At 62.3% G+C, this 227,405-nt stretch carries 220 protein-coding genes, 4 tRNA genes, 1 pseudogene and 3 riboswitches (2 of these 228 cut by a window edge); of the genes and pseudogenes, 112 read left to right on the top strand and 113 right to left on the bottom strand.

Annotated features, from left to right (window positions below; translation table 11 throughout):
- A protein-coding gene (locus tag AC2ETI_RS08510; RefSeq protein WP_020970523.1) for a hypothetical protein crosses the window boundary here: on the top strand, nucleotides 1–120 show its 3' portion. 108 nt of this gene lie to the left of the window's left edge; 120 of the gene's 228 nt are visible here — the last part of the coding sequence; its start codon lies off the left edge, out of view; its stop codon occupies nucleotides 118–120.
- A 94-nt stretch (nucleotides 121–214) separates the two neighbouring features.
- Here AC2ETI_RS08510 and AC2ETI_RS08505 read toward each other — a convergent pair whose 3' ends face one another.
- Nucleotides 215–631: a DUF7144 family membrane protein gene (locus tag AC2ETI_RS08505; RefSeq protein ID WP_003940106.1), complete on the bottom strand. Its 417-nt coding sequence runs from the start codon at nucleotides 629–631 to the stop codon at nucleotides 215–217.
- 147 nt (nucleotides 632–778) lie between these two features.
- On the opposite strand from AC2ETI_RS08505, the gene AC2ETI_RS08500 reads away from it, so the two are divergent.
- Nucleotides 779–1,411, top strand: coding sequence for an alpha-ketoglutarate-dependent dioxygenase AlkB (locus AC2ETI_RS08500; protein WP_029256052.1), 633 nt, complete (start codon nucleotides 779–781; stop codon nucleotides 1,409–1,411).
- On the opposite strand, the gene AC2ETI_RS08495 is transcribed toward AC2ETI_RS08500, so the two are convergent.
- Both AC2ETI_RS08495 and AC2ETI_RS08490 read right to left on the bottom strand, forming a co-directional pair.
- Nucleotides 1,404–2,942: an AMP-binding protein gene (locus AC2ETI_RS08495; protein ID WP_021332179.1), complete on the bottom strand. Its 1,539-nt coding sequence runs from the start codon at nucleotides 2,940–2,942 to the stop codon at nucleotides 1,404–1,406. The genes AC2ETI_RS08500 and AC2ETI_RS08495 overlap by 8 nt on opposite strands.
- Nucleotides 2,939–3,766 carry a crotonase/enoyl-CoA hydratase family protein gene (locus tag AC2ETI_RS08490; RefSeq protein WP_019744984.1) on the bottom strand — a complete coding sequence of 276 codons (828 nt, stop codon included), beginning with the start codon at nucleotides 3,764–3,766 and terminating at the stop codon, nucleotides 2,939–2,941. Before AC2ETI_RS08490 ends, AC2ETI_RS08495 begins: the two co-directional genes overlap by 4 nt.
- Before the next feature lie 105 nt (nucleotides 3,767–3,871).
- Between AC2ETI_RS08490 and AC2ETI_RS08485 the strand changes: the two genes are divergently transcribed.
- Entirely contained in the window at nucleotides 3,872–4,645 is a 774-nt protein-coding gene (locus tag AC2ETI_RS08485; protein WP_019744985.1) for a hypothetical protein, read from the top strand.
- Nucleotides 4,646–4,667: 22 nt separating this feature from the next.
- Here the strand turns inward: AC2ETI_RS08485 and AC2ETI_RS08480 are convergent, their stop codons facing one another.
- Nucleotides 4,668–5,360, bottom strand: a complete 693-nt coding sequence (locus AC2ETI_RS08480) for an SDR family NAD(P)-dependent oxidoreductase (RefSeq protein WP_153212011.1) — start codon at nucleotides 5,358–5,360, stop codon at nucleotides 4,668–4,670.
- A 134-nt stretch (nucleotides 5,361–5,494) separates the two neighbouring features.
- On the opposite strand from AC2ETI_RS08480, the gene AC2ETI_RS08475 reads away from it, so the two are divergent.
- The 8 genes from AC2ETI_RS08475 to AC2ETI_RS08440 all read left to right on the top strand — a co-directional run bounded on the left by AC2ETI_RS08475 (nucleotide 5,495) and on the right by AC2ETI_RS08440 (nucleotide 15,309).
- Entirely contained in the window at nucleotides 5,495–6,412 is a 918-nt protein-coding gene (locus AC2ETI_RS08475; RefSeq protein ID WP_047889918.1) for a LysR family transcriptional regulator, read from the top strand.
- 139 nt (nucleotides 6,413–6,551) lie between these two features.
- Nucleotides 6,552–7,928 carry an MFS transporter gene (locus AC2ETI_RS08470; protein ID WP_021345319.1) on the top strand — a complete coding sequence of 459 codons (1,377 nt, stop codon included), beginning with the start codon at nucleotides 6,552–6,554 and terminating at the stop codon, nucleotides 7,926–7,928.
- 63 nt (nucleotides 7,929–7,991) lie between these two features.
- Nucleotides 7,992–8,873, top strand: a complete 882-nt coding sequence (locus AC2ETI_RS08465) for a shikimate dehydrogenase (RefSeq protein WP_428690885.1) — start codon at nucleotides 7,992–7,994, stop codon at nucleotides 8,871–8,873.
- A 44-nt stretch (nucleotides 8,874–8,917) separates the two neighbouring features.
- The gene (locus tag AC2ETI_RS08460) at nucleotides 8,918–10,870 is read left to right on the top strand and encodes an NADH:flavin oxidoreductase (RefSeq protein ID WP_483633782.1); all 1,953 of its coding nucleotides are present in this window, start codon (nucleotides 8,918–8,920) and stop codon (nucleotides 10,868–10,870) included.
- On the top strand, nucleotides 10,867–11,691 hold the full coding sequence (locus AC2ETI_RS08455; RefSeq protein ID WP_021332175.1) for an aldo/keto reductase: 825 nt from the start codon (nucleotides 10,867–10,869) through the stop codon (nucleotides 11,689–11,691). Before AC2ETI_RS08460 ends, AC2ETI_RS08455 begins: the two co-directional genes overlap by 4 nt.
- The gene (locus AC2ETI_RS08450) at nucleotides 11,691–12,785 is read left to right on the top strand and encodes a Gfo/Idh/MocA family protein (RefSeq protein ID WP_483633781.1); all 1,095 of its coding nucleotides are present in this window, start codon (nucleotides 11,691–11,693) and stop codon (nucleotides 12,783–12,785) included. The genes AC2ETI_RS08455 and AC2ETI_RS08450 overlap by 1 nt, the downstream gene beginning before the upstream one ends.
- Complete coding sequence (locus tag AC2ETI_RS08445) at nucleotides 12,782–14,509, top strand: FAD-dependent oxidoreductase (RefSeq protein WP_483633780.1); 1,728 nt, start codon at nucleotides 12,782–12,784, stop codon at nucleotides 14,507–14,509. Before AC2ETI_RS08450 ends, AC2ETI_RS08445 begins: the two co-directional genes overlap by 4 nt.
- On the top strand, nucleotides 14,506–15,309 hold the full coding sequence (locus AC2ETI_RS08440; RefSeq protein ID WP_483633779.1) for a sugar phosphate isomerase/epimerase family protein: 804 nt from the start codon (nucleotides 14,506–14,508) through the stop codon (nucleotides 15,307–15,309). The genes AC2ETI_RS08445 and AC2ETI_RS08440 overlap by 4 nt, the downstream gene beginning before the upstream one ends.
- A gap of 54 nt (nucleotides 15,310–15,363) precedes the next feature.
- On the opposite strand, the gene AC2ETI_RS08435 is transcribed toward AC2ETI_RS08440, so the two are convergent.
- A complete protein-coding gene (locus AC2ETI_RS08435; RefSeq protein WP_483633778.1) occupies nucleotides 15,364–16,452 on the bottom strand; it encodes a 3-deoxy-7-phosphoheptulonate synthase in 1,089 nt (362 codons plus the stop codon).
- A gap of 373 nt (nucleotides 16,453–16,825) precedes the next feature.
- Between AC2ETI_RS08435 and AC2ETI_RS08430 the strand changes: the two genes are divergently transcribed.
- The gene (locus tag AC2ETI_RS08430; protein WP_483633777.1) at nucleotides 16,826–17,875 is read left to right on the top strand and encodes an ABC transporter substrate-binding protein; all 1,050 of its coding nucleotides are present in this window, start codon (nucleotides 16,826–16,828) and stop codon (nucleotides 17,873–17,875) included.
- A gap of 58 nt (nucleotides 17,876–17,933) precedes the next feature.
- Here AC2ETI_RS08430 and AC2ETI_RS08425 read toward each other — a convergent pair whose 3' ends face one another.
- Genes AC2ETI_RS08425 through AC2ETI_RS08415 form a run of 3 tightly spaced genes read right to left on the bottom strand, consistent with a single transcriptional unit; the run spans nucleotide 17,934 to nucleotide 21,018 of the window.
- Nucleotides 17,934–19,034 carry a DNA alkylation repair protein gene (locus AC2ETI_RS08425; protein WP_259117000.1) on the bottom strand — a complete coding sequence of 367 codons (1,101 nt, stop codon included), beginning with the start codon at nucleotides 19,032–19,034 and terminating at the stop codon, nucleotides 17,934–17,936.
- A complete protein-coding gene (locus AC2ETI_RS08420; protein WP_020908852.1) occupies nucleotides 19,034–19,351 on the bottom strand; it encodes a nuclear transport factor 2 family protein in 318 nt (105 codons plus the stop codon). Before AC2ETI_RS08420 ends, AC2ETI_RS08425 begins: the two co-directional genes overlap by 1 nt.
- On the bottom strand, nucleotides 19,348–21,018 hold the full coding sequence (locus AC2ETI_RS08415; RefSeq protein ID WP_279217707.1) for a PucR family transcriptional regulator: 1,671 nt from the start codon (nucleotides 21,016–21,018) through the stop codon (nucleotides 19,348–19,350). The genes AC2ETI_RS08420 and AC2ETI_RS08415 overlap by 4 nt, the downstream gene beginning before the upstream one ends.
- Before the next feature lie 195 nt (nucleotides 21,019–21,213).
- Here AC2ETI_RS08415 and pruA point away from each other — a divergent pair, with 195 nt between their 5' ends.
- Both pruA and AC2ETI_RS08405 read left to right on the top strand, forming a co-directional pair.
- A complete protein-coding gene (gene pruA / locus AC2ETI_RS08410; protein WP_021345333.1) occupies nucleotides 21,214–22,875 on the top strand; it encodes an L-glutamate gamma-semialdehyde dehydrogenase in 1,662 nt (553 codons plus the stop codon).
- Nucleotides 22,875–23,840, top strand: a complete 966-nt coding sequence (locus tag AC2ETI_RS08405; RefSeq protein ID WP_019745000.1) for a proline dehydrogenase family protein — start codon at nucleotides 22,875–22,877, stop codon at nucleotides 23,838–23,840. Before pruA ends, AC2ETI_RS08405 begins: the two co-directional genes overlap by 1 nt.
- Here the strand turns inward: AC2ETI_RS08405 and AC2ETI_RS08400 are convergent.
- Together AC2ETI_RS08400 and AC2ETI_RS08395 are read right to left on the bottom strand one after the other, a co-directional pair.
- A complete protein-coding gene (locus AC2ETI_RS08400) occupies nucleotides 23,837–25,135 on the bottom strand; it encodes an NtaA/DmoA family FMN-dependent monooxygenase (RefSeq protein WP_308371103.1) in 1,299 nt (432 codons plus the stop codon). The two genes, AC2ETI_RS08405 and AC2ETI_RS08400, sit on opposite strands and share 4 nt — an antisense overlap.
- 113 nt (nucleotides 25,136–25,248) lie before the next feature.
- The gene (locus AC2ETI_RS08395; protein ID WP_483633776.1) at nucleotides 25,249–25,794 is read right to left on the bottom strand and encodes a CGNR zinc finger domain-containing protein; all 546 of its coding nucleotides are present in this window, start codon (nucleotides 25,792–25,794) and stop codon (nucleotides 25,249–25,251) included.
- Between the two features lie 68 nt (nucleotides 25,795–25,862).
- Between AC2ETI_RS08395 and AC2ETI_RS08390 the strand changes: the two genes are divergently transcribed.
- The 7 genes from AC2ETI_RS08390 to metE all read left to right on the top strand — a co-directional run bounded on the left by AC2ETI_RS08390 (nucleotide 25,863) and on the right by metE (nucleotide 33,745).
- Nucleotides 25,863–26,810: an EamA family transporter gene (locus AC2ETI_RS08390; RefSeq protein ID WP_019745003.1), complete on the top strand. Its 948-nt coding sequence runs from the start codon at nucleotides 25,863–25,865 to the stop codon at nucleotides 26,808–26,810.
- A 45-nt stretch (nucleotides 26,811–26,855) separates the two neighbouring features.
- A complete protein-coding gene (locus AC2ETI_RS08385; RefSeq protein ID WP_019745004.1) occupies nucleotides 26,856–27,812 on the top strand; it encodes an ABC transporter ATP-binding protein in 957 nt (318 codons plus the stop codon).
- Complete coding sequence (locus AC2ETI_RS08380; RefSeq protein WP_019745005.1) at nucleotides 27,812–28,606, top strand: ABC transporter permease; 795 nt, start codon at nucleotides 27,812–27,814, stop codon at nucleotides 28,604–28,606. The genes AC2ETI_RS08385 and AC2ETI_RS08380 overlap by 1 nt, the downstream gene beginning before the upstream one ends.
- Nucleotides 28,607–29,731, top strand: a complete 1,125-nt coding sequence (locus AC2ETI_RS08375; protein WP_021332163.1) for a sensor histidine kinase — start codon at nucleotides 28,607–28,609, stop codon at nucleotides 29,729–29,731.
- Nucleotides 29,728–30,357: a response regulator transcription factor gene (locus AC2ETI_RS08370; RefSeq protein ID WP_019745007.1), complete on the top strand. Its 630-nt coding sequence runs from the start codon at nucleotides 29,728–29,730 to the stop codon at nucleotides 30,355–30,357. Before AC2ETI_RS08375 ends, AC2ETI_RS08370 begins: the two co-directional genes overlap by 4 nt.
- 220 nt (nucleotides 30,358–30,577) lie before the next feature.
- Complete coding sequence (locus tag AC2ETI_RS08365; RefSeq protein ID WP_019745008.1) at nucleotides 30,578–31,015, top strand: helix-turn-helix domain-containing protein; 438 nt, start codon at nucleotides 30,578–30,580, stop codon at nucleotides 31,013–31,015.
- Nucleotides 31,016–31,112: 97 nt separating this feature from the next.
- Nucleotides 31,113–31,321, top strand: a riboswitch (cobalamin riboswitch).
- 159 nt (nucleotides 31,322–31,480) lie between these two features.
- Entirely contained in the window at nucleotides 31,481–33,745 is a 2,265-nt protein-coding gene (gene metE / locus AC2ETI_RS08360) for a 5-methyltetrahydropteroyltriglutamate--homocysteine S-methyltransferase (protein ID WP_113683353.1), read from the top strand.
- A gap of 58 nt (nucleotides 33,746–33,803) precedes the next feature.
- Here metE and AC2ETI_RS08355 read toward each other — a convergent pair whose 3' ends face one another.
- Nucleotides 33,804–35,402 (bottom strand): ABC transporter substrate-binding protein, encoded by a 1,599-nt coding sequence (locus AC2ETI_RS08355; RefSeq protein WP_020908860.1) that lies wholly within the window; start codon nucleotides 35,400–35,402, stop codon nucleotides 33,804–33,806.
- A gap of 174 nt (nucleotides 35,403–35,576) precedes the next feature.
- The gene (locus tag AC2ETI_RS08350; RefSeq protein ID WP_113683316.1) at nucleotides 35,577–36,191 is read right to left on the bottom strand and encodes a TetR/AcrR family transcriptional regulator; all 615 of its coding nucleotides are present in this window, start codon (nucleotides 36,189–36,191) and stop codon (nucleotides 35,577–35,579) included.
- 104 nt (nucleotides 36,192–36,295) lie between these two features.
- Between AC2ETI_RS08350 and AC2ETI_RS08345 the strand changes: the two genes are divergently transcribed.
- The 5 genes from AC2ETI_RS08345 to AC2ETI_RS08325 all read left to right on the top strand — a co-directional run bounded on the left by AC2ETI_RS08345 (nucleotide 36,296) and on the right by AC2ETI_RS08325 (nucleotide 42,278).
- Complete coding sequence (locus AC2ETI_RS08345) at nucleotides 36,296–36,847, top strand: MarR family winged helix-turn-helix transcriptional regulator (protein ID WP_019745012.1); 552 nt, start codon at nucleotides 36,296–36,298, stop codon at nucleotides 36,845–36,847.
- 109 nt (nucleotides 36,848–36,956) lie between these two features.
- Nucleotides 36,957–38,156 (top strand): homogentisate 1,2-dioxygenase, encoded by a 1,200-nt coding sequence (locus AC2ETI_RS08340; protein WP_113683317.1) that lies wholly within the window; start codon nucleotides 36,957–36,959, stop codon nucleotides 38,154–38,156.
- Nucleotides 38,153–39,022, top strand: coding sequence for a hypothetical protein (locus tag AC2ETI_RS08335; RefSeq protein WP_019745014.1), 870 nt, complete (start codon nucleotides 38,153–38,155; stop codon nucleotides 39,020–39,022). The genes AC2ETI_RS08340 and AC2ETI_RS08335 overlap by 4 nt, the downstream gene beginning before the upstream one ends.
- Nucleotides 39,019–40,209 (top strand): fumarylacetoacetase, encoded by a 1,191-nt coding sequence (fahA, locus tag AC2ETI_RS08330; protein WP_113683318.1) that lies wholly within the window; start codon nucleotides 39,019–39,021, stop codon nucleotides 40,207–40,209. The genes AC2ETI_RS08335 and fahA overlap by 4 nt, the downstream gene beginning before the upstream one ends.
- A gap of 78 nt (nucleotides 40,210–40,287) precedes the next feature.
- Nucleotides 40,288–40,381: riboswitch (SAM riboswitch) on the top strand.
- Nucleotides 40,382–40,385: 4 nt separating this feature from the next.
- Entirely contained in the window at nucleotides 40,386–42,278 is a 1,893-nt protein-coding gene (locus AC2ETI_RS08325; RefSeq protein WP_230090991.1) for an FAD/NAD(P)-binding protein, read from the top strand.
- Nucleotides 42,279–42,330: 52 nt separating this feature from the next.
- On the opposite strand, the gene AC2ETI_RS08320 is transcribed toward AC2ETI_RS08325, so the two are convergent.
- From AC2ETI_RS08320 to AC2ETI_RS08305, 4 genes are all read right to left on the bottom strand, one after another.
- Nucleotides 42,331–44,754 (bottom strand): ATP-dependent Clp protease ATP-binding subunit, encoded by a 2,424-nt coding sequence (locus AC2ETI_RS08320; RefSeq protein ID WP_029256076.1) that lies wholly within the window; start codon nucleotides 44,752–44,754, stop codon nucleotides 42,331–42,333.
- Between the two features lie 114 nt (nucleotides 44,755–44,868).
- Entirely contained in the window at nucleotides 44,869–45,384 is a 516-nt protein-coding gene (locus AC2ETI_RS08315) for an Rv2253 family sensor-like surface protein (RefSeq protein WP_019745018.1), read from the bottom strand.
- Nucleotides 45,385–45,396: 12 nt separating this feature from the next.
- A complete protein-coding gene (locus AC2ETI_RS08310) occupies nucleotides 45,397–46,596 on the bottom strand; it encodes an MFS transporter (protein WP_322742110.1) in 1,200 nt (399 codons plus the stop codon).
- Complete coding sequence (locus tag AC2ETI_RS08305) at nucleotides 46,593–47,495, bottom strand: NAD(P)-dependent oxidoreductase (protein WP_113683321.1); 903 nt, start codon at nucleotides 47,493–47,495, stop codon at nucleotides 46,593–46,595. Before AC2ETI_RS08305 ends, AC2ETI_RS08310 begins: the two co-directional genes overlap by 4 nt.
- A 102-nt stretch (nucleotides 47,496–47,597) precedes the next feature.
- On the opposite strand from AC2ETI_RS08305, the gene AC2ETI_RS08300 reads away from it, so the two are divergent.
- Nucleotides 47,598–48,182: a CGNR zinc finger domain-containing protein gene (locus AC2ETI_RS08300; RefSeq protein ID WP_153211744.1), complete on the top strand. Its 585-nt coding sequence runs from the start codon at nucleotides 47,598–47,600 to the stop codon at nucleotides 48,180–48,182.
- Here the strand turns inward: AC2ETI_RS08300 and AC2ETI_RS08295 are convergent.
- On the bottom strand, nucleotides 48,179–48,808 hold the full coding sequence (locus AC2ETI_RS08295; protein ID WP_019745022.1) for a TMEM175 family protein: 630 nt from the start codon (nucleotides 48,806–48,808) through the stop codon (nucleotides 48,179–48,181). The genes AC2ETI_RS08300 and AC2ETI_RS08295 overlap by 4 nt on opposite strands.
- 216 nt (nucleotides 48,809–49,024) lie before the next feature.
- On the opposite strand from AC2ETI_RS08295, the gene AC2ETI_RS08290 reads away from it, so the two are divergent.
- From AC2ETI_RS08290 to AC2ETI_RS08280, 3 genes are all read left to right on the top strand, one after another.
- The gene (locus tag AC2ETI_RS08290) at nucleotides 49,025–50,275 is read left to right on the top strand and encodes an MFS transporter (RefSeq protein ID WP_019745023.1); all 1,251 of its coding nucleotides are present in this window, start codon (nucleotides 49,025–49,027) and stop codon (nucleotides 50,273–50,275) included.
- Between the two features lie 16 nt (nucleotides 50,276–50,291).
- Nucleotides 50,292–51,956 (top strand): amidohydrolase, encoded by a 1,665-nt coding sequence (locus tag AC2ETI_RS08285; protein ID WP_133726969.1) that lies wholly within the window; start codon nucleotides 50,292–50,294, stop codon nucleotides 51,954–51,956.
- A 97-nt stretch (nucleotides 51,957–52,053) separates the two neighbouring features.
- Entirely contained in the window at nucleotides 52,054–52,713 is a 660-nt protein-coding gene (locus AC2ETI_RS08280) for an LppP/LprE family lipoprotein (RefSeq protein ID WP_483633775.1), read from the top strand.
- Nucleotides 52,714–52,807: 94 nt separating this feature from the next.
- Here the strand turns inward: AC2ETI_RS08280 and AC2ETI_RS08275 are convergent, their stop codons facing one another.
- Nucleotides 52,808–56,263 (bottom strand): indolepyruvate ferredoxin oxidoreductase family protein, encoded by a 3,456-nt coding sequence (locus AC2ETI_RS08275; protein WP_483633774.1) that lies wholly within the window; start codon nucleotides 56,261–56,263, stop codon nucleotides 52,808–52,810.
- A 321-nt stretch (nucleotides 56,264–56,584) separates the two neighbouring features.
- Here AC2ETI_RS08275 and AC2ETI_RS08270 point away from each other — a divergent pair, with 321 nt between their 5' ends.
- On the top strand, nucleotides 56,585–57,340 hold the full coding sequence (locus AC2ETI_RS08270) for a MerR family transcriptional regulator (protein ID WP_019745027.1): 756 nt from the start codon (nucleotides 56,585–56,587) through the stop codon (nucleotides 57,338–57,340).
- A gap of 6 nt (nucleotides 57,341–57,346) precedes the next feature.
- Here the strand turns inward: AC2ETI_RS08270 and AC2ETI_RS08265 are convergent, their stop codons facing one another.
- Nucleotides 57,347–59,866: a helix-turn-helix transcriptional regulator gene (locus tag AC2ETI_RS08265; RefSeq protein ID WP_483633773.1), complete on the bottom strand. Its 2,520-nt coding sequence runs from the start codon at nucleotides 59,864–59,866 to the stop codon at nucleotides 57,347–57,349.
- Between the two features lie 364 nt (nucleotides 59,867–60,230).
- Here AC2ETI_RS08265 and AC2ETI_RS08260 point away from each other — a divergent pair, with 364 nt between their 5' ends.
- Both AC2ETI_RS08260 and AC2ETI_RS08255 read left to right on the top strand, forming a co-directional pair.
- The gene (locus AC2ETI_RS08260; RefSeq protein WP_483633846.1) at nucleotides 60,231–61,232 is read left to right on the top strand and encodes a helix-turn-helix domain-containing protein; all 1,002 of its coding nucleotides are present in this window, start codon (nucleotides 60,231–60,233) and stop codon (nucleotides 61,230–61,232) included.
- Nucleotides 61,233–61,282: 50 nt separating this feature from the next.
- Nucleotides 61,283–61,717, top strand: coding sequence for a hypothetical protein (locus tag AC2ETI_RS08255; protein ID WP_256063166.1), 435 nt, complete (start codon nucleotides 61,283–61,285; stop codon nucleotides 61,715–61,717).
- Between the two features lie 319 nt (nucleotides 61,718–62,036).
- Here the strand turns inward: AC2ETI_RS08255 and AC2ETI_RS08250 are convergent, their stop codons facing one another.
- Nucleotides 62,037–62,939, bottom strand: coding sequence for a hypothetical protein (locus AC2ETI_RS08250; RefSeq protein WP_019745033.1), 903 nt, complete (start codon nucleotides 62,937–62,939; stop codon nucleotides 62,037–62,039).
- A gap of 151 nt (nucleotides 62,940–63,090) precedes the next feature.
- Nucleotides 63,091–64,503, bottom strand: coding sequence for a Si-specific NAD(P)(+) transhydrogenase (sthA, locus tag AC2ETI_RS08245; protein ID WP_007733953.1), 1,413 nt, complete (start codon nucleotides 64,501–64,503; stop codon nucleotides 63,091–63,093).
- Nucleotides 64,504–64,974: 471 nt separating this feature from the next.
- On the opposite strand from sthA, the gene AC2ETI_RS08240 reads away from it, so the two are divergent.
- The 6 genes from AC2ETI_RS08240 to AC2ETI_RS08215 all read left to right on the top strand — a co-directional run bounded on the left by AC2ETI_RS08240 (nucleotide 64,975) and on the right by AC2ETI_RS08215 (nucleotide 71,281).
- The gene (locus tag AC2ETI_RS08240; RefSeq protein ID WP_483633772.1) at nucleotides 64,975–66,525 is read left to right on the top strand and encodes a condensation domain-containing protein; all 1,551 of its coding nucleotides are present in this window, start codon (nucleotides 64,975–64,977) and stop codon (nucleotides 66,523–66,525) included.
- The gene (locus tag AC2ETI_RS08235) at nucleotides 66,458–67,930 is read left to right on the top strand and encodes a condensation domain-containing protein (RefSeq protein ID WP_483633771.1); all 1,473 of its coding nucleotides are present in this window, start codon (nucleotides 66,458–66,460) and stop codon (nucleotides 67,928–67,930) included. The genes AC2ETI_RS08240 and AC2ETI_RS08235 overlap by 68 nt, the downstream gene beginning before the upstream one ends.
- Nucleotides 67,930–69,312, top strand: a complete 1,383-nt coding sequence (locus AC2ETI_RS08230) for a condensation domain-containing protein (RefSeq protein WP_070385606.1) — start codon at nucleotides 67,930–67,932, stop codon at nucleotides 69,310–69,312. Before AC2ETI_RS08235 ends, AC2ETI_RS08230 begins: the two co-directional genes overlap by 1 nt.
- A 78-nt stretch (nucleotides 69,313–69,390) precedes the next feature.
- Complete coding sequence (locus AC2ETI_RS08225) at nucleotides 69,391–69,852, top strand: MarR family winged helix-turn-helix transcriptional regulator (protein WP_003940568.1); 462 nt, start codon at nucleotides 69,391–69,393, stop codon at nucleotides 69,850–69,852.
- Nucleotides 69,849–70,277, top strand: coding sequence for an organic hydroperoxide resistance protein (locus AC2ETI_RS08220; protein WP_483633770.1), 429 nt, complete (start codon nucleotides 69,849–69,851; stop codon nucleotides 70,275–70,277). The genes AC2ETI_RS08225 and AC2ETI_RS08220 overlap by 4 nt, the downstream gene beginning before the upstream one ends.
- Nucleotides 70,274–71,281, top strand: coding sequence for an NADP-dependent oxidoreductase (locus tag AC2ETI_RS08215; RefSeq protein WP_195790530.1), 1,008 nt, complete (start codon nucleotides 70,274–70,276; stop codon nucleotides 71,279–71,281). Before AC2ETI_RS08220 ends, AC2ETI_RS08215 begins: the two co-directional genes overlap by 4 nt.
- A gap of 78 nt (nucleotides 71,282–71,359) precedes the next feature.
- On the opposite strand, the gene AC2ETI_RS08210 is transcribed toward AC2ETI_RS08215, so the two are convergent.
- From AC2ETI_RS08210 to AC2ETI_RS08195, 4 genes are all read right to left on the bottom strand, one after another.
- On the bottom strand, nucleotides 71,360–72,235 hold the full coding sequence (locus AC2ETI_RS08210) for an oxidoreductase (RefSeq protein ID WP_020970568.1): 876 nt from the start codon (nucleotides 72,233–72,235) through the stop codon (nucleotides 71,360–71,362).
- A 51-nt stretch (nucleotides 72,236–72,286) separates the two neighbouring features.
- Entirely contained in the window at nucleotides 72,287–73,243 is a 957-nt protein-coding gene (gene yidC / locus AC2ETI_RS08205) for a membrane protein insertase YidC (protein ID WP_020908879.1), read from the bottom strand.
- A 113-nt stretch (nucleotides 73,244–73,356) separates the two neighbouring features.
- Complete coding sequence (locus tag AC2ETI_RS08200) at nucleotides 73,357–73,662, bottom strand: DUF6412 domain-containing protein (RefSeq protein WP_029256089.1); 306 nt, start codon at nucleotides 73,660–73,662, stop codon at nucleotides 73,357–73,359.
- Between the two features lie 34 nt (nucleotides 73,663–73,696).
- On the bottom strand, nucleotides 73,697–74,593 hold the full coding sequence (locus AC2ETI_RS08195; protein ID WP_020908881.1) for a LysR family transcriptional regulator: 897 nt from the start codon (nucleotides 74,591–74,593) through the stop codon (nucleotides 73,697–73,699).
- A 203-nt stretch (nucleotides 74,594–74,796) separates the two neighbouring features.
- On the opposite strand from AC2ETI_RS08195, the gene AC2ETI_RS08190 reads away from it, so the two are divergent.
- The gene (locus AC2ETI_RS08190) at nucleotides 74,797–76,263 is read left to right on the top strand and encodes an MFS transporter (protein WP_254664900.1); all 1,467 of its coding nucleotides are present in this window, start codon (nucleotides 74,797–74,799) and stop codon (nucleotides 76,261–76,263) included.
- Here the strand turns inward: AC2ETI_RS08190 and AC2ETI_RS08185 are convergent.
- The 4 genes and pseudogenes from AC2ETI_RS08185 to AC2ETI_RS08170 all read right to left on the bottom strand — a co-directional run bounded on the left by AC2ETI_RS08185 (nucleotide 76,202) and on the right by AC2ETI_RS08170 (nucleotide 79,509).
- On the bottom strand, nucleotides 76,202–76,609 hold the full coding sequence (locus tag AC2ETI_RS08185) for an alpha/beta fold hydrolase (protein WP_483633769.1): 408 nt from the start codon (nucleotides 76,607–76,609) through the stop codon (nucleotides 76,202–76,204). The two genes, AC2ETI_RS08190 and AC2ETI_RS08185, sit on opposite strands and share 62 nt — an antisense overlap.
- Before the next feature lie 185 nt (nucleotides 76,610–76,794).
- A pseudogene (locus AC2ETI_RS08180) lies at nucleotides 76,795–77,088 on the bottom strand (ATP-binding protein); the annotation flags it as partial.
- Between the two features lie 88 nt (nucleotides 77,089–77,176).
- The gene (locus tag AC2ETI_RS08175) at nucleotides 77,177–78,214 is read right to left on the bottom strand and encodes a helix-turn-helix transcriptional regulator (RefSeq protein WP_483633768.1); all 1,038 of its coding nucleotides are present in this window, start codon (nucleotides 78,212–78,214) and stop codon (nucleotides 77,177–77,179) included.
- A complete protein-coding gene (locus AC2ETI_RS08170; protein WP_483633767.1) occupies nucleotides 78,181–79,509 on the bottom strand; it encodes an ATP-binding protein in 1,329 nt (442 codons plus the stop codon). Before AC2ETI_RS08170 ends, AC2ETI_RS08175 begins: the two co-directional genes overlap by 34 nt.
- A gap of 196 nt (nucleotides 79,510–79,705) precedes the next feature.
- Between AC2ETI_RS08170 and AC2ETI_RS08165 the strand changes: the two genes are divergently transcribed.
- From AC2ETI_RS08165 to AC2ETI_RS08155, 3 genes are all read left to right on the top strand, one after another.
- Nucleotides 79,706–80,431, top strand: coding sequence for a GntR family transcriptional regulator (locus AC2ETI_RS08165; RefSeq protein ID WP_020908886.1), 726 nt, complete (start codon nucleotides 79,706–79,708; stop codon nucleotides 80,429–80,431).
- Nucleotides 80,432–80,538: 107 nt separating this feature from the next.
- A complete protein-coding gene (locus AC2ETI_RS08160) occupies nucleotides 80,539–82,113 on the top strand; it encodes an NCS1 family nucleobase:cation symporter-1 (RefSeq protein ID WP_483633766.1) in 1,575 nt (524 codons plus the stop codon).
- 5 nt (nucleotides 82,114–82,118) lie between these two features.
- A complete protein-coding gene (locus tag AC2ETI_RS08155; protein ID WP_019745045.1) occupies nucleotides 82,119–82,847 on the top strand; it encodes an aspartate/glutamate racemase family protein in 729 nt (242 codons plus the stop codon).
- Here the strand turns inward: AC2ETI_RS08155 and AC2ETI_RS08150 are convergent.
- The gene (locus tag AC2ETI_RS08150; RefSeq protein ID WP_029256097.1) at nucleotides 82,814–83,989 is read right to left on the bottom strand and encodes an MFS transporter; all 1,176 of its coding nucleotides are present in this window, start codon (nucleotides 83,987–83,989) and stop codon (nucleotides 82,814–82,816) included. The genes AC2ETI_RS08155 and AC2ETI_RS08150 overlap by 34 nt on opposite strands.
- 99 nt (nucleotides 83,990–84,088) lie before the next feature.
- Nucleotides 84,089–84,400 carry an ArsR/SmtB family transcription factor gene (locus tag AC2ETI_RS08145; RefSeq protein WP_021345375.1) on the bottom strand — a complete coding sequence of 104 codons (312 nt, stop codon included), beginning with the start codon at nucleotides 84,398–84,400 and terminating at the stop codon, nucleotides 84,089–84,091.
- 339 nt (nucleotides 84,401–84,739) lie between these two features.
- Between AC2ETI_RS08145 and AC2ETI_RS08140 the strand changes: the two genes are divergently transcribed.
- Nucleotides 84,740–85,990, top strand: coding sequence for an MCE family protein (locus AC2ETI_RS08140; RefSeq protein ID WP_483633765.1), 1,251 nt, complete (start codon nucleotides 84,740–84,742; stop codon nucleotides 85,988–85,990).
- An 82-nt stretch (nucleotides 85,991–86,072) separates the two neighbouring features.
- The gene (locus tag AC2ETI_RS08135) at nucleotides 86,073–86,825 is read left to right on the top strand and encodes a class I SAM-dependent methyltransferase (protein ID WP_029256099.1); all 753 of its coding nucleotides are present in this window, start codon (nucleotides 86,073–86,075) and stop codon (nucleotides 86,823–86,825) included.
- A gap of 7 nt (nucleotides 86,826–86,832) precedes the next feature.
- Here the strand turns inward: AC2ETI_RS08135 and puuE are convergent, their stop codons facing one another.
- From puuE to AC2ETI_RS08115, 4 genes are all read right to left on the bottom strand, one after another.
- Complete coding sequence (gene puuE, locus AC2ETI_RS08130; protein WP_020908892.1) at nucleotides 86,833–87,762, bottom strand: allantoinase PuuE; 930 nt, start codon at nucleotides 87,760–87,762, stop codon at nucleotides 86,833–86,835.
- A gap of 16 nt (nucleotides 87,763–87,778) precedes the next feature.
- Complete coding sequence (alc, locus tag AC2ETI_RS08125) at nucleotides 87,779–88,765, bottom strand: allantoicase (protein ID WP_020970582.1); 987 nt, start codon at nucleotides 88,763–88,765, stop codon at nucleotides 87,779–87,781.
- A 3-nt stretch (nucleotides 88,766–88,768) separates the two neighbouring features.
- Nucleotides 88,769–90,013 carry a DUF6986 family protein gene (locus AC2ETI_RS08120; RefSeq protein WP_483633764.1) on the bottom strand — a complete coding sequence of 415 codons (1,245 nt, stop codon included), beginning with the start codon at nucleotides 90,011–90,013 and terminating at the stop codon, nucleotides 88,769–88,771.
- Nucleotides 90,014–90,075: 62 nt separating this feature from the next.
- Complete coding sequence (locus AC2ETI_RS08115; RefSeq protein ID WP_483633763.1) at nucleotides 90,076–92,103, bottom strand: CocE/NonD family hydrolase; 2,028 nt, start codon at nucleotides 92,101–92,103, stop codon at nucleotides 90,076–90,078.
- 140 nt (nucleotides 92,104–92,243) lie between these two features.
- Between AC2ETI_RS08115 and AC2ETI_RS08110 the strand changes: the two genes are divergently transcribed.
- From AC2ETI_RS08110 to AC2ETI_RS08100, 3 genes are all read left to right on the top strand, one after another.
- Nucleotides 92,244–93,167 carry a pseudouridine synthase gene (locus tag AC2ETI_RS08110; RefSeq protein WP_483633762.1) on the top strand — a complete coding sequence of 308 codons (924 nt, stop codon included), beginning with the start codon at nucleotides 92,244–92,246 and terminating at the stop codon, nucleotides 93,165–93,167.
- 75 nt (nucleotides 93,168–93,242) lie between these two features.
- Entirely contained in the window at nucleotides 93,243–94,778 is a 1,536-nt protein-coding gene (locus tag AC2ETI_RS08105) for a CYTH and CHAD domain-containing protein (protein WP_336503594.1), read from the top strand.
- Between the two features lie 48 nt (nucleotides 94,779–94,826).
- Nucleotides 94,827–95,717: a universal stress protein gene (locus AC2ETI_RS08100; RefSeq protein WP_042952793.1), complete on the top strand. Its 891-nt coding sequence runs from the start codon at nucleotides 94,827–94,829 to the stop codon at nucleotides 95,715–95,717.
- Nucleotides 95,718–95,771: 54 nt separating this feature from the next.
- Here the strand turns inward: AC2ETI_RS08100 and AC2ETI_RS08095 are convergent, their stop codons facing one another.
- Entirely contained in the window at nucleotides 95,772–96,512 is a 741-nt protein-coding gene (locus AC2ETI_RS08095; RefSeq protein ID WP_019745057.1) for a VIT1/CCC1 transporter family protein, read from the bottom strand.
- 104 nt (nucleotides 96,513–96,616) lie between these two features.
- Between AC2ETI_RS08095 and AC2ETI_RS08090 the strand changes: the two genes are divergently transcribed.
- On the top strand, nucleotides 96,617–97,402 hold the full coding sequence (locus AC2ETI_RS08090; RefSeq protein ID WP_182262454.1) for an SDR family NAD(P)-dependent oxidoreductase: 786 nt from the start codon (nucleotides 96,617–96,619) through the stop codon (nucleotides 97,400–97,402).
- A gap of 3 nt (nucleotides 97,403–97,405) precedes the next feature.
- Here the strand turns inward: AC2ETI_RS08090 and AC2ETI_RS08085 are convergent, their stop codons facing one another.
- The 10 genes from AC2ETI_RS08085 to AC2ETI_RS08040 form a co-directional block, all read right to left on the bottom strand.
- Nucleotides 97,406–98,038 (bottom strand): TetR family transcriptional regulator, encoded by a 633-nt coding sequence (locus AC2ETI_RS08085; protein ID WP_019745059.1) that lies wholly within the window; start codon nucleotides 98,036–98,038, stop codon nucleotides 97,406–97,408.
- A gap of 114 nt (nucleotides 98,039–98,152) precedes the next feature.
- Nucleotides 98,153–99,529: a putative lipid II flippase FtsW gene (ftsW, locus tag AC2ETI_RS08080; protein WP_020908900.1), complete on the bottom strand. Its 1,377-nt coding sequence runs from the start codon at nucleotides 99,527–99,529 to the stop codon at nucleotides 98,153–98,155.
- A gap of 224 nt (nucleotides 99,530–99,753) precedes the next feature.
- Complete coding sequence (locus AC2ETI_RS08075) at nucleotides 99,754–101,115, bottom strand: MFS transporter (RefSeq protein ID WP_483633845.1); 1,362 nt, start codon at nucleotides 101,113–101,115, stop codon at nucleotides 99,754–99,756.
- 69 nt (nucleotides 101,116–101,184) lie between these two features.
- A complete protein-coding gene (locus AC2ETI_RS08070; protein ID WP_483633761.1) occupies nucleotides 101,185–102,579 on the bottom strand; it encodes an NtaA/DmoA family FMN-dependent monooxygenase in 1,395 nt (464 codons plus the stop codon).
- 29 nt (nucleotides 102,580–102,608) lie between these two features.
- Complete coding sequence (locus AC2ETI_RS08065) at nucleotides 102,609–103,688, bottom strand: LLM class flavin-dependent oxidoreductase (protein ID WP_483633760.1); 1,080 nt, start codon at nucleotides 103,686–103,688, stop codon at nucleotides 102,609–102,611.
- A 4-nt stretch (nucleotides 103,689–103,692) separates the two neighbouring features.
- Nucleotides 103,693–103,788, bottom strand: a riboswitch (SAM riboswitch).
- 179 nt (nucleotides 103,789–103,967) lie between these two features.
- Nucleotides 103,968–105,596 carry an ABC transporter substrate-binding protein gene (locus AC2ETI_RS08060; RefSeq protein ID WP_483633759.1) on the bottom strand — a complete coding sequence of 543 codons (1,629 nt, stop codon included), beginning with the start codon at nucleotides 105,594–105,596 and terminating at the stop codon, nucleotides 103,968–103,970.
- Nucleotides 105,597–105,837: 241 nt separating this feature from the next.
- Nucleotides 105,838–105,914, bottom strand: a tRNA-Phe gene (locus AC2ETI_RS08055).
- A 70-nt stretch (nucleotides 105,915–105,984) separates the two neighbouring features.
- A tRNA-Asp gene (locus AC2ETI_RS08050) sits at nucleotides 105,985–106,058 on the bottom strand.
- A gap of 135 nt (nucleotides 106,059–106,193) precedes the next feature.
- A tRNA-Glu gene (locus AC2ETI_RS08045) sits at nucleotides 106,194–106,266 on the bottom strand.
- 111 nt (nucleotides 106,267–106,377) lie between these two features.
- On the bottom strand, nucleotides 106,378–107,031 hold the full coding sequence (locus AC2ETI_RS08040) for a TetR family transcriptional regulator (RefSeq protein ID WP_019745065.1): 654 nt from the start codon (nucleotides 107,029–107,031) through the stop codon (nucleotides 106,378–106,380).
- 405 nt (nucleotides 107,032–107,436) lie between these two features.
- On the opposite strand from AC2ETI_RS08040, the gene AC2ETI_RS08035 reads away from it, so the two are divergent.
- From AC2ETI_RS08035 to AC2ETI_RS08025, 3 genes are all read left to right on the top strand, one after another.
- Nucleotides 107,437–107,934 (top strand): MarR family winged helix-turn-helix transcriptional regulator, encoded by a 498-nt coding sequence (locus tag AC2ETI_RS08035; RefSeq protein WP_046379130.1) that lies wholly within the window; start codon nucleotides 107,437–107,439, stop codon nucleotides 107,932–107,934.
- Nucleotides 107,931–109,322, top strand: coding sequence for an MFS transporter (locus AC2ETI_RS08030; protein WP_069145692.1), 1,392 nt, complete (start codon nucleotides 107,931–107,933; stop codon nucleotides 109,320–109,322). The genes AC2ETI_RS08035 and AC2ETI_RS08030 overlap by 4 nt, the downstream gene beginning before the upstream one ends.
- A 12-nt stretch (nucleotides 109,323–109,334) precedes the next feature.
- Nucleotides 109,335–109,407: transfer RNA gene (locus tag AC2ETI_RS08025), tRNA-Lys, on the top strand.
- Between the two features lie 88 nt (nucleotides 109,408–109,495).
- On the opposite strand, the gene AC2ETI_RS08020 is transcribed toward AC2ETI_RS08025, so the two are convergent.
- The gene (locus AC2ETI_RS08020; protein WP_134999847.1) at nucleotides 109,496–110,347 is read right to left on the bottom strand and encodes an alpha/beta fold hydrolase; all 852 of its coding nucleotides are present in this window, start codon (nucleotides 110,345–110,347) and stop codon (nucleotides 109,496–109,498) included.
- 62 nt (nucleotides 110,348–110,409) lie between these two features.
- Nucleotides 110,410–110,676, bottom strand: a complete 267-nt coding sequence (locus tag AC2ETI_RS08015; protein WP_134771706.1) for a hypothetical protein — start codon at nucleotides 110,674–110,676, stop codon at nucleotides 110,410–110,412.
- A gap of 425 nt (nucleotides 110,677–111,101) precedes the next feature.
- Here AC2ETI_RS08015 and AC2ETI_RS08010 point away from each other — a divergent pair, with 425 nt between their 5' ends.
- Together AC2ETI_RS08010 and AC2ETI_RS08005 are read left to right on the top strand one after the other, a co-directional pair.
- A complete protein-coding gene (locus tag AC2ETI_RS08010; protein WP_046379179.1) occupies nucleotides 111,102–111,773 on the top strand; it encodes a hypothetical protein in 672 nt (223 codons plus the stop codon).
- Nucleotides 111,773–112,966 carry a PrsW family intramembrane metalloprotease gene (locus AC2ETI_RS08005; protein ID WP_019745070.1) on the top strand — a complete coding sequence of 398 codons (1,194 nt, stop codon included), beginning with the start codon at nucleotides 111,773–111,775 and terminating at the stop codon, nucleotides 112,964–112,966. Before AC2ETI_RS08010 ends, AC2ETI_RS08005 begins: the two co-directional genes overlap by 1 nt.
- Nucleotides 112,967–113,060: 94 nt before the next feature.
- Here the strand turns inward: AC2ETI_RS08005 and AC2ETI_RS08000 are convergent, their stop codons facing one another.
- On the bottom strand, nucleotides 113,061–113,603 hold the full coding sequence (locus AC2ETI_RS08000; protein WP_029256113.1) for a TetR/AcrR family transcriptional regulator: 543 nt from the start codon (nucleotides 113,601–113,603) through the stop codon (nucleotides 113,061–113,063).
- Nucleotides 113,604–113,723: 120 nt separating this feature from the next.
- Here AC2ETI_RS08000 and AC2ETI_RS07995 point away from each other — a divergent pair, with 120 nt between their 5' ends.
- The 3 genes from AC2ETI_RS07995 to AC2ETI_RS07985 all read left to right on the top strand — a co-directional run bounded on the left by AC2ETI_RS07995 (nucleotide 113,724) and on the right by AC2ETI_RS07985 (nucleotide 116,599).
- Nucleotides 113,724–114,197, top strand: a complete 474-nt coding sequence (locus AC2ETI_RS07995; RefSeq protein ID WP_019745072.1) for a DUF4334 domain-containing protein — start codon at nucleotides 113,724–113,726, stop codon at nucleotides 114,195–114,197.
- A 29-nt stretch (nucleotides 114,198–114,226) separates the two neighbouring features.
- Nucleotides 114,227–115,315, top strand: a complete 1,089-nt coding sequence (locus AC2ETI_RS07990) for an NAD(P)-dependent alcohol dehydrogenase (RefSeq protein ID WP_483633844.1) — start codon at nucleotides 114,227–114,229, stop codon at nucleotides 115,313–115,315.
- Between the two features lie 84 nt (nucleotides 115,316–115,399).
- Nucleotides 115,400–116,599 (top strand): low temperature requirement protein A, encoded by a 1,200-nt coding sequence (locus AC2ETI_RS07985; protein WP_483633758.1) that lies wholly within the window; start codon nucleotides 115,400–115,402, stop codon nucleotides 116,597–116,599.
- Nucleotide 116,600: 1 nt separating this feature from the next.
- Here AC2ETI_RS07985 and AC2ETI_RS07980 read toward each other — a convergent pair whose 3' ends face one another.
- Nucleotides 116,601–117,185, bottom strand: coding sequence for a hypothetical protein (locus AC2ETI_RS07980; protein WP_020908915.1), 585 nt, complete (start codon nucleotides 117,183–117,185; stop codon nucleotides 116,601–116,603).
- Between the two features lie 45 nt (nucleotides 117,186–117,230).
- On the bottom strand, nucleotides 117,231–117,608 hold the full coding sequence (locus tag AC2ETI_RS07975) for an MmcQ/YjbR family DNA-binding protein (protein WP_007733864.1): 378 nt from the start codon (nucleotides 117,606–117,608) through the stop codon (nucleotides 117,231–117,233).
- Nucleotides 117,609–117,707: 99 nt separating this feature from the next.
- Here AC2ETI_RS07975 and AC2ETI_RS07970 point away from each other — a divergent pair, with 99 nt between their 5' ends.
- Together AC2ETI_RS07970 and AC2ETI_RS07965 are read left to right on the top strand one after the other, a co-directional pair.
- The gene (locus AC2ETI_RS07970) at nucleotides 117,708–118,154 is read left to right on the top strand and encodes a hypothetical protein (protein WP_020970602.1); all 447 of its coding nucleotides are present in this window, start codon (nucleotides 117,708–117,710) and stop codon (nucleotides 118,152–118,154) included.
- 99 nt (nucleotides 118,155–118,253) lie between these two features.
- Nucleotides 118,254–118,844 (top strand): DUF937 domain-containing protein, encoded by a 591-nt coding sequence (locus AC2ETI_RS07965; protein ID WP_483633757.1) that lies wholly within the window; start codon nucleotides 118,254–118,256, stop codon nucleotides 118,842–118,844.
- 55 nt (nucleotides 118,845–118,899) lie between these two features.
- On the opposite strand, the gene AC2ETI_RS07960 is transcribed toward AC2ETI_RS07965, so the two are convergent.
- The gene (locus AC2ETI_RS07960; protein WP_069145687.1) at nucleotides 118,900–120,117 is read right to left on the bottom strand and encodes an MFS transporter; all 1,218 of its coding nucleotides are present in this window, start codon (nucleotides 120,115–120,117) and stop codon (nucleotides 118,900–118,902) included.
- Nucleotides 120,118–120,231: 114 nt separating this feature from the next.
- Between AC2ETI_RS07960 and AC2ETI_RS07955 the strand changes: the two genes are divergently transcribed.
- The 5 genes from AC2ETI_RS07955 (at nucleotide 120,232) to phoU (ending at nucleotide 126,371) form a co-directional block, all read left to right on the top strand.
- Nucleotides 120,232–121,107: a LysR family transcriptional regulator gene (locus tag AC2ETI_RS07955; protein ID WP_021332119.1), complete on the top strand. Its 876-nt coding sequence runs from the start codon at nucleotides 120,232–120,234 to the stop codon at nucleotides 121,105–121,107.
- A gap of 131 nt (nucleotides 121,108–121,238) precedes the next feature.
- Nucleotides 121,239–122,198, top strand: a complete 960-nt coding sequence (locus AC2ETI_RS07950) for an acyl-ACP desaturase (RefSeq protein WP_003940492.1) — start codon at nucleotides 121,239–121,241, stop codon at nucleotides 122,196–122,198.
- Nucleotides 122,199–122,279: 81 nt separating this feature from the next.
- Nucleotides 122,280–123,422 (top strand): tRNA dihydrouridine synthase DusB, encoded by a 1,143-nt coding sequence (dusB, locus tag AC2ETI_RS07945; RefSeq protein WP_003939756.1) that lies wholly within the window; start codon nucleotides 122,280–122,282, stop codon nucleotides 123,420–123,422.
- A gap of 150 nt (nucleotides 123,423–123,572) precedes the next feature.
- Nucleotides 123,573–125,603, top strand: coding sequence for an LCP family protein (locus AC2ETI_RS07940; RefSeq protein WP_069145685.1), 2,031 nt, complete (start codon nucleotides 123,573–123,575; stop codon nucleotides 125,601–125,603).
- A gap of 72 nt (nucleotides 125,604–125,675) precedes the next feature.
- Entirely contained in the window at nucleotides 125,676–126,371 is a 696-nt protein-coding gene (gene phoU / locus AC2ETI_RS07935) for a phosphate signaling complex protein PhoU (RefSeq protein ID WP_003940130.1), read from the top strand.
- A gap of 58 nt (nucleotides 126,372–126,429) precedes the next feature.
- Here the strand turns inward: phoU and AC2ETI_RS07930 are convergent, their stop codons facing one another.
- The 13 genes from AC2ETI_RS07930 to AC2ETI_RS07870 form a co-directional block, all read right to left on the bottom strand.
- Complete coding sequence (locus tag AC2ETI_RS07930; protein ID WP_483633756.1) at nucleotides 126,430–127,176, bottom strand: SDR family oxidoreductase; 747 nt, start codon at nucleotides 127,174–127,176, stop codon at nucleotides 126,430–126,432.
- Nucleotides 127,177–127,266: 90 nt separating this feature from the next.
- Entirely contained in the window at nucleotides 127,267–128,004 is a 738-nt protein-coding gene (locus tag AC2ETI_RS07925) for an urease accessory protein UreD (protein ID WP_020970608.1), read from the bottom strand.
- Nucleotides 128,004–128,747, bottom strand: a complete 744-nt coding sequence (ureG, locus tag AC2ETI_RS07920; RefSeq protein WP_483633755.1) for an urease accessory protein UreG — start codon at nucleotides 128,745–128,747, stop codon at nucleotides 128,004–128,006. Before ureG ends, AC2ETI_RS07925 begins: the two co-directional genes overlap by 1 nt.
- The gene (locus tag AC2ETI_RS07915) at nucleotides 128,740–129,429 is read right to left on the bottom strand and encodes an urease accessory protein UreF (protein WP_205906751.1); all 690 of its coding nucleotides are present in this window, start codon (nucleotides 129,427–129,429) and stop codon (nucleotides 128,740–128,742) included. The genes ureG and AC2ETI_RS07915 overlap by 8 nt, the downstream gene beginning before the upstream one ends.
- Nucleotides 129,430–129,433: 4 nt before the next feature.
- Nucleotides 129,434–131,143 carry an urease subunit alpha gene (locus AC2ETI_RS07910; RefSeq protein WP_019745084.1) on the bottom strand — a complete coding sequence of 570 codons (1,710 nt, stop codon included), beginning with the start codon at nucleotides 131,141–131,143 and terminating at the stop codon, nucleotides 129,434–129,436.
- Nucleotides 131,140–131,610, bottom strand: coding sequence for an urease subunit beta (gene ureB, locus AC2ETI_RS07905; RefSeq protein WP_007733849.1), 471 nt, complete (start codon nucleotides 131,608–131,610; stop codon nucleotides 131,140–131,142). Before ureB ends, AC2ETI_RS07910 begins: the two co-directional genes overlap by 4 nt.
- Complete coding sequence (gene ureA, locus AC2ETI_RS07900) at nucleotides 131,607–131,909, bottom strand: urease subunit gamma (RefSeq protein WP_003939800.1); 303 nt, start codon at nucleotides 131,907–131,909, stop codon at nucleotides 131,607–131,609. Before ureA ends, ureB begins: the two co-directional genes overlap by 4 nt.
- Before the next feature lie 281 nt (nucleotides 131,910–132,190).
- The gene (pstB, locus tag AC2ETI_RS07895; protein WP_019745087.1) at nucleotides 132,191–132,967 is read right to left on the bottom strand and encodes a phosphate ABC transporter ATP-binding protein PstB; all 777 of its coding nucleotides are present in this window, start codon (nucleotides 132,965–132,967) and stop codon (nucleotides 132,191–132,193) included.
- A gap of 58 nt (nucleotides 132,968–133,025) precedes the next feature.
- The gene (gene pstA / locus AC2ETI_RS07890) at nucleotides 133,026–133,934 is read right to left on the bottom strand and encodes a phosphate ABC transporter permease PstA (protein WP_003940100.1); all 909 of its coding nucleotides are present in this window, start codon (nucleotides 133,932–133,934) and stop codon (nucleotides 133,026–133,028) included.
- Nucleotides 133,935–133,937: 3 nt separating this feature from the next.
- A complete protein-coding gene (gene pstC / locus AC2ETI_RS07885; RefSeq protein ID WP_007733846.1) occupies nucleotides 133,938–135,029 on the bottom strand; it encodes a phosphate ABC transporter permease subunit PstC in 1,092 nt (363 codons plus the stop codon).
- A gap of 62 nt (nucleotides 135,030–135,091) precedes the next feature.
- Nucleotides 135,092–136,210 carry a phosphate ABC transporter substrate-binding protein PstS gene (gene pstS / locus AC2ETI_RS07880; RefSeq protein WP_019745088.1) on the bottom strand — a complete coding sequence of 373 codons (1,119 nt, stop codon included), beginning with the start codon at nucleotides 136,208–136,210 and terminating at the stop codon, nucleotides 135,092–135,094.
- 193 nt (nucleotides 136,211–136,403) lie between these two features.
- On the bottom strand, nucleotides 136,404–137,303 hold the full coding sequence (gene mshD / locus AC2ETI_RS07875; protein WP_483633754.1) for a mycothiol synthase: 900 nt from the start codon (nucleotides 137,301–137,303) through the stop codon (nucleotides 136,404–136,406).
- Nucleotide 137,304: 1 nt separating this feature from the next.
- Nucleotides 137,305–138,057, bottom strand: a complete 753-nt coding sequence (locus AC2ETI_RS07870) for a winged helix-turn-helix transcriptional regulator (protein ID WP_003939728.1) — start codon at nucleotides 138,055–138,057, stop codon at nucleotides 137,305–137,307.
- A gap of 141 nt (nucleotides 138,058–138,198) precedes the next feature.
- Here AC2ETI_RS07870 and AC2ETI_RS07865 point away from each other — a divergent pair, with 141 nt between their 5' ends.
- The 8 genes from AC2ETI_RS07865 (at nucleotide 138,199) to AC2ETI_RS07830 (ending at nucleotide 143,446) form a co-directional block, all read left to right on the top strand.
- Nucleotides 138,199–138,978 (top strand): LmeA family phospholipid-binding protein, encoded by a 780-nt coding sequence (locus tag AC2ETI_RS07865; protein WP_003939847.1) that lies wholly within the window; start codon nucleotides 138,199–138,201, stop codon nucleotides 138,976–138,978.
- A complete protein-coding gene (locus tag AC2ETI_RS07860) occupies nucleotides 138,975–139,451 on the top strand; it encodes a thioredoxin family protein (protein WP_020970612.1) in 477 nt (158 codons plus the stop codon). The genes AC2ETI_RS07865 and AC2ETI_RS07860 overlap by 4 nt, the downstream gene beginning before the upstream one ends.
- A gap of 10 nt (nucleotides 139,452–139,461) precedes the next feature.
- A complete protein-coding gene (locus tag AC2ETI_RS07855; RefSeq protein ID WP_350318872.1) occupies nucleotides 139,462–139,548 on the top strand; it encodes a putative leader peptide in 87 nt (28 codons plus the stop codon).
- A gap of 129 nt (nucleotides 139,549–139,677) precedes the next feature.
- Nucleotides 139,678–140,148: a DUF4395 domain-containing protein gene (locus AC2ETI_RS07850; protein ID WP_020970613.1), complete on the top strand. Its 471-nt coding sequence runs from the start codon at nucleotides 139,678–139,680 to the stop codon at nucleotides 140,146–140,148.
- 74 nt (nucleotides 140,149–140,222) lie between these two features.
- Nucleotides 140,223–141,056 (top strand): sulfurtransferase, encoded by an 834-nt coding sequence (locus AC2ETI_RS07845; protein WP_020908929.1) that lies wholly within the window; start codon nucleotides 140,223–140,225, stop codon nucleotides 141,054–141,056.
- Between the two features lie 2 nt (nucleotides 141,057–141,058).
- The gene (locus AC2ETI_RS07840; protein ID WP_003939797.1) at nucleotides 141,059–141,364 is read left to right on the top strand and encodes a DUF1416 domain-containing protein; all 306 of its coding nucleotides are present in this window, start codon (nucleotides 141,059–141,061) and stop codon (nucleotides 141,362–141,364) included.
- Between the two features lie 291 nt (nucleotides 141,365–141,655).
- A complete protein-coding gene (locus AC2ETI_RS07835) occupies nucleotides 141,656–142,261 on the top strand; it encodes a heme-binding beta-barrel domain-containing protein (RefSeq protein ID WP_175470324.1) in 606 nt (201 codons plus the stop codon).
- A gap of 144 nt (nucleotides 142,262–142,405) precedes the next feature.
- Complete coding sequence (locus tag AC2ETI_RS07830) at nucleotides 142,406–143,446, top strand: type IV toxin-antitoxin system AbiEi family antitoxin domain-containing protein (protein ID WP_080909533.1); 1,041 nt, start codon at nucleotides 142,406–142,408, stop codon at nucleotides 143,444–143,446.
- Nucleotides 143,447–143,679: 233 nt separating this feature from the next.
- On the opposite strand, the gene cydC is transcribed toward AC2ETI_RS07830, so the two are convergent.
- The 5 genes from cydC to AC2ETI_RS07805 all read right to left on the bottom strand — a co-directional run bounded on the left by cydC (nucleotide 143,680) and on the right by AC2ETI_RS07805 (nucleotide 150,675).
- Complete coding sequence (gene cydC, locus AC2ETI_RS07825) at nucleotides 143,680–145,368, bottom strand: thiol reductant ABC exporter subunit CydC (RefSeq protein ID WP_483633753.1); 1,689 nt, start codon at nucleotides 145,366–145,368, stop codon at nucleotides 143,680–143,682.
- Complete coding sequence (gene cydD, locus AC2ETI_RS07820) at nucleotides 145,358–147,046, bottom strand: thiol reductant ABC exporter subunit CydD (RefSeq protein ID WP_483633752.1); 1,689 nt, start codon at nucleotides 147,044–147,046, stop codon at nucleotides 145,358–145,360. Before cydD ends, cydC begins: the two co-directional genes overlap by 11 nt.
- 58 nt (nucleotides 147,047–147,104) lie before the next feature.
- Nucleotides 147,105–148,148, bottom strand: a complete 1,044-nt coding sequence (gene cydB / locus AC2ETI_RS07815; protein ID WP_021332107.1) for a cytochrome d ubiquinol oxidase subunit II — start codon at nucleotides 148,146–148,148, stop codon at nucleotides 147,105–147,107.
- 9 nt (nucleotides 148,149–148,157) lie between these two features.
- Entirely contained in the window at nucleotides 148,158–149,657 is a 1,500-nt protein-coding gene (locus AC2ETI_RS07810) for a cytochrome ubiquinol oxidase subunit I (protein ID WP_020970618.1), read from the bottom strand.
- A gap of 154 nt (nucleotides 149,658–149,811) precedes the next feature.
- Complete coding sequence (locus tag AC2ETI_RS07805) at nucleotides 149,812–150,675, bottom strand: aminodeoxychorismate lyase (protein ID WP_019745097.1); 864 nt, start codon at nucleotides 150,673–150,675, stop codon at nucleotides 149,812–149,814.
- A gap of 79 nt (nucleotides 150,676–150,754) precedes the next feature.
- On the opposite strand from AC2ETI_RS07805, the gene ygfZ reads away from it, so the two are divergent.
- The 4 genes from ygfZ (at nucleotide 150,755) to AC2ETI_RS07785 (ending at nucleotide 153,897) form a co-directional block, all read left to right on the top strand.
- Complete coding sequence (gene ygfZ / locus AC2ETI_RS07800; protein WP_029256128.1) at nucleotides 150,755–151,876, top strand: CAF17-like 4Fe-4S cluster assembly/insertion protein YgfZ; 1,122 nt, start codon at nucleotides 150,755–150,757, stop codon at nucleotides 151,874–151,876.
- Complete coding sequence (locus AC2ETI_RS07795; protein ID WP_019745099.1) at nucleotides 151,873–152,541, top strand: MOSC domain-containing protein; 669 nt, start codon at nucleotides 151,873–151,875, stop codon at nucleotides 152,539–152,541. The genes ygfZ and AC2ETI_RS07795 overlap by 4 nt, the downstream gene beginning before the upstream one ends.
- Nucleotides 152,538–153,491 carry an asparaginase gene (locus tag AC2ETI_RS07790; RefSeq protein WP_003940365.1) on the top strand — a complete coding sequence of 318 codons (954 nt, stop codon included), beginning with the start codon at nucleotides 152,538–152,540 and terminating at the stop codon, nucleotides 153,489–153,491. Before AC2ETI_RS07795 ends, AC2ETI_RS07790 begins: the two co-directional genes overlap by 4 nt.
- A gap of 202 nt (nucleotides 153,492–153,693) precedes the next feature.
- Nucleotides 153,694–153,897 carry a DUF3073 domain-containing protein gene (locus tag AC2ETI_RS07785; RefSeq protein ID WP_003940337.1) on the top strand — a complete coding sequence of 68 codons (204 nt, stop codon included), beginning with the start codon at nucleotides 153,694–153,696 and terminating at the stop codon, nucleotides 153,895–153,897.
- A gap of 150 nt (nucleotides 153,898–154,047) precedes the next feature.
- Here the strand turns inward: AC2ETI_RS07785 and purM are convergent, their stop codons facing one another.
- The 9 genes from purM to purL all read right to left on the bottom strand — a co-directional run bounded on the left by purM (nucleotide 154,048) and on the right by purL (nucleotide 164,353).
- The gene (gene purM / locus AC2ETI_RS07780; RefSeq protein WP_003940225.1) at nucleotides 154,048–155,127 is read right to left on the bottom strand and encodes a phosphoribosylformylglycinamidine cyclo-ligase; all 1,080 of its coding nucleotides are present in this window, start codon (nucleotides 155,125–155,127) and stop codon (nucleotides 154,048–154,050) included.
- Between the two features lie 207 nt (nucleotides 155,128–155,334).
- Entirely contained in the window at nucleotides 155,335–156,081 is a 747-nt protein-coding gene (locus AC2ETI_RS07775) for an AIM24 family protein (protein WP_019745100.1), read from the bottom strand.
- Nucleotides 156,082–156,094: 13 nt separating this feature from the next.
- Entirely contained in the window at nucleotides 156,095–156,772 is a 678-nt protein-coding gene (locus AC2ETI_RS07770) for an AIM24 family protein (RefSeq protein ID WP_003939918.1), read from the bottom strand.
- 3 nt (nucleotides 156,773–156,775) lie between these two features.
- Complete coding sequence (locus AC2ETI_RS07765; protein ID WP_020970622.1) at nucleotides 156,776–157,384, bottom strand: AIM24 family protein; 609 nt, start codon at nucleotides 157,382–157,384, stop codon at nucleotides 156,776–156,778.
- 146 nt (nucleotides 157,385–157,530) lie between these two features.
- Nucleotides 157,531–159,108, bottom strand: coding sequence for an amidophosphoribosyltransferase (gene purF / locus AC2ETI_RS07760; protein WP_003940541.1), 1,578 nt, complete (start codon nucleotides 159,106–159,108; stop codon nucleotides 157,531–157,533).
- Between the two features lie 126 nt (nucleotides 159,109–159,234).
- Nucleotides 159,235–159,624, bottom strand: coding sequence for a sterol carrier family protein (locus AC2ETI_RS07755; protein ID WP_483633751.1), 390 nt, complete (start codon nucleotides 159,622–159,624; stop codon nucleotides 159,235–159,237).
- A complete protein-coding gene (locus AC2ETI_RS07750; protein WP_019745102.1) occupies nucleotides 159,624–160,280 on the bottom strand; it encodes a CPBP family intramembrane glutamic endopeptidase in 657 nt (218 codons plus the stop codon). The genes AC2ETI_RS07755 and AC2ETI_RS07750 overlap by 1 nt, the downstream gene beginning before the upstream one ends.
- Nucleotides 160,277–162,061, bottom strand: coding sequence for an alpha/beta hydrolase (locus AC2ETI_RS07745; RefSeq protein WP_019745103.1), 1,785 nt, complete (start codon nucleotides 162,059–162,061; stop codon nucleotides 160,277–160,279). Before AC2ETI_RS07745 ends, AC2ETI_RS07750 begins: the two co-directional genes overlap by 4 nt.
- A gap of 3 nt (nucleotides 162,062–162,064) precedes the next feature.
- Nucleotides 162,065–164,353, bottom strand: coding sequence for a phosphoribosylformylglycinamidine synthase subunit PurL (gene purL / locus AC2ETI_RS07740; RefSeq protein WP_019745104.1), 2,289 nt, complete (start codon nucleotides 164,351–164,353; stop codon nucleotides 162,065–162,067).
- 250 nt (nucleotides 164,354–164,603) lie between these two features.
- Between purL and AC2ETI_RS07735 the strand changes: the two genes are divergently transcribed.
- Nucleotides 164,604–165,581, top strand: a complete 978-nt coding sequence (locus tag AC2ETI_RS07735; RefSeq protein ID WP_336503608.1) for a Dyp-type peroxidase — start codon at nucleotides 164,604–164,606, stop codon at nucleotides 165,579–165,581.
- 11 nt (nucleotides 165,582–165,592) lie between these two features.
- On the opposite strand, the gene AC2ETI_RS07730 is transcribed toward AC2ETI_RS07735, so the two are convergent.
- Nucleotides 165,593–166,885 carry a M18 family aminopeptidase gene (locus tag AC2ETI_RS07730; RefSeq protein ID WP_029256132.1) on the bottom strand — a complete coding sequence of 431 codons (1,293 nt, stop codon included), beginning with the start codon at nucleotides 166,883–166,885 and terminating at the stop codon, nucleotides 165,593–165,595.
- 88 nt (nucleotides 166,886–166,973) lie between these two features.
- Nucleotides 166,974–167,327 carry a VOC family protein gene (locus tag AC2ETI_RS07725; RefSeq protein WP_020970627.1) on the bottom strand — a complete coding sequence of 118 codons (354 nt, stop codon included), beginning with the start codon at nucleotides 167,325–167,327 and terminating at the stop codon, nucleotides 166,974–166,976.
- 67 nt (nucleotides 167,328–167,394) lie between these two features.
- Between AC2ETI_RS07725 and AC2ETI_RS07720 the strand changes: the two genes are divergently transcribed.
- The gene (locus AC2ETI_RS07720) at nucleotides 167,395–168,000 is read left to right on the top strand and encodes a hypothetical protein (RefSeq protein ID WP_483633750.1); all 606 of its coding nucleotides are present in this window, start codon (nucleotides 167,395–167,397) and stop codon (nucleotides 167,998–168,000) included.
- 12 nt (nucleotides 168,001–168,012) lie between these two features.
- On the opposite strand, the gene AC2ETI_RS07715 is transcribed toward AC2ETI_RS07720, so the two are convergent.
- The 3 genes from AC2ETI_RS07715 to AC2ETI_RS07705 all read right to left on the bottom strand — a co-directional run bounded on the left by AC2ETI_RS07715 (nucleotide 168,013) and on the right by AC2ETI_RS07705 (nucleotide 171,358).
- Nucleotides 168,013–168,609, bottom strand: coding sequence for a CatB-related O-acetyltransferase (locus AC2ETI_RS07715; protein WP_070385775.1), 597 nt, complete (start codon nucleotides 168,607–168,609; stop codon nucleotides 168,013–168,015).
- Between the two features lie 126 nt (nucleotides 168,610–168,735).
- The gene (locus tag AC2ETI_RS07710) at nucleotides 168,736–169,965 is read right to left on the bottom strand and encodes an acyl-CoA dehydrogenase family protein (RefSeq protein WP_007733810.1); all 1,230 of its coding nucleotides are present in this window, start codon (nucleotides 169,963–169,965) and stop codon (nucleotides 168,736–168,738) included.
- Between the two features lie 91 nt (nucleotides 169,966–170,056).
- Nucleotides 170,057–171,358 (bottom strand): alpha/beta hydrolase, encoded by a 1,302-nt coding sequence (locus tag AC2ETI_RS07705; RefSeq protein WP_483633749.1) that lies wholly within the window; start codon nucleotides 171,356–171,358, stop codon nucleotides 170,057–170,059.
- A gap of 86 nt (nucleotides 171,359–171,444) precedes the next feature.
- Here AC2ETI_RS07705 and AC2ETI_RS07700 point away from each other — a divergent pair, with 86 nt between their 5' ends.
- Nucleotides 171,445–172,056, top strand: a complete 612-nt coding sequence (locus tag AC2ETI_RS07700) for a phosphoribosylanthranilate isomerase (RefSeq protein WP_336503613.1) — start codon at nucleotides 171,445–171,447, stop codon at nucleotides 172,054–172,056.
- Here the strand turns inward: AC2ETI_RS07700 and AC2ETI_RS07695 are convergent.
- A complete protein-coding gene (locus tag AC2ETI_RS07695) occupies nucleotides 172,044–172,970 on the bottom strand; it encodes a hypothetical protein (protein ID WP_483633748.1) in 927 nt (308 codons plus the stop codon). The genes AC2ETI_RS07700 and AC2ETI_RS07695 overlap by 13 nt on opposite strands.
- 213 nt (nucleotides 172,971–173,183) lie before the next feature.
- Between AC2ETI_RS07695 and AC2ETI_RS07690 the strand changes: the two genes are divergently transcribed.
- A complete protein-coding gene (locus AC2ETI_RS07690; protein WP_483633747.1) occupies nucleotides 173,184–173,957 on the top strand; it encodes an SDR family oxidoreductase in 774 nt (257 codons plus the stop codon).
- 32 nt (nucleotides 173,958–173,989) lie between these two features.
- On the opposite strand, the gene AC2ETI_RS07685 is transcribed toward AC2ETI_RS07690, so the two are convergent.
- Both AC2ETI_RS07685 and AC2ETI_RS07680 read right to left on the bottom strand, forming a co-directional pair.
- Nucleotides 173,990–174,421 carry a nuclear transport factor 2 family protein gene (locus AC2ETI_RS07685; protein WP_113682483.1) on the bottom strand — a complete coding sequence of 144 codons (432 nt, stop codon included), beginning with the start codon at nucleotides 174,419–174,421 and terminating at the stop codon, nucleotides 173,990–173,992.
- A complete protein-coding gene (locus AC2ETI_RS07680; protein WP_019745115.1) occupies nucleotides 174,418–175,341 on the bottom strand; it encodes an alpha/beta fold hydrolase in 924 nt (307 codons plus the stop codon). The genes AC2ETI_RS07685 and AC2ETI_RS07680 overlap by 4 nt, the downstream gene beginning before the upstream one ends.
- A 111-nt stretch (nucleotides 175,342–175,452) precedes the next feature.
- Here AC2ETI_RS07680 and AC2ETI_RS07675 point away from each other — a divergent pair, with 111 nt between their 5' ends.
- A complete protein-coding gene (locus AC2ETI_RS07675) occupies nucleotides 175,453–176,454 on the top strand; it encodes an NADP-dependent oxidoreductase (protein WP_483633746.1) in 1,002 nt (333 codons plus the stop codon).
- A gap of 55 nt (nucleotides 176,455–176,509) precedes the next feature.
- Here the strand turns inward: AC2ETI_RS07675 and AC2ETI_RS07670 are convergent, their stop codons facing one another.
- Complete coding sequence (locus tag AC2ETI_RS07670) at nucleotides 176,510–177,658, bottom strand: CaiB/BaiF CoA transferase family protein (RefSeq protein WP_020908949.1); 1,149 nt, start codon at nucleotides 177,656–177,658, stop codon at nucleotides 176,510–176,512.
- Entirely contained in the window at nucleotides 177,655–178,827 is a 1,173-nt protein-coding gene (locus tag AC2ETI_RS07665) for an acyl-CoA dehydrogenase family protein (protein WP_046380332.1), read from the bottom strand. The genes AC2ETI_RS07670 and AC2ETI_RS07665 overlap by 4 nt, the downstream gene beginning before the upstream one ends.
- Before the next feature lie 170 nt (nucleotides 178,828–178,997).
- On the opposite strand from AC2ETI_RS07665, the gene AC2ETI_RS07660 reads away from it, so the two are divergent.
- Nucleotides 178,998–180,068: a LacI family DNA-binding transcriptional regulator gene (locus AC2ETI_RS07660; protein WP_283308335.1), complete on the top strand. Its 1,071-nt coding sequence runs from the start codon at nucleotides 178,998–179,000 to the stop codon at nucleotides 180,066–180,068.
- Nucleotides 180,069–180,072: 4 nt separating this feature from the next.
- Here the strand turns inward: AC2ETI_RS07660 and AC2ETI_RS07655 are convergent, their stop codons facing one another.
- From AC2ETI_RS07655 to AC2ETI_RS07645, 3 genes are read right to left on the bottom strand one after another with little or no spacing between them, the layout of a single operon-like run.
- Nucleotides 180,073–180,624 (bottom strand): SRPBCC family protein, encoded by a 552-nt coding sequence (locus AC2ETI_RS07655; protein ID WP_020970638.1) that lies wholly within the window; start codon nucleotides 180,622–180,624, stop codon nucleotides 180,073–180,075.
- A gap of 50 nt (nucleotides 180,625–180,674) precedes the next feature.
- Complete coding sequence (locus AC2ETI_RS07650; RefSeq protein ID WP_483633745.1) at nucleotides 180,675–181,322, bottom strand: alpha/beta hydrolase family protein; 648 nt, start codon at nucleotides 181,320–181,322, stop codon at nucleotides 180,675–180,677.
- The gene (locus AC2ETI_RS07645) at nucleotides 181,319–182,083 is read right to left on the bottom strand and encodes an MBL fold metallo-hydrolase (RefSeq protein WP_428690920.1); all 765 of its coding nucleotides are present in this window, start codon (nucleotides 182,081–182,083) and stop codon (nucleotides 181,319–181,321) included. Before AC2ETI_RS07645 ends, AC2ETI_RS07650 begins: the two co-directional genes overlap by 4 nt.
- Nucleotides 182,084–182,102: 19 nt before the next feature.
- Here AC2ETI_RS07645 and AC2ETI_RS07640 point away from each other — a divergent pair, with 19 nt between their 5' ends.
- A complete protein-coding gene (locus AC2ETI_RS07640; RefSeq protein WP_483633744.1) occupies nucleotides 182,103–183,227 on the top strand; it encodes an alpha/beta hydrolase in 1,125 nt (374 codons plus the stop codon).
- Here AC2ETI_RS07640 and AC2ETI_RS07635 read toward each other — a convergent pair.
- Entirely contained in the window at nucleotides 183,163–183,753 is a 591-nt protein-coding gene (locus AC2ETI_RS07635; RefSeq protein ID WP_019745124.1) for a TetR/AcrR family transcriptional regulator, read from the bottom strand. The two genes, AC2ETI_RS07640 and AC2ETI_RS07635, sit on opposite strands and share 65 nt — an antisense overlap.
- A gap of 129 nt (nucleotides 183,754–183,882) precedes the next feature.
- Between AC2ETI_RS07635 and AC2ETI_RS07630 the strand changes: the two genes are divergently transcribed.
- From AC2ETI_RS07630 to AC2ETI_RS07605, 6 genes are all read left to right on the top strand, one after another.
- A complete protein-coding gene (locus AC2ETI_RS07630) occupies nucleotides 183,883–184,878 on the top strand; it encodes a patatin-like phospholipase family protein (protein ID WP_047889620.1) in 996 nt (331 codons plus the stop codon).
- A 13-nt stretch (nucleotides 184,879–184,891) separates the two neighbouring features.
- On the top strand, nucleotides 184,892–186,433 hold the full coding sequence (locus tag AC2ETI_RS07625) for a flavin-containing monooxygenase (RefSeq protein WP_483633743.1): 1,542 nt from the start codon (nucleotides 184,892–184,894) through the stop codon (nucleotides 186,431–186,433).
- Complete coding sequence (locus AC2ETI_RS07620; protein WP_483633742.1) at nucleotides 186,430–187,308, top strand: SDR family oxidoreductase; 879 nt, start codon at nucleotides 186,430–186,432, stop codon at nucleotides 187,306–187,308. The genes AC2ETI_RS07625 and AC2ETI_RS07620 overlap by 4 nt, the downstream gene beginning before the upstream one ends.
- Nucleotides 187,309–187,327: 19 nt before the next feature.
- Entirely contained in the window at nucleotides 187,328–187,846 is a 519-nt protein-coding gene (locus tag AC2ETI_RS07615) for a GNAT family N-acetyltransferase (protein WP_020908958.1), read from the top strand.
- Nucleotides 187,847–187,936: 90 nt separating this feature from the next.
- Complete coding sequence (locus AC2ETI_RS07610; RefSeq protein WP_020970646.1) at nucleotides 187,937–188,347, top strand: hypothetical protein; 411 nt, start codon at nucleotides 187,937–187,939, stop codon at nucleotides 188,345–188,347.
- Nucleotides 188,347–188,535, top strand: coding sequence for a helix-turn-helix transcriptional regulator (locus tag AC2ETI_RS07605; protein WP_019745129.1), 189 nt, complete (start codon nucleotides 188,347–188,349; stop codon nucleotides 188,533–188,535). Before AC2ETI_RS07610 ends, AC2ETI_RS07605 begins: the two co-directional genes overlap by 1 nt.
- A gap of 23 nt (nucleotides 188,536–188,558) precedes the next feature.
- On the opposite strand, the gene AC2ETI_RS07600 is transcribed toward AC2ETI_RS07605, so the two are convergent.
- From AC2ETI_RS07600 to AC2ETI_RS07580, 5 genes are all read right to left on the bottom strand, one after another.
- Nucleotides 188,559–188,786, bottom strand: coding sequence for a hypothetical protein (locus tag AC2ETI_RS07600; protein WP_021345436.1), 228 nt, complete (start codon nucleotides 188,784–188,786; stop codon nucleotides 188,559–188,561).
- Between the two features lie 81 nt (nucleotides 188,787–188,867).
- The gene (locus tag AC2ETI_RS07595) at nucleotides 188,868–189,695 is read right to left on the bottom strand and encodes an ABC transporter ATP-binding protein (RefSeq protein ID WP_019745131.1); all 828 of its coding nucleotides are present in this window, start codon (nucleotides 189,693–189,695) and stop codon (nucleotides 188,868–188,870) included.
- A complete protein-coding gene (locus AC2ETI_RS07590; RefSeq protein ID WP_483633741.1) occupies nucleotides 189,679–190,794 on the bottom strand; it encodes a taurine ABC transporter substrate-binding protein in 1,116 nt (371 codons plus the stop codon). The genes AC2ETI_RS07595 and AC2ETI_RS07590 overlap by 17 nt, the downstream gene beginning before the upstream one ends.
- Nucleotides 190,791–191,648 carry an ABC transporter permease gene (locus AC2ETI_RS07585; RefSeq protein ID WP_483633740.1) on the bottom strand — a complete coding sequence of 286 codons (858 nt, stop codon included), beginning with the start codon at nucleotides 191,646–191,648 and terminating at the stop codon, nucleotides 190,791–190,793. Before AC2ETI_RS07585 ends, AC2ETI_RS07590 begins: the two co-directional genes overlap by 4 nt.
- A gap of 244 nt (nucleotides 191,649–191,892) precedes the next feature.
- Nucleotides 191,893–192,804 (bottom strand): class I SAM-dependent methyltransferase, encoded by a 912-nt coding sequence (locus AC2ETI_RS07580; RefSeq protein WP_037136748.1) that lies wholly within the window; start codon nucleotides 192,802–192,804, stop codon nucleotides 191,893–191,895.
- Nucleotides 192,805–192,892: 88 nt separating this feature from the next.
- On the opposite strand from AC2ETI_RS07580, the gene AC2ETI_RS07575 reads away from it, so the two are divergent.
- The 4 genes from AC2ETI_RS07575 to AC2ETI_RS07560 all read left to right on the top strand — a co-directional run bounded on the left by AC2ETI_RS07575 (nucleotide 192,893) and on the right by AC2ETI_RS07560 (nucleotide 196,283).
- Nucleotides 192,893–193,738, top strand: coding sequence for an LLM class F420-dependent oxidoreductase (locus tag AC2ETI_RS07575; protein WP_020908963.1), 846 nt, complete (start codon nucleotides 192,893–192,895; stop codon nucleotides 193,736–193,738).
- 105 nt (nucleotides 193,739–193,843) lie between these two features.
- Nucleotides 193,844–194,416 carry a flavin reductase gene (locus tag AC2ETI_RS07570; RefSeq protein ID WP_021332083.1) on the top strand — a complete coding sequence of 191 codons (573 nt, stop codon included), beginning with the start codon at nucleotides 193,844–193,846 and terminating at the stop codon, nucleotides 194,414–194,416.
- The gene (locus tag AC2ETI_RS07565) at nucleotides 194,409–195,035 is read left to right on the top strand and encodes a superoxide dismutase (protein ID WP_042952832.1); all 627 of its coding nucleotides are present in this window, start codon (nucleotides 194,409–194,411) and stop codon (nucleotides 195,033–195,035) included. Before AC2ETI_RS07570 ends, AC2ETI_RS07565 begins: the two co-directional genes overlap by 8 nt.
- Nucleotides 195,036–195,191: 156 nt before the next feature.
- Nucleotides 195,192–196,283, top strand: a complete 1,092-nt coding sequence (locus AC2ETI_RS07560; RefSeq protein ID WP_400819005.1) for an alpha/beta fold hydrolase — start codon at nucleotides 195,192–195,194, stop codon at nucleotides 196,281–196,283.
- A gap of 1 nt (nucleotide 196,284) precedes the next feature.
- On the opposite strand, the gene AC2ETI_RS07555 is transcribed toward AC2ETI_RS07560, so the two are convergent.
- A complete protein-coding gene (locus AC2ETI_RS07555; RefSeq protein WP_019745139.1) occupies nucleotides 196,285–197,550 on the bottom strand; it encodes a vWA domain-containing protein in 1,266 nt (421 codons plus the stop codon).
- A gap of 175 nt (nucleotides 197,551–197,725) precedes the next feature.
- Between AC2ETI_RS07555 and AC2ETI_RS07550 the strand changes: the two genes are divergently transcribed.
- A complete protein-coding gene (locus AC2ETI_RS07550; protein WP_400819002.1) occupies nucleotides 197,726–198,688 on the top strand; it encodes a GGDEF domain-containing protein in 963 nt (320 codons plus the stop codon).
- 88 nt (nucleotides 198,689–198,776) lie between these two features.
- Here AC2ETI_RS07550 and AC2ETI_RS07545 read toward each other — a convergent pair whose 3' ends face one another.
- Complete coding sequence (locus AC2ETI_RS07545; protein ID WP_400818999.1) at nucleotides 198,777–200,078, bottom strand: HNH endonuclease signature motif containing protein; 1,302 nt, start codon at nucleotides 200,076–200,078, stop codon at nucleotides 198,777–198,779.
- Between the two features lie 158 nt (nucleotides 200,079–200,236).
- Between AC2ETI_RS07545 and AC2ETI_RS07540 the strand changes: the two genes are divergently transcribed.
- The 5 genes from AC2ETI_RS07540 (at nucleotide 200,237) to AC2ETI_RS07520 (ending at nucleotide 203,314) form a co-directional block, all read left to right on the top strand.
- Entirely contained in the window at nucleotides 200,237–200,740 is a 504-nt protein-coding gene (locus AC2ETI_RS07540) for a MarR family winged helix-turn-helix transcriptional regulator (protein ID WP_400818996.1), read from the top strand.
- Nucleotides 200,741–200,751: 11 nt separating this feature from the next.
- The gene (locus AC2ETI_RS07535; RefSeq protein ID WP_021332078.1) at nucleotides 200,752–201,810 is read left to right on the top strand and encodes an LLM class flavin-dependent oxidoreductase; all 1,059 of its coding nucleotides are present in this window, start codon (nucleotides 200,752–200,754) and stop codon (nucleotides 201,808–201,810) included.
- 8 nt (nucleotides 201,811–201,818) lie between these two features.
- Nucleotides 201,819–202,385, top strand: a complete 567-nt coding sequence (msuE, locus tag AC2ETI_RS07530) for an FMN reductase (protein ID WP_400818993.1) — start codon at nucleotides 201,819–201,821, stop codon at nucleotides 202,383–202,385.
- A complete protein-coding gene (locus AC2ETI_RS07525; protein ID WP_020970656.1) occupies nucleotides 202,382–202,909 on the top strand; it encodes a hemerythrin domain-containing protein in 528 nt (175 codons plus the stop codon). The genes msuE and AC2ETI_RS07525 overlap by 4 nt, the downstream gene beginning before the upstream one ends.
- A 72-nt stretch (nucleotides 202,910–202,981) precedes the next feature.
- On the top strand, nucleotides 202,982–203,314 hold the full coding sequence (locus tag AC2ETI_RS07520) for a CD225/dispanin family protein (protein WP_003940071.1): 333 nt from the start codon (nucleotides 202,982–202,984) through the stop codon (nucleotides 203,312–203,314).
- A gap of 61 nt (nucleotides 203,315–203,375) precedes the next feature.
- Here AC2ETI_RS07520 and AC2ETI_RS07515 read toward each other — a convergent pair whose 3' ends face one another.
- Nucleotides 203,376–204,530, bottom strand: a complete 1,155-nt coding sequence (locus AC2ETI_RS07515) for an alpha/beta hydrolase (RefSeq protein ID WP_483633739.1) — start codon at nucleotides 204,528–204,530, stop codon at nucleotides 203,376–203,378.
- Nucleotides 204,531–204,568: 38 nt separating this feature from the next.
- Between AC2ETI_RS07515 and AC2ETI_RS07510 the strand changes: the two genes are divergently transcribed.
- The 3 genes from AC2ETI_RS07510 to AC2ETI_RS07500 all read left to right on the top strand — a co-directional run bounded on the left by AC2ETI_RS07510 (nucleotide 204,569) and on the right by AC2ETI_RS07500 (nucleotide 207,620).
- Entirely contained in the window at nucleotides 204,569–205,027 is a 459-nt protein-coding gene (locus AC2ETI_RS07510; protein WP_046379207.1) for a DUF5990 family protein, read from the top strand.
- A gap of 75 nt (nucleotides 205,028–205,102) precedes the next feature.
- Complete coding sequence (locus tag AC2ETI_RS07505) at nucleotides 205,103–206,584, top strand: flavin-containing monooxygenase (protein ID WP_483633738.1); 1,482 nt, start codon at nucleotides 205,103–205,105, stop codon at nucleotides 206,582–206,584.
- A gap of 364 nt (nucleotides 206,585–206,948) precedes the next feature.
- Nucleotides 206,949–207,620 (top strand): NAD(P)H-binding protein, encoded by a 672-nt coding sequence (locus AC2ETI_RS07500; RefSeq protein ID WP_041816194.1) that lies wholly within the window; start codon nucleotides 206,949–206,951, stop codon nucleotides 207,618–207,620.
- Here AC2ETI_RS07500 and AC2ETI_RS07495 read toward each other — a convergent pair.
- Nucleotides 207,598–208,368, bottom strand: coding sequence for an ABC transporter permease (locus AC2ETI_RS07495; RefSeq protein WP_172932563.1), 771 nt, complete (start codon nucleotides 208,366–208,368; stop codon nucleotides 207,598–207,600). The two genes, AC2ETI_RS07500 and AC2ETI_RS07495, sit on opposite strands and share 23 nt — an antisense overlap.
- A 50-nt stretch (nucleotides 208,369–208,418) precedes the next feature.
- Nucleotides 208,419–208,856, bottom strand: coding sequence for a GtrA family protein (locus AC2ETI_RS07490; RefSeq protein ID WP_172932742.1), 438 nt, complete (start codon nucleotides 208,854–208,856; stop codon nucleotides 208,419–208,421).
- 141 nt (nucleotides 208,857–208,997) lie between these two features.
- Between AC2ETI_RS07490 and AC2ETI_RS07485 the strand changes: the two genes are divergently transcribed.
- A complete protein-coding gene (locus AC2ETI_RS07485; RefSeq protein WP_020970663.1) occupies nucleotides 208,998–209,705 on the top strand; it encodes a TetR/AcrR family transcriptional regulator in 708 nt (235 codons plus the stop codon).
- A 49-nt stretch (nucleotides 209,706–209,754) separates the two neighbouring features.
- On the opposite strand, the gene AC2ETI_RS07480 is transcribed toward AC2ETI_RS07485, so the two are convergent.
- Nucleotides 209,755–211,251, bottom strand: a complete 1,497-nt coding sequence (locus tag AC2ETI_RS07480) for an MFS transporter (protein WP_003940566.1) — start codon at nucleotides 211,249–211,251, stop codon at nucleotides 209,755–209,757.
- Between the two features lie 99 nt (nucleotides 211,252–211,350).
- Here AC2ETI_RS07480 and AC2ETI_RS07475 point away from each other — a divergent pair, with 99 nt between their 5' ends.
- Entirely contained in the window at nucleotides 211,351–212,010 is a 660-nt protein-coding gene (locus AC2ETI_RS07475; protein ID WP_019745154.1) for a TetR/AcrR family transcriptional regulator, read from the top strand.
- 9 nt (nucleotides 212,011–212,019) lie between these two features.
- Here the strand turns inward: AC2ETI_RS07475 and AC2ETI_RS07470 are convergent, their stop codons facing one another.
- Complete coding sequence (locus AC2ETI_RS07470; protein ID WP_019745155.1) at nucleotides 212,020–212,223, bottom strand: PspC domain-containing protein; 204 nt, start codon at nucleotides 212,221–212,223, stop codon at nucleotides 212,020–212,022.
- Between the two features lie 190 nt (nucleotides 212,224–212,413).
- Complete coding sequence (locus tag AC2ETI_RS07465; RefSeq protein ID WP_483633737.1) at nucleotides 212,414–213,262, bottom strand: PGAP1-like alpha/beta domain-containing protein; 849 nt, start codon at nucleotides 213,260–213,262, stop codon at nucleotides 212,414–212,416.
- A 239-nt stretch (nucleotides 213,263–213,501) separates the two neighbouring features.
- Here AC2ETI_RS07465 and AC2ETI_RS07460 point away from each other — a divergent pair, with 239 nt between their 5' ends.
- Complete coding sequence (locus tag AC2ETI_RS07460) at nucleotides 213,502–213,918, top strand: PPOX class F420-dependent oxidoreductase (protein ID WP_483633736.1); 417 nt, start codon at nucleotides 213,502–213,504, stop codon at nucleotides 213,916–213,918.
- A gap of 1 nt (nucleotide 213,919) precedes the next feature.
- Here the strand turns inward: AC2ETI_RS07460 and AC2ETI_RS07455 are convergent, their stop codons facing one another.
- Nucleotides 213,920–214,273 carry a winged helix-turn-helix transcriptional regulator gene (locus AC2ETI_RS07455; protein ID WP_483633735.1) on the bottom strand — a complete coding sequence of 118 codons (354 nt, stop codon included), beginning with the start codon at nucleotides 214,271–214,273 and terminating at the stop codon, nucleotides 213,920–213,922.
- A gap of 109 nt (nucleotides 214,274–214,382) precedes the next feature.
- Between AC2ETI_RS07455 and AC2ETI_RS07450 the strand changes: the two genes are divergently transcribed.
- The 5 genes from AC2ETI_RS07450 to AC2ETI_RS07430 all read left to right on the top strand — a co-directional run bounded on the left by AC2ETI_RS07450 (nucleotide 214,383) and on the right by AC2ETI_RS07430 (nucleotide 218,988).
- Complete coding sequence (locus AC2ETI_RS07450) at nucleotides 214,383–215,003, top strand: malonic semialdehyde reductase (protein WP_020908996.1); 621 nt, start codon at nucleotides 214,383–214,385, stop codon at nucleotides 215,001–215,003.
- 316 nt (nucleotides 215,004–215,319) lie between these two features.
- Nucleotides 215,320–215,967, top strand: coding sequence for an ABC transporter permease (locus AC2ETI_RS07445; protein ID WP_019745160.1), 648 nt, complete (start codon nucleotides 215,320–215,322; stop codon nucleotides 215,965–215,967).
- The gene (locus tag AC2ETI_RS07440; protein ID WP_020908997.1) at nucleotides 215,964–217,175 is read left to right on the top strand and encodes an ATP-binding cassette domain-containing protein; all 1,212 of its coding nucleotides are present in this window, start codon (nucleotides 215,964–215,966) and stop codon (nucleotides 217,173–217,175) included. Before AC2ETI_RS07445 ends, AC2ETI_RS07440 begins: the two co-directional genes overlap by 4 nt.
- 2 nt (nucleotides 217,176–217,177) lie before the next feature.
- The gene (locus AC2ETI_RS07435; protein ID WP_003939758.1) at nucleotides 217,178–217,996 is read left to right on the top strand and encodes an ABC transporter permease; all 819 of its coding nucleotides are present in this window, start codon (nucleotides 217,178–217,180) and stop codon (nucleotides 217,994–217,996) included.
- Nucleotides 217,993–218,988, top strand: a complete 996-nt coding sequence (locus AC2ETI_RS07430; RefSeq protein ID WP_019745161.1) for a glycine betaine ABC transporter substrate-binding protein — start codon at nucleotides 217,993–217,995, stop codon at nucleotides 218,986–218,988. The genes AC2ETI_RS07435 and AC2ETI_RS07430 overlap by 4 nt, the downstream gene beginning before the upstream one ends.
- Before the next feature lie 27 nt (nucleotides 218,989–219,015).
- On the opposite strand, the gene AC2ETI_RS07425 is transcribed toward AC2ETI_RS07430, so the two are convergent.
- Nucleotides 219,016–219,792 carry a trans-aconitate 2-methyltransferase gene (locus AC2ETI_RS07425; RefSeq protein WP_020908998.1) on the bottom strand — a complete coding sequence of 259 codons (777 nt, stop codon included), beginning with the start codon at nucleotides 219,790–219,792 and terminating at the stop codon, nucleotides 219,016–219,018.
- Nucleotides 219,793–219,836: 44 nt separating this feature from the next.
- The gene (locus AC2ETI_RS07420; RefSeq protein ID WP_483633734.1) at nucleotides 219,837–220,883 is read right to left on the bottom strand and encodes a phosphatidylinositol-specific phospholipase C domain-containing protein; all 1,047 of its coding nucleotides are present in this window, start codon (nucleotides 220,881–220,883) and stop codon (nucleotides 219,837–219,839) included.
- 192 nt (nucleotides 220,884–221,075) lie between these two features.
- Between AC2ETI_RS07420 and AC2ETI_RS07415 the strand changes: the two genes are divergently transcribed.
- Nucleotides 221,076–222,599 (top strand): acyl-CoA synthetase, encoded by a 1,524-nt coding sequence (locus AC2ETI_RS07415; protein WP_080909560.1) that lies wholly within the window; start codon nucleotides 221,076–221,078, stop codon nucleotides 222,597–222,599.
- A 19-nt stretch (nucleotides 222,600–222,618) separates the two neighbouring features.
- On the opposite strand, the gene AC2ETI_RS07410 is transcribed toward AC2ETI_RS07415, so the two are convergent.
- The 3 genes from AC2ETI_RS07410 to AC2ETI_RS07400 form a co-directional block, all read right to left on the bottom strand.
- Nucleotides 222,619–223,683: an acyl-CoA dehydrogenase family protein gene (locus AC2ETI_RS07410; RefSeq protein ID WP_080909561.1), complete on the bottom strand. Its 1,065-nt coding sequence runs from the start codon at nucleotides 223,681–223,683 to the stop codon at nucleotides 222,619–222,621.
- Complete coding sequence (locus AC2ETI_RS07405) at nucleotides 223,680–224,828, bottom strand: acyl-CoA dehydrogenase family protein (RefSeq protein ID WP_259116831.1); 1,149 nt, start codon at nucleotides 224,826–224,828, stop codon at nucleotides 223,680–223,682. Before AC2ETI_RS07405 ends, AC2ETI_RS07410 begins: the two co-directional genes overlap by 4 nt.
- Before the next feature lie 124 nt (nucleotides 224,829–224,952).
- A complete protein-coding gene (locus AC2ETI_RS07400; RefSeq protein ID WP_483633733.1) occupies nucleotides 224,953–225,507 on the bottom strand; it encodes a TetR/AcrR family transcriptional regulator in 555 nt (184 codons plus the stop codon).
- A gap of 185 nt (nucleotides 225,508–225,692) precedes the next feature.
- Here AC2ETI_RS07400 and AC2ETI_RS07395 point away from each other — a divergent pair, with 185 nt between their 5' ends.
- Nucleotides 225,693–226,916, top strand: a complete 1,224-nt coding sequence (locus AC2ETI_RS07395; protein WP_483633732.1) for a cytochrome P450 — start codon at nucleotides 225,693–225,695, stop codon at nucleotides 226,914–226,916.
- A gap of 6 nt (nucleotides 226,917–226,922) precedes the next feature.
- On the opposite strand, the gene AC2ETI_RS07390 is transcribed toward AC2ETI_RS07395, so the two are convergent.
- On the bottom strand, nucleotides 226,923–227,405 hold the end of the coding sequence (locus tag AC2ETI_RS07390; protein WP_483633731.1) for a lipase family protein. Its footprint extends 903 nt past the window's final position; the window shows 483 of its 1,386 coding nt (coding positions 904–1,386); the start codon falls outside the window, past its right edge; its stop codon occupies nucleotides 226,923–226,925.

The following is a 227,405-nucleotide window of genomic DNA, read 5'->3' as shown; positions in this document are numbered from 1 at the left end:
ATCGCAACGGTGGTGATCTGCTGGATCTCTTGCTCGATGATCCACGGCTTCCCACACCGATCGACGAAGGACATGCGTCCGCGCGAGAACCAGGATCGCGAGTCACCGAAACGGCGCTGACGCCGCGTAGGGATGAGGCCAACCGTGGAGGCCCGGACACAGCGAAGTGAGTGGTTCACCTGTCGCAGGTGAACCACTCACTTCGGTCAGAGGATCACACCTCGTCAGGTCGCCAGGTCGCGACGGCCCAGATCACGGCGACGTCGAGGGCGATGATCACGATCGACCACAGCGGGTAGTACGGCATCCACAGGAAATTCGCCACGATCGAGAGCGCCGCGATCACGAAGGCCATGCCGCGGGCCCACGTCATGCCGACGAACAATCCCAGCGACACCGCGATGCCGATGATTCCGAGCACGATGTGGATCCAACCCCATGTCGTGACATCGAATTCGAAGGTGTAGTTGACTCCGACGATCAGCAGGTCGTTGTCTGCGAGAGCCGCGATGCCCTGGAGCAACGCGACGATTCCCGCGACGAAGAGCAGGCAGGCTGCCGCCACCGTGGTCCCGATGGCAAAGCCTTGTCGGACAGGATGGTTCGCATGAGATTGGTGCGGAGCAGTCATGACGTCCCCTTCTTCGGCGAAATAGCGTGAGAACAGTATTCAAAGGTTCACGCCGACGGACATCACCCAGCAAGGATGAACAGCCGTCCAGCACTGCAATCAAGATTCATGGGAACATATGTTCGATTTCGGTGTACGGTGGAGCTTATGACCGCCACGATGCAACCGTCTCTGTTCGACAACGGTGACCTCGGCGTTTCTTTGGCCGATCTCGACGGCACGGTGCAGCGACGTATTCTCACCGCCGGCGCATGGGTCGACCATCGCCCGGCCTGGCTGACCGGATCGGAGGCCGTGTTCGACAATCTGGAGGCTACGGTGCCGTGGCGTTCCGAACGGCGTCAGATGTACGACCGCGTTGTCGACGTCCCTCGTCTGGTGTGTTTCTACGCAGAGAATCAACCACTGCCGGACGCGCTTCTCACCGAAGCCAAAGACGCGCTGAGCAGTCACTACTTCGACGAACTCGGTGAACCATTCGCCACGTCGGGTCTGTGTTTCTATCGCGACGGTTCCGACAGCGTTGCCTGGCACGGGGACGACACGGGACGAAGTCGCACCGAGGACACGATGGTGGCCATCCTGTCTCTCGGTGCGGCTCGCCCGCTCCTATTGCGCCCTCGTGGGGGCGGCGAATCCATCCGCTTCAATCTCGGACACGGAGATCTACTCGTCATGGGCGGATCCTGCCAACGCACGTGGGAACACTGTGTCCCGAAGAGTGCGCGGGCCCTCGGGCCGAGAATCAGCGTTCAATTCCGCACTCGCGGAGTTAGATAGCGTCGCGGAGTTCGTCTCGCAGCGCCTTCCGATTGAGCTTGCCGACGGCCGTCTTCGGTATGGATTCTGCGAAAACAACCCGACGCGGTTTCTTGTACGACGCCAGTCGTTCGCCGACGTGCGCGACCAATGATGCTTGCAGTGCGTCGTTTTCGACGGTCCCGTCCTCGAGTACCACCACAGCCGTGACCGCCTCCACCCACTTGGCGTCGGCGGTACCCACCACGGCGACCTCACGGACAGACGGATGCGTCAGGAGTGCATCCTCGACTTCACGGGGGTAGACGTTGTATCCGCCGCTGATGATCATGTCCGAAGCTCGGTCCTTCAAGAACAAGAATCCTTCGGCGTCGAACTGACCGATGTCACGGGTGTGAACCCAGCCGTCTTCGGTGAAGGTGTCCGCATTCAGTTCCGGTGCATTGAAGTATCCAGCGATCGCCGATGGCGAGCGGATCACGATTTCACCCGGTTCTCCCTGGGGCACTTCGTTTCCCTCGCCGTCGAGCAGCCTGATCTCGACGTCGATGGCGGGCTGACCACAGGACAGCAGGCGATCTTCCGTGTGATCTTCGGGCCGTAGGACTGCAATACACAGCGGTGCCTCGGTCTGCCCGTAGTACTGGAGAAAACGGTGTTGCCCCCACGCCTGCATTGCACGTTCGATAGTGGCCAGCGGCATCGGCGACGCACCGTAGATCACGGATTTCAGACTCGAGATGTCTGCGCTCGCAAAATCAGGGCGTTCGAGGAGCATCTGAATCATCGTCGGCACCAGATTGATTGCCGTAGCCCGATGCTCGGTTATCGAGTCCAAGAAGGTCGACGGGTCGAATCCGGGAAGGATGACGGTCTTGCCGCCACGCAGCCAGAACGGAAGCACGAAGACACCGCTGGCATGAATCAGTGATGCCGCGTGCAGCATCGTGTCGTCCTGAGTCGCCGGAAGCAGATTGAGCAGAACATTGCGGCAGATGCCGGCGTAGCTGCGCTGAGTGTGCTGCGCGGCCTTCAATGTTCCCGTGGTCCCGGAGGTGAACAGCGTCAGGATCACATCGTCGGGAGCTAACTCGACGTCCGGTGTGTCCGAAGGCATGCTCTGTGCTTGGTCGAGCAGCGAACGCTGCCGCGCCGAACCTGTTTCCAGCCCGATGAACGTACGTTCGGGGAACCTGGCGGACAGTTCAGCGGCGCGGTCGGCGAGGTCACTACCGAAGACGACGTGCGAGGTGTCGGTGTCCTCGAGCATTCTCGCGTGCTCGTCGAGCGAGAGACGCGAGTTGAGCGGAACCCTGTTGATGCCGGCTTTGACACAGGCAAAATCGACGGGGACGCTGGCAAGAGAGTTGTTGACCAGCAATGCAACCCGTGCACCACGCCCGATACCGAGGGCGATGAATGTGTGCGCCAATCGGCTGCTGAGTTCGTCCACTTCCGTGAACGTCATCGATCGATCGCCGAAAACGACGGCTGTTCGCGATCCGTGCTGTCGCGCACCACGGGCGATCAGGTCTCTGGTTATGGGCATCATGGTTCAGTTTCCTCGTTCGAATTCGGGTTGTTCTCGAACCGGCCGTGCCGGCCGGCGCCCGCGGCGAACGCAGCAGCGCCGCGCACACCTTCAGCGATGACAATGGGATTTCCCGCGACGCCCTCGGCCCGCAGTGCTTCGGCAAGTGGTAGATCAAAAGATCGGTAGGCCGACGCGCGATCCGCGAGCATGCAGAGTTGAGGGAAAGCGGACAACTGGTGCGCAAGCTCCTTGGCTGCCTGGAGTGACTGCCCCACTGGAACAACACGATTGGCCAGTCCGAAGGCCAGCGCCTCCGGAGCGTCGACCGGGCGACCGGTCAAGATCATGTCGAGCGCTCGCCCCTGCCCGACGATTCGCGGCAGTCGCACGGTCCCACCATCGATGAGAGGAACTCCCCAGCGCCGGCAGAAGACTCCGAAGACGGAATCCTCCTCGCAGATCCTCAGGTCCGCGAGCAATGAAAGCTCGAGCCCTCCTGCAACCGCGTATCCGCTGACGGCGGCGATCAATGGCTTGGACAACACCAACCGACTCGGCCCCATCGGGCCGGTGCCGCCGCCTTCCGGATGCAACTCGTGCACGCGGGCGGGGTCGGAGACTGCGGTCAAATCCGCACCGGCACAAAATGTGCCGCCCGCGCCCCACAGAATCGCCACCTTCTGACTCTCGTCCGATTCGAACTCCAGGAAGGCATCACGCAACTGCGCCGCCATCGGCCCGTCCACCGCATTCTTGCGATCAGGGCGATTCATCACGATGACGGTGACGCCACCGTCACGCTCCACATAGACATCGCCACCTGGTCGATCGGAGTCGGTCACGATATTTCCTCACTGCTCGCGGATAAGGTTTCCCGGTACCCACCATGCCACTTGTAACAGAATTTGTCAGGAGTTGTTCAAAAGTTGTTACAAACTGATCGAGGAATGTCCGCAACCCGAGTTGTGCTGGACCTCGCAACGGCGAGTCCGGACACCGAGTTCAGCACTGCAGTGCTGACCCGCGCCGGCGAGATCGTCGGTGTCAGCGCATCGAGCGTTCGCGTGGCAACGGGCCGCCTGTGCCGCGAGAACAAACTGCGTCGCACCGCTCGTGGAACGTACGTCCTCAACCCGGACGGCATCCCCACCTACAGCGAGGTCGAGGGGTGGCGAACTCGTACCGATCGCATACGCCCCTGGGACGGCACGTGGATAGCCGTCGAGCACTCAGCGCTCAAACGAAGCGACCGCACTGCCGCCCGAAGACACGATCAGGCGCTGCGCCTGGCGGGCTACGAGGAGTGGAAGCCCACACTCGCCGTCCGCCCGAACAATCTGCTCGGCGGCACGGACAGCGCCCGCCGCACTCTCCGCCGACTCGGCGCCGCCCCCGAATCGGCTGTCATGGAAATCGCTCACCTTGCCCCCGAGGATGATTCGACAATCCGCACACTCTGGAACTCGGAAGCACTGTTGGTCGACATCGCCGAGGCCCGTGAAGCACTCACACAGGCGCAAACACGCCTGGCGACAATCAGCCGCGAGGAGGCTGCCCGTGAATCACTTGCCTTGGGCAGCGCGGTGATCGCGGTCATCGTGCGCAATCCGCTCCTTCCGGAAGAACTCGAACCGACGCAGCCACTGCGTGAACTGATCTCGCACATGCTCGAGTACCAGGACGCATCTCGCGAACTGTGGCAGTCACTGCTCCAGTTCTGATCGACTTCTTCCAGAAGGTAATTCAGTACGTTGCGCGGCCACCGCTGGCGTCGTACACAGCACCCGTCGAGTAACTCACCGCCGACGACGACAGCCAGGAGATCAGTTCGGCGATCTCGTCGGCCCGCCCCATCCGTGCCATCGGCGTCAAAGACTGCGAACGAGCGAGGATGGCCGGATCGGTGCCGGCATTCATAGGACTTTCCACGGCCGCGGGAGCAATCGCGTTGACCAGCACACCGGTGGTGGCGACCTCTTTGCCGAGCGACTTCGTCAGCGCGACGACTGCCGCTTTGGACGCGGAATATGCACTCTGATTCGGGTTTCCGTCCTTGGCCGCAATACTCGCGAGATTGACGACCCTCCCCCACCCCGACGCAACCATCCCCGGCACGAACGCCCGGCACATCAGGAATGTTCCTTCGACGTTGATGCGGAACGTACGCCGCCAAGCCGCGAGGTCGACGTCGACGAGTGGCGCTGACGGCCCGACGATTCCCGCACTGTTGATCAAGATGTCGATTCTGCCGAGTCTGGTTCGAAGCGCATCGACTGCTGTCGGATCACTCACGTCGAGTTGTTCGTCCGCGCCTTCGGCAAGATCTGCCGTTACCACCCGAACTCCCTTCTCCGTCAACATCTTTGCACTGGCGGCGCCGATTCCGCTCGCACCGCCGGTAACGAGCGCGGTGACGCCCTCTGGATAGCCCTGCATCATCTTCACTCCTGAGTTTCTGTGCGCTACGCACTCAATTTATGTTGCATACAGGCATAATTGCCGTCACACTGTGTAGAAATTCTGAATATATGGCGTTTGTTGTCGACGTCAAATACCTGGAGGCCTTGCCGATGGAAACCCGCTGGTTGCACGCGTTTGTCGCGGTTGCGGAAGAACTTCACTTCGGGCGGGCCGCATCACGGCTCCAGATGGCTCAGTCGCCGCTCAGCCAGATGATCCGAAAGCTCGAAAAGGACATCGGCGTCAAGTTGTTCGAACGCAGCACTCGCAGCGTCGCACTCACGTCCGGCGGACATGCCTTTCTCCCCCACGCCTATCGCGTCATCGAGAACATGGAGACGGCACGACACGCTACGCGTGCGTCGTCGGGAGGCGTCTACGGACGAGTCACGATCGGGTTCACCGGAGTGCTCAACTATCAAGCACTTCCGCCGCTCACCCGCGCGTTGCGTCAGCGCTATCCGGAAGTCGAACTGACACTCCTCGGCCGAATCATGACGCGCGACGCGATCATTCAACTCGAGAGCGGCGCCCTCGACCTCGCCTTCGTCGGACTACCGGTGGAATCCGCATCACTGTCTACCCGACTGATCCGACGGGAGGCGTTCGGCGCCGTACTTCCGATCGACCATCCCCTTGCCGAGAGGGACGCGATCGATCTCCGCGAATTGGCCGACGACGGATTCGTGACCACCCCGCTCTCGGCCGGCTCGGCCCTCCAGGAAACCGCGATGCGCGCCTGCATGAACGCAGACTTCAGGCCTCGCGTCGTCCAGGAGATCACCGATCCGTACATGATCCTCATGCTCGTTGCCGCCGGCGTCGGTGTAGCGCTGATGACGTCCGGCATGGCTGCTATCACCCCACCTGGCAGTGTGTTCGTCCCACTCACCGGCGAGCCGACGTTCATGAACCACGGAATTGCCTGGTCACCCCGGCATATGACCGATGCACTCGCCGTCGCACTGGAGACGTCCGAGGAGATTCTGCCGACGCCGGAGATTGAGACCAAAAACGTCATTATCTGAGACTCATTTAGTGTTGGACGCGCCATAGTCCTTCGTGGCACTGTCGTCTCAGCCGCCGAAAGGTGAGGGACGTCACCGATGCGTGGTGCATCACCAAACGTGCCGCCACGGCCGGCCCATCGGGACGAAAGGACTTCACATGGCACCACCGATCACCTCCACCGGTTCCACGCACTCCACCGAAGAGCATCCGAATTCGAACGCGCGCCGCGCCGCCGTTTCGGGCTTCCTCGGCAGCACCCTCGAGTACTACGACTTCTTCATCTACGGCTCCGCAGCCGCGCTCGTGTTCCCCAAGATCTTCTTTCCTGGCGGCGGCTCGACGGCAACGCTGCTCTCGATCAGCACCCTGGGCGTGGCCTACGTCGCCCGCCCACTCGGCGCAGTGCTGTGGGGACACCTCGGCGATCGGTACGGACGCAAGAACGCGCTTCTCGCCTGCCTGCTCCTCATGGGTGTTGCGACGGTCATCGTCGGTTGCCTGCCGACCTACGACCAGATCGGCATCGCCGCGCCGATCATTCTCGTCTTGCTTCGCCTTCTTCAAGGGCTCTCTGCCGGCGGTGAATCACCCGGCTCTTCGGCACTGACGCTCGAACACGCACCTGATCACCGTCGTTCGTTCTTCACCTCGTTCACCATGAGCGGGATCATGTTCGGCATCGTCGTCTCCAGCCTGGTATTCATCCCAGTGGCGAGCCTGCCCGACGAAGACCTCTACTCGTGGGGTTGGCGAGTTCCCTTCTGGCTCAGCATCATCGTGACCGTCGTCGCGCTGTGGCTACGTCGCGCCCTGGATGAGCCCGAGGTATTCGAGGAACTCAAGGAACAGGACGAGACGGCCGGAATTCCCGTCGTCGAGATGTTCCGCTCGCACTGGCGCACCGTGATCCGTATCAGCATGAGCTCGACCTTCGCGATGATCAACACCATCGTCAACGTCTTCGCCCTGGCGTACGCCGTCGAATCCGGCTTCGAACGCTCCACGATGCTGTGGGCCATCGCGACCGCCAATTTTGTTGCCGTACTGACTCAGCCGCTGTTCGGCATTCTCTCGGATCGCTACGGACGTAAGCCCATCTTCGTCGTCGGCGCCATCGGAGCCGGCCTGATGATCTTCGTGTTCTTCCATTCGATCGGAACCCAAAGCGTCCCCATGGTCTTCGCTTCGGGAATCGTCATGATCGGAATCTTCTACGCGATGCCCAACGGCACGTACCCGGCATACTTCCCGGAGCAGTTCCCCGCGAAGGTCCGATACACCGGAATGGCCGTCAGCCTCATGCTCGGACTCCTTGTTGCCGGCTTCACGCCGGCTATCGCCCAGGCGATCTCGGCCGGAGACAAGAGCAACTGGACACCGGTTGCATGGATGTGCCTGGGCTTCGCCGTCATCTCCGCCATCGCGGCAATGACCGGACCGGAAACGTACCGCACGCCCACAGCAGAACTGGGCCAACCGAAGCCGAGCCTGCCGATCAAGCAGGACTCAGAGCTCACCAGCAACAACGCTTGACCGGACCGGCCCCTCGCGATGAATTGCCGCGAGGGGCCGTCCCCACTTATGCAGGAGAATGTCATGACTACCGAATACACACGTCACCGTATCGGCCTTGTCGGGTCGGGTATCGCCACCTCACTCTCGCCCGCGTTGCACGCACACGAAGCAGCAGCACTCGGACTCGACGATTACAGCTACGAACTGATCGATCTCGAGAACCTGAACATCTCGGTCGAGAAAACCGGTGAGGTGGTGCGTGGCGCCGTCGCGGGCGATTTCACCGGACTGAACATCACCCACCCGTGCAAGCAGGTTGTCGTGGACGCGCTCGACGAGCTGTCCGACAACGCGCGGTTGCTCGGTGCCGTCAACACGGTTGTGGTCGACAACGGCCGTTTGATCGGCCACAACACTGACCACAGCGGATTCCTCACAGCACTGCAGCGCGGTTTGCCCGACGCCGCCTTGGACCGAGTGGTGCTTGCCGGGGCAGGAGGGGCGGGTTCCGCTGTGGCATACGCGCTCGCCGCCGCCGGCACCACGGATCTTCGCATCGCAGATATTGATCCCGATCGCGCTGCCGATGTGTGTTCTCGCGTCACCTCGGCCTTCCCTGCCACGCGCACAACGGCTTTGGCGATCGGTGAGATCGCCGTCAACCTGACGACGTGCGACGGCGTCGTCAACGCATCTCCGATCGGCATGGTGGGTCACCCCGGAACTCCCTTCGACCCTGCGGCGTTGCATTCCGGATTGTGGGTCGCTGACATCGTTTATCGACCGATGCGCACCGAATTGCTCGACGCTGCAGCTGCTCTCGGATGCGCGGTTCTCGACGGTGGGCAGATGCTGGTGGCTCAAGCCTCTGACACCTTCACAATCCTGACCGGTGTCGAAGCCGATACGGATCGCATGCGCAGCCATCTGAGCGAGCTGCTCTCCGAGACGGCATGCGCATGAGCACAACCGAACACCTACTTTCTCGCGAAGTACCAGGAGCACTGATGAATGTGACTGCGCCTTTCGCCGAACCTCTCGACATGGGCAGCGTCCGCCTCCGGAACCGGTTCGTGTCCGCCCCGATGGAACGCAACTACTGCGAAGTCGACGGCACCATGACGGACGAGTACATCGCGTACCTCGCCCGCCGCGCCGAAGGTGGTGCTGCACTGATCTTCACCGAAGCGAGCTACGTGCGTGCCGACGGCAAGGGACGCATCCGGCAGATGGGCGTCGACGTCGACGAACGGATTCCCGGCATCAAGAAGATGGCCGACGCGATCCACGCTCACGGCGCCCTCGTCGGAGTCGAACTCAACCACGGTGGACGTACGGCGCAAGGTTCTGTCAGCGGGTTTGTTCCCGTTGCCCCGACACCGATTCCGTGTTTGGTTGTCGGCGGCGAGATGCCAGAACAACTCGACGGCGACGACATCGAGCACATCATCGAATGTTTCGGTGAAGCCGCAGCGCGCTGCCAGCAGGCCGGCGTCGACGTCATCTCCCTGCACGGTGGCCACGGGTATCTGATCCACCAGTTCCTCTCCCCTGCTTACAATCACCGCGACGACGAGTGGGCCGACCCCACCTTGTTCGTCAACAAGGTCATCGCCTCCGTCCACGAGCATGCTCCGGGAATCACTCTGGGACTTCGATTCTCAGCCTTCGAAGGCATTGACGGCGGACTCGACGCCGAGACGACCCGCTCTCGCATCGACGCCATCGACACCGACCGACTCGATTTCCTCGACGTCTCGGCCGGCAACTACGAAGCGGGACAGTGGATCATCCAGCCCGGTGAATGGTCCCGTGGACTCCTCGCGCCGTACTCCGAGCAGTACCAGCGCGACTTCGACATCCCGGTTGGTGTGGCCGGACGCATCACGTCGCCGGAGATCGCCGCGCAGATCATCGATTCCGGGCAGGCCAACTTCGTCAGCATGGCCCGTACGTTGCACGCCGATCCGGACTTCCCGAATCGCGCTGTCGACGGTGGCCGCTACCGCCCCTGCATCGCCTGCAACTACTGCATCGACAGCCTGGCTGCCGGTCCCATTCCCTGCTCTGTCAACCCGTGGGTCGGACGTGAACTGGATCAGCCCACAAAGCCGGCTGATGCCACCGTGCGGGTCGCCGTCATCGGTGCCGGTCCCTCCGGCATGGCCGCTGCCCGCGACCTCGCACTTGCCGGTCATCGCGTCGACCTGTACGACGAACGACCCAGCCTCGGTGGCGACTTCGCTCTGGCATCGAAGCTGCACGAATATCCCGAATACGGGCGGATCGTGGACTGGTACCTCGCGGAACTGGCCGAACTCGGGGTGCAGTGCCACACCTCGACCAGAGCTGACGCAGCATTGCTCGCAAACAGTGACTTCGATGCGATCGTCCTTGCTGCCGGTGGGAACGGTCCCGTGACTGACCTCCCCGGCGCGCAGACCCGAACTGTCCGTGACGTTCGCGAGTTCCTGGTTTCCGGAGATCCGGCCCCCGAGGCAATCACCATTTTCGGCGCCGACCGCGAGGCTGCTGCCGTCGCAGACGATCTGCTCCAGAAGGGCACCCAGGTCGTCATGATCGGGCCGCAGGAAACCATCGCGCACGACGTCGGCCGACGCGGCAAGATCGTACTGCTGCCGCGCCTGGCCTCAAGTGAGAACCTCACGACCTACCTGAGCTCGATCGTCACCAAAGTCGACGCCGATCGGGTCACGATCTCGACAGGCGGTGTACTGAGCGAAGTCGACGCCCCCGGCGAGCTGCTGATTTCACAGGGCGTCGAGCCGCGCTCGGAGCTTCTGGCCGAACTACGTTCACTGGCACCACGACTCGGGGTCCATGCCGTCGGCGACGCGAGCGGTGACGGCGGATCCATCCATGCCGCACTCGTGACCGCAGCCGACGTTGCCGTCGCCATCACCGCCGCCGCTGCGGCCCGTCAGGAGGTTCACGCATGAGCGCACACACAGCCGCACCGGTGGCAACTGCGTTGCCACCCATCGGACTCGGAACCTGGCCACTGGTCGGTGCCGACGCCACGAAGTCGGTTCTCTCCGGCATCGAGGCCGGGTACCGCCTCATCGACACCGCCGCGATCTACGGCAACGAGGACGCCGTCGGCGTAGCGTTGGCGGAGTCGGGCCTACCGCGAGAAGAACTGTTCGTCACCACCAAACTTCGTGGAAACGACCAGGTTTCCGGTGACATCCGCGGAGCGCTCGAGCAGAGCCTGGAACGACTGGGACTGGATCAACTCGATCTGTTCCTGATCCACTGGCCGCTCCCGCGAATCGATCGTTACGTTGCGTCGTTCGAGGCGATGCTTGCCTGCCGCGACGCCGGACTGGTTCGGTACGTGGGTGTGTCGAACTTCCTGGAGCACCACGTGCGCCGCGTCGTCGCCGAAACCGGCGAGGCACCGGCAGTCAACCAGATTCAGATGGACCCGTCGCTCGCGCGAATTCCGGTGCGCCGCGCCAACGACGAACTCGGAATATTCACGCAGTCGTGGAGCCCGCTCGGCCGCGGGGATGTGCTCGACAACGCCGTTGTGAGTGAGATCGCCGGTCGAATGGGTTGCACCCCTGCGCAGGTGGTCCTTGCTTGGCATGTCGCGCAGGGTGTGGTTCCGGTCGCGCGATCAGCGAACCCGACGCGTCAGGCCGAGAACCTGGCAGCACTCGACGTGACCCTCTCCGGCGAGGACATCGAAGCACTGAACAGTCTCGACCGCGGCGAGTCTGCCGCGCGGGACGTCGAAGCAGAGGAACATTTCTGATGACGTTGAAAGTCGGAATCGTCGGCTGCGGCAAGATCGCCGGCAACCATGCCCGAGCCCTGCAACAAGTCCCCGGCGTCGAGGTGATCGGCTGCTGCGATCCCGATCTCGGACGCGCCCAGGAGTTCGCGGCAGCGCACGGCATTCCCGCAGCCGTGCGTTCAGTGGAGCAACTTCTTGCCCTCGGACTCGACGCCTGCACCGTCTGCACGCCGCACCCGGTACATGAAGAAGTAGTTGTGGCCGCTGCCGAAGCGGGTGTACATGTGTTGTGCGAGAAGCCCATCGCGGTCGATGTTGCTGCCGCCGACCGCATGATCGAGGCCGCCGACCGCGCCGGTATCACGTTCGGGGTGCTCTTCCAACGTCGCTTCTGGCCGGCCGCGCGTCGGATCCGGGACGCCATCGACGACGGCCGGATCGGACTGCCCACGCTCGGCGAGGCGTCGGTGATCCTGCACCGCCCGTCGAGTTACTACTCGGCCGACGCGTGGCGCGGACGCTGGGACACCGACGGCGGTGGCGTGCTCATGACGCAGGCGGTGCACCAGATCGACATGCTGGCCTGGTTCATGGGCGAGGCCGTCTCGGTCAGCGGCTTCATCCGCACCCACACCCACGGTGAGCACATCGAGACCGAGGACAGTGCGTCAGCTGTAATTTCCTTTGCTTCGGGCGGCACCGCCACCGTCACCGCGACTACCGGTGCCAATCACAATCTGGGCAACCGCGTGACAGTGATCGGGCGCACCGGCGCCATCACCAGTGTCCTCGAATTTCCTGAAGGGCACGAGGGTGTCAACGAAATCTGGACCGTGCCCGGCGAAGTGGAGTTCCAGTCGCCGTACTCTGCCGACATCGACGCCAATCTCGATGTGGGAGCGGTTAATGCAGCACTGACCGACTTCCACACCCTGCAGGTTCAGGACTTCGCCGACGCGGTCCTGACCGGGCGCGAACCCGCCGTCACCGGACGAGACGCCCGCGCGTCACTTGCCATCATCGCCGCAATCTACGAATCGTCACGAACCGGGAAGGTTGTCGATCTGACATCGACACCGACCCTCGCAACAACTGCCAAGGAGCAGAAATGAGTAGCAGTACCCCCCTCACCTACGACGTAGTTGTCGTGGGCTCCGGCGCAGGCGGGCTTTCCACAGCAATTGCCGCAGCACATGGCGGCGCGTCGGTACTCGTTGTCGAGAAGGCCGACACCTGCGGCGGCGCAACGGCCTGGTCGGGCGGGTGGATGTGGACCCCGCGCAACATGTTTGCCATCGCCGACGGGGTTGTGGAGGATCGTTCGGCGCCGCGGACATATCTGGAGAACCGACTCGGCGACAACTTCGACGCTGCCAAGGTGGATGCACTCCTCGACGGTGCACCGGAGATGGTCGAGTTCTTCGAACGCAAGACTGCACTGAAGTTCGTTCCCGGAGCCAAGATCGCCGACATTCACGGCGACACACCGGGAGCCGGCACGGGTCATCGTTCCGTCGGACCGAAACCGGTGAGCTTGCGAAAGCTCGGCCCCGACGTCGCGGTGCTGCTCCGTCGACAGTTGTACGAGACGTCATTCCTCGGAATGGGCATCATGGCCGGCCCCGACCTGCAGGCATTCCTGCACTCGACTCGATCGCCGAAAGCATTTGTGCACTGTGGTGTTCGCGTGACAAAGCACATGTTCGATCTCGCCACCAAGCGTCGTGGCCAGCAACTCGTCAACGGCACCGCGCTTGTCGGCATGATGCTTCGCTCAGCGCTCGATCTCGGCGTCGAGATTCGGGTGAAAACGTCGGCAACATCGCTGCAGACTGACGATGACGGTCGCGTTGTCGGTGTCCGCCTCGAAGGTCCGGATGGTGCGTACTCGGTAACTGCCACGCGCGGCGTCGTACTGGCCACCGGCGGCTTCGCCCAGGACATCGACCGCCGACGTGAACTGTTCCCCCGTACCCCCACCGGAAACGAGCACTGGTCACTCACTCCGAAGACAACCACCGGCGACGGCATCACCCTCGGCGAATCCGTGGGTGGTCGCCTCGACCGCACTCTTGCCTCCCCCGTCGCGTACTGCCCCGTCTCCATCGTTCGTTATCGCAACGGCAAGGAAGGGGTGTTCCCGCACATCCTCGACCGCGGAAAGCCCGGTGTCATCGGAGTTCTCGCGAACGGCAAGCGTTTTGTCAACGAGGCACTCGGCTACCACGACTACACACTCGCGATGGTCGAGCAGGTTCCTGAGGGCGAAGAAGTGTGCTCGTGGTTGATCGCCGATCAGCAGTATGTGCGCTACCTCCCGCTGGGCATGGCCAAGCCCCTGCCGATCCCGATCCAGCCGTACCTGCGCTCGGGATACCTCACACGTGGTCGCACCGTTCGCGAACTGGCAGAGAAGATCGGCGCTGATCCGACGCAGTTGGAGAAGACAATCGAGGCATTCAATGTCGGGGCCGTGGCCGGTGAAGACCCCGAGTTCGGTCGCGGTACAACACCGTTCAACCGGGGTTCCGGCGATACCGCCAACCCCTGGCCGAACCCGTCGCTCGCTCCTTTACAGAAGGGTCCGTACTACGCGGTGAAGGTGGTGCCGGGCAGTTTCGGTACCTTCGCCGGGCTTGTCACCGACTCGTCGTCGCAGGTTCTCGATGACAACGACCGCCCCATCGAGGGATTGCTCGCCGTCGGCGTCGATCAGGCCAGCGTGATGGGCGGGCACTACCCATCGGGCGGCATCAACCTCGGCCCGGCTATGACGTTCGGGTATCTAGCAGGTCGGGAACTGGCCGGAGCCAAGACAGTTGGAGCGCACGCATGACACTCTCACTCGGGCTGGCAGCCCTCACGGTGCTCGATACCGCACCGATGCAGCACGTCGACTTGGCCGAAAAGCACGGCTTCGACACCATCGGTATCCGTCTGATGCCCGCGGCACCGGGCACTACGGCGTACCCCCTGCACGAGGACAAGCAGGGGTTGAACGAATTGGTGCGTCGACTGGATGATTCACCCGTTGAGGTATTCGACCTCGAAATCATCCGCCTTGCAGCCGACTTTGACCCCGCCGACTACGTTCCGCTTCTCGAAGCGGGTGCACAGCTCGGAGCCAAAGTCGTTCTGGTGGGCGGCGACGATCGCGACCGCGCTCGGCTCACGGACTCCTATGCCCGCCTCGCTGAACTGTGCGCGAACTACGGCATCGTCGCCTCGCTCGAATTCATGCCGTGGACTGCGGTGCCCGATGCGCGTGCGGCCATCGAGATCGTCTCGGCGGCAGACGGTCCGGCTCGTAGTGTCCTCGTCGACGCACTCCACACCGACCGCTCGGCGACCACACTGGAGGATCTTGCGTCCATCCCGCGCGAGTGGCTTCACTACACCCAGATGTGCGACGGTTCGACCCCCGCTCCTACGGATGACGCAGAACTGATCCGTCACGCCCGCGAAGAGCGTCTGGTGCCCGGCACCGGCGGCATCGCCCTGGCCGACATCTGGTCGACCCTGCCTGCCGGACTGCCGGTCAGCATCGAATTGCCCAACGAGCCGCTGCGTCAGGCAGTCGGCACCGACGCCTGGCTGGAGCGCCTGGTCGAGGCCACGCGAGCAGTGTTGGCCTAGCGGCCCTGTGCGCGTTTAGCGAGTCCAGGCACTCCCTAAACGCGCACGGGGGCGTCAGCCCCTCCGAGCCGCAACGGCCTGCGCCAGACGGTCCAACTGCGCTGCGGTGGTGGACCAGTCGATGCACGCGTCGGTGATCGACTGACCGTAGGTGAGCTCGTCCGCCTTACCCAAGGTCAGGTCCTGACGGCTGGCCTCGATGAAACTCTCCAACATGACGCCGGCGATTCCCTGCTCGCCCTCGGTCAGACGTCGGGCAATGTCGTCCAGCACGACGACCTGACGCTCGTGGTCCTTGCTGCTGTTACCGTGGCTCGCGTCGATGACCACGCGCTCGGGCAGGTTCGACTTACGCAGGCGAGCAAGGGTATCCGCGACGGTCTCGGCATCGTAGTTCGGTCCGTCGCTGCCGCCACGAAGAATCACATGGCAGTCCGGGTTGCCCGCGGTCCGAATCAAGGCAGCCTGGCCGTCGAGATCCGTTCCGGGGAACACATGGCTCGCCGCCGCAGCGCGGGTACCGTCGACGGCTACCTGCACATCACCTTCGGTGGAATTCTTGATGCCGACGGGCATGGACAGCGCGCTGCACAGCTGACGGTGAACCTGACTGGCGGCGGTCCGGGCGCCGATTGCACCGTAGCTGACCAGGTCGGCGATGTACTGCGGCATGATCGGATCAAGGAACTCGCAGCCGACAGGCAGGCCCAGACTCGACACGTCGAGAAGCAACTTGCGGCCGATACCGAGCCCGGTGTTGATGTCGAACGTGCCGTCGAGGTGGGGGTCGTTGAGCAGGCCCTTCCACCCGAGAGTGGTGCGCGGCTTTTCGAAGTAGACGCGCATGACGATGTGCAGATCGTCCCGCAGTTCTTCGGCCTTGGCGGCCAACCGGCGGGCGTAGTCCATCGCCGCTTCCGGATCGTGCACGGAGCACGGACCGACAACGACGATCAAACGATCGTCGTCACCGTTGAGGATGTTGATCGTGTCGGCCCGACCGGTGCGCACGGTTGCGGCCGCGACCTCGTCCGGAGCGTGCTGAGCACGAACAGTCGCCGGTGACACGAGCGGACTGATACTCACAGTGCGCTGATCGTCGAGGCTGTCCGAAGCTGCGGTGGTGTCGATGGTGACAGTCATGGGGTTTTCGGTTTCCTGTTCTCAGGCCGACCCCAGAGATGAAGAGAAACTCCAGCGAGCCGGTCTGTAGTCCGGCTCTTGGGTGGAGGTTGTCAGCGCGTGGTTACGCCGGCAGGCCCACCCGGGGCCGGCCTGCTAAACCAGAAATAGACGCGCTGCATGACGGCCACGATACCTCGAGTTCGGATCAGATGGGCGCGCCCGTCCACAACAAGCCGAATCCGAGGGGCGAGTCCCGTGGCACGAGTCCGTGAAGAATGGCCAAATCCGCTGAGCGGTTGGCGCTTTCGAGTAAGGCTCCGGCTGCGAAGTTCGAATACGTTGGTTAGGCACCTGCCAATGCCCGGAACATCAGATGGAGCTGCGCCTTCTCATGCCTGTGATCGAATCGACCAAAACCTTCCACCCGACGGTGTCCCCTTCTGCGACCGAAACCCCCTTGCAGTCGACAAAAGATGTGGACGACGAATTCACCCGTCTGATCGATTCCTTGACACGACGCGGGTTCCTGACCGGTGCGGCGGCGCTCGGTGCACTGGGCGCACTGTCTGCATGTTCGAGCGAATCCAGCGGCACCGAAGCCTCGGACGAGTGGGTCGACATCGTCGTCGCGGACCAGACCTACCGCCTCCCGCGGGACCCCAAGCGTGTCGTGGTGCTCGAAGCCCGAGGCGCCCTCGATTTTGCACTACTGGCCGAGTACCCGATCGTCGCGACCAATTGGGATCCGAAGTCTCAGCTCATGCAGAAGGTACCCGCCGGCGCAGCTCGCCTCGGTGGGACGAACAACGAACCGAATGCCGAATCGATCCTGAGCTACGACCCCGATCTGTTGGTTGTCGGGAAAGGCTGGTGGGATTACTACCAGGACAGGGGCCTGCTCGGCACTGACATCGCCCCGGTGCTCGTCGTTGACGAGGGCACGACGGGCTCGTCTTGGAAACAGGCCATGACCGCGCAGCTCACGGCGCTCGATCGCCGCGAAGTCGCCGAACGCGTCATCGCCCGATACAACGGAGAACTTGCTCAAGCGCGGGCCAAGATCGGTGGTCTCCTCGAAGGCAAGTCGATTGCGATCGCCGGTGCAGACAGCGGTCAGATCTGGCTGCAGAACAACACGTTCGCCGTGTCGGTTGCACAGGACCTCGGCCTGAACGTCTTGACTGACGCCGCCCATGCCGCACCCGATCGGAAGGATTCGACGTTCTACAGCCTCGAGGAGCTCGCGATCTTCGACCAGGCCGACTTCGTACTGCTACAGAACCCCGACGCCGTCGAAGCCGAGTCGCCCACGTGGAAACGAGTTCGCGCTGTCCAGGACGGCCATGTCGGACAACTGCGATACGACCTCAACAACGGCCTCGCTCTGACTGCGATGGCCCTGGCCGCTGATATCGCCGAACAGGTACAGGTCATGCGCTGACATCCGTGCGGGCATTGGATCGGTACTGGAGTGACCCCACCACACCTGGTGGGGTCACTCACGCCTCCAAGCGGAATTCGCCTCGCACCTGGCGTACACCGTTGATCTGCACTTCGACGGCATGGTCGCCGGCATAGTACTTCCGGGTACTGATCGGTTTGAAGGAATGCCTCTTCGCGATGCGGGCCGGCACCCCAGGCTCGAGCGTTCGTGTTGTCAGTTTGAAGACCTTCGGCGTCGTGGTCCCGTTGGCCTTCACGTGGTGGACGATGTAATCGATCACGACGGTGACGGACTCGCTGCCGTTGTTCGTGACAGCGAAGTCGAAAGTGAGTTCTCCACCCGCATCGACTATTTCGCGGTCGATGACGAACCCTTCGACCACGACGTCGGTGGGCGGCGAGAACCCCAGAAGAGACAGAGCATCTGGGTCGCCGGCCTTGATCAACGTCCGCAATGCATGTTTGACGATTTTCAGTGTGTTGGAATCCGGCGTCTGTAACCAACGCTTCGCAGTCGACACGGCGAGCGCTGCGTCAGCACGACTGAGATCGTTGAGATGGTTTGCGACCGAGCGTCGTACATATTCCGAATCATCCCGATACAGCTCGTCGAGAATGGCGAGTGTCGACTCGGGACGCGCCGTCAATTCTTTCACTCGTCTTCCCCAGGGCAAACGAGTACGAGTGCCTTCGGTCGCCAAGCGCCGGACGTGTTCGTCGTCATGGCCGGTCCAGGTGAGTGCGATCGCCAGCGAACGGTCAAGGTCCGTCTCGAGAAATGTGCGAATTGCGAATTCGGCCGTCAGACGCGACGTCAGCTCGGCAAGCAGAGCCATTCCCTCGTCGAAATCCGACTCGGAGCCACTTCGTGTCGCCGTGACGGCGACAGCTTCGGTCACCGGCCAGATCATCCAACCAGTGAAGGTCTCCTCTGAAAGCGCACGGCGGATGATCTCGGCGAAGGCCGGAAGATCCTGAGGCAGTTCGGCAGTCATCGCGTCCCGCACAACGCGGGTACGTTCGCCGAGACTCATACCGTCGAATTCGGATGTACTACCCCGAACGAGGGCGAGGCGTGTCTGACCGGAGGCTCGCTCGAGACAGCCTGCCAGATCGGCGACGACGGATTTCCCGAGCAGTTCGTCAGCGGTGGGCATCAGGGGCACACCGTGAGAGCGGAAATCCGATCACCGTCGAGAGAAAAATGGTGATGCAACTGGACGGGGCTTCCGGGAAAATCACCCTCGACCTTCACCGACACGACAACGGCCGAGCCTGGGGTGTTGACCGACTCGATCTTCTGGGTGAAGGTGAACGCCGTCGACACGGCGGACTTCCACGCCACGATTTCTTCGATCCCGACATACGTCCGGCCGTCGTCACGCACCACGGCGTCTTCGGTGAACACGTCACGGACGTCTCCGCCGTCGAAATACGCGCGCGCTGCGCCTGGCACCTTCGCTGAGTCGATCATTCGCGAAGAGTACTGCTGGGGTCCGACAGGTTCGGCGAACTCACTGCGCGAGCGGACGCCTCCAACTGAATCTCCATCAACAGCCTCGTCGAGGGCTCGGACAGGTCGGTATCTGTTATCTCCTCGACCCTTTTGATCCGATACCTGAGTGTGTTCGGGTGAATGCGAAGCTGCTCGGACGCGCGTCGGACATCGCCCGAATGCGCGAGGTAAACGGAGACACTTTCACGCATGTTCGACCCGTTACGCCTGTCGTAGACGTCGAGCGCGTCGATTCTCGGATCGTGCAGTTGCTCGTCGGCCGCAATCGCGTCCATGATTTCGCCCAGCAGCACCGGAGTGCGCGAGTCCGCGAGGGTGGTCACACGAACATCCCCCGACGTTCCGTCCAAGACCCGATCCACTTCGGCGCGAGCCCTGGCCACCTCAGTGAGCGTCGAAACCGGCGACGAGACTGCGGCCCGTAAACCCGAGGGCGACAACTTGTCCAAACGCGCGATAACTTCACGGGTCCACGAGACTGTGGATTTCACGGATTGGGTTCGCGGAAACAGCACATAGATCCGGGCGCCGAATGCACTCACCAGCGATTCACGGTGAAAGGCACTGGCGTGCAGGCGCAACGACGACACGAGCTCACCCGAAGCCGACAACACGCTGCTCCCGACACTCGCCACGCCGATCACCATCGCGGGTCCGGACATCGGGATGGACAACGAGGCCGCCAGAGAAGGAACATCGACGCCGCCGCCGAGAACCCCGAGCAAGCGCTGAACCTGTATCGCCTCGTTACTCGGCGCGTCTCGGATGCGCGAAATCAGCCGAGCTGCAATGGCCGCGGCACCGCGGAGCACTCTCTCGGCATCGCCGGCGATGGGAAGCAGGCCTTCCTGAACCCAGATCGTGCCGAGCAGATCAGAACTGAAACCGCTCTCCCCCTTGACGTTCTCGGAAATTCTGCGAATCGGAACCACCAACCGTCGCCTGATCGCGAGGTCTTCGTGCGCAGGCACCTCCACCACGTCGTCACTTCGCCGCAAGCTTTCGAAGACGCCCCACTCCTGCAGCTTCCGGAGGTATTCCCGAGGTCCTTCACGGCCGAGGATCGATTGCCGGCGGAGCTCGTCCGCAGCATCTCCTGATGCCGAATAAGCCATGACGTGGGAACGCTCGTCCTCGATGCTGACCATCCCCCGGGTGAGTGACGCGACGTTCTGTGCCAGCTCGAACAAGTCTGTGTCACTGCCGAATACAACGTCCTCCGAATCCTGACGGGATACCGAATGATCGAGCACGCCCCGGATCGTGGTGAACAATCGATCCCAACGAGCGTCCGGATGGACTGCTATCAAGGCGATCCCGGCGCGCTGTGCCGCCGCGCGCACCGACGTGTCCGAGGCCTCCTTCGACATTACGGCCCGAGGCGCTGATCCCTTCTGATCGACGCGGTTCAGCCAGGCTGCCAATTCTGCTGCGCCGATACCGACAGCGAGCCAGAGCTCAGAGGATTCGACGTCCGCGGTTCCGGGGCGTGTGAGGTCCCCGACCTCCGCGAACACCACGGAGTCGACGAAGACGTCATCACCTGACGGCGCGAAGACGAGCTCGACAAAGGCTCCGCCCAGCGCCCGAAGGACCGCGTCGAGCCTGACCTCACGGATAGCCACGTACCACCCACTTTCCGGACCGTTCCAACGCCTCGATTTCGAGAATAGTGCATTTTCCTGCGGAGATGGTTCAGCCGATCGAACAAACAGCGTCCGAGAAGTTTGGCCGATCAGCGGATTACTCGCCGACTCCTTTCGGCTTGACTGATGACGACACGACAACTGCCCCACCCATCAGTCTGCCGAAGGATCGTCATGGACGCCGTCACCAATGTCCCCCACCCAGCCAACGAACCGGTCAACAATTACGGGCCGGGAAGCCCGGAACGATCACGCCTACGCACCAAACTGACCGAACTGGCCGAGACACCCACCGACATCCGACAGGTCATCGGGGGCGTCCACCGAACTGCGGAAGGCAAGCGGGAGAACGTAGTTCAACCACACCGTCACAGCTCGGTCATCGGATCGTTTGCGGGCGCAACGCACTCGGATGTTCGTGATGCCATCGACGCCGCTACACTCGCCGCCCCGGCCTGGCGCGACCTCTCGTTCGACGACCGCGCGGCGGTCTTCCTCCGCGCCGCCGATCTACTCTCCGGCCCGTGGCGCGAAACCATCGCCGCCGCAACAATGCTCGGTCAGTCGAAGACCGCATATCAGGCCGAGATCGATGCCCCGTGCGAACTGATCGACTTCTGGCGTTTCAACGTCGCGTTCGCTCGTCAGATACTCGCCGACCAACCCGTTTCCGCTCCGGGAGTCTGGAATCGCGTCGAATATCGACCACTCGAAGGTTTTGTCTACGCGATCACCCCCTTCAATTTCACCGCCATCGCCGGAAATCTCCCCACCGCACCGGCCCTGATGGGCAACACCGTGATCTGGAAGCCGTCACCGACGCAGGCCGTCGCGGCGTACCTGACGATGCAACTACTCGAAGCCGCCGGCCTGCCACCCGGGGTGATCAATCTTGTTCTCGGCGACGGCCCCACGGTGTCCGAGGTCGCGCTGGCCGACCCTCGCCTGGCGGGCATCCACTTCACCGGATCGACCGCAACGTTCCAGCGTTTGTGGCGTGAGGTCGGAGCCAACATCTCGAACTACCGGACGTATCCGCGTCTCGTCGGCGAAACCGGCGGCAAAGATTTTGTACTCGCACACAGTTCAGCAGACCCCGACGTACTCACGACGGCATTGATCCGCGGGGCCTTCGACTATCAGGGACAGAAATGCTCGGCCGCGTCACGGGCATTCGTCCCGAAATCGGTGTGGGCCAAGATGGGCGACACGTTCATCGACACAGTGTCGTCACTGAAGTACGGCGACGTCACGGACCTGACGAACTTCGGCGGCGCCGTCATCGACCAGCGTTCCTTCGACCGCAACGCCGCCGCGATCGTCCGAGCCAAGTCGACCGGCAGCCTCACCATCGCAGCAGGCGGCGACTACGACGACCGCGAAGGATTCTTCATCTCGCCGACGGTCCTGCTCGGTGACGACCCCAGTGACGAGGCCTTCAGCACCGAGTACTTCGGCCCCATACTCTCCCTGCACGTCTACGACGACTCCGCACCGAATGCCTACGCCGACATCCTCGCTCGTATCGACAGCGGATCCGCGTACGCCCTGACCGGTGCCGTGATCGCCACCGACCGTGCGGCCGTCGATCAAGCTCACCACGGTCTGCGGTTCGCCGCCGGAAACTTCTACGTCAACGACAAGCCGACGGGCGCGGTAGTCGGACAACAGCCCTTCGGAGGTGCGCGGGCTTCCGGTACCAACGACAAGGCCGGTTCACCGCAGAACCTGCTCCGTTGGACGTCGACACGCACCGTCAAGGAAACCTTCGTTCCTCCCACCGATCATCGCTACCCCCACCAGGACGTCGATCCAGCCGAGAGCGAGAACCGTTGATGAGTGCCGTCTCGCTGAGCAACCCGCTGCGCCCGGTACTCCTCGCGGCGGCACGCTCGTCGCGGCTGGAGAAGACAGTCTCCGGGATGACCTTGACCCGCAAGCTGGTAGACAGGTTCGTCGCCGGGGACGCGGAACCCGCAGCGGTGTCAGCCGTACGCGACATCCTCACCAGTGGCCGGTTCGTGACGGTCGACTACCTCGGCGAGGACACTACCGATCCAGCTCAGGCAACAGCTACCGTCGACGCCTATCTCTCCCTTCTCCGCTCGTACGCAACGCTTTCCGAAGCGGCTGGGACGCAACACACCCTCGAGGTTTCGCTCAAGCTCTCAGCGTTAGGGCAGTCACTTCCCGGCGACGGCGAGAAGATCGCCCTGGCGAACGCTCACCGAATCGTCACAGCGGCAGACGAAGTGGGCGCGTGGGTCACCGTCGATGCGGAGGATCACACCACCACCGACTCGACACTGTCCATCGTCGAAGAGTTGCGCCGCGACTTCCCGACGCTCGGCACGGTCCTGCAGGCGTATCTGCACCGCACCGAGGCCGACTGCCGGCACTTCTCCGGATCAGGTTCACGAATTCGGCTGTGCAAGGGTGCATACAAGGAACCGGCCGACGTTGCGTTCCAAAAGCCCGGCGAAGTCGACGCGTCGTACCTGCGTTGTCTGAAGGTCTTGATGGAAGGTGACGGGTACCCGATGGTCGCCTCCCACGATCCCACCATGATCGACGCCGCCCTCGAACTCGCCACATTGACCGAACGGACAGCCGAGGATTTCGAGTTTCAGATGCTCTACGGCATCCGCGACGGCGAACAACGCAGATTGGTAGCCGAAGGCAATCACCTGCGGGTCTACGTTCCCTACGGCAGCCAGTGGTACGGCTACTTCATGCGTCGCCTGGCGGAACGGCCGGCCAACCTCATGTTCTTCATGCGCTCACTCGCCTCCAACAACTAGGTGCTGGAAACCGGTGGCAGCGGTGGCAACTCGAGGTTCTCACGGAAGGTACCCCCGACGTAATCTGTTCCCACGATTCTGCGCTTGCGTAGTTCCGGCAGCAGTCCGTTCGTGACGAAATCGCGTGTACGCGGATCGGCAAGGTCACCGAGCGTGATGACGTCGAGTACGCCCGCGTCGTATCGTTCCTCGATCGCGTCCGCGAGCTGTTCCGGGGTGCCCGCCGCTGCCCAGTGGCCGGTGTCCTTGGACGCGATGATCAACTCACGCAGAGTCTTTCCTTGTGATGCGAGCTTGCCGAAGATCTCGACCCGGCCCCGTCGTCGATTCACCGACGACGGGTCCGGCAACAACGACTCCGGGATCGGCCGGTCCAGCGGCAATTCCGAGAAATCCACGTCACCGCCGAACATGTCGGCAAGCCTCGTGCGTCCGGCGTCGAAGTCCGTCGATTCCTCGGCTTCTCTGACCAATCGTTCGACTTCGGCTTCGGTAGCGCCGTACGTTGCGTGGAACGAGCTGAAAATCAGTGGCAGTTCGTCCCCACGCCCCAACTCTGCCGCCCGGGCGCGGATCGTCTTCGTGTAGGTGACCGCGTCCTCGAAGGTTGCGAGAGAAGTGAATACGACCTCCGCGAAGCGAGCACCCAGTTCGATACCTCCGGCAGATTGGCCTGCCTGGAATTGGACCGGACGACGCTGCGGCAGGGAGGGGATGTTCAGCGGCCCCTGCACGGTGAAGTACTTGCCTCGATGCTCGATGGGGACCACCCTCGACGGATCGAGCACCGCTGAGCCCTCTCCCCGGGTCAGGGCGCCGGGCTTCCAACTGTCGAAAAGCGCGTTGACCACCTCGAGCGATTCGGCCGCTCGGGCGTACCGCTCCTCCGGACTCGGCAGGTCAAGGTCGCTGTAGTTCTCTTCTCCGAGTGAGGAAGTGACGGCATTCCATGCGGCTCGACCATTGCTGACGTGGTCCAGGGTGCCGAACAACCGCGCCAGGTTGAAAGGGTGATGAAACGTCGTCGTGACGGTGGCGATCAGCCCCACATGGGTGGTGACCGCACTCAGCGCGGCAAGGAAGATCAACGGCTCCTGCGCACCGATCGCGCCCTGCGCGCCGAAACTCAGCAGGTCGGCGGCAAACAGTCCGTCGATCTTGTTCGCCTCAGCCGTCTTTGCGACGTCGATCGCGGACGCGACCGTCGACGTCGTCGGATCGATCGCGGCGTCGTAGATACTCACCGCCCCGCTGACACCGGTCACCGTCTTGAGTGGACGCCTACGATCGGCCACCGACCATCCTCCTGGCTTCGCGAAATCTGTTCCGAATTCACAACGCTAGACCGATCCTGGCTCCCGACAAGGTATTCACTCAGCCTGGTTATATCCCTCCACACACCGCTTGGTCACGCACCGGATTTACGGGCACGATAGGCGGCGACGTGCGCCCTGTTCCCACAGTTTCCGGTGTCGCAGTATCGCTTCGAACGATTGCGCGACAAATCCACGAAGACCGCCTCGCAGTCCGGGGCCTCGCACCATCGCAACCGCGAGAATTCGTCGGTTCGGATCAGATCGAGCACACCCATCGCCGCTTCTGCGGCCATCCGGTCCACCAGTGGCGAATCGTCAGCGGTGACGTGCAGATGCCAGCCGAGGTCGTCGTGCCTGGTGAGCCGCGGCCTCGCGCCGGATTCGAGTAGCAGTGTGTTCACCACCTCGACGGCGTCGTCCACTCCCGCGGCTTCCCAGAACTTTCGCAGTCGTGGACGCAGCGCACGAACCTCCGTCAATTCCTCCCGCGTGTCGTCCCGCCTGCCGGTCCAATGATCCGCGTCGAGAAACCGTGTCAGCTCCCCTTGATCCGGAAGCAGTTCAGCCCCGCCGCGGGCCGTGTTGACCAACGACGCGGCGAAGACGAGCGCCGATTCCGTGTCACCAGCAAAATGCACTTTGACTCCTGAGCTCTATCAACCTAATGTCAGCATCGTAATCGCTTTTACTCCTGACGGGTGACGACGTGAACTCTCGCAACGGCTTGATCTTCGCTCTGCTGTCCGCGGCAACGTTCGGCGTCTCGGGCCCGTTCGCGAAGTCTCTCATCGAATCGGGGTGGTCCCCCGGCGGCGCAGTGTTCGCGCGCGTTGCCGGCGGCGCACTGGTGATGATGGTGATCGCCGTAGCCACCCAATGGCCTCGCCTACGACAGGTGAGCGCCCACACGCGAACGGTACTGCTGTACGGGGTGTTCGCGATCTCGGGCGTTCAACTGTGCTTCTTCAATGCCGTGCAACATCTTTCGGTCGGCGTCGCATTGCTTCTCGAGTACCTTGCACCGATCATCGTCATCGGATGGGTGTGGATAACCAAGGGCGCGCGTCCGAGCGTGCAGACGCTTCTCGGTGCGGCGGTTGCCATGATCGGCGCCGCCGTGGTGATCGACGTCTTCGGATCGGCAGAGATCAGTGCCGTCGGAGTCGCCTGGGGACTGGCCGCCGCGGCATGCCTTGCAGTCTATTTCGTCATTTCCGAACGTGCGGACGGTGATCTCCATCCTGTTGTGCTCGCGGCATCGGGGCTCACGGTCAGTGCAATGGTCATCGGCGCGCTCGGACTCGTCGGCGTCCTCCCACTCCAGTTCTCGGCCTCGAACGCCGTCGTGGCAGACCATTCGGTGAACGTATGGCTGCCGGTGGTGGTCCTGGTCCTGGTCAGCACTGTCATTGCCTATCTCACCGGCATCGCCGCAATCACGCTGCTGGGGCCGACAATCGGATCTCTCGTAGCGCTGACCGAAGTGCTGTGCGCGGTCCTCGCCGCGTGGATCCTGGTCGGGGAATCCGTCACTGCACTCCAAGCTGTGGGTGGCGCAGCAATCATCGCGGGGTTGGTCCTCGCGCGCCTCGGCCAGGTTGCACCGAAACAGATACCGGCCGACCCGATGACAAATGTCATGGCAGAAGAATGACGGACGGACGAGGGATCACGACCTCGAAGCGAGCAGATTCTATGTATGACCTCAGCACAGGCACGGCATTCACCACAGGCACTGCACACACTCACTGAAGGATCGGCACACGACGCCGTCCGGTTGACCGGACTTCGCAAGAGTTTCGGAACCGTCGACGCCGTCAAGGGTATCGACCTGAGCATCCGCCCCGGCGAGATCGTCGCGTTCCTCGGCCCGAACGGCGCAGGCAAGACGACAACCATCGACATGATCCTCGGCCTGTCCCGGCCGACGTCGGGCGACGTGAGCGTCTTCGGAATGTCACCCCGATCGGCGATCGCCCGCGGACTCGTCTCCGCAGTCATGCAGACCGGCGGACTACTGAAAGAGCTGACGGTTGCCGAGACGGTGCAGCTGACCGCCAGCCTGTACGCCCAATCCCGTCCGGTCGACGAAGTGCTGGGGAGAGCCGGAATCCTCGACATCTCCGATCGCCTGGTCAGCAAATGCTCAGGCGGACAACAACAGCGGTTGCGATTTGCGATGGCGTTGCTGTCGAACCCGCAATTGCTCATTCTCGACGAGCCCACCACCGGCATGGACGTCGAAGGGCGTCGGGACTTTTGGTCCGCCATCCGCGCCGACGCAGATCACGGTCGCACTGTGCTTTTTGCGACGCACTACCTCGAAGAGGCCGATGTCTACGCCGACCGCATCATCCTGGTCAGGCAAGGCACCGTGGTCGCAGACGGGACCACCGCCGAGGTCAAGGCGATGGCGTCCGGACGCACCCTGCGCGCGACTGTTCCAGGCATCACCGACGAACTCCTGCGAGCCATACCGAACTCCGACGCCGTCGAGGTGCGCGGTGAGTCACTGCTCGTGCACTCGGGTGACACCGATGCCGTTGCACGGTTCCTGTTGACCAATACCCAGGCTCGCGATCTCGAAATCGTCTCGCGTGGCCTCGAAGACGCATTCATCGCACTCACGTCGAACAACTCCGAAGGACAGAAGTGATGACCACTGCAACCGAAGCGAACACCTACGGAGCCGAGCGAACCGTCGTACCTCTCGGCGGATTCAACACGACGCTACTGCGACTGGAATTTCGTCGCCTGACCCGCAATCGGCGCACGATGATCTTCACGCTCGTCATGCCGGTTGTCTTCTTCCTCGTCTTCGGTCTCGGTCAAGGCGACGACGACCACGGGATCGGACACGGCAATGTCGCCGCGTACATCATGATCAGCATGGCTCTCTACGGCGCGATGCTGGCCACCACCAGCGGCGGAGCGATGGTCTCGATCGAACGAGCGTCCGGATGGAGCCGTCAACTTCGGCTGACTCCCCTGACCCCGGTCGCCTACATCGCCGTCAAACTGATCATGGCGATGCTGCTCGGTCTCGTCTCGATCCTTGTCGTCTACGTCGTCGGCGCGTTCACCTCGGCGCAGATGGACGGATCACTCTGGTTCACAACGGCATTGATCGCCTGGTTGGGATCGTCGATCTTCGCGGCCTTCGGCCTGTTCATGGGGTATCTACTCCCCAGTGAGAACGTCATGCAGTTGCTCGGACCGGGACTGGCTCTGCTCGCCTTCGGCGGCGGACTCTTCGTGCCGCTCACCGACGGTTCCGTATGGGCGACCATCGCACAGTTCACCCCGATGTTCGGCATCAACGCCCTCGCCCACGCACCGTTGACGGGCAATAGCATTCACTGGACCTGGATCGTCAATATCCTGGTGTGGTTCGCCATCTTCGCCGGCGGAGCGATCTGGCGGTTCCAACGAGATACGGAGCGTGTGTAGTTGTCGCAAACGACTGACCGAGAAGATTCCGTCGCGCTCCCGCGGCGGAATCGTTTCGGCGTTCTCTTCGCGGCGGTCTGGATGGTATTTCTCGGCGGGCCGCTGATCGAGGGATGGAATCTGCGCGACGAACTGCGCGGCTGGACAGGGATTCTCGCGACGGTCGCCTTCGGTGCGCTCTATCTCTACACGTTCGCCACAACGCAGCAGCGGCGTCGAATGACAATGACTCGGCCGACGATTCGCGAAGCTGCACTGGCTTTGGCCGCCTTGACCGCGTTGGCCGCCGTGATGATCGTCAGCGTCGGGCCGACTGGTTTGGCAGCCGCACCGTATCTCGCGGTGACAGCGGTGACGCTGCTGCCGACCGTCGCGGGCGGCATTCTCGCCTTGGTGTTCGCGGCCTCCGTGGAGATAGTCAGCCTCTCGTCCGGGTGGGGGAACTACTCCGGACTCTCGCTCGGAGTCTGCGCGGCCGCATTCGCGACCTGGGGCATCATGTCCCTGATCAGCCGCAACTTCGCCATGCTCCATGAACGCGAAGAGCAGGAGCAGCGGGCAATCATGGAGGAGCGAACGAGGATGGCGCGCGATCTGCACGACATCCTCGGGCACTCGCTGACCGTCATCACGATCAAAGCCGAACTGGCCAATCGCCTACTCGATGTCGATATCGAACGTGCGCGCAACGAACTCGACGACCTCGAAAGACTTTCGCGTGACGCGTTGGCAGACGTGCGCTCGGCCGTCGAAGGATTTCGTGGGATTTCTCTTCCCGTCGAGATAGCCCGAGCACGAGAGGCATTGCGTGCGGCTGGTATCGAGGACGAGGTGCCGAGCAGTACCGACATGGTTCCCACGCGTCTTCGCGAACTCTTTGCATGGACGATCCGTGAGGGCGTCACCAACGTCGTTCGACACAGCGGTGCGACCCACTGCCGGATCACGGTCGACGAAAATAGTGCGTCGGTCGTCGACGACGGGCAAGGGGCCGGGTCGACGTCTTCCGGCAACGGTCTGATCGGATTACGCGAGCGCGCCGGAGCGTCGGGCGCACGAGTGATCATCACTCATCCCCAGCCGCAGGGGTTTGCACTTCAGGTAGTCGAACAGGAGACAGAGTGAACAGCCAGGGCGATCGAGCAACCATACGGCTGCTCTTGGCGGACGACCAGGCGCTCGTGCGAGGAGCGTTGGCCGCACTACTCGATCTGGAATCCGACCTGTCCGTGGTGGCCGAGGTCGGTCGCGGCGACGAGGTTGTGGCCGCTGTTCTCGAACACCGCCCGGATGTCGCGCTTCTGGACGTCGAGATGCCCGGCATGGACGGAATCGCCGCGACGGCGGCCCTTCGCGAGGCAGCACCCGACACCCGAGTCCTGATCGTCACCACGTTCGGACGTCCCGGATTTCTTCGCAAAGCCTTGCACGCCGGGGCCGGCGGGTTCGTCGTCAAGGACACACCCGCCAGGCAGTTGGCCGACGCAGTCAGGCGTGTCCACGCCGGACTGCGCGTCGTCGATCCCACCCTTGCGGCCGACAGCCTCGTCAGCGGCGAGTCGCCCCTGACGGAGCGTGAGACCCAAGTACTGCGCGCCGCTCACGACGGCGCACCCGTGGCAGCCATCGCAGGGGCGCTCTTCTTGTCCGCAGGGACAGTTCGAAATCATCTGTCATCCGCGATGGGCAAGACAGGTGCGTCGACGCGCGCGGAAGCCGTCAGAATCGCCGAGTCGAACGGCTGGCTCTGATCCGCATGGCCGGAATCCACTTCCCCGGCAAATAGTTCGCCGTGCGATTCTTGACGGCGATTTGTCCAGATCACTCAAAGTAGGGACCTTCTACCCTAGGGATTTTCCCTGCAAACGACCCCCTTCGCGAGAATCCAAAACAGCTAATCGTTCGATAACTGGCTATGATGCAGTTAATTGAATCGACGGAGCCTGTGCGTAACGGGGGAAGGGACGTCTCATGTCGAACCAGTTCAACGATCGCTTGAACTCGCTGTTCGAGACTGCCGACTTTCACGTCACCAACGCGATGGTCGTTCGCGGCATGACCGAGTTCGGCTGCCGCATCTCGACGCCGTACCTGTCCCAACTGCGCACCGGCGTCCGAACCAACCCGTCACCCGAAGTGGTTGCCGCCCTCGCCCACTTCTTCAACGTCCATCCGGACTACTTCTACGCCCCGTCCGATCAAACTCCGCCCGCGATCTCGGGCGGCGAGGCGGACCTCTCTCTCCTCGAACAGCTGCACAACGTGCGCCTGCGAAACCTCACCTCTCGCGTCGTCGATCTATCGCCGTCTTCGCAGGATCTGCTTGTCGAAATGGCGGAGAATCTACGTTCCTCCGAGAATCTTCCGCGCGTACCACCGGACTCGAATTCCTACATGTCACGCGCGTAGCGCCCTTCGCCGACTCTCCTTGACTGCTCAGGGAGGGTTGGCCTTATGCTGGTCGATGCAGCTGGTTCGCCCGGCGCGGTCATGAGGAGCCCCGAAGACCGTTCCCGGCGTCGAAGCCCCGTCAGCGCAAGCTGTCGGAGTGAGAGGGAACCCGGTGAAAATCCGGGACTGTCCCGCAGCGGTAAGCAGGAACGACCGCCGTTTATGTGCACTGGGCATCCGCCTGGGAAGCGACGGCCAGTAGGTTCGATCCAACTCGATCGAGTGCCCGCGAGTCCGAAGACCTGCCGACTGTGTCGGGCACGCCGTGCCCGACGGTCCACCGCCTCGTGGAATGGGCGTGTAGATCTCCATCGGACCTCGTGTGCGGTGCGGGCAGTACTGTCCGCCGAAACTCGAGGTCTCGTGAGGTGTACCCGTCTGCCGGCAGTGGCCATCAATGCATTGGCAATCTGGAGAAACTCCGTGACAACAACATTCACTTCGACCGTGCTGGGCTCACCGCGCATCGGTCCTCATCGAGAACTCAAGCGGGCAACCGAAAGCTACTGGGCAGGGCGCATCGACGCCGACGCCCTGCAGGCTGTCGCCCGTGACCTCCGTCGGCAGGGCTTGGCCGACCTCCGTGACCTGGGCCTCGACTCCATCCCGGTCAATACCTTCTCCTTCTACGACCAGATGCTCGACACCGCAGTTCTTCTCGGCGCGCTGCCCGACCGCGTCGCGTCGGTCGCCGATCCGTTGGACCGCTACTTTGCCGCTGCCCGTGGGACGGACACCATCGCGCCGCTCGAAATGACGAAGTGGTTCGACACCAACTACCACTACCTGGTGCCGGAGATTTCACCGTCCACCACGTTCGCACTCGACCCGTCCAAGGTCTTGTCCGAACTGGCAGAAGCACTTTCCGACGGCATTGCAGCCCGCCCGGTCGTCATCGGACCGGTCACCTTCCTGCTGCTCTCGAAGGCTGTCGGCACAGACGAGCCGCTGCTCTCGCGGCTCGACGAACTACTCCCCCTCTACGCGGATCTACTCGGTCGGCTCGCGAAGGCCGGTGCGAGCTGGGTTCAGCTCGACGAACCCGCCCTCGTGGGCGATCGCACCGATGAGGAAATCGAAGCGGCACGCGCTGCGTACGAACAGCTTTCAGCGCTGTCCGAGCGGCCGTCGATCCTGTTGGCGTCGTACTTCGGTTCGCTGCGTGACGCGTTGCCCGCGCTTGCGTCCACCGGCGTCGAAGGATTTGCCGTCGACCTGGTGGCCGGTCAGGATTCGATCGGCTCCGTACCTGAACTCGCCCGCAAACTAATCGTCGCCGGAGTGGTCGACGGACGAAACATCTGGCGGTCCGATCTGGACTCGGCACTGAGCACTTTGGGTGCCTTGCTCGGCAGCGTCGACACGCTTGCCGTCTCCACGTCGTGCTCCCTGCTGCACGTTCCGTACACACTCGACGCTGAGTCCGATGTCGACAAGGCCCTGCGCTCGTGGCTCGCGTTCGGCACCGAGAAGGTCAAGGAAGTAGTAACTCTCGCAACCGCTCTCACACAGGGCCGAGAGTCGGTGGAGGACGAGTTCGCTCTGGCACGAGCGGCCTCGTCGACCCGCAAGGACGATCGCAGACTCAATGATGCGAGTGTTCGAGGCCGTCTGGACGCGGTGCTGAACTCGGCGACCGGTCGCGCGCCCGCCGTCGAACGTCGCGCTGCCCAGGACGAGCTGCTTTCTCTGCCGCCGCTGCCCACGACGACCATCGGTTCGTACCCGCAAACCTCGAAGATCCGCATCGCTCGCGCAGCACTGCGCAAAGGTGAGATCGACGAAGCCGAGTACGTCAACCGTATGCGCGCCGAGATCGCCGAAGTTGTTGCGCTCCAGGAAAAGCTGGACCTGGACGTGCTTGTTCACGGTGAGCCGGAACGCAACGACATGGTCCAGTACTTCGCGGAGCAGTTGGACGGATTCTTCGCCACCGCCAACGGTTGGGTCCAGTCGTACGGCACCCGCTGCGTGCGTCCGCCGATTCTGTACGGCGACGTCTCGCGCCCGAAGCAGATGACCGTCGACTGGATCACGTACGCACAGTCCCTGACCGACAAGCCGGTCAAGGGCATGCTCACCGGACCCGTCACCATTCTGGCCTGGTCGTTCGTCCGTGACGACCAACCCCTCGCCGACTCGGCAAATCAAGTCGCACTGGCAATTCGAGACGAGACCGTCGATCTGCAGGCCGCCGGAATCGGAATCATCCAGGTCGACGAACCGGCTCTGCGAGAACTGCTCCCACTGCGTGCCGAGGATCAGCGCGCCTACCTGGACTGGTCGGTCGGCGCCTTCCGGTTGGCCACCTCGGGCGTCGCGGATTCCACTGCGATCCACACGCACCTGTGCTACTCCGAGTTCGGAGCGGTGATCGGCGCCATCGCCGGCCTCGACGCGGACGTCACGTCCATCGAGGCGGCACGCTCACACATGGAGGTCCTCGACGATCTCAGTTCGGTCGGGTTCGATCTCGGCGTCGGCCCCGGTGTCTACGACATCCACTCGCCGCGGGTGCCGAGCGTCGACGAGATCGCGGAGTCGCTACGCGAAGCACTCAAAGCTGTTCCAGTCGAACGATTGTGGGTCAATCCGGACTGCGGATTGAAGACACGGGGGCCGATCGAGGTCGAAGCGTCGCTTCGTAACCTCGTCGAGGCCACGAAGTTGGTACGAGCGGAGCTTTAGGGGCAAAGCCCCGGTGCGCCTTTTTGGTAGTGGGCACTACCAAAAAGGCGCACGGGGGTCAGCTCAACCACGTGTTGCCGAAGAGCAGAATCCCGTCCGCACTCGGCATCACTCCGTGCACGTTCTCGCGCCACGGGATGAAAACCTTGCCGGAGTTGACCACGGCCATCGGCGCCGTCTCGTTGACCACGGTCTGAATATCGTCGATGACGGCTCGCCGCTCATCCTCGCCCGACGCTGTTTGCAGCTTGCCGAGCAACTCGTCCATCCGAGCGTTCTTGTAGCCGAGAATGTTCGACGGCGATTCGCTGAACAGGTTGCCGTACATACGCACGAACGGTGACTCTTCCAGCACGTTGAACGCGAAGTAGGACACGTCGTAGTCATGCTTCGCGTACAGCATGGAAATCAGATCGTTGATGCTGGTTGCGTAGGTGATGTCGACCGTGAAACCCACTGCCTGCAAGAGCGACTGAAACGTCAGTGCGCTGCGCTGCGTCGCCGGATCGTTCATACCGACGTACGTCAGTTTTCCGTCGTAACCGTCGGCCTTCGCCTCGGCGAGATACTTCTTCGCCGCCTCGGGGTCGAAGCCGTTCCCGGCCACCGATCCGTGCCACTGCGACCACGACGCGAACATGTCGGTGCCGGGTTCGCCGAAGCCGCCCTGAACTCGCTCGTTGAACGTAGTCGGGTCCACCGCAGCGACAATCGCCTTACGCACGCGCTCGTCCTTCGCTGCCCGATCGTCGCGCTGATTGATTGCCAGAACGCCGGCCATGCTGGCCGAGTACACAAATCCTGGATCACCGGCTTCGAAAGCCTCGTGTATGAAATCGGGAGACTTCAGATAGGCGACCTGAATTCCGTCGGTGTGCAATCCCTCGAGTTTGCTCTTCTCGTTGACGATTGCCGGAAAGCGCAACTTCTCGAGGTACGGTGCCCCGTCCCAGTACGTCGGACGGGCAGCGAGCACCAATTCGTCCTGGGAGGCGAACTTCTCGACGGTGAACGGACCTGCCCCGATCGGGGTGAACGTGCCGGTAGCCATCGACGAGGGCGCGACGATCATGCCGGGACCGGTGGTGAACATGATCGGGAACTCGTCCCACGGCTGCGCCAATGTGAAGACGACCGTACTCGGATCCGGTGAATTCGTCTCGCGCACAGTGGTCTTCCACACCAGCGCGTGAGTTCCCTTCTTCTGCAGATAGTGATCGATACTCCACAGGACTGCCGCACTGTCCATCGGAGTGCCGTCGCTGAAGGTGACGCCGTCGCGCAATTTCAGTGTCCACACCGTGTTGTCGCCGTTGGCCGACAAAGACTGCGCCAAGTGGGGAACGTATTCGCCCGCCGCCGTATCGAAGCGCATCAGAAGGTCGTAGATGGCCGCCATTTCGCTACCACCGGTAGCGCCGCCGTCCTGACGGTCAGCCGGATCGAGACTGCTGATCCCGTTGTAGGTGGCAAACGACACGGTGCCACCCGAGCGCGGCTCTCCCCCGTTGTTCTGGTCACCGACAACTCCGACCGTCACGTCCGATGCATCCGTGGTCGTACCTTGGCTGCTACCGGCGCACCCCGTCACCACCAGTGTCGCCGACGCCAGGACAACCATCCAGATTCGAGAGCGAGCTCGGTACGAGCGCTTCATTGCGACTCACTTTCACAGTTCACGGACACGTCGATCCCTGGATCGGACATCCCGGCAGTTTTGTAAGTGAATTCTAGGTAAGGACGCTCCCTGCGTCTTCGTTTTCACAAAGCTGCAGCGATGATTCGCATTCACAGCGACAGAAACAAGAACTGAATTCTAGAGTGACACCGTTCAGCGAAGTACCAGTCCGATGACGTCTTCGACGTTCCGCTGGGCCTCTGCGAATCCGATCCGGCCACTGGTCCACAGTGCAAGGGCCGTCAACATCGTGCCGCCCATTGCCACGGCCGCAACCCGCGCCGTCTCGGCCGGAATACCGTCCATCAATTCGAACAGCATTCTCCGATGTGCAGCCGCGCGCTGATCCAACGACTCGATCACGAACTGATCCGAGGACGAATGGAGTTCGATCTCGAGTCGAGCGAAGTGAGGCCTACGCTCGAATGCCTTCATCTCGCGGCGATGAAGTGCCAGAACCCGTTCGTACGCATTGCTCTCTTCGCCGCCTGTTCGCGGCTCCTCAGGACGACGAGCGGATTCGAGCCCGCTCCACGCCGTCATCGCCGCAGCAAGAAGTTGCTGTTTGGTCGGAAAGTAGCGATAGAGAGTGCCTAGCGCCACGCCTGAACGCTCCGACACTTCTTTCATCTGGATTCGATCCGACGGCATCGCTGCAAGCATCTCGACCACCGCCGTGGTCAATCGTCGTCTCCGCTCGAGTTGCCCCACCGACATGAGGTCGGTATCCAGGGGAAACTCGTCGCTGCGCACAGTCACGCGCGTCACGATAGTTCAGAACCTCGACCGCAGTGCCAGGTTGCGAAGTTTCATCAGAACCCCGAAATCTAGTACATAGATTAATCACCTGCCGATCGCGCTAGGGTTAGTCCATGAATGACCGGACAACCGATGACCAGTCAACCGTCGGCGAACTCAATTTCTGGTCGTTCATCGAACTGGCCAACAAAAAGCTGGCCACCGAACACGGCTTTCGCGATCAGCTCGCCACCGAGGTTCTCCTGACGCTCAACCGAGCCTCCAACGTCGTCACGTACGATCTCGAGTCGTCGATCCACCGCCCTCGAGGCTGGTCATGGTCCTCCTTCCGACTGTTGTTCGTCACCTGGCTGGCCGGTCCGATCGAGCCGAAGGCTGCCGCCGAGCTCACCGGAATGAGTAGGGCAGCGGTCTCCAATCTGTCCAAGTCGCTGCTGGCAGACGGATTGATCGATCGTCGGCCCACCGAGAACGACGGCCGTTCGGTCCAGCTGTACCTGACCGACAAAGGCCGAGAAGCCATGGTCGAAGCGTTTCGCGAGCAGAACGAACGCGAACACGCCTGGGTCAGCGTCCTGAGCGAGGCCGAACAGCGAATTCTTGTCATGCTCCTGGACAAACTGATCACCAACCGCAGCCAGTTCGACGTACGCGGACGTAACTGACATAGACCCGAACCCCCTTGGAGAGTTGCGCCCATCACATCATTTTAGTTAATGTATTTACTATCTGGTGGAGGTGAGCCAGGCAGAACAGCACAGAAGGAGCCCCGTCATGGCGTTCTATCGACAACTCGGCAACATCCCACCGAAGCGTCACACCCAACACCGTGACGAGTCCGGCAACCTCTACTACGAAGAGCTGATGGGCGAGGAAGGTTTCTCCTCGGATTCTTCGTTGCTCTACCACCGCGAGATCCCGTCGGCCATCGTCGACGCAACGGTCTGGGAACTGCGCGATCAGAGCACAACCCCCAACCATCCCCTCAAACCGCGCCATCTGAAACTCCACACGCTGTTTCCCGAAAGCACCTGGAACGAGACCGACGTGGTAACCGGCCGTCGTCTCATCCTCGGAAATGCCGACGTGCGACTGTCCTACGTCGTTGCGGCGGCGCCATCTCCCCTGTACCGCAATGCAATCGGCGACGAGATGGTCTACATCGAATCTGGCGAGGCGACCGTCGAGACTGTCTTCGGCACACTCGAGGCCTGTGAAGGTGACTACGTCCTGATCCCGATGTCAACAACGCATCGATGGATCCCCAAGGGTGACAAACCACTTCGTGCCTACGCCATCGAAGCGAACAGTCACATCGTCCCGCCCAAGCGCTATCTTTCCCGCTTCGGCCAGCTACTCGAGAACGCACCGTTCTGTGAACGAGACCTGCACGGACCGACCGCGCCCATGATCGCCGAAGGCGCCGACATCGAGGTACTGGTCAAGCACCGCACGTCGGCGGGCATCGTCGGCACCCGAATGGTTTATCCCACGCACCCTTTCGATGTCGTCGGTTGGGACGGATGCTTGTACCCGTACACCTTCAACATCTCCGACTACGAGCCGATCACGGGCCGTGTTCACCAGCCGCCGCCCGCGCACCAGGCATTCGAGGGGAACAACTTCGTGATCTGCAACTTCGTGCCCCGCAAGGTCGACTACCACCCCCTGTCGATCCCCGTGCCGTACTACCACTCGAACGTCGACTCGGACGAGATCATGTTCTACTGCGGCGGTGACTACGAGGCACGCAAGGGTTCCGGCATCGGGCAGGGTTCGATATCGATTCATCCCGGCGGCCACGCCCACGGCCCACAACCCGGCGCGTACGAGCGAAGCATCGGCGCCGAGTTCTTCGACGAGCTGGCCGTGATGGTCGATACGTTCCGGCCCCTCGAATTGGGTGAGGGAGCCTTGGCCTGTGAAGACGAAGCGTACGCCTGGAGTTGGGCAGGGCGGGGGCCTCAGCAATGACGATCATCTCCCCACTCCTGCGCGGCCTGTGCGACGACGCAGCACTCTTCCCACCCGGCAATGCTCCTCTCGCCGAGGCAGTTCCGGCCCACGCGGCCTACCAGCAGGCGGACTATGACGCGCTGGTCGGGCCCTTCGTCTTTCCCGCGCCGCGATTGAGCGAACTGGCCGCGTACGTTTCAGCTGACAACCCGGTGACGCTGAGTCTGACTGTGCCGGCCGGTCCAGCCGATACGGCGGCGGCACTGTCGAACGCGCTCGCTATCCCCGGTGTCAGCGTCGCCGCCGTCGAAGTGGGAATTCCTGACGGGTTGGACGCCGAAGCCGCCTTCGAGGAACTCGCTCCCGTCCATGCCGCTCATCCCGACCTGGACATTTTTGTCGAGGTACCCCGCGGTGATCGACGCGTGGACTTTCTGACGGCGCTCGAAACCGCCGGGTACTCCGCGAAGTTTCGCACCGGAGGAATTGTCGCCGAAGCGTACCCGGACGAGGACGAGCTCGCCGATGCCGTGATATCCGTTGTCCGAGCGGGTATCCCGTTTAAGGCGACCGCGGGACTGCATCACGGCGTGCGCAATACCGATCCGGAGACAGGTTTCGAGCAGCACGGCTTCCTCAACATCATGGTGGCCGTCAACGCTGTGAGGCGGGGCGCCGACCGCTCGGAAGTTGTTGCTGCTCTGGCGCAACGCGATGGCGAATCGATCGCGCAAGCCCTGGCCGAACTGACCGCGGACGAGGCCGGCGAGGTGCGTCGCCGCTTCCTCTCGTTCGGGACCTGTAGCATTTCGGACCCTCTCACCGAGCTCGAAGGTCTCGGATTGATCGTCCGCTCCGACAAAACCGAAGGAACACTCGTATGACCGTCACGACCATCGACATTCCCGCCGACTCGTTGTTCGGGATCGACAATCTGCCATACGGCATCTTCTCCCCCGCCGGAGGATCACCGCGTGTTGGTGTTCGGGTCGCCGACTCGGTGGTCGATCTCGCAGCGACACTGGGAGATTCCGTCTTCGCCGAACCGACTCTGAATGCGTTCATGGCGCTGGGCCGAGATCAGTGGGTATCGGTGCGTAATCGGATCACGGATCTAGTGACCGGCGAAATAGACTCGGAAGCAGTGTTTCCCGTCGACTCAGTCACAATGCACTTGCCGATCGCGGTGGCCGACTACGTGGATTTCTACGCGTCGGAAAATCATGCGACCAACCTCGGACGCCTGTTCCGACCCGACGCTGCCCCCTTGATGCCGAACTGGAAGCACCTTCCGGTCGGATACCACGGGCGCTCGAGCACCATCGTCGTCTCCGGCACCGATATCGTTCGCCCCTGCGGACAGCGCAAGTCACCCGATCAGGAGAACCCGGATTTCGGACCGTCCCGCCGCCTCGACATCGAGGCCGAAATGGGCTTCATCGTCGGAACTCCCTCGAAGATGGGCGATTCCATCAACCCGGACGACTTTGCCGAGCACGTCTTCGGCGCCGTCGTCGTGAACGACTGGTCCGCCCGGGACATCCAGGCGTGGGAATACGTCCCTCTCGGCCCGAATCTCGGGAAGAGCTTCGCGACGTCCATCTCTGCGTGGGTTGTCCCGTTGCTCGCGCTCGAAGCTGCCCGAATCGATACGCCGGTGCAGGACCCCGAACCTCTCTCTTACCTGCGCGGCGAGGAGAAGTGGGGGTTGGACATCGACCTGGCCGTCGAATGGAACGGTCACGTCGTCTCCCGGCCGCCCTACGCCCAGATGTACTGGTCGCCGGCGCAGATGCTCGCGCACACCACTATCAACGGCGCAGCAGCGAGCACCGGCGATCTCTTTGCATCCGGAACCATTTCCGGACCGGACAAGGATCAGCGCGGCGCCTTCATCGAACTGACCTGGGGTGGCAAGGAACCCGTGACCGTGGGCTCCGAGACTCGAACCTTTCTCGAAGACGGCGACACCATCGCCATCTCGGCCACCGCTCCCGGCGTCGGGGGATCACGAATCGGCTTCGGGGATGTTCACGCTCGGATCCTGCCGGCAACGCAAACCGAAAGATAACGATTGACAACTGTTTGATTCACGCTGATCTGATGTCCGGAATTCCTTGCCTCACGATTCTCCGAAGATAAGCTGGACTAACCATCCAGAGCGATCGAGAGTCCTGGCTCCGTGACGTCGCAGCAACCCCCTCTGCTGAGGTGCGGGTGCTTTCTGCCAGGTCCGATGGAGGACTCGTGCCAGGCGATCGACCCCGTACCTCAGTGGGGACAGCAGCTGTCGTCGTGATCGTGGGCGGTGGCCCCCGCGGGACCGGCGTACTCGAGCGAATCCTCGCTCACGAATCGGTGAACGCCGATCCCGTACCGATCGACATTCACGTCGTGGACCCGTATCCGGCAGGCGCCGGCCGCATTTGGCGAGGCAGCCAGGCGCCGCTTCTGTGGATGAATTCGACAACCGCGGACGTCACGATGTTCACCGACGAGACCACCGCCGTGACCGGCCCAGTGCTGCCGGGTCCGACCCTCGCGGAATGGGTCGCCGAGCACTCGGCTGAACTTGCCGAATTCCCCGAAATCGCGGCAGAAGTCCCGATGATCACCCCGTCGTCGTTTGCATCGAGGTCACTGCAGAGCCGATACCTGAACTGGGTGTTCCAGACTGCGGTCGACTCTGCACCAGCGCACGTCGACGTTCGGGTTCATCGACGATCCGTGGTCGACATCGTGAACGTCGGCGAGATACAGACGGTTCATCTGGACGACGGAGTTGTCATCGAAGCGACGGCCGTCCTTCTCGCGCAAGGGCACCCCGATGCGTTGGCTGCCCCGCGTGAAACCGCGCTGACCAGCTTCGCGTCCGAGCACGGGTTGACCTACGTAGGTCCGGGATACACCGCCGACCTCGACGCCGATGTCATTCCCGAACGCGAACCGGTTCTGATCGCCGGACTCGGGCTGGCTTTCATCGACTGGATGGTTCTCCTCGCCGAGAGCCGCGGCGGCGTCTTCGAACGCGGTGAGGACGGCACCCTCACTTACACTCCCTCGGGTCGGGAACCTCTGTTGTACGCCGGATCTCGTCGAGGCGTGCCGTACCACTCCAAGATTTCGTACTCGATCGCCGACGCGCGGCCACCGCTACCTCGGTTCTTCACCGCTGATCTTGTGCCCGGCGACGGGCCGTTGGATTTCCGAAACGACATCTGGCCGCTGGCGTCGAAAGAATTGGCAGGCGCCCACTATCACGAACTGTTCGCGTCGCACCCGGATCGGACGGTGGGCACCTGGGAGGAGTTCGACGCCGAATTCGCCTCGCTGGCTTGGGGATCGTCTCGATTGCAGGAACTGGTCGAGAACGCAGTTCCGAAGCCGGAAGACCGTATCGATCTCGAGCGACTGAACCGCCCACTCGGCGGTGAGCGCTACGACGGACTTGCCGAGGTCCAATCCCGGATCAACGAGTACATCTCGGCAGACGTCGCGCGGAGGTCGGACCCGTATTTCAGCGCCGACGCGGCTGTCTTCTCAGCGCTGCTGTCGACGTACATGACTGTCGGAGAATTGCTGCGGCGCGGCAGAATCCCGGCCGAATCCGTCGCCAAGGACGTCGAGGGTTGGCTTCATTCGTTCTTCAGCTTCATCGCCAGTGGTCCGCCACCCGAGCGACTGGAACAGTTGATCGCGCTCAACGAGGCCGGCATCGTCCAGTTCCTCGGGCCGGATTCAGCGTTCTCCACCGAAATCGACCCGGCAACGGGGGCTGGGATCTTTGTCGCTCGCAGTGCGTCGCACACCGACATCGTGGCCGCGAACACCCTCGTCGAAGCACGCTTGCCGGTTGCGTCCATCAGCGCGAGCGGTGACTCGCTCCTGCGGACGCTTCACGGTCGGGGCGAGGCAGTCGAACTTCGTGCGACCGTGGACAGTTCGGCGAAGCTCGCCGTCGACGGTACTTCACGAATTCTCGACCAGGACAACACAGCTCATCCTCGCCGCTTCGCGGCCGGGCCGTGGGTTGCAGGCCACAACTGGTCGGCGGCTTTCCCTCGTCCCCGTACCAATGCGGGGTTTTTCCGGCACAACGACGCCCTGGCGGCGGAGATTTTGGGCGCTGCGCGCCTGTGAGCGGTTAGGGAGTCCAGAGACTCCCTAACCGCTCACGGGGGCTGTGCCCCTCCTAGCTGAACACCAACTCACCCTCGTCAACCGCGACGGTGATACTGCCGCCCTCTTCGAGGAGATCGTCGAGCAGCATGTCGGCGATCTTGTCGTCGACCACACGCTGAATCGAACGACGCAACGGGCGAGCCCCGAACTCGGGTTGATGCCCGTGCTCGGCAATCCAGTCCACTGCGTCGGCGGTGAACTCGATGTCGATGCCCTTGGACTGCAACCGCTTCCGGCTGTCGTCGAGCAACAGATCAGTGATCCGGTGCAGTTGCTCGGTGTCGAGCTTGCGGAAGATCACTATCTCGTCGATGCGGTTGAGGAACTCCGGCCGCATCGATTCGCGCAACCTGGCCATCACGCGGTCGCGCAGTGGCTTCTCCGCCGACTCTGCATCACCTGTGGTGAAGCCCAGTCCACCGGACTTGCTCGAAATGATGTCCGAGCCGAGGTTGCTGGTCATGATCACGACGGTGTTCTTGAAGTCCACCGTCCGACCCTGGCCGTCGGTCAGACGCCCGTCGTCGAGCACCTGGAGCAAGGTGTTGAACACGTCCGGGTGTGCCTTTTCGATCTCGTCGAGCAGGATCACCGAGTACGGGTTACGACGCACCTGTTCCGTGAGCTGTCCGGCCTCGCCGTAGCCGACATATCCGGGAGGAGCACCGACCAATCGGCTTACCGTATGCCTCTCACCGAACTCACTCATGTCGAAGCGCAGCATCTTGTTCTCGTCACCGAAGAGTGTGGCAGCCAGAGCTTTTGCGAGCTCCGTCTTGCCGACACCGGTAGGTCCGAGGAACAGGAAGCTACCGACGGGACGATCCGGATCGCTCATACCGGTCCGGCTACGACGCACCGCACGCGCGATTGCGCGAACGGCGTCATCTTGCCCGATGACACGACCGTGCAGTTCCTCTTCCAGACGGCGCAGGCGATCTTTCTCTGCTTGAGTCATCTGGCTGGCCGGAATACCCGTGGCACGGGCGACAACCTGGGCGATCTGTTCAGCAGTCACATCCGGAGTTTCCTCGGAAGGAACCGAGGATCCTGCCTTCTCGAGACGCTTTGCGACGCCGTTGATCTCGTCACGCAGGGTCGACGCCTTCTCGTACAATTCGTCGGCGACGGCTTTCTCCTTGTCGCTCTCGAGCTGCTCGAGACGTTGCTGCAGAGCAGCGGTGTCTACCGTGGCAGTCTTCAAACGAAGCCTGGCGCCGGCCTGGTCGATCAAGTCGATTGCCTTGTCCGGCAAGAACCTGTCGCCGATGTAACGTGCCGACAGCTCCACCGCAGCGGTGATCGCCTCGTCGGTGTAGTGGACCTTGTGGTGATCCTCGTACCGACTGCGCAGTCCGCTCAAGATGGCGATCGCGTCCTCGATCGACGGCTCTCCGACCTGTACGGGCTGGAAGCGCCGCTCGAGCGCGGGATCCTTCTCGATGTTCTTGCGGTATTCGTCGAGCGTGGTGGCGCCGACGATGTGCAGTTCACCGCGAGCGAGCTTGGGCTTGAGGATGTTTCCGGCATCCATCGCACCTTCGGCGCCGCCTCCGGCACCGGCGATGGTGTGCATCTCGTCGATGAAGACGATCAGCTCGTCCTTGTGTGCGGTGATCTCGTCGATCACCTTGGTCAGCCGTTCCTCGAAGTCTCCGCGGTAGCGAGTACCCGAGACCATGCTCGAGAGTTCGAGCTGGACTATCCTCTTGCCCACCAACGATTCCGGGACATCCCCGTCGACGATGCGCTGGGCGAGACCTTCGACGATGGCAGTCTTGCCGACGCCGGCCTCACCCACCAGGACGGGGTTGTTCTTGGTGCGGCGGGAGAGGATCTCGATGGTCTGTTCGATCTCGTCGGCGCGGCCGATCACCGGATCGACGCCGCCGTTGCGTGCGCGATCGGTGAGATCGACGCCGTACTTGTCGAGCGTCGGTGTGGTGGACTCGTCTTCGACTGGACCGGCTGCAGGATTCTGAACCGCTGCCTGCAGCTTCTCCGGCGTGATGCCGGCCGAAGCGAGCAGACGACCCGGAACATGATCGGGGTCACCAGCCAATGCGATGAAGAGGTGTTCGGGATCGATGTACGTCGATCCCAGGGCTCGGGCCAGTTGATGAGCCTCGAGTAGAGCGGTTTTCACGGCGCTGCTGAGCGCAGGAGCAGAGTAGGCCCCCTGCTCACGGCCTTGTGGCAGCCGCAGGTCGACGGCGTCGACCACGGATTTCGGGTCGGCTCCGGCGCGCTGCATGAGCGTGCGGACCGGATCCTGCTCCGCCATGACGCGGAGAACGTGCAGTGCATCGAGATCCGAATCACCGCGAGCAGCCGCTACACGTGCAGCGTCAGCCATGAGTTGCTGGGTGGCCCTGCTCATGAGCCGGGAAATATCGATGCGACCGGGACCCTCGGGCCCGAAGAATGCTGGCATTCCGAAGCCTCCTTGCAGAAAGTTGAGCGTTACTGACTCAATTAACGTGCATGGGGCTCGATCAATTCCCGCGGGCTCAGATTTGTTTCAACACCTTCGGGCCACAGATCGTTCTCAACTACCGAAGGATCCGGTAGATCGACCGACCGGGTACGCCTCGACGTGCATGATCACCGATCCCTCGCAGGGACCACTCGCGATGTCGGTACGCCACGAACCTTTCAGACTGCCATCGGGCTGAGGTGTGTAATACGCCTCGGAGTGCGCCGGTGCCCACACCTTGGGCACGCCTTCCCCCTGGTAGCAATCCCACTCCCAGTCATAGGGGTGCACCCAACTGGTTCCGTCCCAGGTGTATCGCGCAGGCTGCGGCAACGTCGGATTGGCGGGAGCCGGACCGCCGACCACTGTGGCGATACAGACTCCGCTCGAGCAATCCGTCTCGAACGTGTATGTATCGGAGAAATCCGGCTCCCACTGGCTGGCGGCCAGACTTGTGCCCGTCTTGGTCGCGGCGAAACGCTTGAGCGAGTAATCACCGGACCAGTTCGCATCCGCAGCCCCCGCGGGCATCGCTCCGGCGACAAACCACGTAGCAACGAGAGCAACCACAAGCAATGACTTTCGCATGCGTGAAGTGAATCACAAGCTATGTCCGAATTGTCGGATACTGACCACAAGAACACCGACGACGATCAGCACCAGCGAAACCAACGGCAACGCTCCCGCACCCCTGTCCGCCAAGATCAGCCCGCCCACGACGCCGCCCGCTGCGATCGCCGCATTGAAGATCGTCACGAAAACCGATTGCGCAGTGTCCACAGCGTCGCCCGTCGTGTCGGCGAGCGCAGTCTGAAGGAGAGTGGGAGCGCCTCCGAATGCCACGCCCCATACCGCAACGCTGAGTGCGATCACTGCGAAGCTGTCACCGCCGACGCCCAACGCCGTCAAAGCTGCGGCAAAGACCACCAAGCTCAGCACGGTGAGACTTCGAAGGGCCCGGTCGACAAACACCCCGACCACACCGATGCCCACGAAGGCGAAAAGTCCGAACACGAACAAAACGATTCCCAACCGATCGCCGAAACCGATGCGATCCAGAAACGCCGCCAGATACGTGTACACGATGTTGTGCGCGAAGATCCACAAGAACGCGACAAACAGAATCGGTCGTACGCCCGGCAGGACCAGGACTTTCCGCACCAACAGCTGCCGATCCGCTTGTTGCCCGGGAAAGTCCGGCATCACCGTGAGTATCCACACGACCAGAAGTAGCGCAGCAACCGACATTACGGCGAAGACTACGCGCCAATCGGCCAGGGTCCCGAGCAATGCACCCATCGGAACGCCGATTGCCAGCGCGATCGGCTGTCCGACGGAGGCAACCGCAACGGCCCGCCCCTGCAGACGAGGGGGCGCCATCCTGCGTGCGTACCCAGCAAGCAACCCCCACACCACACCTGCTGCCATGCCCGCCAGAAACCGAACACCCAAGGTGAGAACAAGATTCGACGACAGCGCTGTCACCAGATTGAAGACACCGAATCCAACAGTCGCCGACACCAGGACAGCACGCCGTCGCAGTCCTCGGGTCAATGCGATCAGTGGTACCGCCCCGACGACGGAGCCCAACGCGTATGCAGTGACCAATTGCCCGGCGCCGGAGACAGATACGGACAGTCCTGACCCGATCTGCACCAGTAGTCCGGCCGGCATGGTTTCGGTTGTGATTGCTATGAAACCTGCCAGTGCGAGTGCCGACAACCCGGCCAGCGGTAGCGTCCGGACGGAATCGGTCTCCGCCAGTGCCGAAGTCGCAGTCCCGTCCGAGTTCGCGCTCACCTCGTCGGTGTTTCGGGACTGCCTTCACCCGCCTGGCCGGAACGGACCAGTTCTGCAATCGACGCCCAGTCCATCTCGCCCTGACCGTTCGCCAGAGCCTGAGCGAGCACGCCTCGAAGTACGCCGCCGAACGGCAAATCCAGATCGACGCTGTCGGCGGCGTCGAGCGCAAGCCTCAAATCCTTGAGGCCCAGAGCGGTGGTGAATCCTGCAGGCTCGTACTGACGCGTCGCGACGAGGTTCCCGTAGCTCGAGTAGACCGGCCCCGGGAAGATCGTCGAGGTCAGCAGTTCTACGAGTTGGCTTCCGTCCACACCTGACCTCTCCCCCAATGTGATTGCCTCACCCAAGGATTGAATCGCGGCGAGGATGAGGTAGTTACCGATGATCTTGACGATGTTGGCCTGCTCCGGACGCTCACCTTGTGGCCACGTACGAGCCCCGATGACGTCGAGGAAGGGTTGCACTCGCTCGAGGAGGGAACTGTCGCCGCCGGCGATGATGTTCAACTGGCCAGCCTGAGCAACAGAAACGCGTCCGAATACCGGCGCCGCGATGTACCCGATGCCGTACTCGGCGTGCAGTGCTGCGGCGCGCTTGGCAAGGCCGACGCTGACGGTGGCCATGTTGACGTGCACGGTTCCAGTCGGAACGGATGCGAGTACGGCGGGATCCAGAATGGCCGCAGACACGGCCGAATCATCCGCCAACATCGACAGCACAACACCGGACTGGAATGCCTCGGCAACGGTTTTCGCGCCGGTCGCCCCTTCCGCGACCAATTCGGCTACCGCTTCAGGGCTGCGATTCCACACCGTCACGTCGAAGCCTGCACCCATCAGATTTCGAGCGATGGGACGACCCATCGCACCCAAACCGACCACGGAAACAGAAGTCATGGATTTCCCTCTCGAAAATGTTGAACCATCTAAGACGGTTCAACACTCTCACACAGGTACAGTTGCTGTCGAACCGGTTGAGATGGTTCGCTACAAAGGAGGATGAAAGTGAACGAAGCAGGAGCTGATCAATCCGCTCGGGACGTGTTTCGACTCGACAACGACACGCTCGCCTTCCGCTTCACCGCCACCCTCACCAATCGGAACGGCTCGAGGTTCGAACGACTCACGAGCCCGCAGCGACTCGAATTATGGTTACGCGCCAACGATCTGATGGACACCCCAGCAACCGCGACAGACGACGACCTCCGCGGCGCGCAGGATTTACGTGAGGCCATTCATCGCATCGGAACCGCCGTATGCGAGGACCGCCGCGCCTCACGCGCCGATGTCGGGATCGTCAACACCGCATCCGAACTCGGTGATGCCCACCTCGTCCTCGAGAGTGGCCGGGCCCTCTGGAAATCAGCCGGAGACAATCCGATCCGCGACGCTTTGTCGATAGTGGCTGCCGACGCGATCGCGGTGCTCGGTGGACCCGACCACGACCGCGTCAAAGCCTGCCAGGGCGACGGGTGCACCGGCCTCTACGTCGACACCAGCCGCGGCAACAACCGACGCTGGTGCTCCATGAACATCTGCGGAAACAAAGCCAAGAAATCCGCGATGACCGCTCGCGCCGACTAGCTCATCTCACCTTCACCGCGACTCCATTTCGCCGCCACTCGGTTCCACAGCTTCTCGATCGGCGTCGACAGCAGGAGAAGAAACAGCGGGAAGTACGACGTCACCGGAACGAGCACACTGACGAGCAGCGCCACCACCATGATCAGGAAAGTGACGATTTCAGCGGTGAAATGCGGCTTCGCATTCTCTTCGCTCAACGAAGGGTTGCGAACCAGACCCCACGCGACCACCGCCAGGCACGCAGCACTGGCTGCCATTGTCCCGATGTAGAGAGCCCTGGTTCCGAGATCCTGCGACGGCGCTGCAACGAGCGCAGTCGGGAACGGCAAGAACACGATGGTCATCACCCACAACCCCAGCCCGCGCACAACCACCTTGTCTCCGTCGACCACGAAACGAAGCAGCCGATGCTGCGACCACCAGAGACGGAAGATCACCAGAAAGCTCAGGGCGAACGAATAGAACTGCGCAGCGTGATCGCGCAGGAGTTCCGACGTGGTGCCGTGGTGGTCACTGGTGAGTTCGACCAGCGGCAGGACGAGCAGCGTGATCGCAATGGCGACAATCGCGTCGACGAAAGTGACGTAGCGCTCGAAGTAGCGGGTGCGTTCCGCAATCTCAGCCATTGCGGAAGCATAAGCCTCACAACAAGAAACAGACCGGCGACGCCACTTTGCGGGAGGCGGTATCCCGAAACATACAATTAACGAATCAAATTCGTTATACCCCTTGACCGAGGCAGGGCCCATCCCCATACTTAACGAATCACATTCATTAAGTGACTCGCATCACGCCATCAGGGGTCGGTTCCGCCACCCCCTTCAGGACATGGGGTTGCCCTAGTGCCAATCAACGCTTCTGCGATTACGCAGTCCGACCGGGTTCCACTCACCGCCAACCGCGGTATTGCCGTCTTCAGCATCGGTGTCATGGGATTCATCACCGCGAACCTCATCCCCCTGATGATCGTGGCAATGGTCGAGGACCTCGGTGTCACCGAATCCGCCGCCGGTGCCGTCCTGACCGCATCGCTGCTGGTCTGCGCGTTCACCTGCCTCGCCACCACTCGTATCGCATCGGGTCGGCATCGTCATCTCCTCGGCCGCGTCAGCCTGATGGCAATGGCAGCCGCATTCGGCGTTGCGGCCATCGCACCGTCCACGATGATCGCGTGTACCGCGATCATCGTCGGCGGCATCGGCGCTGGTGGATCTGCATCCGTTGGTGGAGCGGCACTGGCCGCGCTCACGAACCCGGACCGGGCGTCAAGCATCAGCGGCCTCGTGAACCGTGTCGTCGTCACAGCCGTCCTCGCTCTCATACCCATCCTCGGCACACACATGACCAACGCATTCGGCATCGTCGCAGTCCTGGCACTGGCTACCGCAGCAACGGTCACCTGGTTGCCGTCATCCCCGGTGAAAGAGTCGCCGGAGACGGCGAAGTCCGCCAAGACGACCACCACTCTCCCCGCCGGGGTAAGCGCGAAACGACTCACTTTTGCCGGAACCGCATTTCTCGCGATGCTTGCAGTCTGGGCGATCAGCGAAGACTCACTGTGGGCAGTACTCGGCATCATGGGTTCCGAGCACGCCGGACTCTCGGATCAACAAATGAGTCTCGCGCTGAGCGCATCAACGGCGGGTGGCGTGCTCGCGGCTGTTACTTTGACCGCGTTGGGTTCTCGGGTCAGTCGGACAGTATCGATCTCCGTGCTACTGATACTCGGGGCAATCCTGAAGCTGTCTGCCAGCCTCACCACCGATCCCACGATCTACCTGGTACTGGTCATCGCCTGGAACACTGTCTACGCGGCCACGTTCATCGTCTTGGTTGCCATCTCGGCCGCGCTCGACGCCGCCGGCCGATGGTCGGCCCCACTACTGGGCACCTACCTCATCGGCTCCGCGTTCGCGCCGCTGTTCGGCACTTCGGTGACGGCCAGCCTCGGGTATCCGACCTTCGGAGTCATCATCTCCGGGATCAGCTTCGTTCTATTAGTCCCGTTCGCCTTGGTTTCCCGACTCTCCGCACGTACCGAGGGTGCGTATCGTCACCACAGCGCCGCCATCACTACTACCGTCATCGCGTAAGGATCACGTAGAAGTCATGAATGACAGCATCACTCACTACCGCAACGGAAAGATCTTCACGGCTGCCGACGACGGATGGGCCGAATCGATAGTCGTCGAGAACCACAAGCTCAGATTCGTGGGCGAAACCGTCTATGCCGATATCCTGGCTCCCGACGCCGAGGTGATCGATCTCCAAGGCGCCGTCGTGCTACCCGGTTTCGTCGACGCCCATACACATTTGGTCATGATGGGATTCGCGCTGCAGAAGTTGGATCTGCGTGATGCCACCGATCTCGCCGACATTCAGTCCAGCATCAAGCAATTCGCGGAATCGAACCCGGACGCACCACGCCTGCTGGGTCGCAGTTGGTTGTTCTCCGCGCTGGATGGAGGGCACCCGACGCGAGAGATGATCGACGCCGTCGTGCCCGATCGCCCGGTGTACCTCGACGCCAACGACGTACATTCGGTCTGGGTGAACACTGCAGCACTGCGAGAACTCGGCATCGACGCGGACACGCCCGATCCGATCGGCGGTCGTATCGGCCGGGATCCGGACACCGGAGAAGCCACCGGAATGCTGTACGAGACCGCCATGATGCTCTACGTCTGGCCGAAACTGGCGGAACTCGCATCCGACGAGGACCGGGACGCCGCCCTCGCGCTCGCGTTCCGCCACTATCTCGAGGACGGCGTGACCGGCGCGGTCGACATGGCTCTCGGCGCGGACGAATTAGCTTCGCTGGAAAGAGCATTGGATGCAGGAGACGGCACATTGCCGCTGCGCGTCGCGGCTCACTGGCTGATGACCCGCGAGGACAACGAGGCTGACAACGTCCGACAAGTTCACGACGTGATCGAACTCCACGAGCGCGTCCAAGGTCCGTGGCTCCGTATCGCCGGAATCAAGATCATCATCGACGGTGTGATCGACAGCTGCACTGCCGCAATGAAAGAGCCGTACTCTGACGGCACCAACGCCGAGCCCATCTGGGATCTCGAGTCCTTGATCCCCGTCGTGACAGCCGCTGACGCCGCAGGCCTGCAGATCGCGATGCACGCGATCGGCGACGAGGCGTCGGAGATCGGATTGACGGCACTCGAGTACGCGATCGCCGCCAACGGAGACATTCCCCGCAGGCACCGAATGGAACACTTGGAGTCCATCACCCGGGACAACGTCGAAAGGCTTGCCCGCCTGGGAATCATCGCCTCGATGCAACCGGTTCACGCTGACCCTGCTATCCAAGAGAACTGGCAGGCGATGCTCGGCGACTACCGGGTGAATCGCGCGTACCCCTGGCCCGAATTCACCGAGGCCGGAGCGGTTCTGGCGTTGGGTTCGGACGCTCCGACGGCGCCCCACCCGCCGCTGCCGAACATGTTCATCGCCACCACCCGTCGATCCGCAATCGATCCGTCACTGGCACCCAACCTGCCGGGGTACGCACTCCCCCTCGCGGACGCGCTGGCTCACGCAACCCGCGACGCTGCCTACTCGTGCCGGTGGGAAGATGTGACCGGCCAACTGGTTCGGGGAAAAGCAGCCGATTTTGTCGTACTGAAACAAGATCCGTTCACCGAAGGGGTCGATTCTCTCCTGACCACGGAAATCGCGATGACCGTGGTTGCCGGATCCGTGCGATACGACTCCGCTCGCGCCACAAACGCCGAAGCCGTCAACACCGAAGCCCGATAGCTGATCGTTATCAGTTGTTCGATAACGCACGCATGCGGCCCGGCGACAGAACGAGGGAGGGACTTGAACACGTGAACCCACACTCTCTGGAGGACGCATGCGCAGGAAAGCTCCGATTTCGGCCGCCGTCGCTGTCTCGGCACTGGTGACGGCCACTGCCCTGATGGTCGCCGGTTGCGGGTCGACCGAAGGAACACCCGAGGCGGCGGCGAGTTCAGCAGCGTCAAGCTCAACGGCGTCGGCGACCTCGACGGCAAACGAATCCGGGACGACGGTAACGAGTTCTCCCCCGCCGCAATCGGGCACCCCAGCAAGCGAATCCGTGCCGGCGACGACGCCTGCAGTCCCGGCTTCAGGTCCCTGTCTCGACGTCGACTCCCCGGTTGTCACGGACGCAATCAGTACCTTGGGAACCGACGTCAACGGCGGCAGCTGGATACCGAGATCCGCGAGCGAGGAGCAGATCGGTAATTGTCCTGACCTGCTCTGGGTTTCGGTCGACGGTGACGGCGTGGGCGATGCGACGTATCAGTCACACGTCCTGTTCTTCCACGACGGGACTTACCTGGGCACGGCTACCAGCAAGCCGTACTCGTACACACACGTCATCGACAGCAACAAGAATTCGGTGTCCGTCCAATACCGATGGTTGCTCGACGACGACGCATTCTGCTGCCCTCAAGGCGGACCGAATATCGTGAATTTCACGTGGAACGGCAGCGCTGTGGTCGCCGACGGCCAGTTCCCGCCCTCCTGAACCCGTTTCCGTCCGATACAGCTCTGAATACAACTGTGCCCCAGCGACAACGGTCGCTGGGGCACAGTCTTCTTCGATCTACTCGCCGACGCTCCTACTCACCTACACCGAGTTCGCGCAGGCGAGTCTTGTACAGCTCGATGTTGCCGAGCTTGATGTCCTCGTAGCCGCGAACCACGTCCGGCAGTGCCGCGATCTCGACGGCGCGATCGTATCCGTCGGTTGCGAGCGTACGAGAGAGATCAGCGATCATGGCCTCGTACTCGGCGAGCAGTTCACGCTCGACCTTGCGGACGTGCATGTAGCCGAAGGGATCGAGCTTGGTACCGCGCAGCTTCTTGCCCTTGGCCAGAACCTTCAGTGCAACATGCGACTTGGGCCCGAGGCCGATCTTCTTCTTGCGGCCCATCACTCGGAGGATCGGGGGGTGGAGCTTGTAGGTCAGGTTCTCCCCGGCCGGCACCTGCGACTTGACGTCTTCGATGAAGGCAGGATCGACCAGCATGCGAGCAACTTCGTACTCGTCCTTGTACGCGGTGAACTTGAACAGGCCGCGGGCGACCGCTTCACTGAAATCGGTCCGCTCGGTTGCGGCACGTTCAGCAGTCCAGACTGCCTGAACCTGATCGATGTAGCGCTGGGCGATCTTGACGGACTGGAACTCGATGAGCTGTGCCGCACGCAGTTCGACCAGTCGCAGGGTTTCACCGGTGAAGGTGGTTCCGGCGAACATGTGAGCCGGTGCGACGACGGGTTCGCGGACGGACTTGGCCGGCGTGGTGACGGCCGAGAACGCTGCAGTGTCGGCAATTGCTGCACGGCCCCAACGGAATGCCGCGATGTTCGCTTCCACGGCAACGCCGTTGATGCCGATCGCTTCTTCGATGGCCTCGGCCGGCAGACGAAGTCCACCGCTCTGGTAGGCAGCACCGATCAGCAGGAAGTTGGCGGCTGCGGTGTTACCGAACAACTCCTGTGCCGCGGCGAGTGCGTCGAACGAGCGCAGGGTGCGCGACACCTTGTCGAGACGGGCGAGGAGTGACGTCTCCTCGGGGTAGCGAACAGCCTTGTCGTAGACCATGTCTCCGGTCGGCGTCTGCGACGTCGATGCGATGGAGACCGTCTTCTCGGCGTTGCCGTAGTCGAGGTTCTTGTTGTCCGTCGCGGTCAGCAGGTCGAAGGCGACGATGCAATCCGCGCTGCCCGGGGTGAGGCGGTTGGACGGCTCGAGCGCGCTGGAGCTGAAACGCAGGTGCGAGACAACCGGTCCGGCCTTCTGGCTCAGGCCGATCTGGTCAAGGCTCTCCACCTCGAGGCCGGCGCGCAGTGCCGCCGTTGCGAGCACCTGGTTGACGGTCACGATACCGGTGCCGCCGATGCCCGCGAGGAACACGTTCTGCGTGCTGGTGAGCGGTCCGAAATCGGGATCTGCGACGACGGGCGGGACGGGACGTGCGGCCTTGGGAGCCTTCTTGCCGGGCACCAGTTCGACGGTCACGAACGAAGGGCAATCGCCGTCCATGCAGGTGTAGTCCGTGTTGCAGGACGTCTGGTCGATCTTCGTCTTGCGACCGTACTCGGTGTCCACGGGCTGGACCGAGAGGCAGTTCGACTTCACACCGCAGTCACCGCAGCCCTCGCACACTGCCTCGTTGATGACGACGCGAGTGTTGCGAGTGGGCAGCGTGCCACGCTTGCGCTGGCGACGAGCGTCGGCCGCACAGTGCTGGTCGTAGATCAGTACGGTGACGCCCTTGATCTCGCGAAGCTCCTTCTGAGCCTCGTCGAGGCGATCGCGGTGCCAGAGCTTGGTGCCCTTGGCCAGGGCGCGCTTGTTGTGGCGCGAAGGCTCGTCGGCGCAGATGATGATCTGCTTGACGCCCTCGGTGGTCAGCTTGTGGCTGAGTTGAGCAACGGAGAGGGCACCTTCTGCGTCCTGTGCACCGGTCATCGCCACTACTTCGTTGTAGAGCAACTTGTAGGTGATGTTCACGCCTGCGGCGATGCATGCCTGGACAGCCAACTGACCGGAGTGGAAGAAGGTGCCGTCGCCGATGTTCTGGAACAGGTGAGGCACGTCGGTGAACGGTGCCTGCCCGATCCACTGGCTGCCCTCGCCGCCCATCTGCGTCAGGCCGGTGACAGCGCTGTCCTCACGGCCGGACATGGTGACGAGTGTGTGGCAACCGATTCCGCCGCCGCCGATGGAGCCCTCGGGGATAGCGGTGGAACGGTTGTGGGGGCACCCACTGCAGAAGTACGCGGTTCGCTTGGCGGAGAGCACGCTCAGCGACAGCGGTGCCGGGAGGGTGCGCTTGAGCTCGACGTGCGGCTTCAGTACGCGCCGCAGCGGGGCGAGCAGCCGGCCTGCGGTCAGTTCACCACTGGCAGGCATGAGCAGACGGCCCTGGCCGTCACGCTTGCCGATGATGCGAGGAGCATCGTCGGTGCCGTACAGGACTTCCCGGATCTGAGCTTCGATGAACGCGGTCTTGTCCTCGACCACGACGATCTGCTCGAGACCTTCGGCGAACTCCTTGATCTTCTCGCCAACGACGGGGTAGCACATTCCGATGCGAAGGAGACGGATCCCGGCGCGGTGCAGCGCCGCATCATCGACGCCGAGGTCTGCCAGAGCTTGGCGGACGGAGTCGAAAGTTGTACCGGTGGCGGCGATACCGATCTTCGCACCGGAGGGGTTGACCTCGATCACATCGAGGTTGTTGGCAGTTCCGTACGCGTGAACAAGATCCCATCGCGGGCCGTACAGATCGGCCTCGGCGATGACACTGTCCGGCGGCGCAGCCATCTGACGCTGCTTGTAGACGAAGGGCTTGCCCTCGAACTGCACTTCCGGAACCACGATGTCGAAGTCCGCGATGCTGCCGTCGATCGTCCAGGCACCGTCGGCGACGTCGGCGACGATCTTCAGCGCTACGACGCAACCGGACACCCGCGAGAGTGCAACGGCGTGCATACCCATCGTGATGATCTCTTCGGCATTGCGCGGAAAGAGAACCGGCACACCCATCGCGGCAAGCGAGCGCTCGCTGACGGCCGGAACCGTGGAGGACTTCGACGCCGGGTCGTCGCCCACCAGCAGGACGACGCCGCCCTTGGGGTTCACGCCGTACATGTTGGCGTGGCGAATGGTGTCGGTAGCGCGGTCGACGCCGGGGCCCTTGCCGTACCAGACGCCGGTCACGCCGTCGTGGGTCGCGGTTCCGGCCGGGAGATCCGTCTGGCTTCCCCATACCGCGGTGGCAGCGAGCTCCTCGTTGAAGCCGGGGATGAAGGTGATGTCGTGTTCCGCGAGAACCTTGGGCATGCCGTGGAGCATCTTGTCGACGCCGCCGAGGGGGCTGCCCTGGTAACCGGAGACAAAAGTGGCAATACGCTTACCCGCCCGGATGTCGCGAACGTGCTGCTCGACGAAACCGCGTGCGATTGCCTGAACACCGGTCAGCAACACCGGTCCCGATCCCGACCGGTACCGATCATCGAGGTCATAGGGCTTGGCCTGGGCTACGCCCGACACCAGTTCAGTCATCGTGGACCACCGTTCCGTCTGCAGTGCATTTCAACTACCGTGCATTTTCAACAACCGCGTAACTCGATCTGTTCAGATGATCGTGGTCGAGGTATGTGAAAGCGTCAACAGAGGCTTGTTCAACTATTCAAATTGGCAATTTGTGAGCCAAATCACGTGACCTAGGTCATCGAATCAATCAGTTGGAGACCCGTTCGTGGCGATACGGCGAAACGGACATAAAACGTTCCCGACAATGCACACCGAGAACTTTCTTGACATTGACGCAACGTCAACTTGCATGCTGAATGAGCACAACCGATCCGAGAGTAGGAACTCCACGTGAGCGAATGGTCCATCCAAGAACTCGCCAAATCCGCCGGTACCACCAGCAGAACGCTGCGCCATTACGGCGATCTCGGACTCCTGGAACCAAGCCGCATCGGCGCCAACGGCTACCGCTTCTACGACGAAGACGCCCTGGTGCGACTGCAACGCATCCTGCTGCTTCGGGAACTCGGACTCGGATTGCCGGCCATCGCCGAAGTCCTCACCGGTGAACGCGACACGGCCGCCGCGCTGCGTACGCACCTCGAACTCCTCGAGCAAGAGCGCACGCGGATCTCGAGACAGATCGAATCGGTCAACAGGACGTTGAACAAGACGAAGAAAGGTGAATCACTCATGCCGGAAGATGTCTTCGACGGGTTCGACCACACCCGATACAAGGACGAGGTCATCGAGCGTTGGGGCAAGGACGCCTATACCAGCGGCGACAACTGGTGGCGGTCGATGTCCGAGCAGGACCGGAAAGCACATCTGCAAGCTCAAGCTGACATCGCAGCGGCATTCGGAAAAGCACTGACAGCGGGCCTACCCGCGGAAAGCGACGACGTCCAGACGATTACCCAGAGACAGTTCGAGTGGATAAAAATCGGTTGGCAGGGAAGGACTCCCAGCGCCGACGCCTTCACCGGACTCGGCCAGATGTACGTCGACGATCCCCGCTTCACTGCAAACTACGACAAGTACGGAGAAGGCACCGCTTCGCTGGTCCGTGACGCGATGAAGATCTACTCCGAGCGCAATTTGCACTGACGTCGATCAGTCCTGCCCACTGCCGAGGAGGTTGTGTCGGTGCGCTGCCGCGACGGCCTCTTCGCGGGAATGCGCACCGAGTTTGCGATACAGGGCTCGCAGGTGACTCTTCAATGTGTTGTTGGATACGAACAACTTTCGCGCTATCTCGCCGATCGGAATGCCGAGACCCAGTTCCACGAGAACGTCCATCTCCCGCTTCGTCAATTGGACTTGAACGATAGCCGCCGGATACATCTGCGGCACTTCGGATTCGAGAAAGGTTGCGACGGCACTGCTCGGGCCCTCGGCCCGCTCTTCCAGTTGCCTGATCAGATCACGCGGTATGGTCGCCAGCGCCGACAGGACACCTGAGGTTTCGAGCAGTCCGCGAGCCTCCTCCCACGGACTGGCGGCAGCGGGGATTCTCCCCAGTTCGCACAGCGCAGCGCATTCGATCAGCAGGGACTCGAGCCGAAACCTCGTGAGATACTGCTCGCTCCAGTCGATTTCGCGACACAATTCCAATGCCTGTGACGGAGCCCCCGTCAGGAGATGCGCACGAGCGACAGAAACCGTGACAACAGCAAACGTATGCGGCGCAGCGACTGATTCCTCCAGCGCCTTGGTACCCTCCCCGGACGCCAACAGAAGATCGATACGCGCCGCGGCGAGAAGTGCGTCACCGAGTGATCGTTCACACGGATTCACGTGCCCGTGCGTTGCCACTGCACGCTGGAGCGAAATCAGCCCTGAGAACGGATCCGATTGCAGCAGTGCGAATCTGGAGTAAGTGTAGGCCGCGAACGCCCACAGGTCGCCCGGCGGTGTGATCTCGGCGAGCGCGTCCATCGCGGCAGCGCCGGCATTCAGGTCCACGCGATCGCACGCCACCAGTGCCCGCGCGATCGCTCCCCCCATGTGCGAGGGCGGTCCCAACCATCCCGAAACGTCCGGGTGTGTGCTTTCGAGGTGAAGCCAGTCTGTCGCGTGCGCGACGTCCCCGATCAGCGCGGAGTTGAGCGCGGCATTGCCAGCGGCGTGCCGCAGGACGAACTCCGGACCGTGTTCCATCGCACCCTGATAGGCGAGTCGCAATTCCACCGCGGCATCACCGAGGTCACCGGTCAGTTGATGCGAAACACCCCAGATCAGGCGCAGGGCGGGCAGTTGAGACCCCAACGCGCCCAACGACTCGTCACCGAGTCCGTACACGACGTGAGCCAACTTGCGCGTGATCTCGGTAGAGCGTTGGTACTTACCGGATGTTCTCAGCACAACCGATTGGACCGTCCCGACGTTCAACAAGCTGTGCGCATGCGAACTACCACCTATCGCACGCAATTCCGCCGGTTCCGTCGGCAACGAATCGCCGTTGACCAACTGCGGCCGTAGGCGTGATTCGAGCAGGTCACGGCCCACCAGAATCGAAGAGTTCGAACTGAGTACGTCGCCGGGTATGGATTGCAACGCAGTCCGGACCAATCCGGTGTGATCGACCAGAAGATCGGCCCAGTGACGCTCGAGTATGTCGAGCACCCTGGTCCAATGGCGTCCGTCCAAGGCGTAGTGAACGGCACCGGCTATATCCGAAGTCCCGAGAGCGTGATCGACGAGAACCTGGAAGGGATCGTCGAATCCATCCCCTTGTTCGGTCCGTATCTGCATGAATGCCAGTCGAACTGACGGCGCAAAGTACCAGGATGCTTCTCCCTCGGGACCGTCCCGAAAGATCAGACCGAAAGACTCGAGCAAGTCCAGTTTGCCCTCCACGTCAAGATCGTCGGACAAGACACGAGCGATCTCTGGTGTGACGGTGCGGGCGGCGGCGATCGTAGTCGCGAAGTCGAACAACTCGAGCGACTTGCCCGATCGAGGAGCGGTCCGACTGACGTACGCGTGGATCGCCTGGTCCACTCGCTGCTGAACGCGTTCGCGCCCACGACTCGGTTCACTCAGCCCCGCAACCGCACTCAGAGCAACCTTCATCAGCACAGGAACGCCGGCAACACGCTCGCAGATCGAATGGACGATGCCCGAGGGAAGGTGGATCCCTGCCTCCGCGAACAGAACTGTGGACTCGTCGAGCGTGTACCTGAGGTCGTTCGCGCACAGGTACTCGTCCACGCGGACGTCCTCGAGTAAGTCCGTCGCAGACCGATCCTGCAGCGTGACGATTACTTTCAATCCGGGAAGCCGCACGATCAGATCCACGATTCGGCGTCCCACCTCGTCACCCTCAACCAGGTCGATGCGGTTGAACACCAACACGAATGGAGTGGGCGACGAGTCGAGAAGTGATTCGATTGCCCCCACCGGATCCTCGCGCATTCGTGGCGGGGCCTCGAGTGATTCCAGAGAATCTTGAATCACTGCGAGCGCAGTGTTCCAGTACTCGAGGGAGGTCATCCGATTCGATGGCGCCGGCACCCAGACAACTGGTCTGATGGGCATGTGCCCGAGAGTCGTGAGCCACAACGCGGCGAGGTCCGTCTTCCCGAACCCACGCGGCGAATCGATGACCGTCAATCCCGCCGAGCGTTCCATCAACCCGAGCAGACGAGGACGAATCGCCGTGGCTCCACGCCCGGCGAGCCGTCTTTGCAGCGTGCCCCTTCCTCGAGGATTTCGCTTTGCTCGAGATAGCTGCGACCGATTCGAAGTGGATGTCATGATGGCCGACAAACGAGCAGTCGATCCCCGCCGAACTCGAGATTTCGTTCGAGCATCGAACTCCCAACCTGTCCACCCATAACGAACAACATAGACAGAATCACCGCGACACGCGAGCACTGGCCGTCTCACAAATACGTCCGATTTGTCTCATTATGTGGGCCCGGTCACTATTGACGTTTATTTGCGGGAGAGTGACTGCGACCTGCGGGATCTGACATATCATGCCCGCGTGCCGATGAATTCCGCCCGCATTCGCGTGTCGACTCGATCGGTGGACCCTGCGGACGCCAACGAGTTCTGGCGTGTCGTCACGCGTCCGTTCTTCGTCACCGAGCCGATAGCCGCCGACGCGCCCCTCCAAGGCTCGATCTCCGCCCTGCCTATCGGGACCTCGCTGATCGGTGAAACGACCTTCAACGCGCAGAAGTACAACCGCAGCAAAGTTGTGATCGCCGAGAGCGGACTCGACGATCAGTACATGATCCAGGTCGTTCTCGGCGGACAGGTCAGTGGTGACGCCGACGGAGTGGATTTTGTCGCCCGCCCTGGGGACATCGCGTTCTTCGACCTCGGGCGAACCTGGACTGCTGACGTCGAAACCGAGGCGACCGGACGCACCATCACATTCCTGGCGCCGCGCTCCCTCGTCGAAGCGGAGTCGAAGGGTCGATCTCTACACGGGACGGTACTGCGCGGAGTTCCTGCCGTCGTGCTCGCTCAGTGCATGCAATCGGTCGTACTCGCGCTACCGCATCTCGATCCCGATGCTGCGGCCGGCTACGAGGACGTCGTCGCTTCCCTCCTGCGTGTCAGTTTGGGTATCGCCGAACCTGATCTGTCGCCGCGGCCCGATCACTCTCTCCGCGATCGTGCGTACGCCTACATCGCCGAGCATCTCTCGGAGACCTGGCTCGGCCCGACGAGCATGTGCGCAGCATTGTCGGTCTCCCGAGCACAGCTCTACCGCGCATTCGCATCCGACGGCGGAATTGCTCTTGTCATACGGCGCAAGCGCCTCGAACTCGTCTACCGCGAGTTGACCAGAGCCGAGATGTCGAACGAAACGACCGACGCGTTGGCCCTGCGATGTGGCTTCACCTCGAAATCCCAATTGGCGCGCGCGTTCAAAGACTTCTACGGGATGACTCCGAGCCAAGCTCGTACCGATGGCAGGCGCACGATCGGGGACCCGTCGATCGCACGGCTGCACCGTCGACTCGAGTTCTTCAGCCCCTGAATCCGAAATACTCCACAGCCTCGGGATCGCGCCTGTGTTCTAGTTGTTCCATGAGCTGGGTCGACAAGGAACTGAGTCTGGCTGCGCTCACAGGCGCGGTCACAGGTGTTGCCTTGATGATCCCGATAGTCGGCGATGGAGCCTGGTCCTGGGTAGGACTGTTCATACCCGCTTTCATCGGAGCGCTGGTCGGGCTGATTGTTGGCTCGAGCGCTGTTGCAGGCGGGCGCTGCGCCCTGAGAACAAGCCACACATGGCCGGCGCGCACAGTCTGCTGCTGGAAGCATCGGTTCGCTGCGTACTCGGCCTTGGCGGTGACATTGTTGGTAATCGGAGTGTTCATGGCGGCCGTCACCGCTTCAGGTGCCCCGGTGCGAGATGCCGCAGGGTTCCCGACGTCCTTGATCGTACTGGCGGTCATCGCCGCAGTTACGTACGTGTTCTCCTACCTGCTCGCCCCCGCCCAGGCCTCCCAGACCCCGTAAGGACCTCTGCTTCATCACGATTCGGCCTCCGAACCGCGGTGGAGATCAATAACTCCTTGCCAGGCAGCGAGCTCAGATCACTTCAGCTGGAAATGAACCGGAGAACAAACTGCTCGATGCCTTCCGAAATGACTTTGGTCAGCGCAGTGAAGTCGTTCGACCAACGTTGAATATCCAAGCTGCTCATTACTTTCCTCCGTTCTTTGTGCCGTTGTCCGCACGAGACATGCGAGGCATCGGTCGCGCACTGGAACTATCCGCAAGAACGCGGCTTCCGTTACCGCTCGACCGATCGAACAGCACCGCATTCGCTATCGCATCAGACGGTCACTTCTTCGGCAGGTTTCCCCTCGTGGCTCGCCGCGCCGAAGACGGCTACGGCGACGGCGCCCGCGATCGCTCCGACGAATCCGACGATGGCAAGCCATTCCAGGCCCGGTCGCGACGCATCGCCGAGCACCACGACGCCGACGATTCCCGGAACGACCGTCTCGCCGACAACCAGTGCCGCTGTCGCTCCGTTGACGGATCCCAGTTGCAACGCCACCGTGTGCAGATAGAAACCACCCAGGCCCGAGACGAGGATTGCCCAGCCGGCCGGATCGCGGAGCATCGTGCCGATTTCGAACGGATCGATTCCGTAGACCACGCGTACGGCAATGGCCAGACAGCCGAACAACACACCCGAGATCAACCCGGCGACAACTGCTGCGCGTGAGCCCAACCATCGGATCAAACCGATACCGATCGACAAGATCAACGCCGAGCCCACCAGGACACCCCAGTGGACGACGTCGTTGGAACTCCCGCCGCCCGCGTGACCGGAAGACAAACCGAGCAGCAGGAGCGATCCGATCACCGCGGCGATCGCGAACCAGTCGCGACGATGCAACTGGATGCCCAGGACCACGGTCCCCAGCACTGCCGTGATGACGAGATTGGCACTGACCACTGTCTGCGACAAGAACAGTGGAATGAGCCGCGCGGAGATGGCACTACCGGCGAATCCGACCGCATCGAGCACGGTGCCCAGGATGAACGACGCCGTCAGCGCGGCGGCGAACGTCGAACGCAAGGTCGGGCCACCCGTCGCCGTCACGTGTCCGGCCTCGCCTCGCTGCTCGGCGGCAGCTGCCGACTTGCGCGCGCCGTACGCCTGCAACACCGACGCCACGCCGTATCCGACGCACGCCACGATCGCGGCAATCAGTCCGATCAGCATCGAAATTCCACACGAAGTTCATGGGCAATGGTCATAGAGATAGACCCTGCCCTATTTTCCCAGGCCTGACATCACCCTCAGGTATTCGAACAAGTGCTACCCGAGAAGTACACCGACCGACCCTGACCGGTACCTGGGGACACCCCGACCCCTAGTGGAATTGCTTGAGAGCCCTGATCTTGTTCATGACGTCGAGCGCCGCCACCTTGTACGCCTCGGACAGTGTCGGATAGTTGAAGACGGCGTCGACAAGGTATTCGACGGTCCCGCCGCACCCCATCACCGCTTGGCCGATATGCACGAGATCCGTTGCACCCGAGCCGAAGATATGAACGCCGAGCAGTTTCAGGTCATCCGTCGACACCAGGATCTTGAGCATCCCGTAGGTGTCGCCTGCGATCTGCCCGCGCGCGAGTTCACGGTATCGGGAAACCCCGACCTCGTACGGCACCGATTCCTTGGTCAGATCGACCTCGGTGGCGCCTACGTACGACACCTCGGGAATCGAGTAGATGCCGATCGGCTGCAGATCCATCAGCTTCGCGCCTGGTTCGTCGAAGGCGTGGTAGGCCGCGAGTCGACCTTGATCCATCGACGTCGCCGCCAACGCCGGGAAGCCGATGACGTCACCGACGGCGTAGATGTGTTCGACCTTGGTGCGAAAATTGTCGTCGACGTAGATACGGCCACGTTCGTCGGCTTCGAGCCCGGCGTTCTCCAGCGCGAGTGGCGCTGTGAGGCCTTGCCGTCCCGCCGAGTACATCACGGTCTCGGCGGGAATCTGCTTGCCGCTGCGCAGCGTCGTAAGTGTTCCGTTCGCTCCGACGTCGACGGCCGTCACTTCTTCACCGAATCGGAAAGTGACCGCCAGATCGCGTAAATGGAACCGAAGCGATTCGATGACCTCGGGGTCACAGAAGTCCAGCATCGACGTTCTCTTCTCGACGACGGTGACCTTGGTGCCGAGTGCCGCGAACATCGACGCGTACTCGATACCGATCACTCCCGCGCCCACCACGACCATGGTGGTCGGGATGGAGGTCAGATCGAGGATTCCGTCGGAGTCGAGCACCCGGTGACTGTCGAAGGACACCCCCGCCGGGCGGGCAGGCAACGTTCCGGTCGCGATCACAACGAATTTTGCCGTGATCGTCATCTTGTCTCCGCGCGAGGCGTCCTCGACGAGGATGGTGTGCTCGTCGACGAACGAGCCGACCCCTACCAACAATTCGACGCGGTTACGCAGGAGCTGAGATCGCACGACTTCGATTTCTTTGGTGATGACATGCTGGGTTCGCGCCAGCAGGTCGGCCGGAGTGATGTTCTCCTTGACGCGGTAACTCGCGCCGTACAGTTCGCGTTGGTTCATCCCGGTGAGGTAGAGAACCGCCTCGCGCAACGTCTTCGACGGAATGGTGCCGGTGTTGACGCACACTCCCCCGAGCATGTTGCCCTTCTCGACCATCGCTACCCGTTTACCCAGCTTGGCCGCCGCGATGGCAGCCTTCTGACCACCCGGGCCGGAGCCGATCACAACCAGGTCGTATTCCATCGGATCAGTCATCGCTTACAAATACCGTCTGCATACGACCGGCAGATGCCGAGCATGTCAATACTCGGTGAACAATCCGCGCGCCGAACGGGCACGACGGCTGTACACGAACCCTGTTGCAATTAAAAGAGATACAGTCAAACCCATACGAAAATTGCTACACACAAACATATTCCGAGATTCGCATGCGCACATTCTTCGCCGTCCGACGGAGTTCACAACGGTCTGTTGAAATTTGTTTCACGCCAGAGTGATTGATCGATCAACTGACAGGTGACCAGGGCTGTAAACCGGATGTCCAGTATTCGAATTGTCCGAAATAACGAGCAGAATGTTCCTCGTCACATCCCGCACCGAAGCAGTTGCGCGGAGCCTCGGGTCGCGTTCTACTTGCCTTGACTAATCATCTGTCACTCTCGGTTACAAACATCCGCCCCGTTCACGATCCCCACCTTTCGCCATCTCGAGAGATCAGGTTTCCCAATGGAATTCACGGAACTTGCCGACTATCCCCTACCTCCTGGGACCGTCACCGAGTGGACTCCTGCCGCAGTGAATCCGCCCGAACTGTGGCCTGTCGACCAGCGTCCCGCCAGCTACATACACGAGGCACACTTGAAACATGCCGAGCAGGCGAAACGGCAGGCGCACCATCACAACGACGGATGCACTCCGTCGTGGCTGGGTACCTCGTTTCGTATCCACGACCGACTCGACCGAAGGATCTGGGCGGCCACTCTCGATCATTGGATCGATCGCCACGAAGTGCTCCGAACACGAGTCGCCATGGAGGGCGAAGCGATAGTCCGACGCACCGCGGGTCCTGGAGACGTCCGAATTCTGGGTAACGAAGTCGGACATCTTGCGTCCTCGATGTCCGTCTTCACGCATCTGCAGCAACTGCTCGACCGGTCGACCGATCCACTTGTGTGGCCTGCGTACCAGTTCGCGACAATTGAAGGTCCCAACCATTTCACCGTGGTCTTTGCCGCTGATCATGCTCTGCTGGACGGATATTCGGTGGCGTTGACCGCGCACGAACTGCAGACGATCTACCGTTCGTCGAGCGAGGGAAGCCCTCCCTCGCCGCCGGAGACCGGAAGCTACATCGACTTCGGCACCAGGGAACGAGATCTCGTGGGACAGGCGGACTGCTCTCACCCGGCGGTGCAGACGTGGCGCGAGTTCTACGCGCAGGGCGAGGCTCCGCTCTTTCCAGCGCTGCCCGAACCGGTCGCCGGACGCCGAGGCCCTCAGCAGAGCCTGTCCGCCTGGCTTCTGAGCGCCCGGGGAGCCGAACGCCTGGCAGAAGCGAGCAAGCGCAGCAACCAAGGATTCCTGGCCGCGATACTCGCGTGCGCGGCCAAGGTGACCGGTGATCTCACCGGTGCAGACGAATTCCGCGTCGTGGTGCCGCAACACACCCGTTCGGAGCTTCGATGGGCCGCGTCGCTGGGATGGTTCATCGGTGTTGTGCCGGTGAGGATCCCGATTGCTCCCGCAGCAACCGTGAGCGATCTGGCCAAGGTTGCCGGCACGGAGATGCGACGCGTCCGCCCCGCAGCGGCCCTGCCGTACTCGAAAGTGTGCGAGCTGATCGACTCCCCGCAGCACCTGCCGTTCGTGCTCTCGTACATGGACGTTCGTCACGTTCCTGGTGCCGAGCAATGGACGAGCTGGCAGACCAGAGGCCTTCGTAGTCGCGATCATTCGGGAACCGACGTCTACATCTGGCTCACACGGACTCCCGAAGGGCTCAATCTGGCCATACGCCACCCAGGCAACGCGCGCACAAGCCGCCACATCCATCAGTTCGCGGGACTCCTACGCCGCGAAATGGAGGACTTTGCCTTCTCGACCGACACATGCTCACCTCCGACCAACACCGCTGTACCGATCAATACCGCTGTACCGATCAATACCGCTGTACCGATCAATACCGCTGCACCGATCGAGGAGAACTCTCATGGAAATGACACCCATCGATCTCTGGGCACCGAAAGCCGGGACGCTCACCGAGTTCAGGCCTACTGAGCAGTCCCTGACGGCAGCATCTCGAGCACCGCTGAGCGACCAACCTCTCTCGTTCCTCCAAGAGGGACACATTCGTACCGCCGATCACAAGCGCGCACAAGGCGTCGACTGGTCACCGTGGATCGGATTCACGTTCACTCTGCCCGGTGATCTCGATCGGGAGGCACTGCGTCGGGCTGTCCAGACATTTGTCTTGCGGCACAACACACTTCACAGTTGGTTCGAGGTGAGACCATCCGAAGATCCTGGCGGCAGCGGGGTCATCGACCGTCACGTGGTGGATGAATCGACGATCGAACTCGCGCCGCACAGCGTCGGTTCCCTGAACACGACCGATGCGGTTCGCGAGCATGTCAGCCGAAGTTTCGCAGGCGATACCAGCCCACTGCAATGGCCTTCGTTCACCAGTGGCGCCGTCGAGCACGGAACAGGCGCCGGTTTCACCATCTACTACGGCGTCGATCACTCGCACACCGACGGCCTGTCGCTGATGCTGGGCGTCGAAGAACTTCGTGCGCTGTACATCGCCGAAAGCGCCGGCATCGACGCTCAACTTCCCTCTCCCGGCAGCTACGTCGAGTACAGCGGCGAAGAACGGGCAGCGGCGAAGAACCTCGACCTAGCCGCAGAACCTGTGCAGCAATGGATTTCGATTCTCGCCGCCAACGCCGGACAACTCCCGACGTTCCCCCTCGACCTCGGCGTCGCGCAGGGCGAACAGACCCGGTCGACCCGCACACATATCGACGTTCTCGACAGCGACGAGTCAGCCGCGTTCGCAGCGCTGTGCAAGTCCAATGGCGTCGGATTCTCCACGGGGATCTTCGCAGCCCTCGCCCTCACCGAGATCGAAGTTGCTGACAGAGCGAACTACTTCGCGCTCAACGCAGTCGGTACTCGTTCCGATCCGAGATACCTGTTTTCTCAAGGCTGGTTCATCAATCTCGTCCCGGTCTCGTTCACGCTGAGTGGTGTCACCACCTTCACCGATGCACTCCCCCATGCCCACGCTGCTCGCGCAGCCGTGAAGGGACTCGCGGACGTGTCCATTCACTCGGTGATCGCCCAGGTGTCGAAGTTGACCGGATCCGACATCGGCGGAACCTCGGTCCCGCCGATGGTGTCGTACATCGACATGCGCCTGATTCCAGGTGCCGAGCACCACGACGAACTCGAAGCGCGCGCACTCGGTGGGCCAGGAACGACGGGTGATCTGTCGATGTGGATCAACCGGAAGGAAGACCGTACGTACGTGATGGTCAGTTTTCCCGATACCGAGCAAGCGCACACATCGGTGGATCGGTACCTTCGACACCTCCGCAACGTCCTGAGAACGGTCGCCGATACCGGCGACTACCGTGTCGTTCGTCAGGCGGATGCACGTCAGGAAGTGGAGACCGCCTGATGCACATCACCTTTCTCGACAGATTCGAGGCACGGCCGGGCCGCATCCTGCAGTGGACGCCGAGCGAAATCTCCACCGGATCGACGTATCCGGTTCCTCCGACCTCGAATCAGCAGCTGCATCTTGCCGGGAGCCGCGGCGATACGACTTGGCTCGCTGCCACTTTCGACGTTCCCGGCCCGATCGACACGGACGCACTCCGGACCAGCTTCGAGGAATGGACGTCCCGTCACGACGCCCTGTCGTGCTCGTTCTCCCAGGCCGAAGAAGCGGATGAATCCTCGGCGCTGTTCGTCGACGTCGCCGATGTCGCCGATCTGCGCCTCCGTGAGGAAACAGTGGCGGATGCGCGAACGCCGGAACAGGTGCGAGAACTCTTGGGCGAGCGCTTGGATCGATGGTGCAATCCTTTTGCGTTTCCCGCCTACTTTCTCGGGGCCATCACCCGCGAGGACCAGTCGACAGTGATCTGCGGATTCGACCATGCCATCTGCGACGGCTGGTCCATGAGCATCGCAATTACCGAGATCAGCACTCTGTACCGTGAATACACGCGGGCGGACCGTAATCCGATCGCGTCGGATCTCTTGCCCGAGCCCGGGAGTTTCCTCAACTACTGCTTCCGTGAATCGGCAACCGCGGATCCAGAGCCCGGCGACCACCGCATTGCAGGGTGGCGGTCTTTCCTTCGATCATGTGGGGGTGACACTCCCCATTTTCCCGTAGATCTGGGACTGCCCGCCGGGACCATGTCGCCCCAGGGCACAGACACCCGAATGCTCCTCGACGCCGACGAAGCAGAGCTGTTCGACCAGAACTGCGCCGATCATCGACACTCGTCGTTCGGTGCGATTCTTGCGTCGATCGGTTTGGCCACAACACAATTGACCGACAAGAGAGACACACGCCTTCTATTTCCTGTTCACACGCGTCGGGAACCGCGGCACAACCACACCTTCGGCTGGCTGGTGGCCAATGCACCCATCACCGTGACGAGCATGGATGATCTTCACAGCACTGCTCGGGCAGTCAATCTCGCTTTCCACGAGGCACTTTCACTGTCGTCCGTGTCGTCGAGACAAGTGTTGAGGAGCTTGGGACCCGAGGTTTCGCCCACTCGCCGAGACATCTTCTCGGTGTCCTACGCCGACTACCGGACCATGCCCGGTGGGTCTCGCCCCCGCGAATCACGGCCCGGCGACTCACAACCTGCGCCGATCAATCCGCAGCAACTCAGTCGCGTGTCGAGCGCCGACGACGTTCAGTTCTGGTTTTCGCGCACCCACGACGGACTGGCAGTGCGCACCCGATTTCCGGCAACCGCGTCCCAGGCAGTGCTTACCTTCCTCGAGTGCGTATCCGAGGTTCTGTCGACGTCGTAGCCAGACGGCTGCGCATCCGTGGATCTATTTGACACTTCTTTGTTGTGCACAACTTAACTGTGCGCTACAGTTGTTCTCGTGACCAACCCACTCGCTCTCGAACGCCAGGTCTGCTTCGCCCTCTATTCGGCGTCGCGGGCCACTACGGCCGCGTACCGGGCAATGCTCGACGACCTGGGAATCACGTATCCCCAGTACCTCGTCCTGTTGACACTCTGGGAACGAGACGGCCGGGGCGTGCGTGAGATCTGTGAGGCACTCGATCTCGATACCGGAACTCTGTCGCCGCTGCTCAAGAGGCTGGAGGGTCTGGGATTCATCGAGCGCCGACGCCTCACCACGGACGAGCGTCGCGTCGAGATTCACCTGACCGAGGCGGGTTCCACCTTGCGCAGCAAGGCCGAGGACATCCCGGCCAAGCTCGCAGGCGCCACTGGTCTGAGTAACGACGAACTCACCGAACTCCGAGACGTTCTCACTCGTCTCGGTGAGTCACTTCAAGCATCCAACGCCCACTCCGACGGAAAGAAGAAGTCATGAATATCGTCTACACCGCAGAAGCACTTGCCACCGGCGAAGGCCGCAACGGTCACGCTCGCACTTCGGACGGACGCCTCGATCTCGGCCTCGCCATTCCCAAGGAAATGGGTGGCAGCGGCGAAGGCACCAACCCCGAGCAACTCTTTGCCGCCGGATACGCAGCATGCTTCCACTCCGCTCTGCAGATGGTCGCCCGCGCCGAGAAGGCCAACGTGGCTGATTCCGCAGTCGGTGCACGGGTCGGCATCGGCCCCAACGATGCAGGAGGCTTCGGACTCGCTGTGACGCTGGAGGTTTCACTCCCCCACCTGCCCCATGATCAGGCCGTCGAGCTGACGGAGAAGGCGCACCAGGTGTGCCCGTACTCCAATGCAACTCGCGGCAACATCGAGGTCACCCTCGAAGTAAGTAAGGACGACGAATGAGCACCACCACTGTCAGCCGGGAAATCCGTCTCGCTTCACGCCCGAGCGGTTGGCCCACCTCGGAGAACTTCGCCACCGCCGAAGTAGAACTCCCCGAACTCGAAGACGGCCAGATCCTGGTCCGCAACATCGCCATCTCCGTCGACCCGTACATGCGCGGCCGAATGAACGACGTGAAGTCCTACCTTCCGCCGTTCCAGGTCGGTGCGCCGCTCGACGGTGGTGCTGTCGGCGAGGTCGTCGAATCCAAGTCGGCTGATCGCGCTGTGGGCGACGTTGTCGTCCACGGCCTCGGATGGCGTGAATACGCCATCCTCGACGGATCCGCAGTGACTCCGGCCGACACGTCCATCGCGCCGGCGACGGCCTACCTGGGTGCCCTCGGCATGACTGGCCTCACCGCGTATGCCGGCCTCACCGCGGTTGCGGAGTTCAAGGAAGGCGATACCGTATTCGTCTCCGGCGCAGCCGGTGCCGTCGGATCGCTCGTCGGTCAGATCGCCAAGTTGCTCGGAGCGAAGCGAGTAATCGGCAGCGCCGGTTCACCGGCGAAGGTTGCCCGACTTCTCGAACTCGGATTCGATGCGGCATTCGACTACCACGACGGCCCGATCACCGAACTGCTCGCCGCTGCCGCCCCTGACGGCATCGACGTGTACTTCGACAACGTCGGTGGCGAGCATCTCGAAGCCGCCATCGATGCCATGAACCAGGGTGGCCGGATTGCCCTGTGCGGAGCCATCGCTCAGTACAACACCACCGAGAAGCCCACCGCTCCCCACAACCTGGCACTGGTGATCGGCAAGCAGCTCACACTGCGCGGATTCCTTGTGGGCGGCTACCGTCACCTCGGTGGCGAATTCCGCACCCACATGGCAGGGTGGCTCGCCGACAACAAGATTCAGTGGGACGAGACCATCGTCGAAGGCCTGGAGAATGCACCGCAAGCGTTCATCGACCTGATGCGCGGCGCGAACACCGGCAAGATGGTTGTCACGCTGTAACCCGAACAACATCTGGCTCGAACGAATATGAAGGTGGCCGCGAACTTCTCGAAGTTCGCGGCCACCTTCATATCTGAATCAGATCCCGAACGAGACTCCGGTCAACTTCTCCGACAGCGTCCACAAGCCCGAGGCTGTCTTCGAATCGTGTGACTTCTTGTTCGACCCCACGACCTTCGGATAACCTCGCTGCTCGAACGGACCGTCCGGTCCGATGTAACTGCCGCCGAAGGCATCCGGCGCGGTTGCCGCCCACAGTTCGGGAAGGGCACCCATCTCCGCAGACTGCGCGAAGATCGAATTGCCGATTCCCATCAGCTTGTCCTGGATCGACTCGGTGTGACCCTGCAGGTTCGTCGACGCGTATCCCGGATGCGAAGCAAGCGCTTTGAGCGAAGATCCCGAGGCTGCAAGCCTGCGTTGAAGTTCGTACGTGAACAACAAATTGGCAAGCTTGGACTGCCCGTAGGCCAACCAGCGGTTGTACTTCCGACGCTCGAAATTGAGATCGTCCAGATCGACAGTTCCGAGCTGATGCAGGGCACTGGACATCGTCACGACACGGTCGGTGAGCTTGTCCTTCAGCAATCCGGTCAACGCGAAGTGCCCGAGATGGTTTGTGCCGATCTGCATTTCGAATCCGTCGACAGTCCGGCGAAACGGAACCGCCATCACGCCGGCGTTGTTCACCAGGACGTCGACCTTCTCCGTTGCGTCGGCAAAGGCTCGTACCGACGACAGATCCGAGAGGTCCAATTTACGGACAACCGCGTTGGGTCCGATCTCGGCGGCTACGGCGTCGGCCTTCGTGGTGTCACGACAGGCGAGGACGACGTCGGCCCCGGCTTTGCCAAGCGCCCGTGCGACTACCTCACCCAGTCCGCTGTTCGCCCCCGTGACGACAAATGTGCGGCCGGTCTGATCGACTACGTCTTCTGCGGTCCATTTGGTCATGCATTCCAGCGTACGTGCCTTACCCGCCGGTAGGGAGGGGTCGCTTTTCGGTCATCGCTTGCGTTTGGCGCGGATCGGCTTTGCACCCGGCAGCGGCGGTGCTGCAGCCACCCTGGGCGACGGGGGCGCAGTCACTCCGGGTGTGGGCGACGATTCAGCTTCCTTCTGCTCCGCCGCGATCCGGCCGTAGACCAAATGCTGTTGTCCCAGCGTCCAGCAGTTGTTACTCACGAAATACAGCAGGATCGCCACGGGCGCGAAAGCACCGAAAGCGATCACACCCACCGGAAACACCCACAATGCGAGCTTGTTCATGATCGCTGTTTGAGGGTTGACGGTTCCGGTGTCCACTTGGCGCGCGATGGACGCCCGCGACGTGAAATGTGTAGCGACGGCGGCGAAGATCATCAGCGGTACGGCAACCAGAATGATGGAGATACGGCTGACGTCGCCGAACGCTTCCAGTTGCGCTGCCGGACTCGAAATCATGGCGGACAACGGCGCGCCGAACAGTTTGGCGTCGAGAAACGACTGCACGTCCGAGGCACTGAAGAAGTAGTTGGCCGTATTCGCGTTGTCCGCCACCGACATCGGTTCGGTCGGACTCAGAAACGGGACGTGCGATGCCGCTCCAGTCCGATTGAAGGATCGCAGGACGTGATAAAGGCCGATAAACACCGGTGCCTGAACGAGCATCGGCAGACAGCCGAGCAACGGACTGTAGTTGTGTTCCTTCTGCAGCTTGGCCATCTCGACAGTGAGTTTCTGCCGGTCACCCGAATACTTCTTCTGCAACGCCTTGATCTGAGGTTGCAGCTTCTGCATCACCAGTTGCGTGCGGACCTGCTTGACGAAGGGTTTGAACAGCAAAGCCTTGAGCGTGAAGACCAGAAATACGACCGACAACGCCCATACGACGCCGTTGTCGGGTGATCCGGAGATCAGTGAAAAGACCTTGTGCCAGAACCAGAGGATTCCGGACACGGGGTAGTAGACAAAATCGAGCATGACGAATGAACCTCACCGAGAGGCACGCTCACAGGAGATGAGAGCGCGGGAATGGTCGTGGACGCAAGACGTCTGACCGACCTACGACGAGTTCACTCCCGCCGACGGCCGATCTACAGACCGATTCCCGGAGCTCGAGGCTGTGGACGGCCGGGCGCGTCCGGGCTGCTCTGCCTGCGGAAAGCGCCACGCAGGCAGCGTTCGTCATCAGAGGGGCCAGTGGCCGAAACCGCGCACAGCTGCAGAAGTTCGTACTTCGACGACGTTGCGAGGGCTGCGACCACGAAGACGGCAATCGCAGTTCCCAGCACCGCGGCGCTACCCGACGATCCAAGCGGAGGCACGGCGAGAAGAGCGATGAACGGCAGCAGAAGCAGCAACAGTGACCGTGTCACCGTTCCCGTGCTCCGCTGTTGCATGACTGCGAGAGTACAGAACATCTGCCGAATCCAGCTAGACGCTTGCCTCACGTACTTGTTCGCGCAGCCATTTGTGTGCTGGATCGTGGTCCAGCCGACCGTGCCACTGTTGGTGGATGGTGACGGCCGGTAGTTCGGTCGGCACCGCAAACCAGGCGACATCGAGGCGAGCGGCAAAGTATCGGGCAAGCCTTTCCGGCACCAGTGCAACGAGATCGCTGTCGGCCGCCATGAGCGCCGCCGCAACGGGCGAGGCAACCACCGCGATCACCCGCCGGCGCATTCCGACTGCGGACAACGCGTCGTCGATCGGTCCGTGTGTCCGGCCACGTCTGGATGTCGAGACATGTGGATGCTCACACAACTGCGCGAGTGTCGGCTGAGCCGTGCGGGCCAACGGCGACGACTTCGATACCAAGCCCACATGACCCTCTCGGTAGAGAATCTCACTGCACACATCAGAGGACGGCAACGGATCAGCGCCGATATCGAGATCGATCGAACCGTTCCGCAGCGAGTCGACGTCCTCGTTTCCCTCTCCGACACAACGGATTACAGCGTTCGGCGCTTCCGCCGCGAAACGCCTGACCAGAGCCGGGGTGAGGCTGGCCGCCGTGCCCTCGTTGATTCGGATCACGAAAGTCCGCTCGAGCTCTGCTGGTTCGAAGTTCTTGCGGTCGATCAACAGGCCTTGCGCCCCTTCCAGGAGCGATCGGACCTGAGGTGCTGCACGCAACGCAAAGGGCGTCGGTACCAACCCACGCCCGGCACGAACAAAGATCGGGTCATCCATCGCACGCCGGAGACGCCCCAAAGCCCTACTGGTTGCCGGTATCGACAAGTTCAATCGCTCGGCCGCGCCGGTGACACTGCCCTCCGCCACCAGAGCGTCGAACACTCTCAAAAGATTGAGGTCCATATCCATCGCCATAGTTGCACCATACGCAACTATCTACTGCAATCTTTGCAGTAGACGCACGTTACCGAGATCCCTACTGTCGTTTCAGTAGCCGAATTGGCTGTCGATCAACAACTCCCGCAATAGAACAAATTTCCGCAAAGAGGTGCGTCTTGTCCACAAATACTTCGATACCGACGGAGAGTCGGGCGAACTCGGACGCGCGACAAGGATTGGTGCTCGCAACGTTGTGCGCGGTCACCGTCCTCGTTATTGCGTTCGTCGCTGCCATCAACCTGGCAGTTCCGCTCCTGACGTCCGGGTCTCTGCATCCTTCCTCGACGCAGCTTCTATGGATCGTCGATTCCTACGTCACGGTCTTCGCCTGTCTGGTGATCCCCTGCGGGGCACTCGGTGATCGCTTCGGACGCAAAGGGGTGCTGACCATCGGGTTGATCCTCTTCGCAGCAGGCGCCGCCGTGTCCGCAAGTTCCCCCACAGTGGCGGTGATGCTGATCGGCCGCTGCGTCACCGGAGTCGGAGCCGCCTGTGTTCTGTCGAACAGCCTCGCAATCCTCATGCACGCGACTCCCCCACAGAAGCGTCCTCGCGCAATTGCCATTTGGGCATCGTCGACCGGATTCGGCGGCGTGGCAGGGAATGTCGGTGGTGGCGCGCTACTGCAGACCGGGTCCTGGCGCTGGTTGTTCGTCGCCGTCGTACCCATCGCGTTGGCAGGTGCTGCCGCAGTCGCCTATCTCGCTCCTCGCACCCCTCGAAATCACCGCGGTCTCGACCCTGTCGGAACCGTCTTGCTGACGGCGGCGACGTTCGGGTTGCTGGTCGGTGTCATCGAAGGACCCGAAAGTGGTTGGGGCAGTATCACGGTGATCTCAGCATTCGTCGCGTCGGCGGCGCTTTATGCGGCATGGATCATCGTCGAGCTCCGCGTCGAGCAACCCTTGCTGGATCCGCGGTTGTTCCGCCTTCCTCTGCTGCGTGCGGGATGCCTGGGAATGACCGTCGCGTTCTTCGGTCTGTTCGCACTGTTCTACGTCAACGCATCATTTCTGCAGTACGCCAAGGGATTCAGCGTTCTCACCACCGGCCTGGCGGTGATACCGCTGACCATTCCACTGCTGTTCGGTGCTCGCTTCGTGCCGCTGATCTCGGCTCGTCTGGGTTCCACCATCACCGTGGCGGCAGCGTTCGCGTTCATCGGGGTCGGCATGTTCGGGCTGTCGACCAGCACAGCCCACACTCCCTATTTCGCCTACGCGTTGTGGCTCGTCGTCATCGGCATCGGCGCGGCAGCCGCGCTCCCCGTATTGACTCACGACATCGCGGACTCGCTGCCCCTCGAACAGGCAGGCGTCGGTTCAGGACTGCAGGCGACGGCACGAGAATTCGGCAGCGCCTTGGGCGTCGCCGTCATCGGCACCATCTTGACCAGCCGTTTCATCAGCGCATTGCCCGACTCGATGCGCGACGGAGACGGCGCCGCGCCACGCACGGTCGCAGACGGACTCGAGATGGCCGACACTCCCCTCGCTCACGACGCCGTCCTGAGTGCCTTCACCACCGGCGCGGACAGCGCCGTGCGCGTCATCGCGATCATCACCCTGATCGCCGGCTGCCTGGTCACTGCGCAATCCGCGTGGTCGAACAGAACACGAACGAAGGAGACAGAACAGGTGCACTGACAGCTCGTCCGGCCTGTGATTCCGTCAACACCTGGCCGAACAACTCCGCATCGTCGATAAGCCAATTGTGATTGCCAGGAACCTCGCGAACCTCGGGATCACCCAAGGCGGCGCAGACAGCATGAAAACTCGTTCGCGGAATCACATGATCATCAGCTCCCCACAACACGACAACAGGCATCGCGCGGACTGCGATCTCTTCGAGTGCATCGATGAGATCCGCAGTCCGCGCGAGGTTGCCCGTTTGCCACACTCCATGGGCGTTGCGAAGCGCGTTGAACGCGAACTCGTCGTATCGAAACTGTGGGATTCTGCGAGCGTGTACGGACTCGGCAGCCTCGACCATCGCCGACCCACACTAGTTCCACCACGGACGTTCACGAATCGGGCGCTCCTGACCACCAGCACTCGACCACACGCCACCACCAACCGAGTTCACCAGAACCAAGCGCGAGACTCGCGTGGGGAAGTCCCGCGCCACTGCAGTTCAGGTGAGGTTTTTCTCCGGGTGAAGTATCGAACTCGATATTGCCGCGCACGCACCGGCGCGGCGACATAATCCGCGAGCAGATCCGGATCCGACAACTCCCCCAACTCCACCAACCAGGTACCGTCGCTGAACACCCGCTGCAGCGCACCCGCAAGCCGAATCGCGAGACGTGTCTTGCCCACGCCCCCGACGCCGGTCAGCGTCAACAAACGGGACGACTCGAACAATCTTCTGGCATCGGCCAACTCACGCCGCCGACCGACAAAACTCGTCAACTCCAACGGCAAGTTGCCGACAACCCGATGATCGGCTTCTGCACGCACAGCGGATGCCATCGACCGACTCGCTTTCTGCGATTTCACTCCAAAAGCAACGCTACCCCCGCGAACTGCACCCGAGAAGCGCTAACCACTGCCCGCGATCTCAGCCTCGGGAGTCGGTCTCCTGCTCGGTCGACACGAACCACGCCGCGATCTGCGCTCTGGAGGTGAAACCCAATTTGGTCAGCACATGCTCCACATGCCCCTGAGCCGTGCGAAGCGAGATCACGAGATGTTCCGCGATAGCGCGATTGGTCAGGCCCCGCGCAACGAGTTCCGCAACTTGCTGCTCACGACGAGTGAGGTGAGGTGCCTCAGTTGACGATGAACCCGGAACACTGCGACGCTCGTCGAGCGCATACGCGACAGCTTCACCCTCGGACATCACAAATCCGTTGCGAAACGACTTGTCGAAAGCACTCTTACCCATAGCCCTACGAGCAGTCTCTGCCGCAGTGTCGTGATGAGGCGACAAACCCGGCAGGCCCGCCAGCCGACCCCCGACCTTCTGCCAATACATGGCTGCCGCGCCGAGCAGAACCGCGGAATTCTTCCAATCACGTTGCGCTGCAGCAATCCACGCCAGTGGTTCGATACACCACGCCGAGTTCATCGGGGCATCGAGAATTCTCAGACTTCGCGTCAAATAATCACGTGCGTCATCTAATTCACCTCGGAGCCAGCCCACGAGCCCGAGGGTTCCCAACGCAAAAGCCTGGAACATGACTTCGTTGGCGGGCACGGTGATCGCGAGAGTCTCTTCGTTGCACTCCACCGAGCGATCGAGGGCCCCGGAAAGAAAGTACGCGATCCCCAGGGTGTCCAGGCCGATCACCACATGCAGCAGATTTTCGTCCAATCGAAACAGCGTCAACGCGGATTCCAGCTTGGCTGTAGCGGTATCGAAGTTGCCTCTGAACGTATCGACGTATCCGTCACCCCATGCCGCGAGACCGCGTGAGCGTACGTCCGCCAAGGCATTCGCCAGGTGCCAACTCTCGTCGACCAGCGCTTGTGCCCGTTCGAGTTCCCCCTGCATCGCGTGATTCACAGCGTCGATGGCCAAGACATCAACGCGGAACGGGTCGAGCTCCCGATCCTCTGTATTCAGGGCTCGATCCGTCCAATACCGTGCCTGCACAAGCAATCCACCAGAAAGCCAGAATCTGTACAACGCACCGACCATTCGCGTCGCAGATCGCGCCTCTCCGGTAGTGGAAATCGAAAACTCCAGCGCGTCGTAGACGTTGTGCTGTTCACGACCCAGCCGTGCGATCCACGCTGCTTGCCGGTCACTGATCCACCGGCTTCCGCACGAACGACCAGCGCTTCGAACCAATCCCGGTGGCGCCGTCGAAGTTCCACGTAGTCGTTCGAGATCTCGGCCTTCTCTCGTCCGTACTCCCGCAGGAGGTCGAGCAGGTGATAGCGAACGGTGCCGTCGATCTCCTCACGAATGAGGATGGACTTCTCGACCAACGCAGTGACCAGATCGAGCACTTCCGTCGAACTCGAATCCTGCCCGCACACTCCCTCGGCAGCGTCCAGCTCGAACCCGCCGGAAAATACTGTCAGCCGACCCCACAGCTGCTGCTCCGGAGGCGAGCACAAGTCGTAACTCCAATCGATCGACAAGCGCAGGGTCTGCTGACGACTGGGAACATCACGCCCACCGGAAGTCAACAGGCGGTAACGATCCGAGAGCCGATCCATGATCTGCTCCGCCGACATACCGCGCAGGCGAGCGGCCGCCAACTCGATCGGAAGTGGGAGTCCATCCAGGTCGTGACAGATATGAGCAACGGCGCGCTTGTTCTCCTCAGTGAGGGTGAAACCGGGGACGACTGAAGCCGCACGCTCGGTGAACAACGACACGGATTCGTACTGGGCAAGTCCCTCGAATTCGCGCGGCTGTTGCTGCGGCGTGGTGAGCGAGGGAACGCGCATCGTCACCTCACCGCCCATTCCCAGCGATTCTCTGCTCGTCGCCAAGATCTTGACCCCGGCACATCGCCGTAGGATCGCACCGGCAAACAGAGCGACGGCATCGACCAGATGTTCGCAGTTGTCGAGTACCAACAGCAGACTGCGATCGGAGCAGTATTCGATCACAGTGTGCAGCGGGTCCGACGAGGACACCGGCCGCACCCCCAAAATCACGGCGACATAATCCTCGAGGAGTTCTGGATCCGTCTGCTCGCCCAACTCCACCAACCACGTGCCGTCTCGGAACACCCGCTGGAGCGCGCTCGCAAGCCGGATCGCGAGCCGCGTCTTGCCGACACCTCCGATACCGGTGAGCGTCAATAAACGGGACGACTCGAACAATCTTCTGGCTTCGGCCAACTCACGCCGTCGGCCGACAAAACTCGTCAACTCCAAGGGCAAGTTGCCGACAACTCGCTGGTCGGCTTCTGATCGCACAACGGATGCCATCGACCGACTCGCTTTCTGCCAACCACTACAAATCAACGCTACCCCCGCGTTCGTCGCCCTGAGCAGCGCTCACTTGTGCTTCGTCATCGCAGTCGAAATGTCGGCCCTCACGCATGCGATTCACGACGGCCATGCCGGTGTCACGCGCCCGAAACAACGGATTTCTACCCTGGCAGCGACGAGAAGGGAGACCGACATGCCGCCGCGCCGTAGATCGGTACTACTGACGCAACTGGTAATCGACGCTCCCGGCAGTCCACAACAAACGATCCTCGACGAACTGCGCCGAGTGATTCTGTCGGGTTCGGCGCCTCCGGGTACCCCGATCCCTCTCGGCGACGTGGCTGATGTGTTCGGGGTCAGCCGAATACCAGTGCGGGAATCGCTGAAGACCCTGGTCGGAGAGTCGTTGGTCGACCACCGCCACCAATTCGGCTACACCGTTGCTCAGTTGACGCCGGCAGAACTGCGCGAGATGTACATCGTCCGCGAAACTCTCGAATCAGCTGCATTGGCCGTCGCCGTCGAGCAGGCCACCGAAGAGGATCACGAACACGCCGTCGAGGTGAATTCCCGTCTGGAGATCGCGTTGCGCTACGACGACTCTCAGTCCTATCACTGTGAGAGCCGAAACTTTCACCTCGCACTGACCCGACCGTCGCAAATGCTTCGACTTCTGCACATGTTCGAAGCTGCCTGGAACATCACCGAACCGGTACAGCCGATGGTCCATGTTGCCGGCGTCGATCGCCAGGTTCTGCACTCCGATCACACCGCGATGCTGGACGCATTCCTGCGTCGGGACGCAGCCGCTCTTCTGAGTGCTTCCGAAATCCATCATCGCCGACTCAACACCGTGATCGCGACTCTGCCGACAGACACCGGCCTACTGGCCGAGAAAGATATACCGATTGCGCAATAGCTGTGCAACACAGCGTCGATACCTTTCTCTCAACACAGTTTTCATCACTGACGCTGAGAGCTCGTGCACTGTCCGCTGATTTCCTGCACTGATGCACAGGAGCTGTCATGACCGACATTCTTCCGTCCCGAACGACCACTACCCCAACTCCCCCAAAGGAAACCGGCTCGGCCGACCTCGTCGAAGCCGCGGGCCACCCGGTCGGCGGCGGACTGATCAAACCGGGCTACGACCCTCGCTTGACCAACGAGGATCTGGCGCCGCTTCGCAAGCAGACCTGGTCGTCGTACAACATCTTCGCCTTCTGGATGTCCGACGTACACAGCGTCGGCGGATATGTCACTGCCGGTAGTCTTTTCGCACTGGGATTGGCCAGCTGGCAAGTACTCGTCGCCCTGCTGGTCGGTATCACGATCGTTTACTTCTTCTGCAATCTCGTCGCCAAGCCCAGCCAAGTTACCGGCGTACCGTATCCGGTGATCTGCCGCAGCGTGTTCGGTGTCATCGGCGCGAACATCCCGGCAATCATTCGTGGCCTGATTGCCGTGGCCTGGTACGGGATTCAAACCTTCCTCGCTTCGGCAGCCCTCGATGTCGTACTGATCAAACTCTTTCCCTCACTCGCACCGTATGCCGTCGTCGAAGATTACGGATTCGCCGGACTATCCGCACTGGGCTGGGGAAGTTTCATGCTCCTGTGGGTACTTCAAGCCTGTGTCTTCTGGCGAGGCATGGAATCGATCCGCCGCTTCATCGACTTCTGCGGGCCGGCTGTGTACATCGTGATGTTCATGCTGTGCGGGTACCTCATCTACCAGGCAGGCTGGAGCGCTGTCGATCTCACACTCGGCGACGTCAAGTACTCCGGTTTCGACGCCGTGCCGGTCATGCTCGGTGCGATCGCTCTGGTTGTCTCGTACTTCTCCGGACCGATGCTCAACTTCGGTGACTTCTCCCGCTACGGGAAGTCGTTCGCTGCAGTCAAGAAGGGCAACTTCCTCGGTTTGCCGTTGAACTTCCTCGTATTCTCGGTGTTGGTCGTCGTTACGGCGTCGTTGACACTGCCGGTGTACGGCGAACTGATCACCGATCCCGTCGCAACAGTGGCACGAATCGACAGCACCTTCGCCATCGTCCTCGGCGCACTCACCTTCACCATCGCCACGATCGGCATCAACATCGTGGCCAACTTCATTTCCCCCGCCTTCGACTTCTCCAACGTGAGCCCGCAGAAGATCAGCTGGCGCGCCGGCGGGATGATCGCGGCGATCGGCTCGATCCTCATCACCCCGTGGAACCTCTACAACAATCCCGACGTCATCCACTACACGCTCGAAACCCTCGGAGCCTTCATCGGTCCGCTGTTCGGAATCCTGATTGCCGACTACTACCTCGTGCGCAAGCAGAAGGTGATCGTCGACGAACTGTTCAGCATGTCGCCGACCGGAACCTACTGGTACAGCAAGGGATACAATCCTGCTGCAGTGATCGCCACCGTGGTGGGAGCCGTCGTCGCAATGGTCCCGGTCCTGGGCAAGGACCTCACCGGGATGTACACCGCAGCGCAGTACAGCTGGTTCATCGGTTGCGGGCTCGGATTTGCCGTCTACTACCTACTCGCCACGCGCACTTCCCTGGCTGTCCGGAATGCTTCTTCTCCCGACACTGTGACGGTCGACTGATCGTCATGAGAATCAAGGTGATCAACCCCAACACCACGTGGGCGATGACCGCCAAGATCGAGGAATGTGCCCGGGCCGTCGCGGGCTCGGGCACATTCGTCGAGGCCGTCAGCCCTGCGATGGGTCCCGCGTCGATCGAAAGCCACTACGACGAAGCTCTCAGCATCCCCGGAATCCTGGCCGAGATCGCCGCCGGAGAAAAGAACGAAGTCGACGGCTACGTCATTGCTTGCTTCGGTGACCCAGGCCTGGATGCAGCCAGAGAGCTGGCCAAGGGCCCCGTCGTAGCTGTTGCCGAAGCGGCAATGAACTACGCAAGTTTCCTGGGACGCGGATTCAGCATCGTGACCACCCTCGGTCGAACCCGCGGCCGCGCAGCCGATCTGGTGGACCGGTACGGCATGCAGGCTCGGTGCCGGGGTATCCACTCCTGCGAGATTCCGGTTCTGGAACTCGATCGTGATCCCGACGCGCGAAAGGTGATCTTGGAAGCCTGTTTCGACGCATTGGAGCAAGACGACTCGGACGTCCTCGTGCTGGGTTGCGCCGGCATGGCGGACCTGTGCCAGGACTTGTCCGACGAACTCGGTGTCCCGGTAGTCGACGGCGTTGCCGCTGGGGTCACGATGGTTCAATCGTTGGTCACCCTCGGACTGTCGACCAGTGCGCGCGGCGAGTTCACACGGCCACTGCCCAAAATCTACACCGGCACACTGACGCCGTTCTCGCTGTGAACGTGCCCGAGCGAGAGTCGAGCACCGATTGTCACCATTGCCAGGACCGCGAACAATACTCCGGCCCAGACTAATTGGCGGGTTTCGAAATGCGCGAGAAACAGTCCACCGACCGCAGTTCCGAGCGTGATCCCCAAGTTGGAGAACGAGATGAAAAGGCTGTTGCCGAATTCAGGCGCGTCGACTGCGTCTCGCCCCATCCAACTCTGCGAAACCACCAGTCCACCGGAATGCACTACACCCCAAACCAACACGGCTACAACCATCGCACCGAAGTACGGGCCTGCCAGATAGAGCATCACGTAGACGACGATGTACAGCAAGGGAAAAGCCACAACCGTGCGCACCACACTCTTGGCGAGCACCGCCCCGAAGACGAAGTTGCCGAAGATCATCACGACACCGAAAGCCAAGAGCATCGCGCTGATCCACGATCCGCTCATGCCCGTCACTCCGCCGAGGTATTCGGCGAAGTATCCGTACACCGAGAACATGGCTGCGAAGACGAAGGTGACGGAAAGGATGGTCAACCACACGCGCGGCCGGCGAAGGATCCCGACCTGTGCGCCGTACGACAGGCGTTGTGTCACCGGAGCCGAGGGCAGAAGTACGACAATCCCGAGAAACGCGAGAACGTTGACCACGGCACCGAAAACGAAAGCCGTGGACACCGAGAAGTTCTCGGCCAGATACGACGTCAGCGGTACACCGAATGCGAATCCTACTGTGACACCCGCAAATACTTTCGTCACAGCTGCAGTTGCTTCCTCCGGTGGCACCAGTCGAACTGCACTCGCGAGTGCGAGCGCGAAGAAGACCGGGTGAACCACGGCGGGAATGATCCGAAATACAAACATCACCTCGAAACTCGACGTGCTCGCGTACACCATGTTGGAGACCGCAAAGACTGCAATCGCCACCAAAAGAACGGTTTTCCTGTTGATTCCCGAGGTGATCAGCGTCGTGAACGGACCGGTCACCGCCACGACGAGCGCAAACACACCGACCAACCATCCGGCAGTGGACGCGGTGATACCGAACTTTTCGCTGACCTGAGGCAGAACCCCGATAATGCCCATCTCCGTAGTGATGATTCCGAATACACCCAACGCCAGAACCGGTATCAACAATTTCGACTTCACGACACACTCCTTACTACTACGCCACACAAGACAGATACATATCTAGATATATAGATATGTTTGATTGAGCAAAACCGGCCGACGAGGGCAATCCGACCGCTACAGCTTTTCGCGAACGAATTCCCTGAACTCGCCGATCACGGTTTCGTTTCGTCGGTAGTACGTCCACTTCCCGATGCGCTCGGACTCGAGCAGACCCACATCTTTCATGCCCTGCAGGTACCCCGAGATCACCGACTGGGCAAGTCCCGATCGCCCCTGAATGTCACCGACACAGACTCCGATGTGAAACCCGAGATCCTGTTGCGTGTACGAGTCCTCGTCGAAATACTTCGCCGGATGCGCGAGCCACTCCAAGATCTGCAGACGAGTCGGGTTGGACAGCGCCTTGAAGATCGCCAAAGCATCCATGGACCGCACCCCTTCTCCTCGCCAACCGGAACGCATCTACTTTTATGGATATGTTTGGCGAAGTCAAGCCCGATTCGGACGCAAAGCTACGTACGTCACATCGACGCATTTGAAGTGAGCTGTGCCACTTACGTTTCGACGACCTGCGGAAATCTCAGCGCCGACTTTCTATCTGTGACGACTTGTTTATAGTTATCGCCAACAACGAATTGCCGGAAGTTTCCGGTTCGCCCGAGAATGCTCGCGGGTGAACACAATTCGCTCAACACCAGCCGTACCCGGCTAGTCATTCGGGAGTCGAACCATGAACACACCGCATCAGTTCAGGGCCGTCCCCACATGGTGATGTCGAAGCTCGCCAAGTGGCAGCTGGTCGCACTCGTCGTGGTTGCACTCCTCGGTTTGATCTATGTCGGAGCGAAATACGTACGGCTGGACAATCTTCTGGGATTCGGCCAATACACGGTCAAAACCGAACTGGCGACGTCCGGTGGCATCTTCACCAACGCCGAAGTGACCTATCGCGGTGTACCCGTCGGACGCGTCGGCGACATGTCGCTCACGTCCGACGGAATCGAAGTCGACCTGTTGATCGACAGCAGTGCTCCACAGATTCCCGCATCCGCGCGAGCCGTGGTGGCCAATCGCTCAGCCATCGGTGAACAGTACGTCGACCTTCAGCCCGATACCGACCAGGGCCCGTTCCTCGAAGACGGCTCGGTGATCGCCGTGGGCGACACCACCACGCCGATCCCCATCGAGAACGTCTTGACCAGCGCCAACGGTCTGGTGCACTCCGTTCCGGTAGACGCACTCCACACCGTCGCGAAGGAACTCGGCGCGGCATTCAACGGCAAGGGCGAAGATCTGCAAGTCCTTGCCGACTCGCTGTCGGGGATTTCCCAGTCGGGCCTCGACACCCTTCCCCAGACCCTCGGACTGATCCGCGACAGCCAGACGGTACTCACGACCCAGTCCGATCAATCGTCGGCGATCAAGCAGTTCAGCACCGACCTCGACGCACTGACTGCGCAATTGCGCACCAGCGACCCCGACATCCGACGCGTGATCGACAACGGCATACCGGCCAGCGAACAAGTCGGCTCTCTCGTCACCGAAGCCGGCTCCGCGCTCACGACCAACCTCTCCAACCTCTCCGCCGTCGCAGCGGCAGCCGCCCCGACACTGCCCTCGCTGCAGCCCTTCCTGCTCTTCCTGCCTGCCCTCGCCGGGGCGGCGCCCACCGTTGCACCGGGAGACGGCACGGTACATCTGGGCTTGGTACTCGAGACCAACAACCCGCTCTCGTGCACCGTCGGTTACGAAGGGACCATGGCGATCCTCGACGAGATGAAGCGCAAAGACCCGAACTTCGACGACACGACGCAGAACTTCCCGTTGAACACTGCCGCCAACTGCCAGGCACCTCAGGGCAGCGAAACGGGAGTTCGGAGCGCCAACCGCATCGCGTTCGCCGACCCGAACACCTCGCAACCGTGGGACAGCAAGCCCAAGGTGGACCCGGACAAGCTGAACCTGAACCCGATTGCCACTCAACTCGCACCGATGCTCGGTGCGACCCCGAAGTAGCCGTAAACAACTGGCACCGTCGACGCTCCGCGACGATGATGATGTGATGTCGCAAGGAACGCCTGAAGGCGAGTCACAGAGCATGTCACGAAGTTTCGAGGAACTTGTCGCCGAAGCCGAATCCGCCTCCGTCGACGGGTGGGACTTCTCGTGGCTCGACGGGCGCGCCACGGAGCAGCGTCCGTCGTGGGGGTATCAGAGGTTGATGGGTGAACGTCTCGGTGGCGCCGGCGCTGCGCTGGACATCCAGACCGGCGGCGGCGAAGTCCTCGCCGCTGCACCGACACTCCCGCCGGTGATGGCGGCAACCGAATCCTGGCCACCGAACGTAACCAAGGCCACCGCGCTTCTGCGTCCCCGAGGTGTGGTGGTGGTCGCGGATCCGGACGAGCCACCGCTACCGTTTGCCGATTCGGCTTTCGATCTGGTGACCAGTCGACACCCTGCGACGGTGTGGTGGGCCGAGATCGCTCGGGTACTCGAACCGGGAGGAACGTACTTCGCTCAACATGTCGGTCACGCCAGCGTGTTCGAACTCGTCGAGTTCTTCCTCGGTCCTCAGCCGCAGGCTCGTCGCGGACGGCACTACGAGGACGAAAGCGCCGACGCGATTTCGGCCGGGCTCACCGTCGTCGACCTTCGTTTCGAGCGTCTGCGCATGGAATTCTTCGATATCGGCGCCGTTGTCTACTTCTTACGCAAGGTGATCTGGATGGTTCCGGGATTCACCGTCGCGCAGTATCTGGACCGGCTCCGGGAACTCGATCAGCAGATCCGTCGAGACGGATCTTTTGTCGCGTACTCGAGTCGATTTCTGATCGAGGCGCGCAAATAGCCCCGCATTACGCGGGGTGAATGGTCTTCCAGTGCTCGGCGATGTCGATTCGCCGCGAGATCCAGACCTTTTCGTGTGACTGCACATGGTCCAGGAAACGCTCGAGGGCGGCAGCTCGGGCAGGGCGTCCGACTATGCGGCAGTGCAACCCGACGGAGAGCATCTTCGGTGATCCGGCCGTTCCCTCCGCATACAGCACGTCGAAGGCGTCACGTAGGTGCGCAAAGAACTGATCGCCGCTGGGAAATCCTGCTGGAGAGGCGAAACGCATGTCGTTGGTATCGAGCGTGTACGGAACGACGAGATGCTTCACCGACTCTGTGCCACGCGGAACGTCTACCCAGTACGGCAGATCGTCGGCGTACGAATCGGAGTCGTAGACGAAGCCGCCGTGCTCGACCACCAATTCGCGGGTGTTCGGTGAATCGCGTCCGGTATACCAACCGAGAGGCGCCGAACCCGTCAGATCTTGCAGAATCTGGACTGCCTCGGCCATGTCGGCGCGTTCACGCTCGATGTCCACGGATTGGTAAGACTTCCAACGTAATCCGTGACACGCGATCTCGTGACCCAACTCCTGAAAAGCACTGACTGCTTCCGGGTTACGCTGCATTGCCCGCGCCACCGCAAAGACCGTGAGAGGCAGGTTTCGCCGCTCGAAGGTCCGCAGGACACGCCACAACCCGGCCCGGGAGCCGTACTCGTACAGCGATTCCATGCTCATGTGTCGATTCGGAAATGCCTCCGCCGGAGTCATTTCCGACAGAAAAGTCTCCGAAGCCGCGTCCCCGTCGAGGACGTTGTTCTCGGCTCCCTCTTCGTAGTTGAGTACGAACTGAACCGCTATCCGCGCGTCGCCGGGCCAGTGCGGATGCGGCGGATGAGGGCCGTACCCCACCATGTCCCGGGGATAGTCGTCGCGCGGATAGTCGCTCATGGCAACAACTTTACCGTCAGCGCCCGGAGATCACAGCGCGAGCAGCGTCGGTGAGTACGCCGAATACTCTCAGCCGCGCCAGGCCACCGTCCGGGAAGATGTCCAGACGGACATCGGTGACCGGAACTTCGGAATCGATCGGAAAGCGATGGCGCGTGTCCGGACGCAGCGTCGTACGCGGCAACAGTTCGATCCACTCCCCTTCCGGAGTTCGGCCGGTCAGAGCGCCCTCACCTGGACTGTTTCCGAGGAAGTACGAGGTGTCGATCTCGACGAAACTCAACACGCCTTCACCCGCGAGTTGTACTTGCACCCAGTCGTTTCCGTCGTCGCGGCGCCTGGCGGTCTCCCACCCGTCCCCCATCGAAGCAGCGCGTCCGGGGAACAGAATGTTCTGCGGTGAGCTGTAGAACATGTTGGAGCAATCGGTCACGCGGCCACCGTTTTCGAGTGCTGCGAGGTCCAACGGCCCGGCATCGAGGAAACGCGGGTCTGGCCGTGCTTCACCGTGAACACGGAATCTCGCAACGCCGCCGTCCGGATAAATGGTCAGCTTGACGTGCGTCCATCGATCCTCCGAAACCACCGAGAACGGATTCTCCGAGTCACCGTGCACGGTCGAGCGTTCGACGATGGTTGTCCACTCGCCGGATCCGGCCAGGTCGACGGGATCCGGATACCCGTCGACGGAGATTGCTTCCACCGAGATCTCGGGCGGGTAATTGCCCTTGAACCACGCGGTGTCGACCACGACGCCTCGCACCACTCCAGGAACACCGAGGCGCACGATCGCCTCGTCATGACCTGCCACACGGCGACGACGCGTCTCCCAACCGTCGTACACCTGCCCCTTGTGTCCGAACGTCGCCGGCTGGTATCCGGCTTTACCTGGTCGGATCAGGGCCTCGCGCTCGGCGAATGCCTCGTCGTTCGCCCAGATGACGGCTCCGCCGAGGGTGCGCAGTGCCAGGTCGGGCAGCAAGGTGAATTCGGTGGTGCTCATCGGTCAGTGTTCTCCTGTGATCGGTGTGGTGCGTCCTACGAGGTGGTGGAGTGCGTTGGTGTCCGCGCTCGGGGCGAGCCGGAGAACGTCGGATTCTGGATAAGCCCCCGCGTCGAGCCCACGCAGTACCACCGCTGCCAGCGCCTGGGCAGTTGCAGGTTCGTCCATCACATCGCCACCTTGGCGCCCCAGGTACGACTGGATGCGCGGGGCAGCGGCGCCGAGCGCGTTGCGGTAGAAGCCGAACGTGGCGAGCCAGCGGGTGACCAGATGCCCGGGGTGCATGTCCCACCCCTGGTAGTAACCGCGTTCCAGGGACCGCGTGACGAGGCGGTGGTGCCGAGTGATCGCGTCGCGGATCGCCGTGGCGCTCCCGACGGGCGCGACCTGAGTTGACCCGTCGCACACCCAGACGCCGGTCTGCGCGGCAGCAGCCAACATGAGAGCCTTTGCGTGGTCTGCCACCGGATGTTCGAGCGACTGATGACGCGATGCAATTCCGCAAGCCGCACTGTAATCGTAAGTGCCGTAATGCAAACCGGTCAGACGGCCGGCACCGCGATGGATGGCCTGAGCAACTGCCACAGTTCCGTCGGCAGCGATGACCGCCTGCGGGCTCTCGATCTGCAGCTCGAACCGAAGCGACCCGGTCTCGAGTCCGTGCGCCTTCTCCAGTTCTTCGCAGAGCACCACCGTCGCCGTGACCTGCTCCACCGCGCGCAGTTTGGGAACGGTGAAGACAAATCCGTCCGGCACTCCGCCGGCCGCGTCGATCACAAGCTCGAGCGTCCTGATCGAGCGCCGACGCTCACCGGCCGGCAGCCCTTTGAACCTGATGCCACCCCAGTTCGGCCCGGCAGGATCAGCGCTCAACGCCGCAAGCGTCCGCCCGGCCGACGTCGCTGCTGCGTCTTCTTCTTCGTCGCTGCGGCGTCCGTACCCGTCCTCGAAATCGATCCGAAAGTCTTGGACCGGCTTGCGGCCGAGTTGAACTCGCACAGCTGCGAGCGCATTCTCCGTGTCGAGATCGGCGAACACATGCGCATGGGAATCGAGAAGCGCGATCGCCTGCTCACCCCAGAGACGAGGGGTGTCGACGGTTGCATCCGCGGCACTGACGTAAATCGTGTGCACGGGCTGGATCTCGTCACGGTTTCCCGGGTACTGCGCCGCGAGCCGCTCGTCCACCGGATCCAGAAGTCCGTCCAGACGATCGTGGACGGCGGCGGAGAGTCGGGATTCTGTCATCGGACGATCTTCGCAGAACGTCCGCGAGCCCGCAGGTTCTCACGCCGCCGATCCAGTCCGGGTCAGCGACCCCCGACGAACGGAACGTTGACGAAGCTCGGCCGATCCGCAGCCAATTCGATGTGCTGCGGCTTCAGTTGGCTGTCGGCAAGCATCGGCCCGAGCGCCAGGTATCGCGGCACGCTGGCAGCGTAGACGTCGACGCGGAGCCGGTGACCGGGTTGTAGCACTGCGTCCGTCGGGAGCATGTTGATGTCGACGGCGGTGACCTCACCGGGAACCACCGGCTGACGCGTGTCGATCGTCAGATAGTGGTGCGGTTCACTGTAGTCACCGTTGGCCGAGCGAGTGCTCTTGGAATCGTCGACCGCCCGGAGCGACGCAGTCAGAGCGCCGTTCGTGATCGGTGTCGATGTTCCGTCCGGCGCTACGTCGTTGACCGTCGCTGCCCAGAATCCGTCCGTCGCGTCCAGGACTGTCTCGAGGTGGACGTTGATCGGGCCCGAGAGTGAGGTCGGCTCCGTGACTGCCTCACCGGTGAACGTCAGACCCTCCGCTTCCTGGAATCGGGAGTCCTTGGAACACGACGCACCGAGCACCACGGAGATCCCGGCAGTGCCCTGAGTTCCGTCACCGGAGCAGAAGCCTCGCAGTCCGGGTGCGACTGTCAATCGCGCTGCGGCACTGGGCTGGTCACTGGTCAGTGAACCGTCGTAGGCCGCATGGGCGGCAGTTCCGCTGGGCGCGGAGTTCAGATACATACGCTCGTACGTCGCGCCCGCTCGCGGGAACTGATCATCCGTGATCCATCCGCCACCTTGCTGGAACATCGTCACCGGACCGTATCGCTCGATCCCGTTGTCGATGCCCTTGAGCCACTTGTCGAACCACGCGCGTTCGAGTACGTCGAGGCGAGGCGGCGCACCGTCCTTGCCGAATCCTCCACCGGGAGTGACGTGATAGCCGTTGCCCATGATCAACTGCTTCTGCCCGGCCGGCAGATCGATTCCGTTGTAGATCCGCGGCTCGCTGTTGGCGAAGATGTCGTGCCAACCGCCGTAGACCATCGTCGGAACAGTGATGTTGCCGACGTCAGCGGATCGGTCCTGATAGAACTGACCGTCCTGTGCGACTTGCAGAGTCGACGGTGACACGTCCTCGATTCTCTGGGCCGTCATCGCTTGTACCAGTTCAGGAATCAGGGTGCCGGGATCCTCGAGGCGGCTCGCCAACCACAGTGGATCGAAGTTGCCTTGCAGGATGTCCTGAACGTTCGGAACGAGTTTGAGCCCGTTGACCGCGGTCAGCCACAACGGCATGAACCCGACTCCGAGTCCTCCACCGGTTCCGACGATGTCGCGTAGCAGATCGTTGCCTGGTTCGACCGGGAAGATTGCCTTCAACGCAGGCGGATTGTTACTCGCGGCCTGTACGGAGTTGATCGCGGAGTACGAGATTCCGGCCATCCCCACTTTGCCGTCGGACCACCCCTGCTTGCTCATCCAATCGATGACTTCGACCGAATCCTGTTGCTCGCGCTTGCCGAGCACGTCCCAATTACCTTGGGAGAAGCCGGTTCCACGTGCGTCGACCACTACCTGCGTGTATCCGTTCTGGACCAGATCACGGTTGACGCCGAGAACCCTGGCGCCTCCGCCGGCAATGACGCCCGTCAACTCCGAGACTCCGTCGAACGGCGCCGCGAGGTCGAGCGAGTTCGCCACGTCCATCAACGTCTCACCCACCTGCGGGATCGACAGAGCTGAATCCACCAACGTGTCCAGCAGTTTCGTGTACGGAGTTATGTTGAGAACCGAAGGCGCCTTCGATTCCACAGCGCGCCCGGACGCATCCGCCGGTCGGTACACATTTGCCTGCAGAACCGTGCCGTCACTCATCGTGATGGGTACGTCCCACTCGACGGAGACGCCCGGATACTGCGGCGCAGTCTCCGTGGCCGCGAGCCAGGTCTGTCCGTCCGACCCTCCCGTCGGATCCGCGGAAGCGACGGCGCTCGGCACCGTCAATCCCACGACGCACAGCCCCACCGCAATCGTTGTCGACCTTCGACGTAGAAGTCGTGTCCTCACGAAAACCCCAATTTTCTGTTGTGATGACCCAGCCCTGCCCCCACGACAGTGACCGGCGTCACGAACTTACCGGATAGTAACTTCCGTCCCATATGTCGTCAATAGGTCTCGATGCCGCCCGGACGGCTAGCTTTGAAGATGTGTCACGATCTCCCCTTCCCGTCCGCGACGGCCTGAACCCGAGTCGCATCCGTCAGCCAGACGACGGCATGTGGGCGACGACGCTCGACTACCTGCTCGAACGGTTTCCCCAGGACGCCGTCCGCCTACGGGAGAAAGTCGCAGCCGGGGAGGTCGTCGACGAGAAGGGCGTCGCGATCACCGAGACGAGCGGTTTCGCCCCCCGGCGTTTCGTCTACCTGTACCGCGACGCTCCCGTCGAAGCGCGGGTGCCGTTCGAGATCGACATCCTCTACCGGGACGAAAACATCCTGGTCGTGGACAAGCCGCACTTTCTCGCGAGCACGCCCCGCGGGCGATACATCGCCGAATCGGCCTTGGTGCGGTTGCGCAGAGATCTCGATCTGCCGGAGTTGAGTCCAGCGCATCGCCTCGACCGCGTCACGGCAGGACTGCTGCTGTTCACCGTGCATCAGCCGGCCCGGCGCGGTTATCAGACCATGTTCGCCGAGCGCCGCGTCACCAAGGAATACGAGGCCATCGCGCGTTACGACGCGCAGGTGAGCACTCCCGTGGTCGTGCGCAGTCGCATCGTGAAAGAACGCGGCGTGCTCAAGGCCGCGGAGATCGAGGGCGAACCCAACAGCGAGTCGCGGATCGAACTGATCGAGACGCGAGACGGCTTCGCGCGGTACCGGTTGATTCCCCATACCGGCAAGACCCATCAACTTCGCCTGCACATGACCTCGCTCGGGCTCCCGATCCACGGCGACAACTTCTATCCCGACTTCTACGACGTTGCCGCAGAGGATTATTCGAACCCGCTGCGCCTGCTGTCGAAGGTTCTCGAGTTCGAGGATCCCACGACCGGCCGGCTGCAACGGTTCGAAAGTCGGCGGACCCTGTCCTGGCCGGACGAATCAGGCCGTGGCGACTCGCCGTAGGGACCCCGGACCCTTCCACTGCGCCTCCGATACCGGGAGGATGGAAGCGCAGACCGCACCGCAAGAGGAGACCAGATGAGCAAGACCGCCGTCGTACCCGAAGCCGTACGGGAGATCGAGCGCAAGTACGAGGCGCCGGCCGAGCAGGAAGTTCCCGCGCTGGGTGGACTTCCCGGTGTCGTCGGCGAACCGGTCCACGACTCGATACAGCTCTCTGCCACCTACTTCGACACCGCCGACTACCGGTTACTCGCCGAGAAGATCACGCTGCGCAAGCGTGAGGGCGGCGATGACGCGGGGTGGCACATGAAACTTCCCGCAGGCGAGGATACTAGAACCGAAATCCAGCTTCCCCCGGACGAGAGCACCGATGTGCCCTTGCCGCTGGCGAGTCTGATCCGGGCGGTCATCCGCGGTCACGATCTGGTGCCGGTCGCCCTGATCATCACCGATCGGGAGCGCACCAGACTCAACGGCGAAAACGGTGTTCTGCTTGCCGAAGTGGTCTCCGACACCGTCATCGCCTGCAAGGCAGACGGTTCCGGTGAGTCGACGTGGCAGGAAGTCGAGGTCGAACAAGGCGCAGGCGGGCAAGCCCTGGCCGATGCAATCGAGTCGGTTCTACTGGATGCGGGGCTCGAGCGTTCTGCCAGTCCGTCCAAACTCAAACGAGCACTGGGCACTTCGGTCACTCCATACGTCGGCCACGAGGTCACCACAGGCAAAGCGTCGAATCCGCGAATTCTGTTGCGTAATTATCTCATCGAACAACTGCGCGCACTGGTCGCCGCGGATCTCGGCACGCGCCGCGCCGACGACGAAGCCGTTCACGACTTCCGGGTCGCAGCACGTCGCATTCGCAGCGCTCTACAGTCGTACGCCGGTCACTCCCCCAAGACCGACGATCTCATCACGGATCTTCGGTGGATCGGTGGAAAGTTCGGTGACGCCCGCGACGTCGAGGTCCAGTGGGAGCGTCTTGTGGAACGACTCGGTGAAATCGACGAGATGCCCGAGCGAGAAGCAGTGCGCGCTCGAATCGACGAGTACTTCTCGGCCCGCGGTGAAACCGCACAGGAAACCGCCCTCGAAGCGCTCGATTCCGAGCGCTACACCACACTGCTCGATCGACTCGACGAGTACGTCGGCGACCTCGAATTCGACACTGCCGCCCACCGTGTAGGAAAGAAGGCGTCGGCACGAGAGCTGGCGCATACCCTGCGCCATCTAGCTCACAAGGTCGGTAAGCGAGTCGATCACGTCTTCGATGCCGATACCCGCACCGAGCGTGACGAGCGAATGCACCGCGCACGCAAGGGCGCCAAGCGGATGAAGTACGCGATCGAGGTCATGGAACCGGTGTCGAAGAGCCGGGCCAAGCGTGCCTTGAAGCATTTCAGCCACTTCCAGGACGTTCTCGGCGAGCATCAGGATTCCGTTGTAGCCCAACATCATCTGCTCGAAATTGCTGCGGAGCAGGAGCACACCTCGCTCACCAGTTTTGGATTGGGCATGGCCTACCGACGAGAACTGGAAATCGCCGACGGGCAATCAACACTGCTCCGCAAGACGTGGAAGGAAGCCGTCAAATCAGCGTCGTCACTCTGGTGACCAGGCTGTAACCAGTCGACCGATCTCGATCATTTCAGAGGAGTAGACATGAACACACTTGCAGGACACCAGGACGTCGTCGCCGGTATCGACGGATCCGAGGCCTCGACGGCGGCGGCCCGGTGGGCAGCCTCGGTCGCGAACGCGGTGAACTCACGACTGATTCTGGCGCATGCCCTGCCGCAGGAGGGTCCGATTTACAGTCCCGCTGCAGTGATGTTGCAGTCGCAGTTCCTCAGCCAGATCCGCGAAGACGGCGAAGCGATCGTCGATGCCGCCGCCGCGGTGATTTCAGCTGAATTCCCGGAACTGACCATCGAATCCGAGATCGCACCGGGCCCGGCGTCGACGCACATCCTCGAATCCTCGGGTACCGCACGCCTGATCGTGATGGGGTCGACCGGATCCGGCGCACTGCGCTCGCGACTGCTCGGATCGACCGCACTGAAGGTGGCAAATCACGCAACCTGTCCGGTCACCGTCTGGCGTGGTTCGGCGGAGAATCCCGGTCCGGATCAACGTCCCGTCATCGTCGGAGTCGACGGAAGTGCGTTGAGCAAGAAGGCCGTCGAGTACGCGTTTCGTTATGCCGATCAGTTCGACGCGCCGCTTATCGCGGTCCACACCTGGCAGGGTTCGTCCACCTTCCGCGAAGGCGGAGCGGGAATCCTCATCGACTGGGAGGCCGTCGAGCAGGAGGAATCGGCACTGCTGGCAGAGAACCTGGCCGGCATGGCCGATCAGTACCCGGACGTGCCGGTCACCCGCATCAGTGAACCCGGCGCCGCCGCCCCCGTCATGCTCAAGTACGCCGACGACGCGCAGTTGATAGTTGTCGGAAGCCACGGCCGCAGTGCGATGGCCGCCGCCGTGATGGGCTCGACCAGCCAGAATCTGCTGCACCATGCGCCAGGGCCGGTCATGATCTGTCGCGCCTGAATTGCTGTGCGCCTTTATTAACCCCCCGCGGTTAATAAAGGCGCACAGCAGGGGTCAGGCGAGGCCCGTGCCCACCAACTGACCTACTCCGTAGGTCACAGCCATCGCGAGCGCGCCGCCGATCACCACTCGTAGCACCGCTCTGGTCTTGCGGGCTCCGCCGAGCGTCGCGCTGATCGTCCCGGTCAGTGCAAGTGCGATCAGCACTGCAAAGAAGGCGATCGGGACGCGGATACCCGTCGGAGGCAACAGAATTGCGACCAACGGGATCGCCGCACCGATCGTGAACGAGATTGCCGACGAAATCGCCGCATGCCATGGATTGGTGAGATCATCCGGGTCGATACCCAATTCGACTTCGACGTGTGCCGCGAAAGCATCGTGCTCGGTCAATTCTTCGGCGACGCGGCGGGCCGTCTCCGGACTCAATCCCTTGTTCTCGTAGATCTCGGTCAGTTCCTGGAGTTCCGCCTCCGGTGTCTCGAGGAGTTCCTTCTTCTCCTTCTGCAGGAGTGCGCGTTCGGTGTCTCGCTGAGCGCTGACCGAGACGTACTCACCCAACGCCATGGACACAGCGCCGGCAACCAGACCAGCGAAACCGGCCGTGAAGATCGCCGAGCGCTCGGTTGTGGCTGCCGCAACACCGACCACGAGGCCTGCGGTCGAGACGATTCCGTCGTTTGCCCCCAGAACACCTGCACGCAGCCAATTCAGGCGATTGTTCAAACTCGGTGCGTGAGGTTCCGATTCCCCACCGGGCGCCCCGTCGGTCAACTGCACACTGTCTCCGGACATGGCAACAGATTAGGACGATCAGTCCGGTTGCGATAGCAATCTGAGCCTGTCCTTCGCGTACTGATATATTCCCAGACAGAACCCAACCAAGCATTTGCTAGGTTATGAAACGGCACACCTCTGGAGGCATTGTGAGCGCAGCACGCACCGCTTTTGTCAGCGGCGGAACCGGTGGAATCGGGTCGGCGATCGCGCTTACTCTCGCCGACCGCGGGCACGACGTCGCCTTCACCTACCGAAACAACAAGGACGCTGCCGAGCAGCTGAGCGAGCAGATTCGAGCGCATGGCGTGCTCGCCCACTCGTACTCTCTCGACTTGACCGACGAGTTGTCGATCAGCTCCGCCGTCCGCGATGCGGTCAGCGATCTGGGCGCGTTGACGACCCTCGTCCACGCTGCGGGACCGCACGTCCCGATGACGCACCTCTCGCGCGTGACGCCGGCGTTCTTCACCGAACAACTGAACCAGGAAGCCGCGGCGTTCTTCACACTCGTCCACACCGCCCTGCCTGCGCTGCGGGCATCTTCGGGTTCGGTGGTAGCGGTGACAACCGCGGCAACGGATCGTTTTCCCGTGCGCGACGGACTCTCCGCAGGCACCAAAGGGGCTGTCGAACAACTTGTTCGCGGATTCGCCGCAGAGGAAGGACGCTACGGCGTTCGGTTCAACGCGGTAGGACCAGGCATGTTGACGGACGGAATGGCGGAGCGACTGATCAACTCCGCCGAACTCGACCAGAGCGCACTCGATGTGACGATGAGCCGAATTCCGTTGAAGCGCTTCGGATCAGCTGCCGACATCGCCGAAGCAGTATGTTTCCTCGCAAGCGACGCGGCCGGATTCATCAGCGGTCAAAAGCTCAACGTCGACGGCGGCTACACCGTCTGAGCGCTATCCACCCAACTTGCGAAAGACCAGTCGCACGGCAAGTTCGAGGTGCGCCATCACCTCGTCCGTCGTCATCCGGCCGGCAACCCACGAGACCAGACTCGACATCCAGACGTCGTCGATGACCTTCACCGCATCCATCTGCTGTTGCGAGACTTCCTCGACGCCGATCGCCTTCGCGAACATCTCGGTCACGACGCCACCGAGCGCGTTGAGTTCCGGAGTCGCCGACGCGTCCGCGAACATGTACGCCCGAACCAACGCTTCGTAACGGAGGTGGTCGGTCTCGAGGACCTCCGTATTCTTGCGCAGCACAAACAGAATTCGGTCCGACGGAGTCTCGCCCGGGATTACAAAGTCCTGGAATCTGTCACGCAAACCCTCGAACATCCACAACAATGCGACGACGAGCATGTGGTTCTTGGACGGGAAATACCGGTAAACAGTGCCGATCGCGACGCCGGCGCGATCGGCGACCGATCGCATCTGCACCGCGTCGTAGCCGCCTTCGGAGGCGGATTCCATTGCGGCGTCGACAATCCGGCGAAAACGCGCTCGTTGCGACGGCGTCGTACGACGTCCGGTCACCGAGCTACGTTCAACCACCGACTGGTCTGCCTTGTCGCCACCTGCCATGTCCACAACCCTAATTAGACGTCGTTTTGCCGACTCCCAATGTAGCCGCCCAACGCAATCGTCGGGTGCATGACTGCCCGCGTCGGAGCTGGCCGCCAGTAGGACTGGCCGAGATCAGGAAGCGCGCCGCGGCCGATCGGATCGGCCGCGTCTACGTGGATCTTCCGACCAGTCGCGCGACGGTGCGCGTCGGCCCGGCGCTTGAGTCCGGCGCCTGTCGGGTTGCGGCGCCCGTCGCTCCGGTCGGCGTTGACCAGTAGGGGCAGGCTGGGCGCGGCGAGCAGGCGGCCGACGTCGGTCAGTCTGTGGCTTCTTGGCAATGCCGAACCGAGGCTTGCCGAAGACCAGCGGAATCCAACCGCGACCGCTGCTCTCGGCCGAGGCGACAGCCTCGGGCTCACGGAAGGCTGCGTGCGCGATGAGCCCGAACATCAGCAAGGTGGTGATCATCGACGTTCCGCCCGCCGAGATGAGCGGTAGTTGCAGACCGGTCACCGGAATCAGGCCAACGACGTAGGCGATGTTGATGAACGCCTGCACGACGATCAACGTCGTTGCCGTCGCCGTCATGACCTTGAGGAACGGATCGGTGGACCGCTTCGCGATCCGCAGTCCGACGATCAGAACCGCGGCGAAGAGAGCAACGACGATCAGCGCACCGACCAGACCCAATTCTTCACCGATCACGGCAAAAATGAAGTCGTTGTGCGCCTGCGGGAGATAGCTCCATTTGGCGTCGGACTGCCCCAGACCGCGACCGAAGATGCCGCCGTTAGCCAATGCGTACTTGGCCTGAGTGCTCTGGAAGTTCAAGCCTTGCGGGTCGAGATCAGGATTGAGGAAAGCCTTGATGCGATCCGAGCGGTAACCAGCAGTAAGCCCGAGCACGAGAAATGCGACTGCGGAACCGAGCGTGAGGCTGATGAACGTCTTCATCCGGAACAGCCCGAACCACAGCACCGACATGAAGATGATGCCGATCGTGATCGTGGTTCCGAGGTCCTTCTCCAACACCACCAGAACCAGAACCAGCAGCGTCGTACCGCCGATCACCGGCAGCGCACGGTTGACATCCATCCGCGCGTTCATGAACGACGCAACCGTCGCCGCGGACCAGATCGCCAGAGCAAGTTTGGCCAGCTCCGACGGCTGGAAGGAAATACCCGCGATCACAAACCAGCTGCGAGCACCCATCTGTTCCGAGCCGATACCTGGAATCAGCACCAGGACAAGCAGAACAAGACACAGGATCAGCAGCCATGGTGAGGCTCTACGCATCGTTTCGGTCGGCAACCGCACGACCGCCACGAACATCACCAAACCGATCGCTGCGAACATGCACTGCGGCCAGAAGCGGGCGTAGGACGTCCCGGACAGAACATAGGATTCGACGCCCGAAGACGACAGCACCATCAGCAGTCCGAACGCGACGATCAGCACGACCAGACCGACGATCATATGGAAATCGAACAGTGGCCGATTCGTCCACATAGCCGTTCGAGCGCGGAAGGGTGTCGATGTGCGGTCACGTTTGTCCGACGATCCACGGGGTGAGTTAACTGGCTCTCCACTCCCGCGACCGTTGGGCTTGTCTTCACTGCGACCGGTCACCACACAAGTATCGTCCCACGACTCCTAACCCATGGGTAACACAAGTCCCATGAGTCACACGGGCTCGGCCTCCCGAGGTCCATGTAGACCCACGAAATACCAGGTCACGTCCTTCGCCGGCGTCGGTCTGCCACCGCTCCCGCCAACGAGAGCGTCAACATGACCACGCAGACGGCAAGCGCAATCCCGAACGCACGTCCGTATCCGTCGGGCGACGATCCGAGTACACCGAGATACAACCCCGATACCGCGGCCAGCGAGATGGTCGCTGACAGGCGCTGAGACAGTTGAAGGAAACCCGCCGCAACACCGTTCGCGCCCGGCGGTGCATATTCGAGAGTCAGCACCCGATTGGGCGCGTCGACCAAACCGCTGGCAACTCCCGACAACACCGCCAGGGCCACCAGCACCGGGATCAGATGTTCCCGCGGAATCAGATTGACCGCTGCGATGTACCCGAGGATGACAAGGATCTCGCCGACTATGGCAAAAACCACTGCACTTCGGCCGAACCTGGCAACCAGCCGCCATCCGAAAGCCGACGTCAATGCCATCGCGAGTGAGCTACCGGTCATGATCAACGCCGCACTCAGGGGGGCGAAGCCCAAACCTTCGATCAGATAGAGGCTGAGCACCGCGTTGACGGCGAGGATGGATCCGAACCAGAAGAGTGCAACCGTCGTGCCCAGTCGGAAGCCCCGTGAGGCGATCAACGACGGAAGCAGTACCGGCGTCCCGCCGCGGCCGGCGTACCGACGTTCCCAGAACCAGAAGGCAACGGCAGCGCCGAACGCACCGATCAGCAAAGCCGCGGCCACAGTGACACTGGTTCGGGTCACGATGGGCCACAACAGGAGCCCGGTCGTAGTCGCCAGCAGACACAGCCCAACCGGATCGATCGATGCGCCCGATCGGGTAGTTCGATCACGGCGCAGAAAGCGAAACGCCAAAATCAGAGTGATCACGGCAAACGGCACGTTGAGAACGAGAAGCAACCGCCATCCGAAGTCGGCGTCGGAATACTTCAGCAGAACGCCACCGAGGATCGGTCCGGAAACCCCGGCCAGACCACCCGCGGTGCTGTACGCGCCTAACGCCTTCGCCCGAGCCTTTCCGGACACCCGGTCGGTGATGATGCCGAGCACCTGCGAACTGATGGTGCCTGCGCCGATCCCCTGCCCAAGACGAGCCAACACGATCATCGACGGATCCGACGCACATGCTCCGAGGATTCCCATCACAGCGAAAATGCTCAGCCCCGCCAAGAACAAGCGTCGACGCCCGACGACGTCACCGAGTCGGCCCGCCGGCACAAGGGCCAAGCCGAAAGTCAGCGAATAGCTCGCAAGGATCCACTGCACCTCGGAGGTCGACGCGCCCAGCGACGCCCGGATCGACGGAACCCCGATTCCGAGCACCGCCGAATCGAGAAGAGTGGTGAAGCCCGCGGCTACGCAGACGATGATCTCCCAGCGGACGGCCGAATCGAGCTTGGTGGATTCGGCCGCCGCTGTGACCGTTTGGGACAGGACCCGTTACCCCGCAACTTCAGACGCGGCCCGACGCGTGAGCGGCGGTCGCAACCCCAAGTGCTCTCGCAGCGTCGACGTGGAGTACTCGGTGCGGTACGCCCCACGCTCCTGCAGTTCCGGGATCAACCAGTCCACGATCTCGTCGAGGCCGGTCGGCACCAGGTACGGCGAGATGTTGAAGCCGTCCGAAGCTCCGTTGCGCACCCAATGGACCAACTGATCTGCCACCTGCCCCGGAGTGCCCGCAAAACCCGAACGCTGCGAGGTCTCGATGGCGACCTGACGTAGGGACAGATTCTTTGCCTCGGCGAGAGCCCGCCATTCACGTGCGATCGCAATGGGGTCGTTGCCGTCTCGTGCGGAACCGCGCGTCTCGGACACCGGGCGGGCAACCGGATCTTCCTCCGGTAGTGGACCGTCCGGGTCTCGGTCGGAAAGGTCCATCCCCCACACCAATCCGACGAGGGACAGTGCGGTTTGGCCGGTGAACTGACCTTCGAGGACCCACCGCGCCTTCTCCTCGACCTCGGACTCGTTCTCCGCCAACACGATCTGCGTGCTGGGCAGGATCTTGACGTCGTCCTCCGGTCGCCCGACGCTACGCAACCGAGCCCGAATGTCGTCGGCGAAGTCGAGTGCGCCGTCGAAATGCGTCCCGTGTCGCGAGAAGATGACGTCGGCGTGCGTCGCCGCGAAATCGCGTCCAGTCGGCGAATCGCCCGCTTGAAAGATGACCGGATGTCCCTGTCTGCTGCGGGGAAGCGTCGGCGTCACGGTGATGTCGAACTGCGAAGTCTGGCGGCATACGTCGCTCACGGCTCCCGGAGTCGACCAGTTCTCGGACGTGCGAGAGTCCGAGATCGCGTCGTCGGCCCACGAATCCCACAGTGCCCGCGCGGTTTCGATGAACTGCCCGGCACGCTCGTAACGCAGGGCGTGGTCGAGGAAACCACCGCGACGGAAATTCTCTCCCGTCCAAGCGTTGTCAGTGGTGACCGCGTTCCAGCCGGCCCGTCCGTCGGAAAGTAGATCGAGGCCGGAGAGTCGACGGGCGAGGTCGGCCGGTTCGTTGTACGTGGTGTTCTGTGTCGCGACCAACCCGATCTTGTCGGTGATACCGGCGAGGGCGGCCAACTGCGCAATGGCGTCGGGGCGGCCGGCGATATCCAGATCGAGAATCTTGCCGTTCTGCTCGCGAAGACGAAGGCCCTCGCCGAGGAAGAAGGCGTCGAACAGACCTCGCTCGGCGGTGAGTACCAACCGCCGAAACGTCTCGAAGTCGATCTGGGATCCGCTCGAGGAATCGGACCAGATGGTGGTGTGGTTGACCCCTTGGAAGAAGACGCCGAAGTGAACGTGAGCGTCGGGTCGAGGTACGGCGGAGCGTGATGCAGTCATAGCCGAAATGTCCTTAGCGCGAAGTCAAGTCAGGAGGAGTGGACGAATCGATTTGCGGGCCGCTGCAGGCCGAGGTTGCCCCTCAGAGTCGATCCCGGAACCGGGCGTCGCGTCAACCCGGACTTCGACAGCGCCGGAAGCACGATTTTGGCCAGCACCGGAAGGTCCTCGTCGATCACGAGAGCGTGGAAATGAACACCGTCGAGGTGTCCGGCCAATTCCTTCAGAACCACGGCCGCTTCCCCCGGATCTGCAGCCAGGAGCAGTCGGCCAGTGACGACGGCATTCCCGTACGAGTTCAGCTCGATCAACCGCTGCGCCGCAGACAGATTCGGCGTATCGAATGCCACATCGACCTCGGCGACCACCAATGACGCGCCCTCATCGCGCGCCTTGGCAGCCGACTGTGCAATGGCCTCCACCGAATCACCGGAAACGAGAACAACATCGGCCTGGTGTGGTTCGATGGCGCCGTAGCGGCCGAACACCACCAACTGGCCTTGCGGCGGCCGCGGAACGATTGACGGCCCCTTCACCGAGAAGGTGTCGCCCTCGAAATTGACGTAATGCAGACGATCACGCTCGAGGAAACGCCCACTGAGATAGTCACGGACGACGGCGTCGTCCTCCCACGAATCCCAGAGATCTGTCACGACGGTAACCGAATCCCGCTGCTCCTGCTGACGCGCCGACTCCGTCGTTACCGGAGCCCTCCCCCACGCCCTCGCCGCGGCATCGTCTTCGACCGGAACAGCAAGCCAGCCGCCACGCCCACGCGAGGAGTAGTCCAATGTCGCCAATTGCGAAGAGGTGTGGAACGGTTCGGCGTACGTGGTCCCGACGACGGGGACCAGTCCGATCGTGCTGGTCGTCGCCGCCACGTATGACGCCCTGGAGACGGCATCGATGCGGCCGACAATGTCACCACTCGGAGGGAGGATGGAATCGTCGAACGTCGCGAAGGTGAAGCCCGCATTCTCGGCAGCCGCGACGCGATCGCGCACAGCCTTACCCGTGAGCAACTGATCCGGGCGATGTGAGCTTCGGCGCCAGGCAGCGGGGTGAGTGCCCTCGCCGTCCAGTTCGATACCCACGGCAAATACAGTCATGTGTCCTCCATCGGTCCTGGCGGTAGCACCCACACTGCGGTTAGGTAGCGGGTTGCTGCGGCATCATCGAGCCAGGTCTCTCAGCCACTCTGGATGGTGGATGCAATCTATGCGGGCGACGCTGAACAAGTCAAATCGCGCTTAGCGAATCATATTGACCTACAACATATTTCAATACAATCATCCTGATCGAAAGGGTTGCGCAACGCTAGCCGACGTAGACACGAAAGAGCCCCGCCCGACTCGCGTCGGACGGGGCTCTCGGTGTGCGCTGGAACGCTACTTCGCGCCCATCCATGCCTGATCGAACAGCATGATGCCGGTTGCAGTCGGAACCACACCGTGCACGTTCTTCTGCCAAGCCCAGAACGACGTGAGCCCGCCGATCGGCGCCGACGGAACCGTCTCGTTCCACAGCGTCTGAATCTTGCCGATGATCGCCAGGGTCGACGAATTATTCTTGGCTTGTTGTAGATCTGCGATCAGCTGATCCATCGCCGGGTTCGCATATCCAGCAGTATTCGCCATCGAGGTGCTGTTGGTCGTGGAGAACAATCCGAGATCGAGAATCGACTCGTACATTCCGATGCCCGCGTGCGCCAGGTCGAAATCGTGCTTGACGTAGACGTTCTGCACGATGTCGCCGGCGTTGTTGGCCAAGATCAAGTTCACCTCGAACCCGACGGCCTGCAACAGTGACTGCACGGCGAGGCCGATCGCGTGGTCCTTGGGCTCACTGAGCACGACGTAGTCGAGAGTGCCGTCGTATCCGTCTGCCTTCGCCTGATTCAGAAGTTCCTTGGCCTTTTCGGGGTCGTAGGCAATACCCGGTGTGTCCACGTGCCATTGCGACGTCGGACCGAACAACTCCGAGCCAGGCAGTCCCTCACCGTTTTCCACGCGCTGATCGATCAATGTCGTGTCCAGCGCGTAGCCGATAGCCTGGCGAACGCGAACATCCGAGCCCGGTCGGCCTTCACGATTGTTGACAATCTCGGCACTACCGGCGTTGAGCACGTCGATGTAACCGGGGTAACCAGCGGACTTGGCGGAATTGATCGCCGAAGTAAGGCCGCGAATGTAGGCAACATCGAGCTGACCACTGTTCAATGATTCGAGATTGGCCTGCGGACCGTTGAGTGCAACCATCCGCAGTTTGTCCAGCTTGGGAGCGCCGCCGTAGTAGGACGGGTTGGCCTTGAAGATTCGCTCGACGCTCGGCGTGAAGAGATCTTCGGTAAAGGGTCCGGCACCCACCGCGGTGAACTTGTCGCCTTGCTGCGAACTCGGGGCGACGATCATCCCGTGCCCGAGAGCGAGCATCGACGGAAAGCGCATCCACGGCGTCTTCAGCTTGAAGTCGACCGTCGTGGGGCCGCTTGCCTGCGCCGATTCCACCGAAGCCAGCCACAACTCGGCGCCATTGCCCTTGCCCGCGTTGTACCGATCGATGCTTGCAATCACGGCGTTGGCGTCGAGCGCGGAACCGTCGCTGAACTTCACACCGTCGCGAAGTTTCAACGTCCACGTGCTTCCGTCGTCGCTGGTATCGAGCGATTGAGCCAACTTGGGCTCGAACTCGCCGCTCGCAGTGTCGTAACTCATCAGGACGTCGTACACAGCAGCGAAGGCCTCACCGCCGGAACCGCCGCGCGCTGCCGTCTTGGTCGGGTCGAGTGAGGGAACGAGCACCTGCACGCCGTACGTCATGGTCCCGCCGGCGACCGCGTCGCCCGGGTCCGATTGCTCGTTGACCATGCCGGTCACGACGTCCCCCGACGTGTTCGTCGTATCGGTCCCGCTGTCGTCACCGTTGCTCGCGCAGCCCACCAACAGAACCCCGGTACCGAGCAACGCGACGGCGACCCGGCTGACTTTCCCGATGCGCCAAGATCTCGAGTGCGACACGGAGATTCCACCTCACTTCCAGTAGACGCAGCCACGGATCGGCCGCAATCGGCTAATAGTGATGTCCTCCGTGGAGTGACGCCCAGCACGTTCCCGGTGACCGGAAATATTCACGGAGACAAAGGACGCGCACAACTGAGATGATCGGGCCGAGTGGTTGACGGCGACTGACATCCGAACACGAAAAAGCTCCAACCTTATGTTCGAAGAACATGAGATTGGAGCTTGTCGATAAGAATTATGGTGGCCAGGGCCGGGATCGAACCGGCGACCTTCCGCTTTTCAGGCGGACGCTCGTACCAACTGAGCTACCTGGCCGGACGGCACCCGAACCGAATGCCTATCGCATTGCTTTGTTCTCAACCAATTGATTGAGAACAAAGCTTTGCGACCCTGACGGGACTCGAACCCGCGACCTCCGCCGTGACAGGGCGGCGCGCTAACCAACTGCGCCACAGGGCCTTGCTTTTTCCTTGCTGTGAAACCGTACTACATCTTCGAGCCGCTCCCAAACCACTGTCCTGGCCTGGCATTTGTGCATCTCAAAGCGTGTCGTGCGGATCAAACCATACTGCATCGTTTCGCTTTCGCAAAACGTACCCCCTACGGGATTCGAACCCGCGCTACCGCCTTGAAAGGGCGGCGTCCTAGGCCGCTAGACGAAGGGGGCCCGCCGGATCTCTCCGAACTAGTACCCCAACGGCGTTCCGTTGGGAGCTTGGATAGCTTATGGCACAGCGTTCGGAAATCACAAATCGCCTGGTCATGGGCGAAAAGTGGACTATTCCGCGTCGGGGAACTCCACTTGTGGCCAGCCGTCGCGATGAAACTTCTCCAACCACTCCGGTGTGGCCATGGCCTCGAGCACCACTTCGAGGGACTCCTCGAACCACACACCCAGATCGCCACTCGAGGCAATCAGGTCCGCCATGTACCGCTGGCCGGCAAGGCTCGCTGCCAGTACGCGCGTGAATTTCTCCGGGTCCACGTCTTCGCGGAGCAAACCGTCGTCCTTGGCGCGCAATGCCAACTCGTAGGCGGTCTTTCCCCAGACCTGCCCGCCACCAGATTGCACATCCTTGTAGAACTCCGGCTCGATGATCAGCCGGAATTCCGCCTGCACGATTACCTCGGTACGGAAGACCTCGGCAATGTCGAGCACGAGCCCGTGCAATGCGACGAATGGATCGAGGTCTGTTCTCTTGGCCCAACGATCAGTGATTCCAGTGAAGGTTTCGATAGCCGAGGTCAGAACCGCTCGCGCCAACTCTTCCTTGGACTGGAAATGGAAATACATGGCGCCTTTGGTGGCGCGGGAGCCCTCGAGGATCGTGTTCACCGACGCAGCTGCATAGCCGCGCTTGGCGAATTCGACTGCAGCCGCTTCGACCAGGGCGGCGCGGGTACGCCGCGCACGCTCTTGTTGACGTGCCATTTACGGTGTTGTGCCTCTCGCAGAGTTGGTACGCAGAATCGCCGTGATCGGCGCCTGTCATCCCCCGAAACCTCACAATATCCCCTCCAACACACCCTACGTAAGGACTAGAGCGATACCCGCCAAAAGTACTAGAGGCAATCGGCTGTTCGGGGGACAACAACCGACTTTATGCCCAAAAGACACCAAGTGGTATGGTTTTGGCCGCTCGGGTGTGCCACAGGGGGTGCGCATCCGAGCTTTTTCGTGTCCGAGATTCCGATAATCCGACCTCGCAGACGGAACTGCTTCGCCGACGGATGAACGGCAATCCCAAGATTTTAAACAACTAATGCGATTGTTTATTCCCCAGTTTTTGTCGAAACCGTGCTGGCAGCATCGAAATAACACAGTTAGACTGTCTAAATGAACGATGGCGAGGGTCGCAGCAAGGCTCGGGACGAGATCGACGTACTTTGGGACGATCTGGGTGCCTTCGTCCGGCGTCTCCGCACCAAACGCCACGACCACAAACTCACGCCGAGCCAGATCCAAGCTCTCGGCCACCTCGACCGACAAGGTCCGTTGACCGCAAAAGAGTTGGCGAAATTCGAGCGCGTCACACCGCAATCCATCGCCAAGACCGTGGCCGCGCTCGAGGAACAGGGCATGGTGACGCGAAGGGCGGATCCATCGGACGGCCGCGCGGCCCTGGTCACGATGACCGAACTAGGCACATCGACCCTTCACGAAGACCGAACGAAACGCACGCAGTGGCTGGCCGAGGTCATCGACGCCGAGTGCACCGAAGCCGAACGTGACTTGCTGCTGATCGCCGGCCGCATCCTGCGCACACTAGGCCAGGACGCTTCCCCGCCATCAGCATCGACACCGATATCAGAGGAGTCACTGATGAACCCGTGACCGCCGTCGCCGAAACGTCGACACCCCAAGCCTCCGTTCCCCTGAAACTGAGTCTTGCTCTCGGTTCGGGAACCGTCCTTCAGGCACTGAACTCGTCGATGATTGCGGTGGCAATCGTCCCGATCGCCACATACTTCGGTTCCAGTTCGGGCACAGCGTGGGTCATCTCGGCTCTCTACATCGCGACTGCAGTCACGGCACCGGCGGCGGGGCGACTCGGATCGATCCTCGGCGCCAAACGCGTCTATCTGGCGGGATTGGGTCTGATCGCTGCCGGATCGATCCTCGGCTCGCTCGCCCCGTCGCTGGGTTGGCTTATCGCGGCGCGGATTCTGCTCGGAATCGGCACGGCGACACAGTATCCGAATGCGATGACCGTCATCCGCGAATACGCTGACCGTCACCGGGCTCAAACCCGTTCAGCTATAGCAACACTCACCATTTGCGCTCAATCGGTCGTCGCGCTGGGGCCTACTCTCGGCGGGTTGCTGGTCGGCACACTCGGTTGGCAGTCGATCATGTGGGTGAACCTCCCGCTTGTCGTCGTCACTGCCATATGGGTCTTCTTCGCCGCTCCGAGCGACTCCGCCCTGCCCGACCGGGCCGGCGCCGCTGCGTTGTTCAAGTCACTCGACCCACTCGGTATCACGCTGTTTCTGGCCCTGACGACGTCGACGATGCTCTTCCTCCTGTCTCTCGCCGAGCACGCGAAGTGGTATCTCGTCCCGTCGACGGCCCTCTTCGCGTTCCTGTTCGTCTGGTGGGAACGTCGAACCGCCTCGGCGTTCATCGACGTCCGTGCCGTCGCCCGAAACCGCGCACTGAGCATGACTCTCGGCCGGACCCTGCTGACTTACACAGCGTTCTACTGCATCTTCTTCGGACTCCCCCAGTGGCTACAGGTAGCCCGCGGAATGTCACCGATCAGCGCCGGGCTCTTCATGCTGCCCGTCGCTGCGGTCGGGATCTTCGCGACCATGTCCGCGTCCAGGGTGTACGGGAAATTCGGCGCACGAATCACCCTCCTGATCGGCACCGCCGCGTTGGCTGTCGGCGGGATTCTGATCGCCTTTGTCGAATCCAGTTCGACTCCCCTTGTGGCACTCCTGCTGATAGCGGCGATCCTGGGCATCCCCAACGGCTTCAACAACATGGGAAACCAGAACCTGATCAACTCGGTGACCACCTCCGCCGACGTCGGGACCGCGATCGGCCTTTACCGAACAATCCAGTACATCGGCGCCAACCTTGCGGCCGTCGTCATCGAGCTGACCATGCGCGGAACCATCGACGACGCGGGTCTGCATCGCACGGGCGGGACCATCGCCGTCATCGGAATCGCCCTTCTGGTGGGGGTGGTGTTTTCACGGACTCTGCGGTCCCGTTAGACTCTGCGCCGCGCCCCTATAGCTCAGTTGGTAGAGCTACGGACTTTTAATCCGCAGGTCGTAGGTTCGAGTCCTACTGGGGGCACAAACACAGACCCGGCGCCTCATTCAGAGGCGCCGGGTCTTGTGCGTTCATGCCACATCAATTCGTGCCACATCAATGCATCAGCAGGTCATCGAAGCAGGAACTCGAGGGTCACGCGCTCGAATGCCTCCTTGGCTTCGATCATCACCCAGTGCCCGCAGTTCGGGAATACATGCAGTTCGGCGTTCGGAATCAGTCGCATCGGAATCATCGGCATGTCCGGTGGACACTGCCTGTCGTCGAGCCCCCATGTCAGCAAGGTCGGGCATTGCACCTTGTGCATCATCGACCAGTACGGCGGCACATCCGAGTTGGACATCATCTGCTGCTGAGCGGCAAAGGCTTTGGATCCGTACATCGCGGTCAATGCCTGGTGCGAGGCCGGATCGTTGGCCGTTTCCCATCGTTCCTCGATCCGCGCCTCGGTGACGACAGTCTTGTCGTACACCATGCATTCGAGCCATCGAACCAACTTCTCACGGCTGGGAGCGTCGGCGAAGTCCTGCAGGAGACGGGTACCTTCACTTGGGTTCTGACTGAAGATGTTCGGGCCGACGCCACCGATGGTGACCAGCCTGCAGACACGCTCCGGGAACCTCATCGCGACGTTGACGCCGACTACCCCACCCATCGAATTGCCGATCATCGCAGCCGATTCGATTCCCAGCGCGTCCATGAATCGGATCACCGACGACGCTGCCGTGATCACCGGATGGCCGTCGACGGGATCGCTCACGCCGAAACCCGGGAACTCGAGGATGTAGCAGTGGAAATGCTTCGCGAATACCTCGAGGTTCCCCCGATAGTTCCGCCAACCACTCACACCGATCCCTGAGCCGTGCAACAGGATCAACGGCGGACCATCGCCCGCCTCGTGAAAGCGCAAAGTCCCCTTGTCGGTAGCGACTTCGCGTTTGGTCCCCTCATAGGTCACGTCCATCACGCAAGATTAGAACGTGTTACAGATTCAGGACGGCTGATTGCGGAACTTCGCAACCACCGTCAGAAGCATCCCCCGCTACCTCGACGCCCACTGCGATTCGTGGACTTCTGCTCGCTCGGTTTCGACTTCCCCGGCCCAGCCTTCACACACCGGTTGGGGCGCCGCACTTGCTCGAAGTGTCCGGCGCTCACAACATGACCGGCCACACTCACCCGGACAGACGTGTCTGCGCGGGCGGTTCCGACTTCCCCCGAACCCAACGTCAACGCGAATGCAGCCACCAGCACCAGGGCTACCTTCTTCGAGATCTTCATTGGCACGGCCACTGAGACACGGTTCCACTCCAGATACTGAACAGGTGCGCGCGTCTAAGGAACACGCTGAGTGTCGACGATATTCAGTACGGGTGGCCGGCCGCGATCCTTTAGCTCACCAGTATCTGAACAGTCGACAACAAAAGTTTGGGCGGCACGTCAACATCCCGAGGGCGTCAACGAGCCAACGACCAAGCTACGCACCAATACTGAGAATCACGTAAACATCGTGCAGACGCCGGGGCCGGCGCCTTTCGAAACTCCCCCAAGGCGATGTCCAGGTTCACGTCCTGCCTGAATCGTTCTGTTTGGTACTTTTACCCCCTGAGTCGCACTCCTCAGATTCGCTGTCGACCCAGCACAAACGGCGTGCAGTACAAATCGGATACTGCGGCCCGCGAACGCCTTACCAAGCACTCACGAAAGCCCGGGCAAACATGACCGAAACGGAAACCACAGTGCGGGACGACCCGCCGCGGACGCCATTCGAACCCGAGGATCGCTGGGTTCCCGTCGACCGTAGATGGTTCGGCCTGGACCGAGCGACCATCATCCCGGCAGCGATAGTGCTGGCCGTTGCGATAGTCATGAGCATCCTCATCCCGGCCGTCAACAACTCTGTCGCCTACGACGACGAAGTCGTGGCCGGGGATGTCATGGAACTCAAAGACGGCATCACCTTCGTTCCCGCCGTCGGCTGGGGAATCACAGACGGGGTCCGCGAAACTGATGCTCCCGTCTCCGGTTCGTTCCCGCAGCGCGCAACTCTGGTGAACAGCGGTGCACTGTTCACCGTCTACACGGCACCCTTCGCCGGTGACGCGAACGCTCTACTCGAACAGATCAAGAAGACCTCGGACGCCCTGGCAACAGCAGAGTCTTTGCGCGTCAGCGGCGACTCTTCCTCGATCACCACGGCGAGCGGCATTCGTGGTGTCATCACCAGCTACTCGAACTCGACTGCCGACGGCGTGATCGCAGCATTTGTCGTCGACGGAAAAGGCATCGAAGTTGTCTCCACCGGGCCGAGCGATGTGGCTCCGACCATCACGGACGACATTGCTCACATGATCGTGAGCATCAGCCACCGAGCCGGAGAGGGTTCCTGATGAGCACTCCCACAACACAACCCGCAAACGATCTCCTCACCCGCGCCGGTGCGATCGAGAACTCCGGTTGGGGTAGGTCGTTCACGTTCTACCAGCCGCGCAACGCCGCTTTCTGGGTTTACCTCGCTTTGGTGGTGAGCGGCGCCTTCAAATTCTTCTCGCTGCTGTCGTCGTCCGCCGGCGCTTACGGAGAAGCCATCGCGCTTTCGCTGGTGCTGTTCGGTGTGTACGGCGCCATCTTCTGGTGGTTCACGCAGCACATCGACAGGTACGCGCGCCAACCGGTCAAACTGATCGTCGTTGCGTTCCTGTGGGGCAGCTTCGCCGCTACATGGGTGATGGCCGCAAACGCCAACGACGCCATCTTGTCCTTGTACGCCAAGACATTCGGACAGGCGTGGGCATCGGACTGGGGCCCCGGCCTGACAGCTCCGTTCACCGAAGAAATCGCCAAGGGCATCGGGTTGCTCCTGCTCATCGCACTGGCATCTCGATTGGTGCGCACCGCATTCGACGGATTCATCCTCGGCGCCTTCATCGGACTCGGCTTCCAGATCTTCGAAGACGTTCTGTACGCCTTGAACTCGGCCGCGTCGCAGTTCGGAGCCGATCCGGTCGGCGCTGCGATGCCGACGATCATCCTCCGCATGGTATTCGGAGTGGCCGCACACACTCTGTACAGTGCGATCTTCGGTGCCGGACTCGTCTATCTACTGGGACGGCCGGCGGAACCGCGTCGTGTGGGGCGCGGACTCGCGCTGATGGCGACCGCGATGCTGCTCCACGGCCTGTGGGATTCCGCCGGTGCCTTGACACAAGGCAAGAATGCACTCCTCTTTCCGCTCTTCTTTGTCATGGTCGCCGCTGCATTGACCCTCGTGGTCCGCGTGTTTCGAATGACGGTTCCACGTGAACGCCAGTTCCTGAGCGACATCCTGGCACCGGAAGTCGACCGTGGTGTCATCACGGACGAAGAATTCGTCGCTCTGTGCGGCGACCACAAGGCACGCAGGGCTTTCCGCAAATCTGCAGGCGGACACGCGGCCCGTAAACGCGCCGAATACGTCCTCGAAGCCGCGGCAGACCTCGCCGACGCTCTGGCAGACTCCCACGGAACCAACACCGGCCGAGTCGAATTCGCTCGATCCGAGGTAAGTCGTATCAGGAGTGGTCAGCCGTCGGTCAAGCTCTGACCCGCTCCGAACTGGAATTCAACGCCGCGTCCCCTCGTGCGAGAGCACAAGGGAACGCGGCGTTGGCCATTGATCACGTTGCACATCCGGTTCGTCACGTCGCGATCAACCGCTGAACCGCCCCGACCGCAGCCTCGCGACGCTGAGCGACGGGACGGGACGACTTGAGCGCGAACATCCGGGCGATGTCGGTGATCAACAGAATCAACTCCGCGGGATTCCACTCGGGGTCGATGTGTCCCTCGAGTTGACCTTTGCGAATCTCGGCTACCTTCGGCCGGAACGTCTTGCTTCGTATGTCGTCCTCGCTCATGACGTCCGGTGCTTCGAGATCCGCCCATTGCTGCAATCGAGCGTTCTCGGGATGCGCTACGTAGTTGTCGAAGAGTCGACCTGCATACCCCGGCAGATCATCACCTCGTAGCGCTGTCTCCGCTGTGGTTTCGGACGTCCATTGCTCAGTGACGGCAGAAAACAACTCTTCCTTGCTCGCGAAGTACGCGTAGAGACGGTCCTTGCTGGCACGCGCTTGCGCGGCGATCCGATTGATCCGCGCGCCGGCCAGGCCGTACGTCGCAAATTCGTCCTTTGCGGCCGCCAGAATGCGGTCTCTCGTGGCTTCCCCTGCTGAGCGCATGTTCACAGCCTAGAACGAATCGACCGTTGCCGAACCATCCGGTTCGGCGTAGCGTGCAGAGTTGACGAACAATTTGGTTCGCGAACTTCGGCCAACTCACCCGCCGACGCAAGGAGAGACATGAATCTCGATGACGCTCGAACCGCATTCACCCGGCTCCGTGGATCGGAAAGTGGTGTTTCACCAGCAGAACTCGACGAAGTGTGGGCCGCGCTGGAAACCGTTGCCGCCGAAGAAATCCTCGGCGAATGGAAGGGCGACGACTTCGCCACCGGTCATCGTCTGCACGAAAAACTGTTCGCGAGCCGCTGGTACGGCAAGACTTTCAATTCCGTCGAGGATGCCAAGCCGTTGATCTGCCGAGACGAAGACGGCAACCTCTACTCCGACGTCAAGAGCGGCAATGGCGAGGCAAGTCTGTGGAACATCGAGTTTCGTGGCGAAGTCACGGCGACGATGGTCTACGACGGCGCGCCGATCTTCGACCACTTCAAGAAAGTCGACGATTCGACGCTCATGGGCATCATGAACGGCAAATCGGCGTTGGTTCTCGACGGCGGACAGCACTACTACTTCCTGCTCGAGCGAGCGTGATTCGCGCCGAACAGAATTCGACGTCCGCCATGCAGATGACAGCGGCGCTCTCACACGGCCCGCACTCCCCCTTCACACTCGACACCGTCGAGATCGACCAACCCCGCGCAGACGAGATCCTGGTTCGCATCGTCGCGACAGGCCTGTGCCACACGGATCTGTTCACGAAGACGGTGCTACCGGAAAAGCTCGGGCCCTGCGTGTTCGGACACGAAGGCGCCGGCGTCGTGCAAGCCGTTGGCTCGTCGATCGACAACATCGCGGCTGGTGATCACGTATTGCTGAGCTACCGCAGTTGCGGTGTATGCAGGCAATGCCTCAGCGGCCATCGGGCGTACTGCGAAAGCTCACACGGGCTCAACAGCTCTGGCGCACGCACCGACGGCTCGACGCCGGTCCGGCGAAACGGAACTCCGATACGGTCCGCATTCTTCGGCCAGTCCAGCTTCGCGGAATACGTCATCGCCTCTGCCGACAACACCGTCGTCGTCGATCCTGCGGTGGACCTGACCGTCGCGGCTCCGCTCGGCTGCGGGTTTCAAACCGGCGCGGGTGCCGTGCTGAATCTACTTCGCCCCGAGCCCGACTCGACGTTTGCCGTTTTCGGGGCAGGCAGCGTCGGACTCGCAGCGCTGCTGGCGGCGAGGGCTGCCGGCGTTTCCACCCTGGTCGCCGTGGACCCCGTTGCGCAGCGGCGCGAACTCGCCGAGGAATTCGGCGCCGTCACTGTCGATCCCTCGAATGAAGATGCGCTCGACGCGGTCCGCGCCGCCACCGACGGAGGTTCGACGCATTCCCTCGACACCACCGGAATCGGCTCCGTGATCAATCAAGCCGTCACATCACTTCGAGCACGGGGAACACTGGCGGTAGTCGGACTCGGAGCATCCACGGTCGAGGTGAACATGGCCGACATCATGCTGAGCGGAAAGACAATTCGAGGATGCATCGAAGGAGAGTCGGAAGTCTCGACGTTCATCCCCGAACTCGTCGAACTCTTCACTGGTGGCCGGTTTCCGATCGACCGCTTGGTGACGCGCTACGCCTTCTCCGACATCAACAAAGCCGTCGAAGATCAAGCGTCGGGGCGCGTCATCAAACCCGTTCTCGTGTGGTGAGGGGCGAAATGTCTCATTCGTCGACCCGACGGAATTCGCCCTAGACTGCGCTCCTGCACTAGACGTCGGAGCAAGGTGGGGACGATGACAGAACACACCAGTACAGGCGCGGGCCACGGCCGGGCCGTTATGCCGATCATCCGGATGCGCGCACGCAGCCGCGACGAGAACCATCGCGCATCGACGCCACTCGAACTGTTCTTCGACCTGTGTTTCGTGGTTGCGGCCGCACAGGCCGGAGTTCAACTGGTGCATGCTGTTGCCGAGGGCCACTACGTCGACGGCATCGCCGGTTATATGTTCGTCTTCTTCGCGCTGTGGTGGGCGTGGGTGAACTTCACCTGGTTCGCGTCTGCCTACGACACGGACGACGTCCCCTACCGGGTCGCGACCTTCGTACAGATTTGTGGCGTGCTCGTCTTCGCCGCCGGAATCCCCGACGCATTCGACGGAACCGACCGTACGACGGCCATCGTCGGCTACCTCATCATGCGAATTGCGCTCACCTGCCAATGGCTTCGAGCCGCCAGCGGTGAATCCGGTGCAGCGCGAACCACTGCTCTGCAATACGCCGCCGGGCTCGTGATCGTCCAGGCCGGCTGGATCGTGCTGCTCCTGATGCCGGCGTCGGCGTGGATTCCGGGCTTCTTCGTTCTCATGATCGCCGAACTCGCGGTGCCGGCAATCGCCGAGCGCAACCACCAGACGCCGTGGCACCCGCAACACATCGCCGAACGCTACGGCCTCTTCACCATCATCATGCTCGGCGAAACCATTGCTGCCGCCACCATCGCGGTCCAATCCGGCATTCGTGATTTCGACGCCGCCGACCTATTGATTCCGATTGCTGTCGGCGGAGTTCTGATCGTGTTCTCTGCGTTGTGGATCTACTTCGCCGTCCCGATCCACGAGTACCTCGCAGACCAGGGCAATCGCGCCGTCCTGTTGTGGGGATACGGGCACTACTTCGTATTCGGATCCGCTGCGGCCATCGGCGTCGGCATCGAAGTAGCCGTCGAGGAAGCAGTTGGCGAGGCGCACATTTCGACGTTCGCAGCATCTGCCGCGGTCACGATCCCCGCCGCGATGTTCCTGATCTTCGTGTGGCTCATGCACTCACGACACTTCAAGCGTGACAGGATCGAGCAGGCTGTTCTACCGGTGAGCGCAATCCTGGTTCTCGCCTGCACATTTGCCGGACACTGGGCGGTCCCGCTCGCCGGACTGGTGGCGGCGGGAACCGTCGGAGTCGGTGTCGGCCTGAGTACTCGGTCGAAGAGCTGACTCAGATTTCCGGGGCTGGAGCCTCGCCCTTACTCTGCGGCTCGTGTTGCTTGAGCTCACCGCGCATCTTGTCGAGATCCTTGCCACGCTTTTTGTACATATAACCGAGCGCAACAAGACCCAGGAACAACGCAACGCCCAGGACTGCACCGACAACGGAGGCTCCGCGGAAACCGGGGCCGTCGACGTCGAGGATCCGCTCGCCCGCATGCGCTGCATTGTTGTTGCCGAGAACAACTGTCAGAGAGAGCAGATTCGGCAGCGCGAAGATCACACCCAACGCGAGAGCCGTGATCTGGATGATTCGAGCATGCTTGCGCTTGCGCACCTGCCAGACCGCTCGGAAGAAGATGAGCGGGACCAGGGTGCAGACGAGACCGAACAGCAGTCCCCACGCGATTCCGGCGCTGAAGCTGCCGTTCGCCAACGACGCAATTCGCTGCGCCCACCAACGCGGAAGGAAGGCGGCAAGGATGAAGTAAGCGATGACCAGGACCACCGCCATCACTGCGATCCCGATGGCCTTCTTCGCCCACGGCGGCATGCCCGGTTTTGCGGTGGCCGGTGAAGTTTCCGGTGTCGTCATGACAAATCCTCGTCTAGTCGGCGTCTGTACTGACGAATCTATCCGTTACGGGCGTTCCTCATCCGCATCGAGAACGATCCGGGCAAGCCGCTTCGGAGCAACGAGGGTGAACGAGGTGTAGATCCATTCCTCCAGTTGCGACCATTTCTCCTCGGAAACGTCGGTGCCGATGTCGAGCGCAACCCACCCGTGGCGACCGAGACCGTAGCCGGCAGCGCTTGCGCCTGGTTCGGTGGCCACCACCGCTTCGGCTTCCTCCTTGCTCAACTTGACGGTCAAGGAGGTGGCTTCGACGTTGCAGAACACGAAGTTCTTGCCGCGGACCCGGAAGGTCGGGTGGCCGTCCCACGCTTCGATGTCGACGCGCTCTGCCTCCGGCAGGGACAACGAGATCTCTTCGAGTCGACGCATGTTGTCGGGCATGGAGACGATTCTGCACGCTCGATACCGCGCTTGACACCCGCGACACAGCTAGGCTCGGCGACGACCGCGTTACCGAACTCCGAACACAGGGAGAGTGGCATGCGCACGTTAGTTCATCTGGTTCTGCTCATTTGTGGAATCGCCGTTGCCGTCGGCTCGTTCATGTACGTACTGGCCGGGGTCAAACCCAACAACGTTCGCCTCGAGGACCTGCGGGACGGTTTTCCGGCCGGGTGGGCAATCGAGCAACTCGGCGATCAGTCCGTGACCTTCTACCGTTCGATGGCGATACTTCTGCTCGCTGCAGCCGTATTGATTCTGATCGCCGCTTTGTTCGGTTCTCGTATTTCAGCGTGGATCGGAATCATCGTGGGATTGGGAACTCTGGGCACGTTCTACTACCGAGTGAACGATCAATTCGACAATGTCATCAGGGAAAACTACTCCACGATCCTGACAAATCAGACAGGATTCATCTTGACGGCCGGCGGACTGATTCTCGCTCTCCTAGCGTGTCTGGTCCCCCGCGAGAAGACCCGAGCCTGACCGCTCGGCAACCGGAGGGTTACCGTCGACGCCGACATTCACTAGTGTCTGCAACAGCCGGGTACTGACGAGTAGTACCCCAGAAGAGGTAGGGCATCAATGGCATCGCTTGACGACCTTCTATCCCAGATCCCCATCGACCAGATCGCGCAGCAACTCGGCGTGGACCAGGCAACTGCCGAATCGGCGGTCAAGACTGCACTTCCGACCCTCGTCGGTGGCCTCGGCGCCAACGCTCAGGATCCCGCAGGCGCAGTCTCACTCGAAAGTGCGCTGCAGTCGCACGCTGACACCAGCCTTCTCGACGACGGCGTCGACATCAGCAAAGTCGACACCGCTGACGGTCAGAAGATCGTCTCGAACATCTTCGGCGGCAACACCGATCAGGTCGCCAGCGCACTGGGCGGTGTCGGTGGCGGCGGTGGAAACGATCTGGTGAAGCAGTTGCTGCCGATCCTCGCTCCCATCGTCCTGGCCTACCTCGCCAAGCAGTTCACCGGTGGCGGCGCCGGCGCGCAGAGCCAGGCCTCCGGTGGCGGCGGGCTCGGGGATCTCCTCGGCGGAATTCTCGGCGGCGGCGGCAATTCCGGCGGCGGCATCGGCGGCGCACTCGGCGGCATCCTGGGTGGATCCGGTGGCGGCGGCCTCGGAGACCTGCTCGGCGGCCTCCTCGGCGGCGGCAAGAAGTAAAACGCTAGACAGAACGCACGCGGCGATCCCGTTCGGGGTCGCCGCAGTGCTCTGTTCAGTCAACCGTCGAAGATCGAAACATCCTCAGCGACAATGCAAACGCAACCAACAGCAGCGCGCCCACAAAGGCACTGACCCCACCCCAACCGCCGCCCGCGTACGCGAGACCAGCGAGGGCGCCCGCCACGGACGAACCCGCGTAATAGGCAAACAGATACAACGCCGACGCCTCGGCCCGGTGATCGGTCGCGATCAGCCCCACCCAACCGCTGGCCACCGAATGTGCCGCGAAGAATCCTCCGGTGAAGAGCAGCATCCCCACGAGAGTCAACGCCAGATTGTCCGGAACGGTCAGTGCCAGACCGATACCGATGACAACAACCGAGCCGAGCAGAACACTGCGCCTACCCAGCCGGTCCGAGGCCCCGCCGGCTACCGCTGAGGTGAAAGTTCCGGCGAGGTAGAAGAGAAAGACCAGGCCGACAAGTGCTTCAGGAAGTCCGAAAGGAGCTGCCGTGAGCCGAAACCCGAGGAAGTTGTAGATCGAGACGAATCCGCCCATGAGGATGAACCCCAAGGCGAAAAGCGTGCGCAGCGACGGGTTCGCAAGGTGGCGTCGTAGATTCGATGCGATCGCACGCACCGACACCGGCTGCGGGCGAAAGAACTTCGACGCGGGGAGCTTCCGGATCATGTTGAGCGCGAACAACGCTGACAGCAAGGCCGCAGTCACCAATGCCCAGCGCCACGTACTGAAATCGACGACGGCCGACGGAACCAGCCGTCCGATCAGCCCACCGATCGTCGTGCCGGCTACGTACCTTCCCATCGCTGCACCGAGGTCCTTCCGATCGACCTCCTCGGCCAGATAGGCCATCGCCACCGCCGGGACCCCCGCCAGAGCCAAGCCTTGCGCCGCGCGTCCGATCAGCAGAACCTCGATCGTCGGACTGAGTGGCAGAAGCAAACCGATCACACAGGATGCCGACGCCGACGCGATCATCACCCGTGTGCGACCGAACCGCTCGGAGAGCGCACTGGCCGGGATGATCGCCAACGCCAACATGCCCGTCGTCGCCGAGACCGAAAGTGCAGACACCGCGGGCGAGACGTCGAAGCCTTCGGCGAACGCAGGCAGCAATGCCTGTGCCGCGTACATCGAGATGAATGTCGACAGCCCGGCCGCGAACAGCGCAACGGTCACCGTGCGATACCCCGATGTTCCGCGGCGAAGCGGCACCACTTCGGATTCGATCACATTCTCGACAGTCACCACATACCTCCAGGCATCACTTACCTCCGGTAAGAATCCTCCCGCCGCGCTTCGACAAAAGAAAATGCATAAACTTGGAGTTCTATATGCGTCATAGGTATATAGATTGGGTTCGTGATGCTGACCGAAGACCTCGAATGGTTTGTCGTTCTCGCCGAAACCCAACAGGTGACCGCTACCGCGGATCTGACTCACCTGTCGCAGCCGACGCTCTCGCGCAAACTCGCACGCCTCGAACGACAGATCGGAGTGACGCTCTTCGACCGTCAGGGACGCCGGCTCGAACTGAACCGGTACGGCGAGATCCTCTACCGACACGCTCGCACCGCTCTTCACTCACTCGACGCGGCGCAGAGCGAAATCCAGTCGCTGGCGAGCCCCGAAAGCGGCACGGTCCGGCTCGACTTCCTCCACTCGTTCGGCACCTGGTTGGTGCCGCACATGCTGCGCGGATACCGCGTCGAGCATCCCGGAGTGCGATTCGAACTGCATCAGGACAGTGCGCAGTTCCTGGTCGACAGAATTGCCGCCGGCACGTCCGACCTGGCCGTCGTCTCGCCGCAGCCGCGTGATCCGCAGGTGGCATGGATGCAGATCGCCCAGCAGTCACTGGCATTGGCTGTTCCGGCTGATCATCGCTTTGCGAAGTTGCATTCGGTCGAGCTTGCGGACGCGGCCGACGAACCGTTCATCGGTATGCATCCGAACTTCGGGATGCGAAGAATTCTCGATGAACTGTGCGCGGCCGCAGGATTCACTCCGAATTTCGTCTTCGAGAGCAGCGAGCTGGCAACGGTCGGCGGACTGGTCTCCGCGTCCTTCGGTGTCTCGGTCATGCCGGTGCAGGATCCACCGATCTGGGCCGAAGGAGTCGTCTACGTACCGATCGAAGGAGCACAGCGAAAAATAGGGCTGATCTGGTCGAAGAGCCGCGAGCTGTCCGATCCCGCCCGGACGTTCCGCGACTACGTCGAAAGAACGACTTGGTAGTGAAAGTGCCCCCGGATAACTACGGATCGGTAACATCCCTCGAGGGGAGCAATTTTCATGCCATTCTTTTCAAACCTACGGTGCCGTAGGCTGGGGCGAAGTCGCGCATTCACTCAACATGGAGGCAAGAAATGACGAGGATTCTGACGCAGCTGGAGCTGCTACAAGAGCTGCAGCCGGTTGCCGAGGAGAACGTCAACCGCCACATCTCCATGGCCAAGGAATGGCATCCACACGACTACGTTCCGTGGGACGAGGGCCGTAACTTCGCAGCCATGGGCGGCGAAGACTGGAGTCTCGAGCAGTCACAGCTCGGCGAGGTAGCTCGCGCCGCGATGATCACCAACCTGCTCACCGAGGACAACCTGCCCTCGTACCACCGCGAGATCGCCGAGAACTTTTCGCAGGACGGCGCCTGGGGAACGTGGGTCGGCCGGTGGACCGCCGAGGAGAACCGTCACGGCATCGTGATGCGTGACTACCTCGTCGTCACTCGCGCAGTCGACCCCGTCGAGCTCGAGCGCTTCCGCATGGAACACATGACAAACGGTTACAGCGCACCCATCGACGAGGGCGACGCCGGCCTGCTGCACTCGGTCGCCTACGTGACCTTCCAGGAACTCGCGACGCGCGTCAGCCACCGCAACACCGGCAAGGCTTGCGACGAGCCGATTGCCGACAAGATGCTTCAGCGCATCGCCGCTGATGAGAACCTGCACATGATCTTCTACCGCAACATTTGCGCCGCCGCGCTCGATCTTGCTCCCGATCAGGCTCTCAAGGCTGTGGCGAACATCGTCCAGAACTTCCAGATGCCGGGCGCCGGCATGCCGAACTTCCGTCGTAACGGCGCTCTCATGGCCAAGCACGGCATCTACGACCTTCGCCAGCACCTCGACGAGGTCGTCTGGCCCGTCTTGCGCAAGTGGAACATCTTCGAGCGCAACGATTTCAGTGCCGAAGGCGAGAACACGCGCGAAGAGTTGGCGGCCTTCCTCGAGACCCTCGCCGCCAACGCGACGAAGTTCGAGGAACAGCGCGATCGCATGCTCGCACGCGAAGCCGCCAAGCGCGAACAGCAGGCTTCTTAGTTTCACCAGCTATTCTGTGCCCGGTACCGGATTCGGTACCGGGCACTTCCAATTGTCACAAGTATTTGTTCAGAGGTAGACATGTCATCCCTACGTATCGGTTCACTCGAGCTGCACAGCCCCGTGGTCCTCGCCCCCATGGCGGGCGTCACCAACGTCGCCTTCCGCACGCTGTGCCGTGAACTCGAACTCGAACGTGCAGGCAGCACGTCCGGCCTCTACGTCTGCGAGATGGTCACCGCACGTGCGCTCGTCGAGCGCCAGCCGGCCACGATGCACATGACCACGTTCGGCCCGACCGAAACGCCCCGGTCGCTGCAGCTCTACACAGTCGACCCGGATACGACCTACGCCGCGGCGAAGATGATCGTCGACGAGAACATGGCCGATCACATCGACATGAACTTCGGCTGCCCCGTCCCGAAGGTGACCCGCAAGGGCGGTGGCTCCGCGCTGCCGTACAAGCGTCGGCTGTTCGGACAGATCGTCGCGGCTGCTGTGCGCGCGACCGAGGGCACCGATATTCCGGTCACCGTGAAGATGCGCGTCGGCATCGACCCCGAACATCACACGCACCTCGACGCCGGCCGGATCGCCGCAGCTGAAGGCGCTGCTGCCGTCGCACTTCACGCACGTACCGCGTCGCAGCGCTACTCCGGCACTGCTGACTGGAACGAGATCACGCGTCTCAAGGAACACGTCACCGACGTTCCGATCCTCGGCAACGGTGACATCTTCGATGCTTCGGATGCTGCCCGGATGATGAACGAGACCGGCTGCGACGGCGTCGTCGTCGGGCGTGGCTGCCTCGGACGGCCATGGCTGTTCGCGGAACTCAGCGCAGCTCTCAACGGACAACAGATCGCCACGCCGCCGACGCTCGGCGAAGTCACCAAGATCATCGCCCGTCACGCCCAGCTGCTCGCCGCACACCACGGTGAGATGAAGGGCTTGCGCGAACTTCGCAAGCACGTCTCCTGGTACATGCGTGGGTTCCCGGTCGGATCGGATCTGCGGGTCTCGATGGCGTTGGTCAGCACGTTGTCCGAACTGGACGACCTGCTCGGACAGCTCGATCACGACGTCCCGTTCCCCAAGGACGCCGAAGGTCCGCGGGGTCGCCAAGGCTCGCCCGGTCAGGTAGCACTTCCGGAAGGTTGGCTCGACGATCCCGAGGACGATCTTGTGCCGGTGGGGGCTGACATGATGCACTCCGGTGGCTAGCGAGAACACGCCGTCGGATTACTCTCATCACTTTCTGAGTGAAGCACTCAGGATTCACCAGTAATATGGCTCCAGCTTCGTCGACAACCGGTTGACGCCGGCATCTGAATGACGAGTTACTGACAGTCGACGACGGGACAGGTTGCATCGGTGGGTGATGATCACGATTCGGGCCCACCTCCGCCCGAGAGCCGCGCCCCCTGGGAACGTCCGCTCGCAGACAAGCGGTTCCGCAACGCCCGCCCGGACCAACCGGCAGCTCCCCAGCGTCCTGCCACACCCCAGCGACCAGCACCGCAACCACCCAGTCCCCCGGAGCGTCGCAGCAGTGGACGGACCGGCCGCCGGGATTCGCCTCCGACCGACGACTCTGTTTCGGTCGCCGAGTTGGTCCGACGGGTAGGCGACAAGAAGCCGCCACCTGCCCCGGCTGCGCCACCCAAGCCGGCTCCGACCAAATCCGTGCCACCCAGGACTCCACCTCCATCAGCGTCCGCGCCGCCCCCGGCCCGGCCGATTCCCGCGCGTCCGACAGTCCCGCCCGCCGCTGCGGACTGGATCACCGAAGAACATCCCGTCACTTCCGCAGTGCCGCGGGTAGTCGGTGACACCGGCGCTACCCGTCTGGCACAAAGCAAGATTCGCCGCCGCCATCGCGCAAAAGTGATCGGCCGATCGGCAGTAGCGTTCCTGGCCGTCATGTCTCTCGCGTTGACCGGCGTCGTCTGGGGTTATCTGCGGTCGGTCGAAGGCGGTTTCGATCAGATTGCGGCACTCGACACCGAGTCCGACGACATCATCGACGCCGGCGGCCAGCTCGGCGACGAGACGTACTTGATCATCGGCACCGATACCCGCGCCGGTGCGAGCGGTGAGATCGGCGCCGGAACCGTCGAAGACGCCGAAGGCGCCCGAGCCGACACGGTCATGCTGGTGAACATTCCCGCCGACCGAAGCCGTGTCGTCGCCGTCTCCTTCCCGCGTGACCTCGACGTCGAACGTCCGATCTGCCAGGGCTGGGACAACGACGCCGGCAAGTACACCAGCGAAACCTTCCCGGCCGCCAGTGGCGACAAGCTCAATGCGACGTACGCACTCGGTGGTCCCAAGTGCCTGGTCAAGGTCATCCAGAAGATGTCCGGCCTGAAAATCGGGCACTTCGTCGGAATGGACTTCGCCGGTTTCGAGCGCATGGTCGACACCGTCGGCGGCGTGAACGTCTGCTCCCCCGGACCGATCGAGGACGGCATCCTCGGAACCGTCCTCGCATCCGGCGGAACGCAGATGCTCGACGGCCGTACCGCCCTCAACTATGTGCGTGCGCGCCACGTCGAAGCCGAGGGTAACGGCGACTACGGACGCATCACCCGTCAGCAGAAGTTCCTGTCGGCGCTGCTCCGCTCGGCCCTGTCCAACCAGGTCCTCCTGAATCCGAGCAAGCTCAACGGATTCATCAACGCCTTCACCAGCGACACGTTCGTCGAGAACATCGACACGAAGTCGCTGGTCACCCTCGGCCGTTCGCTTCAGAACGTCGACGCGGGCGCGGTCACGTTCTTGACGGTCCCCACGGACGGCACCAACGACTGGGGCAACGAGATTCCTCGCACCGACGAGATCAAGTCCCTCTTCCAGGCGATCATCGACGACGAACCGCTTCCGGGTGAAGAGCGCGAGGACACCACACCGTCGTCGACCAGTTCCACGACAACCCCTCCTACGTCCAGCACGCCGCCCGCCGCCACTTCCGTCGAAGCGATGAGTGCCTACAACATCTCGGTCGACGTCTCCAACGCGTCGGGAATCGCCGGGCAGGCCGCGACGATCGCCGACAGCCTCGCTGCCTACGGTTTCCAGATCTCCACGGTCGGCAACTTCAGCGCAGCCACCGGCCTGGCGAATGCTCAAGCCTCGACCACCGTCGTGCGTTACGCAGCAGGTTACGAGGCTGAAGCGGTCACTGTCGCGTCGTCGATTCCCGGTGCGGTTCTCGTTCTCGCTCCGAGCATGGGAGACATGATCGAGGTCGTCGTCGGAAGCAATTTCGCCGGCACCGTCGTCGCCCCCGCGGACCCGGGGACCATCCTGGCGGCAAATCCGACATCGGTCGACACCAGCACCTCGACGGCTCTGCCCGCCGACATCGCCAGCGTCAACGCAGGCGACACCACCTGCGACTGACACGCGTTCATTCACCTTGCGTTCACCTGGTGCTTGTGACTTGGTCTTTCACGGCACGTAGGCTCTGACCTCATGCGCGTGGCTTACAACGAACAGATGACCGAGCTTGCAGACACGCTCGGCGAGATGGCAGGACTGGCAGGTGCCGCTATGGAGCGCGCCACCCAGTCCCTGCTCCAGGCAGACCTGTCCCTGGCAGAACAAGTAATCGGCGAACACGACAAGATCACCGAACTCAGCACCATTTGCGAGGAGCGCGCGTTTGCGCTGCTCGCCTTGCAGGCTCCCGTTGCCGGAGATCTGCGCTCGGTGGTCAGCGGAATCCAGATCGTCGCCGACATCGACCGCATGGGTGCACTCGCCCTGCACGTCGCGAAGATCGCGCGCCGCCGACATCCCAACCACGTGCTTCCCGAAGAGGTCAACGGCTACTTCGCCGAGATGGGACGCATCGCTGTCTCCATCGGTGCGGCCGCCAAGGTCGTCCTCGAGACCCGCGACCCCGAGCGCGCTGCCCGCCTGCGCGAAGAAGACGAAGCGATGGACGACCTCCACCGCCACCTCTTCACCGTCCTCATGGACCGCGAGTGGAAGCACGGCGTTGCCGCCGCAGTCGACGTCACGCTGCTCGGCCGCTTCTACGAGCGGTTCGCCGACCACGCCGTCGAGGTCGGCCGACGCGTCATCTTCCTGGTGACCGGCAAGCTGCCCGAAGAGCCGGAAACCACCGAGAAGGTCGACAACCTCACCTCGTACCCGGATCTCTGAACCCAACCGTCCACGTGAGTAAAAGGCGGCCGCGCACTTGCGCGGCTGCCTTTCCTATTCAGTTCTCGTGTAACCAGGTCTTCAACGTGGGTCCTGCAGTTGTGGATCCCGGCCCGGACAGCAGCGCCCCGCCCTTCATCGCCTTACCCGCTCCCGGCATCGAGATCGGGATCAGCCACTTGCGCCGGCCACGGTATTTCAAAATCTCACGCGTCATGGCCGGGATCTCGAGGACCTCAGGCCCGGCGAGATCTGGAACCCTCCCGGTCGGACCGTTCTGAGCGCACGTCACCAGAGCCTCGGCGACGGTCTTCGCCGCTATCGGTTGGGAGCGCATCCGGGGAACCATCGCGACCGGCCCCAGTCCTAAGAGCGCGATGGTCTTCTCGCCGAACTCGAACCACTGAGTGGATCGCAGAATCGTGAAGGGAATGCCCGACGCTTCCACCGCGCGTTCCTGCGCGGCCTTTCCCTGGTAGTACCCGAAGGACTTCAACTGCGGATCGTCGCAGTTCACGATCGAGAGCAGCACGTGATGCTTCACGCCTGCTCTGGCTTCGGCCGCGGCGATGTTCTTCGCTGCCGTCTCGAAGAACTCGATCGCCTTCTTGGCACTGTTGGTGACGTGATCACTCACGTCGATGACAACGTCGGCACCGACAAATGCTTCGTCCAACCCCGCACCCGTGGAGATGTCGACTCCCGTCGATCGAGCGGCGGCGGCGACGTCATGGCCCCCGATTTTCGCCTGCTCGACGACCAGCTTTCCCATCTGGCCGGTTCCGCCCAGAACAACAATCTGCATGATGCCTCCGTCAAACCCGTGCGCCCGGCTCTCTTCGGCCTGGTCACATACTGGACGACGCAGCCTCCCGAAGTGTGACGGTCGGGCGAATCAGTCGCTGTACTTCTGCGAAACCCGCCCACGCCACTGCGACCAGATCGGATCCAACGCTGCGCTCGCCTCGTGTGCGTGATCGGCCACGGCCCGTGCCAGCATCCCTGCTCCCGCCAGCGGCGTCACGTGCCCTTCGACCACGTCGGAAGTCTTGATCCCCAACAGCATCGTCGTACCGAGCACGCGATGGCCACCGAGAATTCCCGGCAGCGAACGGCCCGGCACGCTACGCAGGTCGAGTGTTTCCACGAGCAGCGCGTCACCGTCGACGGTAATGCGCTGATCCGAGCGAAGGGCACCGCCGGTTTCGCCGGTCCGGCCGAACACGATCATCTCGTCGAGCAGCGCAACCGCATCGGATTCCAGTGAAATATCCACGCGCCTGGTCACATCCGCGCCGCCCGCGACGACAAACGGTGCCGCGCGCCAGATCAGCGCCGCACCGGCGCCGACGCTCGCCGAAGCCGACCACGACGCCCGGCCGCCACGCGCGTTGTACGCGACGGTCCCCGACGGCTCGATCACCTCGAGGCACGTACCCGGAGCGACTACGAATTCGATACGCAGGTCGTCGCCGGCCAGCAGCGTTGCACTGTGCCCTACCAAGGCAATTCGCACGGTGAGCCCGCGAGCGTCGACGAACCGCGGGGCCAGGAAGTCGCCCGAGATCAGCTCTCGCGCAACAGCGGTGTCACCCACTCTCTCGACGACGACCCGCGTAGCTCCGGTGCGCATCAGTGAGCGTGAGAGTGGCTGTGCCCGTGACCGTGTCCGTGGTCTTCTTCATCGGCATGGAAGTGCGGCGCCATCGGCCCCGGATCCTGCGGGGTGTGACTACCCGCACGGTGAGCTGCGATGACCTGGCGAAGCCACGCACTGAGTTGGTCGATCGTCGCGTGATCCTTCTGGCTGAGCGCGAGAACAGGAAGTCCGTCTCGCGCGGCCGTGGCATCGGCCACCATCTGGACCACGTCGACGTCGACGTACGGGGCCAGGTCGATCTTGTTGACCACCAACAGATCTGCCCGCTCGATGCCGGGACCACCCTTACGTGCGACGTCTCCGCCGCCCGCGACGTCGATGCAGAAGATCTGGGCGTCGACCAGTGCCGGGCTGAACGTGGCGGTCAGATTGTCACCGCCGCTTTCCACGATCACCATGTCGAGGGGATGGAACTGACGCTCGAGGTCTTCGACCGCAATGAGGTTCGGCGTCACGTCGTCACGGATGGCCGTGTGCGGGCACGCTCCGGTCTCGACTGCGACGATGCGCTCGATCGGAAGTACGTTGGCCGCGCGCAACAGTCGCGCGTCCTCGTCGGTGTAGATGTCGTTGGTGACCACCGCGATCTCGTACTCCGACGCGAGCTCGCGGCAGATGGTGGCGATGAGGGTACTTTTGCCGGTGCCGACGGGGCCGGCAACGCCGAGCCTCAAACCTCTTGCAGCAGTGGTGGTGTTGTTCAGGTTGTCAAGCACGGAAAATCCTCCTGGATCGAGCGTGGTGTTCGAGTGACCATTGTTCGACCAACGGTCCTGTTGTTGCGGGTATATCTGTGACGCCCTCGACTGCTACGGCAGCCGCGGCGACGGTTTCGATGGTCGGGGCTGCTCGGAGCAACCATTCGACCGGTTCTGCCGGATCCACCGGCAGTAGCTTCAGTGCCGCCGACGCCACTGTTTGAGCGTCGTCGTACAAACAAGATCTGGCTGCCTGTAGGTCGTCCATCCCGGAGATCGCAGTGAAGACTCCCAACGCGAGCGGACGCATCGGATGCCCAGGCAGCGCCATGAGCATCTGCACCACGGGGTGCTGCGGCCACAATCGCGACGCCAGCCTGGCCAGCCCACGTCCGAGCTGAATCGACGCCTCACGCAACGGTGCGCTGGGGGTCCGAGCGAGCAGTTCCCGCGAGATGTCCTCGAGTTCGCCTGCACCACCGGCACTTACGGCCCAGCGGCGCGTGATCACCGTTGCAGCGGCCTCGACAAGTCCCACTGTTTCGAGTCGACCGCGAATGAAGTCGGGGACCTGACTCTGTAGGAGTCCGCCCGCCAGTGCCGGTTCCAACCCCGACGAGTGCGCGTGACCGCCGGTAGGCAGACGCCCGTCTGCCAAGAGCATCGATGCTATCTCGGCAGACGCCATCTCGATTGACATGGTTTCAGAACAGCATGTAGCGCTGAGCCATCGGCACTACGTCAACGGGGTTGGGCGCGATCAGGTCGCCGTTGACCTTGATGGCAAACGTCTCCGGATCGACGTCGATGGACGGCAGTGCCGTGTTGTTCGGCATATCCGCCTTGGTGAGGTGCCGCGTCGGACGAACACCGGTAAGGGTGCGCGTGAGACCGAGACGACCGGCCAGACCGTCCTCGATGGCCATCGGCGAGACGAACGTCGTGGACAGGTGCGGGGCTGATCCCGGAGTTGCCGCGATGGCCGGGCGAACGAACACCGGCTGCGGGGTCGGGATAGCAGCATTCGGATCACCCAGCGGCGCAGCAACAATCGCCCCACCCTTGATCACGGCAGAAGGACGGACACCGAAGAACGCGGGATCCCACAGCACCAGGTCCGCCATCTTCCCGGCCTCGACCGATCCGATCTCGTGATCGATACCGTGCGCCACCGCGGGGCAGATCGTGTACTTGGCGACGTAACGCCGCGCACGCTCGTTGTCGGCCGGCATGCTGGTGCCCAGCTTGCCGTACTGGGCCTTCATGACGTGGGCGACCTGCCACGTCCGCAGGGTCACCTCTCCGATACGGCCCATCGCCTGGGCGTCGGACGAGGTGATGGAGATGGCACCGATGTCGTGCAGAAAGTCTTCCGCTGCAATAGTTGTCGGCCGGATCCGGGACTCGGCAAAGGCAAGATCCTCCGGAACCCGGGGATTGAGCGCATGACACACGATGAGCATGTCGAGGTGCTCGGCAACCGTGTTTACGGTGTGCGGCAACGTCGGATTGGTCGATGCCGGAAGAACGTTCGGCTCACCTGCCGTCACGATGATGTCCGGAGCGTGCCCGCCGCCGGCGCCTTCCGCATGGAACACGTGGATCCCGCGTCCGGCGATCGCGTCCAAAGTGTGCTGTACGTAGCCGGTTTCGTTGAGGCTGTCGGCGTGCAGCGCCACCTGGAGCCCGAACTCGTCGGCTGCTCGCAGAGCTGCGTCGATCGCTGCCGGAGTGGAACCCCAGTCCTCGTGGACCTTGAATCCACCTGCGCCGGCGAGAGCTTCCTGACGCATGGCCTCATGGCTGACGGTGCTGCCCTTGCCGAGGAGAAGAACGTTGAGCGGGATGTGGTCGAGGGCCCGGTGCATCATCGTCAGCGACCAGGCACCGGGCGTGACGGTGGTTGCCTTGCTTCCCTCGGTTGGGCCCGTTCCGCCGCCCGCCACCGTCGTCGTACCGGTCGCGAGCGCTTCCATCATCTCGATTTCACTGAGGAAGTGCACGTGAGTGTCGATCGCACCCGCGGTGAGGATCTTTCCCTCGCCGGCGATCACGTCGGTGCTCGGCCCGATGAGCAACTTGGGGTGCACGCCATCCATGATGTCGGGGTTACCGGACTTGCCGATCGCAACGATGCGTCCGTCGCGAATTCCGACGTCTGCCCGGACGATTCCCCAGTGATCGAGGATCACCGTGTTGGTGATGACGACGTCGAGAGCGCCCTGGTCGCGAGTGGTCAGGCCCTGGCCCATCGACTCGCGGATGCTCTTGCCGCCGCCGAAGACCATCTCGTCGCCGGTCGCGGTGTAGTCGTGCTCGATCTCGATCCACAGATCTGTGTCGGCCAAACGGATCTGGTCGCCTGCGGTCGGGCCGTACAAGGAGGCGTAGCCGCGTCGATCGATCCTGCTCATTCGGCTGTCCTCTCAACTGTCGTCGCAGCGTCATCCGGTGAATCCGCCTCGACTGGAACATCACTCACACGAACGTTCACCGAGGACGCTCGCAAAGGTTCTTCGACCTCGACACCGGGCGTGCCGAACGGCATCACGGTCTTGGGCTCACGCGCATGCGTCGGTAGGTCTTCGTCCGGCACGATCTGCAGGCCCGGAACCCTTTTGAGTCCGCCGAGCGCGATCAGTGTCACCGTCCTGCTTACCCCGGGTTCGAACCGAACCGACGTTCCCGAGGGGATGTCGAGCCGGAAGCCGTCTGCCGCTTCGCGATCGAAGGTCAGCGCCGGGTTGGCCGCTGGAAGGTGGAGATGTGAACCGATCTGAATGGGGCGATCGCCGTCGTTGACGACGACCATCGTGATCTTTTCCGCGTCAGTACCGAACTCGAGCGGTTCGGTGGACACACGTACCTCACCGGGGATCATCGAATGGGCTCCGTCACGGTGACCAGCTTGCGACCGTCCGGGAAAGTGGCCTCCACCTGGACATTTGCAATCATCTCGGGTACCCCTTCCATCACGTCGTCGCGGGTGAGCACTTGCCGACCGGCGTTCATCAGTTCCGCAACCGTCATTCCGTCACGCGCACGCTCGAGAATCCAACACGAGATCAGGGCCATCGCTTCGGGGTAGTTCAGCAGTACCCCGCGCTCGCGGCGGTCGCGGGCGACCATGCCCGCAACGCTCAGGAGGAGCTTTTCGGTATCTGAAGGGGTGAGGTGCACTGACAAGCCCTTCCGGTTGTGAAACGACATCGATCGACAGCGTGCTGTCGGGCCGAGATTAGCATTGCCCGAAGCGTCGTCAGTATCCACGAGATTCACATCGGCGGCTACTTCAGCGCCCACTCGGCGCACTTACGCTGCTCATCGAATTATTCGGGCGCCCAACGACGCTCAGCTCTGCGCCCCGGAGTGGGAACTATCACCACAACCAAAAAGTTTCACCCCCGTCTCCTGTTGGAAACGGGGGTGAAACATCATCGTGCAGTGTGCAATCCCAGGGGCTATCCGAAGCGGCCGGAGATGTAGTCCTCGGTGGCCTTCTGCGTCGGGTTCGAGAAGATCTTCTCGGTGTCGTCGATCTCGACGAGCTGCCCGGGCTTACCGGTTGCCTCGAGGTTGAAGAATGCCGTCTGGTCACTCACACGCGCAGCCTGCTGCATGTTGTGCGTGACGATGACGATCGTGAAGTCCTTCTTCAGCTCGGTGATCAGGTCCTCGATCGCGAGAGTCGAGATCGGGTCGAGAGCGGAGCACGGCTCGTCCATGAGCAGAACGTCGGGCGAGACGGCGATGGCACGCGCGATGCACAGACGCTGCTGCTGACCGCCTGAGAGGCCGCCACCGGGCTTGTCGAGGCGATCCTTGACCTCGGTCCACAGGTTGGCACCGCGCAGCGAACGCTCGGCCACCTCGTCGAGCTTCTTCTTGCTGCGCTCGCCCTGCAACTTCAAGCCCGCGACGACGTTGTCCTTGATGGACATGGTCGGGAAGGGGTTGGGTCGCTGGAACACCATGCCGATGGTCTTGCGGACGCCGACAGGATCGACGTTCGAGCCGTAGATGTCCTCGCCGTCGAGCAGGACCGAACCCTCGACGCGCGCACCGGGAATCACTTCGTGCATGCGGTTGAGTGAACGGAGAACGGTGGACTTGCCGCAACCGGACGGGCCGATGAAGGCGGTGACGCTCCGGGGCGGGACGGACAGGCCCACATCGGCGACGGCGTGGAACTTGCCGTAGTAGATGTTGACGTCCTTGAGATCCAGACGCTTGGCCATTACCGGCTCCCTACTGAGTTGTTGACGCTGTTGAGTACGAACATGTTCCGAGGCCGCATCACTTGCTTCTGACCTGTGAGAAGTGACCGATCAGCTTCGCGACGATGTTGAGGATCGCGATCAGCAGGATCAGGGTCAGTGCTGCGCCCCAGATGCGGTTGGTGCCGGCGTCGGTGGGGTTGTTCATCTCGGCGACCATGACGGAAGGCAGAGTGCCCATTTCGCCGTTGAACAGGTCGAAGTTGATGAACGGCGCGTAGCCGACGAGGATCAGCAGCGGCGCGGTCTCACCGAGCACGCGGGCCAGGGCCAGCATGACGCCGGTGATGATGCCGGGAAGCGCCGTCGGCAGAACGATTTTCGAGATGGTCTTCCACTTCGGCACACCGAGCGCGTACGACGCCTCGCGCAGATCCATCGGGACGATGCGCAGCATTTCCTCGGTGGAGCGGATGACGACCGGGACCATGAGAAGGACCAGAGCCAGCGACACGGCGAACGCGGACTTGGGGAAGCCGAAGGTCGCGATCCACAGTGCGTAGATGAACAGCGCGGCCACGATCGACGGAACACCGCTGAGGATGTCGACCATGAACGTGGTGAGCTTGCCCAGCTTCGACTTCCGGTCGGCGTACTCCACCAGGTAGATCGCGACGAAGATACCGAGCGGGATGGAGAAGACCGCACACACGATGCCTTGCAGCAGGGTGCCGATCAATGCGTGGTAGATACCGCCGCCGTCGGCCGACGCCGTCAATCCGCTCAGCGAGTTGGTGAACCACGTGGGCGACGTCAGAGCGGGCAGGCCCTTGGCGATGACCGTGAAGAGCACCCAGACCAACGGGATGAGCGCGATGACGACTGCCAAGCTCACCAGGATGGTCGCGATGACGTCCTTGGCACGACGACGGGCGCCGACGCCTTGGAAAGTGGGGGCCTTGACCGGCCGGTCCAGAGTGGAGGTCATGGGTCAGTCCTTCTTTCCGGCGATCACTGCGCGGGCAGCCGCGTTGACGACGAAGGTCAGTACGAACAGCACCAGTCCGGCCGCGATGTACGCGCCTGCCTGGATGTCGTTGTTGAACTCCGCGTAGCCGAGGGCGATCTTGGAGGCGATGGTCGAGCCGCCGTCGAACAGCGACCAGCCGAAGGCCTGAGAGGTGGTGCGCAGGATCAGGTACAGCGCCATCGTCTCGCCGAGTGCGCGTCCGAGACCGAGCATCGAGCCGCTGATGTAGCCGGACTTACCGAACGGGATGACCGTGGTGCGCACAACTTCCCAGCGCGTGGCGCCGAGAGCGAGTGCTGCTTCGATCTGTGAGCGCGGGGTCTGGATGAACACCTCGCGGGTCACTGCGGTGATGACCGGAAGGATCATCACGGCGAGGACGATGCCTGCGGTGAAGATGGTGCCGCCGCCGGTGATCGATCCGCTGCCGTCGGCGAAGAGCGGGAACCAGCCGAGAGTGTCGTTGAGCCACACCGCGACCGGGGTGATGGCCGGAGCGAACACGAGAAGTCCCCACAGGCCGTAGACGATGGACGGCACGGCCGCGAGGAGGTCGATCGTGTACGACAGTGGCCGCGTGAGCCACTTGGGTGAGTACGAAGTCAGGAAGATCGCGATGCCCAGTGCGATCGGCATCGCGAGCACCAGTGCGAACAGCGAGACCAACACAGTGACCTGGAAAAGATCGAGGACACCGAACGCCATCGCGTTGATGTTCTGCGTCACCCATTCACGGCTGGTCAGGAAGTTGACCTGGTTCCGGCTCAAAGCAGGAACAGCACGCCAGATCAGGAACGCGCCGATCGCCGCGATGACAACCGTGATGAAGATTGCCGAACCGGATGCGAGCGAGCTGAAGATGCGGTCACCCGGACGGGTCACCGTCTTGCTGTTGCCGCTTCCCGGACCGTCACCCTTCGGAGGATGCTCGGTTTCTGGAGCCTTGGTGGAAGTAATCGTGTCCTCCGTGGTGCCGTTCGGACCGCCCACCCCGGCCCCGCTGGTTGCGGGGCCGGGAGAACGAGATGTCGAGGTGATGGGCGCGTCACTCATGTGCGCTCACTTCCTTCACGTCTGAATGTAGATCCATGAGCTTGTCCGCACGAGTCTCTAGGTCAGCTGATTGCCGTGATGGACGCGTTGAGGCGATCCTGGACGTTGGCCGGCAGCGGGACGTAACCCTGCTCGGCCAGGTTGGCCTGACCCTCGTTGGCCGCGCTCGTCAGGAACGACTTCACTGCTGCGGTGGTGTCCGCGTCGTAGCCCTTGGAGCAGACGATCGAGTACGTGGCGAGAACCAGCGGGTATGCGCCGGCTTCGTTGGTCTTGAAGATCGACGCGAGGTCGAGCGTCAAGTCGCCGGTTGCGTCGGACTTGAACTTCGCGCCTGCGATCGACTTTGCGGCCGAGTCGTTGGTCAGTGCGACTGCCTCGGAGCCGGTGTTGATTTCTGCAACCGAGAGCTTGTTCTGATCGGCGAACGACTTCTCGACGTAGGTGATCGAACCCGGTGCCGTGGCAACTGCCTGTGCAACGCCCGCCGAACCCTTGGCGCCCTCACCGACGCCACCGGTGAAGTCGGACCCTGCGCCCGACGTCCAAGCACCGTTCGATGCCGCGTCGAGGTACTTCTGGAAGTTGTCGGTGGTGCCCGAGGAATCGGAGCGGATCACGGTGGTGATCTTCTCGTCGGGAAGCGAAGCACCGGAGTTGAGCGCGGCGATTGCCGGATCGTTCCACTTGGTGATGCCACCGTTGAAGATCTTCGCGAGAACCTCTGCGTTGAGAACGAGCTTGTCGACGCCGTCGAGGTTGTATGCAACTGCGATCGGGCCGAAGACGAGGGGAAGGTTCCAGGCTTCGCCGCCGACGCAACGCTCCTTGGCCTTGTCGGCCTGCTCGTCCTTGATGGCCGAGTCGGAGCCGGCGAAGTCGATCTGGCCGGCGATGAACTGCGTGCGACCGTCGCCCGAACCGCTGGGGTTGTAGGCGACGTTGACGGTCTTGCCCTTTTCCTGGCACACGGAGATGTAGGTGGCGACGAACTGGTCCATGGCATTCTTCTGTGCCGAGGAACCAGCGGCAGAGAGGTTGCTCTTGCCTTCGCACGTTGCGTTCGATGCGGACGCGTCCACACCCGTCGACGACGAGTTGTTGTCGCTGCCACATGCGGCCAAGGTCATGGCGCCCACGGCCACTACACCGAGCAGGGCACCACTGCGCTTGAGATTCACCAAGATCCTCCGGAAATCGCTACCGCCACGCCCACGATCGGGCGGCGACATGAGATGCAAAATGATTGAAATCTGCATCAGGCAACACGGCGCTGCCCACAGAGAAAAGTAGGCGGGCGCGGTGTCCGGTTGGACCACACATGGTTAACAGAGAATGAACAGACTGGACATTTCTGCGTGTTCGACTGTGACGTCAGAGCGCGCGAGCGTAAGCCATGTCCACGTGGAACCGATCGAAGCCGAGTCGCTCGTACGTGTGGAGGGCGGCAGTGTTGTCACCTTCGACGTACAGAAGGACCGTTCCGAGGCCGCGATCGCGCAGGTAATGCATGCCTGCGAGAGTCAGCACTCGGCCGAGACCACGTCCCTGCGCCGCGGGATCGATCCCCACGACGTACACCTCCCCCAACTCCGGATCGTCACCTTCGGGTGCGTGCACCTTGGTCCAGTGAAAGCCGAGAAGAGTATCGGGATCGGTGTCCGCGAACGCCATGAACAGACCGGCCGGGTCGAACCAGCCTTCGGCCGTTCTCTCGTCGATCTCCGCCTGGGTCCAGCCACCCTGCTCGGGATGCCAGGAGAAGGCCGCGTTGTTGACGCGAAGGATCTCGGAATCGTCTTCGGGCCCACGGTACGTCCGCACCGTTATACCTTCGGGCACAACGGTTTCCGGAAGCTGCGGAGTATCGAGAGGTCGACGCAGCTGGAGGAGTTCACGAACGCTGACCAAATCGAGGCTCTTGGCGAATTCCACTGCGGCGTCGACGTTTCCGTGCGCCCAGACTCGCGTGCCCGGCCGACCTTCGTCGAATACCGCTGCGGCAAGCCTGGTTCCGATACCACGGCGCCGCGCCTGCGGGTCGACCACCAACTCGGCCATGTCGGGATGCTCGTCCGAACCGGCTTGCAGCTGTGCATAACCGACGACCGTATCGCCGTCGAGTTCGAGAAAGTGTCGTGCTGCGCCGCGCCCGGCAACGGCATGGCGCCCCTGTTCCGACACTGGCGCCTTGCCGTCGAACTCGGTCGCGCGATCGAGAAGCGCGGAAACCTGCTCGGCGGATCCGGCCGACAGTGAATCTGTCCAACCCACGTCAGACCACCGATCCGTCGGCCGCATCGTAGTCGACGTCTTCGTCGTCCTCGAACTGAACGGGAGCAGCTGCGCCGCCCTTGGCCCTGGTCGGACGCACTGCCTTGTATCCGACATTTCGGACTGTACCGATCAAGGACTCGTATTCGGTGCCGAGTTTCGCCCGCAGACGACGCACGTGGACGTCGACCGTCCTGGTGCCGCCGAAGAAGTCGTAGCCCCACACTTCCTGCAACAGCTGTGCCCGGGTGAATACCCGACCGGCATGCTGCGCGAGGTACTTGAGCAGCTCGAATTCCTTGTAAGTCAAATCAAGGGGCCGTCCACGCAGTCGTGCCGTGTACGTCCCCTCGTCGATAACCAGTTCGCCCAGCGTGATCTTTCCCGACGCTTCCGGACTGGCAACACCGCCGCTGCGGGCGACCAACAACCGCAATCGGGCGTCCACCTCAGCCGGACCGGTACCGGGAAGCAGGATGTCGTCCAACCCCCAGTCGGCGTTGACGGCAACGAGTCCGCCTTCGGTGAGGACGGCGACCACAGGTACTGCGGATCCTGTGCTTCCGAGCAATCGACACAACCCGCGTGCGGCAGCTAGATCAGTGCGCGCATCCACCAATGCCACGTCCGCGGAACTTGCCTCGAGTAGCGAGGAAACCTCTGTGGGGGCAGGCCGAACCGAGTGCGCCAGCAACGCCAACGCCGGTAGTACAGCTTCCGGGTTGGGGTCGGAGGTGAGGAGGAGCAGTTCCACACGGCCTCCTATCTAGTAGCCCGCGCAACCCGTGAGGGCAACGCTCGAGTAGTTCGACGCTTTTGGTCGGTCCCTACATTAGCGTGCCTGGTACCGGGGCCGTCGCATCGAACCCCGACCGGAGTCCGTCACAATGGTGCGGTGCGCAAACTGATCATCGGCATCGTCTTTCTCCTCGGCCTCGGACTGGTGGCCGATTTCGGCGCTGCCGCGTACGCCGAGTACCGGGTTTCCCGCGAGCTCCGAACCGGCGCATCACTCGAGTCGGATCCGGAGGTCACCTTCAACGGGTTCCCCTTCCTCACCCAAGCACTCGGCGGGAAATACAAGGACGTCTACGTCAGAGCTACCGGCGTCCAGAGCGACGTGGTCGGCGAAGTGACCGTCGAAGCCGACCTGCGCGGGGTCACCGTTCCCTTCTCCGACATCGTGAACGGCAATGTCACCCAGCTCCCCGTCGACAAACTCGACGGCCGGATGGGAATCAACGCCACCGACCTCGGAAAGCTGCTCAACATCCCTGACCTGCAGGTATCTTCGCCGCCGGCCAACAAGTCGGATGGCACCGGGGGCAGCGGTGGAACGGGCGCGAGCACCGCGGGGGCCGTCGTGCTGACCGGAACGGTTGCCGTCGGTCCGGTCGAGACTGCAGTGAGCGTCCAGGCCAACCTGGTTCTGGAAGGTGGGCAGGTCAAGATCGTCGCAAGCAACCTGTACTTCGGTCCGGAGGGCAAAGCCGATTTCTCGATCCCCGCAGCACTCGAACCCGTGGTCCTCGGATTGTTCAGCTACACGATCGATCCGCAGGCACTCCCCTACGGAATTCAGCCGAGCCTGGTCTACGCGGAAGGCGGAAGAATCGTGATCGAAGGCAGCGCCGAAAACACGACGATCGATCTCGCAGAGCTGCAGAACCGATGACCGGGATCACAATTCTGCTGGTCGCGCTTGTCGCCGTCGTCGCGGTCGGGCTCTTTCTCAAGTCACGCAACGGGAAGGTCCGAGTCACCACGCCTGCCGCAGCCGGCGCCGCTGACAGTCGCCTCGAACTGCTGAGTTCTGCCGGAGTCTCTTCGCCGAACGGCGGACCCGTCGTACTGCATTTCTCCGCCGACTGGTGCGGACCGTGCGCGGCAGTACGCCGCGTCGTCGGCCAGGTTGTGGTGTCGATGGCGGACGCTCCCCGTCCGCCGGTGGAGATCGAGCTCGACATCGACAAGGAACCGGCCCTCGCACGCGAAATGAGCGTCCTGTCGCTGCCCACCACGTTCATCCTCGATGGTGGCCTGGAGGAACAGTTCCGAGTGTCCGGAGTTCCGTCCGCAGCCGATCTGAAAGCTGCGCTGGTACCACTATCCGGACCCCACGAGCCAAAATCCGAGAATTCGGGGTAAACTCGCCGACGTGCAAACCCGCCACGAGCTGATGCTCACCCGACGCCGCGCAGTAGACCTGTGCCGCCTCGGGGGCTGTTGCTGTACCTGTTGCTGATCACCACATCCGTCAGATCTCTCTGACCTTCGAGCTTTCGCTCACGTGATCAATACACCGAGTGGGACTTTGCGTCCCCTTTTCTCGGTCCAGGCAAGCACCATGCAATCCAGCGCAGGAGCACTCCCGATGTCCACAACCACAGCCCAGCTCGAGCAAGTCGACGTCCGCGGACCTCGGTTCGCCGCGTGGGTCACCACCGGCGTTCTCGTTCTCACGCTCATCCTCTCGACCTTCTCTCTGCCCGCCGCCACCGTCGTTCTCGCATTGCAGGCGATCGTCTTCGCAGTCGGAGCGGTACTCGGCCCCAAGCGCAGCCCGTACGGCCAGATCTTCGGCAAGCTCGTCGCCCCGCGACTCTCGCCGGTCAGCGAACGCGAACCCGTGGCGCCGCTGCGCTTCGCTCAGTTCGTCGGCTTCGTCTTCGCATTGGCAGGCACGGTCGGTTTCCTGGCCGGGTCGACGATCGTCGGCACCGTTGCCACCGGCTTCGCCCTCTTCGCGGCCCTGCTCAACGCCGCGTTCGGCATCTGCCTCGGCTGCCAGATCTACCCACTCGTCGCCAGGCTGCGAAATACCGGCCGCGCGACCACCGCGTGAAAACGCTTGCCACACAACCCCGCTGAACCCCTGCTAGATATCGACCGATGCAAGACCACATCGAAAGGAACACCATGGCTCGCTCCGACGTCCTAGTCTCCGCTGACTGGGCTGAGCAGAACCTCAACACCCCCAAGACCGTTTTTGTCGAGGTGGACGAGGACACCAGCGCATACGACGGCGGCCACATCGAGGGTGCAGTCAAGCTCGACTGGCGCAAGGACCTCCAGGACGGCGTCCGACGCGACTTCCTGAACCAGGAGCAGTTCTCGGACCTGCTCTCCGCCAAGGGCATTGCGAACGACGACACCGTCGTTCTCTACGGTGGCAACAACAACTGGTTCGCTGCTTACGCGTACTGGTACTTCAAGCTGTACGGCCACCAGGACATCAAGCTGATCGACGGCGGCCGCAAGAAGTGGGAACTCGACGGACGCCCGCTCTCCAAGGACGCAGTCAACCGCGAAGCCACGCAGTACAAGGCCGAGACCCCCGACTTCTCGATCCGCGCATTCCGCGACGAGGTCATCGACGCCATCGGCAGCAAGAACCTCGTCGACGTTCGCAGCCCTGACGAGTTCTCCGGCAAGATCCTCGCTCCCGCCCACCTTCCGCAGGAGCAGGCGCAGCAGCGTGGCCACGTCCCCGGAGCCATCAACATCCCGTGGAGCACCACCGCAAACGAGGACGGCACCTTCAAGTCGGACGACGACCTCACCAAGCTGTACGCGGAGAAGGGCTTCGACGACACCAAGGAAACGATCGCCTACTGCCGCATCGGCGAGCGCTCGAGCCACACCTGGTTCGTACTGCAGGAGATCCTCGGCAAGAACAACGTCAAGAACTACGACGGCAGCTGGGTCGAATACGGCTCACTCGTCGGCGCACCGATCGAATTGGGAGCCTGATCATGTGTGGAGCACCTACCCAGGGGCAGACCCTGCCTGCCGGCGTCGACGTCGAGAAGGAAACGGTCATCACCGGCCGCGTTCTCGCCGCTGACGGCCAGCCCATCGGCGGCGCATTCGTGCGCCTGCTCGACGGCTCCGGAGAGTTCACGGCCGAGGTCGTGGCATCGGGAACCGGCGATTTCCGCTTCTTCGCCGCTCCGGGCGAGTGGACCGTGCGTGCACTGTCCAGCTCGGGCAACGGCACATCCACCGTCGCTCCCGAGGGCTCGGGCGTGCACAACGTGGACGTGACCGTCAGCAAGTAATTCCTGCTTTTCCAGGCGGCCCCGCACCCCTTCGGTGCGGGGCCTTCTGCATTCCGGCTCCCGATTTTTCCGGTCGGTCGCCGCGGTCTAAGATGTACCCGTGGTCATTTTCTTCGAGGTACTCCTCGCACTCGCATCCGTCATGATCGCTTGGTTCTCCGTGTACGTCGTGTACCGCTTGGTCACCGACGAGTCGTGAGTCAGGCTCCGGATTCAGGGTCCGACGCGACCGCTGACGATTCCGCCGCTGCAGGTGCCGTAAGGCGCGGCAGCGGGGACGAAGCTGTCGCCATCGCCGTCGAGCGCTCCAAGTCGACGGCGTCGCTCAACATTCCGACCCTGCCGGACCTTCCGTTGCCCGAGGACACCGCAAACCTGCGCCTCGGCCCGGACATCAATCCCGAACTCCTCGCACTGCTCCCCCTCGTCGGCGTCTGGCGCGGCGAAGGCGAAGGGCACGACGAGACCGGCGACTACGCCTTCGGTCAGCAGATCGTCATCTCTCACGACGGCGGCCCCTACCTCAATTGGGAGTCCAGATCTTGGCGTCTCGACGCCGACGGCAAGTACGTGAGCCCTGATCTGCGTGAGAGCGGGTACTGGCGCATGGGCGGCGACGGCATCCCCGGCAGCGTCAACCAGGAAGTCGTCGAACTCCTGCTCAGCCACAGCTCCGGCGTCGTCGAAATGTACTACGGCCGTGCGCTCACCCAGGCGTCGTGGGAACTTGCCACCGACGTGGTGATCCGCAGCCAGTCCGGTGCACTGTACGGCGGCGCGAAGCGCCTCTACGGCATCGTCGAAGGCGGCGACCTCGCGTACGTCGAAGAGCGGATCATGTCTGACGGTGGCCTGGAACCGCGCCTCTCGGCGCGGCTGACCCGCTACATCGGCTAGTTCTGCTGTGCGCCTTTATTAACCCCCGGCGGTTAATAAAGGCGCACAGCAGATCCATCCACAGGCACCGACAAATTCCACAGGCGGGCTCTGGAGCGGCAGTTTCGACCGATTCCTGTCGGACCGCGATCTCACGGTATTCGCATGAACTGCGACTACATCGATCCTGATCTCCGAAGACTCTTCGACTTCCAGCACGGGCTCGCGACCAATAAACAGCTGCGCCCTTTCGGCTATTCACCACGGCGCATCCAACATCTGGTCGAATCGGGTCAATGGACTTCCGTCCTCCACGGCGTTCAATCCAGCACCAACGGCCCACTCAACCGAGCAATGATTCTCGAGGCCGCCCTTCTCTTCGGCGGCGGAGAGACCTACCTGAGTCACCGGACTGCAGCTGAAGAGTGGGGGCTCACGCACATCGAGTCCGAACTGCCGGTCCACATCACTGTCCGATACGGCAGATCCTCACGCTGTCAGAGTCCGACGGTCAGACCCGAACGCTCCCCGGCGCGCCCCGTTCCGTTGGGGTGGTCCACTGCCCATCCCGGAGTGATCGTTCATCGTTCACGCGCTCAGGCCCACATCGGCGTTGCCACTCAGCCTGCTCGTACTTCGCTGGCCGACACCGCAATTGACCTGGCGGTTGCAGAGCCGTCGGCTCGCGACGCCGCTCGTTCTCTGGTCCGATCGGCCACGGCGTGCAAGGTGTCCCGGATGGAACTACGCACCCGAATGGAATGCCGCCGGCCGAGGCGATATGTCAAAGCGCTGTCCTCGACGTTGGACCTCTTGGATCGCGGCGTCCAGTCGGTACTCGAACATCGCTACGCAATCGAAGTCGAGCGCGCACACGGTTTACCGGAAGCGCGACGGCAATCGCCGGTCCTCGTCGACGGGAGAACTCTCTACGAGGACGTCGACTACCGCAATTGCGGTGTCGCACTGATCGTTCGACTCGACGGATTTGCCTTCCACTCTTCTCGGGCGACTGCACTGCGGGATCGGCGGCGAGGTAACGCATCCGAACTGTCAGGCAACGCCACACTGGTCTTCGGTTGGGAGGAGGTGGAGGGGGCCTCGTGCCGGACTGCAGCCGAGGTCAGAGCGATCCTCGAGCGCAGTGGATGGTGGGGGCCTAATCCTTGTCCACGCTGTGCGCCTTTATTAACCGCCGGGGGTTAATAAAGGCGCACGGCACGAAGCGACCCCCGAGCCACACCCACGCTTTCGCGCGGATCCCGGTCGGACTGATCGGGGGCTCGGGGGTCGGGTGGCTGCCTGGGATTCGCCGGCCGCTCACGCGGTAAGTGAATTCCATCAGCGATTGCGGCTAGCTGGCAGCCACCTCACGCGTCCGTCTGTACTTCAATTTCAGACCACCTCCTTCCTTGTGTAAAGGAGAAAGTACGCCCACTTCACGACGACGGCAACGTATTTTCCACAGAAACTTTTCCGACGCATATCACCTGGTCAGCTGCTGTGCCGTCCGGAAGTTGGTGGGTGACGACAACAACGGTTCGCGAAGAATCGACCAGCGTTGCGTCGCGACCGAGCAACTCGCGGAGCAACTGAGCACCCGCCTCCGCGTCCATGTGCTCGGTCGGCTCGTCGAGCAGCAGCACCTCCGCAGGCGAGACGATCGCGCGTGCCAACAGCAACCGACGACGCTCACCGCCCGAAACTGCTCGCATACCGCCGACCAGGTAGGTATCGAGCCCTTCCGGCAGTTCCGACAGCCAGTCGCCGAGACCAACTGCGGCAAGTGCCTTCTCCGCGTCCTCGGCTGTGAGGTCACCCCGCGCAACGCGCAGGTTCTCGAGTACCGACGTCTCGAAGAGGTGTGCGTCTTCGGCGAAGTACCCGACGTGCCTGCGCAGTTCGGCCGGATCGATATCCGAAATATCCACTGCGCCAACGCGAACTGTTCCCGCGACGGGCGGCAGCAACCCCGCCGTCGTCATCAGCGCGGTGGTCTTTCCGGATCCACTCTCCCCGACGACGGCAACGCGGGCACCGCGAGGAAGATCCACGGAGAGCGGTTCGGTCACTTTTCCCCCGGGCCAACCCGCCTGCAATGCATGCACGCTGAGAATCCCGTTCTCCGGCCACGCACGATTTCCTTCGACGTGTTCCGCGTCGGCTCGATCGAGTACCGCCATGATGCGAGCCGACGCCAGCCGCGCCTTGGTCAACGCCACTGCCGCGCTGGGCAGTATCGCGGTTCCCTCGAAAGCCGACAGCGGAAGCAGTACAAGGATTCCCATGGACATCGGTGACATGTCGGTGGTTCCGTACAGCGTAATTCCGATCAGCAGGGCACCGAGGACGCTCACGCCGATTGCCAGGGGCGTCGCAGCGGCGCCAAAGGCACTCGGTACCGCCGCGCGATCGGTTGCATCGACCACCTCGTTCTCGGCGGACACAGCCTCGCTCACCGCCTGATCCAAGCGACCTGATACTCGAAGCTCAGCGGAATGGTCGAGCGCGGTCACCGCTGACGCACTGAATCGCGCTGCGGCAGCTGAACTGTCGGCCTCCGCAAGTCGAGCAGCTCGCGCCGACAGCCAGGGCGCCGCAATCCCGGACACGGCCAGCGCAACAGCCAGAATGAGTGCGGCCGGAACCGAGATGAACAACAGGATTCCCACCGCGGCGAAGGCAAGGACAACCGAAACAGCTATCGGGATCAGCGCTTTGACGACGACGTCGCCCAGCGCGTCCACGTCGGAGCCCGTACGGGAGAGCAGGTCACCGCGTCGTAGTCCGGCGGCGGCCGCGGGATCTCCCGCTGCCAACTGCTGGTAGATCCTCGACCGCGCTGCGGTGGTGCCGCGCAATGCGACGTCGTGCGTCGTCAATCGCTCGAGATAGCGGAAGACACCACGTGAGATTCCCAATGCGCGTACGGCAACCACGGCGACGCTGAGATCGAGAACGGGAGGCATCTCCCACGCGCGCGTGATCAACCATGCGGACAGCGCGGCCAAGGCGAGTGCGCTACCGAGTGTTGCCACACCGGCGGCCACCGCCGTCAGTACGCGTCGTGGTCGAAGTTCCAGTAGCCGAAGAGCACGCAGAAGCGGATCGTGAGCGTCACTTCTCATGAGCGCGCACCTCGACGATCCGGTCAGCTGCGGCGAGCACACTCGGACGGTGGCCGATCACGACGACTGTGTCGCCGCGCTCCGCCCGTGCTCTCAGAGAAGCCAACACTGTCCCTTCCGAATCGGAGTCGAGGTGAGCGGTGGGTTCGTCCAGGACAAGAACTGCGCGGTCGGAGGCGAGCACGCGTGTCAGCGCCAGTCGTTGTCGCTGCCCCAGCGACAAACCTGTGCCGCCGACGCCGATAACGGTCTCGACACCCGCAGGCAGCTCGGCCAATACCGCGTCGAATCCCGTCGCAGCAGCGGCGCGAGCCAATGCTTGCGCATCGACGACCCCGGTGAGATCGAGATTTTCACGAACGGTGCCGGGTAGCAGGACCGGATGCTGGGGAAGCCATGCCAACTGACTCCACCACGCGTGCTCGTCCAGGTCTCGGACATCGACGCCGGCGACCGTCACGCGGCCACTGCTCGGTTCGATCAGCCCGAGTAGCGCGTGCACTGCCGTCGACTTGCCGCAGCCGTTGGGACCGGTGAGCACGGTGATCGCCCCTGGCAACGCCACGGCGGAAAGTTGAGACGGTGCGACTCCCCCACGAGAGGTCACGCCGAGTCCGTCGAAGACGATGTCGGCGCCGCAAGCGACCACCGTCGTGCTACCACCCTCCGGTGCCGCAGAATCCGCCTCGATCACCTCGAATGCCTTGTCGGCTGCTGCCATTCCGTCCTCGGCGGCGTGGAACTGGGTTCCCACCATCCGAAGTGGCAGATACACCTCGGGTGCGAGGATCAACGCGACTATCCCCGGCTCGAGTGACATGTCCCCGTACACGAGTCGCAAGCCGATGCTCACGGCCACCAATGCGACGCAGAGTGTTGCGAGCAGTTCAAGCACCATCGAGGACAGGAACGCTACGCGCAGAGCAGACATGGTCGTCCGTCGATGGGCGTCACCGAGTTCACGGACACGCTCGGCAGGGCCTTGCTGACGACCGAGCGCTCGCAGCGTCGGCAGTCCGGCAAGTAGATCGAGCAGTTGCGAAGACAGCGTGGTCATCGCTGCCAACGTCTTCTCCGACTTACCCTTCGTCAGCAAGCCGATCAGAATCATGAAGATCGGGATCAGCGGCAGCGTCACGAAAATGATGACCGCAGACGTCATGTCCTGCACCGCAATGACTATCAGGGTGATAGGCGTCAGTGTCACCGACAGGACCAGAGCCGGAAGGTATCCCGTCAGGTACGGACCGAGGCCATCGACACCGCGGGTGACCACGGTCGCGATCTCGTCACGCCGAGGATCCAGATCGCGCGGACTCATCGCCGTCGCCGACGTCAGCACGCCGTTCTTGATCTCGGCAACGACGCGAGTCGACGCCCGGTGCGCATACCTGGTCTGCAACCAGGTCCCCAGAACCCTGACCGTCACAGCTGCGGCCAGAACAACCAATTCGGTTGTCCACGAAGAAACATCCACAGTTCGAGTGGTGATCACTCCGGCCAGGACTCGGCCGATCATGAGCGCCGCGACGATGACCATCACGACGTTCACCATCGACAGAGCGACCGTCAGGATCAGATAGCCGCGCGCAGAAGCGGAATGTCGCCACAGCCGCGGGTCGATCGGCCCCCGGCGACGCTCCCGAGTGGTGGGAGCGTCGCCTACTTCGATAGTCACGTGAATTCGACCGTCAGTTCTTTCGTGTTTCGAATCTTTTGTGATTGCGGGTTTGCCATTACCACGTCTTCTCCTTGAATCGCAGACCGATCGACGCCGGAATCTGCTTGGAGGAGATGCGCTGTCGGAACACCCAGTACGTCCAACCCTGGTAGATGATCACCACCGGCGTCATGAATGCCGCGGCCCACGTCATCACCTTGAGCGTGTACGGACTCGACGACGCGTTCTCGATGGTCAGGCTGTACGCCGGATCGAGCGTCGACGGCATGACGTTCGGGAACAGCGAGGCGAACAGCAGCACGACGGTGGCGATGACGGCCACACAGGTGAGAACGAAGGCCCAGCCTTCGCGCTCGGCCCGCGTCAGGAAGACGACGCCGATCAGTGCAGCAGCAGCGACGGCTACCAGAATCCACGTCCATCCCTTGCCGTAGGCGAGCTGCGTCCACAGGACGAATCCGCCGGCGACAGGAATAGCCGGAATTGCGAGTCGTGCAGCAATTTTCACTGCGTCTTCACGAACCTCGTCTGCACTCTTGAGCGCCAGGAACACAGCGCCGTGGAGAGCGAACACCAGTGCGGTGGTCAGACCGCCGAGCAGTGCGTACGGATTGAGCAGATCGAAGAATCCCGACTCGACCTGCTTGTCCGCGTTGATCGCCACGCCCCGAACGATGTTCGCGAAAGCCACGCCCCAGAGAACTGCCGGGACCCAGGAGCCGAAGATGATGCCCCAGTCGCAGCGCTGACGCCATTTGTCGTCGTCGATCTTGCTTCGCCATTCGATGGCACAGATTCGAACGATCAAGGCCACCAGGATGATCAGCAGCGGCAGATAGAACCCGGAGAACAAGGTCGCGTACCACTCCGGGAATGCCGCGAACATCGCGCCACCGGCGGTGATCAGCCACACCTCGTTGCCGTCCCACACCGGGCCGATCGTGTTGAGCGCCACCCGTCGACGCGTATCGGCCGGGAGGTCACTGCCTCTGCCGACGATCGGCATGAGCATTCCGACACCGAAGTCGAATCCTTCGAGGACGAAGTAACCGATGAACAGTACTGCGACGAGCACGAACCATACTTCTTGAAGTCCCATGATCGCCTCCTAGTACGCGAACGACAGTTGTTTGGGCTTGTCCGGATCTTCCGGCTCGTCATGATCCGTATCGCCCGGCGGATGCATGTCGTGCTCCAACGGACCTTCCTTCGCGTACCGCACGATCAGCTTGAACCAGACAACACCCAGCGCTCCGTAAAGGAGGGTGAAGGTGATCAGCGAAGCCCAGACGGTAGCCGACGCATGGTCCGAAACACCTTGGTCGACAGTCAGTCTGATCATGTCGACGCCGGTCGGATTGGGATGCACCACCCACGGCTGACGGCCCATCTCAGTGAAGATCCAGCCCGCGCTGTTCGCCATGAACGGAGTGGGAATCGCGACGAGACTGAGGATTCCGAACCACTTCTGGTCCGGGACCCGCCCCTTACGTGTGACCCACAGTCCCGCGAGAGCCAGTGCTGCCGAACCGGCGGCGAGACCGATCATGGCGCGGAAAGACCAGTACGTGACAAAGAGATTCGGTCGGTAGTTGCCCGGTCCGAAGTCCTGCTCCGCCTGCTCCTGCAGTTGGTTCACGCCTTGCAGTTCGACGCCGGTGAACTTGCCCTCGGCCAACCACGGTAGAACGAACGGCACCTTCAGAACGTGCGTCACGCTGTCACAGTTGTTGTGTGTACCGATGGTGAGAATCGAGAAATCCGGATCCATCTCGGTGTCGCACAGCGACTCTGCCGACGCCATCTTCATGGGTTGCTGCTGGAACATGAGCTTGCCTTGAACGTCACCGGTGTAGATGATGCCGATTCCGGCCACGATCATGACGAGCAAGGCGAATCGTGTTGCCGGGCGGTACATCGTTCGTGCGTCGGTTTCGAGACGCTCGGCTTCGGCGGCCTCAGCCTGCTTGGCGCGGCGCATGTTCCGCACCATCCACCAACCACTGATGCCGGCAACAAACGTCGCCGCCGTCAGGAAGGCGCCGGCAACCGCGTGCGGGAAGGCAGCAAGAGCGGTGTTGTTGGTCAACAACTCCCAGATGCTGGTGAGTTCGGCACGACCCGTTTCAGGGTTGTACGTCGCGCCGACCGGATGCTGCATGAACGAGTTGGCCGCGATGATGAAGAACGCCGACGCGTTGACGCCGATCGCCACGAGCCAAATGCACGCCAGGTGTACAAGTTTGGGCAGCCTGCCCCAACCGAAGATCCAGAGTCCGATGAAGACGGACTCCATGAAGAAGGCGACAAGGCCTTCCAACGCGAGTGGAGCTCCGAAGACGTCGCCGACGAATCGCGAGTACTCGCTCCAGTTCATTCCGAACTGGAACTCCTGCACGATGCCGGTGGCTACACCGAGTGCGAAGTTGATGAGAAAGAGCTTGCCGAAAAACTTGGTGAGCCGATACCAGTGGTCCTTTTTGGTGACCACCCACATCGTCTGCATGATCGCGATCATCGGTGCAAGTCCGATGGTCAGCGGAACAAGGATGAAGTGGTAGACGGTAGTGATACCGAACTGCCACCTGGAGACGTCCAAAGTATCCATTGGCTACTCCGAGAGTAGGGCCCTGGGACAGGCTTCGGGGTTCGAGACGCGGGCAGTCGCTCGGCCCCTGCGGACACGGTACTGCTGTCCGGTTTGGACCGCAGGACTTTGCTACTACCAAATGTAGTAGAGACCTGTCGCGATTCCTATTCGCCTATCGCCCTGCTGAATCCGAATCAATTGCACGTTCAACCAATTCCGCGAATTCCTCGGAGACCTTCGGCTCTGGCAATGCGAGCCCGTCGAGTGTATGCACGCGTGCGGCCAGCGTGACGCTCGAAACCATCCACACTCCGTCGGCCGCAATCAAATCCGCAGGTCGGAGGGTTTCATATCGGCAATCGAAGCGAGCACTGCCGGCAACGTCGAACAGAGCACGCTGCGTCGTACCCATCAAAATGCCCTGTGCGGGAGGCGGTGTGATCAAAGTCCTGTCCCGAACGATCACCACCGTCGAGCGTGGCCCCTCCAACACATTGCCCTCGGAACTGACGAAGATCACATCGTCGGCACCCAAATTCGCCGCATATCGGAGCGCTGCCATGTTGGTTGCGTAGGACAACGTCTTCGCGCCCAGTAGCTGCCAGGGTGCCCGGGCAGAGAGATCGACCGAGAAACCTCGCTCGAGAGTCATCACCGACAGCCCCGATTCGCGGACCTGTCTGACCCGATCGGCCACCGGACCGACCATCACGAAGGCTGTCGGCTTGTCGCCGCTCTCACGGCCGCGGGTCAGAACAAGACGAAGAGCGCCTTCCTTCTCTGTCCCCCACTCCTCGGCTGCCATCTCGATCGCCAGACGCCAGTCATCGAGAACGGGGGCGGGCAGACCCAGTGCCCGCGCGCTCAGAACCAGTCGACTCAGATGTCCCTCGACCACCCGCGCCCTACCGTCGCGTACCAACAGCGTCTCGAAGACTCCGTCGCCGCGCACCACCGCCAGGTCGTCGGCGTGCAGAAACGGTGCGTCAGCATCGAGCACCTCATGGTCGAGAGTCACCAATACGCGATCAGGCATGCCATCAACCCTAACGATCCGCCAAGCCGCCGGGGCCGCCCTGTAACCGCGATCCCGCCCACACTCCTAGACTGGTCTTGTGGTCGACAACGCTCTTGTGCCCAACAGCCCACTTCTGACTTCCCCCGGCGCGGTCACCGCACCGGACGGTTCGGCCGACATCGGTGTCGCATGGCACTACGGCGATCCCCTCGGTGAACAGCGAACCGCGCAGCGCGCAGCAGTGGTGGTCGACCGCAGTCACAGATTCGTGATCGCCATTCCCGGCGACGAACGCCTCACGTGGCTGCACACGATTTCGAGCCAGCACATCGCCGCGCTCCCCGACGGCAAGAGTGCCGAGAACCTGAGCCTGGATGTCAACGGACGCGTCGAGCACCACTTCGTGCAGACGGACCTGGCCGGTGTCACCTGGATCGACACCGAAGCCGACCGCGGACCCGACCTCCTCTCCTTCTTGAAGAAGATGGTGTTCTGGTCCAAGGCCGAGCCTCGGGACGGCAACGAACTCGCGGTCCTGAGCCTGGTCGGTCCCGAATCCCCGGCTGTCCTCTCCGCGATCGGCGTGCAGACACCAGCCGATGCCTACGACGCTCTCGCGCTGGCCGACGGCGGGTTCGTCCGCCGCATGCCGTGGCCCACCGAGGACTCTTTCGATCTGCTCGTCCCACGTGAGCAACTGGCGGCGTGGTGGACCAAGCTGACCGATGCCGGTGCCAAGCCCGCCGGAAGTTGGGCCTTCGAGGCGCTCCGCGTCGAAGCGAGGAGGCCTCGCCTCGGACTGGACACCGACGAGCGGACGATCCCGCACGAGGTCCACTGGATCGGCGGGCCGGCCGAACACGGCGCCGTCCACCTCGACAAGGGCTGCTACCGCGGTCAGGAAACCGTCGCCCGGGTTCACAATCTCGGCAAGCCCCCGCGCCATCTCGTCATGTTGCACCTCGACGGCAGCGCCGAAGCGGTCCCGGAACCGGGTGATCCGATCACGGCGGGCGGACGGGCAGTCGGACGTGTCGGGACCGTCGTCAATCATCACGAACTCGGCCCGATCGCGCTCGCTCTGATCAAGCGCAACATTCCGGTCGACACCGAACTGATGGCCGGCCCCAGCGCTGCGTCCATCGATCCGGATTCGATCGTCGCGGACGACGCACCCCAGGCCGGACGTGAGGCTGTCAACCGATTGCGCGGAAAGTGACGGGCATGGTCGACGCGGTCTGCGTCGTCCACACCGAACGTGACAGTGGCGTCAGGCGAGTCCCCCGGACCGCGATCGACAAGCGTCCCGTCGACGGCCGCGTAGCGGTCGGCCGACTCGGCCTGGGTGGCGACTACGTCTGCGACACCGAATTCCACGGCGGCGCCTTCCAAGCTGTCTACGCGTATCAGCGCGACGAAGCGCAGCGATGGTCGGACGAGTTGGGCCGACCGCTCGCCCCGGGGTGGTTCGGCGAGAACCTCCACATCAGCGGAATGCTCGTCACGGACGCCGTGATCGGCGAGCGTTGGCACATCACCGGAGCCGAGGCGTCGGACGTTCTCGAACTCGAGGTAACCGCTCCCCGCGTCCCGTGCGGCACCTTCGGCATCTGGGCCGCGGAAAAGGGCTGGGTCAAAAGATTCACCGAGCGGACCGACGTCGGCGCCTACCTTCGCGTCAACCGGACCGGCACGATCGCCGCGGGCGACTCGGTCACCCGAGTCCACGTACCGGATCACGGCGTGACTGTTCGAGAAGTCTTTGCCGGAACCGACCCCGAGAGACTCCGACGGCTCCTCGCAGAACACACCGATCTTGCACCGAACGTCGCCGCGCGCGTCCAGAGGTTCATCGAACAAGCAGAAGCGCAGGTGCACTCGTGAGTATCGAATTGGTGGAAGTGGTCCGCTCCGGATTCCGCGAATGCGTGCATCGCGGATCGGCCGTCATTCTGGGCGCCGACGGCGAGGTCGTTGTCGGACTCGGGGAAATTCACACACCCATCTACCCGCGCTCGGCGAACAAGCCGCTGCAAGCCGTCGCTGCGCTTCGTAACGGCTTTGCACCCACCAGTCCGGAAGAGTTGGCCGTCGCGTCGTCCTCACATGCGGGCGAGGCCGATCACATCGAATTGGTCGCCGCGCTTCTCGCTCGCTACCAACTCGGTGTCGACCAGTTGCAGTGCCCCTCCGATCTGCCGGGCAACGAGCTGGCCCGAGCCGAACTGATCGCAGCGGGCGAACTTCCCAGTCCGATCTACATGACCTGCTCGGGCAAGCACTCCGCGATGCTCGCGACGTGCGTCGTGAACGACTGGCCGCTCGAGACGTACATGGAGCCGACCCATCCCCTCCAACTCGCGATCCAGGAGACGATCTTCGATCTCAGCGGCGAGGAAGAGCAGGAACTCGGCATCGACGGTTGTGGTCTCCCGATCGTCCCGCTTTCGCTCACGAACCTGGCTCGGGCATTCGGACGCCTGCCCTCGGCTGAGCCGGACTCCCCTGAACGGGCTGTGGCCGACGCGGTCCGCGAAAACCCCTTCCTCGTCTCGGGCACGGGCCGCAACGATCAGCGCCTGATGTCCGCCGTGCCGGGTCTGTTCTCCAAGACCGGATACGACGGCATCTACGCCGGAGCGCTTCCCGACGGTTCCGCTTTCGCCCTCAAGATCGACGACGGCCACGAGCGGGCGCTCCTGCCATTGGCGGCAGCTCTGCTCAAGCGAATGAACACCGAGTGGACCGAGGAATTGGCGGCTCTCGCATCCGCTCCGGTCTTCGGCGGGGACGCCCGAGTGGGGACGATTCGCGCAATTCCCGGAAACTTCTGAGCAGTTCTCACAAAGTTCTGACGAGTTCTTTCAGCATCCTGGCAGCTCGCGGCCATAGTGAGAGCAATCAGACACGGCGGTGAGGCGTTCGTGGAAGCGGAAGCGACTTTTCCACGCTAGAGTGTGTGTCAGGAAACTTACACACTCAAACGGGGCCGCCAAATTCCCCAGGCCGCCCCGCGAAAGCGCGAGGGGGTCAGCCATGGGCCGCGGCCGGGCTAAGGCAAAGCAGACCAAGGTTGCACGCGAATTGAAGTACAGCGTACCGACCACGGATTTCGACAGCCTGCAAAGAGAGCTCGCAGGTGGATCGACCAACTCGCATCGGAGCAGTGTCCGATCGGACCAGACTTCCGATAGGGAAGGGCATGCGCGAGAGGACGACTACGACGACTGGCGGCGTTGACCGCGCACTGCCACCGCGCAGACTGTGAAATGAGGAAGAGCTGATCGCTCTTCCTCATTTTTGCGTTCCATTTTCTGCCCCGCGCCTGCTTGTACGGACACACAAAACTGCCCCACCGGATCTCTCCGATGGGGCAGCTGACGTTGCGGCCTAGAAGCGCGGGTGGTCTCCGGCCAGGAACGCACGCTCTGCAGCGGCGTCCGACGCCTTCTTGACGCTACCGAGCGTCCAGCAGTCGATGTGGCGTGCAGTCAGGACGGCAAGTGCGCGGTCGACGTCCTCGGGCGCCACGACGGCAACCATGCCGACGCCCATGTTGAAGGTCTGCTCCATCTCGGCGCGCTCGACGCGTCCGCGCTGCGCGATCATCGCGAACACCGGAGCGGGGCTCCAGGTTCCGCGATCGAGTTCGGCGACCAAGCCCTTGGGCATGACGCGCGCGAGGTTGTTGGCAAGGCCGCCACCCGTGACGTGGCAGAACGTGCGCACGTCGGTCTCGGCAGCGAGTGCCAGGCAGTCCTTGGCGTAGATCTTGGTGGGCTCGAGCAGTTCCTCACCGAGCGTGCGGCCGAACTCGTCGACGTGTGCGCTCAGGTTCATGCGGTCGATCTCGAGCAGGACCTTGCGGGCCAGCGAGTAACCGTTGGAGTGCAGTCCCGACGAGCCCATGGCGATGACGACGTCGCCGGGGCGAACGCGGTCCGGTCCGAGCAGCTTCTCGGCCTCCACGACACCGACGCCGGTGGCGGAGAGGTCGTAGTCACCGTCAGCCATGATGCCGGGGTGCTCGGCGGTCTCGCCACCGAGGAGAGCGCAACCGGCCTGGATGCAGCCCTCGGCGATGCCGCTGACCAATTCCGCGACGCGCTCGGGGATGACCCGGCCGACAGCGATGTAGTCCTGAAGGAACAGCGGCTCGGCGCCACAGACGACGAGGTCGTCGACAACCATGGCGACGAGGTCGAGTCCGACCGTGTCGTGCTTGTCCATCGCCTGCGCGACAGCGAGCTTGGTTCCGACGCCGTCGGTCGATGCGGCGAGCAGCGGCTCCTTGTAGTCACCCTTGAGGGAGAACAAGCCGGCGAAACCACCGAGGCCACCCATGACCTCGGGGCGGCTGGCCTTCTTGGCCAGAGGGGCGAAGAGTTCCACCGCCCGGTCGCCTGCGGCGATATCGACTCCTGCTGCCGCGTAGGAGGCGCCTGCGGTGCGGTGACTGTCCTCGGTCATCGGGTTACTACTCCAGCCTTGTATTTCTCGCGAGCACGTATTGCTCGTGCACAGGTAAGTGGTCTTGCAATGTGAAGTGTTTGCAATCCTCGTGACGCGAGATGGATCGTTCGACTCGAGACCCAGAGCGCGCACACAAATACCGACGATTACGCCCATACGCTACCGGACCGGCCCCCTCGGTGAGACCTCGCGTACCCCGAGACGTCAGTTCTGCAGCCGCGCACCGATCGAGGAGTGCAGCGCTCGCAGACTGTTCTGCCCGAGTGCAACGGTCTCGGATTCGATGTGTTTGAGGAGGTGCCCGTCGTGGACGACCTTCTCGCTCGACTGGATCAGCACCGTGCCGGCTCCGGTGAAATCGAACTGGCGTTCTTCACCGGTATTCGCGCCGAACATGCTTCCGCGAACCGCGCCCAGGAAGCTCTGCATCCAGTCCGCATCGAAGTGATGGGACGGCGACGGGCAGTCGGCCCAACCCACCAACGCCTGCGGGTCGATGCGCAGCGGCGGCTCCGCGAACATGACCGGGCCGTTGGACGACGCCAGGAACTTGCCCGTTCCCAGCAGCGTCAAAAAGCCTGGGACGATGGACTGTTTGAGGTCCAGGCTCGTCTCGAAGGCGAGGAGATTCGCCGCGCGAATCGTGAGGTTGCCGTCGTCGAGGTCGTAGGAATTGATGTTGAATCCGCGGTCGCCGAGGATCAACTTGCCCTGCCCCTGGGCGAGCACCCAGTCGTCCGCGTAGAGCGGCGAAGAGAACCTGGCCGCGACGATCGCCGTCATGCTCGTGCGCCCGAGCGGCTCGAAGTTGATGTTTCCGTAGTACGCGATCATCGCGCCCTTGGACGTGAACCACGGTTGTCCGGCCATCTCGACGCAGAAGGCGTAGTCGTTGCCCGGGACGTTGTCGTTGGCGGGCAGAGTTGCCGGATTGTGAATTTCGATACCCATGCTCTTTGCCCTCTCAGAACTTCTGCTCGGACGCCTGGACCCAGACGGTGCCGGCGCCGGTCATCTTCAGCTGGATGGACTCCCCCGAGCCCTTGCCGACGGCCTCGCGCCAGCCGACGTTCGCGGAGATGTCGACGTTGATCTGACCGATGTGGCACACGTATGCCTGCGGGTCGACGACGACCTGAGGATTGTTCGGACCGACCTGCAACGGAATCGCGCCCCCGTGCGAGAGAACCGCGACGCTTCCCTGTCCGTGCAACTGCGTCGTGAACAGCCCTTGACCGGTCATCGCTCCGCGTACCGCTCCGCGCACACCGCCCTGCGACGTGAGAGCGACTATCGAACTCTGGAGGTAACCGTCGTGTGCGAGGAGTCGGTCGGCTTCGACCGTGAGCATCGACGAACCGTCGAGGTGGATGACCTCGACATACAAACCGGCGTGCCCGTAGAAGACCTCACCGTTTCCCTCGGCCGCCATCATGCGTGCATGCTCGCCGGACATCATGCGGCCGGCCATCCCGGCGATACCGCCCATGTTCGGCATGGCGCCTGGCCCACCGCCCATGCTGTGCGGGATGAAGCGGACGTCACCGGTGTAGTAGAGCATCGACCCGGTGCGGGCGAGCACGTTCTGGCCAGGCGCGAGGGTCGACTTGACGACCTTGCTGTTCACCAATTCCAACGGCATGGTTCAGCGCTCCTCGGGCTGGATGTAGACGACTCCGGATCCGTCGAATCGCAGCGAGAACGCTTCACCGCTGCCACCGCCGATCGCGGAGCGCCAGGTGACGTCGGTGACGAAGCTCTGGTTGAGCTGGCCACGGTGAGCGACGAATGCGTCGGGATCGGCAACCAGCGGATACTGCGGGCTGACTTCGAGCGCGATGATCGGTCCGCCCTTCGACAGCACGGCCACCAGACCGGTGCCGCTGACGACCGTCGTGAACAAGCCCTGTCCGGAACCTGCGCCGCGGAGGCCGGCAAATTTCACATCGGTTCGCAGCTGTCCGACCAGTGCGAGCAACTGTGACGCTTCCACGTGCAGAGCGTCGTTGTCGAGTTCGATGATCGTGATGTCCTGGGCGTCGACCGCGAAGTAGACGGTGCCTTGTCCGCTGACTTCCATCAGGGACAGTGATTCACCTGCCGCCTTCTGTTTCAGCGCGGCACGTAACCCACCGCCACCGCCCATTCCGGCGTTCTTGAAGGTGATCGCACCTTCGTACGCCACCATCGAACCGTTGATCGCTTTGATGGTGTCCCCCACCAGGTCTGCGACCAGTACCCGGTGCCCATCCATTCTCAGTTGCGCCACGGAGGGCACTATGCCAGATGCTCACGACGTATTCCGTGTCGTCGATCGGAAAGTCGTGGAACAGAAAATCTGCCGCCCACATGTTGTGGACGGCAGATTCTCGGCTATCGAAACTTCAGCGCTTTCGGTGTTCAGGGGCGGCTGAGCGCGCTCGCGTTGTCGTTGTCGCGAGTGGCCGTCGAACCTGCGGTGCTCTCGAGCATCCCCTCGAGGACGTTCTTGCCGATCGAGGTTTCCTTGGGAAGCGCGATCGGGTAGGTCCCGTCGAAGCACGCGGCGCACAGACGGCTGGCCGGCTGCTCGGTCGCGGCGATCATGCCTTCGGTGGAGATGTATCCGAGCGTGTCCGCTCCGATGGAACGACGCACACCGTCGAGCATTTCCTCGAACGTCGCATCCTGTCCGCCTGCGCCGTTGGCAATCAATTCGGCCGGTGAGGCGAAGTCGATGCCGTAGAAGCAGGGCCACTTGACCGGCGGCGAGGCGATACGGACGTGAATTTCAAGGGCGCCGGCTTCGCGGAGCATCCGGATGAGCGCACGCTGAGTGTTACCGCGGACGATCGAATCGTCCACCACCACAAGCCGCTTGCCGCGGATGACTTCCTTGAGCGGGTTGAGCTTGAGCCTGATACCGAGCTGACGGATCGTCTGCGACGGCTGGATGAAGGTACGGCCGACGTAAGCGTTCTTCATCAAACCCTGGCCGTAAGGAATGCCCGAACCCTGGGCGTACCCGACGGCTGCGGGGGTGCCGGACTCGGGAACGGGGATGACCAGATCGCCTTCGGCGGGGTGCTCGCTGGCGAGCAGACGGCCGATCTCGACGCGGGTCGAGTGGACCGAACGGCCACCGATGACGCTGTCGGGACGCGCGAGGTAGACGTACTCGAAGACACAACCCTTGGGAGTCGGGTTCGCGAAACGCGAGGAGCGGACGCCGTCTGCGTCGATCGCGAGAAGCTCACCGGGTTCGATGTCGCGAACGAACGACGCGCCGACGATGTCGAGGGCTGCGGTCTCGCTGGCGACTACCCAACCGCGGTCGAGTCGACCGAGGCAGAGCGGGCGGATGCCGTGCGGATCGCGCGCTGCGTACAGCGTGTGCTCGTCCATGAAGGTGAGGCAGAACGCGCCCTCCAACGTGGGAAGCAATTCCATCGCGGCCTGTTCGATGGTGCTGTCGCCGGCAGCGTGTGCCAGGAGACCACCGATGAGGTCGGAGTCGGAAGTCGCGGCATTGGGGCGCTTGTCGTTGACCAGGCCGGCTGCACGGGTGCGGCTCGCGAGTTCAGCGGTGTTGACCAGGTTGCCGTTGTGGCCGAGCGCGATGCCGGTACCGGCAGTGGTCGTACGGAAGATGGGCTGCGCGTTCTCCCACGTCGTGGAACCGGTGGTGGAGTAACGGCAATGTCCGACGGCGACATGTCCTGGCATCGCTGCGAGAGTCTGCTCGTCGAATACCTGGCTGACCAGGCCGAGATCCTTGAACACCAACACCTGGGAGCCGTCGGCTACCGCAATGCCGGCAGCTTCTTGACCACGGTGCTGAAGTGCGTACAGGCCGTAATAAGTGAGCTTCGCCACATCCTCTCCCGGCGCCCAGACGCCGAATACACCGCATTCTTCGCGGGGCTCGTTCTCGTCCTCGTCGGACGGGTTCGAAGCGAGGAGATTTGGACTGTTGACCGACAGATCGGCACGAGTCACCGGGCGCTCCCTTTGTGGGCAGGGGTTGGGGGGCATCCACAGTCTACGGCCATTTTGGGACACACTTCCCCTGAGGGCAGCCTTGGGCCTCAGATCACGCCGAAGCGAACCGGATGGTCTCTGTCACTACGCCAACCGGAGCAGTGGGAGCCAGTGCGCAATTTCGGGGGCGCGGCTACCTGATGCGTCGACTCGTCCGTCCCCTGCGGCCTCGGAGAACTCGAGCAATCCGGTGACCATCTGCAACCACGTGCGAGCGTCCGTCTCGACGACGTTGGGCGGGGTTCCGCGCGCATGACGTGGACCTTCGATGCATTGCACTGCGACAAACGGCGGCACCCGCACCTCGACGCTCGATCCGGGGGCGATCTGTTCGAGAGTGCGAGCACTCATCTTCACTGCGGCGCCGAGTTCGGCGCGAGAAGGCTTCGGAAGTTCCGGATCGCGAAGCCACGGGCCGACAGCCAGGACGGCGGCACGGAATTCGGCGGGGTCGACGGCGCGGCGGGGCGGCATCAGTTCACTCCCTGTCTGCGAGTAGCGATACGAACGGCAAGTGCGCCACCGGCATTGGTCGCGAGGTGCAGCAATGCCGGTGCGAGGACGCTGCCACCCCTGCGATGCAGCCACTCGAACAGCAGTGCCGACGCGCCGGTGAATGCCACTGCAGCGGGAACGTTGTCGCCGGCACCGCGGGCGGGGGCGACGTGCCACAACCCGAAAGTCAGTGCATGAACAGCCTGCGCGGTGGGACGGTTCAGCTCACGATTCCAGACTGCGGACATCGCGCTACGGAACAACAGTTCCTCGGAAAGCACCGTGCCGAAGGGGATGTGCAAGATGATCCATTCGAGGAAGTCCTCACGGCCGTCTGCTCGCTCGTCGGCAGCGAGTGTCGCACGCAAGGACGGGACAACCAGAGCGGCGCTGTAGCCGGTGAGGACCGCCCCGGCCGCGGCTCCGCCGAACTGGGCACCACCACGAATTCCGGTGTGTGCCAATCCGAGTTCCTCGCGGGTGTAACCACGTGCGAGTAAGACTCCGATGGCCGACAGACCGGCTGCGGTGTTGACCACGGCGCGAGCGCGAGGCGAAAGACCGAATGCCGGAAGCACGACGTTGCTCCAGGTGATCGCGGCGGCGGAGAGCGCGATCGAGGCGACTCCCCTCACTTCTCGGGGCCCTCGGATTTCACGGCGACAACCAACGCCGACCGCACCCGCTCGGTTTCTGCGGCCGTCCATCCCTCGGGCTGGGTGACGCTGATCCAGGCGTCCAGAACGGAGGTTCCGTAATTGTGACCGTGACCGTCCGGAACTCCCGCGGCGTTACCGAGGTCTGCAGACACCTGCCAGAACGTCACGACCGGGAACCATTTCATCGACGGTGAGCGGTCGAATCCCGGTACTTCCTTGAGCCACTCGGGCCGGTTGAACATGAGGTCGGGTGACCACCACACCACCGGATCGGAAGGATGCTGGACAAACAGAACTCGCGGCTGCGGCCACGTCATACCGTCGGTCGGAATGTCTGCGGAGCGATCCGCGAACCGGACTCCGGCCAGACCGTCCGCGTACACGGGCGCCACTTCGGGAGTGCCGGGATCGCGCCTCTTCTCGATCGAACGCCACAACTGCGTCGCGTTCGGTGGACCTACCCACAGAATTCCGTCGGCGGTATCGCGCGCCGCTTGCAGTGTGTCGAATGCCCCCGCGCCGGCCATGACGCCGAGGCTCTCGCCGTAGACCATGAACTTCGGTCTGGTGGCTTCCGGTTCCTGAAGCCATCTTTCGTGTACCCGCTCGATCAACAGGCGACCGGCAGCTTGCGCCTTCTCCTGGTCTGCGAGGAACGAGATCCAACTCGGCAGGTACGAGTACTGGCTGGCGACAAGAGCAGTGTCGCCGCCGTGTACAAGCTCGATTGCCTGTGCCGCAGTGGGATTGACCCACCCCGTACCTGTCGTCGGAATGACCACGAGGACCTTGCGTTGGAAGGCGCCGGTTCGCTCCAGTTCCTTGATGACCAGATCCATGCGCTCTTCGGGATCTTCGGCGCTTTCGAGTCCGGCATACACGCGAATCGGATCCATCGCAGGCTTACCGGTTGCCGCTTCGAGTTCCTGGGCGTCCAGTCCACGCGAGACGAAGTTGCGCCCCTCGAACCCCAATGTGTCCCAGGGAGCAGCAGATTCGGGGCTGCCCGATTTCATCGGATCCTGCGGTTCGACGACGCCGTCGCGAGTGGTCGAGTTCTGCAGACTGAAGATCGAGTTGGTCGCGGCATAGATTCCGCGGACGAGGACGCCGTCGACCAACATGAAGAACAGGACGGTGACAACCAGGACGCCGACACCATTGGCCACAGACCGCGACCAGTGGAACCGCCGCATCAGCTGTCGGGCAATCAGTTTCACCAGATCGTGGAGGACCCGCCAGATCGAGATGAGCAGGCCGCCGATGAAGAGGCTCAATCCGAGGGTTCGGATGTAGCCGGAGGTGGTCGTGCCTTCGGCGTCGGTCAGCGCCGCAATTTCGCGTTGCCACCCGGCGGCGTAGACCAACATGATGATCGCCGCGACGATGGATGCGACCGGTACGAAGACCTTGATCGCGGAAGGCACCGGCTCGGGCAGGGGCCACCACCGTCGACCGCTGAGCAGGTATCGCTCCACAGCCCAACCGATCGCGGTGCCGACGCCGTAGCCGATGGCCGAGTTGATGCCGCCGATCAGACCCTGGAAGAGCCAATCGCGCGGCAGCAACGACGGCGTCAGAGACCAGCAGAAGAAGAACGCGGCAAACGCGATGCCGGTGAAGTCGAGTTTGAGGAGCCCCCACGCCCACTCGGTGAAGCGGTTGTCGAACTTCTCGAGAGATGCGGGAACAGCCAGCCGCAGGTGGTGTTCCTGCGGCTGGCTGTCAGAAGAAGTCAGTTCTCCGGAATCGACCATCTATCACCCGAACAGTGCGGGCAGCGTTCCCTCGAAGGCCTCACGGAGCTTGGCCATCGTGACGGAGAAGTGTCCCTGGACCTCGACGGAGTCGCTGCCCTCGTCGACGACCCCGATACGCGTCCACGGCAAGCCGCGAGCGGTGCACATACCGGTGAAGCGGGTCTCCTCGGTGCGAGGAACCGCAACCAGGACGCGTCCGGACGATTCCGAGAACAGGGTCACGAACGGATCTGCGCCCTCGGGAATCAGGATGCGGCAACCGGTTTCGCCGGCCAGCGCGGCTTCGACGACAGCCTGGGCCAGTCCACCCTCGGAGAGGTCGTGAGCTGCGGTGACCAGTCCGTCACGCGAGGAGGCGAGCAGGATGTCCGCAAGCAGCTGCTCACGGGCGAGGTCGACCTTCGGCGGCACGCCACCGAGGTGACCGTGCTCGACCTGCGACCAGATGGAGCCGTCGAACTCGTCGTGGGTGTCGCCGAGCAGGATCAGCGTCTCGCCAGGCTCGAGTCCGAGGCCCGTCGGGATACGGCGGTGAACGTCGTCGATCACACCGAGGACGGCAACCACCGGCGTCGGCAGGATGGCCGTGGATCCGGTCTGGTTGTAGAAGCTGACGTTGCCGCCGGTGACGGGGATGCCGAGGGTGGCGCAGCCGTCGGCGAGGCCGCGAACAGCCTGCTGGAACTGCCACATGACACCCGGGTCCTCGGGAGAACCGAAGTTCAGGCAGTTGGAGACGGCCTTGGGCGTTGCGCCCGTGACTGCCACGTTGCGGAAAGCCTCGGCCAATGCGAGCTGCGCACCGGTGTACGGATCGAGAGCGGTGTAGCGGCCCGAAGCGTCGGTGGACAGAGCGATTCCGCGTCCGGTCTTCTCGTCGATGCGGATGACACCGCCGTCGGCGTTCTCGGCCAGGACGGTGTTACCGCGGACGTAGCGGTCGTACTGCTCGGTGATCCACTTGCGGCTGCACAGGGCAGGCGAGGCGATCATCTTCAGCAGGGTCGCTTCGAGCTCGGCGTCGGTTTCGGGACGCTTCAGTCCGGCGGTCGTGTTCGCGATCAACGCGTCCTGGCTTGCCGGGCGCTCGACGGGACGGTTGTAGACCGGGCCCTCGTGAGCGACGGTGCGCGGGGGAACGTCGACGACGGTCTCGCCGTGCCAGGAGATGGTGAGGTGCTCACCGTCGGTGACCTCGCCGATGTCGGTGGCCAGGACGTCCCACTTCTTGCAGACCTCCATGAACGCATCGACGTTCTCGGGCGTGACCACGGCGCACATGCGCTCCTGCGATTCGCTCGAGAGCACCTCGGCGGGGGTCATGCCGGTGGCGCGCATCGGAACCTTCTCGAGGTTGATGTGCATGCCGCCGTCGCCGGCCGCAGCCAACTCGGAGGTGGCGCAGGACAGTCCGGCGCCGCCGAGGTCCTGGATGCCGACAACGAGGCCGGCCTTGTAGAGGTCGAGACAGCACTCGATGAGCACCTTCTCGGTGAAGGGGTCGCCAACCTGAACCGCAGGGAGCTTCTTACGTCCGCCGGTGTCTCCACCCTCGTCGTCGAACGTCGCCGACGCGAGGACCGAGACGCCGCCGATGCCGTCGAGACCGGTGCGTGCGCCGAACAGGATGATCTTGTTGCCTGCACCCGAAGCGAAGGCCAGATGCAGATCCTCGACGCGCATGACGCCGGCTGCCAGTGCGTTGACCAGCGGGTTGCCTGCGTAGGACTCGTCGAAGACCGTCTCGCCGCCGATGTTGGGGAGGCCGAGGGAGTTTCCGTATCCACCGACACCACGCACGACACCGTCGACGACGCGACGGGTATCGGGGGCGTCAGCAGCGCCGAACCGAAGCTGATCCATGACGGCGATCGGACGAGCACCCATGGCCATGATGTCGCGGACGATGCCGCCGACACCGGTTGCCGCACCCTGGTAGGGCTCGACGTACGAGGGGTGGTTGTGGCTCTCGACCTTGAACGTGACTGCCCAGCCGTCACCGATGTCGACGACGCCGGCGTTCTCGCCGATACCGGCCAGCATGTTGGCGCGCATCTCGTCGGTGGTGGTCTTGCCGAAGTATCCGAGGTGGACCTTCGAGGACTTGTACGAGCAGTGCTCGCTCCACATCACCGAGTACATCGCCAGTTCGGCGTCCGTGGGACGGCGGCCCAGGATCTCCTTGATGCGTGCGTATTCGTCGTCCTTGAGACCGAGCTCCTTGAACGGCTGAGCGGCATCGGGATCAGCCGATGCGTGCGTGACGGTATCGACCTGGTGAGCAGACACTGGAGAGTGGTCCCTTCCCTACGGGAGTCAAGAGGCAAGCCGGCGCGGAGCGGGACACCACGAATGTGCCCAACGAAAGAACGTGCCGGGGGACAGTCTATCGGTGTGGGCCGACGACTTCCGCAGACGGCAGCACCCGCAACACCTCCGGGCCTGCGAAGTATCGCCCGTCACACCCGCCCCGGTTTGGGTAATCCGGTCGGTTTTCTTAAGGTCAGGCCGGTTCATTCTTTCCCTCGAAAGGTCTCGCATGCCCCAGGATGTTCGTCAAGCCGACCTCACGGCACAGTCCCAGTCGGTGACCACTCCCCTCACTCCGGCTGCAATTTTCCTGGTCGCGACCGTGAATCCGGGTGGCGAGAACACCACACGAAAACTGCTCGCCGATGTCGCCGGCCTGCAGCGGGCTGTGGGGCTGCGCGTCCCTGGATCGGGTTTGGACGTCGTGACGAGCATCGGTTCGCTGGCCTGGGATCGACTGTTCGCCGGTCAGCGCCCTGCGCTGCTGCACCCGTTCACCGCTTTGCAGGGTGACGTTCACTCGGCGCCGTCGACTCCCGGTGATCTGCTCTTCCACATCCGCGCGATGAGTATGGACGCGTGTTTCGAGGTGGCTCGGCAGATCACGAAGCGACTGCACGGCGCGGCCACGGTGGTCGACGAGGTTCACGGCTTCCAGTACTTCGAGAACCGCGACCTCATCGGCTTCGTCGACGGCACCGAGAATCCGGTCGGCCGCGACGCCGTCGCTGCAGTGACGGTCGGCGACGAGGATCCTGCGTTCACCGGCGGCAGCTACGTCCATATCCAGCGCTACATCCACAAGATGCGCGATTGGGAAGCAATCACCGTCGACGAGCAGGAGGGTGTGATCGGGCGCAGCAAGCTCGAGGACATCGAGATGACGTCCGACGTGAAGCCGGCCAACTCGCACGTCGCGCTCAACGCAATCAAGGACGAGAACGGCAAGGCTCTCGAGATCCTGCGTGCCAACATGCCGTACGGGCGCCTCGGTGACGACGAGATCGGCACCTTTTTCATCGGCTACTGCCGCACGCCTGCGATCACCGAACGGATGCTGGAGAACATGTTTCTCGGCGACCCCCGCGGCAACTACGACCGACTACTCGACTTCTCGACGGCCGTGACGGGCTCGATGTTCTTCACACCGAGCGCCGACTTCTTCGAGGGTCTCCCGGCCGCACCCGCCGGGCTCTCAGCACTTTAACTACGCGACCTCTAACTTCGAGGCGTGAGGAAGGCACCGAGCGCGTCGGCATACATGCGGACGTCTGCCGCGCCCATCAACTCGCGGGCAGAGTGCATCGCGAGCTGGGGTGCGCCGACGTCGACGGTGGACAGTCCGGTCCGTGATGCCGTGATGGGTCCGATGGTGGAGCCGCACGGCAGATCGGCGCGGTGGACGTAGCGCTGCATCGGCACTCCCGCCTGATCGCACGCGAGCGCGAATTCGCCTGCACCGGCCGCATCGGTGGCGTATCGCAGGTTCTGGTTCACCTTGAGTACAGGCCCACCGTTGATCTCGATCCGATGAGCGGGCTCATGGCGGTCCGGGTAGTTGGGGTGCGTCGCGTGAGCCATGTCGCCCGACGCACACACCGAGCCCGCCATCGCCTGCAGGAATTCTTCGCGGCCACCACCGCGCCCCAACACGATCCGTTCGAGCACGGTGTTCAGCAGATCTGAGAAAGCTCCACGGTCGGACATGCTGCCGACCTCTTCATGATCGAAGAGTGCGAGCACCGGGACCTGCTGACCAGGTGACTCGACTGCGGCCAGAAGTGCTTGTGTCCCTGCATAACACGTGCCCTGATTGTCCAGCCGAGGGGCGCTGACCAATTCCTTGTCCACCCCCACGACTGCGCTGGGCGCAAGATCGTGTGTCATCAATTCCCAGCCGAGAACCGACGACGCGGCTACACCCGCACGCTCGGCGACAAATCCGATGAACGACTTGGGTTTCGAACCCACTCCCCAGATTCCGTTGAGGTGCCGCTGCGGATCCAGCGTCACGCCCTTGCGATCTTCGGACAGGTGGATAGCCAACTGCGGAACACGCAGAATCGGGTCGTCGATGCGAACCAGCTTCTGCTCCACCGTGTTTCCCACCCGGACACTCAATCGGCCGGAGATACCGAGATCGCGGTCGAGCCAGGAGTTCAGCCACGCACCGCCATACGGTTCGAGGCCCACCATCTGCCACCCGGCCGAAGTGAGGTCGGGATGCTGTTTGACCCGCAGATTCGGGCTGTCGGTGTGACCTCCGACGATCCGGAACGGAGCGGCGTTTTCCACGCCCTCGGTGCTCCAGGCAATCAGCGAACCACCGCGCACGAGGAAGTACCGTCCGGGCTCGGCGGGCCACGACTGCGTTTCGTGGACTTCGACGAACCCACCGGCCGTCAGCTCGGTCGCCACCGTCGCGCACACATGGAACGGCGACGGTGACGAATCGACGAAGCTGCACAGGCCGACTGCGTCGGCCCCGGTCCGAGAAGTCTGAGAAGTCATGCCCCTCATCATGCCCGAATCGGTGCCCGCGAAATCAGTGGGCACGAAATCAGTGGGCGCGAATCGGGTGAGCTCAGAACCTGTCAGCTCAGGCGTGAGGACCGGACACGCAGAACTGGTTCCCATCAGGATCGAGGAGCGTCACCCAGCGGAAACCGTCCATGTTCTCCCGGTGGTGCTCGGTTGCTCCGGCCTCGACGAGCCGCGCCACCTCGGCGTCGAGATCCGGACTCCCCAAATCGAGATGGATGCGATTCTTGCCGGCAGTGGGGTCCGGGACCTTCTGGAATGCGAAGTTGGTGGCGCTGTCAGGGACCGCGACGATGTAGAACCAACCGTCGTTCTCCTCGACGATGTTTCCGCCCAACTGCGCCGCCCACCACGTTGCGAGCGGACCGGGATCGAGACTGTCGAAAGTGATCATGCCGAGTGTGAGAGTCATGCGCACAAGCTAATGCAAGCCACCGACAAAGAGTCTCGATCTCGGGCTGAGATGAGACGATCCTCGAATGCGACTCACTACGCTTCGCAACCGCGTTGCAGAACCACTCTTCGCAGTTTTCATCGCGACCGGATTACTCCTGAGCGTCCTCGGAGTGCTCGCCTGGCGATTTGCCACGCCATCCACGCGGACAGAACATATCGGCATCCAACCTCCACCACCGCCGCCGATAGAGGACGGCAAGACGGGGTACATGTGGGTGATCGACGGCTACAGCTACTCCGACGCACCACATTGGTTCCCCGCGGCCGCTTGGTTCCTGATGGTCGGAACGGCTGTCGCCGTTGTCGTCTCGGCGATACTGAACGCGACGGGATGGCGACTGGCCCGCGACGCGCACGGTAGAAAATTTGCTCTTCCGCTTGCCCTTTCAGCTTTCGGCGCAGCCTACGGACTCGCGGTTGCCGTTGTCGGACGAATCTGGCCGCCCACCTTCTATTCGGTGGTCCTTCCCGAACCGCGCGACCCTCAGAACCCCTACCCGGCATCGGCCGTTACCCACTTCGACCTCGAGCCGAACCTGATCACCTTCACCGCAACAGGTCTTGCCGTCGGCCTTCTCGCGGCCGCCCTGCTTTATGTCCGGAACTACTCGCTCACACGAACGAACTAGCGGGCGCGGAGATCACTCGACCGCTTCGAGTTCCGCGACACTTCCGTCCGAGATCAACCGGACGTGGCGGGTGATCTTCTCGATCGGCCAGTCCCACCACGCAATTCGCACCAACTTCTCGATGTCTTCAGCGCTGAAGCGGCGCTTGATCTCCATTGCCGGGTTGCCGCCGACAATTGCGTAGTCCGGGACGTCGCGCGTTACGACGGCGCCGGTGGACACGATCGACCCGTGGCCGATCCGGACACCGGGCATGACTGTCACGTTCCCGCCGAACCACACGTCGTTCCCCACGACGGTGTCACCGCGCGACGGCAGATCCTGCACCAAATCCATGTGCCGGGCCCAATCGCCGCCCATGATCGGGAACGGGTAAGTGGAGACACCGTTCATACGATGGTTCGCGCCGTTCATGATGAAGGTGACACCGGTGGCCAGGGCGCAGAACTTTCCGATCACCAGTTTGTCGGGACCGTAGTGATGCAACACGTTTCGAGTCTCGAACTCTTCGGCGAACTCCGGATCGTCGTAGTAGGTGTACTCCCCTACCTCGATCAACGGGTTGTCGATCAACGGCTTCAGCAACACCACTCGTGGTTGCCCGGCCATCGGATGAACATTTGTGGGATCTGGCGCGTTCACTGCTTACTCCGATCCGTCGGCGCGGTGTCGCCGACCGCAGCAAGACTATCCGGTTCCTGCTGCGGTCGACCGACCAGCGAAAACGTTCCGGTGTCAGCCCAGGAGGCCCTTGGCGATATGGGTGACCTGAATTTCGTTGCTGCCCGCATAGATCATGAGCGACTTGGCATCACGCGCCAACTGCTCCACTCGGTACTCGGCCATGTAGCCGTTTCCACCGAACAGCTGCACGGCTTCCATCGCGACCTCGGTCGCTGCGCGCGACGAGTACAGCTTCATCGCCGACGCCTCCGCCAGGCTCACTTTGTCTCCGGCCGCGGTGCGTTCGATCGCGTTGAAGACCATGTTCTGCACGTTGATTCGAGCGACCTCCATCTCGGCGAGCTTGAGCTGGATGAGCTGGAACTGCCCGATCTCACGTCCCCACAGTTTGCGGGACTTCGCGTATTCGATGCTCAGACGGTGGCATTCGTTGATGATGCCGAGCGAGAGCGATGCGATGCCGATGCGTTCGGCGGCAAAGCTCTCCTTGGCGCTGGACTTTCCGTCGGACTTTCCGCTGTCCTCGGTTTCGCCGAGCAGACGATCCTTGGTGATGCGGACGTTGTCGAAGAACAGCTCACCGGTGGGCGAGGAGTTCATTCCCATCTTCTTGAACGGCGGGCTCTGCGTGAGCCCCTCCATGCCCTTGTCGAGGATGAAGGCGAGCACCTTGCGGTCACGACGATCAACCGAAGCGTCCCCCTCGTCGAGCTTTGCGTAGACGATCATCACGTCGGCGTACGGACCGTTGGTGATGAAGGTCTTGTTGCCGTTGAGGATGTAGTCGTCACCGTCGCGGCGTACGTAGGACTTCATACCGCCGAAGGCATCCGAGCCGGAGTCCGGTTCGGTGATCGCCCATGCACCGACGGTTTCGAATGTCACCAAGCCGGGGAGCCAGCGTTCCTTCTGCGCGAGTGTGCCGCGGCTGCGGATAGTTCCAGCGGCCAATCCGAGGCTGACGCCCAACGACGCGACAAGACCGAGGCTGACGCCGGCCAATTCGCTGTTGAGCACAACGCCCATGCTGCCGGCGCCACTGAAGGCGCTCGACTTCTCACCGTCACCGGACGGAGCATCGCCGCGCTCGCGTGCGAGCGACTTCTCGAGGCCCTCGCGTGCCATGTCGGCCAGACCGAAGGTCGAGTACAGCTTGCGAATGATGTCGAACGGCGGCAGCGCACCACTTTCGAGCTCGTCGACGTGAGGTCGCACCTCTTTGTCGATAAAGCCCCGCAAGGCGTCGCGGAACATCAGGTCGGTGTCGGACCACTCGTACATGTGCCTGAACTCCAGTCGGTGAACGATCGAGAGACTGCCGAACGGCAGCCACACACCGAATATAGAACACGTTCCAAAACCGGAACAGGATTCAGCTGATCAGTCCCATTCGCTGCGAGATCCACGTCAGCTCCTGCTCGACGCCGGCCGACCACACCGAAAAGCTGTGACCACCGGGAAGCTCGAGATACCTGGCGTCCATTCCGGCCGCTTTGGCCGCTTCGTACACCTTTTGCTGGCCGGGCTTGAACTCGTTGTCATCTGTTCCGACCACAAACACTCCGCCCGAGTTCGGGAACTTCCGGGTCGCCAGCAGGTCCATCGGATTCACCTTCACGAATGCCGCCTCGTCGCCGCCGAATATCTCGTCGACGGTTCGCTGTCGGTCACCGAGCGAGGGCTCCAACTGACCGGAGAGATCGAGGAACGTCGGATACACGTCGGGGTAGTTGGTAGCCATCTGCAGCGAGCAGGTACCGCCGTAAGAGAGTCCGCCGATGGCCCACGCCCTCGGGTTCGTGTCGATCTGGAACGCCTTCGCCACTGCAGCGGGCAAGTCCTTTGCCAGGTACGTGCCGACCTTGCCCTGCGACGAGTCGGTGCACAGCGGATTGGCCATCTGCGAACCTGTTCCATCGGCTATCACGACGACCGGAGCCAACCCCTCGTGATCCCGGGCAAAAGCATCCATTGTCGCGGTGAGCTTTCCGCCCTGGAGCCAGTCCTCGGGCTTGCCAGGCTGACCGGCCATGAGCACCAGGACGGGCAGTAGTGGACGCGGATTGGTGAAGTACGACGGCGGCAGATACACCTGGGCATCGCGCGCGGAGAATCCCGAAATCGTTCCGGGAACAGGCAAAGTCGTGACTCGTCCGCGAATCGGCATGCCTTCCGGCGCTTTCCACACCGTGTCGGTGGGATCGCCGGTGACAACAGGATCCGTCGGACCGGGAACTTCGCTGAGTGAAATGCGGTCGAAATCGTCGTGTCCGAAGGCAATTCCCACTGTCGGGTAGGCAGCAAAGACCAGATTGATCTGCGTCGCGGCGGTGACGATGACCAGAACGGTCGCAACGACGGACACCACCGCCTTCGCGATCGTTCCGCCCGCCTTGATTCGCGGCCCGAGAAGTAGCACCGCGTAGATACCGATTCCGATCCACACGTAGATCGACATCTCGATGGGATCCGGGAACGGCACGATCACCTTTTCGACGGTGATCCAGACGGCGATCATGATCACCAGTGCGATCAGCCCCGCGATCGGTACGGCTCTGCGGTAGTACCAGCGAACGCTCGAACCGAGCAGCCACACACCACCCAGGACCCCGAGCACAGTCAGGATCACCGGCAGTGGTCCCGAGATCAAACTGATTCGGTAGAGCCAGTCCACGTCAAGCCTCTCGCACGTAGAAATGTCGCACGCACGAGGCTAGACGACCACGCTGATACGGCGACGACGCTAGTACTGTGTATCAGGTGACATTCATCAAGGTCTGTGGGCTGCGGGACGCTGACACGGTCGACCTCGCGGTGGGCCTGGGCGTCGACGCCATCGGTTTCGTCTTCGCCGAGAGCGTCCGCAAAGTCGACCCCGCACTCGCAGTCGATCTTCTTGCACGAATCCCCGAACACATCCGGGCAATCGGAGTATTTCTCGGCAACCCGATCGATCAGGTCCTCGAGATCGCCGAGATCACCGGTCTTCGTACCGTGCAGATTCACGATCTGGTCGACGCCGAGCAAGTGCAGCGCTTGCACGACGCCGGCCTCACTGTCATCCGCGCTGTTGTCTCCAGCAACGTCCGCGACGGTTACAACCTCGACCTCGGTGAGGACGAGCTCCTGATCGACGGCGCCGACGCCGGATCCGGGGTGCCGTGGAACTGGGCACAACAGCAATCACGCCCGCACGGCCAGTGGATCCTGGCGGGCGGACTGTCCCCGGAGAACGTGCGCGACGCGCTGGATGCCACCGGTGCCTGGGGCGTCGATGTCTCCAGCGGCGTCGAATCGTCGAGGGGCGTCAAGGACCACGCTTTGATCGAGAAGTTCGTCAGCGCTGTCCGGCAGAGCGATCACTCGAAATAGGACGCGTAGTCACTGAAGGCGACTTGACCGGTGGGACTCGCCTTCACGGCGTCGGCAACGGCAGGCGGAATGGGAGCCCAGTGCGCAGGCATGGCCGCCGCCAGTGACGGCTTCAAGATGTAGAGCAGTGCGAAGTTCACTATCCAGAGCGGCGGCGCCATCGACATGCCGACTTCCGAACTCACATCGCCTTTGGTGTTGGTCACCAGCTGTGCTTCTCCCGAAATCTGTTGCGCTGCAAATCCGTAGACTGCCTGCACCGTGTATGCCGACTGATAGAGCGCAATCAGAGTGTGCGTCGCACCGTTGTTGCGCAACCAGGTGCCCACAAAACCGCCAGGGGCGATCAGCGTATTCACCTGTCGCGTCGGAGCATCCGCGTTGGCCGGACTCTCCAGCAATCCGTCGGGATTCACGTACAACCCGTAACTGGCCAGAACCGACGGCGTAGTGCCGGAATAGAGGGGCCGCCCGTTCGTATTGGTGAGAATCCGAGCGCATTCGTCGATCACCTCGGCATCCTCGAGATTGCCACCGATCCCACCGCCGGTCATGAGGTCGCGATACTGCTCCTCGGTCAAAGCGTCGGCTGGCTCGAGTCCGATCTGCGCGGCAATCTCTTCCGCAGTCTGCTGACCGAGTGGCTGGTTGAGTTGATCCGGAGTAGTCATCTGCGTGGGCGCGACGCTCTCGTAGACCGGTGCCCCGGCAAAAGGGATCACGAACCCGGTATCGACATTCTCTGCAACCGGTTGCGCGCCGGCCGTCTGAGTGGTGGCAAACGAAAGTACGCACACCCCAACCAAAGCCAGAACCGAGACGGTCCCGCGATGAGACCTTGCTCGGTGAGATTCTTGTCCACGTCTACAGCCCTCGCCTGAGAAAGCCTTGCCTGCAATTCCATTGCCGCGCATAGGTCAACCTCCCGGGACACAGTCCGGCGAATCAACTCGAGCTTGCATCTCAGTCAAACGCTGTGACCAGCGCCGTGTCAAGACACTGGTCAGGTCGAGGCACCTACGGCGACAGCTCGCTCGATACAGTCGACAGCTCGCCCGCTACAGTGATGCTTCCAACTGAAGTGACCTCACCCCATTTGAATTGCAGGACATCTCTGGAGGCGAGCAGTGTCTGACAGGCGCGGGACCGTGTTGATCACCGGCGTCGGCCGGAGCAAGTCGATCGGAGCAAGCCTCGCATTGGGTCTAGCCGAGGATGGTTGGGATCTGACGATCGGCTACTGGGCGCCTTATGACGAACGCGTCGGGTTCGTCCGCGGAGCGCACGATCCGCAGGACGTTGCCGAGAAGTGTCGCGCACTCGGGAGCCGTGTCGACCTGGTTCCCGGAGATCTGGCCTCGCCGGATGCGGCCGCACAGCTCGTTGACGCTGCCGCATCGCGGAATGACCTTCGTGGGCTGGTTCTCTCGCATTGCGAAAGCGTCGACAGCTCGATCCTCGATACCACCGTCGAGAGCTGGGAACGACATTTCGCTGTCAACGCCCGCGCCTCTTGGCTGCTGATCAAAGCGTTCGCTGAACGCCTTCCGGAGCAGCGCGACGTCAGTCAGGTGACTGGGCGGATCATCGCACTCACCAGCGACCATGCGGCCCACAATCTTCCGTACGGGGCCAGCAAGGGCGCTCTCAACCGCATCGTCATCGCCGCCGCAGTCGAACTTGGGTCACGCGGTGTAAGGGCAAACGTCATCAACCCAGGACCGATCGACACAGGGTGGATGACACCGGAGATCAGACGGGCCGCAACCCTCCAGACCCCTGCCGGCCGGCTGGGTACTCCCGGCGACACTGCAGACCTCGTTCGATTTCTGATGTCCGACGCCGGAGGCTGGATAACAGGGCAACTCCTTCACTCCAACGGTGGATTCCGCACCAGCTGAGCAGGCAGACTGGGCCCGCGCCCGGACTCAGGTCAGGCCTTGTAGGTCGGTAGCGTCTGCCCGAGCCTCTTGCCCATCTCGGCAGCCAATGCGGCGAGCCCGCTGGCCGGACGCACCATGACCTCGAAATCGACGATCTTGCCGTCCTCGTCGAATTCGACCATGTCGATTCCCTTGAGGCTCTTGTCTCCGATGTTCGCACTGAATTCGAGAACGACCTGCCGACCGTTGGCTCCGGCGAACTGACGGTGGTACTCGAAATTCTCGAACACCTGGATCACCGTATTGAGAATGAGCACAACGGCATCCGCGGACTGGTACGGCTTGAATCCGGTGGGCGATCGGAACTGCGCGTCGGGCGCGACAATGGTCGGTAGTGCCGACAGGTCACCGGTTTCGATCATGTTGTGCCACAACTGCAGTGCAGCTTCAACTTTCGGTTCGAGCGTCAATTCCGTGCTCATGCTTCTACCCTTTCCTCGATGTTACCTGCCGCTTGATTTACCGGCACTTGACTTGCGACGGCCCACGCACTCAACACAGTTCGCACCCCGGTCACGAGTTGCAACGGCTGATCGATCATGACGTGATGGCCGGCTTCGGGAATCTCCGCCACGATGGCCTCCGGTCCGAACAGTCCGCGCATGTGCTCCATGAGTCGATCGGACACGATACCGTTCTCAGCTCGGAAATAGGCTACGCGGCAACGCGGTTCACTGTCGAGAACATCTTCGGCGCCAACTCGGAGAAAGAAGTTCGGATCGAATTTCCATGACCAACCGCCATCGACTTCCTCCATGGACGTGGCTGCCACATGGTCACGCACCGCAGGCAGTCCCGAATCCTGGGGCGGAACGAAGCGGAATCGACCCATCGCGTCTTCCCTGGTGGGGTAAACCTTCTTGGGGCCGAACGCATTCTGGCGTCGAGCTGCCTCCTCTTCGGGCGTCCGCGCCTTGAGTGGCGAATCGATGATGACAACGCCGTCCAACAGTTCGCCGTGCAGATGCGAGGCCACGAAGGAAACAATCCCACCCATACTGTGCCCCACCAGAATCGGCTTGCCGTCGATTCCCCCGGCCTCGGCCGCCGCCAGCACCTCGCGAGCCCACTGGGATATCGCGTAGGCATCGCGAGTGTCACTGTCTCCGTGGCCCGTCAAGTCGAGAGCGACGACGCGCCGCCCCTCGGCGAACTGCGGCGCGATGTGATCCCACCAGCGACTGTGGGCTGCGCCGCCGTGGATCAGCACAATTCCCGGCCCCGCCGACCCCCAAGCCCGAAAGTGCACCGAAGCGCCCTCGACCTCCACCGACCCCGTCTCGACCGGCGCTTCCAGCGCCCGAGTGAACCAACCAGGCGCGTCTTCGACGACATTGCTCATCGATCGAACATACATAGTCGTCAATCGGTTCATCCAACTCTTCCCAGTTCGTGATCCATCACCTATATTGAATCCGGCCTCAAGTTCAATTCGTTTCGCCGAAGGGGAGAGATGACCAACCGCCAAGTACGCCTCGCCGCCCGCCCGACAGGACTTCCCGACGCTTCCACCTGGGAATATGTCGCCGCCGAGATCCCGTCCGCCGGGCCGGGTGAGTTTGTCGTCAAGGTCGAATACCTCTCCCTCGACCCCGCGATGCGCGGTTGGCTCAACGACGTCAAGTCGTACGTTCCGCCGGTCAAGCTCGGTTCCGTCATGCGCGCCCACGGCGTCGGACGCATCACCGAATCCCAACACCCCGATTACCAGGTCGGGGACATCGTGGCGGGATCGTTCGGCGCTTCCGAGTACGGCGTGTCCGACGGAACAGATGTGACCCGGGTCGACGAATCGATCGCTCCCCTACCGACCTGGCTCGGAGCACTCGGATTCCCCGGCGTCACCGCATATTTCGGACTGCTCGACGTCGGAAAGCTGAAAGACGGTGACACCGTCGTCGTATCCGGTGCTGCGGGTGCGGTCGGCAGCCTGGTCGGTCAGATCGCAAAGCTCCACGGATGCAAGGTCATCGGCATCGCCGGCGGTCCGGAGAAGTGCGCGTGGCTCACCGAGGACCTCGGCTTCGATGTCGCCATCGACTACAAGAACGAATCCGTCTACAAGGCGCTCAAGTCCAACGCTCCCGACGGTATCGACGTGTACTTCGACAACGTCGGCGGAGAAATTCTCGACGCTGCTCTCTCCCGATTGCGCCTGGGCGCTCGGGTGGTCATCTGCGGCGCCATCGCGGGTTACAACGCCACCGAGCCTCAGCCAGGCCCCGCGCACTATCTGTCACTTCTCGTCAATCGGGCCACGATGGCCGGCTTCGTGGTCTTCGACTACCTCGATCGCTACGCAGAAGCGCAGGAGCAGATCGGAAAGTGGATCAAGAGTGGCGAATTGACTGCCCGCGAGCACGTCGTCGACGGGGGTATCGACGCGTTCGGCGACAGCCTCAATCTTCTCTTCGCCGGTGCGAACACCGGAAAGCTGGTCCTGAAGGTCAGCTGAGTCACCCACACACGCAGATCGGCCACCGGGTATTCCGGTGGCCGATTCGCTTGGGTCAACTGACTCCCGACGGAGTGGGAACGCTGTCCTCCCCCAACCGCGGCGGGGCCGACCGATAGGTTGCCGGCGTGCCGCTCATCCGAATCGGATTGGCTACCTGCCGGGTCGGTGCATCGCGACGCGGGTCGTCGATGGACACCACCGGATCGAGATTCAGTCGCTCCGCCAGCGCTATCGCGTCGGCGATGTCGTTGAGAGGTCCACACGGGACACCTCGCTCGGTCAGCGCCTCGAACCACGAGTCTGCAGTGCCCTTGGCCAACGCAGCAGTGACGGCATCGAACAACTCTTCTCGATGCGCGACCCGATCCCGGTTCGAGATGAACCGCACATCCGCGGCAAGTTCGGGAACTCCGAGAACCTCTGTCAACGAACCGAATTGCCGGTCATTGCCGACAGCGAGGACCAGTGGACGGTCCGCGGTGTCGAATACCTCATATGGTGCGATGCTCGGATGTCGATTGCCCATCGCCTGAGGCACCACGCCCGCGGCAACGTAGCCGGACGACTGGTTGGCGAGCGCGGACAGCAACGAGGACAACAGATTGACCTCGACGTGCTGTCCTTCGCCCGTTCGATCGCGATGGCGCAGCGCTGCAAGGATTCCCACGCTGGCGTGTAGGCCCGTGATGACGTCGACCACCGCGACGCCGACCTTGGTGGGAGTCTTGGAATCGGGGCCGGTGATACTCATCAATCCGCCCACCGCCTGGATCAACAGGTCGTATCCCGGCAAAGAGTTGTTGCCACCGAAGCCACTGATCGAGCAGTAGACCGCACGCGGATTCATTTCTCGCACAGAGTCGTAGCCCAATCCCAGCCGGTCCATCGTTCCCGGCAGGAAGTTCTGAACCACTACATCCGCGCCGCGAACCAACTCACGCGCACTCTCCAGATCCTCCTGCTCGCGCAGATCCAGAGTGACCGACTTCTTGTTGCGGTTCACCGACAGGAAGTAACTCGACTCGTCCCCGACCCATGGCGGACCCCAACTACGAGTGTCGTCGCCGACACCCGGACGTTCGATCTTGACTACCTCCGCGCCGAGGTCGGCGAGAATCATCGTGGCGTACGGGCCGGCGAGGACGCGACCGAAATCAGCGATCACCAGCCCGTCGAGTGCTCCGACAGCGTCGACCGTCACCGGAACGCTTCTTCACCGGTGAGAGCGCGACCGATCACGAGCTGGTGAACCTCGGAGGTGCCCTCGTAGGTGAGAACGGATTCGAGGTTGTTGGCGTGCCGAATCACGGGGTACTCGAGCGTGATGCCGTTGGCGCCCAAAATGGTGCGGCATTCACGGGCGATCTTGATGGCCTCGCGGACATTGTTGAGCTTGCCGGTGCTGACCTGCTCGGGGCGAACCGTCCCGGCGTCCTTGAGGCGTCCGAGGTGGATGGCAAGCAACTGCCCCTTGCCCAATTCGACTGCCATGTCGGCGATCTTGGCCTGGGTGATCTGGTACGCAGCGAGCGACTTGTCGAAGACCTTGCGATCACGCGCGTAGGAAATCGCGGTCTCGAGGCAGTCACGTGCGGCACCCATCGCGCCGAAGATGATGCCGAAGCGTGCCTCGTTGAGGCAGCCGAGGGGCCCGGAAAGTCCGCGTGCCTTGGGCAGCATCGCCGAGGCAGGAAGACGCACGTCCTCGAGCACCAGTTCCGAGGTGACCGACGCGCGCAGCGACATCTTGTTCTTGATCTCGGGGGCGGAGAATCCCGGAGTGTCGGTGGGAACGACAAATCCGCGCACGCCGTCGTCTGTTCGCGCCCAGACCACGGCGACGTCCGCGATGGAGCCGTTGGTGATCCACATCTTGGTGCCGTTGAGGATCCAGTCGTCGCCGTCGCGCTTGGCGTTGGTTCGCATACCGCCGGGGTTGGATCCGAAATCGGGTTCCGTGAGACCGAAGCAGCCGATGGCTTCACCCGCCGCCATCCGGGGGAGCCATTCTTCCTTCTGCTCTTCACTTCCGTTGTGGTGGATCGCGAACATGGCCAGTGAGCCCTGGACCGAGACGAGGCTGCGAATGCCCGAATCGACAGCTTCGAGTTCCTGGCAGGCCAACCCGTACGCCGTGGCGCTCATTCCGGCACAGCCGTAGCCCTCGAGGTGCATGCCCAGAACGCCGAGCGCGCCCAGTTCCTTGGCCAGTTCACGCGCCGGCAGTGCTGCCGCTTCGAACCATTCGCCTATGTGCGGGCGGATGCGATCGTCGACCATCTTGCGGACCGTGTCGCGGATCGCGATCTCCTCGGCGTCCAGCAGGGTGTCGATGGCAAAAAGCTCGGACAGGGACTGCGGCGTGGTCACGGGGCCTCCAGTGTTCTCGGGCGCAATCCTTTGCGAGAACGATTGCGCAATCGTTTGCATCACTTAGAGTAGAGCCCGGTTGCACACCCGTCAATCCCCGGACAGCCAACCGACTCAGAACCAACTCAGAACCAACTCAGAACCGACGCACACCAGGAGCCCCGACGCAGATGACGCCCGATCCGTCGAACCGCAGCAACGGCCGTCCGCCAACGCTGCGCGAAATCGCCGACCAGGCCGGGGTCCACATCTCGACGGCGTCGCGGGTCCTCCGTCAGCCCGAGCCCGCCGACGGTTGGTCCGACTCCGCACTCCGAGTTCGTCAGGTTGCCGAGGAACTCGGTTACCAACCGAACCTGTGGGCGGCCAGCCTGCGTACCCGCAAGACCACCACCATCGGCGTCGTGATGCCGAGGCTGACGGACGTCGTGGTGGCCACGATGTTCCAAGGCATCGAGGAAGCCGCCACCGCAGCCGGGTACTCCGTCCTGCTCTCCAGCCCACCCGACGATCTGGACGCGCAGCGCAAAGCGGTCGAGTTCCTGGTCAGCCGACAGGTCGACGGTCTCATGCTGAGCAGCATCCACCTGCCGGGTACCGATTTCGTCGACTCGCTCCCCCTGCGCGCATTGCCGATCCTGCTGCTGAACCGGCACACCGACTCGGCGACGTCGTCTCCGAACCGAGGTCTTCCCTTTGTCAGCGGCGACGACCGCCTCGGCGGCTACCTCGCGGGGAAGCATCTACTGGACTGCGGCTATCGCGATCTCGGAGTGATCGCGGGGCCGGATCACGCCAGCACGTCGCGGGAACGCGTCGCGGGTTTCCGCGATGCCCTGACCGAAGCCGGTCTGGAACTGCCGCCGAACCGAATAGTGGCGTCCGAGTTCGAAGTTCAAGGGGGTGTCGATGCGGCGGCCACATTGCTCGGTGGAGATTCACGCCCCGACGCCGTCTTCACGGTGAGCGACACCATCGCGATCGGCGTACTCGGTGTGGCCCGTGATCTCGGGTTGAGCATTCCCGACGATCTTGCGCTGGTCGGCTACAACGACATTCCGGTTGTCTCGCAACTCCCGGTGCCCCTGACAACGGTGAGGTCCCCCGCCCGAAAGATCGGCGCGACCGGGCTCGAGCACCTACTCGCACTGATCTCCGGCAAGAACGTCGAATCCGTGAAACTTCCCGTCGAACTGATCGTGCGAGCCTCCACCAGAAAGCCTGCCAGTCGCAAACTCTGAGCAGCTACCAAACCTGAGATTCGTCGATGCCCAACTGTCGCGCGTAACCGGAGTTGAGTGCGTCCCAACCGTACTCGCGCGCCCGTTCGCCCACGATCGGTCCGAAGGGCTCGCCTGCCAGAAGGGCATCGAGTACGTCGAAGCACAAATGCCACCCGGCAGCGAGTGCCGACGCCATCCCCTCGGCGCGCGACCTCTGCGTCAGTACGACGCGGGTGCCGCCCTCGACCGAGGTCAGGTCCCACACCAATTCGTCCGGGCCCCACTCGTGTTCGAGCCGCCGAGTGGTCTCCACAACGTGAACGGTGACCGGCAGCGACATTTCGGGGGCTCCGTCCTCGGTGAGCATGGTGATCACGGCGTCACCGGTACGGCTCAGATTCCGATCGGCGGTGTACGGCGTCCATTGCGCCAACATCTCCGGGTCGGTGATCGCCTCCCACACCTTCTCGACGGGATACGGCAGCACCCGAGGGAAGCTGACGACTGTGTCGTCCCCGTCGACGCTCACCGTGACGTCGGACAGGGCACTGGGCTGATACGGCTGGGCACTCATGATTCGATCTCACCAGGAACCACCGACACGGGCAACTGCCCGCTCGGCGTTCAGAACACGAACAAAGCCGATGCGGCCGCGACTGTCGCCTCCACCACCGGAAATTTCACCACGGACAAGTCGTGTCGTGCTCCTTCGAACTCCACCAGACGTGTCGCGGCGGGAACCAGGTCGAGTGCTGCCTGTATCTCCTCCGTCGTCGCGAACTCGTCCTTCGATCCGTGGACGACAACGGTCGGTGTGTTCAGGTCGGGCAGGTGTTCGGTTCTGAGCTTCTCGGGCTTCTTCGGTGGATGCAGTGGATAGGACAGCAGGACCAGGCCGTCGACAAGTCCCGGGTTCTCCGCTGCCAGCATCGACGCCTGCCGACCGCCGTACGAATGTCCGCCGAGCAGAACGGGTCCGGGCACCGAGTAGTCCGAGCGAACAGCGGTAATCACCTCGGCAATGCCCGCGCGATCCTCCGCAGCACGCGACGGATGCGGCGGCCCCGAAGCTCGACGCACCCGAAACGCGAGATCGAAGCGCAGAACTTGCACTCCTGCTGCAGCAAAGCCGTCGGCGACAGCACGCAACAGCACAGTGTCGCAATTACTTCCGGCGCCGTGGGTCAATGCCAGGGTTGCGACGGGCACTGACTCGGGGCGGTGCAGGAAACCGTGCACCGCGCCTTCGTCGACCGCTTCGACAGTACTCATGGACGCATCCTTGTCCGGCCCGCTCGGGCCTGTTCGACTGCGGCAGCCAAGCTGCCTTCGTAGACCGGCCCGTGTCCGGGAAACAGCGCGCCGGCGGGCGCAGCGGCAATATTGTCCAACGCCTGGTCCGTCGCTCCACGGTCATGGTTGAAGGGGCACACCAGAAATTGTGGTCCGGCGACACTCGAGGTCGCGTGCCCGGTCACCAGAGCGTCACCCGACGCGATGACTCCTGCGTCGGGAACAAGGTAAGCGCTGTGGCCGTCGGTATGCCCGTGGGTAGGAATCGGCACGATCCGACCGGGAACGTCCAGCGCACCACCTGGCGCAAAGGCCTGTGCTCGAGGCAGTTCCGCGCCTTTCAACGCGCCTGCTCCGATCACGTCGCGTAGCCACTTCGGAGCGCCTCGCCGCCACAACAGCAACGGAACTTTGGCCGGCGACAACTGCTGCAGGTACTCCCGCTTCGCGTGGGGCACTTCCAACGGATCCATCAGGACCGGAACCTCGAGCCGAGTCACGATGTCCGCGATTCCACCGATGTGATCGACATGCGCGTGAGTGACGAGGATTGCCCGAACATCCCCGAGCTGGTGACCGATCTGCTCGATCGAGCGTTCGACGTCGGCGCCGTTGGCCGGGTATCCGCCGTCGATCAACGTCAGATCGGACCCCTCTTCGACCAGGACCCAATTGGCGTGACCGCAACGAACCAGATGTGTGTTCTCGATCTGCGTGATCGACAGTGCCGCAGTAGTCATGCTTGGTAGTCTGCGCCACGTGTCGGAATCCGTGAAGCAGGCCAGCAGCCGCAGCATTCGAGATCGCGCCGAAGCGTCCTTGGTAGCAGCCGCATTCGCGCTGCCCAGCGCGGTGAAACGTCGAATCACCGGGCCACCCGTCGTCATCGAGGGCAACACGCTCGACGCCGACGCACACCTGCTGCTCACGCTCGCGAAGACGCGGCCACTCCCCTCACATTCCACCGACCCCCAGTCACTCGCCGCTGCTCGCGCCAATCTCACCCGAACCGCGATCATGATGGGTGGCAGGCCCGCGCAGGTCCGCACCGAAGAGATCTCCGTTTCGGGCGCCGACGGCCCGCTCCGCGCCCGGCTCTACGTTCCGACTGCCGACACCGGCGCTCTGCTCGCCTACTTCCACGGCGGCGGCTGGGTACAGGGCGGCATCGAATCACACGACGCTCCGTGTCGCCTGTTGGCCGAGACCTCCGGCGCACGGGTCATCTCGGTCGACTACCGGCTTTCACCCGAATTCGCTTTCCCCACACCGGTAGACGACGCCTATGCCGCGTACCAGGATATCGTCGACCGCGCCGAAGAGTTCGGGGCAGACCCGACACGCATCGCTGTCGGAGGCGACAGTGCGGGCGGGCACCTGTCCGCGACGGTGGCGTTGCGTGCCCGCGACGACGGCAAGACCCCACCGGCAGCACAGCTGTTGATCTACCCCGCTACCGACTTTCACGAGAAGGCTCCCTCGAGAACGACGTTCGGTGAAGGCTTCTTCCTGACCGAGGCCAATATGAACTTCTACGAGTCCAGCTTCCTCGGCAAGGATGCCGATCGACTCGACCCGTTGGTGTCGCCGCTACGCGCCCCCGACGTGGCCGGACTGCCACCAGTCATCGTGATCACGGCGGGGTTCGATCCACTCCGGGACGAAGGCGAAGCGTACGCAGCACGATTGCGAGACAACGGTGTTCATGTCACGGATCGACGCTACCCCGGATTCATCCACGGTTTCGTCAACGTTCTGGGGCCCAGTGCCGGATCCCGTGCAGCGGTCGCCGAGATCGGCGGCATGCTCCGCGCACTCCTCAGCCGCCCGACAAAATTTCCCGCACCGTATCCACCAGCGGATCGACGGGAAGCTCTGGGCTGATTGCGCGCTGTAGCCCCAAACCGATTCCGACGCTGAGCATTCGCAGCGCGGCTGCGTCCGGATCCAGCGTCGGCGTCACCCCGTTGGATTCCGTGAGGTGTTGGACCAATCCGGCGATCAGTCCGCGCACCTGGTCGGCACCCGCCGCGATCTTCTCCCGAATGTCCTCGCTGTGCCGCGATCTCACCGAGAACTCGACCTCGAGCAGCGTCCACCTCTGGTCCCCGATTGTTCGCTCGGCCCACCGCGCGAATTCAGCCACCGCATCGTCGAGGGTCGATTTCGCCCCGAGTTGCGCAGTGATCTCACCGACCTTGGTCAGCCTGATCCGGCCGAGAACTTCGGCACACAATTCATCCTTGTTCTTGAAATTCGAGTACACCGCCCCCTTGGAGTACCCGGCGTCCTCGGCGATCTGATCGAGAGAGGCCGCGGCGTATCCGCGATCGAGAAAGTGCTCGACGGCCGTCGCCAACAGGGTCTCGCGGGTCAGCGCCTGCGCTTCCTGCCTGGTCAATCGCGCCATCGGAACCTCCCAGTGGTCCTCGGTATCGAGATTCCCACGGTAGCCGAATACCGCGGACGGTCGTCGAGTGGAGTACTGAAACCAATTTTGGGGTACCAACGTTATTCGGATACTGATAGTCTCCGAAACATGACTTCAGATGTGACCGGTACCACCGTGCGCCAAAACAGCGCACCGAGACGCGGCTTGGCCATCGGCTGCGGCGGCACTCTCGGTTTTGCCTGGACTGTTGCCGCGCTCGCCTCGGTCCGGGATGCACTCGACTGGGACCCACGGGAAGCCACAGCCATCATCGGGACGTCCGCCGGCGCCGAGTTCGTGACGATGCTCGGCAGCGGAGTCGGTGTCGACGAGTTGGTTGCCATGCAACTCGGCAACGCCGCCGCACGCCCCGAGCTCCTCACCCACATCGCGTCGGCGCCCGGAAAGCTCCCGCCACTTCCGAGACTGGGCGTCGGCAATCCACGACTCCTCACGCGTCGAGACCTTCCGGTTCTGAGCCGGATGAGCGGCATCGCACCGGTTGGTGGCGGCGACCCGTCCTGGCTCACTACGCTCGCCGAATCACTTGCTCCGGGCGATTCGTGGCTCCCACATCCGAACGCGTACATGGTATCCATGGACTACAGAACGGGGCGACGGGTCGCATTCGGGGCACAGGGGGCTCCGAAAGTGACCGTCGGTGAAGCGCTCCGAGCGTCATGGGCGATTCCCGGCTGGTTTCCACCCGTGACGATCGACGGCGTCAGGTACATCGACGGCGGCGCCGCATCCACGGCTTCGGTAGACCTTCTGCTCCCCCTTCAACTGGACGAGCTGGTTGTACTGGCGCCCATGGCTTCTCGAACCCTGAGGCCGGCGCGCGGCGCCGCCCGTATCGAACGCAGTGCCCTGCGCAATGCCATGTCCAAGGGGCTCGATCAGGAGATCGAACTGGTCCGCTCCGCGGGTACCAGAGTCATACGAATCGATGCCACCGACGACGACCTTGCCGTGATGGGCGCCAACTTCATGGACGGCCGCCGACGGCTCGCCACCTTCGAATCATCGCTGCGTACAACACGTGCGAGCGTCAAGCGCGAACTCGATGTGCACCCGTTCCAGCCCACTCGTTCCCACCAGTGAAAGCGCAGACTCAGTGAACAACGAATCTGACCACTTCGAGGTCGTGATCATCGGCGGTGGAATTTCCGGAATCGGCGCGGCTATCCACCTGCAGCGTCTCGGAATCGACAACTTCGCACTCCTCGAGAAGGCCGACTCCCTCGGTGGAACCTGGCGCGCCAACACCTATCCCGGGTGCGCCTGCGACGTTCCATCCGGTCTGTACTCGTACTCCTTTGCCGCCAATCCGGATTGGACGCGCTTGTTCGCGGAGCAACCGGAGATCCACGAATACATCGAGAACACGGCGGGCACGCACGGAGTGGACAAACACGTTCGCTTCGGGGTCGAAATGCTCTCCGCGCGATGGGATGCGTCGCAATCACTGTGGAAAATAACAACTTCCAGCGGCGAACTGACTGCTCGCTTCGTGATAGCCGCTGCCGGCCCATGGAACGAGCCCCTGACACCGGCGATCCCCGGACTGGAAGCGTTCGAGGGAGAGGTGTTTCATTCCTCGCAGTGGAATCACGACTACGACCTGACCGGAAAACGCGTCGCCGTCGTAGGAACCGGAGCCTCGGCAGTCCAGTTCGTTCCGCGCATCGTTTCCCAGGTCTCCGCCCTTCACCTCTACCAGCGAACCGCTCAATGGGTTCTTCCCAAACCCGATCACTACGTACCGCGGATCGAAAGGTCCGTCATGCGATTCGTGCCGGGAGCACAGAAAGCCTTGCGCAGCATCGAATACGGAATCATGGAAGCGCTCGGATTGGGATTCCGTAATCCGTGGATTCTGCGAATCGTGCAGAAACTCGGGTCAGCCCAATTGCGCCTGCAGGTACGCGATCCGAAGCTGCGCAAGGCATTGACTCCCGACTACACCCTCGGTTGCAAGCGACTGCTCATGTCGAACTCGTACTATCCGGCCCTCGGCAAACCCAACGTCAGCGTCCATGCCAACGCCGTCGAGCAGATCCGCGGTAACACCGTGATCGGCGCCGACGGAGTGGAGGCGGAGGTGGACGCCATCATCTTCGGAACGGGCTTCCACATCCTCGACATGCCCATCGCATCCAAGGTATTCGACGGAGAAGGTCGATCACTCGACGATCATTGGCAGGGAAGCCCGCAGGCGTACTTCGGCTCCGCCGTCAGTGGATTCCCCAACGCGTTCATTCTGCTGGGCCCGAGCCTCGGCACCGGGCACACGTCGGCATTCATGATCTTGGAAGCCCAACTGAACTATGTGGCGCAGGCAATCGGCCACGCCCGTCGTCACGGCTGGCAGACCATCGACGTGCGAGAGGAAGTTCAGGCAGCCTTCAACTCTCAGGTTCAGGAGGCATTGGGGACCACGGTCTACAACGCCGGTGGTTGCGAAAGCTATTTCTTCGACGTCAACGGCCGCAACAGTTTCAACTGGCCGTGGTCGTCCGGCGCCATGCGTCGACGGCTACGGGACTTCGATCCGTATGCCTACAACCACACGTCGAACCCTGAGTCAGACAACACGCCCCCTGAACCCACGCCATCCGAACCCACCCCCAGTCCGGAACCGGAGTACACCGCATGAGCCTCTTCGGCACCACCTACCCGCCGATCGATCTCGACGGAGCGGTCGTCGTCATCTCGGGCGGTGGCCGCGGAATCGGCCGGGCGACAGCCAAGTTGTTCGCTACTCGCGGTGCACTCGTATGCGTCGGCGATCTCGACGAGGAGACGGCCGTCGACACAGCGGAGTCCATCGGCCCACGTGCCCGCGGTTACCTGCTGGACGTCACCTCACGCGATTCCTGGGATGTGTTCGTCTCCAAGGTGATCGGCGAATTCGGCCACATCGACATTCTCGTCAACAACGCGGGAGTGATGCCGCTCGGCAGCTTCCTCGACGAGTCCGACGCCACCAGTCGAGTCACCCTCGACGTCAACATCTGGGGGCCTATTCACGGGATGCGCGCCGTGTTGCCCGGCATGGTGGATCGACGACGCGGGCACGTCGTCAACATCGCATCGATGGCAGGCAAACTTCCGGTACCCGGGATGGCCGTGTACAACGCCAGCAAGTTCGGTGCAGTGGGTCTTTCGGCTTCTGCCCGTGTCGAATTCGCAGATTCCGGGGTCAGCGTCAGCGCGATCCTGCCCAGCGCGGTGCGGACCGGCCTCTCGTCAGGCGTGCCACTCGGAAAGGGAATGCCGACGGTTGAGCCCGAGGTAGTGGCCAAGGCCGTCGTCGACACGGTCGCGCATCGGCGAGCCGAAACTGCAGTTCCCCGTTACCTTGCGGGCTGGGATCTCGTCGACGCACTGGTCCCCGAATGGATCATCAACATCGGCCGCCGGGTGATCGACGATCGCCGCGCACTGACATCGGTAGATCCGAACGGGCGTGCGGACTACGAAAAGCGAGTGGCACGTCAGGCCGAAAACGGGGAGCACAATCCGAAGTGAACCGGGTAGTTTCGTGGCCATGTACATCCGCCGCGAAACTTCTTCCGACCGTGACGCCATCTATTCACTGCTCGGGGCGGCGTTTGCCGACCAGGCACCGCCCGGCGAGACTCCCTACGAGATCGAACTGACACGCCAACTCTTCGCCTCGGACGACTACTTACCGAAGTTGTCGCTGGTCGCCGTAGCCGGCGGTGAGATCGTCGGCTTCGTGATCGGGACACGCGGATGGGTCGGTCCCGTGGAGGCTGTTGGCCTCGGCCCGCTGGCTGTCACCCCGGGTAACCAGCGCAGCGGGGTTGGTTCGGCACTGATGCACGCGGTGGTCGGCGCGTGCGACGCCCTGGACGTGCCGCTGATCGCACTCTTGGGCAGCACCGAGTACTACCCGCGGTTCGGATTCGTCACCAGCACGGACGTCGGAGTGGAGTCTCCGGAAGCTGAGTGGGGCGCTCACTTTCAGATCAGAACGCTCACCACACATCGCGCTGATCAGACGGGGAAGTTTTCATACGCAGCGCCTTTCGGAATCGCGTGACCCGGAGCGCGATGTAAGAGTTCTTTGACATACGGCGTGCGTGAATCTACGCTCAACCCTGTCAAAGAACTCTTACATCCGGGAGGCTTCATGAGCACCACGGCACGGTGGAGCCTGGTTATCGGCATCGGCGTCGCAGTAACGCTGACCCTCGGCTTTTTCGCAGCACTGACCGCCGGCGACCAGAAGACGTTGACCTTCGTCGTCTTCGCAATCGTCATGGCGCCGGCTTGCATCGGATCGGTATGGGCCCTTTTCCCATCGGAAAAGAACAAGGCTCCCGCCTATCCCGAGGACACCGTCGAAACAGAATGGAGTCGCAAGGCCGGATTCGGCGCGTTCACAGACTTGATCACTGCCATGGGAATCGCGCTGATCGCGCACAATGTCTTCGGCGCTCCCGAACTGCCGCTCCTGATCTTCACTGCCCTCGGCCTGGTCGACTTCGGAATTCGGTACTGGGCGGTGTCGAGGGACCGCGCCCCCACGATCGAGATCTGATGCGCAACAACCTTCAAGAACTTCGTACGGCAGCCGGATTGTCACAGCAAGCGTGCGCCGACGCACTCGGAATCACGCGCCAAACCGTCATCTCGATCGAGAAGGGCCACTTCGACCCGCGTCTGTCGCTGGCGTTCCGAATCGCCGAGTACTTCGACAAACGCGTCGACGACGTCTTCTCCAGCTGACGCCGTCTCGGGCTGACAGAAGGTCAGTCGAACAGGGTAGGCGACCCGTTTTCGTCTTTCCCGTCGTCGACCGCCGTCGTCTTCTTGCCCGAGCCCTTGCGGACGACGGTCAACGTCGTCGTTCGACGCGACAACCTGTGCCCGTCACTGTGTTCGAGCAACGCCATGCCCTGGCGAACTTCGACTACCGTCCACGGACCCGCATGGCCGGCTGCCTGCACGAGGTCACCGGACTCCACCTCAGTTGCCATGACCACTCCTTGTTCGTCGTGTCCTGCACGTTCTCCTTCCTATTATCGACGCGGCCACCTGGTAGTCGACGCGCAGGGTACCTACGCTGCAGCAGCAACCTTGACCGCATGGCCGACTTCGGCTCGAAATGCCGCGTATTCGGGTGAGCCTCGGAGATCGTCGGGATCGACGCCGGTTCGTGGCAGATCGATTTTCAGGTCCAGCGCGACCTTGCCGGGCCGGCTTGTCAGAACTACGACGCGGGAGCCGAGAAAGGCCGCCTCGTCGGCACTGTGAGTGACGAAGACACTTGTTCGCCCCGATTCGGCACTGACACTGCGGAGGTCCTCCTGCAGACGCTCGCGAGTGAGGGCGTCCAATGCGGCAAAGGGCTCGTCCAGCAACAGCAACGACGTTTCGGCCGCCAAGGCCCGGGCAATTGCCACCCGCTGCTGCTGCCCGCCGGATATTTCCCAGATACGCCGGTCCGCTGTGCCGCCCAGACCGACGCGGTCGAGAAGCTCGTCGCGCCTTCGCCCGCGTTCGCTCTTCGTCACCCCGGCATATTTGAGTGCCAGATCGATGTTGCCGCCCACCGATTTCCACGGAAACAGTCGTGGTTGCTGAAACACCACGCCGGCACTCGACCCGGGAATCGGGTCGGATCCTGATACCTGAACTGTTCCACTGGAAGGATTTTCGAAACCCGCAATCAGCCGCAGCAACGTGCTCTTGCCGCAACCCGAGGCTCCGACGAGGACCAGAAACTCACCAGGGGCGACGTCGATCGATACCGGCCCGAGTGCCGTGACGGACTCTCGACCGTGGCCGTACTTGTGCGAGACGGTGTCGATTCGGATCGCGCCCGGGCGGTCGGCAGCGAATCCTCCCGCGGCCTGCTGTGCGGTCTCGCTACTGGTCAAGGACATCGGGAAGCCCCTTCACATAGAGAGCATTCTGAAAGACCGCCAGATCAGGCACACTGTCGATCTGCTTCTGCTCGGCCAGGAATTGCGCTGCACTCTGCAGGTTCACTGCCAGATTCCCGGGAGCGCCTTCGGTGCCCAGCCATTCCGGCGAGGAGATCTGCTCGGGAGTGAGGAACACTCCCTGCTTCAGCTGCGCTGCCGCGTCTTCCTTCGAGGCGCCCAATTGCGCGGCAACAGCTTCCGCTGCCGCGTCCGGGTCCGTGGCGATCGTCGTGAGCGCGCGGGCCTGAACCTTCCGCCAGGTATCGACGACCTCGGGGTGATCCTTGGCAAACGCGGTCGACACCACACCAAGATCGAGTGTCGGCTTTCCAGCCGTCGCGAGCTCGCGGCTGGCGATCAACTGTGTTCCGTCCTTACGGAGTTCGTCGAGCGTGGGCAACCAGGTGTAGACGGCATCGATGTCACCTCGCTGCCAGGCAGCGAGGGATGCTTGCGGCTGGAGATCCACCAACTGGACGTCGTCAGCACTGAGTCCGGCCTGGTTCAGTGCTGCCAGCAGACTGTAGTGCGCGGTCGAGGCGAATGCCGTGGCCACTTTCTTGCCACGCAGATCTGCGACGGTCTTGATTCCGGTTGCTTTGCGCGCCACCAAGGCTTCGTTGTCGCCGGCCACGTCGAGAACAAACGCGACCTGGTACGGAATGTTCAGCGGTGCCGAGAGGCCACGAGCAACCGGACTCGAACCGATTGCGCCGAAATCGATTTCACCGGCGATGAAGGCGGTGTTGATGTCGGCTCCCGAATCGAACTTCGTCCACTTCACGTTGTACTCGGGCAATGCGTCTTCGAGCCAGCGATTGTTCTTGACTATCAAGTCGCCGCTCGGGAACGACTGGTAAGCGATACGGATCGTTTCCTTGGACGAATCCTGGCCCGAATGATCCACCGAGCACGCACCGAGCACAAGGGCAAGAACGCCGATCAGCACCGTGAACGCCGTCCGGGAAGCCCTTCCCTCGTTGCGGTTCGGATTGCTGTTGCGCTTCAGATTGCCGCTGGGCTCGGAAATGCTGCCATATTTCTTATTGTCGGTCATACTTTTCCCCTCCAGGGAACGGCGCGGCGCTCAGCAGCCCGCAACAGTCCGTCGATGATCAAACCGGAGAATCCGATGGCGAAGATCCCCACCAGCACTACCGGAGTGTTGTTGTAATTGCTTGCATCCTTGACCATTCCGCCGATTCCGGGGATGCCGTTGAACAATTCGGCCGCAACAACTGACGAGTACGCCATACCCACCGACAAGCGAATGCCCGTGAAAGTTTCAGGCAGCGCCGACGGGACAACCACGTCTCGGATCACTTGTGCCCGTGAGGCTCCCAGCGCCCTGGCAGCTTCGACCAGCCCGACGGGTGCCGCGACAACAGCACCTGTGGTGGCCACTGCTGCCGGCGGTAGCGCAGCCAACGCCAGAAGCGTGATCTTCGGCGCCTCGTCGATTCCCAGCCAGATCACCAGCAGGAAGAAGTACGCCAAGGGCGGCAGTGCCCGCAGGAAGGTCAACCACGGTTCGAGCAGGCTCCGCAGCCATGTCACCGATCCCATTGCCAAACCTAGGATCACGCCCAATCCGACGCCGATGATCACACCGACCAGCACCCGTCGCAGCGTCATGTAGAGGTGCTCCCAGAGCAAATACCCCTGGTAGCCGCGCACTCCGTCGTGCGTGGTCATCGTGTTGACGAAGGCATGCCAGACCGTGCTCGGAAACGGCACGAAGGTCTCACTCCAGGTGCCGCTCGCCGCGGCGACCTGCCACAAGGCCAAGAATGCGATCACGGAAAGCACCGGCAGTCCGACAGTGGTCACACTCGAAGTCCACCGCCGACGCGGTTCACGGTTCGGTTCCGCGACTGGTGTTGGTTCTATTGCTTCGACAGGAGTCGACATCGCTGTTCTTCCTCGACGTACGGAAAATTCCGGCACACATGCAGCAACGAGCGCATATGCAGGGGCGAAGGCACACAGAGCGGCGCCATTCTCACTCAGGAGAGTCGGAAGGAATCAACAGCAACAGCAGTTGGCACCAAGACGGCACAGGTCGACGGCGATGCGTCGTGTCAGTGGCGTCGTGGGCATGGGGGTAATTACTACCTGTGTCTGCAATTACCCGCAAATGCGGGGGAAATAGGCGTCAGTCGGCCAAGCGAACAGACAGCGAATACATCAGCGGTATCTCTGGTCGTCCGGCCGGGACTCCCCAACGCTTGCCGCCGAGTTCTGCCATCTCCTCGAATCCTTGCCAACCGTTGGCGTACGGGTACTCGTCGAAGGACTCGAGCGTCAATCCGGCACGCCGCAGGGCGCCGAGCACCTCGGCAATGGACCAGTTGAATTCACATGAAGGGAAGGGATTTTCGAAGTTCTCGACTCCGTCTCCCTGAGCGCCCGGCAAGACGAGATCGGCTGAATCTGCCACGTAGTCGCCAACGCCACCGGGTTCGGTCACGGGAGTCCCGCCTCCGTACGGGTATGTCAGCGACCACTTCTCGTCGAAACACATGGCAAACGGATGAAACTCCACCAGAACGAATCGACCGTTCGGCGCCAGAACACCGGCAATCCCCTCGGCCCACTCGTCGAGATCGGGTAACCAGATCACCGTTCCGTACGAAGAGAAGACTCGATCGAACTTCCTCCCGGTAGCGCCGGCATCTCGGAGCCACGCAGATACATCCGCTCGCTCGAAATCGGCGGCAATGCCGGATTCCGCAGACAACGTTCGCGCGAAGTCGATCGCAGAATCCGAGATGTCGACGCCGGTCACCGCGGCACCGAGAGCAGCCAAACTCAGCGAATCCTGACCGGAATTGCACTGCAGATGAAGAATCGAGGAGCCGTCGATCTCGCCGAGCAGCGCCACTTCTTCCGGAAACAAGGTCGACCCGCCGTTGCGAAAGAACTGTGCTTGGTCACCTTTGTGACTGTTGTGAGCGACGGTCGCCGCATTCCACGACAACCGATTCATCTCCACTGCGTCCATCTCTACTGCATCCACCTCTCGGCCCACAACAACTCCGCCCGAGTTCACCACGCCCCCGGTCACGTCGGCAATCGATTTACTGGGCTGGAAACCTATCCGAACGAAGATGCAACAGGTTACAGTTTTTCGACGGACCATCGAAGGAGAACCAGTGCGCTACGGACTCAGCCTGTTCACCAGTGATCGCGGCATCCGCCCTGCCGATGCAGCAAAGGCTGCGGAGGCGAATGGATTCGACGCCTTCTACGTTCCGGAGCACACTCACATCCCCGTATCGAGGGATTCCGATCACCCCGGAACCCAGTCGGCAGAATTGCCCGACGACCGTTACATGCGCACACTCGACCCCTGGGTTGCCCTCGGCACCGCCGCGTCGGTCACGAGCACCATCCGATTGGGCACCTCGGTGGCCCTCCCCCTCGAACACGATCCGATCACTCTCGCGAAAACCATCGCATCGCTGGACCATCTTTCCGACGGACGCGTGGTTTTCGGAGTCGGATTCGGCTGGAATGCAGAGGAACTCGCCGACCACGGCGTACCGCCCAACAAACGCCGGACCGCACTCCGGGAGTATCTCGAAGCCATGGGTGAACTGTGGTCGAAGGAAGAAGCTTCGTACGACGGCCAATTCGTGAAGTACGGGCCTAGTTGGGCCTGGCCCAAGCCCGTTCAGAAGCCCCGTCCTCCCATCTTGTTGGGCGGCGGCGGCAACGAGAAGACTTTCAAGTGGATCGCAAAGTCTGCCGACGGGTGGATCACCACACCGATCGAGCAGGAGATCGACGGAAACGTGGAACTGCTCCGAAAGATATGGGCCGAAGCAGGTAGAGTCGGCGAGCCTGAAATAACCGTCCTGGCAGGCAAACCCGATCCGGAGAAGCTCGCCCACTGGGCAGATATCGGTGTCACGGAGGCGATGTTCGGCACTCCGGACAAGAGCCCCGAAGAGGTGGTCGGATACATGGAACGTCTGGCAGCCAAGCTCGGACGGTGAGGTCCGCCACAGCACCTTGACCTCAACTGCACTCGAGGTTTTAACGTCGGTATTGCACAAGAGAGTGCAACGACAGCAAAACCCGAGTCAGAAGAGGTGCTAAGTGTGACGACAAAACTGGTTGGCACCCAACCTGTTTCGGACGTCGCTGTTGATTCGGCGCCGTCCATCCGAAGCGCATTCGTCGAGGCATTCCGAAATCATCCCGCCGGCGTCTCGATCATCACCGCGACGGGCGATGACGGCCCGGCCGGCATCACGTCGTCTTCGGTGATCTCGATCAGCGCCGATCCGGCAGTTCTGGCGTTCTCACTGCAGTCGTTGCGTGGTTCTGCGAGCGTCATTGCTTCCGCAAGCAGTTTTGTTGTTCACCTGGCAAATTCGGCAAACGAGCGACTGGCGGCCACGTTCGCGACCCGCGGCGCTGTGCGCTTCGGAGACGACATGCGCTGGTCGTTTCTGTCGACGGGTGAACCATTCCTGCACGGCACGGGCCACGCCTTGCGGGCGGTTCCCTTGAATGCCACGACGTGTGGCTCCGCAGTGATTGTCACCGCGCGCGTCGTCGACGTCATCGATCCGCAGCACGTGTCAGCGCCGCTCGTCTATCACGATCGAACCTATCGAAATCTCTCGTCTCACAACATTTCCTCAAAGGAAGGCATGTCACATGACTGAATACGTTCTCCCCGAGCTGGACTACGACTACGCCGCACTCGAACCGCACATCTCCGGCGAGATCATGGAACTGCACCACAGCAAGCACCACGCCACGTACGTGGCGGGCGCCAACAGCGCAATCGAGCAGTTGGCTGCTGCACGCGAAGACGGCACGATCACCGCGAAGGCGCCGCTGCTCAGTAAGAACCTCGCCTTCCACCTCGGCGGCCACACCAATCACTCGATCTTCTGGAAGAACCTCTCCCCCAACGGCGGTGAGCGACCAGAAGGCGAGTTGGCAGCCGCGATCGACGAGCACTTCGGTACCTTCGACGCATTCGTCAACCACTTCTCCGCTGTAGCAACGACTTTGCAGGGGTCCGGCTGGGCGGTACTGGCCTACGACACGGTCGGGCAGCGCCTGGTCATCGAGCAACTCACCGACCAGCAGGGCAACATCAGCATCGGTATCGTTCCGCTGCTCATGCTCGACATGTGGGAGCACGCTTTCTACCTGCAGTACAAGAACGTCAAGGCCGATTACGTAAAGGCTTACTGGAACGTCATCAACTGGGAAGACGTTGCACAGCGATACGCGGCGGCCACAGCCTCGACCGGCTTGATCGTCCCCGCCTGATCACTGCCGCATCATCCCGATCAGCCCAGCTCGGCACGGTGGCTCCGTTGCCGAGCTGGGTTTTTGCACCCCCGAGATCGATGTATGTGAAGGCAGGTAACATACACCGAGCGCGGCCGACTCGGCCGTCCGCCGATTCGACTCCAAGGGGAACCAGTGCTCGATATCAGTGGTTTGATCGCGACGTGGCGTCCGACGCTGGACACCGCAGCGCGCAATGCATGGGGACTCTCGTTCGGCGACGGTGTCGAGAAGGCCGAACGCACGCCGTCGGTACTGATCAGCGAAGGTCCACACCGCGATCTGTATCGCTTCGGCGCATTGTGGACGCCCAGAGGCAATCCGGTCCTCCTCGTACCTCCCCTCGCGGTTTCAGCCGACTGCTACGACCTTCGTGCAGGCCAGAGCCTCGCCGCACACCTACTGGATGGCGCAAACACGCCCTACCTCCTCGACTACGGGACCATGCGGTACTCCGACCGCGGAATGGGTTTCGAGGCCTGGGTCGACGACATCATCCCGGAAGCGATCCGTACGATCTCGGACCTACATGACGGCGCACCTGTTTCGCTGATCGGGTGGAGCCTCGGCGGGACCATGTCTCTGCTCACGGGCTCCGCTCACTCCGACCTTCCGATCGCATCGATCACGGCAATCGGCACGCCAATCGACTACACGAAGATTCCCGCAATCAGCCCGTTGAGGTTGATCGGCAAATACACGGGCGACACCCCGCTCACCTCCGCGACCAATCTGGTCGGCGGACTACCTGCTCCACTCGTTCAGGCGAGTTACAAGGTGACGGCGTTGCAGCGCGAAGTCCTCAAGCCATGGTTCATCGTCCGCAATCTTCACAACACCGAGACCCTGGCTCGTATGGAATCGATAGACAAGTTCATGGCAGCCATGCCTGGATACCCGGGCAAGGCATTTCAGCAGATCTGCGAGCAACTCATGCTCGGCAACAATCTCTACAACGACGCTGTCACGCTTGCCGGGCGCGAGATCAAACTGTCAGCTCTGAGCGTTCCCGTTCTCGCGGTCGGCGGCACCACTGACGTGATTGCACCCATCGCTTCGGTGGAAGCGATCACGTCGGTCCTCACCGGAGCGCCGTCGGTCCGGTTCGAGAAGGCGCCGGGAAGTCACCTCGGGCTCGTTGCCGGCCCCACCGCGAGAGACTCCACCTGGGCGCACATCGACGAATTCTTGAAAGAGAATGCACCACAGTTGGTTTCGACCAGATAAATCACGGCGTCGTGATGCCCGCGGCCACAGCTGCCTTGTGCCAATCCGGGAATTCACTCAGCAAACGGGTGTACAACTGGGCGTCGTCGACGGTGTCGATGTCGTCCAGCGCGAAGAATCCGGCATTGTCGACCACCCTGCCGTCGAGGTCGTCGAGCTTCTCCAGCACTCCGTAGTTGGCCTTGCCGATTCCGACGAACTGCCAAAAGGCCGGGAGCCCAGACGCTTCGCGCATCAACTTCGTGATTTCCTTGCGCTCGCTGAAGCCACCGTCAGTGAAGAACAGGACGAGCGTCGGCGCCGAACCACGTGTCAGGCCGGAAAGAATCTCAGTCATGATCGGCACTTCACGATTTGCGGCGCCGATCTTGTCATAGTTGAATCCGCCGTGCGAGCCGCGCAAGTGCAGGTAGGTATCCGACCACTCTTCCGCGTCATGGACAGAGATCTCGGGAAGCTTGACGAAGCTGACTGCATACAAGTACGGCTCCAGCTTGCCGTCGTCGTCGAGCTGGATCGCAACGGGAACCATGCGTTCGACAACACGATGCACCACTCTGGTGCGGTACTGCTTGGCCATACTTCCGGTTTTGTCGATCACCAGGACCACTCGCGCCCGAATTCCGTTGCCACCCTTGGTCAGCAGGACCTTGGCCACTTCGCGCTTTCGGAGGTCCAGTTTTTCCCGCTTCACCATCGAGAGTTTGGCTTCGTCGGGCACGGTCCGAATGCCATCTGCCGATTCAGCCGAGTCGGGTCGGCTCTGCGGTTCCTCGTCGACCGAGACTCCGAATGCAGTGACCAGATCTGCCAATCCACTGTCCCAACCCGCCGAAACATTCCGAACCTTCCAGTCCGTGCCGCGGCGATAGATCTCGACGAGGACCGCTGCCCTCTCACTCGTCAAACCCAAAGCCTGAGCCACGATAGCGGTGGAACCAGCCTGCTCCACCACGACACCAAGGCCCCCGACAGCAGAAAGGGTTCCGTTTGCCGCCGCATCAAGCGCCACGGCAACACTCAGCTGGTGGATGTCGGCGGGCAACCTCGCAATGTCGATTTCGATGACGCCGCCGGACTCCAAGCGCACCGCACCTTCGGGCGACACCGGCTGATTGAAGAAGACAAAATCTGCGTCGTTCCGCACCTTGTTCCGTTCGTCGAGCTGGAACACCATCAGGTCCACCGTGCCCGGGGCGCTACCGTTCACCGCCACCTTCAGCGAAGTTCCGTCAACGACTGTGTTCGCTCCACGCGCCAGCTCCATACCGGAAGATTAGCGGGCCACCAAAGAATCAACGGCCCCGCGGTCGGAAGAATCACAGCACACTTTCAGCAATCGCCAGGATTCTCGAGGCAGACTGTTCGTGGAAGATTTGTCGCACGCGGGACCAAGAGCCTGAACATCGACAGAATCTTGGGGTCGATCAGGAGGTCACCAAATGCCGCACGGCCAGGCGCGCACCATCCCGATGCTGCCACTCCTGCCACCACTGACGAATTTCGACGACGCAAGTCGCTCGGTCGTGTCCTACCTCGACGAATATCTTCCGCTGGCACTGTGGTCGATCACGCGGTTCGACGGGTCGAATCAAATCTTTCTCACCGTCTCACCCAACCCACTTCACATCGAAGTCGGCGAGACCCGGACTTGGCAAAACACCATGTGCAGCGAGGTAGTCCTCGGAAATGCGCCGCCAGTCTCATCGAATCGCGCACTCGTACCTGCACTTTCCCGAGATGACAGGTGGGAAGGCATAGGCGCATACGTCAGCATCCCAATCCTTCACAACGACGGCAGTCTCTTCGGCACTCTGTGTGGCGCCGACCCGATTACGGGCGACTCCGTACTCGAGGACAACCTGGCCCTCCTCACTCTCCTGTGCCGACTCCTCGGAACGATTCTCGATGTCGACTATCAGCGCGCGCAGTCAGTGCGACTGGCCGAAACTGCGCAACTCGATGCCGAGACCGACCCGTTGACAGGTCTTCTCAATCGGCGCGGGTGGAACCGCATCCTCGAGGCCGAGCAAACTCGGTACCGCCAATTCGCCGATCCGGGATCTATCATCATCGTCGATCTGGACGGCATGAAGACCATCAACGACGAACTCGGTCACGCCGCGGGTGACGAATATGTTCAACGGGCCGGCAATATCTTGGCAGCATGCGCGCACCCTGGTGCGGTGGTTTCACGGTTGGGCGGAGACGAGTTCGGAATCGCTCTGCCCGATACACAGCCGCGCGCCGTCGACTACCTGGTCGAGTGTTTGGAGAAGGCGTTCCGGAATGCCGACGTCTGTTGTTCGATCGGCCGAGCCGACTTTTCCATGTTCCAAAGCCTTTCCGAGACTTGGGATACGGCCGATGCCGAGATGTACCGCCACAAGCGCTCGAAGCACTGATTCGACTCCCCCACGGCCTGTTGGCACCGCATCGGAGGATCCCTTCGATGCGGTGCTGGCCCGTGTTCTGTTGTGCCCGAGGTTCTTCTCAGGTTTTGAAGGTGGTGTTCGCGGGCCGCGGGTGCTGGCCGGGGTCGATCGAGGGTGGTGGGATGAACCACGGTTTGTTGTCGACGCCGATGCGGATCACCCATTTCCCGACGAACCCGGATTTCCGGTGCATCAACCGGTGATGTGAACGGCACAGCAGGACAAGGTTGTTCATCACCGTCGGGCCGCCGTTGGCCCAGTGCCGAATATGGTGCGCATCCGTCCACGCGGGAACACACGCACACCCCGGGAACGCGCACCCCTTGTCTCGGGCGATCAACGCCACTCGCTGCTCCGCGGACACTAATCGCTTTCCGGGTTTCGCATCCAACGGTGCGCCGTGATCGTCCAGCAGGACAGTGGAGAGGAAACAATCACACCCGAGGAGTCTGGTCTGCGACACGGACAGTGGTCCGAGCCACGGCATGTGCCCGACATCGAGATCCGACACAGCCACAGCACCATCGGGCGAGGGTGCGGCGGCGCAGTCCCGATGCTCCGCGAGATCACGGGCGTTGATGTGCACGTTCACGTGCGGGCGTTGGCCGCCATCGGTGCCGGTCTTGGCGCAGTCCAAGTACCGGCGGATCAGTTCGGTGAACCCGTCCGCCGTCCGCTTCGCCGCCGACCGAGAATCCGGAGTTCCATCCGGTGCCGGGGTCGGCATCGTCAGATTCGACAACGCCGACAACAACATTTCCCCGGTGAGAGCATCGAAATCGCCGCGCACCACCACCCGACCATTCAACGTCGACGCGATCCGCAACTCATTCCGATCCACATCCTCGGCGGGCGGAATCTCATCGGATTCGAACACTCGCTCCAAAGTCGCGATAACACTCCGCACCTTCGTCGTCGTCGCCTCCACGCCCGAAGCAGCAGCCAACAACAAATCGACACAGCGAGGCAACGCCTCCTCCGGCATCCCCTTCGGAGGTGACTCGCAGAACGCCACGATCAACACGGCATGATCAAAGGAGCAATCCCCGCCATCGAACCGGGCAGCCACCGCCGGAAACGGCCGCAGCGCCGCACCCAGGGCGGCGATCTTCTTCCCGTCCCGAACCTGCAGCATCGTGTTCGCCGCCAACCAGCACCCCACCCCGCGGCTCGCAATCACCTGATCATCCGGCCGCAACGACAACTCGTCCACCACCGCCACCCGCACAGCCTCGAGCCGAAGAATCTCCGCACTCGCCTCGATAGCAGCGGTATGCAATTCAGAAGCAGACAACCGCCACAGGAGTCCGCGCAACCCCACCGCAGAACCAGACACCACATCCGACAACAGAACACTCATTGAATCCCCCGATCCCCACCCCCAACAATACTCGAACACGTGTTCGAGTCAATACCTTGCTACCAGCACAAATGAGAGCGGGGAATAGTTCGATCGATCCAGGCGTATTATTTGAGTAAGCAATACTTGCGAGCGCAAATAAATGGAGGCTGTCACCGATGACTACCGACGAACGTCGACGCGGTTCCGTCTGGCGTGACCTAGTGGTCAGCCACAGCGTCATCCTCGGCAAGATGGAGGCGGACCTTCGAACCACCACCGGGCTCACCCTTGGCCAGTACGACGTTCTGCTCCGACTGCACGAAGCGCCGGGAAACACGATCCGAATGGGCGATCTGGCCGAACTGGTCCTGGTCACCACCAGTGGCGTGACGCGCGTCGTCGATCGATTGGTCGAGGCAGGACTGGCAGAGCGCGTTCGACCGGAAAACGATCGACGCGTCGTGACGGTATCGATGACGCCTGCGGGCAAGAAGACGCTTCGAAAAGCGTCCGCCATACACACGCGAGGGATCGCCGAATACTTCTCCGATCTCATTGAAACCGAGGAGCTTCCGGTACTCGAACGCTTCTTCTCCCGACTTGTCGCACATCACACGAATCAAGGCGGCGCATGCGATGCGCACGTAGAACAACTTTCCATCACCCCCACGAACAGATAGCGAGAAACAACATGGCTTTCGAATTGGGCGTCTACCATTTCGGTGAACTCACCCCAGATCCCACCACCGGCGCGATGATGAATCCCGGTGTCCACCTTCGCCATTTGGTGGAGCAGGCAACCGTTGCCGATCAGGTTGGACTCGATGTCTTCGGCGTCGGCGAGCACCATCGCACCGACTTCGCAGTCTCAGCCCCTGCAGTTGTGCTCGCGGCAATGGCTCAGGCTACCGACAACATCAAGCTGTCCAGCGCCGTAACCGTACTCAGTTCCGACGATCCCGTCCGTGTGTTCCAACAGTTCGCGACAGTCGACCTGCTTTCCGAAGGCCGTGCCGAGATCATTGCCGGCCGAGGTTCGTACACGGAGTCATTTCCGCTTTTCGGGTACGACCTGTCCCAGTACAACGAACTCTTCGCCGAAAAGCTCGATCTACTACTGAAACTGCGCGACGAGAACCCGATCAACTGGGAAGGACAACTTCGCGCACCACTGATCGACGGTGACGTGACGCCCCGCCCGGACCGTCAGATTCCGGTGTGGATCGCAGTCGGAGGTACTCCGGCCTCTGTCGTCCGTGCCGCGAAACTGGGCCTGCCCCTCTCGCTTGCCATCATCGGTGGAAGTTACCAACAGTTCGAACCGTTCGTCGATCTGTACCGCAGGGCTGCAGCGGAGTTCGGACACGATCCGAAGAAGCTCGCTGTCTCGATTGCTTCGCCAGGATTTGTCGATACCTCGAAGCAAACAGCACTCGACACGTCGTACCCGTACTTCCAGGCCGGGTGGATGCAGAATCATCATCAGCGGGGAAACGGAGTTCCCATGCCGCGCAGGGCATACGAGGCTCAGGCAACCACCGCGGGTGCGTTCTTCCTCGGCGGCCCGCAGGAAATCATCGACAAGACGATGGCGCAGTACGAACTGTTCCATCATGACCGCATCATGATCCAGATGGGGTTCGGCAACGTGCCACAGAAGGACATGCTGCGTGCGATCGAGATCCTCGGCACCGAAGTAGCCCCCGTTGTGCGTAAGGAAATCGAATCACTGAAGTCGTCCCAAAAATAGGAGTTTCGATGAGCACACCGCTCAAAATTGTTGCCGTTGTCGGCAACCTCCAAAAACCCTCCAAGACTCGTGCCCTCGTCGACCTGATCGTCGAAACCTTGGGAGACTTCGAGCAGATCGACACACGAGTTTTCGAGATCGTGGATCTGATTCCAGGTCTTGCATCTGCTCTGGATCGCGATCACGTCGACTCAGTGACCGCCGAAGCGCTGGCAGCAGTCGAGTCCGCCGATATCGTCATCGCGGCGTCACCGGTGTTCCGCGGCTCGTACACGGGAATGTTCAAGCATTTCTTCGATCTCGTGGACCAGTACGGGCTTGCCAACACTCCGGTGATTCTTGCTGCGACAGGTGGCAGCGACCGCCACGCTCTCGTGTTGGACCATGCCCTGCGGCCACTGTTCGCTTTCTTCCAAGCGCTGACCGCTCCGGTCGGGATCTATCTCAGCTCCGGTGATTTCGACGGAACGACTATCCTCAACCCCGAGGTATTCGAGCGTATCGAGATGGCAGCAAAGGACGTCCTGCCGGTAGCGAGGATGCTCGCGGAGCGGGATCGAGTTGCGCTGACGTGAACGCCCCTCATTCGCACAACACGGCAACAGTTGCCGGTCTGAGGATGATCGAACAGCTACGTCAGGTTCACGAACCTCTACGAGCCGATATCGAGGTACTCGAGAATGCCCTGCAACTGTTGTCGGACGAAACCGCCGATCTGACTCGGATACCCGAGATGATCGACAATCTGACGATCGCGGATTTCGTCTGGCAACTACGGGTCAACTGCGACTTCTACTGCAACACGCTGACTCTGCACCACACCATCGAAGATCAACGTATGTTCCCCGTAATGACCAGGAACTTTCCCGAGTTGGCCCCTGCGGTCGAACGACTGCAGGCAGAACACAAGCTTGTCGGGGAGATCGTGTCGGAAGCCAAGCGTGCGTCACTCGCGCTGAGCACCGAATCCTCCACGGTCAATCGGGCACACGCCGCAATCTCCGAATTGGCGGATCATATGCAGTCGCACCTCGATTTCGAGGAGGCCACACTCTTTCCGTACTTCCGACGGATGGATCGCGACTGGCATTACGGCTGATCGTGCACACTCAGTGATTCTTCAGCTCCATCGCAGTAGCGTCGAAAGGGCCACCTCATGTCAGGAGCCCCCATGACCAACCCGGATCAACCCACCGTCCAGCAATCCGTTCCTCAGCACCCGATTCGACCGCCCGTCAATGCGGGTTGGGCAGTGGTCTCGCTGCTGTTCTTCTGGCCGCTCTCCTTCTCCGCTTTCACGCACGCCTTCAACGTGTATCCGCTGTGGGCCGACGGCGATGTGGCCGGGTCGCGGTACGCGTCCGATCGAGTGAAACGACTCGGTCAGATCTCGCTGTGGATCGCAGGCGGGCTACTACTCCTGGTCTGCATCCTGTACGCGATCGCGGCAATCGTGTGGTTCGCCAACGGTGGCCACGATTACGGGCCGCGACGTATGCGCTGAACAACCACCCTGAAACAACAACACCGCAACAACAACACCGCAACAACAACACCGCCGAACATCACCTCATCAATCGATCGATGAACTCCATGGTCTGGTCCATCGAAGCGACCGTCGTTTGGCCGTGGCTGATTCCGCTGAGTTCTTGATACTCGAACTGCGTTCCTCGCGAACGCATGTCGACCAGTTGCGCCCAGGTAAGGGCGACAGGAACCGTTGTGTCCGACACGCTCTGCACCACACGCAGTGACCGGTCGTAGCCGTCGACCGGCACCTGCATCATCTCGCGAAACAGATCGTGGAAGCGTGGCGTCCACACCGACCGAGAAAACAACGAGCTCAACTGGATTCGTTCGGCGCGAATGTGGCGGCCGAGATCTCCGGCGCACAGTGTCCGAGCCTTTTCCATCCACTCGATCCCCTGCGGCGAGAGAACCTCCCGAATGTTCTCTTCGGGTCGTTGATCGTCGATCCCGGCCAGAACGTACAACGCGTATCCCACCAACCCGGTGATGCCGATGTCGGGAAACAGCGGTCCGCCCAACGGAAACAAACCTTCCATATGGGTGGGGCCGGCAACAACGACCGAGCCGCGGAAATCCAATTCCGGTGCACGAGTGGTGGCCTCGTGTCCCGCGAAGTACGCCGCATGACCGCCTTCGGACAAACCCGCAACCATCCACCGCGGACTCAGCACACTGCCGTACAACTCGTGCGCAGCCCGCACGATGTCGACCGCATTCGCGCCGGCGGCATGTCCGTCGAGATAGGCCAGCACCCCGTCGGTACCAAGTCCCGAGTAGTCGGTAGCTACTACCGCGTATCCCTCTTCCAACCAGCGTTCGATCGGTTCGATCTCGCCCGGACCGAATCCGGTCGACGAGGGTGCACACTGATCCGCACTGCCCAAAGTTCCGTGGGCATAGGAGATGACGGGCCAACCGCCCGCCGGTGCGGCACCTTCCGGCAGAAACACGGACCCTGACGACTCTCCCCATCTGTCAGCGGTACGCAGAGTTCGATACACGACCCGCTGCGTCTCACCGGCGCCGACCGGAAACACTGCGGCCGAGAGTTCGCCATAGGACTCCAGCGCGCCCGCGACTTCCGGTTCGTCCGTCGTCGCCGCGGCAGCCCCTGACCCCCAGCCGAGACTCGACAACAGAATGCTCGCCACCACGGCCGCCACAAAGGTTCTACCCGAACGACTCACCACGCCAACCCCTCCCGACCTGTGCAGAGCATGATGTCGATATGCAGATCATCATCACCGGTCACAGCCTGCCCGGACGTGAGTGTTCCGAAACCGCAACCTTCGAAGGGCGCAGCAACATCCACGTCGGCGTTCAGCGCCGAGGCAAGCCACACGAAATCCTCGACCTCGTACCAGGAGATACCGAGACAGTGCGATGGGAACTGACAGCGAGCCAGGAGCGAAAGTCCGGTGCCTGGGACATTCTCGGTCCACACATCCAGGGTCCACCTCGCGGACGCTTCATCTACCTGTCCTGGGTGACGGTATCCGATGACCAGACGTTCGAGATGTTTCGGCGCGCAAAGCTGATGCTCGACGCGATCCCCGAGCACATCGTCGAGCAGGCCGACGCTTCCGGCGTGCTCCACGGAGACCTCGGGCTCACCGACGCCGCAGGTAAACCACTGTGCGCGGCAATCCGACCCCCAACGATCACCTGGTCCCCCTCGCCTTACTGAGCATCGTTCAGTAGTGTGGTGATCGAGCACTAACTCTGCCGGTGGCCCCACATAGTCGATACGGAGTCCGAACTGATGAGCACCGAACACCTCGATGTCCTGATCGTCGGCGCCGGCTTGTCCGGCATCGGTGCTGCTTATCGACTCCAGACCGAGCTCCCAGGAAAGTCGTACGCAATCCTCGAGGCCCGAGCGAACAGCGGCGGAACCTGGGACCTCTTCAAGTATCCCGGCATCCGATCGGATTCCGACATGTTCACGCTCGGCTACCCGTTTCGCCCGTGGACAGATGCCAAAGCAATCGCCGACGGTGATTCGATCCTGCGGTACGTGCGCGACACCGCGCGAGAGAACGGGATCGACAAGAAGATTCGGTACAACCGGAAGGTGACGGCCGCATCATGGTCGTCGGCGGACTCGACCTGGACAGTCACGGTCACGACCGGCGACGAAGACGAAACATTGACCTGCAACTTCCTCTATCTCTGCAGCGGGTACTACAGCTACGACGGCGGATACACCCCCGCCTTCCCCGGACGTGAATCGTTTGCCGGTGAGGTAGTGCACCCCCAGTTCTGGCCCGAAGAACTCGATTACTCCGACAAGAAGGTCGTTGTGATCGGAAGCGGCGCCACCGCAGTCACTTTGGTCCCCACGATGTCACGGGACGCAAGCCACGTCACGATGCTCCAGCGATCACCGACGTACATTCTGGCGCTGCCGTCCAGCGACAAATTATCGGACACCATTCGCGCGGTACTGCCGAATCAACTCGCGCACAGCATCGCTCGATGGAAGAGCGTCGTAGTGAACCTGAGTTTCTACCAACTGTGCCGACGCAGTCCGGCGCGTGCAAAGAGGATGCTGAACCTCGCGATCAGTCGTCAACTCCCGAAAGACATCCCCCTCGATCCTCACTTCACACCCTCCTACGATCCCTGGGACCAGCGCTTGTGCGTCGTACCCGACGGCGATTTGTTCAAAGCCCTCCGATCCGGCAAGGCCTCGATCGAGACCGATCACATCGACACCTTCACCGAGACCGGGATCCTTCTCGCGTCAGGTCGCGAACTTGAAGCTGACATCATCGTCACTGCAACAGGATTGAAGATGGAGGCGTGCGGCGGGATGTCCATCGAAGTGGACGGCGAACCCGTCACCCTCGGTGATCGTTACGTCTACAAGGGCATGATGATCAGCGACGTACCGAACTTCGCGATGTGCGTCGGCTACACCAACGCCTCGTGGACTCTGCGAGCAGATCTCACGTCGATGTACGTGTGCCGACTGCTGACGGAGATGGACAAGCGCGACTATTCGAAGTGCGTGCCGCACGCGACCGAAGAAATGGACCAGCGACCGATCCTGGATCTGGCGTCGGGGTACGTCATGCGTGCCGTGGAACAGTTCCCGAAGCAGGGATCGAAGTCACCGTGGAACATGCGTCAGAACTACATCCTTGACCGTCTTCACTCCACGTTCGGGAGCATCAACGACCACATGACGTTCTCGAAGGCACCAGCTCGACATTCGACGCCGGTACCGAGCAAGAGTTGAGCGGACCACGAACAACCAGGTAGAGCAGTCTGGCGAAGCCACCAATCGATCCGACGACAAAGAACACGCCAGAACCTGCGACCACGGCACAGAGCGCACCGAGAACGATGATCGTCGACGCCTCTACCATTCGACCGGCTGACTCCGATCCCAGAACGTGTATTTCATCAACTCCTTCGTTCATAAAACTATTTTCAGCCAACCGTCCAGCCGGTTTGTAGGGACTTTAGTCACGAGTCGGGTCAAAATGGACTCATAATTGCAGGTCAAGCGTTCAGTTGGCCACTCCGGTCGGATGAACTGCAGACCGTTCCGTAGTGTGCGCATCACAGAAAGTGGAACCAACGCCGGGGGGGGGAACATCATGAAGGTCGTCGTTTTCGGGGCAACAGGAATGGTCGGCAGCAGCGTCCTGAGGGAATGCCTCGACGATCCGCGAATCGACGAAGTCGTGACCGTCGGCCGCAATCCGTCCGGTACAACCGCCCCGAAGATCGTCGACATCGTTCACCGCGACATGCTCGACTTCTCGGCGATCGAAGCCGATCTGACCGGCGCGGATGCCTGCTTCTTCTGCCTCGGTGTCTCCTCTGCCGGCATGAACGAAGCCGACTACACCCGCATCACGCATGACATCACGCTTGCCGCCGCCACGACACTGTCGGGTGTGAACCCTCAGATGGTGTTCGTCTACGTGTCCGGCGAAAGCGCCGACTCCACCGAGACCAGCAAGACCATGTGGAAGCGAGTACGTGGCGCGACCGAGAATGCGCTACTCGCACTCCCTCTCACGACCTACATCCTCCGGCCGGGATTCATCCGTCCGCGCCCGGGATCGCCGTCGAAGACGTGGTGGTACAAGGCCTTCTATCAAATCTCCGTGCCTCTCTACCCACTCTTGCGCAAGGTCTGGCCCAGCAGCGTGACCACCAGCGAAAACATCGGCAGGGCAATGATCACCCTCGCGGCAAACACGCCAGATCTTCCCGACCGCGTCCTTCGCAGCGACAAGATCAACGAACTCGCGCAGGCCTGACAGTCTTACCTCGAAAGACGAAGCCGCGGGCGACGAGTTCCAACGCCACGGCGACCGAGCAGGTTTGCGCCAACAGCAGCCCTGCCAGCACAAGAATTTGCACGGCACCGGCTTGAACGGCCGACCCCGTCGCGAGCAAAACGCCGACAAAAGCTCCCGGCAATGTCACGAGGCCGACGGTGCGCGTCTGGTCGACTCCCGGTAGCAGGGCGTCGGAGGCAGCGGTGCGGGCTACTTCCCACCGTGCATCGCGCTGGGAAAATCCAAGGCTCAGTGCGGCTTCCACTTCCCCGTACCGGTCGTCGACGGCATCGAGTCCGCGTTTGGCTGCCATCGATGTTGCAGTCATCGCGCCGCCCAGAACAATTCCGCCGATCGGCACCAGAGCGATGCCTTCCAGCGGAACCACTCCGGACAGCAGCATCAGTGGCAGAACCACACCGATTCCCGACGCCAAGGCGATGGTCAGCCACGCTCCGGACGTTCCTGCGCCGGAGCGTCGTGCCGCGGTGAACGACGCCGCAGCGAACATACCGACGAGCACGAGGAGCGCTGACCAGATGTGAGCCAAGGCTGCGGCGAGGATCAACGAAATCGCAGCCAACTGAAGAGCGCCACGAGCGAGTGCGCCGGGGACTACCCGAACGCTACCGAGAGAGGTGAATCGGTAGACGAGTGTGGCGACAAGAGCCATGACGATGCAGAGCACAGCCAGACGGATGCCGGAGTCGGCTATCGAAAGGCTCATAGGTCACAGTGTTCCCTACGAGCCGAGTCCGATTCGAATTCGAGAACCGCTCAGAAAACCCAACCGCGAAGAGCGACGAATCGCAGGCCACCGACAATTCCACTCACTGCGATCACAAGCCCGGCTTGAAGAAGTCCGTCGGCGCCGGGGAGAAGGAAGCCGAGCGCACTGATGGCGGCCGAACTGGCGATCAACCCGACCAGAGCGAGTCCACCGCCTTCCCACTGCGCGGTGAACCAGTTGACGCGATCCGCGGCGTGGAAGGTGAGCCGGCGATGCAGTTCGTTGGCCAGAATGGTGCTCAAGACTGCACCAACTGCGTTGGCGACCAGCGCTCCGTCACCGCGCAGCGCCAGAAAAGCGGCAAAGTACAAGATGTTGCTGGCTCCGCCGACGAGGGCAAAACGAACGAGCTGAGCAAAGGCGCCGTCGCCGGCAAGAGCGCGAAGCCTCGTTGCCGCGAAACCTGCACTCCGCGCACCCACCATCGAGATCGGATTGCTCCCGACCCAGATGTCAGACGTGCTCATATCGGCTTCTCTCATACGGACAATCGGAACCACACGTTCCGCTTAGCAATATAGCACTAACGGAATCGATCATTCCGCTTAGTGCCGTAGACTGTGAGGATGCCGACAACACACCCCGACGCTTCTCATGCGGGGACCTCGGCCGACTGCTCACAGCCGCGCCTTCGGTCCGACGCCAAGGCCAACCTCGAGCGCATCCTCAACTCCGCTCGCGAAGTGTTCGCTGCCCAAGGACTCGACGCCACGCTGGCGGACGTCGCCAAGCACGCCGGCGTCGGCGTCGGCACCGTCTATCGCCGGTTCGCCAGCAAGGACGAGCTGATCCAGGCCCTGTTCGACACACGGTGCTCCGAGATCGAAACGATTGCCGCCACCGCCCGGGAGATGCCAGACGCCTGGGAAGGTCTTGTCTACTTTCTCGACGTGATCTCCCTGCGCATGGCAGACAACCGCGGATTCGGCGATCTCCTGATGGACGGGCGCTTCGCGTCCGACACTTTCGCTCGCGCGCGCGCCGGGATCGCTCAGCACACCGCGGCACTTGTCAATCGCGCCAAGGAACAGGGCACCCTGCGGAGCGACTTCGAAGTCAACGACATTCCGCTTCTCATGCAGGTCGTCAAGATGGCCCAGAAGTTCGGCGGCGACGAGGCCCCTCAGGCTTACCGCCGCGCACTCGGGTTCATGATCGACGGACTCTGCGCGTCCCGCACCGGCCATCGCGAGTTGCCCGTCCCGGCGCTTTCCTCCGAACAACTCGATCACGTCCTTCATCGATTTCAGGCATCGCCCGATAAGAACTGCTGACTCGATTTCGGGGTCGACGCCGCAATGGCGTCGACCCCGAAATTTGCTGTCAGTGAGCGATTACCGGTTCACCTTCCGGCGAATCCGGAAGCAGTCCACTCCGAAGAACCAGTCCGGTCAAGACCGCACCGACCGCGAATATGCCTGCGGCCCAATAGAACGTGGTGGTGTAACTCTCGACGGCAGCCTGTGCCTGGGTCAGCGGATTCATCTCGCGGCCCACCAGGTAGTTGGTGGAAGCCGAGGCTGCAATCGTGCTGAGCAGTGCAGTTCCGATCGAGCCGCCCACCTGCTGCATCGTGTTGACCGTGGCAGATGCGACGCCGGCATCTTCGTGATGCACGCCTGAAGTTGCTCCCTGCATCGACGGGGCGAAAATGCTGCCCATGCCGAGTCCGGTGACAACGAGCCCCGGCAGAATGTGGACTGCATAGGTGCTGTCCACGGAAATCTGGGCCAGCAGCGTCATTCCGATCGCCGCGATGACCATTCCGCTCACGATCAGCACTCGCGGACCGACGCGCGGTAGCAAAACCGCTGTCGAAAGCGTTGCCGCTGTCACGATTCCGAACACCATCGGCATGAATGCGAGGCCGGTCATGATCGGGCTGTACCCGAGGATCAGCTGCATGTAGTACGTCAGGAACAGGAAGACTGCGAACATGCCTGCGCCGGAAAGGAAGATCGCCAGGTACGAGCCAGCCCGGATTCGGTCGAGGACCACCCGCAGCGGAAGGAGCGGGTGCTCGGACTTGGTCTGCCAGTAGATGAACGCCGCCATGAACACGACGCCGGCAACGAGCCACGAGATGGTGGGAGTTGCACTCCACCCGTCCGATTCGGCCTTCGAGAATCCGAAGACGATGCTGAACAAGCTGATCGACACCAGGATCGTTCCAGGGATGTCGAGCTTGGGTCGCGAGTCACTGGTGTGCGGCGCGAGCAACAGGACTGCTCCAACCAGGGCGATCGCCGCGAAGAAGAGATTCACGAAGAGGCACCAGCGCCAGTCGACCCACTCGGTGAGTGCGCCGCCGAGCAGCAGTCCGATGGCGCCACCGCCGCCGGCAACGGCACCGAAGATACCGAAAGCCTTGGCACGCTCACCTGGATCCGTGAATGTCACGGACAGCAGCGACAGGGCTGCCGGGGCAAGGAGCGCACCGAATACGCCCTGGCCGGCACGAGCGGCAACAAGCATTTCGAAGTTGACGGCTGCGCCACCGATGGCGGAAGCCACTGCGAAGCCGATAAGACCGACGATGAAAGTTCGCCTGCGCCCGAACAAGTCGCTCAATCGACCGCCGAGTAGCAGCAAGCTGCCGAACGCCAATGCGTATGCCGTGATGATCCACTGGCGGTCCGAATCACCGAACTCCAGTGAGCGCTGCGCAGCAGGCAGCGCGATGTTGACGATGGTGGCATCCAAGACCACCATCAGCTGCGCAATTCCCAGAACCGCGAGAACCAGCCACCGCTTTGCGTGGTTGTCCCCTGAAGGCGCTGAGGACTGCTCGAATTCAGTCCGTTCAGCAATGTCTGACATAGTCCCTCGCCCAACCTATGCGGAGATGGCTTCTCCGGTTAGCAAAAACGCTACACGAAAACGGAGAGGCTGTCTCCACTTGGCGGGTAGAGTGGGGACATGAGTACCGCAATGGAGCGCCCCCTTCGCGCCGATGCTGCACGTAATCGGCAGTTGATCATCGACGCCGCACGTGAATTGTTCGCCGAAGAAGGGATCGACGTCACACTCGACGACGTCGCCCGGCGCGCGGGTGTCGGCGTCGGAACGGTCTATCGGCGGTTCGCCAGCAAGGAAGAATTGATCGACGGAGTCTTCCAACAGAACTTCGCCGACATGGCGGCGGCCGCGGACGCGTCACTCGCCAATCCGGATCCGTGGGACGGCCTTGTCACCTTTGCCGAATTCGCCTGCAGCCGTATGTCGGTCAACCGCGGACTCAAAGACGTCCTGAACGGAACCGACGAGGGATGCGAGCAAGTCGCATGCCAACGATCCATCATCGAACCGTCGGTCGAGAGGATCTTCTACCGGGCCCAGGAGGCCGGGATGCTGCGCCCCGACGCCGTACCGACGGACCTGTTCGGCCTCATCTTCATGGTGGGCGCAGTCACCGAATTTGCTCAGCCCGTCAACCCGACCGTGTGGCGTCGATACCTCTCGGTAATGCTCGACGGCCTACGCACGGAGGGCTTGCACCGTGACGCACTCCCCCTTCCTCCGCTGAGTTCGGAGGAATTGCACGAGGCCAAGCAATGCCTGAAAGACCGCCGCCGTTGAGCGGTTCGGTCAGATCTGCTCACGAGGAATGAAAATCCACATCACGATGTAGATCAGAAACTGCGGGCCGGGCAGCAGGCACGAGAGCACGAACAGCAAGCGGACAGTCGACGACTTCCAACCGAAGTATCGAGCGATTCCGGCGCACACCCCACCGAACATTGCTCCCGAGCGGGCGCGGGTGAGCTTGCGGGTCTTCATCGGGGAGGTCATGTGCTGTTTCCTTTCAACGGAACTCGCGGTTCATCCGCGTCGACCTCCACTATCCGCCGCCGATCCACCTGTGCGCATCAGGCCATGGACCCATCTTTTCCGACGCGGTGTGTCCTCAGGTACGAGTCCGTCCCCACGTCTGACTCAGGGTTCTCCCCCACACCCCCGCCTCGAACCCCAGCCTCGTACCTCAGCAGGGAAACATGCGTCGAAGCCGTTTCGGAGCCGCAAAAGGTTGCCAGTTGTCCACGTCCTGCGCCAGACGATCGGCAACCGTCCACAACGCGGACGGGTTGTGGGTCAACCCCATGTGACTGCCTTGCACCGCAATGCTTTCCGACAGGCCTGCCGAGGTTTCACAGCACGCTTGCCATGGAACGATACCGTCGTGCCTGGAGTAGACCGACGTGGCAGGAACGGAAATAGGCGATCCCTGTTCGGATTCGATGCCGTCGACCGGAGGCAGTATCGCGTGATTGCCGGACAAACGAGCGTAGAGAGATCCGACTCTCGTCTGCTCCAGACTGGTGAGAGCGAAAGGACTTCCGAGTGTCACTACCTGACGTACCGATTCCGGCAGATCCCTCGCCAGCTTTCGAGCGTAGATACCGCCCAAACTCCAGCCGATCACCGACACCTTCTGCTCGTATCGATCTGCTACCTCGGCCAATGCGGCAGGCAATCCGTCGACCACCGTCGCCGTCGGACCGGTGTTCAGACCCAGATTCCAACCGTGAACCCGGTATCCGAGAAAGCTCAGGTACGTCCTCAAGGCGAGAGTCGACACGTCCGAAGTCAGCAATCCGGGGAGAACGAGGACCGGATGCCCGTCCCCACGCGACGATCGAAGCAACCAAGGAGCCGCGAGAAGCAGTGAAGCGATGTCGACCAGTCCGCGCGTCGGCTCGCTCAGACACATCGCCAAGGATGGTGGCCCCGGAACGAGTGGGTCGACTTCACGAATCAGCGTCGATCGCTGCGCCCAATCGAATTCGGTCTCCGCGAAATCAATCGCCGAGACTTCCGCAACTACGGACACCTGAACTCCTGTCGGCCGGTGCCCTTGCCGGGGCGCGTGGTGGGGCGGTTCCGCGAGCTGTGTGCTCAACCCGCGGAACCTTGTCCTCATCCACCACCGGTAGCGAACCAGGACCCGTTCTGCCCACAGATTCGTGACCAAAGGCCTCTCGACCACACGAACACTGTGTGATCCAGAACACTAGTTTTGATTACGTTGCATCTACGTTGCGTACGTGTTTCGTCCCCGAAGGAGAACAGATGGCATTCACGGAAGAAGAAATCGCATACATGCAGTCGCAGCCACTGGCGCGCGTTGCGACGCTCTCACCACACGGGCAACCAGACGTCGTTCCATTGGCCTTCGAATACGACGGGGCCCACTTCTGGATCGGCGGGGGCGGCCAGAGTGTCCTGAAAACCAAGAAGTTCCGCAATATCGGGTCAGGACAACTCGAAGTAGCCCTCGTCATCGACGACATGCCGTCATTCGAGCCGTTTGTCGCGCGCGGGATCAGGATCTACGGAATCGCTGAACAGCCGATCGACAGGGTAGGAATGGTCGGTCCCGGAATCTATTCACGCATCACGCCGACAGTCTCGTGGAGTTGGAACTTGGCGGGAGAACCGGCAGGTGACACCTGGTACGAATCTCACAAGACTGTTCACACGCAATAGGTCAGTTCGGGCAACTCTCGGGTGGCAGGTTTTCGGCGGCCCACGTTGTCAGTTCACTGAGAGCGGGGAGCAGCGCCTGCCCCGACGCCGTGAGTTCGTACTCCACAGCGATGGGCGGGCCGGCGTCGACGCTCCTCGTCACCAAGCCTGCCCCCGCCAACTCCGTCAGGCGTTCCGAGAGTACCGAATCACTGATCCCGCCAACCGCGCGCTTGAGTTCGGAGAATCCCGCCGGCCCGTTGAGCAGCGTGCCGAGAATGACGCCGTTCCACCGTTTGCCCAGGAAGCCGAACGCGCGGGCCAACGCCCCGTCACATGCGCGGGGTTCGTGTTCCGCTTCGCTCTTGCTTGCCACCCCACCATCCTAGCCACAGTGCTAACGTATCCGTAGGCACTATTTTTTTACTAGCAACTAGCTTTACCGGGTAACGCTCGGATGAGCTACAACGGAAACGGAACCACCGATGTCACTCGACGCAGCCACCCCATTTACCGCACAGCAGCTCGACGCAGCCGGCCGTGAACTGCTCTTCACAGCAGCCCGCACGGCAAACTCCTTCTCCAACGAACCGGTCACCGACGACGAACTGACTGCGATCTGGGAGCTCGCGAAGTGGGCACCGACCGCGGCCAACACCAATCCACTGCGCGTGCTGTTCGTGCGTACGGAGGAGGGCAAAGCGCGCCTCGTCGAGCACATGTCCGACGGCAACAAGGCCAAGACCGCATCGGCGCCTGCTGTCGCGGTTCTTGCCGTTGACACCAAGTTCTACGAGCATATTCCGGCACTGTTCCCCATCCGTCCGGAGATGAAGGACTACTTCGAGTCCGACGACGCTGCCGCCACATCGAGCAGCAAGTTCAACGCCGCACTGCAGGCTGGTTACGTGATCCTCGCGATTCGGGCGCAGGGCCTGGTCGCCGGCCCGATGGCCGGCTTCGACGCCGACGGCATCGACGGCGAGTTCTTCGCGGACGGACGCTTCAAGACCACCCTGGTGGTCAACATCGGCCATCCCGGCGAGAACCCGTGGTTCGACCGTCTGCCGCGGCTGTCCAATGAGGATGCGCTCAGCTGGGCCTGAGGCCGACTCGTACAGTTCCCACAATGCGGGAGGGTTCTCCGGAGCCCTCCCGCATTGCTGTCTCGAGCGTTTGCTGTCTCCAGCACGTTTCAACTCCGCACGCAGTGGGTACCTACCCGCGTCCCGCAAAATCTCACGTCCAGAACAACATCCGACACGCTGCAATCGGAATTAGTTGCAGTATCTCAGTTTTTGGACGACAGTCGAGGGAAACCCCTCGGCCTACAGAGGCTGCGGGGAAAGCCCTTGTGCGCCGGTCGGTGTCGAGGGAAGACGTTCGAGCGAGCAGAAGTCCGAAGAAAGTGGGTTCGGAAATATGGGCGCCCTATGGGATTTTGTCGTTGCACGACGACAACAATTGATGACCGACTCGTACCTACATGTTTCAGCAGTTATCCAGTCCGTGATCATCGCGACGATTGCCGCCGTGATCATCGGCATTCTCGTCTACCGGAGCCCGGCGGGATCCTCCATCGCTACGGCGTTGGCCAGCACGATCCTGACGGTTCCTTCATTCGCTCTCCTCGGACTGCTCATTCCGATTCTCGGTCTCGGCGTCGCTCCCACGATCACCGCGTTGATCTTGTATGCCCTGCTCCCGATCATTCGGAACACGATCATCGGTCTGGATGCGGTCAACCCGGCGATCACGGACGCAGCCCGCGGTGTCGGAATGAATCGCATGCATGTTCTGAGTCGAATCGAGCTGCCGATCGCGTGGCCGTCGATCCTCACCGGCATGCGGGTCAGCACACAGATGCTCATGGGCATCCTCGCCATCGCGGCGTACGCCAAGGGTCCTGGTCTGGGAAACCTGATCTTCTCCGGACTCTCGCGTGTCGGTAGCCCGAACGCTGTTCCTCAAGCGCTGGTCGGCACCGTACTGATCGTCATTCTGGCTCTGATTCTCGACGGAATCTACGTCGTCATCGGTCGTCTCACTACTTCGAAGGGGCTGCAATGACTGAAACCATTCCGTCTGACGTATCTGCAGATCAGAAGGTATCCGGGGTCGAGATCGTTCTCGAATCCGTCACCAAGCGTTACCCGGGCCAGAAAGCTGCAGCGGTGGACAATGTTTCACTGACTGTTCCGGCCGGTGAGATCGTGGTCTTCGTCGGACCTTCGGGTTGCGGCAAGACGACGACGATGCGCATGATCAACCGTCTGATCGAACCCACCTCGGGCAAGATCACCATCGACGGCAAGGACGCGCTGTCCATCGACCCGGACAAGCTTCGCCGCGGCATCGGCTACTCGATCCAGCAGGCAGGATTGTTCCCGCACTTCACCATTGCGAAGAACGTCGCGACGGTGCCCGGCCTCATCGGTTGGGACAAGAAACGTATCGCAGCTCGCACCGACGAGATGCTCGACCTCGTCGGCCTCGATCCCGATACCTATCGCGACCGCTACCCTCGCCAGTTGTCCGGTGGCCAGCAACAGCGTGTGGGCGTTGCGCGGGCGCTGGCTGCCGATCCACCTGTCTTGTTGATGGACGAGCCTTTCGGTGCCGTCGACCCGATCACCCGCGGCCTGCTGCAGGACGAACTGATGCGCCTGCAGTCGGAGTTGGGTAAGACCATCGTCTTCGTCACCCACGATTTCAACGAGGCAGTCAAACTCGGTGACCGTATTGCCGTGCTGGGCAATCAGTCCAGCATCATGCAGTACGACACTCCGGAAGCGATTCTCGCCAATCCCGCAAACGACATGGTCGCGGGATTTGTCGGGGCGGACGCCTCGCTCAAGCAGCTGACCCTGACACGCGTGCGCCAGATCAAACTCAAGCAGTGCCTCACCGCCCGCGAAACCGATTCGGTCGATGATTTGAGAACCGCACTCGCAGCGCGTAAGTGGAAGTGGGCCTTGATTCTCGATCAGCGTGGACGGCCGCTTCGCTGGGTCTCGCCCGGCCACCTCGCCCATGCGTCGACGCTTCGAGGTGTCGGTAACGAGATCGGCGAAGCCGTGTCCATCCAGTCCACCCTGCAGGATGCCTTGGAAGCTCTTCTCGCTGAAAGCAATGCGTCCACAGTGGTCACCGGACGGCGCGGCGAGTATGTCGGTCTCATCACCATCGACACACTGGTCAGCCATCTCTCCGAGATGCGCGAGGAGCATGCGCACGACCACGACGAAGAGCCAGACACCGAGAACGTCGAGGGTTGAACATGACTGCCACGACAGAGGAGCGCGTCTCCGCGCCTGAGATGGAACCGGACGCCCCCGATCTGGGTGCGGCCGAGAACGCCGCCACGCGCCGTGCGGAACGGATGCGACTGTATGTGCAACCGGTCATCGTCCTGATCCTGGTTGCGGGCGTGTTGATCTGGGCATTCAGCCGAGATCTCAACGCGACGCAGAAGGCGAGTATCAATCTCGACAACATCGTCACACTGACCTGGCAGCACGTACTGATCACGGCCGCCGTGGTCATCATCGTCGTCGCCATCGCAGTTCCACTCGGAACTCTGCTGACCAGGCCGAAATTCACCCGGCTGGCACCGTTCTTCGTGGGGATAGCCAACATCGGAGCCGCGGCGCCTGCCATCGGCCTGCTCGTGCTGTTCTATCTCGCAACAAGAACGACGGGCTTCTGGATCGGCGTATTTCCCATCGCGTTCTATTCGCTGCTCCCGGTGCTGCGCAACACCATCCTCGGCTACCAGCAAGTGGACAAGACCTTGATCGATGCCGGGCGCGGGCAGGGAATGTCTTCGCTCACGGTCCTGCGTCAACTCGAATTCCCGATGGCCGTCCCGTACATCCTTGCAGGACTGCGCACTTCGCTCGTTCTGGCAGTCGGCACCGCGACGCTGTGCTTCCTGGTCAGTGCCGGCGGACTCGGCATTCTGATCGACACCGGATACAAGCTCCGCGACAACGTCACCCTCGTGGTCGGTGCCGTACTGGCGGTGTCGTTGGCCTTGCTGATCGACTGGCTCGGCGCGCTCGCCGAAACTTATCTCGGGCCCAAGGGATTACGATGACCAAGACTTCGATCACCAGAACGTGGGGCTGGAAAGTCGCGGTTGCCACGATCGGCCTCACACTTGTCGCTTCGTGTGGCCTCGAGTCCGGTGGCGCACTGCCCCTGGCTGTCGGCCCCGGCAGCATCGAGCCGGTTCCCGAGCTCGAGGGTGTGAAGATGACCGTCGGCTCCAAGGACTTCACCGAGCAGATCGTGCTCGGATACGTCATCGAATTCGCGATGGCCGCTGCGGGCGCAGATGTTCGAGATCTCACGAACATCCAGGGCTCGAACAGCACCCGTGACGCACAGTTGAACGGGCAGATCGACCTTGCGTACGAGTACACCGGGACCGGCTGGATCAACTACCTCGGCAACGAGACTCCTCTTCCCGATTCGCAGGCGCAGTTCGAGGCCGTCCGTGATGCGGACCTTGCTGCGAACGACATGGTGTGGACCGATCCGGCGCCGATGAACAATACGTATGCATTGGCGATGAGCAAGGAGACCGCTGAGAAGACCGGCGTCAAGACGGTTTCCGACTACGCGAAGTTGGTCGAATCCGATCCCGGCGCCGCGGTGACGTGCGTCGAGACCGAGTTCAACGTCCGCCAGGACGGATACCCCGGCCTGGCAGCGAAATACGGTTTCGACGCCTCGCGTGCCCAGCGCCAGATCCTGCAGACCGGCATCATCTACCAGGCGACAGCCGACAGCGATCAGTGCAAGTTCGGCGAGGTGTTCACCACCGACGGTCGCATCATCGCACTCGATCTCGTTCTGCTCGAAGACGATCTGCAGTTCTTCCCGAAATACAATCCGGCATTGGTCATGAAAAAGGACTTCGCGGAAGCACATCCGGAGGTTGCCGAAGTCATGGCGCCGATCTCGGAGAAACTGACCAACGAGGTGATGACCGAGCTAAACCGGCAGGTCGACGTCGATGGCAAGGAGCCGGCGGACGTGGCTCGCGACTGGCTGGTCTCGGAAGGCTTTGTCACCGCTGAGTGATCGGCGGACCGCAGCACAGCCGAGTAGTTACCGCTTGCGTCCCACGCAGAACACCCGCCGGAACGGAAACAGCGTTCCGGCGGCTGTTGCGGGATACGCCTCCCGCAGCAGATCCGAATACTGGCGCTCGAACTCCGGAGCGTCGGCCTCGCCGAGAACGTCCAGCACCGGCCGAAGTCCAGTCCCCCGAACCCATCCGAGCACCGGATCAGCACCGGCCAGCACATGTACGTACGTCGTCTCCCAGGCGTCGACGTCGAATCCGTGCTCCTGCAGACGCTGCGCGTACGCAACCGGACTGTCGACGCCTTCCGGGCCGCGTAGGACGCCACCCAGTCGCTCGCTCCATTCCGCGGACTCCGCGAGGCTTCGCATGAGCGCATGTGACGGTGCATCGAAGTTTCCCGGAACCTGCCACGCCAGCCACGACCCGGATGCCAGGGTGTCCGCCCACTGGTCGATCAGCTCGCGGTGGCTCGGAACCCACTGCAATGCAGCGTTACTGACGACCACGTCGTAACCCGTGGCATCGAAGGACATGATGTCCCCCAACTCGACGGTGACGTTTCCCGGTAGGTCTGTCGGGGCCTGCGCCACCATTTCGGGAGACGAGTCGAATCCGGATACCGAGGCGTCCGGCCATCGTTCCCCCAGCATCGCGGTCAAGCTACCTGATCCGCAGCCGAGGTCGGCTACCCGCGTCGGGTCTTCGGTCGCCACCCGTGACACCAGGTCCACGAACGGGCGTGACCGCTCACCCGAATAGCGGCCGTAGACTTCGGGATTCCACGTGACAGTGCGCATGAACCCATCCTGCACCCTGTTCCTGAGAATTGCCGCCCTCTAGATCACCGACGCGGCACCACGGTGGACAGTACGTTCGGCAACCTCGACCAGTCCGCGGTGATGTAACTTGCGTGATCACCCGCCAACCGGTCGAGACGCTCGCTCGCCTCCACCTCGGTGGCATGCGCACCGTCGATCTGTGGAGCGACCTTGTGCGCGTCGGTCATGACGAGCAGGTAGCCACGATCGTGGTACCACTGCGGATCCACAACGCCCGAGGTGTAATCGAGGGCGTCGCCGTCGAAGATCACGAACCACGGGCGGATGCCCGGGTCGGCGTAACGGTCGATTCGTGGGTCTCCCGGTGACGCCCGGTGAACAGCGGGAAAGGCGGCGCCGAGTTGGACGAGTCCGGCAGCGGACAGATCTCGCAAGTGCGTCGCGTACTGCCGGTCGGTCCACTCCGTGTCGAGCGGGTTTCCCTCCTCGATCGTTCCCGGAATCAGCTCGAACAGAAATTTGCCGCTCATCTCGGACATGGTCGGCCATCCACGGTCGGTGACGGCGGCATCCGGGGTCGAGTAGGACTCACCCATCAGATCGGATGGAGTGAAGACCGCGTCGCCGAGAGTCCCGAGGATCAAGGCGTCGAGATCGGCAGGTCCGCGTCCGTAGCCGGTGGTGAAACCGTCCTTGAGTTCCAACTTGATCATCACCGGAGGATGCTCGGGGTCGGCTTCGTGCCACGCCCGCATATCTGCCAGGCATCCGCGCAGTCCCTGATCTCGCTGACCACTTCGCAACCCGGATGCGTCCTGCGCACCGACGCAGTTGCTGTCACTCACCACCGGATTCATGTGCGAGACACGCCAGTCCGGACCACCGCCGTTGGTCCACAGATCCAATTCGAGCAGCGAGGCCCCGGAGTCCAAAGCGTCGGCGAAGTACGGAAACGTCGCCTTCTCGTAGGAATTGTGGACGCCGACGGACGTGGTCTCGGAGAACGAGCGAGCTCGGTCCGCAGTCGCCTCGGCACCGGCCGTGGGAGCCGAGACGACCGAGACGACCGCCGCGAATGCACTCACACCGGCTACCAGAATTCCACGCATGTTCGACGCTCTCGCAGAAATCACGCCGCTGCAGGACGGAATCGGAAGAGACAACTGGACAATCGTCCTAGACTGCATCGAGGGTGAGGCGCGGTCTCAGGCGGTGAGTGAAGGAAATTATCAGGCAAATAGCATCATGGCTGGAACTGATCCGAGTCGGAGCACTCGGCCCACACCCGCAGAAGGAATCGCATGCAGCTGACTCAATTCGTTCACCGATCCCTGCGAGCATCACCCGATGCGGTGATGACGATCTTCGACGGCCGGCTGCGCACGTGCCGGGAATCGGTGGACCGGATGAGCAGACTCTCCGGAGGGTTTCAGACTTTGGGCCTGCGCACCGGTGACAGAGTCGCAATCTTGGCATCGAACTCCGACTACTACCACGAGGCGCTCCTGGCCTGCTGGTGGTTCGGAGCAGTGGCCAGTCCGGTCAATTCTCGCTGGAGCACGGCGGAAATCACGTACGCCCTGGAAGATTCAGGATCGACGGTATTACTCGTGGACGAGAACTTTGCTTCCGTCGGATCTACCCTTCGCGAGGCGTGTCCAGGCCTGACCACTGTCGTCTACTGCGGCAGCGGCCCGGTTCGCGACGGAATGCTCGACTATGAACGGGTGATCGCGGAGGCGACTCCGGTCGACGATCTGCGCGTCGGCGGCGACACGCTGGCACTACTCCTCTACACCGGCGGGACCACCGGAGTGCCGAAGGGCGTGATGATCAGTCATCAAGCGCTGATGACCTCGGCGCTTGGTACTCTCGCGGCAGGCAGCGTGGCTGTCAGCAACGGAACGAACCTCGCGATCAACCCTCTGTTTCACATCGCCGGGATAGTCGGATGGTTGGCTCAGTCGCTGATGGGTGGCACCCAGGTGTTCATGCCGAACTTCAGCCCACGCACGTTCCTCGAGGCCGTTGATCACCATCGCCCGACAACTGTGGGTCTGGTGCCGACGATGCTTCAGATGTTGGTCGACTACGAAGACTCGACCACCTATGACTTGTCCAGCGTCAGGATCCTGAGATACGGCGCCTCGCCCATTTCACCGACGCTTCTCGAACGAGTCATGCAAATGTTCCCCAACAGCTCGTTTGTGCAGGGCTACGGGATGACTGAAACCGCGCACATCAGCATGCTGAGCCCGGCTGATCACCTCGAAGGTGGTGATCTCCTCCGCAGCGCCGGTCGAGTACTGCCGCACTGCGAGGTGAAAATCGTCGACCCGACCGGCGCGGAACTCCCACCCGGCGAGGTGGGCGAAATCGTCACGTTCGGCAGCCACGTCATGCTCGGATACTGGAACAAACCGAAAGAGACCGCAGAAGTGCTCCGCGACGGGTGGATGCATACCGGCGACGCCGGATACCTCGACGCCCGCGGTTACCTGTTCATCGTCGATCGCATCAAGGACATGATCGTCACCGGTGGCGAGAACGTCTACTCCACCGAGGTCGAAAACGCTCTGGCACAACATGAATCCGTCGCGTCCTGTGCCGTGATCGGCCTGCCCGATACCCAGTGGGGCGAGCGTGTCCATGCCGTAGTCGTCCTTCGGCATGGTTTCGACGCCGACGCCGACGAACTGCGCGCTCACGTGAAAACGCTGATCGCCGGTTACAAATCTCCGCGTACCTTCCAATTCGTCGATGCATTGCCACTGTCGGCAGCAGGCAAGATACTGAAGCGCGATCTTCGTTGCAACGCAACGTAATCCTCTACGACAGTCAGGATTACAGCTGCAATGTCGGTTCTGGATCAGTGATCAAGCGGTGCAGTGACGGCGATGCAGCTACGGCCTCTCCCAGTTGCGTAGCGCTCGCGATTTCGTCGCCGAACTCCGATCGCCAGGCATGCAGTCGTCGGGTGAGTTGTTGCAAGCGGTATTCGCGGGTCATGCCGATCGCACCGTGTGCCTGGTGGGCGGCGCGCACGCTCGCGAGCGCATTTTGTGAAACCACCAATTTGGTTGCGCTCACTTCGAAGTCGGCATCGCCTCTGGTGAGTGCATGTGCAGTGCGATCGACAGCCAGCGTGGACATCGATGCCATCTGAGCGAGAGTGACGATATGCTGCTGGACGGCTTGGAACTGCGCGATGGGCCTACCGAACTGCACCCGCTCCGACACGTAGCGACGGGTCAACGTCGACACCGACTCCATGGCTCCTGCCATCTGTACCGAGCGCAAGAACGCGCCGAGCCTGTTGAGAATCCGCGGGTCGACAAAGTTGTCGCCATCGACAATCCGCGCTTCTGCGAACGTCAGGCTCTGACGCGGTTGCCCGGCAAGATCCGTCCCTCCACCGATCTCGGCGTCGGAGATGTTCAGGAGTACAACGCGATCACCGAGAACTGCTGCCAGCACTGATGCGGCGCTACCCCACGGCACATCGTGAAAGGTGCCCGACAGGAAACCGTCGTTGGTGCGACGCACATCGTCGCGCTGCGATCCCGGCGCGACGGTTGCGATTCCGGAGGGCACCGGTAGCCCGGCCGCTGCTGCCAGCCTGCCCGCGAGGTACGTCTCGGCGAGCGGCAACGGCGCAGCGTGCCTCGCCGCCGCGCGCTGGACAGTCACGGCGTCGAGGAGCGAGCCACCGGAACCACCAACGGATTCGGGAAGACCGACCAGTGGCAACCCCAGTTCGACTGCCGCGCTCCATAATCCGGTGGGCAGACCGTCCATCTCCGCCTGCGCTACCACCTCGGTGCCGGACTTCTCGGCGAAAAATTGTTCTACCATCGATTCGAGGTCGGCGTCGAATGTGTACGCGTTGATCTCTGACCCCGAATTCATCGGTTCAATCCTTTCACGATCACGGTGCGGAGAATTTCGTTGGTTCCACCACGAATCGACCACGACGGCGCCACCAGCACGGCCCGTGCGAGCAGTGACTCGTACGGGTCGTCGGAGGCAAGGTCTGGAGCCCGGCCGAGGTGCCGTGCCACGGTGGCAACACAGTCCTGTTCGAAGCGTGTTGCCATTTCCTTGATCAGCGCGGCCTCCGTGACCGGCGAGCGACCGGAGTCGACCATTCGTGCAATGGACAGCGACATCCCACGAAAAGCCCAGCAGCGCGCCGTAATCGAGCCCAGATCGGCGAGGGCAGAGGGACCGCCCATCGCCGCCTGGTTGGCTGCCCAGTTCTCGAGGACCGGCATCAGCGACATCCAACGGTCGACGCCACCTCGCTCGAGTGCGAGTTCACCGGTGTTTTGTCCCCAGCCCGCTCCGACGTCTCCGAGGCGACGCGAGTCCGGCACGAAAACGTCCTGGAACGACACCTCGCAGAAGTCCTCGCTTCCGTCGATGAACGGAATGGGTGAGACGGTCAGGCCCTCGCTGTCGCGATCGACGATCAGCTGAGTGAGTCCGTTGTGCTTGTCTGCCGAGGTTCGAAGCAGAGCGAGTATGTGTGTGGCATGGAAGGCACCGGTGGTCCAGATCTTGGTGCCGTTGACTTTCCAGCCACCATCAACACGTTCGGCGCGAGTGCGTACCGATGCCAGGTCCGAACCCGAGTCGGGTTCACTCATCCCGATCGAGAACGAGAACTCACCGCTCGCGATACCGGGAAGGAAGTACCGCTTCTGTTCTTCCGTGCCGTTGGCGGCGATGCTCGGACCCGACTGTCTGTCTCCGATCCAGTGATAGCCGACCGGCGCTCCCCGCGCGAGAAGTTCTTCGACGACGACCAATCGATCCACTGCTGACCGTCCGCCCCCGCCGTATTCCTTCGGCAGTGACATTCCGAGCCACCCACGGCTACCGAGATCTCGCGAGAACGCCGGATCCACAGCCCCGGACATCCCGAGTCCGAGGGGGTAGCTGCCCGGGGTTAGCCGCTTGTCGAGGTACTCCCGCACTTCGGCCTGAAGCGCGAGTTCCTCGATCGTCAGTTCTGTTGCGTCGAAACGCATGGACGTACTGCGTACCACCATCGTGACTTTCTCCTTCGCGGCAGCGGACAGGCTTCAGGGTACCGAGCCGAGGAACGAATGCATGAACCGAACCGTCTGCAGCAGCGACCGACCCGCCGCACTGTTCACGAACACGGAACCCTGCTCAGGAGCAGACGAACGACTCGACCATCCGTCGTTCGTCTGCCCTGTCGGCCAGTGGCCACGCCAACAGCATCAACACGATCCGAACCACCCACTGCGACTGTTGACCTTCGGGATCCAATCCAGCAAGTTCGAGTGCAGTACGCGGTAGCAACGGAGAAGACACGAGATACTCGTCGATACCGTTGGCCCGCGCCGCCGCAAGGCCATGGCTCATGGCGGCGTCGGCTCTGATCGCGTCGACGGCGACGAGGATCGACTCCACGATCCGCTGGTCGCCACGCAGTGATTCGACGGCAGCCGCAACCTGGCTCGCCACGGACGCAGCACCTCGCGACAACAGCCCCTCACGGATCGCGGACTTGCCACCCACGTAGCGGTAGAGCGTCGCCCGCGAACAGCCTGCGCGGGAAGCGACGTCGTCGGCATTGAACCGATCGAATCCCTGTTCTCGAATCAGCTCTGCTGCAGCCGCGAAGATGCGCTCGGTTGCGAGTTCACGGCGGTTACCGCCGGCCAACCAGTCGGCGGCGCGGCGCTCGTTCACACCGGTCACTCTCCGTCACCTCGTCTCATCTCGAGACAGATTCAATCAGAAATCTCAACGCTACGGAAGGCCGCGAGCCTCTGACCTGGGAGAAGTACGAGGGGGTTGAAGTGCGTGAGATTTTCTCAAAATGCCAGTTCAGAGGCATTTCCCACCTGTTGACTTCTCCTCGACGGCCGTGAAATCTTCCATTCGTGACACCACCGACGCTGGACATCAACCCCTTCCTCCCGTCGAATATCGACGACCCTTACCCGCTCTACGACGTACTCCGGCGCGAGCACCCCGTGTATCGAATACCCGATACCGACTTCTATCTGGTGTCGACGTGGGAACTTGTCACCGAAGCCGTTTCCCGTACCGAGGACTTCTCCTCCAACCTCACCGGCGTACTGGTTCGAACACCGGACGGATCTGCCGTGACGTTCGACATGAACGGCGGCGGGCAAGCCGTTCATGTCCTCGCGACCGCCGACGAGCCCGACCATCAGCACCAGCGCAAACTTGTGCTGCCGACACTGGTCGCCAAACGCATACGAGCACTCGAGCCGACGATGCTCGAGTACACGCAGCAGTTGTGGGACAACGGCTTCGACGGTCGCCACATCGACTGGGTCACGTCGATAGCGGACACCCTCCCACTGCAGATGGTTGCCGCACTGATCGGCTTGCCGCCAGCCGACGTCCCCCAATTGCTGGCGTGGTCTTACGACAGCACCGAACTTCTCAGCGGCATCGTGACGGCGGAACGGTTTACGGACGTCGTCACCTCGGCGGCCGAGCTCACCGGGTACCTCCACAGCAAGTTTCGTGAGGTGCGGACAAACCCGGTCGACGATCTACTCGGAGACCTCGTCCACTGCTGTGACGCAGGCGAACTCAGCGAAGACGTGGCCGTGCTGATACTGGTGCAACTCGTCGGTGCAGGCGGCGAATCGACCGCCGGACTGATCGCCAACTCTGCTCGGCTATTCGCCGAGCGCCCCGAGATACAGACGCAGCTGCGCGAGGACCCTCTACTCGTGAGCGCATTCCTGGAGGAGACGCTCAGACTCGAGTCGCCTTTTCGCGGACACCACCGACATGTCAATGCGGACACAACCCTTGGCGGAGTGGCGCTACCCGCCGGCAGTCATCTCATACTGCTGTGGGGCTCGGCGAACCGGGACCCAGAGTCGTTCGCCGAGCCACACGCGATGAACCTCGACCGGGCCAATCTCCGAGCGCATTTCGCCTTCGGCAAGGGAGCACATTTCTGTGTCGGGGCCGCGCTGGCCAGGATGGAAGCAAAGACCGCCATCGGTGTACTTCTCGAAAACAGTTCGCATGTCACAGTCGATTCCGAATTCCCGCCACGTTGGGTCCCCAGCATGTTCGTACGCCGCCATCAGAGTTTGCGTCTCGCTGTCACCGGATAGTTTCACTCAGTTGTCGAAATTGTGGGCTATCCAATCGATTGTCTGCATTCCGAACAGGTCTGTCCCCCAACCGTATGGATCCGCGACTGCGCGATCCATACTGCAGTCGGTGGGCTGATAGCTCACGTCCGTCCCTCGGCTTCTGTACGTGTCCGCCAGTTCTCGCGCATCAGCTGCCGGTACAAGTGACATCGGGGAGTCGTCCTTTGCGCACGAAGTTATCAATACCTTCGACGCCGGAGCACCGTGGCCCAATACGTTGTCGTCGTACGCACGCTGGAAGCTGGGTTCTGTGATCGGATCGATTCCCGGCGCGAAAAGGCTTGCCAACGGCACGAACGGAAGCGTGAAGTACGCCGGCATCTGGCACTCACCCCGGTACACGTCGGCAATCACTCGGCCCACGGGATTGAGCTTGTCGTTCAACTTCATCTCGGGATACCACGGTTCGAGACCGAGGAGCGTCGCAAATCCGAAGCCCGCGCCGAC

It is taken from the genome of Rhodococcus sp. MurmanLake-1 (genome assembly GCF_056945715.1).
This window is presented reverse-complemented; position numbering and strand designations above follow the sequence as displayed.

Bases quoted from the DNA above. Each gene is read 5' to 3' on its own strand.
- AC2ETI_RS07620 (WP_483633742.1), top strand. From the start codon at position 186,430: ATGAGCCTCTTCGGCACCACCTACCCGCCGATCGATCTCGACGGAGCG.
- AC2ETI_RS08345 (WP_019745012.1), top strand. From the start codon at position 36,296: ATGAATGACCGGACAACCGATGACCAGTCAACCGTCGGCGAACTCAAT.
- AC2ETI_RS07510 (WP_046379207.1), top strand. From the start codon at position 204,569: ATGCAGATCATCATCACCGGTCACAGCCTGCCCGGACGTGAGTGTTCC.
- ureB (WP_007733849.1), bottom strand. From the start codon at position 131,610: ATGATCCCCGGTGAGGTACGTGTGTCCACCGAACCGCTCGAGTTCGGT.
- AC2ETI_RS07980 (WP_020908915.1), bottom strand. From the start codon at position 117,185: ATGACGACACCGGAAACTTCACCGGCCACCGCAAAACCGGGCATGCCG.
- AC2ETI_RS07720 (WP_483633750.1), top strand. From the start codon at position 167,395: ATGCGACTCACTACGCTTCGCAACCGCGTTGCAGAACCACTCTTCGCA.
- AC2ETI_RS08230 (WP_070385606.1), top strand. From the start codon at position 67,930: ATGCACATCACCTTTCTCGACAGATTCGAGGCACGGCCGGGCCGCATC.
- AC2ETI_RS07605 (WP_019745129.1), top strand. From the start codon at position 188,347: ATGCGCAACAACCTTCAAGAACTTCGTACGGCAGCCGGATTGTCACAG.
- AC2ETI_RS07995 (WP_019745072.1), top strand. From the start codon at position 113,724: ATGAATCTCGATGACGCTCGAACCGCATTCACCCGGCTCCGTGGATCG.
- AC2ETI_RS07460 (WP_483633736.1), top strand. From the start codon at position 213,502: ATGGCATTCACGGAAGAAGAAATCGCATACATGCAGTCGCAGCCACTG.
- AC2ETI_RS07745 (WP_019745103.1), bottom strand. From the start codon at position 162,061: ATGGTCGATTCCGGAGAACTGACTTCTTCTGACAGCCAGCCGCAGGAA.
- AC2ETI_RS08365 (WP_019745008.1), top strand. From the start codon at position 30,578: ATGTCGAACCAGTTCAACGATCGCTTGAACTCGCTGTTCGAGACTGCC.
- AC2ETI_RS08040 (WP_019745065.1), bottom strand. From the start codon at position 107,031: ATGGCACGTCAACAAGAGCGTGCGCGGCGTACCCGCGCCGCCCTGGTC.
- AC2ETI_RS07420 (WP_483633734.1), bottom strand. From the start codon at position 220,883: ATGCGTGGAATTCTGGTAGCCGGTGTGAGTGCATTCGCGGCGGTCGTC.
- AC2ETI_RS07635 (WP_019745124.1), bottom strand. From the start codon at position 183,753: ATGGCGCGATTGACCAGGCAGGAAGCGCAGGCGCTGACCCGCGAGACC.
- AC2ETI_RS07585 (WP_483633740.1), bottom strand. From the start codon at position 191,648: ATGTCGACTCCTGTCGAAGCAATAGAACCAACACCAGTCGCGGAACCG.
- AC2ETI_RS07425 (WP_020908998.1), bottom strand. From the start codon at position 219,792: ATGCGCACTGTCACGTGGAATCCCGAAGTCTACGGCCGCTATTCGGGT.
- AC2ETI_RS07410 (WP_080909561.1), bottom strand. From the start codon at position 223,683: ATGAATTCGGGGTCAGAGATCAACGCGTACACATTCGACGCCGACCTC.
- AC2ETI_RS08380 (WP_019745005.1), top strand. From the start codon at position 27,812: ATGACCACTGCAACCGAAGCGAACACCTACGGAGCCGAGCGAACCGTC.
- AC2ETI_RS07495 (WP_172932563.1), bottom strand. From the start codon at position 208,368: ATGAGCCTTTCGATAGCCGACTCCGGCATCCGTCTGGCTGTGCTCTGC.
- AC2ETI_RS07600 (WP_021345436.1), bottom strand. From the start codon at position 188,786: ATGGCAACTGAGGTGGAGTCCGGTGACCTCGTGCAGGCAGCCGGCCAT.
- AC2ETI_RS07695 (WP_483633748.1), bottom strand. From the start codon at position 172,970: ATGCGCGGCAATGGAATTGCAGGCAAGGCTTTCTCAGGCGAGGGCTGT.
- AC2ETI_RS08295 (WP_019745022.1), bottom strand. From the start codon at position 48,808: ATGGCTGAGATTGCGGAACGCACCCGCTACTTCGAGCGCTACGTCACT.
- AC2ETI_RS07540 (WP_400818996.1), top strand. From the start codon at position 200,237: ATGACTACCGACGAACGTCGACGCGGTTCCGTCTGGCGTGACCTAGTG.
- pruA (WP_021345333.1), top strand. From the start codon at position 21,214: ATGGACGCCGTCACCAATGTCCCCCACCCAGCCAACGAACCGGTCAAC.
- AC2ETI_RS07685 (WP_113682483.1), bottom strand. From the start codon at position 174,421: ATGAGCACGGAATTGACGCTCGAACCGAAAGTTGAAGCTGCACTGCAG.
- AC2ETI_RS07975 (WP_007733864.1), bottom strand. From the start codon at position 117,608: ATGCCCGACAACATGCGTCGACTCGAAGAGATCTCGTTGTCCCTGCCG.
- AC2ETI_RS07485 (WP_020970663.1), top strand. From the start codon at position 208,998: ATGCCGACAACACACCCCGACGCTTCTCATGCGGGGACCTCGGCCGAC.
- AC2ETI_RS07505 (WP_483633738.1), top strand. From the start codon at position 205,103: ATGAGCACCGAACACCTCGATGTCCTGATCGTCGGCGCCGGCTTGTCC.
- AC2ETI_RS08355 (WP_020908860.1), bottom strand. From the start codon at position 35,402: ATGAAGCGCTCGTACCGAGCTCGCTCTCGAATCTGGATGGTTGTCCTG.
- AC2ETI_RS08465 (WP_428690885.1), top strand. From the start codon at position 7,992: ATGACTACCGAATACACACGTCACCGTATCGGCCTTGTCGGGTCGGGT.
- AC2ETI_RS08120 (WP_483633764.1), bottom strand. From the start codon at position 90,013: ATGACAGAATCCCGACTCTCCGCCGCCGTCCACGATCGTCTGGACGGA.
- AC2ETI_RS07715 (WP_070385775.1), bottom strand. From the start codon at position 168,609: ATGGCCGGGCAACCACGAGTGGTGTTGCTGAAGCCGTTGATCGACAAC.
- AC2ETI_RS07500 (WP_041816194.1), top strand. From the start codon at position 206,949: ATGAAGGTCGTCGTTTTCGGGGCAACAGGAATGGTCGGCAGCAGCGTC.
- AC2ETI_RS08405 (WP_019745000.1), top strand. From the start codon at position 22,875: ATGAGTGCCGTCTCGCTGAGCAACCCGCTGCGCCCGGTACTCCTCGCG.
- alc (WP_020970582.1), bottom strand. From the start codon at position 88,765: ATGAGCACCACCGAATTCACCTTGCTGCCCGACCTGGCACTGCGCACC.
- AC2ETI_RS07805 (WP_019745097.1), bottom strand. From the start codon at position 150,675: ATGCCTGATCGCGTATTGGTGACTCTCGACCATGAGGTGCTCGATGCT.
- AC2ETI_RS07545 (WP_400818999.1), bottom strand. From the start codon at position 200,078: ATGAGTGTTCTGTTGTCGGATGTGGTGTCTGGTTCTGCGGTGGGGTTG.
- AC2ETI_RS08240 (WP_483633772.1), top strand. From the start codon at position 64,975: ATGGAATTCACGGAACTTGCCGACTATCCCCTACCTCCTGGGACCGTC.
- AC2ETI_RS08495 (WP_021332179.1), bottom strand. From the start codon at position 2,942: ATGATGCCCATAACCAGAGACCTGATCGCCCGTGGTGCGCGACAGCAC.
- AC2ETI_RS08165 (WP_020908886.1), top strand. From the start codon at position 79,706: ATGCCGCCGCGCCGTAGATCGGTACTACTGACGCAACTGGTAATCGAC.
- AC2ETI_RS08425 (WP_259117000.1), bottom strand. From the start codon at position 19,034: ATGCCCACCGCTGACGAACTGCTCGGGAAATCCGTCGTCGCCGATCTG.
- AC2ETI_RS08475 (WP_047889918.1), top strand. From the start codon at position 5,495: ATGGAAACCCGCTGGTTGCACGCGTTTGTCGCGGTTGCGGAAGAACTT.
- pstB (WP_019745087.1), bottom strand. From the start codon at position 132,967: ATGGCCAAGCGTCTGGATCTCAAGGACGTCAACATCTACTACGGCAAG.
- AC2ETI_RS08210 (WP_020970568.1), bottom strand. From the start codon at position 72,235: ATGACCAAATGGACCGCAGAAGACGTAGTCGATCAGACCGGCCGCACA.
- AC2ETI_RS08010 (WP_046379179.1), top strand. From the start codon at position 111,102: ATGACCGAAACGGAAACCACAGTGCGGGACGACCCGCCGCGGACGCCA.
- AC2ETI_RS08420 (WP_020908852.1), bottom strand. From the start codon at position 19,351: ATGATCGACTCAGCGAAGGTGCCAGGCGCAGCGCGCGCGTATTTCGAC.
- AC2ETI_RS08340 (WP_113683317.1), top strand. From the start codon at position 36,957: ATGGCGTTCTATCGACAACTCGGCAACATCCCACCGAAGCGTCACACC.
- AC2ETI_RS07930 (WP_483633756.1), bottom strand. From the start codon at position 127,176: ATGCAGATTGTTGTTCTGGGCGGAACCGGCCAGATGGGAAAGCTGGTC.
- AC2ETI_RS07985 (WP_483633758.1), top strand. From the start codon at position 115,400: ATGACAGAACACACCAGTACAGGCGCGGGCCACGGCCGGGCCGTTATG.
- AC2ETI_RS08035 (WP_046379130.1), top strand. From the start codon at position 107,437: ATGAACGATGGCGAGGGTCGCAGCAAGGCTCGGGACGAGATCGACGTA.
- AC2ETI_RS07925 (WP_020970608.1), bottom strand. From the start codon at position 128,004: ATGCGCACCGGAGCTACGCGGGTCGTCGTCGAGAGAGTGGGTGACACC.
- dusB (WP_003939756.1), top strand. From the start codon at position 122,280: ATGTCATCCCTACGTATCGGTTCACTCGAGCTGCACAGCCCCGTGGTC.
- phoU (WP_003940130.1), top strand. From the start codon at position 125,676: ATGCGCGTGGCTTACAACGAACAGATGACCGAGCTTGCAGACACGCTC.
- AC2ETI_RS07555 (WP_019745139.1), bottom strand. From the start codon at position 197,550: ATGGAGCTGGCGCGTGGAGCGAACACAGTCGTTGACGGAACTTCGCTG.
- cydC (WP_483633753.1), bottom strand. From the start codon at position 145,368: ATGAGAAGTGACGCTCACGATCCGCTTCTGCGTGCTCTTCGGCTACTG.
- AC2ETI_RS07735 (WP_336503608.1), top strand. From the start codon at position 164,604: ATGCCCCAGGATGTTCGTCAAGCCGACCTCACGGCACAGTCCCAGTCG.
- AC2ETI_RS08440 (WP_483633779.1), top strand. From the start codon at position 14,506: ATGACACTCTCACTCGGGCTGGCAGCCCTCACGGTGCTCGATACCGCA.
- AC2ETI_RS07770 (WP_003939918.1), bottom strand. From the start codon at position 156,772: ATGCCGTTGGAATTGGTGAACAGCAAGGTCGTCAAGTCGACCCTCGCG.
- fahA (WP_113683318.1), top strand. From the start codon at position 39,019: ATGACCGTCACGACCATCGACATTCCCGCCGACTCGTTGTTCGGGATC.
- AC2ETI_RS07450 (WP_020908996.1), top strand. From the start codon at position 214,383: ATGTCACTCGACGCAGCCACCCCATTTACCGCACAGCAGCTCGACGCA.
- AC2ETI_RS07765 (WP_020970622.1), bottom strand. From the start codon at position 157,384: ATGGATGGGCACCGGGTACTGGTCGCAGACCTGGTGGGGGACACCATC.
- pstC (WP_007733846.1), bottom strand. From the start codon at position 135,029: ATGAGTGACGCGCCCATCACCTCGACATCTCGTTCTCCCGGCCCCGCA.
- AC2ETI_RS07610 (WP_020970646.1), top strand. From the start codon at position 187,937: ATGAGCACCACGGCACGGTGGAGCCTGGTTATCGGCATCGGCGTCGCA.
- AC2ETI_RS07910 (WP_019745084.1), bottom strand. From the start codon at position 131,143: ATGAGCAGGATCGATCGACGCGGCTACGCCTCCTTGTACGGCCCGACC.
- AC2ETI_RS08285 (WP_133726969.1), top strand. From the start codon at position 50,292: ATGAATGACAGCATCACTCACTACCGCAACGGAAAGATCTTCACGGCT.
- ftsW (WP_020908900.1), bottom strand. From the start codon at position 99,529: ATGTGGACGAATCGGCCACTGTTCGATTTCCATATGATCGTCGGTCTG.
- AC2ETI_RS08000 (WP_029256113.1), bottom strand. From the start codon at position 113,603: ATGCGCTCAGCAGGGGAAGCCACGAGAGACCGCATTCTGGCGGCCGCA.
- AC2ETI_RS07660 (WP_283308335.1), top strand. From the start codon at position 178,998: ATGACGCCCGATCCGTCGAACCGCAGCAACGGCCGTCCGCCAACGCTG.
- AC2ETI_RS07650 (WP_483633745.1), bottom strand. From the start codon at position 181,322: ATGAGTACTGTCGAAGCGGTCGACGAAGGCGCGGTGCACGGTTTCCTG.
- AC2ETI_RS07810 (WP_020970618.1), bottom strand. From the start codon at position 149,657: ATGGATACTTTGGACGTCTCCAGGTGGCAGTTCGGTATCACTACCGTC.
- AC2ETI_RS07725 (WP_020970627.1), bottom strand. From the start codon at position 167,327: ATGACTCTCACACTCGGCATGATCACTTTCGACAGTCTCGATCCCGGT.
- AC2ETI_RS08095 (WP_019745057.1), bottom strand. From the start codon at position 96,512: ATGTCCGGAGACAGTGTGCAGTTGACCGACGGGGCGCCCGGTGGGGAA.
- AC2ETI_RS08455 (WP_021332175.1), top strand. From the start codon at position 10,867: ATGAGCGCACACACAGCCGCACCGGTGGCAACTGCGTTGCCACCCATC.
- AC2ETI_RS08170 (WP_483633767.1), bottom strand. From the start codon at position 79,509: ATGGCATCCGTTGTGCGATCAGAAGCCGACCAGCGAGTTGTCGGCAAC.
- AC2ETI_RS07775 (WP_019745100.1), bottom strand. From the start codon at position 156,081: ATGGGTATCGAAATTCACAATCCGGCAACTCTGCCCGCCAACGACAAC.
- AC2ETI_RS08460 (WP_483633782.1), top strand. From the start codon at position 8,918: ATGAATGTGACTGCGCCTTTCGCCGAACCTCTCGACATGGGCAGCGTC.
- AC2ETI_RS07595 (WP_019745131.1), bottom strand. From the start codon at position 189,695: ATGTCCTTGACCAGTAGCGAGACCGCACAGCAGGCCGCGGGAGGATTC.
- AC2ETI_RS07475 (WP_019745154.1), top strand. From the start codon at position 211,351: ATGAGTACCGCAATGGAGCGCCCCCTTCGCGCCGATGCTGCACGTAAT.
- AC2ETI_RS08480 (WP_153212011.1), bottom strand. From the start codon at position 5,360: ATGCAGGGCTATCCAGAGGGCGTCACCGCGCTCGTTACCGGCGGTGCG.
- AC2ETI_RS07830 (WP_080909533.1), top strand. From the start codon at position 142,406: ATGAACTGCGACTACATCGATCCTGATCTCCGAAGACTCTTCGACTTC.
- AC2ETI_RS08335 (WP_019745014.1), top strand. From the start codon at position 38,153: ATGACGATCATCTCCCCACTCCTGCGCGGCCTGTGCGACGACGCAGCA.
- AC2ETI_RS07445 (WP_019745160.1), top strand. From the start codon at position 215,320: ATGGGCGCCCTATGGGATTTTGTCGTTGCACGACGACAACAATTGATG.
- AC2ETI_RS07615 (WP_020908958.1), top strand. From the start codon at position 187,328: ATGTACATCCGCCGCGAAACTTCTTCCGACCGTGACGCCATCTATTCA.
- AC2ETI_RS07850 (WP_020970613.1), top strand. From the start codon at position 139,678: ATGTCCACAACCACAGCCCAGCTCGAGCAAGTCGACGTCCGCGGACCT.
- AC2ETI_RS08320 (WP_029256076.1), bottom strand. From the start codon at position 44,754: ATGCCAGCATTCTTCGGGCCCGAGGGTCCCGGTCGCATCGATATTTCC.
- AC2ETI_RS08430 (WP_483633777.1), top strand. From the start codon at position 16,826: ATGCCTGTGATCGAATCGACCAAAACCTTCCACCCGACGGTGTCCCCT.
- AC2ETI_RS08105 (WP_336503594.1), top strand. From the start codon at position 93,243: ATGAGCAAGACCGCCGTCGTACCCGAAGCCGTACGGGAGATCGAGCGC.
- AC2ETI_RS07565 (WP_042952832.1), top strand. From the start codon at position 194,409: ATGACTGAATACGTTCTCCCCGAGCTGGACTACGACTACGCCGCACTC.
- AC2ETI_RS08470 (WP_021345319.1), top strand. From the start codon at position 6,552: ATGGCACCACCGATCACCTCCACCGGTTCCACGCACTCCACCGAAGAG.
- AC2ETI_RS08020 (WP_134999847.1), bottom strand. From the start codon at position 110,347: ATGGACGTGACCTATGAGGGGACCAAACGCGAAGTCGCTACCGACAAG.
- AC2ETI_RS07470 (WP_019745155.1), bottom strand. From the start codon at position 212,223: ATGACCTCCCCGATGAAGACCCGCAAGCTCACCCGCGCCCGCTCGGGA.
- puuE (WP_020908892.1), bottom strand. From the start codon at position 87,762: ATGAGCGACTATCCGCGCGACGACTATCCCCGGGACATGGTGGGGTAC.
- AC2ETI_RS08215 (WP_195790530.1), top strand. From the start codon at position 70,274: ATGAGCACCACCACTGTCAGCCGGGAAATCCGTCTCGCTTCACGCCCG.
- sthA (WP_007733953.1), bottom strand. From the start codon at position 64,503: ATGACTGATCCGATGGAATACGACCTGGTTGTGATCGGCTCCGGCCCG.
- AC2ETI_RS08185 (WP_483633769.1), bottom strand. From the start codon at position 76,609: ATGGTCGAGGCTGCCGAGTCCGTACACGCTCGCAGAATCCCACAGTTT.
- AC2ETI_RS07535 (WP_021332078.1), top strand. From the start codon at position 200,752: ATGGCTTTCGAATTGGGCGTCTACCATTTCGGTGAACTCACCCCAGAT.
- AC2ETI_RS08505 (WP_003940106.1), bottom strand. From the start codon at position 631: ATGACTGCTCCGCACCAATCTCATGCGAACCATCCTGTCCGACAAGGC.
- AC2ETI_RS08315 (WP_019745018.1), bottom strand. From the start codon at position 45,384: ATGCGAAAGTCATTGCTTGTGGTTGCTCTCGTTGCTACGTGGTTTGTC.
- AC2ETI_RS08445 (WP_483633780.1), top strand. From the start codon at position 12,782: ATGAGTAGCAGTACCCCCCTCACCTACGACGTAGTTGTCGTGGGCTCC.
- AC2ETI_RS08135 (WP_029256099.1), top strand. From the start codon at position 86,073: ATGTCACGAAGTTTCGAGGAACTTGTCGCCGAAGCCGAATCCGCCTCC.
- AC2ETI_RS08450 (WP_483633781.1), top strand. From the start codon at position 11,691: ATGACGTTGAAAGTCGGAATCGTCGGCTGCGGCAAGATCGCCGGCAAC.
- AC2ETI_RS07845 (WP_020908929.1), top strand. From the start codon at position 140,223: ATGGCTCGCTCCGACGTCCTAGTCTCCGCTGACTGGGCTGAGCAGAAC.
- pstA (WP_003940100.1), bottom strand. From the start codon at position 133,934: ATGACCTCCACTCTGGACCGGCCGGTCAAGGCCCCCACTTTCCAAGGC.
- AC2ETI_RS08305 (WP_113683321.1), bottom strand. From the start codon at position 47,495: ATGACTTCTGTTTCCGTGGTCGGTTTGGGTGCGATGGGTCGTCCCATC.
- AC2ETI_RS08195 (WP_020908881.1), bottom strand. From the start codon at position 74,593: ATGGCGATGGATATGGACCTCAATCTTTTGAGAGTGTTCGACGCTCTG.
- AC2ETI_RS08255 (WP_256063166.1), top strand. From the start codon at position 61,283: ATGAGCTGGGTCGACAAGGAACTGAGTCTGGCTGCGCTCACAGGCGCG.
- AC2ETI_RS07990 (WP_483633844.1), top strand. From the start codon at position 114,227: ATGCAGATGACAGCGGCGCTCTCACACGGCCCGCACTCCCCCTTCACA.
- AC2ETI_RS07755 (WP_483633751.1), bottom strand. From the start codon at position 159,624: ATGCCGCCCCGCCGCGCCGTCGACCCCGCCGAATTCCGTGCCGCCGTC.
- AC2ETI_RS07405 (WP_259116831.1), bottom strand. From the start codon at position 224,828: ATGGTGGTACGCAGTACGTCCATGCGTTTCGACGCAACAGAACTGACG.
- AC2ETI_RS08070 (WP_483633761.1), bottom strand. From the start codon at position 102,579: ATGACTGCATCACGCTCCGCCGTACCTCGACCCGACGCTCACGTTCAC.
- AC2ETI_RS08275 (WP_483633774.1), bottom strand. From the start codon at position 56,263: ATGACTGAACTGGTGTCGGGCGTAGCCCAGGCCAAGCCCTATGACCTC.
- AC2ETI_RS08385 (WP_019745004.1), top strand. From the start codon at position 26,856: ATGACCTCAGCACAGGCACGGCATTCACCACAGGCACTGCACACACTC.
- AC2ETI_RS08065 (WP_483633760.1), bottom strand. From the start codon at position 103,688: ATGACTGTATTTGCCGTGGGTATCGAACTGGACGGCGAGGGCACTCAC.
- AC2ETI_RS08300 (WP_153211744.1), top strand. From the start codon at position 47,598: ATGAAAGTGAACGAAGCAGGAGCTGATCAATCCGCTCGGGACGTGTTT.
- AC2ETI_RS07970 (WP_020970602.1), top strand. From the start codon at position 117,708: ATGCGCACGTTAGTTCATCTGGTTCTGCTCATTTGTGGAATCGCCGTT.
- AC2ETI_RS08235 (WP_483633771.1), top strand. From the start codon at position 66,458: ATGGAAATGACACCCATCGATCTCTGGGCACCGAAAGCCGGGACGCTC.
- AC2ETI_RS08200 (WP_029256089.1), bottom strand. From the start codon at position 73,662: ATGCAACAGCGGAGCACGGGAACGGTGACACGGTCACTGTTGCTGCTT.
- AC2ETI_RS07480 (WP_003940566.1), bottom strand. From the start codon at position 211,251: ATGTCAGACATTGCTGAACGGACTGAATTCGAGCAGTCCTCAGCGCCT.
- AC2ETI_RS07440 (WP_020908997.1), top strand. From the start codon at position 215,964: ATGACTGAAACCATTCCGTCTGACGTATCTGCAGATCAGAAGGTATCC.
- AC2ETI_RS07520 (WP_003940071.1), top strand. From the start codon at position 202,982: ATGACCAACCCGGATCAACCCACCGTCCAGCAATCCGTTCCTCAGCAC.
- AC2ETI_RS07430 (WP_019745161.1), top strand. From the start codon at position 217,993: ATGACCAAGACTTCGATCACCAGAACGTGGGGCTGGAAAGTCGCGGTT.
- AC2ETI_RS07730 (WP_029256132.1), bottom strand. From the start codon at position 166,885: ATGACTTCTCAGACTTCTCGGACCGGGGCCGACGCAGTCGGCCTGTGC.
- AC2ETI_RS08500 (WP_029256052.1), top strand. From the start codon at position 779: ATGACCGCCACGATGCAACCGTCTCTGTTCGACAACGGTGACCTCGGC.
- AC2ETI_RS08160 (WP_483633766.1), top strand. From the start codon at position 80,539: ATGACCGACATTCTTCCGTCCCGAACGACCACTACCCCAACTCCCCCA.
- yidC (WP_020908879.1), bottom strand. From the start codon at position 73,243: ATGCTCGATTTTGTCTACTACCCCGTGTCCGGAATCCTCTGGTTCTGG.
- AC2ETI_RS07645 (WP_428690920.1), bottom strand. From the start codon at position 182,083: ATGACTACTGCGGCACTGTCGATCACGCAGATCGAGAACACACATCTG.
- msuE (WP_400818993.1), top strand. From the start codon at position 201,819: ATGAGCACACCGCTCAAAATTGTTGCCGTTGTCGGCAACCTCCAAAAA.
- AC2ETI_RS07785 (WP_003940337.1), top strand. From the start codon at position 153,694: ATGGGCCGCGGCCGGGCTAAGGCAAAGCAGACCAAGGTTGCACGCGAA.
- AC2ETI_RS07590 (WP_483633741.1), bottom strand. From the start codon at position 190,794: ATGACCGACAATAAGAAATATGGCAGCATTTCCGAGCCCAGCGGCAAT.
- AC2ETI_RS08155 (WP_019745045.1), top strand. From the start codon at position 82,119: ATGAGAATCAAGGTGATCAACCCCAACACCACGTGGGCGATGACCGCC.
- AC2ETI_RS08100 (WP_042952793.1), top strand. From the start codon at position 94,827: ATGAACACACTTGCAGGACACCAGGACGTCGTCGCCGGTATCGACGGA.
- AC2ETI_RS08140 (WP_483633765.1), top strand. From the start codon at position 84,740: ATGGTGATGTCGAAGCTCGCCAAGTGGCAGCTGGTCGCACTCGTCGTG.
- AC2ETI_RS07655 (WP_020970638.1), bottom strand. From the start codon at position 180,624: ATGAGTGCCCAGCCGTATCAGCCCAGTGCCCTGTCCGACGTCACGGTG.
- AC2ETI_RS08485 (WP_019744985.1), top strand. From the start codon at position 3,872: ATGTCCGCAACCCGAGTTGTGCTGGACCTCGCAACGGCGAGTCCGGAC.
- AC2ETI_RS07435 (WP_003939758.1), top strand. From the start codon at position 217,178: ATGACTGCCACGACAGAGGAGCGCGTCTCCGCGCCTGAGATGGAACCG.
- AC2ETI_RS07860 (WP_020970612.1), top strand. From the start codon at position 138,975: ATGACCGGGATCACAATTCTGCTGGTCGCGCTTGTCGCCGTCGTCGCG.
- AC2ETI_RS08250 (WP_019745033.1), bottom strand. From the start codon at position 62,939: ATGCTGATCGGACTGATTGCCGCGATCGTGGCGTGCGTCGGATACGGC.
- AC2ETI_RS07415 (WP_080909560.1), top strand. From the start codon at position 221,076: ATGCAGCTGACTCAATTCGTTCACCGATCCCTGCGAGCATCACCCGAT.
- AC2ETI_RS07630 (WP_047889620.1), top strand. From the start codon at position 183,883: ATGACTTCAGATGTGACCGGTACCACCGTGCGCCAAAACAGCGCACCG.
- AC2ETI_RS08145 (WP_021345375.1), bottom strand. From the start codon at position 84,400: ATGGATGCTTTGGCGATCTTCAAGGCGCTGTCCAACCCGACTCGTCTG.
- AC2ETI_RS07675 (WP_483633746.1), top strand. From the start codon at position 175,453: ATGACCAACCGCCAAGTACGCCTCGCCGCCCGCCCGACAGGACTTCCC.
- cydB (WP_021332107.1), bottom strand. From the start codon at position 148,148: ATGGGACTTCAAGAAGTATGGTTCGTGCTCGTCGCAGTACTGTTCATC.
- AC2ETI_RS08260 (WP_483633846.1), top strand. From the start codon at position 60,231: ATGAATTCCGCCCGCATTCGCGTGTCGACTCGATCGGTGGACCCTGCG.
- AC2ETI_RS08280 (WP_483633775.1), top strand. From the start codon at position 52,054: ATGCGCAGGAAAGCTCCGATTTCGGCCGCCGTCGCTGTCTCGGCACTG.
- purM (WP_003940225.1), bottom strand. From the start codon at position 155,127: ATGACCGAGGACAGTCACCGCACCGCAGGCGCCTCCTACGCGGCAGCA.
- AC2ETI_RS07710 (WP_007733810.1), bottom strand. From the start codon at position 169,965: ATGTACGAGTGGTCCGACACCGACCTGATGTTCCGCGACGCCTTGCGG.
- AC2ETI_RS07950 (WP_003940492.1), top strand. From the start codon at position 121,239: ATGACGAGGATTCTGACGCAGCTGGAGCTGCTACAAGAGCTGCAGCCG.
- AC2ETI_RS08435 (WP_483633778.1), bottom strand. From the start codon at position 16,452: ATGACTGTCACCATCGACACCACCGCAGCTTCGGACAGCCTCGACGAT.
- AC2ETI_RS08090 (WP_182262454.1), top strand. From the start codon at position 96,617: ATGAAACGGCACACCTCTGGAGGCATTGTGAGCGCAGCACGCACCGCT.
- AC2ETI_RS07680 (WP_019745115.1), bottom strand. From the start codon at position 175,341: ATGAGCAATGTCGTCGAAGACGCGCCTGGTTGGTTCACTCGGGCGCTG.
- AC2ETI_RS07490 (WP_172932742.1), bottom strand. From the start codon at position 208,856: ATGGTGGGTGCGCGGAGTGCAGGTTTCGCGGCAACGAGGCTTCGCGCT.
- AC2ETI_RS07550 (WP_400819002.1), top strand. From the start codon at position 197,726: ATGCCGCACGGCCAGGCGCGCACCATCCCGATGCTGCCACTCCTGCCA.
- AC2ETI_RS08005 (WP_019745070.1), top strand. From the start codon at position 111,773: ATGAGCACTCCCACAACACAACCCGCAAACGATCTCCTCACCCGCGCC.
- AC2ETI_RS08265 (WP_483633773.1), bottom strand. From the start codon at position 59,866: ATGGAACGCTCGGCGGGATTGACGGTCATCGATTCGCCGCGTGGGTTC.
- AC2ETI_RS07915 (WP_205906751.1), bottom strand. From the start codon at position 129,429: ATGTCAATCGAGATGGCGTCTGCCGAGATAGCATCGATGCTCTTGGCA.
- AC2ETI_RS08220 (WP_483633770.1), top strand. From the start codon at position 69,849: ATGAATATCGTCTACACCGCAGAAGCACTTGCCACCGGCGAAGGCCGC.
- AC2ETI_RS07965 (WP_483633757.1), top strand. From the start codon at position 118,254: ATGGCATCGCTTGACGACCTTCTATCCCAGATCCCCATCGACCAGATC.
- AC2ETI_RS08085 (WP_019745059.1), bottom strand. From the start codon at position 98,038: ATGGCAGGTGGCGACAAGGCAGACCAGTCGGTGGTTGAACGTAGCTCG.
- AC2ETI_RS07840 (WP_003939797.1), top strand. From the start codon at position 141,059: ATGTGTGGAGCACCTACCCAGGGGCAGACCCTGCCTGCCGGCGTCGAC.